At 62.8% G+C, this 225600-nt stretch carries 214 protein-coding genes, 1 tRNA gene and 1 pseudogene (2 of these 216 only partly in view); 98 read left to right on the plus strand and 118 right to left on the minus strand.

The window, feature by feature from the left end; translation table 11 throughout:
* Positions 1 to 1297, plus strand: the 3' portion of a protein-coding gene (ptsP, locus tag VDP79_RS06200; protein ID WP_323017343.1) for a phosphoenolpyruvate--protein phosphotransferase. Its footprint begins 461 nt before the window's first position; only the last 1297 of its 1758 coding nucleotides appear in the window; the start codon falls outside the window, past its left edge; the stop codon is at positions 1295 to 1297.
* 115 nt (positions 1298 to 1412) lie between these two features.
* Complete coding sequence (locus VDP79_RS06205; RefSeq protein WP_323017344.1) at positions 1413 to 3170, plus strand: diguanylate cyclase domain-containing protein; 1758 nt, start codon at positions 1413 to 1415, stop codon at positions 3168 to 3170.
* On the opposite strand, the gene VDP79_RS06210 is transcribed toward VDP79_RS06205, so the two are convergent.
* Positions 3158 to 4387 (minus strand): ammonium transporter, encoded by a 1230-nt coding sequence (locus tag VDP79_RS06210; RefSeq protein ID WP_323017345.1) that lies wholly within the window; start codon positions 4385 to 4387, stop codon positions 3158 to 3160. The genes VDP79_RS06205 and VDP79_RS06210 overlap by 13 nt on opposite strands.
* Positions 4388 to 4404: 17 nt before the next feature.
* The gene (locus VDP79_RS06215) at positions 4405 to 4743 is read right to left on the minus strand and encodes a P-II family nitrogen regulator (RefSeq protein ID WP_323017346.1); all 339 of its coding nucleotides are present in this window, start codon (positions 4741 to 4743) and stop codon (positions 4405 to 4407) included.
* A gap of 429 nt (positions 4744 to 5172) precedes the next feature.
* Here VDP79_RS06215 and VDP79_RS06220 point away from each other — a divergent pair, with 429 nt between their 5' ends.
* The 9 genes from VDP79_RS06220 to VDP79_RS06260 all read left to right on the plus strand — a co-directional run bounded on the left by VDP79_RS06220 (position 5173) and on the right by VDP79_RS06260 (position 12512).
* On the plus strand, positions 5173 to 5559 hold the full coding sequence (locus VDP79_RS06220; RefSeq protein WP_323017347.1) for a hypothetical protein: 387 nt from the start codon (positions 5173 to 5175) through the stop codon (positions 5557 to 5559).
* Between the two features lie 118 nt (positions 5560 to 5677).
* Positions 5678 to 7192 carry a YifB family Mg chelatase-like AAA ATPase gene (locus tag VDP79_RS06225; protein ID WP_323017348.1) on the plus strand — a complete coding sequence of 505 codons (1515 nt, stop codon included), beginning with the start codon at positions 5678 to 5680 and terminating at the stop codon, positions 7190 to 7192.
* A gap of 39 nt (positions 7193 to 7231) precedes the next feature.
* Positions 7232 to 7480, plus strand: coding sequence for an accessory factor UbiK family protein (locus VDP79_RS06230; RefSeq protein WP_323017349.1), 249 nt, complete (start codon positions 7232 to 7234; stop codon positions 7478 to 7480).
* 190 nt (positions 7481 to 7670) lie between these two features.
* Positions 7671 to 7868, plus strand: a complete 198-nt coding sequence (gene rpmI, locus VDP79_RS06235; protein ID WP_323017350.1) for a 50S ribosomal protein L35 — start codon at positions 7671 to 7673, stop codon at positions 7866 to 7868.
* 13 nt (positions 7869 to 7881) lie between these two features.
* Positions 7882 to 8241, plus strand: coding sequence for a 50S ribosomal protein L20 (rplT, locus tag VDP79_RS06240; RefSeq protein ID WP_298015903.1), 360 nt, complete (start codon positions 7882 to 7884; stop codon positions 8239 to 8241).
* 78 nt (positions 8242 to 8319) lie between these two features.
* The gene (gene pheS / locus VDP79_RS06245) at positions 8320 to 9342 is read left to right on the plus strand and encodes a phenylalanine--tRNA ligase subunit alpha (protein ID WP_323017351.1); all 1023 of its coding nucleotides are present in this window, start codon (positions 8320 to 8322) and stop codon (positions 9340 to 9342) included.
* Between the two features lie 22 nt (positions 9343 to 9364).
* A complete protein-coding gene (gene pheT / locus VDP79_RS06250) occupies positions 9365 to 11770 on the plus strand; it encodes a phenylalanine--tRNA ligase subunit beta (protein ID WP_323017352.1) in 2406 nt (801 codons plus the stop codon).
* An 11-nt stretch (positions 11771 to 11781) separates the two neighbouring features.
* Positions 11782 to 12090, plus strand: a complete 309-nt coding sequence (locus tag VDP79_RS06255; protein ID WP_323017353.1) for an integration host factor subunit alpha — start codon at positions 11782 to 11784, stop codon at positions 12088 to 12090.
* On the plus strand, positions 12087 to 12512 hold the full coding sequence (locus VDP79_RS06260) for a MerR family transcriptional regulator (RefSeq protein WP_323017354.1): 426 nt from the start codon (positions 12087 to 12089) through the stop codon (positions 12510 to 12512). Before VDP79_RS06255 ends, VDP79_RS06260 begins: the two co-directional genes overlap by 4 nt.
* 11 nt (positions 12513 to 12523) lie before the next feature.
* On the opposite strand, the gene VDP79_RS06265 is transcribed toward VDP79_RS06260, so the two are convergent.
* Both VDP79_RS06265 and VDP79_RS06270 read right to left on the minus strand, forming a co-directional pair.
* Entirely contained in the window at positions 12524 to 13003 is a 480-nt protein-coding gene (locus VDP79_RS06265) for a hypothetical protein (protein ID WP_323017355.1), read from the minus strand.
* Positions 13000 to 13527: an RNA polymerase sigma factor gene (locus VDP79_RS06270; RefSeq protein ID WP_323017356.1), complete on the minus strand. Its 528-nt coding sequence runs from the start codon at positions 13525 to 13527 to the stop codon at positions 13000 to 13002. The genes VDP79_RS06265 and VDP79_RS06270 overlap by 4 nt, the downstream gene beginning before the upstream one ends.
* A 115-nt stretch (positions 13528 to 13642) precedes the next feature.
* On the opposite strand from VDP79_RS06270, the gene VDP79_RS06275 reads away from it, so the two are divergent.
* The 10 genes from VDP79_RS06275 (at position 13643) to VDP79_RS06320 (ending at position 23945) form a co-directional block, all read left to right on the plus strand.
* On the plus strand, positions 13643 to 15436 hold the full coding sequence (locus VDP79_RS06275; RefSeq protein ID WP_323017357.1) for an ABC transporter ATP-binding protein/permease: 1794 nt from the start codon (positions 13643 to 13645) through the stop codon (positions 15434 to 15436).
* A 75-nt stretch (positions 15437 to 15511) separates the two neighbouring features.
* Positions 15512 to 16000, plus strand: coding sequence for an SUF system Fe-S cluster assembly regulator (locus VDP79_RS06280; RefSeq protein ID WP_323017358.1), 489 nt, complete (start codon positions 15512 to 15514; stop codon positions 15998 to 16000).
* Positions 15997 to 17445, plus strand: coding sequence for a Fe-S cluster assembly protein SufB (gene sufB / locus VDP79_RS06285; RefSeq protein ID WP_323017359.1), 1449 nt, complete (start codon positions 15997 to 15999; stop codon positions 17443 to 17445). The genes VDP79_RS06280 and sufB overlap by 4 nt, the downstream gene beginning before the upstream one ends.
* 12 nt (positions 17446 to 17457) lie before the next feature.
* Positions 17458 to 18279 (plus strand): Fe-S cluster assembly ATPase SufC, encoded by an 822-nt coding sequence (sufC, locus tag VDP79_RS06290; protein WP_323017360.1) that lies wholly within the window; start codon positions 17458 to 17460, stop codon positions 18277 to 18279.
* Complete coding sequence (gene sufD / locus VDP79_RS06295; RefSeq protein WP_323017361.1) at positions 18276 to 19583, plus strand: Fe-S cluster assembly protein SufD; 1308 nt, start codon at positions 18276 to 18278, stop codon at positions 19581 to 19583. Before sufC ends, sufD begins: the two co-directional genes overlap by 4 nt.
* The gene (locus VDP79_RS06300; protein WP_323017362.1) at positions 19580 to 20869 is read left to right on the plus strand and encodes a cysteine desulfurase; all 1290 of its coding nucleotides are present in this window, start codon (positions 19580 to 19582) and stop codon (positions 20867 to 20869) included. The genes sufD and VDP79_RS06300 overlap by 4 nt, the downstream gene beginning before the upstream one ends.
* Positions 20870 to 20872: 3 nt before the next feature.
* A complete protein-coding gene (sufU, locus tag VDP79_RS06305) occupies positions 20873 to 21325 on the plus strand; it encodes a Fe-S cluster assembly sulfur transfer protein SufU (RefSeq protein WP_323017363.1) in 453 nt (150 codons plus the stop codon).
* Positions 21326 to 21345: 20 nt separating this feature from the next.
* Positions 21346 to 21906, plus strand: a complete 561-nt coding sequence (gene sufT, locus VDP79_RS06310) for a putative Fe-S cluster assembly protein SufT (protein WP_416233063.1) — start codon at positions 21346 to 21348, stop codon at positions 21904 to 21906.
* A gap of 115 nt (positions 21907 to 22021) precedes the next feature.
* Entirely contained in the window at positions 22022 to 23878 is a 1857-nt protein-coding gene (locus VDP79_RS06315) for a GGDEF domain-containing protein (RefSeq protein ID WP_323017365.1), read from the plus strand.
* Positions 23869 to 23945: transfer RNA gene (locus tag VDP79_RS06320), tRNA-Pro, on the plus strand. Before VDP79_RS06315 ends, VDP79_RS06320 begins: the two co-directional genes overlap by 10 nt.
* 350 nt (positions 23946 to 24295) lie before the next feature.
* Here the strand turns inward: VDP79_RS06320 and tnpB are convergent.
* Positions 24296 to 24472, minus strand: a complete 177-nt coding sequence (gene tnpB, locus VDP79_RS14880; RefSeq protein ID WP_416233064.1) for an IS66 family insertion sequence element accessory protein TnpB — start codon at positions 24470 to 24472, stop codon at positions 24296 to 24298.
* 141 nt (positions 24473 to 24613) lie between these two features.
* On the opposite strand from tnpB, the gene VDP79_RS06325 reads away from it, so the two are divergent.
* Entirely contained in the window at positions 24614 to 25534 is a 921-nt protein-coding gene (locus tag VDP79_RS06325) for a restriction endonuclease (RefSeq protein WP_323017366.1), read from the plus strand.
* Here VDP79_RS06325 and VDP79_RS06330 read toward each other — a convergent pair.
* From VDP79_RS06330 to VDP79_RS06355, 6 genes and pseudogenes are all read right to left on the minus strand, one after another.
* Positions 25533 to 25610: pseudogene (locus VDP79_RS06330) on the minus strand (type II toxin-antitoxin system mRNA interferase toxin, RelE/StbE family); the annotation flags it as partial. The gene VDP79_RS06325 and the pseudogene VDP79_RS06330 sit on opposite strands and share 2 nt — an antisense overlap.
* A 49-nt stretch (positions 25611 to 25659) precedes the next feature.
* Positions 25660 to 26049, minus strand: a complete 390-nt coding sequence (locus VDP79_RS06335; protein WP_323017367.1) for a hypothetical protein — start codon at positions 26047 to 26049, stop codon at positions 25660 to 25662.
* Positions 26050 to 26140: 91 nt separating this feature from the next.
* Positions 26141 to 27295, minus strand: a complete 1155-nt coding sequence (locus VDP79_RS06340; protein ID WP_323017368.1) for a type I restriction endonuclease — start codon at positions 27293 to 27295, stop codon at positions 26141 to 26143.
* 78 nt (positions 27296 to 27373) lie between these two features.
* Positions 27374 to 28054, minus strand: coding sequence for a S24 family peptidase (locus VDP79_RS06345; protein WP_323017369.1), 681 nt, complete (start codon positions 28052 to 28054; stop codon positions 27374 to 27376).
* Between the two features lie 258 nt (positions 28055 to 28312).
* A complete protein-coding gene (locus VDP79_RS06350; RefSeq protein ID WP_323017370.1) occupies positions 28313 to 29335 on the minus strand; it encodes an alpha/beta hydrolase in 1023 nt (340 codons plus the stop codon).
* A gap of 126 nt (positions 29336 to 29461) precedes the next feature.
* Positions 29462 to 30034, minus strand: coding sequence for a YceI family protein (locus VDP79_RS06355; protein WP_323017371.1), 573 nt, complete (start codon positions 30032 to 30034; stop codon positions 29462 to 29464).
* Positions 30035 to 30293: 259 nt separating this feature from the next.
* On the opposite strand from VDP79_RS06355, the gene VDP79_RS06360 reads away from it, so the two are divergent.
* Entirely contained in the window at positions 30294 to 30737 is a 444-nt protein-coding gene (locus VDP79_RS06360) for a cytochrome c (protein WP_323017372.1), read from the plus strand.
* Between the two features lie 22 nt (positions 30738 to 30759).
* Here VDP79_RS06360 and VDP79_RS06365 read toward each other — a convergent pair whose 3' ends face one another.
* Positions 30760 to 31866, minus strand: coding sequence for a methyl-accepting chemotaxis protein (locus VDP79_RS06365; RefSeq protein WP_323017373.1), 1107 nt, complete (start codon positions 31864 to 31866; stop codon positions 30760 to 30762).
* Between the two features lie 299 nt (positions 31867 to 32165).
* Here VDP79_RS06365 and VDP79_RS06370 point away from each other — a divergent pair, with 299 nt between their 5' ends.
* Entirely contained in the window at positions 32166 to 32675 is a 510-nt protein-coding gene (locus VDP79_RS06370; RefSeq protein ID WP_323017374.1) for an SRPBCC family protein, read from the plus strand.
* A gap of 31 nt (positions 32676 to 32706) precedes the next feature.
* On the opposite strand, the gene VDP79_RS06375 is transcribed toward VDP79_RS06370, so the two are convergent.
* Both VDP79_RS06375 and VDP79_RS06380 read right to left on the minus strand, forming a co-directional pair.
* Positions 32707 to 33297, minus strand: a complete 591-nt coding sequence (locus VDP79_RS06375) for a response regulator transcription factor (protein ID WP_323017375.1) — start codon at positions 33295 to 33297, stop codon at positions 32707 to 32709.
* Between the two features lie 51 nt (positions 33298 to 33348).
* Complete coding sequence (locus tag VDP79_RS06380; protein WP_323017376.1) at positions 33349 to 35361, minus strand: sensor histidine kinase; 2013 nt, start codon at positions 35359 to 35361, stop codon at positions 33349 to 33351.
* Positions 35362 to 35582: 221 nt separating this feature from the next.
* Between VDP79_RS06380 and VDP79_RS06385 the strand changes: the two genes are divergently transcribed.
* The 5 genes from VDP79_RS06385 (at position 35583) to VDP79_RS06405 (ending at position 40524) form a co-directional block, all read left to right on the plus strand.
* Positions 35583 to 36575, plus strand: coding sequence for a TRAP transporter substrate-binding protein (locus tag VDP79_RS06385; RefSeq protein ID WP_323017377.1), 993 nt, complete (start codon positions 35583 to 35585; stop codon positions 36573 to 36575).
* Positions 36576 to 36720: 145 nt separating this feature from the next.
* Complete coding sequence (locus tag VDP79_RS06390) at positions 36721 to 37722, plus strand: TRAP transporter substrate-binding protein (RefSeq protein WP_323017378.1); 1002 nt, start codon at positions 36721 to 36723, stop codon at positions 37720 to 37722.
* An 80-nt stretch (positions 37723 to 37802) separates the two neighbouring features.
* Positions 37803 to 38339 carry a TRAP transporter small permease gene (locus VDP79_RS06395; RefSeq protein ID WP_323017379.1) on the plus strand — a complete coding sequence of 179 codons (537 nt, stop codon included), beginning with the start codon at positions 37803 to 37805 and terminating at the stop codon, positions 38337 to 38339.
* Positions 38336 to 39613: a TRAP transporter large permease gene (locus VDP79_RS06400; RefSeq protein WP_323017380.1), complete on the plus strand. Its 1278-nt coding sequence runs from the start codon at positions 38336 to 38338 to the stop codon at positions 39611 to 39613. The genes VDP79_RS06395 and VDP79_RS06400 overlap by 4 nt, the downstream gene beginning before the upstream one ends.
* Positions 39614 to 39699: 86 nt before the next feature.
* On the plus strand, positions 39700 to 40524 hold the full coding sequence (locus VDP79_RS06405) for a thioesterase family protein (protein ID WP_323017381.1): 825 nt from the start codon (positions 39700 to 39702) through the stop codon (positions 40522 to 40524).
* Positions 40525 to 40537: 13 nt separating this feature from the next.
* Here VDP79_RS06405 and VDP79_RS06410 read toward each other — a convergent pair whose 3' ends face one another.
* The 4 genes from VDP79_RS06410 to VDP79_RS06425 form a co-directional block, all read right to left on the minus strand.
* The gene (locus VDP79_RS06410; protein ID WP_323017382.1) at positions 40538 to 42307 is read right to left on the minus strand and encodes a solute carrier family 23 protein; all 1770 of its coding nucleotides are present in this window, start codon (positions 42305 to 42307) and stop codon (positions 40538 to 40540) included.
* A 125-nt stretch (positions 42308 to 42432) separates the two neighbouring features.
* Positions 42433 to 43947, minus strand: coding sequence for an MFS transporter (locus VDP79_RS06415; protein ID WP_323017383.1), 1515 nt, complete (start codon positions 43945 to 43947; stop codon positions 42433 to 42435).
* Positions 43944 to 44324 (minus strand): thioredoxin, encoded by a 381-nt coding sequence (gene trxA, locus VDP79_RS06420; protein ID WP_323017384.1) that lies wholly within the window; start codon positions 44322 to 44324, stop codon positions 43944 to 43946. Before trxA ends, VDP79_RS06415 begins: the two co-directional genes overlap by 4 nt.
* A 102-nt stretch (positions 44325 to 44426) precedes the next feature.
* Positions 44427 to 45719, minus strand: a complete 1293-nt coding sequence (locus VDP79_RS06425; protein WP_323017385.1) for an NCS2 family permease — start codon at positions 45717 to 45719, stop codon at positions 44427 to 44429.
* Between the two features lie 106 nt (positions 45720 to 45825).
* Here VDP79_RS06425 and tsaD point away from each other — a divergent pair, with 106 nt between their 5' ends.
* Positions 45826 to 46872, plus strand: a complete 1047-nt coding sequence (tsaD, locus tag VDP79_RS06430) for a tRNA (adenosine(37)-N6)-threonylcarbamoyltransferase complex transferase subunit TsaD (protein ID WP_323017386.1) — start codon at positions 45826 to 45828, stop codon at positions 46870 to 46872.
* A gap of 1 nt (position 46873) precedes the next feature.
* Here tsaD and plsY read toward each other — a convergent pair whose 3' ends face one another.
* Positions 46874 to 47515: a glycerol-3-phosphate 1-O-acyltransferase PlsY gene (gene plsY / locus VDP79_RS06435; RefSeq protein WP_323017590.1), complete on the minus strand. Its 642-nt coding sequence runs from the start codon at positions 47513 to 47515 to the stop codon at positions 46874 to 46876.
* Positions 47516 to 47655: 140 nt separating this feature from the next.
* Between plsY and surE the strand changes: the two genes are divergently transcribed.
* The 5 genes from surE to rlmD are packed head-to-tail and all read left to right on the plus strand — an operon-like array spanning position 47656 to position 52140.
* On the plus strand, positions 47656 to 48402 hold the full coding sequence (gene surE / locus VDP79_RS06440) for a 5'/3'-nucleotidase SurE (protein WP_323017387.1): 747 nt from the start codon (positions 47656 to 47658) through the stop codon (positions 48400 to 48402).
* The gene (locus tag VDP79_RS06445) at positions 48399 to 49214 is read left to right on the plus strand and encodes a protein-L-isoaspartate(D-aspartate) O-methyltransferase (protein ID WP_323017388.1); all 816 of its coding nucleotides are present in this window, start codon (positions 48399 to 48401) and stop codon (positions 49212 to 49214) included. Before surE ends, VDP79_RS06445 begins: the two co-directional genes overlap by 4 nt.
* A 13-nt stretch (positions 49215 to 49227) precedes the next feature.
* On the plus strand, positions 49228 to 50049 hold the full coding sequence (locus tag VDP79_RS06450) for a peptidoglycan DD-metalloendopeptidase family protein (protein WP_323017389.1): 822 nt from the start codon (positions 49228 to 49230) through the stop codon (positions 50047 to 50049).
* On the plus strand, positions 50046 to 50825 hold the full coding sequence (locus VDP79_RS06455; protein WP_323017390.1) for a 3'-5' exonuclease: 780 nt from the start codon (positions 50046 to 50048) through the stop codon (positions 50823 to 50825). Before VDP79_RS06450 ends, VDP79_RS06455 begins: the two co-directional genes overlap by 4 nt.
* Entirely contained in the window at positions 50818 to 52140 is a 1323-nt protein-coding gene (gene rlmD / locus VDP79_RS06460; protein WP_416233057.1) for a 23S rRNA (uracil(1939)-C(5))-methyltransferase RlmD, read from the plus strand. The genes VDP79_RS06455 and rlmD overlap by 8 nt, the downstream gene beginning before the upstream one ends.
* Before the next feature lie 52 nt (positions 52141 to 52192).
* Here the strand turns inward: rlmD and argH are convergent, their stop codons facing one another.
* On the minus strand, positions 52193 to 53605 hold the full coding sequence (argH, locus tag VDP79_RS06465) for an argininosuccinate lyase (protein WP_323017391.1): 1413 nt from the start codon (positions 53603 to 53605) through the stop codon (positions 52193 to 52195).
* Positions 53606 to 53688: 83 nt separating this feature from the next.
* On the opposite strand from argH, the gene VDP79_RS06470 reads away from it, so the two are divergent.
* On the plus strand, positions 53689 to 54027 hold the full coding sequence (locus tag VDP79_RS06470) for a P-II family nitrogen regulator (protein WP_323017592.1): 339 nt from the start codon (positions 53689 to 53691) through the stop codon (positions 54025 to 54027).
* On the opposite strand, the gene VDP79_RS06475 is transcribed toward VDP79_RS06470, so the two are convergent.
* A complete protein-coding gene (locus VDP79_RS06475; RefSeq protein WP_323017392.1) occupies positions 53984 to 54574 on the minus strand; it encodes a chorismate--pyruvate lyase family protein in 591 nt (196 codons plus the stop codon). The two genes, VDP79_RS06470 and VDP79_RS06475, sit on opposite strands and share 44 nt — an antisense overlap.
* A 44-nt stretch (positions 54575 to 54618) precedes the next feature.
* Here VDP79_RS06475 and VDP79_RS06480 point away from each other — a divergent pair, with 44 nt between their 5' ends.
* Positions 54619 to 55350, plus strand: coding sequence for a pseudouridine synthase (locus VDP79_RS06480; protein WP_323017393.1), 732 nt, complete (start codon positions 54619 to 54621; stop codon positions 55348 to 55350).
* On the opposite strand, the gene VDP79_RS06485 is transcribed toward VDP79_RS06480, so the two are convergent.
* Together VDP79_RS06485 and ugpQ are read right to left on the minus strand one after the other, a co-directional pair.
* On the minus strand, positions 55323 to 56309 hold the full coding sequence (locus VDP79_RS06485; RefSeq protein ID WP_323017394.1) for a 23S rRNA (adenine(2030)-N(6))-methyltransferase RlmJ: 987 nt from the start codon (positions 56307 to 56309) through the stop codon (positions 55323 to 55325). The two genes, VDP79_RS06480 and VDP79_RS06485, sit on opposite strands and share 28 nt — an antisense overlap.
* Before the next feature lie 8 nt (positions 56310 to 56317).
* Complete coding sequence (gene ugpQ / locus VDP79_RS06490; protein WP_323017395.1) at positions 56318 to 57085, minus strand: glycerophosphodiester phosphodiesterase; 768 nt, start codon at positions 57083 to 57085, stop codon at positions 56318 to 56320.
* A 273-nt stretch (positions 57086 to 57358) separates the two neighbouring features.
* Between ugpQ and VDP79_RS06495 the strand changes: the two genes are divergently transcribed.
* Positions 57359 to 59314: a SurA N-terminal domain-containing protein gene (locus VDP79_RS06495; RefSeq protein WP_323017396.1), complete on the plus strand. Its 1956-nt coding sequence runs from the start codon at positions 57359 to 57361 to the stop codon at positions 59312 to 59314.
* A 116-nt stretch (positions 59315 to 59430) separates the two neighbouring features.
* Here the strand turns inward: VDP79_RS06495 and VDP79_RS06500 are convergent, their stop codons facing one another.
* Genes VDP79_RS06500 through xth form a run of 5 tightly spaced genes read right to left on the minus strand, consistent with a single transcriptional unit; the run spans position 59431 to position 63759 of the window.
* The gene (locus VDP79_RS06500; protein ID WP_323017397.1) at positions 59431 to 61695 is read right to left on the minus strand and encodes a bifunctional (p)ppGpp synthetase/guanosine-3',5'-bis(diphosphate) 3'-pyrophosphohydrolase; all 2265 of its coding nucleotides are present in this window, start codon (positions 61693 to 61695) and stop codon (positions 59431 to 59433) included.
* A 16-nt stretch (positions 61696 to 61711) separates the two neighbouring features.
* Positions 61712 to 61915 carry a DNA-directed RNA polymerase subunit omega gene (gene rpoZ, locus VDP79_RS06505; RefSeq protein ID WP_323017398.1) on the minus strand — a complete coding sequence of 68 codons (204 nt, stop codon included), beginning with the start codon at positions 61913 to 61915 and terminating at the stop codon, positions 61712 to 61714.
* An 11-nt stretch (positions 61916 to 61926) separates the two neighbouring features.
* Entirely contained in the window at positions 61927 to 62586 is a 660-nt protein-coding gene (gene gmk, locus VDP79_RS06510) for a guanylate kinase (protein WP_323017399.1), read from the minus strand.
* Positions 62583 to 62930: a hypothetical protein gene (locus VDP79_RS06515; protein ID WP_323017400.1), complete on the minus strand. Its 348-nt coding sequence runs from the start codon at positions 62928 to 62930 to the stop codon at positions 62583 to 62585. Before VDP79_RS06515 ends, gmk begins: the two co-directional genes overlap by 4 nt.
* 34 nt (positions 62931 to 62964) lie before the next feature.
* A complete protein-coding gene (xth, locus tag VDP79_RS06520; protein WP_323017401.1) occupies positions 62965 to 63759 on the minus strand; it encodes an exodeoxyribonuclease III in 795 nt (264 codons plus the stop codon).
* A gap of 535 nt (positions 63760 to 64294) precedes the next feature.
* On the opposite strand from xth, the gene VDP79_RS06525 reads away from it, so the two are divergent.
* A complete protein-coding gene (locus VDP79_RS06525; protein ID WP_323017402.1) occupies positions 64295 to 64489 on the plus strand; it encodes a hypothetical protein in 195 nt (64 codons plus the stop codon).
* A gap of 26 nt (positions 64490 to 64515) precedes the next feature.
* On the opposite strand, the gene VDP79_RS06530 is transcribed toward VDP79_RS06525, so the two are convergent.
* On the minus strand, positions 64516 to 65130 hold the full coding sequence (locus VDP79_RS06530; RefSeq protein WP_323017403.1) for an ABC transporter ATP-binding protein: 615 nt from the start codon (positions 65128 to 65130) through the stop codon (positions 64516 to 64518).
* Between the two features lie 144 nt (positions 65131 to 65274).
* On the opposite strand from VDP79_RS06530, the gene asnB reads away from it, so the two are divergent.
* On the plus strand, positions 65275 to 67251 hold the full coding sequence (gene asnB / locus VDP79_RS06535; RefSeq protein WP_323017404.1) for an asparagine synthase (glutamine-hydrolyzing): 1977 nt from the start codon (positions 65275 to 65277) through the stop codon (positions 67249 to 67251).
* Positions 67238 to 68500, plus strand: coding sequence for an MFS transporter (locus VDP79_RS06540; protein WP_323017405.1), 1263 nt, complete (start codon positions 67238 to 67240; stop codon positions 68498 to 68500). Before asnB ends, VDP79_RS06540 begins: the two co-directional genes overlap by 14 nt.
* A gap of 24 nt (positions 68501 to 68524) precedes the next feature.
* On the opposite strand, the gene VDP79_RS06545 is transcribed toward VDP79_RS06540, so the two are convergent.
* From VDP79_RS06545 to VDP79_RS06600, 12 genes are all read right to left on the minus strand, one after another.
* Positions 68525 to 69505: a quinone oxidoreductase family protein gene (locus tag VDP79_RS06545; protein ID WP_323017406.1), complete on the minus strand. Its 981-nt coding sequence runs from the start codon at positions 69503 to 69505 to the stop codon at positions 68525 to 68527.
* Positions 69506 to 69555: 50 nt separating this feature from the next.
* Positions 69556 to 70779: an ABC transporter substrate-binding protein gene (locus VDP79_RS06550; protein WP_323017407.1), complete on the minus strand. Its 1224-nt coding sequence runs from the start codon at positions 70777 to 70779 to the stop codon at positions 69556 to 69558.
* A 90-nt stretch (positions 70780 to 70869) separates the two neighbouring features.
* Positions 70870 to 72252 (minus strand): MFS transporter, encoded by a 1383-nt coding sequence (locus tag VDP79_RS06555; protein WP_323017408.1) that lies wholly within the window; start codon positions 72250 to 72252, stop codon positions 70870 to 70872.
* Between the two features lie 8 nt (positions 72253 to 72260).
* Positions 72261 to 72950: a hypothetical protein gene (locus VDP79_RS06560; protein ID WP_323017409.1), complete on the minus strand. Its 690-nt coding sequence runs from the start codon at positions 72948 to 72950 to the stop codon at positions 72261 to 72263.
* Positions 72951 to 73079: 129 nt separating this feature from the next.
* Positions 73080 to 74396: a GDSL-type esterase/lipase family protein gene (locus tag VDP79_RS06565; protein WP_323017410.1), complete on the minus strand. Its 1317-nt coding sequence runs from the start codon at positions 74394 to 74396 to the stop codon at positions 73080 to 73082.
* 7 nt (positions 74397 to 74403) lie between these two features.
* Entirely contained in the window at positions 74404 to 75591 is a 1188-nt protein-coding gene (locus VDP79_RS06570) for an SGNH family hydrolase (RefSeq protein ID WP_323017411.1), read from the minus strand.
* The gene (locus VDP79_RS06575; protein ID WP_323017412.1) at positions 75578 to 76978 is read right to left on the minus strand and encodes an MBOAT family O-acyltransferase; all 1401 of its coding nucleotides are present in this window, start codon (positions 76976 to 76978) and stop codon (positions 75578 to 75580) included. The genes VDP79_RS06570 and VDP79_RS06575 overlap by 14 nt, the downstream gene beginning before the upstream one ends.
* 2 nt (positions 76979 to 76980) lie before the next feature.
* Positions 76981 to 77664, minus strand: coding sequence for an ABC transporter permease subunit (locus VDP79_RS06580; protein ID WP_323017413.1), 684 nt, complete (start codon positions 77662 to 77664; stop codon positions 76981 to 76983).
* A complete protein-coding gene (locus tag VDP79_RS06585; protein ID WP_323017414.1) occupies positions 77664 to 78377 on the minus strand; it encodes an ABC transporter permease subunit in 714 nt (237 codons plus the stop codon). The genes VDP79_RS06580 and VDP79_RS06585 overlap by 1 nt, the downstream gene beginning before the upstream one ends.
* 126 nt (positions 78378 to 78503) lie before the next feature.
* Complete coding sequence (locus VDP79_RS06590; protein ID WP_323017415.1) at positions 78504 to 79319, minus strand: transporter substrate-binding domain-containing protein; 816 nt, start codon at positions 79317 to 79319, stop codon at positions 78504 to 78506.
* Positions 79320 to 79381: 62 nt separating this feature from the next.
* Positions 79382 to 80746, minus strand: coding sequence for a TrkH family potassium uptake protein (locus VDP79_RS06595; RefSeq protein WP_323017416.1), 1365 nt, complete (start codon positions 80744 to 80746; stop codon positions 79382 to 79384).
* Positions 80747 to 80824: 78 nt separating this feature from the next.
* A complete protein-coding gene (locus tag VDP79_RS06600; protein ID WP_323017417.1) occupies positions 80825 to 81412 on the minus strand; it encodes a TrkA family potassium uptake protein in 588 nt (195 codons plus the stop codon).
* Positions 81413 to 81554: 142 nt separating this feature from the next.
* Between VDP79_RS06600 and VDP79_RS06605 the strand changes: the two genes are divergently transcribed.
* A complete protein-coding gene (locus VDP79_RS06605; RefSeq protein WP_323017418.1) occupies positions 81555 to 82571 on the plus strand; it encodes an alkene reductase in 1017 nt (338 codons plus the stop codon).
* A gap of 50 nt (positions 82572 to 82621) precedes the next feature.
* Here VDP79_RS06605 and VDP79_RS06610 read toward each other — a convergent pair whose 3' ends face one another.
* Complete coding sequence (locus VDP79_RS06610; RefSeq protein WP_323017419.1) at positions 82622 to 83083, minus strand: GatB/YqeY domain-containing protein; 462 nt, start codon at positions 83081 to 83083, stop codon at positions 82622 to 82624.
* Positions 83084 to 83155: 72 nt separating this feature from the next.
* The gene (locus tag VDP79_RS06615) at positions 83156 to 83941 is read right to left on the minus strand and encodes an NRDE family protein (protein WP_323017420.1); all 786 of its coding nucleotides are present in this window, start codon (positions 83939 to 83941) and stop codon (positions 83156 to 83158) included.
* On the opposite strand from VDP79_RS06615, the gene VDP79_RS06620 reads away from it, so the two are divergent.
* The 3 genes from VDP79_RS06620 to fabB all read left to right on the plus strand — a co-directional run bounded on the left by VDP79_RS06620 (position 83940) and on the right by fabB (position 86235).
* Positions 83940 to 84383, plus strand: a complete 444-nt coding sequence (locus VDP79_RS06620; RefSeq protein WP_323017421.1) for a hypothetical protein — start codon at positions 83940 to 83942, stop codon at positions 84381 to 84383. The genes VDP79_RS06615 and VDP79_RS06620 overlap by 2 nt on opposite strands.
* Positions 84384 to 84490: 107 nt before the next feature.
* Entirely contained in the window at positions 84491 to 85003 is a 513-nt protein-coding gene (gene fabA, locus VDP79_RS06625; RefSeq protein ID WP_323017422.1) for a 3-hydroxyacyl-[acyl-carrier-protein] dehydratase FabA, read from the plus strand.
* An 11-nt stretch (positions 85004 to 85014) separates the two neighbouring features.
* Positions 85015 to 86235 (plus strand): beta-ketoacyl-ACP synthase I, encoded by a 1221-nt coding sequence (gene fabB / locus VDP79_RS06630; RefSeq protein ID WP_323017423.1) that lies wholly within the window; start codon positions 85015 to 85017, stop codon positions 86233 to 86235.
* A gap of 77 nt (positions 86236 to 86312) precedes the next feature.
* Here the strand turns inward: fabB and VDP79_RS06635 are convergent, their stop codons facing one another.
* Entirely contained in the window at positions 86313 to 87551 is a 1239-nt protein-coding gene (locus VDP79_RS06635) for an MFS transporter (protein WP_323017424.1), read from the minus strand.
* Entirely contained in the window at positions 87548 to 88777 is a 1230-nt protein-coding gene (locus VDP79_RS06640) for an MFS transporter (RefSeq protein WP_323017425.1), read from the minus strand. Before VDP79_RS06640 ends, VDP79_RS06635 begins: the two co-directional genes overlap by 4 nt.
* A gap of 188 nt (positions 88778 to 88965) precedes the next feature.
* On the opposite strand from VDP79_RS06640, the gene VDP79_RS06645 reads away from it, so the two are divergent.
* A complete protein-coding gene (locus tag VDP79_RS06645) occupies positions 88966 to 89841 on the plus strand; it encodes an urea transporter (RefSeq protein WP_323017426.1) in 876 nt (291 codons plus the stop codon).
* 40 nt (positions 89842 to 89881) lie between these two features.
* On the opposite strand, the gene VDP79_RS06650 is transcribed toward VDP79_RS06645, so the two are convergent.
* The 4 genes from VDP79_RS06650 to VDP79_RS06665 all read right to left on the minus strand — a co-directional run bounded on the left by VDP79_RS06650 (position 89882) and on the right by VDP79_RS06665 (position 94043).
* A complete protein-coding gene (locus tag VDP79_RS06650; protein WP_323017427.1) occupies positions 89882 to 91579 on the minus strand; it encodes a cbb3-type cytochrome c oxidase subunit I in 1698 nt (565 codons plus the stop codon).
* Between the two features lie 13 nt (positions 91580 to 91592).
* On the minus strand, positions 91593 to 92546 hold the full coding sequence (locus VDP79_RS06655) for a c-type cytochrome (RefSeq protein ID WP_323017428.1): 954 nt from the start codon (positions 92544 to 92546) through the stop codon (positions 91593 to 91595).
* Positions 92543 to 92803, minus strand: a complete 261-nt coding sequence (locus VDP79_RS06660) for a hypothetical protein (RefSeq protein WP_323017429.1) — start codon at positions 92801 to 92803, stop codon at positions 92543 to 92545. The genes VDP79_RS06655 and VDP79_RS06660 overlap by 4 nt, the downstream gene beginning before the upstream one ends.
* 331 nt (positions 92804 to 93134) lie before the next feature.
* On the minus strand, positions 93135 to 94043 hold the full coding sequence (locus VDP79_RS06665; RefSeq protein WP_323017430.1) for a YicC family protein: 909 nt from the start codon (positions 94041 to 94043) through the stop codon (positions 93135 to 93137).
* Between the two features lie 71 nt (positions 94044 to 94114).
* On the opposite strand from VDP79_RS06665, the gene rph reads away from it, so the two are divergent.
* The 6 genes from rph to ntrC all read left to right on the plus strand — a co-directional run bounded on the left by rph (position 94115) and on the right by ntrC (position 100819).
* A complete protein-coding gene (gene rph, locus VDP79_RS06670) occupies positions 94115 to 94864 on the plus strand; it encodes a ribonuclease PH (protein WP_323017431.1) in 750 nt (249 codons plus the stop codon).
* Positions 94864 to 95478: an RdgB/HAM1 family non-canonical purine NTP pyrophosphatase gene (gene rdgB / locus VDP79_RS06675; protein WP_323017432.1), complete on the plus strand. Its 615-nt coding sequence runs from the start codon at positions 94864 to 94866 to the stop codon at positions 95476 to 95478. The genes rph and rdgB overlap by 1 nt, the downstream gene beginning before the upstream one ends.
* A 10-nt stretch (positions 95479 to 95488) precedes the next feature.
* Entirely contained in the window at positions 95489 to 96709 is a 1221-nt protein-coding gene (hemW, locus tag VDP79_RS06680) for a radical SAM family heme chaperone HemW (RefSeq protein ID WP_323017433.1), read from the plus strand.
* A 220-nt stretch (positions 96710 to 96929) separates the two neighbouring features.
* A complete protein-coding gene (glnA, locus tag VDP79_RS06685; protein ID WP_323017434.1) occupies positions 96930 to 98342 on the plus strand; it encodes a type I glutamate--ammonia ligase in 1413 nt (470 codons plus the stop codon).
* A 12-nt stretch (positions 98343 to 98354) separates the two neighbouring features.
* A complete protein-coding gene (gene glnL / locus VDP79_RS06690) occupies positions 98355 to 99308 on the plus strand; it encodes a nitrogen regulation protein NR(II) (RefSeq protein ID WP_323017435.1) in 954 nt (317 codons plus the stop codon).
* Positions 99305 to 100819: a nitrogen regulation protein NR(I) gene (gene ntrC, locus VDP79_RS06695; RefSeq protein WP_323017436.1), complete on the plus strand. Its 1515-nt coding sequence runs from the start codon at positions 99305 to 99307 to the stop codon at positions 100817 to 100819. The genes glnL and ntrC overlap by 4 nt, the downstream gene beginning before the upstream one ends.
* Before the next feature lie 19 nt (positions 100820 to 100838).
* Here ntrC and VDP79_RS06700 read toward each other — a convergent pair whose 3' ends face one another.
* The 3 genes from VDP79_RS06700 to VDP79_RS06710 are packed head-to-tail and all read right to left on the minus strand — an operon-like array spanning position 100839 to position 104337.
* Positions 100839 to 101624 (minus strand): ABC transporter ATP-binding protein, encoded by a 786-nt coding sequence (locus VDP79_RS06700; RefSeq protein WP_323017437.1) that lies wholly within the window; start codon positions 101622 to 101624, stop codon positions 100839 to 100841.
* Between the two features lie 11 nt (positions 101625 to 101635).
* A complete protein-coding gene (locus tag VDP79_RS06705) occupies positions 101636 to 103285 on the minus strand; it encodes an iron ABC transporter permease (protein WP_323017438.1) in 1650 nt (549 codons plus the stop codon).
* An 8-nt stretch (positions 103286 to 103293) separates the two neighbouring features.
* Positions 103294 to 104337: a Fe(3+) ABC transporter substrate-binding protein gene (locus tag VDP79_RS06710; protein ID WP_323017439.1), complete on the minus strand. Its 1044-nt coding sequence runs from the start codon at positions 104335 to 104337 to the stop codon at positions 103294 to 103296.
* A gap of 278 nt (positions 104338 to 104615) precedes the next feature.
* Between VDP79_RS06710 and VDP79_RS06715 the strand changes: the two genes are divergently transcribed.
* The 6 genes from VDP79_RS06715 to VDP79_RS06740 all read left to right on the plus strand — a co-directional run bounded on the left by VDP79_RS06715 (position 104616) and on the right by VDP79_RS06740 (position 110775).
* The gene (locus VDP79_RS06715) at positions 104616 to 105392 is read left to right on the plus strand and encodes a ferredoxin--NADP reductase (RefSeq protein ID WP_323017440.1); all 777 of its coding nucleotides are present in this window, start codon (positions 104616 to 104618) and stop codon (positions 105390 to 105392) included.
* A gap of 70 nt (positions 105393 to 105462) precedes the next feature.
* Positions 105463 to 105849 (plus strand): Rid family detoxifying hydrolase, encoded by a 387-nt coding sequence (locus VDP79_RS06720; protein WP_323017441.1) that lies wholly within the window; start codon positions 105463 to 105465, stop codon positions 105847 to 105849.
* 23 nt (positions 105850 to 105872) lie between these two features.
* Positions 105873 to 107939: an ATP-dependent DNA helicase RecG gene (gene recG / locus VDP79_RS06725; protein WP_323017442.1), complete on the plus strand. Its 2067-nt coding sequence runs from the start codon at positions 105873 to 105875 to the stop codon at positions 107937 to 107939.
* Positions 107940 to 107964: 25 nt separating this feature from the next.
* Positions 107965 to 108921, plus strand: coding sequence for a LysR substrate-binding domain-containing protein (locus VDP79_RS06730; protein WP_323017443.1), 957 nt, complete (start codon positions 107965 to 107967; stop codon positions 108919 to 108921).
* A gap of 86 nt (positions 108922 to 109007) precedes the next feature.
* Positions 109008 to 109532 (plus strand): Dps family protein, encoded by a 525-nt coding sequence (locus tag VDP79_RS06735; protein ID WP_323017444.1) that lies wholly within the window; start codon positions 109008 to 109010, stop codon positions 109530 to 109532.
* A gap of 121 nt (positions 109533 to 109653) precedes the next feature.
* Positions 109654 to 110775, plus strand: coding sequence for a branched-chain amino acid ABC transporter substrate-binding protein (locus VDP79_RS06740; RefSeq protein WP_323017445.1), 1122 nt, complete (start codon positions 109654 to 109656; stop codon positions 110773 to 110775).
* 66 nt (positions 110776 to 110841) lie between these two features.
* Here the strand turns inward: VDP79_RS06740 and VDP79_RS06745 are convergent, their stop codons facing one another.
* From VDP79_RS06745 to ugpB, 4 genes are read right to left on the minus strand one after another with little or no spacing between them, the layout of a single operon-like run.
* On the minus strand, positions 110842 to 111921 hold the full coding sequence (locus tag VDP79_RS06745; protein WP_323017446.1) for a sn-glycerol-3-phosphate import ATP-binding protein UgpC: 1080 nt from the start codon (positions 111919 to 111921) through the stop codon (positions 110842 to 110844).
* A 13-nt stretch (positions 111922 to 111934) separates the two neighbouring features.
* Complete coding sequence (gene ugpE, locus VDP79_RS06750) at positions 111935 to 112777, minus strand: sn-glycerol-3-phosphate ABC transporter permease UgpE (RefSeq protein WP_323017447.1); 843 nt, start codon at positions 112775 to 112777, stop codon at positions 111935 to 111937.
* Between the two features lie 15 nt (positions 112778 to 112792).
* Positions 112793 to 113674, minus strand: coding sequence for a sn-glycerol-3-phosphate ABC transporter permease UgpA (gene ugpA, locus VDP79_RS06755; protein WP_323017448.1), 882 nt, complete (start codon positions 113672 to 113674; stop codon positions 112793 to 112795).
* A 3-nt stretch (positions 113675 to 113677) separates the two neighbouring features.
* Positions 113678 to 114988: a sn-glycerol-3-phosphate ABC transporter substrate-binding protein UgpB gene (ugpB, locus tag VDP79_RS06760; RefSeq protein WP_323017449.1), complete on the minus strand. Its 1311-nt coding sequence runs from the start codon at positions 114986 to 114988 to the stop codon at positions 113678 to 113680.
* Between the two features lie 249 nt (positions 114989 to 115237).
* Between ugpB and proC the strand changes: the two genes are divergently transcribed.
* The 6 genes from proC (at position 115238) to VDP79_RS06790 (ending at position 121123) form a co-directional block, all read left to right on the plus strand.
* Positions 115238 to 116071, plus strand: a complete 834-nt coding sequence (gene proC, locus VDP79_RS06765) for a pyrroline-5-carboxylate reductase (protein ID WP_323017450.1) — start codon at positions 115238 to 115240, stop codon at positions 116069 to 116071.
* Between the two features lie 225 nt (positions 116072 to 116296).
* Entirely contained in the window at positions 116297 to 117415 is a 1119-nt protein-coding gene (locus VDP79_RS06770; protein WP_323017451.1) for a high-affinity branched-chain amino acid ABC transporter substrate-binding protein, read from the plus strand.
* Positions 117416 to 117502: 87 nt separating this feature from the next.
* Positions 117503 to 118432, plus strand: coding sequence for a high-affinity branched-chain amino acid ABC transporter permease LivH (gene livH / locus VDP79_RS06775; protein ID WP_323017452.1), 930 nt, complete (start codon positions 117503 to 117505; stop codon positions 118430 to 118432).
* Positions 118432 to 119658: a high-affinity branched-chain amino acid ABC transporter permease LivM gene (locus tag VDP79_RS06780; protein ID WP_323017453.1), complete on the plus strand. Its 1227-nt coding sequence runs from the start codon at positions 118432 to 118434 to the stop codon at positions 119656 to 119658. Before livH ends, VDP79_RS06780 begins: the two co-directional genes overlap by 1 nt.
* On the plus strand, positions 119655 to 120419 hold the full coding sequence (livG, locus tag VDP79_RS06785; protein ID WP_323017454.1) for a high-affinity branched-chain amino acid ABC transporter ATP-binding protein LivG: 765 nt from the start codon (positions 119655 to 119657) through the stop codon (positions 120417 to 120419). The genes VDP79_RS06780 and livG overlap by 4 nt, the downstream gene beginning before the upstream one ends.
* Positions 120420 to 120421: 2 nt before the next feature.
* Positions 120422 to 121123, plus strand: coding sequence for an ABC transporter ATP-binding protein (locus VDP79_RS06790; protein WP_323017455.1), 702 nt, complete (start codon positions 120422 to 120424; stop codon positions 121121 to 121123).
* 159 nt (positions 121124 to 121282) lie between these two features.
* Here the strand turns inward: VDP79_RS06790 and VDP79_RS06795 are convergent, their stop codons facing one another.
* Positions 121283 to 121894: a glutathione S-transferase family protein gene (locus VDP79_RS06795; RefSeq protein ID WP_323017456.1), complete on the minus strand. Its 612-nt coding sequence runs from the start codon at positions 121892 to 121894 to the stop codon at positions 121283 to 121285.
* Between the two features lie 106 nt (positions 121895 to 122000).
* Here VDP79_RS06795 and VDP79_RS06800 point away from each other — a divergent pair, with 106 nt between their 5' ends.
* From VDP79_RS06800 to VDP79_RS06825, 6 genes are read left to right on the plus strand one after another with little or no spacing between them, the layout of a single operon-like run.
* Positions 122001 to 122975 carry a D-2-hydroxyacid dehydrogenase gene (locus VDP79_RS06800; protein ID WP_323017457.1) on the plus strand — a complete coding sequence of 325 codons (975 nt, stop codon included), beginning with the start codon at positions 122001 to 122003 and terminating at the stop codon, positions 122973 to 122975.
* On the plus strand, positions 122968 to 124041 hold the full coding sequence (locus tag VDP79_RS06805; protein WP_323017458.1) for a type I glyceraldehyde-3-phosphate dehydrogenase: 1074 nt from the start codon (positions 122968 to 122970) through the stop codon (positions 124039 to 124041). The genes VDP79_RS06800 and VDP79_RS06805 overlap by 8 nt, the downstream gene beginning before the upstream one ends.
* A 42-nt stretch (positions 124042 to 124083) precedes the next feature.
* Complete coding sequence (gene fumC, locus VDP79_RS06810; RefSeq protein WP_323017459.1) at positions 124084 to 125487, plus strand: class II fumarate hydratase; 1404 nt, start codon at positions 124084 to 124086, stop codon at positions 125485 to 125487.
* A gap of 3 nt (positions 125488 to 125490) precedes the next feature.
* Positions 125491 to 125880 (plus strand): DUF488 domain-containing protein, encoded by a 390-nt coding sequence (locus VDP79_RS06815; RefSeq protein ID WP_323017460.1) that lies wholly within the window; start codon positions 125491 to 125493, stop codon positions 125878 to 125880.
* A gap of 49 nt (positions 125881 to 125929) precedes the next feature.
* The gene (locus VDP79_RS06820) at positions 125930 to 126259 is read left to right on the plus strand and encodes an NfeD family protein (protein ID WP_323017461.1); all 330 of its coding nucleotides are present in this window, start codon (positions 125930 to 125932) and stop codon (positions 126257 to 126259) included.
* Positions 126259 to 127116: a slipin family protein gene (locus VDP79_RS06825; RefSeq protein WP_323017593.1), complete on the plus strand. Its 858-nt coding sequence runs from the start codon at positions 126259 to 126261 to the stop codon at positions 127114 to 127116. The genes VDP79_RS06820 and VDP79_RS06825 overlap by 1 nt, the downstream gene beginning before the upstream one ends.
* Here the strand turns inward: VDP79_RS06825 and VDP79_RS06830 are convergent.
* The gene (locus tag VDP79_RS06830; RefSeq protein ID WP_323017462.1) at positions 127001 to 127474 is read right to left on the minus strand and encodes a redoxin domain-containing protein; all 474 of its coding nucleotides are present in this window, start codon (positions 127472 to 127474) and stop codon (positions 127001 to 127003) included. The genes VDP79_RS06825 and VDP79_RS06830 overlap by 116 nt on opposite strands.
* A 235-nt stretch (positions 127475 to 127709) precedes the next feature.
* Between VDP79_RS06830 and VDP79_RS06835 the strand changes: the two genes are divergently transcribed.
* The 3 genes from VDP79_RS06835 to nadB all read left to right on the plus strand — a co-directional run bounded on the left by VDP79_RS06835 (position 127710) and on the right by nadB (position 132633).
* The gene (locus tag VDP79_RS06835; RefSeq protein ID WP_416233065.1) at positions 127710 to 128036 is read left to right on the plus strand and encodes a c-type cytochrome; all 327 of its coding nucleotides are present in this window, start codon (positions 127710 to 127712) and stop codon (positions 128034 to 128036) included.
* A gap of 83 nt (positions 128037 to 128119) precedes the next feature.
* Positions 128120 to 130990 carry an adenosylcobalamin-dependent ribonucleoside-diphosphate reductase gene (locus VDP79_RS06840; protein WP_323017464.1) on the plus strand — a complete coding sequence of 957 codons (2871 nt, stop codon included), beginning with the start codon at positions 128120 to 128122 and terminating at the stop codon, positions 130988 to 130990.
* A 5-nt stretch (positions 130991 to 130995) separates the two neighbouring features.
* On the plus strand, positions 130996 to 132633 hold the full coding sequence (gene nadB / locus VDP79_RS06845; RefSeq protein WP_323017465.1) for an L-aspartate oxidase: 1638 nt from the start codon (positions 130996 to 130998) through the stop codon (positions 132631 to 132633).
* 12 nt (positions 132634 to 132645) lie between these two features.
* On the opposite strand, the gene nadC is transcribed toward nadB, so the two are convergent.
* The 3 genes from nadC to VDP79_RS06860 form a co-directional block, all read right to left on the minus strand.
* Entirely contained in the window at positions 132646 to 133521 is an 876-nt protein-coding gene (nadC, locus tag VDP79_RS06850; RefSeq protein WP_323017466.1) for a carboxylating nicotinate-nucleotide diphosphorylase, read from the minus strand.
* The gene (nadA, locus tag VDP79_RS06855) at positions 133518 to 134654 is read right to left on the minus strand and encodes a quinolinate synthase NadA (protein ID WP_323017467.1); all 1137 of its coding nucleotides are present in this window, start codon (positions 134652 to 134654) and stop codon (positions 133518 to 133520) included. The genes nadC and nadA overlap by 4 nt, the downstream gene beginning before the upstream one ends.
* A gap of 76 nt (positions 134655 to 134730) precedes the next feature.
* Positions 134731 to 135960: an HD-GYP domain-containing protein gene (locus VDP79_RS06860; protein WP_323017468.1), complete on the minus strand. Its 1230-nt coding sequence runs from the start codon at positions 135958 to 135960 to the stop codon at positions 134731 to 134733.
* A 116-nt stretch (positions 135961 to 136076) separates the two neighbouring features.
* Between VDP79_RS06860 and VDP79_RS06865 the strand changes: the two genes are divergently transcribed.
* From VDP79_RS06865 to VDP79_RS06880, 4 genes are all read left to right on the plus strand, one after another.
* Complete coding sequence (locus VDP79_RS06865) at positions 136077 to 136634, plus strand: sterol desaturase family protein (RefSeq protein ID WP_323017469.1); 558 nt, start codon at positions 136077 to 136079, stop codon at positions 136632 to 136634.
* 24 nt (positions 136635 to 136658) lie between these two features.
* Positions 136659 to 137297, plus strand: a complete 639-nt coding sequence (gene yfcF, locus VDP79_RS06870; protein WP_323017470.1) for a glutathione transferase — start codon at positions 136659 to 136661, stop codon at positions 137295 to 137297.
* A gap of 247 nt (positions 137298 to 137544) precedes the next feature.
* Positions 137545 to 138348 (plus strand): motility protein A, encoded by an 804-nt coding sequence (locus VDP79_RS06875; protein WP_323017471.1) that lies wholly within the window; start codon positions 137545 to 137547, stop codon positions 138346 to 138348.
* A complete protein-coding gene (locus VDP79_RS06880) occupies positions 138345 to 139697 on the plus strand; it encodes an OmpA family protein (protein ID WP_323017472.1) in 1353 nt (450 codons plus the stop codon). The genes VDP79_RS06875 and VDP79_RS06880 overlap by 4 nt, the downstream gene beginning before the upstream one ends.
* On the opposite strand, the gene VDP79_RS06885 is transcribed toward VDP79_RS06880, so the two are convergent.
* Both VDP79_RS06885 and VDP79_RS06890 read right to left on the minus strand, forming a co-directional pair.
* Positions 139694 to 140119, minus strand: coding sequence for a DUF411 domain-containing protein (locus VDP79_RS06885; protein WP_323017473.1), 426 nt, complete (start codon positions 140117 to 140119; stop codon positions 139694 to 139696). The genes VDP79_RS06880 and VDP79_RS06885 overlap by 4 nt on opposite strands.
* Positions 140120 to 140188: 69 nt before the next feature.
* Positions 140189 to 140485, minus strand: a complete 297-nt coding sequence (locus tag VDP79_RS06890) for an acylphosphatase (RefSeq protein ID WP_323017474.1) — start codon at positions 140483 to 140485, stop codon at positions 140189 to 140191.
* A 157-nt stretch (positions 140486 to 140642) separates the two neighbouring features.
* Here VDP79_RS06890 and VDP79_RS06895 point away from each other — a divergent pair, with 157 nt between their 5' ends.
* From VDP79_RS06895 to VDP79_RS06905, 3 genes are all read left to right on the plus strand, one after another.
* Positions 140643 to 142526: a methyl-accepting chemotaxis protein gene (locus VDP79_RS06895; RefSeq protein WP_323017475.1), complete on the plus strand. Its 1884-nt coding sequence runs from the start codon at positions 140643 to 140645 to the stop codon at positions 142524 to 142526.
* 154 nt (positions 142527 to 142680) lie between these two features.
* Positions 142681 to 143946 (plus strand): FAD/NAD(P)-binding oxidoreductase, encoded by a 1266-nt coding sequence (locus tag VDP79_RS06900; RefSeq protein WP_323017476.1) that lies wholly within the window; start codon positions 142681 to 142683, stop codon positions 143944 to 143946.
* A gap of 99 nt (positions 143947 to 144045) precedes the next feature.
* Complete coding sequence (locus VDP79_RS06905; protein WP_323017477.1) at positions 144046 to 144807, plus strand: SDR family NAD(P)-dependent oxidoreductase; 762 nt, start codon at positions 144046 to 144048, stop codon at positions 144805 to 144807.
* Between the two features lie 56 nt (positions 144808 to 144863).
* Here the strand turns inward: VDP79_RS06905 and VDP79_RS06910 are convergent, their stop codons facing one another.
* On the minus strand, positions 144864 to 145658 hold the full coding sequence (locus VDP79_RS06910; protein WP_323017478.1) for a hypothetical protein: 795 nt from the start codon (positions 145656 to 145658) through the stop codon (positions 144864 to 144866).
* Positions 145659 to 145792: 134 nt separating this feature from the next.
* Here VDP79_RS06910 and VDP79_RS06915 point away from each other — a divergent pair, with 134 nt between their 5' ends.
* The 5 genes from VDP79_RS06915 to VDP79_RS06935 all read left to right on the plus strand — a co-directional run bounded on the left by VDP79_RS06915 (position 145793) and on the right by VDP79_RS06935 (position 150591).
* Positions 145793 to 146602: an RsiV family protein gene (locus tag VDP79_RS06915; protein WP_323017479.1), complete on the plus strand. Its 810-nt coding sequence runs from the start codon at positions 145793 to 145795 to the stop codon at positions 146600 to 146602.
* A 152-nt stretch (positions 146603 to 146754) separates the two neighbouring features.
* Entirely contained in the window at positions 146755 to 147759 is a 1005-nt protein-coding gene (locus VDP79_RS06920; protein WP_323017480.1) for a sulfate ABC transporter substrate-binding protein, read from the plus strand.
* A gap of 4 nt (positions 147760 to 147763) precedes the next feature.
* Positions 147764 to 148618 (plus strand): sulfate ABC transporter permease subunit CysT, encoded by an 855-nt coding sequence (gene cysT, locus VDP79_RS06925; protein WP_323017481.1) that lies wholly within the window; start codon positions 147764 to 147766, stop codon positions 148616 to 148618.
* Between the two features lie 15 nt (positions 148619 to 148633).
* Positions 148634 to 149521 carry a sulfate ABC transporter permease subunit CysW gene (gene cysW / locus VDP79_RS06930; RefSeq protein ID WP_323017482.1) on the plus strand — a complete coding sequence of 296 codons (888 nt, stop codon included), beginning with the start codon at positions 148634 to 148636 and terminating at the stop codon, positions 149519 to 149521.
* Positions 149518 to 150591 carry a sulfate ABC transporter ATP-binding protein gene (locus VDP79_RS06935; protein WP_323017483.1) on the plus strand — a complete coding sequence of 358 codons (1074 nt, stop codon included), beginning with the start codon at positions 149518 to 149520 and terminating at the stop codon, positions 150589 to 150591. The genes cysW and VDP79_RS06935 overlap by 4 nt, the downstream gene beginning before the upstream one ends.
* Before the next feature lie 10 nt (positions 150592 to 150601).
* Here VDP79_RS06935 and VDP79_RS06940 read toward each other — a convergent pair whose 3' ends face one another.
* The 5 genes from VDP79_RS06940 to mltG form a co-directional block, all read right to left on the minus strand.
* Positions 150602 to 151471 carry an ankyrin repeat domain-containing protein gene (locus tag VDP79_RS06940; RefSeq protein WP_323017484.1) on the minus strand — a complete coding sequence of 290 codons (870 nt, stop codon included), beginning with the start codon at positions 151469 to 151471 and terminating at the stop codon, positions 150602 to 150604.
* 84 nt (positions 151472 to 151555) lie between these two features.
* Positions 151556 to 152332, minus strand: a complete 777-nt coding sequence (locus tag VDP79_RS06945) for a TatD family hydrolase (RefSeq protein WP_323017594.1) — start codon at positions 152330 to 152332, stop codon at positions 151556 to 151558.
* A 13-nt stretch (positions 152333 to 152345) separates the two neighbouring features.
* Positions 152346 to 153392, minus strand: a complete 1047-nt coding sequence (holB, locus tag VDP79_RS06950) for a DNA polymerase III subunit delta' (protein ID WP_323017485.1) — start codon at positions 153390 to 153392, stop codon at positions 152346 to 152348.
* A complete protein-coding gene (gene tmk / locus VDP79_RS06955; protein ID WP_323017486.1) occupies positions 153389 to 154048 on the minus strand; it encodes a dTMP kinase in 660 nt (219 codons plus the stop codon). Before tmk ends, holB begins: the two co-directional genes overlap by 4 nt.
* Positions 154049 to 154053: 5 nt before the next feature.
* Positions 154054 to 155064, minus strand: a complete 1011-nt coding sequence (mltG, locus tag VDP79_RS06960) for an endolytic transglycosylase MltG (RefSeq protein WP_323017487.1) — start codon at positions 155062 to 155064, stop codon at positions 154054 to 154056.
* Between the two features lie 177 nt (positions 155065 to 155241).
* Here mltG and VDP79_RS06965 point away from each other — a divergent pair, with 177 nt between their 5' ends.
* The gene (locus VDP79_RS06965) at positions 155242 to 156198 is read left to right on the plus strand and encodes a folate-binding protein (protein WP_323017488.1); all 957 of its coding nucleotides are present in this window, start codon (positions 155242 to 155244) and stop codon (positions 156196 to 156198) included.
* Between the two features lie 27 nt (positions 156199 to 156225).
* Here the strand turns inward: VDP79_RS06965 and mmsB are convergent, their stop codons facing one another.
* The 6 genes from mmsB to VDP79_RS06995 all read right to left on the minus strand — a co-directional run bounded on the left by mmsB (position 156226) and on the right by VDP79_RS06995 (position 161540).
* Positions 156226 to 157122, minus strand: coding sequence for a 3-hydroxyisobutyrate dehydrogenase (gene mmsB / locus VDP79_RS06970; protein WP_323017489.1), 897 nt, complete (start codon positions 157120 to 157122; stop codon positions 156226 to 156228).
* Positions 157123 to 157167: 45 nt separating this feature from the next.
* Positions 157168 to 158343 (minus strand): enoyl-CoA hydratase/isomerase family protein, encoded by a 1176-nt coding sequence (locus VDP79_RS06975; protein ID WP_323017490.1) that lies wholly within the window; start codon positions 158341 to 158343, stop codon positions 157168 to 157170.
* A complete protein-coding gene (locus VDP79_RS06980) occupies positions 158340 to 159494 on the minus strand; it encodes an acyl-CoA dehydrogenase family protein (protein WP_323017491.1) in 1155 nt (384 codons plus the stop codon). The genes VDP79_RS06975 and VDP79_RS06980 overlap by 4 nt, the downstream gene beginning before the upstream one ends.
* A 196-nt stretch (positions 159495 to 159690) precedes the next feature.
* The gene (locus tag VDP79_RS06985) at positions 159691 to 160704 is read right to left on the minus strand and encodes a zinc-binding alcohol dehydrogenase family protein (RefSeq protein ID WP_323017492.1); all 1014 of its coding nucleotides are present in this window, start codon (positions 160702 to 160704) and stop codon (positions 159691 to 159693) included.
* 106 nt (positions 160705 to 160810) lie between these two features.
* Positions 160811 to 161104 (minus strand): RnfH family protein, encoded by a 294-nt coding sequence (locus tag VDP79_RS06990; protein WP_323017493.1) that lies wholly within the window; start codon positions 161102 to 161104, stop codon positions 160811 to 160813.
* A 1-nt stretch (position 161105) separates the two neighbouring features.
* Entirely contained in the window at positions 161106 to 161540 is a 435-nt protein-coding gene (locus tag VDP79_RS06995) for a type II toxin-antitoxin system RatA family toxin (RefSeq protein ID WP_323017494.1), read from the minus strand.
* Between the two features lie 75 nt (positions 161541 to 161615).
* Here VDP79_RS06995 and smpB point away from each other — a divergent pair, with 75 nt between their 5' ends.
* Positions 161616 to 162080, plus strand: coding sequence for an SsrA-binding protein SmpB (gene smpB, locus VDP79_RS07000; RefSeq protein ID WP_323017495.1), 465 nt, complete (start codon positions 161616 to 161618; stop codon positions 162078 to 162080).
* 44 nt (positions 162081 to 162124) lie between these two features.
* On the opposite strand, the gene VDP79_RS07005 is transcribed toward smpB, so the two are convergent.
* Both VDP79_RS07005 and ppsA read right to left on the minus strand, forming a co-directional pair.
* Positions 162125 to 162829 carry a methylated-DNA--[protein]-cysteine S-methyltransferase gene (locus VDP79_RS07005; RefSeq protein WP_323017496.1) on the minus strand — a complete coding sequence of 235 codons (705 nt, stop codon included), beginning with the start codon at positions 162827 to 162829 and terminating at the stop codon, positions 162125 to 162127.
* Positions 162830 to 162926: 97 nt separating this feature from the next.
* Positions 162927 to 165308 (minus strand): phosphoenolpyruvate synthase, encoded by a 2382-nt coding sequence (gene ppsA / locus VDP79_RS07010; protein WP_323017497.1) that lies wholly within the window; start codon positions 165306 to 165308, stop codon positions 162927 to 162929.
* 151 nt (positions 165309 to 165459) lie between these two features.
* On the opposite strand from ppsA, the gene VDP79_RS07015 reads away from it, so the two are divergent.
* Complete coding sequence (locus tag VDP79_RS07015) at positions 165460 to 166293, plus strand: pyruvate, water dikinase regulatory protein (protein ID WP_323017498.1); 834 nt, start codon at positions 165460 to 165462, stop codon at positions 166291 to 166293.
* 29 nt (positions 166294 to 166322) lie between these two features.
* Here the strand turns inward: VDP79_RS07015 and VDP79_RS07020 are convergent, their stop codons facing one another.
* The 16 genes from VDP79_RS07020 to rpsB all read right to left on the minus strand — a co-directional run bounded on the left by VDP79_RS07020 (position 166323) and on the right by rpsB (position 181775).
* Positions 166323 to 167105 carry an RNA methyltransferase gene (locus VDP79_RS07020; protein WP_323017595.1) on the minus strand — a complete coding sequence of 261 codons (783 nt, stop codon included), beginning with the start codon at positions 167103 to 167105 and terminating at the stop codon, positions 166323 to 166325.
* Positions 167106 to 167119: 14 nt separating this feature from the next.
* Complete coding sequence (gene rnhB / locus VDP79_RS07025) at positions 167120 to 167740, minus strand: ribonuclease HII (protein ID WP_323017499.1); 621 nt, start codon at positions 167738 to 167740, stop codon at positions 167120 to 167122.
* Complete coding sequence (gene lpxB, locus VDP79_RS07030; RefSeq protein WP_323017500.1) at positions 167724 to 168950, minus strand: lipid-A-disaccharide synthase; 1227 nt, start codon at positions 168948 to 168950, stop codon at positions 167724 to 167726. The genes rnhB and lpxB overlap by 17 nt, the downstream gene beginning before the upstream one ends.
* A 61-nt stretch (positions 168951 to 169011) precedes the next feature.
* Positions 169012 to 169809 (minus strand): acyl-ACP--UDP-N-acetylglucosamine O-acyltransferase, encoded by a 798-nt coding sequence (gene lpxA / locus VDP79_RS07035; RefSeq protein WP_323017501.1) that lies wholly within the window; start codon positions 169807 to 169809, stop codon positions 169012 to 169014.
* Positions 169809 to 170261, minus strand: coding sequence for a 3-hydroxyacyl-ACP dehydratase FabZ (gene fabZ, locus VDP79_RS07040; RefSeq protein WP_291768721.1), 453 nt, complete (start codon positions 170259 to 170261; stop codon positions 169809 to 169811). The genes lpxA and fabZ overlap by 1 nt, the downstream gene beginning before the upstream one ends.
* A gap of 2 nt (positions 170262 to 170263) precedes the next feature.
* Positions 170264 to 171400: a UDP-3-O-(3-hydroxymyristoyl)glucosamine N-acyltransferase gene (gene lpxD / locus VDP79_RS07045; protein WP_323017502.1), complete on the minus strand. Its 1137-nt coding sequence runs from the start codon at positions 171398 to 171400 to the stop codon at positions 170264 to 170266.
* A gap of 6 nt (positions 171401 to 171406) precedes the next feature.
* A complete protein-coding gene (locus VDP79_RS07050; protein WP_323017503.1) occupies positions 171407 to 171913 on the minus strand; it encodes an OmpH family outer membrane protein in 507 nt (168 codons plus the stop codon).
* 112 nt (positions 171914 to 172025) lie between these two features.
* Positions 172026 to 174389: an outer membrane protein assembly factor BamA gene (gene bamA / locus VDP79_RS07055; protein WP_323017504.1), complete on the minus strand. Its 2364-nt coding sequence runs from the start codon at positions 174387 to 174389 to the stop codon at positions 172026 to 172028.
* A 69-nt stretch (positions 174390 to 174458) separates the two neighbouring features.
* Positions 174459 to 175793, minus strand: coding sequence for an RIP metalloprotease RseP (gene rseP / locus VDP79_RS07060; protein ID WP_323017505.1), 1335 nt, complete (start codon positions 175791 to 175793; stop codon positions 174459 to 174461).
* Between the two features lie 6 nt (positions 175794 to 175799).
* Complete coding sequence (gene ispC, locus VDP79_RS07065; protein WP_323017506.1) at positions 175800 to 177011, minus strand: 1-deoxy-D-xylulose-5-phosphate reductoisomerase; 1212 nt, start codon at positions 177009 to 177011, stop codon at positions 175800 to 175802.
* A 3-nt stretch (positions 177012 to 177014) separates the two neighbouring features.
* Positions 177015 to 177854, minus strand: coding sequence for a phosphatidate cytidylyltransferase (locus VDP79_RS07070; protein WP_323017507.1), 840 nt, complete (start codon positions 177852 to 177854; stop codon positions 177015 to 177017).
* An 11-nt stretch (positions 177855 to 177865) separates the two neighbouring features.
* Positions 177866 to 178627 carry a polyprenyl diphosphate synthase gene (gene uppS / locus VDP79_RS07075; protein WP_323017508.1) on the minus strand — a complete coding sequence of 254 codons (762 nt, stop codon included), beginning with the start codon at positions 178625 to 178627 and terminating at the stop codon, positions 177866 to 177868.
* A gap of 28 nt (positions 178628 to 178655) precedes the next feature.
* Positions 178656 to 179216: a ribosome recycling factor gene (frr, locus tag VDP79_RS07080; protein ID WP_323017509.1), complete on the minus strand. Its 561-nt coding sequence runs from the start codon at positions 179214 to 179216 to the stop codon at positions 178656 to 178658.
* A gap of 8 nt (positions 179217 to 179224) precedes the next feature.
* On the minus strand, positions 179225 to 179941 hold the full coding sequence (gene pyrH, locus VDP79_RS07085; protein ID WP_323017510.1) for a UMP kinase: 717 nt from the start codon (positions 179939 to 179941) through the stop codon (positions 179225 to 179227).
* 103 nt (positions 179942 to 180044) lie between these two features.
* On the minus strand, positions 180045 to 180920 hold the full coding sequence (tsf, locus tag VDP79_RS07090; RefSeq protein ID WP_323017511.1) for a translation elongation factor Ts: 876 nt from the start codon (positions 180918 to 180920) through the stop codon (positions 180045 to 180047).
* A gap of 102 nt (positions 180921 to 181022) precedes the next feature.
* Positions 181023 to 181775 (minus strand): 30S ribosomal protein S2, encoded by a 753-nt coding sequence (gene rpsB / locus VDP79_RS07095; protein WP_323017512.1) that lies wholly within the window; start codon positions 181773 to 181775, stop codon positions 181023 to 181025.
* Between the two features lie 167 nt (positions 181776 to 181942).
* Between rpsB and map the strand changes: the two genes are divergently transcribed.
* From map to VDP79_RS07110, 3 genes are read left to right on the plus strand one after another with little or no spacing between them, the layout of a single operon-like run.
* Entirely contained in the window at positions 181943 to 182755 is an 813-nt protein-coding gene (gene map, locus VDP79_RS07100; protein WP_323017596.1) for a type I methionyl aminopeptidase, read from the plus strand.
* Positions 182752 to 185382, plus strand: a complete 2631-nt coding sequence (locus VDP79_RS07105) for a [protein-PII] uridylyltransferase (protein ID WP_323017513.1) — start codon at positions 182752 to 182754, stop codon at positions 185380 to 185382. Before map ends, VDP79_RS07105 begins: the two co-directional genes overlap by 4 nt.
* The gene (locus tag VDP79_RS07110) at positions 185379 to 185864 is read left to right on the plus strand and encodes a disulfide bond formation protein B (RefSeq protein ID WP_416233058.1); all 486 of its coding nucleotides are present in this window, start codon (positions 185379 to 185381) and stop codon (positions 185862 to 185864) included. Before VDP79_RS07105 ends, VDP79_RS07110 begins: the two co-directional genes overlap by 4 nt.
* 305 nt (positions 185865 to 186169) lie before the next feature.
* Here the strand turns inward: VDP79_RS07110 and purF are convergent, their stop codons facing one another.
* The 7 genes from purF to aceE form a co-directional block, all read right to left on the minus strand.
* Positions 186170 to 187675, minus strand: a complete 1506-nt coding sequence (gene purF, locus VDP79_RS07115) for an amidophosphoribosyltransferase (protein WP_323017514.1) — start codon at positions 187673 to 187675, stop codon at positions 186170 to 186172.
* A 15-nt stretch (positions 187676 to 187690) separates the two neighbouring features.
* Positions 187691 to 188179, minus strand: a complete 489-nt coding sequence (locus VDP79_RS07120; protein WP_323017515.1) for a CvpA family protein — start codon at positions 188177 to 188179, stop codon at positions 187691 to 187693.
* The gene (locus VDP79_RS07125; protein ID WP_323017516.1) at positions 188176 to 189033 is read right to left on the minus strand and encodes an SPOR domain-containing protein; all 858 of its coding nucleotides are present in this window, start codon (positions 189031 to 189033) and stop codon (positions 188176 to 188178) included. Before VDP79_RS07125 ends, VDP79_RS07120 begins: the two co-directional genes overlap by 4 nt.
* Before the next feature lie 49 nt (positions 189034 to 189082).
* Positions 189083 to 190489 carry a bifunctional tetrahydrofolate synthase/dihydrofolate synthase gene (gene folC / locus VDP79_RS07130; RefSeq protein WP_323017517.1) on the minus strand — a complete coding sequence of 469 codons (1407 nt, stop codon included), beginning with the start codon at positions 190487 to 190489 and terminating at the stop codon, positions 189083 to 189085.
* A 73-nt stretch (positions 190490 to 190562) separates the two neighbouring features.
* Positions 190563 to 192335, minus strand: a complete 1773-nt coding sequence (gene lpdA / locus VDP79_RS07135; RefSeq protein WP_323017518.1) for a dihydrolipoyl dehydrogenase — start codon at positions 192333 to 192335, stop codon at positions 190563 to 190565.
* A gap of 10 nt (positions 192336 to 192345) precedes the next feature.
* On the minus strand, positions 192346 to 193707 hold the full coding sequence (aceF, locus tag VDP79_RS07140; RefSeq protein WP_323017519.1) for a dihydrolipoyllysine-residue acetyltransferase: 1362 nt from the start codon (positions 193705 to 193707) through the stop codon (positions 192346 to 192348).
* Between the two features lie 14 nt (positions 193708 to 193721).
* Complete coding sequence (gene aceE / locus VDP79_RS07145) at positions 193722 to 196430, minus strand: pyruvate dehydrogenase (acetyl-transferring), homodimeric type (RefSeq protein ID WP_323017520.1); 2709 nt, start codon at positions 196428 to 196430, stop codon at positions 193722 to 193724.
* Positions 196431 to 196678: 248 nt separating this feature from the next.
* On the opposite strand from aceE, the gene VDP79_RS07150 reads away from it, so the two are divergent.
* From VDP79_RS07150 to VDP79_RS07170, 5 genes are all read left to right on the plus strand, one after another.
* Entirely contained in the window at positions 196679 to 198427 is a 1749-nt protein-coding gene (locus tag VDP79_RS07150) for a PAS domain S-box protein (RefSeq protein WP_323017521.1), read from the plus strand.
* Positions 198424 to 199053, plus strand: coding sequence for a response regulator transcription factor (locus VDP79_RS07155; RefSeq protein ID WP_323017522.1), 630 nt, complete (start codon positions 198424 to 198426; stop codon positions 199051 to 199053). Before VDP79_RS07150 ends, VDP79_RS07155 begins: the two co-directional genes overlap by 4 nt.
* Positions 199050 to 199904, plus strand: coding sequence for a bifunctional methylenetetrahydrofolate dehydrogenase/methenyltetrahydrofolate cyclohydrolase FolD (gene folD, locus VDP79_RS07160; protein WP_323017523.1), 855 nt, complete (start codon positions 199050 to 199052; stop codon positions 199902 to 199904). The genes VDP79_RS07155 and folD overlap by 4 nt, the downstream gene beginning before the upstream one ends.
* 31 nt (positions 199905 to 199935) lie before the next feature.
* On the plus strand, positions 199936 to 202023 hold the full coding sequence (locus VDP79_RS07165; protein WP_323017524.1) for a M3 family metallopeptidase: 2088 nt from the start codon (positions 199936 to 199938) through the stop codon (positions 202021 to 202023).
* 291 nt (positions 202024 to 202314) lie between these two features.
* Entirely contained in the window at positions 202315 to 202878 is a 564-nt protein-coding gene (locus tag VDP79_RS07170; RefSeq protein WP_416233066.1) for an SCO family protein, read from the plus strand.
* Positions 202879 to 202884: 6 nt separating this feature from the next.
* Here VDP79_RS07170 and VDP79_RS07175 read toward each other — a convergent pair whose 3' ends face one another.
* Both VDP79_RS07175 and VDP79_RS07180 read right to left on the minus strand, forming a co-directional pair.
* Positions 202885 to 204273 carry a dihydrolipoyl dehydrogenase gene (locus tag VDP79_RS07175; protein ID WP_323017525.1) on the minus strand — a complete coding sequence of 463 codons (1389 nt, stop codon included), beginning with the start codon at positions 204271 to 204273 and terminating at the stop codon, positions 202885 to 202887.
* Positions 204274 to 204374: 101 nt separating this feature from the next.
* Positions 204375 to 204575 (minus strand): heavy-metal-associated domain-containing protein, encoded by a 201-nt coding sequence (locus VDP79_RS07180; RefSeq protein WP_323017526.1) that lies wholly within the window; start codon positions 204573 to 204575, stop codon positions 204375 to 204377.
* A 124-nt stretch (positions 204576 to 204699) separates the two neighbouring features.
* Here VDP79_RS07180 and VDP79_RS07185 point away from each other — a divergent pair, with 124 nt between their 5' ends.
* Together VDP79_RS07185 and cueR are read left to right on the plus strand one after the other, a co-directional pair.
* Complete coding sequence (locus tag VDP79_RS07185) at positions 204700 to 206964, plus strand: heavy metal translocating P-type ATPase (RefSeq protein ID WP_323017527.1); 2265 nt, start codon at positions 204700 to 204702, stop codon at positions 206962 to 206964.
* A gap of 5 nt (positions 206965 to 206969) precedes the next feature.
* Positions 206970 to 207401, plus strand: coding sequence for a Cu(I)-responsive transcriptional regulator (gene cueR, locus VDP79_RS07190; protein ID WP_323017528.1), 432 nt, complete (start codon positions 206970 to 206972; stop codon positions 207399 to 207401).
* A gap of 36 nt (positions 207402 to 207437) precedes the next feature.
* Here the strand turns inward: cueR and VDP79_RS07195 are convergent, their stop codons facing one another.
* From VDP79_RS07195 to leuB, 16 genes are all read right to left on the minus strand, one after another.
* Positions 207438 to 208034, minus strand: a complete 597-nt coding sequence (locus VDP79_RS07195) for a nitroreductase (RefSeq protein WP_323017529.1) — start codon at positions 208032 to 208034, stop codon at positions 207438 to 207440.
* 73 nt (positions 208035 to 208107) lie between these two features.
* Positions 208108 to 208836: a pyridoxine 5'-phosphate synthase gene (gene pdxJ / locus VDP79_RS07200; RefSeq protein ID WP_323017599.1), complete on the minus strand. Its 729-nt coding sequence runs from the start codon at positions 208834 to 208836 to the stop codon at positions 208108 to 208110.
* Positions 208833 to 210269 (minus strand): efflux transporter outer membrane subunit, encoded by a 1437-nt coding sequence (locus VDP79_RS07205; protein ID WP_323017530.1) that lies wholly within the window; start codon positions 210267 to 210269, stop codon positions 208833 to 208835. Before VDP79_RS07205 ends, pdxJ begins: the two co-directional genes overlap by 4 nt.
* Positions 210266 to 213433 (minus strand): efflux RND transporter permease subunit, encoded by a 3168-nt coding sequence (locus tag VDP79_RS07210; RefSeq protein ID WP_323017531.1) that lies wholly within the window; start codon positions 213431 to 213433, stop codon positions 210266 to 210268. Before VDP79_RS07210 ends, VDP79_RS07205 begins: the two co-directional genes overlap by 4 nt.
* Positions 213434 to 213477: 44 nt before the next feature.
* Positions 213478 to 214734: an efflux RND transporter periplasmic adaptor subunit gene (locus VDP79_RS07215; RefSeq protein WP_323017532.1), complete on the minus strand. Its 1257-nt coding sequence runs from the start codon at positions 214732 to 214734 to the stop codon at positions 213478 to 213480.
* Positions 214735 to 214904: 170 nt separating this feature from the next.
* On the minus strand, positions 214905 to 215453 hold the full coding sequence (locus VDP79_RS07220) for a TetR/AcrR family transcriptional regulator (protein ID WP_323017533.1): 549 nt from the start codon (positions 215451 to 215453) through the stop codon (positions 214905 to 214907).
* A 43-nt stretch (positions 215454 to 215496) separates the two neighbouring features.
* On the minus strand, positions 215497 to 216291 hold the full coding sequence (locus VDP79_RS07225; protein WP_323017534.1) for an ABC transporter ATP-binding protein: 795 nt from the start codon (positions 216289 to 216291) through the stop codon (positions 215497 to 215499).
* Positions 216292 to 216294: 3 nt separating this feature from the next.
* Positions 216295 to 217182, minus strand: coding sequence for an ABC transporter permease (locus tag VDP79_RS07230; RefSeq protein WP_323017535.1), 888 nt, complete (start codon positions 217180 to 217182; stop codon positions 216295 to 216297).
* Between the two features lie 15 nt (positions 217183 to 217197).
* Entirely contained in the window at positions 217198 to 218166 is a 969-nt protein-coding gene (locus tag VDP79_RS07235) for an ABC transporter substrate-binding protein (protein ID WP_323017536.1), read from the minus strand.
* A 47-nt stretch (positions 218167 to 218213) separates the two neighbouring features.
* Entirely contained in the window at positions 218214 to 218891 is a 678-nt protein-coding gene (locus VDP79_RS07240) for a phosphoribosylanthranilate isomerase (protein WP_323017537.1), read from the minus strand.
* Positions 218888 to 220555 (minus strand): TRAP transporter large permease subunit, encoded by a 1668-nt coding sequence (locus VDP79_RS07245; RefSeq protein WP_323017538.1) that lies wholly within the window; start codon positions 220553 to 220555, stop codon positions 218888 to 218890. The genes VDP79_RS07240 and VDP79_RS07245 overlap by 4 nt, the downstream gene beginning before the upstream one ends.
* A gap of 2 nt (positions 220556 to 220557) precedes the next feature.
* Positions 220558 to 221172 (minus strand): TRAP transporter small permease subunit, encoded by a 615-nt coding sequence (locus VDP79_RS07250; protein WP_323017539.1) that lies wholly within the window; start codon positions 221170 to 221172, stop codon positions 220558 to 220560.
* Positions 221173 to 221342: 170 nt separating this feature from the next.
* Positions 221343 to 222164: a tRNA pseudouridine(38-40) synthase TruA gene (truA, locus tag VDP79_RS07255; RefSeq protein WP_323017540.1), complete on the minus strand. Its 822-nt coding sequence runs from the start codon at positions 222162 to 222164 to the stop codon at positions 221343 to 221345.
* Positions 222165 to 222170: 6 nt separating this feature from the next.
* Complete coding sequence (locus VDP79_RS07260; protein ID WP_323017541.1) at positions 222171 to 223784, minus strand: FimV/HubP family polar landmark protein; 1614 nt, start codon at positions 223782 to 223784, stop codon at positions 222171 to 222173.
* Positions 223784 to 224914, minus strand: a complete 1131-nt coding sequence (gene asd, locus VDP79_RS07265; protein ID WP_323017542.1) for an aspartate-semialdehyde dehydrogenase — start codon at positions 224912 to 224914, stop codon at positions 223784 to 223786. Before asd ends, VDP79_RS07260 begins: the two co-directional genes overlap by 1 nt.
* A 43-nt stretch (positions 224915 to 224957) precedes the next feature.
* A protein-coding gene (gene leuB / locus VDP79_RS07270) for a 3-isopropylmalate dehydrogenase (protein WP_323017543.1) crosses the window boundary here: on the minus strand, positions 224958 to 225600 show its 3' portion. The gene runs 434 nt beyond the window's last position; the window shows 643 of its 1077 coding nt (coding positions 435-1077); its start codon lies beyond the right edge, outside the window — the gene reads right to left on this strand; its stop codon occupies positions 224958 to 224960.

Consider the following 225600-nt stretch of genomic DNA (forward strand, 5'->3'; position numbering starts at 1 on the left):
GCGGGTGCTGTCGGGTTCGGCCCAGTGGCTGCCCAATCTGGACGAGGTGGATACCGAGGGCAGCCTGATCGTGGTGGCGCGCGATATTTCTCCTGCCGACATGATGCGCCTGCGCGGCGGAAAATTCGGAGCCTTCCTGACGGATCTGGGCGGGGCGACGTCTCATACCGCCATCGTGGCGCGCAGCATGAACGTGCCTGCCGTGGTCGGCATGGGCCTGGTGCGCGCGCTGGTGCGCGATGGCGATCTGCTGATCGTCGATGGCATCAATGGCGTGGTGCTGGTCAATCCTTCGCTCGCCATCCTGCGGGAATACCAAGACCGGCAGGCGGCGTTCCTGCGCGAACGCGACGAACTCAAATCCCTGCGTTTTGCACCTGCCATGACGCTGGACGGCATCCAGATTCGCATGGAAGCCAACATCGAATTGCCGGAAGAGGCCGCCGACGCCCTGACGGCCGGCGCCGAGGGTATCGGCCTGTTCCGCAGCGAATTCCTGTTCATGGGGCGGGCCGAATTACCTGGCGAGGACGAGCAATACGAAGCCTATGCCGCCGTCGTGCGCACCATGGCCGGGCGGCCGGTCACGATCCGTACGCTGGACATCGGGGCGGACAAGACCCTGGATGGCGAAGCCACGGTGGCGACCAATCCGGCGCTGGGCTTGCGGGCCATCCGCTATTGCCTGGCCAATCCGGAATTATTCAATACGCAGCTGCGGGCCTTGCTGCGCGCGGCCGCGCATGGCCCTCTCAGGATATTGGTGCCGATGGTGTCGCACATGCACGAAGTCGTGGCGACGCGCCGGGCATTGGCGCGGGCGGCCGAAGAATTGCGCGATGCCGGCGTGGCTCATGAAACCCGGGTGCAGTTGGGGGCGATGGTGGAAATTCCGGCCATGGCGATCGCCATCGAGCCCTTTGCCGAAACCCTGGATTTCCTGTCCATCGGCACCAACGACCTGATTCAATACGTGCTGGCTATCGATCGGGGCGACACGGATGTCGCCTCCTTGTATGACCCCATGCATCCGGCCGTCCTGCGGCTGATCGCTCACACGATCAATGCCGGGGAACGCGTGGGCAAGCCCGTGTCAATCTGCGGTGAAATGGCGGGCGATGTACGCGTGACCCGCATGCTGTTGGGTCTGGGATTGACGGGGTTTTCCATGCATCCGCAGCAGCTGCTGGATGTCAAGAAGGAAATCCGCAAGGCGCATTCCAATGCCTTGCGCGTCAAGGTCGCCTCGGCTTTGAATCGCGCTGAGCGCATCGACCTGGCCGCCCTGTCTGCTTGATCCGAATCAAGTTCCAGGCGGATTCTGTTGCGGATGATGTCCATATTTTTGATGTGGACATTACACTGGGTGCATCTGGTGGCCAAGGCGGCAGCGGCCTGTTACCGAGACCGACATGACTTCCTTCTCCCTGGCTGGACGACGACTGTTCCCCATCCCCTGGCTTCGTTCCTTGAAGCACAAGGTACTGATCGCCTTTGTGATGGTGGCCGTATTGGCCGTGATCAATGTGTTGCTGGTCCGCTCTCTGCTGAATGAGTCCGATGGCATTGCCGCGACGGTCAACGTGGCCGGCAAGATGCGCATGCTGAGCCAAAAAATCGCCCTGGAGGCGTTGACGGGGTCTCCGGAAACTGAATTCCAGGCCTCCAGTCTGGCGCAACAGGAACAGTTGTTCGAACAGGCGTATCAGGCGCTGCGCTCGGGCGGTATCCTGTATGGTCAGGCCATCCCCCCGGTCGGCAGCGCCCAGAGCGATCAGCTGGCGGCTGTCAGCCGTGATTGGCGGATCTATCGCCGGGTCCTCGCGGGATTCATGCAATCCGAGGCAGTGGATGCCGGGTCCTTGCTCCTGCTGCAAGACCCCGTCAATGTGCGGATAGCGGCGGATCGTCTGCTGGGCAGCGCCGAGGCCTTGCTGGATGCGCTGGTCCTGCATGCCCGCAAGGTCCAGCAGGGCGCGCTGTATAGCGCCTATGGCTTGTTCGTCCTGGATCTGTTTCTGCTGCTGTTGGCTTATTGGCTGGTGTCACGCCAGGTGCTGCGTCCGATGCACAGTCTGGCGCAGCAGTGCCGTGAATTGGCGGCGGGCAATTACGCTGTGCGATCACAGCTGGACAAGCAGGATGAATTGGGCCGTTTGGGCGAGGCGCTGAATGCATCGGCGGCCCATATCGAACGGCTGTTTGCTGAAGTATCCCGCGAGCGGGCTTCTCTTCGCTTGGCCGAGGCCTCGACCCGGCGTGCGGCATTGGTCTACGCGCATACCAGCGAGGCGATGGTCGTCACGGATGCCAATGGCTGGGTGCAGGATATCAATCCGGCTTTCACGGCGATTACGGGCTATACCGTCGCGGATATCATCGGCAAGCGCATGAGCGTCCTGAGTTCCGGACGCCATGGCCGGGATTTCTATCAGACCATGTGGCAGTGCCTGGCGGAAACCGGTCGCTGGAGCGGCGACGTATGGAACCGGCGCAAATCCGGCGAAGAATACGTCGAGCGCCTGACGATCAACACCTCGTACAACGAGGACGGCAGCGTGAACTGCCGCATCGGCCTGTTTTCCGATGTGACGGAAAAGCGCCGTCGCGAGGCATCCATCTGGCGCCAGGCGCATTACGATCATCTGACGCAGCTGCCCAATCGGCAGATGTTCCAGGCCAATTTGCTGGGCAGCATCGAAGCTTCGCGGGCGAGCGGTCTGCCGTTTGCGCTGGTGTTCCTGGACCTGGATCTGTTCAAGGAAGTGAACGATACCTTTGGCCATGATCAAGGCGATGAGCTCTTGCGCCAGGCGGCCCGCCGTTTGATGGGTTGCGTGCGCAATTCGGATATGGTGGCTCGCCTGGGCGGCGACGAATTCACCCTGATCATCCGGGATCTGCCGCATGGCGATGATGTGCATGTGATTTGCCGCAAGATCCTGGACGTCGTGGCCCAGCCTTATGATCTGGGCGGCCGCGAGGCCAGGATTTCCGCCAGCATGGGCGTTGCGTTCTATCCGAATGACGGAACCGATGCGGCGGACCTGCTCAAGCAGGCGGATCGGGCCATGTACGCTTCAAAAGAAAAAGGCCGTAATCAATACAGCCTGTTTTCCCGAGATATGCTGGCGTCCGAGGACGATCAGTCCCTGCTTCAGGCTGGGTAGGCGGTTTCGCCATGGTCCGCCTGATCCAGTCCTTGGCTTTCCTGTTCGCTATTGGCGCGCAGCCCGATCAGATGATCCGCGGCCCAGATGGACAAAGCGGCTGTCAGGCCCGCCCATAACAGGCTGACCAGGACGGCTTCGGCCTGCAGCCAGACCTGCCAGGACAGTGCTCCCCATCCAACGGGGCCGGGGCCGCCCAGACTGCCGGAATAGAACACCCCGGTCAGCAGTGCGCCCACGATGCCGCCCACCCCATGAATGCCGAATACGTCGAATGCGTCATCAATGCGCAGGCGCCGCTTCAGGTGGCTGACTCCGAACAGCGCGGCCCAGGCTGTCAGTGCGCCGATCAGAGGCGCAGCGGCCGGAGCGACCAGCCCGGCCGCCGGTGTGATGCCGACCAGACCGGCAATGGAGCCGGAGATGGCGCCCAGCAGGGATGCTTTGCCTTTGAGCAGCCTTTCCGCCAGCGCCCAGGCCAGGACGCCGCTGATGGCGGCCAGCAAGGTATTGACCAGCGCCAGGACGGCCTGTTCATTGGCGGCCAGCGCCGAACCGCCGTTAAAGCCGAACCAGCCCACCCACAGCAACGCCGCGCCGAGCAGGTTCAGCGGCAGATTGTGCGGCGGCATGGCTTGGCGGCCATAGCCTCGGCGCGGCCCCAGGTAGCGGGCGGCGACCAGGCCTGCCGCGCCGGCGCTGATGTGTACGACCGTGCCGCCCGCGAAGTCCAGAGCGCCTCGCAGATGCAGCCAGCCGTCATTGGCCCAGACCATGTGGGCGATAGGCAGGTAGCCCAGGGTGAACCATAAGCCGATGAAGCACAGGACAGCGCCGAATCGCGCCCGTTCGGCGATGCTGCCGGTGATCAAGCCGCAGGTGATGGCGGCGAATGTGGCCTGGAACAGGGAGAACAGCAATTCCGGGATCGAGCCCAGCAGCGGCAGCGTCACGGTTGCGCCGGGTTGATACAGCCCTGCCAGCCCCAGCCGGCTCAAGCCGCCCAGGCCTCCGAAGCCGGCGGTGAATGCCAGGGAATAGCCGTACAGAAACCACAGGATGATCGCCAAGGCGCAGGCGGCCAGCACCTGGCTCATGACGGACAGCACATGGCGGCCGCGTGCCAGGCCGCCATAAAAAAGCGCCAGGCCGGGCATGCACATCAGCCAGACCAGCAAGGTGGAGACCATCATCCAGACGACGTCGGTTTTATCCATGATGTGTGCTCCTGTGCTCAGAGGGCGGCTTCGCCGGTTTCACCCGTGCGGATGCGCACGACCTGATCCAGCGGGGTGATGAAGATCTTGCCGTCGCCGATCTTGCCGGTATGGGCTGCCTGGCTCAGGCATTCCAGCGTCATTTCAACCCAGCTGTCGGGTACGGCGACCTGGACCTGCAGCTTGGGCAGGAAGTCCACTTGGTATTCCGCGCCCCGGTACAGTTCGGTATGGCCTTTCTGGCGACCGAAGCCGCGGGCTTCCGTGACGGTCATGCCCTGGATGCCGGAGGCGATCAAGGCGGCATGCACTTCGTCCAGTTTGAAGGGTTTGATGATGGCCGTGATGAGTTTCATGAGCGTTCCTTGTTAGCGGGATGCAGAAGACTCCAAGCAAAAATCGTGCCATGGGTCCAGGCAGTCCTGTTGCCTGATCAGGAGAGGTGCTCATGCCCCATGTTGGCGCATGTCGTCCGCCGATTTGCCCCGGTCTGGGGCAGGGGGTCGGCTGGCAAGCGGCTGTAAAACCTCTTTCCGGGAGGGGTGTTTTGTGTCGAGTTGTTGATGGGGCGACAGGGGATTCTGCTTGGCAGAGGCCGAATTCCCCCAGGGGAGTTTGCCTCGTCTGAAATCAGAGACGTCTTGTGGCGCTGACATCAGTCTTTACATGTCAGGGTTTACCCTGTTTGTGATGCCGCTAGAATTGTAACTGACCCGGTTGTGACAGACCGGTCTTCGACAATGATCCGCACTGTGCTGATAGCGGACTTTTGAATAGGGAAGATCATGAATACGATGCGCAAAACGCTGACGATGGCTGCTGTGGTGGCTTCTTTGGGCCTGCTGGCGGCTTGCTCCAAGAGCGAAGAGCCTGCGGTTTCGCCGGCAGCTCCCGCCCCCTCCACGACTCCCACTCCCGCGCCGGTGCCGCCGGCCGCGCAAGACCAGTCTGCTGCTCCGCAGGCCGACCAGCAATCCATGCAGGACAAGCTCTCGGAATCCGCAGCAGCGGCCAAGGACAAAGCAGCGGAAGTCGGCCAGGCCGTGTCGGATCAGGCCGGCAAGTTGGCTGACGAAGCGGGCAAGGCTGCCGATAGCGCCCGTGAATCCGTGAAGGAAGGCGCTGCCAAGGCCGACGCCGCCATTCAAGGCGCTGTGGGCAACGGCAAGTAAGCTGCCGGATGTCTCTCTGCGCTTAGCAGAGGGTGTGGCAAAAAGGGCGCATTCGCGCCCTTTTTGCTGTGCCGGCCCGTATAGTGCGATGCACAGGCATCCAGGCGGGGGAACCGATATGTCGCTTGCAGTGCTGGCCAGCCGAGCCCTGTTCGGGTTGCATGCCCGTCCGGTGCAGGTTGAAGTGCATGTGGGCAGCGGCTTGCCCAGTTTCTCTATTGTCGGCCTGCCGGGGGCCGGCGTGCGGGAAAGCAGGGAACGGGTGCGTTCCGCCATCCTCAATTGCGGCTTTGAGTTCCCGGCGGGACGGATCACGGCCAATCTGGCCCCGGCTGATCTGCCCAAGGATTCCGGGCGGTTTGATTTGCCGATCGCCCTGGGCGTGCTGTTGGCGTCGGGGCAGGTGGCGGATGGCCGAGGCGCCAGCCCGGATGTGCGTCACTACGTCCTGGCGGGCGAATTGTCCCTGACCGGCACGCTGGTGCCCGCGGATTCTGCATTGGCTATTGCCCTGGCGGTCGCTCAGGATGATCCCCAGGCGATCCTCGTCCTGGCGCCACCGGCAGCCGGCCTTGCCGCCTTGGTCCCCGGGCTGCATGTGCTGGCGGCCGGCAGCCTGGATGAAGTTGTCGCCCACTTTGCCGAGCGTCAGTCCTTGCCTGTCGCCGATCCGTTGCGGTTGCTGGACGAGGCCGGCGATACGCGGTGCCTGGCGGATGTGCGTGGTCAGGTTTTGGCGCGTCGCGCCTTGGAAATCGCTGCGGCGGGTGGCCATAGCTTGCTCATGAGCGGGCCGCCGGGGGTGGGTAAAAGCATGTTGGCCCAGCGCCTGCCGGGCTTGCTGCCGCCTTTGTCGCGGCGCCAGTCGCTGGAGGTCGCCGCCGTCCATGGCCTGGTGCGGCCTTTGCAGGCCTTATCCAGCATTCCGCCCTTTCGGGCGCCGCATCATGGCGCGTCCTGTGCCGCTTTGGTGGGCGGCGGCGCCCATCCCCGGCCAGGGGAAATCAGTCTGGCGCATCATGGGGTGCTGTTTCTGGATGAGCTGCCTGAGTTCGAGCGCCGGGCGCTGGAGGCCCTGCGCGAACCGCTGGAAACCGGAGAGGTCACCGTGGCGCGTGCGGCCGGCAGCTGCCATTTTCCGGCCCGATTCCAGTTGGTGGCAGCCATGAATCCCTGTCCTTGCGGCTGGTTGGGTCATCCGCGCCAGACCTGTCGCTGCCCGCAAGAGCGGGTCGTGCGCTACCGCGCTCAGGTGTCGGGTCCGCTGCTGGACCGCATTGATCTGCACGTCGTTCTGTCCGTCGAAAGCGCCTGGCACGAAGCGCCTGCTGGAGAGTCGTCCGCCCGCGTGCGCGAACGTGTCGTGGCGGCGCGCGACCGGCAGCAAAGCCGCCAGGCCTGCCTGAACGCTTATTTGGATGCGGCAGCCTTGGCCGACTGTGCGTGTCTGGATGCGGCGGGGCAGGCATTGTTGGCACGGACGGTGGCCAACTGGGGCTGGTCCGCCCGGGCGACGCAGCGGGCATTGCGGGTGGCGCGTACCCTGGCCGATCTGCAAGGCGATCCGGCCGTGAGTGCGGCGGTGCTGGCCCAGGCGATCCAATTCCGGCCAGATACGGGCTTACCGTCCTGAACCGTTAAAATACAGTTTTATCCGCAGCAGGAGGCCGCGATGATCGCCCCCAATCAATGGTTCGATGACTTCCAAAAAAACATGTCGGACTTGCTCGCCAAGACCCCGGCGGCTGATATAGAACGCAATATGAAAGCGCTGATGACGCAGACTTTCGCCCGTATGGATCTGATCACCCGCGAGGAATTCGACGTGCAGGCCGATCTGCTGGCCAGGGCGCTGACGCGTGTCGAGGCCCTGGAAGCCCGCGTGCAGGCATTGGAACAGCAGTTCGACAAAACCGCATAAAGCGTTCTATAATCAAGGGCTTTTCCCACCGTCTGATGGTCTTTCACAAGGTATTTCAGGTGTGGGAACAAGGGAATTTCGCCATGCAGGTTGCGCATGGCGAATTCAACAAGACTGGTGGATTACAGGTCAGACAAGCGCCCGATGTGTCGGGACACCTGGGTTCACCCAAGCCAACAGAGTAATCGTCATGCCCAAGATGAAGAGCAAAAAAGGCGCTTCCAAGCGCTTTAAGGTGCGCGGCAGTGGTTCTATCAAGCGCGGCCAGGCTTTCAAACGTCATATCCTGACCAAGAAAACCACAAAAAACAAGCGTCAGCTGCGTGGTTCTACCGCAGTCCATGATTCAGATGTCGCCTCCGTAAAGGCGATGTTGCCTTTCGCCTGATCGGAGATATCTCATGCCTCGCGTAAAACGCGGCGTCACGGCACGTGCACGCCATAAAAAAGTCCTCAAGGCCGCCAAAGGCTACCGCGGCCGCCGCGGTAATGTGTTCCGGATCGCCAAACAGGCGGTCATGCGGGCTGGTCAATACGCCTATCGTGACCGCCGCAATAAAAAGCGCACCTTCCGCGCTTTGTGGATCACCCGTATCAATGCCGGCTGCCGTGAACTCGGCGTGACCTACAGCGTGTTCATCGCTGGCCTGAAAAAGGCTTCGATCGAACTCGACCGCAAGGTCCTGGCCGACATGGCTGTCAAGGACAAGGCCGGCTTTGCCGCCATTGTGGCCCAGGCGAAGTCCGCACTGGCAGCCTAATCGATACAGTTTCGTTTTCGATTCTGTCTCATCGCAAACGGAGCTCACTTGGGCTCCGTTTGCGTTTTGGAAGGAACTATGGACACGACGCTCGACGAGCTGATCCATCAGGCGCAGGGCCGTTTCGCCCAGGCGCACGATGCGGCCACGCTGGAAAATGAAAAAGCGGCCTTTCTGGGCAAGCAGGGATCTCTGACGGCGCTCCTGAAAGGCCTGGCAGGCCTGCAAGGCGAGGAAAAACGCGCGCGCGGGGCACAGATCAATCAGGCCAAGCAACAGGTAGAAGCCCTGCTGAACGCCCGTCGCGCCGAATTGGCGCAGGCGGCGCTTGATCAGCGTCTGGCGGCGGAAACCATCGATGTGACACTGCCTGGACGCGGGCGGGGTACGGGCGGCATTCATCCCGTTATCCGCAGTTGGCAGCGTGTCGAACAGATTTTTCGTTCTATCGGTTTCGATGTGGCCGATGGCCCGGAAATCGAAAATGACTGGACCAATTTCACGTCCCTGAATAATCCGGAAAACCACCCGGCCCGATCCATGCAGGACACGTTTTACGTGGACATGCAGGATGCCGGTGGTTTGCCGCTGGTGCTGCGCACGCATACCAGCCCCATGCAGGTGCGTTACGCCCGCATGAACAAGCCGCCCATCAAGGTCATCGCACCGGGGCGTACCTACCGCGTGGACAGCGATGCCACCCATTCGCCCATGTTCCATCAGGTAGAAGGCCTGTGGATCGCAGAGGATATCTCTTTCGCGGATCTGAAAGGCGTCTACACGAACTTCCTGCGGGCCTTTTTTGAAACCGACGACCTGACGCTGCGCTTTCGTCCGTCGTTTTTCCCGTTTACCGAACCCTCGGCGGAAATCGACATGATGTTCACCTCCGGTCCGAATCAGGGCCGCTGGCTGGAGATCTCCGGTTCGGGTCAGGTGCATCCGCAAGTGGTGCGCAATTTCGGCCTGGACCCGGAACGCTACATCGGCTTTGCCTTTGGCTCCGGCCTGGAGCGTTTGACCATGCTGCGCTACGGCGTCAACGACCTGCGCCAGTTCTTCGAGGGCGATCTGCGCTTTCTGCGTCAGTTCAACGCTTAGTTCGCGTCACGGAATCCGAATCATGCAATTTCCAGAATCATGGCTGCGGGCCTGGGCCAACCCCGCGATCGACAGCCAAACCCTGTCCCATCGGCTGACCATGGCCGGGCTGGAGGTCGAGGACGCCGATCCCTATGCGCCTCCGTTTTCAGGGATCGTGGTGGCGCGGATCAACGCCGCCGAACCCCATCCGGATGCCGACAAGCTGCGCGTGTGCCAGGTCGATGACGGCTCGGGCAGCCCTTTGCAGATCGTCTGCGGCGCCCCCAATGCGGCCGCCGGTCTGTTGGTGCCTCTGGCGCGTGTCGGCGCCGAACTGCCGGACGGCATGAAGATCGGTCCGGTCAAGATGCGCGGCGTCGAGTCCCGCGGCATGCTGTGTTCCGCCCGCGAACTGGGCCTGTCCCAGGACCATGCCGGCCTGCTGGAATTGCCTGACGGCCTGACGCCCGGTACGGATCTGCGCCAGGCGCTGGATCTGGACGATACGATCTTTACGCTGAAACTCACGCCGAACCGGGCGGATTGCCTGTCCATCCTGGGGGTGGCCCGCGAAGTCGCCGCCCTGACGGGGTGCGCCCTGCAGGCGCCGTCCGTGCCGTCCGTGCCGGTCACGATCACGGACCGTCTGCCGGTCCAGGTACAAGCGCCGGATCTGTGCGGCCGCTTTGCCGGCCGTGTCGTCCGGGGCGTCAATGCCCGGGCGGTCACGCCCGCCTGGATGAAGTCCCGCCTGGAACGCGCCGGCCAGCGGTCCGTCTCCGCGCTGGTGGATATCTCCAACTACGTCATGCTGGAATTGGGACGGCCTACGCATGTGTTCGATCTGCAGCGCATCCAGGGCGGCCTGACGGTACGCTGGGCGCGCGAAGGCGAGCAGCTGACCTTGTTGAACGAACAGACCATCACCCTGTCGCCGGATGTCGGCGTGATCGGCACGGATCAGGCGCTTGAGAGCCTGGCGGGCATCATGGGGGGCGAGGCCTCGGCGGTGACGCTGGACACGACGGACGTCTACCTGGAAGCCGCTTTCTGGTGGCCGGAGGCCATCATGGGCCGTCCGCGCCGCTACAAGCTGACGTCCGAAGCCGGTCACCGCTTCGAGCGCGGCGTCGATTTCTCGACCATTCCGGCCCATCTGGACATCATGACGCAGTTGATCCTGGACATCTGCGGCGGCCAGGCGGGGCCCCTGGATGATCAGATCATCCAGCTGCCGGCCCGCGAGCCGGTGCGCATGCGCCTGTCGCGTTGCACCCGCGTGTTGGGCGTCGCCCTATCGGCCGAGCAGGTGGCCGGCGTGTTTACCCGCTTGGGCTTCGAGTTCGAGCAGCAGGGCGATACCTTTGTCGTGACGCCGCCTGCCGCACGTTTTGATCTGACGATCGAGGAAGACCTGATCGAGGAAGTCGCCCGCATCTACGGTTTCGATCAGATTCCCGATCAGCCGCCGGTCGCGCCGGCTCGTATGCGGACGCAGCCTGAAATCCTGTACGGTCCGCACGCCATGCGGGCGTCCATGGCTGCCCTGGATTTCCAGGAAGTCATCAATTTTTCCTTTGTCGAGGAAGCCTGGGAACGCGACTACTGCGGCAATGAGCAGCCCATCCGTCTGTTGAATCCGATCGCCAGCCAGTTGGCGGTCATGCGCTCCAGCCTGATCGGCGGCCTGCTGGCCAATATCGCCCACAATGCCAAGCATCGCCAGACCCGGGTGCGGGTATTCGAGTTGGGCCGCGTTTTTGCCCGGGATGCCTCGGTGATAGACGGCGATCTGTCCGTCGCCGGCGTGGCGCAGCCCACGCATCTGGCCGCCGCCGCCTGGGGGCCTGCATTGCCCGAGCAGTGGGGCGAGGCCAACCGGGGGGTTGATTTCTTCGACCTCAAACGCGATCTGGAGTCCTTGCTGGGCGCCAGGGCGGCCGGTTTGCGGTGCGAAGCCGCCAATCATCCGGCGCTGCATCCGGGCCGCAGCGCCCGCCTGCTGCTCGATGGCCAGGCCATCGGCTGGCTGGGCGAAGTCCATCCCCGTTGGGCGCAGGCTCTGGACCTGCCTCACGCGCCGGTGGTGTTCGAGCTCGATACCCGGGCCATTGCGGACCAGGTATTTCCGCAGCCGGCCGATCTGTCCCGCCAGCCGGTCGTGGTGCGGGATCTGGCCATCTGGGTGGATGCCGATCAACCGTGGCAGTCCTTGCTTGATACACTTGAACACCAGATCGCAGCAGATGCTGCACTGGCCGTCGTCAAAGACATTAAACTGTTCGACATTTGGCGCGATGCGTCGTCAGGGAACCAGCGCAGCCTGGCCCTGCGGTTCTGGTTCCAGGGGCAGAACGCCACGCTCGACGAACGACAGATTGAATATTGCATGCAGGGTCTGACGGACGCTTTGTCACAGCGCCATGGGGCTCGTTTGCGCACATAGGAGATTTTCGGGTGAATACGGATCGGACGCTGACCAAAGCCCATCTAGCCGAACTGCTGTTTGAGCAGGTGGGACTGAATAAACGCGAAGCCAAGGACGTGGTCGACACGTTTTTTTCCGAAATCCGCGATGCCCTGGTCCAGGGGGTCGAGGTCAAGCTGTCCGGATTCGGCAGCTTTCAGGTGCGCAACAAACCGCCGCGCCCTGGACGCAATCCGAAAACCGGCGAGGTCATTCCGATTTCGGCTCGCCGGGTCGTGACGTTTCATGCCAGCCAGAAACTGAAGGACGGCATTGAAATGGCCGGGGGTCCGGCATGACGACGTCCGCCACTCCGGCCACCGTGCTGCCGCCCATCCCCGCCAAGCGCTATTTCACCATCGGTGAAGTCAGCGAACTGTGCGGGGTCAAGCCGCACATCCTGCGCTATTGGGAACAGGAATTCGCCCAACTCAAGCCGGTCAAGCGGCGAGGCAATCGCCGCTATTATCAGCATCACGAAGTCCTGCTGGTGCGCCGTATCCGTGATCTGCTGTACGAGCAGGGGTTCACTATCGCGGGCGCCCGCAACCGCCTGGGAGAAGGCGGCGACATGCCGCACGACCAGGATGCCGCTGTGCGACTCAGCGGTGCGGAACTGCAGGCGTTGCGCGCAGATCTGCAGGCGATTCATGACAGCCTGGGGCAGGCGCTGGGGCCCAGCCGCCCGCAGAACCAGGCCGACGGCCTGTTGAACCTGTAAGACGCGGTTTGCTACTTGGCTTCCAGGTGCAGCGGCTGCTGCACCACGGTGCTGTCGGGTAGCGGTTTCAGGCTGGCCCAGACCAGCATGATGATCACCAGAATGGCGGCAATCACGCCGACGGCCAGCAGCAGGCGGCGTTTCGACAGATGTTTGGTTCGGGTGCGCGGGCGCGCAGCTGATGCGCTTGTCGATGCCGCGTCGTCGATGCGGGCATCCGCCGGCTGCTGCGGCTGACGGGATTCCTCTGTGATCGGCGCGTTTTCCATGCCCAGCGTCGCCTGGATCTGCATCAACAGTTCGGCGGGCGGCGGCGCCGGGGGCAGGGCGTCGGCAATACCCAGAAAATAGGTTTCCCATTTCAGCGCTCGCGCGGCGGCGGCATCATCGTGGGCCAGGCGGGCCTGGATGTCGATGGCGCGATCAGGCATGTCCAGACCCAGGACGTAGCTGGCGATTTCGTGGTCGGAATAGGATCGGTGCGTTTTCATGCGTGCACCGCCTCGTCGATGTGGATCAGGACTGATTCGATGGATGCCTGGATGTCGGGTTCCGATCGGTCCAGCAGATCGGCGATGCGGGCCGGGTCGCCGCCATGCAGGTAGGCCTGCAGCAGGACGTCAAGCTGCGGTGCGGGCAGGGCGGCCAGCACTCCTTGGATGGTATTGGGGGCTGCGCCGCTGGGCAGCGACAGATTGGGCAGCGCTTGTTGTTCTGCACTCGTGTCGCCTGCCGAACGCTGGCGGCGCAGATGGTCCAGCGCCCGGTAGCGCAGAATGCTGTAGATCCAGGCGCGGGCGGTGCCGATGCGTGAGCTGTAGCCGGCGGCATTGCGCCAGATCAGCACGAAGGCTTCGTGCAAGACGGCATCGGCGACATCGGGCGTACCCAGCATGGCCAAGGCCAATGCACGCATGGTCGGCGCCTCGTGGTGGTACAGCGTATGAAAGGCGGCGCTATCCCCGGCTGCACAGGCGGTGAGCTCCGCCTCGTAATCGAATACCGAAACAGTCATACAATCTTTCCGGCCTTGCCGGGTTTCCGTCAATGGTCTCTATTGTATGCGCAGCCATCCGCTTGTTCCGACCGGCGGACGGACAGATTGTCACCCCCGATTTCCGGACGTTTCCATGCGGTTTTCCCATACCGGCCCCGCGCCTGCACGGCGCGATGACTGGCAGACACTGAAAAATCTCTGGCCTTATGTATGGGCGTTTCGTGGCCGAGTGCTGCTGGCGTTCACCTGTATGGTCGTGGCCAAGGTGGCCAATGTCCTGACGCCGATCTACCTGAAGGATCTGATCGACGCCCTGGGGATGGCGCCCGCGCTGTTGACCATCCCCTTGGCGGCCTTGGCCGGCTATGGCCTGGCCAGGTTGTTGACGGGCGTGTTCGGCGAACTGCGCGACGCCCTGTTCGCGCGGGTCACCCAGGGCGCCATCCAGCAGGTGGCCAGCCAGCTGTTTCGCCATCTGCTGTCGCTGTCGCTGCGGTTTCACCTGGGGCGGCGCACCGGCGGCCTGACGCGCGATATCGAGCGCGGCACCAAAGGCATCGGCTTTCTGCTGAACTTCACGGTCTTCAATATCCTGCCCACCTTGCTGGAAATCGCCATGGTGACGGGCGTGCTGCTCTGGCGGTACGACTGGACGTTCGCCGCCCTGACGCTGGGCACGATTGCCGCCTATGTGCTGTTCACACTGAAGGTGACCGAGCGGCGCATGGTCTATCGGCGCACCATGAACACCCTGGACAGCCAGGCCAACGGCAAGGCCATCGATGCATTGCTGAACTATGAAACGGTCAAGTATTTCGGCAACGAGGCCTATGAAAGCGGGCGCTATGACCGGGATATGCGCAGCTGGGTGGATTCGGCGGTGCGCAACCAGGTGTCCCTGAATCTGTTGAACATGGGGCAGGGGCTGATCATCACGGTCGGCATGACGGCTCTGCTGTGGCAGTCCGCCCAAGGCGTGGTGCAGGGCAGCATGACGATCGGCGACGTGGTGCTGGTATCGGCCTATCTGACGCAACTGTATGCGCCCTTGAATTTCCTGGGTTTCGTCTACCGGGAAATCAAGCATGCCCTGGCCGATATGGAGCGCATGTTCGATCTGATGAACCATCAGCAGGAAGTGGCCGACCGCCCTGGCGCGGTCGCCTTGGAGGCGACGCAGGCCAGCCTGAGCTTTGATGCCGTCGATTTCGGCTACCAGCCGGATCGGCAGATTTTGCATGGGGTCAGTTTCAGCGTCCCGGCCGGGGGTTCCCTGGCAGTCGTCGGGGCGTCGGGCGCGGGCAAATCGACTTTGTCGCGCCTGCTGTTCCGTTTTTATGATCCCATTGCCGGGGCTGTGCGCATCAATGGCCGCGACGTCAGGGACTACACCCAGGACAGCCTGCGGGCCCACATCGGCATCGTGCCGCAGGATACGGTGCTGTTCAATGACTCCATCGGCTACAACATCGCCTATGGCCGCACGGACGCCGGCCAGGAAGACGTCGTCCAGGCGGCGCAAGCGGCGCATATTCATGAGTTCGTCTCGTCCCTGCCGCAGGGCTATGAGACGCCGGTGGGCGAGCGCGGGCTGAAACTGTCGGGCGGGGAAAAGCAGCGCGTGGCCATTGCCCGCGCTTTGCTGAAGTCGCCTCCGATCCTGGTTTTTGACGAGGCCACCAGCGCCCTGGATACCCGCACCGAACGGGCGATCCAGGATCAGCTGGAACGCATCGCCCAAGGGCGCACCACCTTGATCATCGCGCACCGGCTGTCCACCATTGTCCATGCCGACCATATTCTCGTGTTGGATGCGGGCAGGGTCGTGGAACAGGGCAAGCATGCCGATCTGCTGGCGCAGCAGGGCCGATACGCCCGTATGTGGGCGTTGCAGCAATCCCATGGGGAAACCGATTCTGCGATTTAGGCATACTAGGGTTTGACCTATACCGTACCAAAGCAGTACTATTTGGTTTCCTGAATTCTTCCTCTGGAACAGCGGATGCTGCGGATCAGCAAAATCGTCGATTACGGAATCCTTGTGCTCACGCACATGGCAGCCCGGCCGACGCATGTTTGCAGCGCAGCAGAATTGGCTGCCGCCTTGGGGCTGGGCCAGCCCGTGGTCAGCAAAGTCCTGAAATTGCTGGCGCAGCACGGCCTGGTCACCAGCACGCGCGGCGCGCATGGCGGCTATCGCCTGCTGCGCGATCCCGATCAAATCCATGTGGCGGCCATCATCGACGCCCTGGAAGAACAGCCCTTTGGCCTGACCGAATGCACCGCCATGCCGGGGGCCTGCAGCGTCGAGGGCGCTTGTCATATCCGCAGCCATTGGCAGCGCATCAACCTGATCGTGCGCCATACGCTGGAATCCGTTTCGCTGGCCGACATGGTGAATGAATCGCCGCCTGTGCCGGTATCCATGGCTCCCCGTGCGGGGGCGCGCCAGCCTATCCCGAATATCCCGAACTGGAGTCTGTCCAAATGAGTACTGTCAACGACAAGCTCGATTCCTTCCTTGACCGCGAGTACGACGCCGGTTTCGTCACGGAAATCGAAGCCGTGACCTTTCCGAAAGGTCTGGACGAGGACGTGATCCGTCGCCTGTCCGCGGTCAAGCGCGAACCGGAATTCATGCTGGAATGGCGCTTGAAGGCCTATCGGGAATGGCTGAAGATGCCGCGCCCGAAATGGGCCAAGGTCCACTTCCAAGAACCCGATTTTCAGGATATCAGCTATTTTTCGGCGCCGAAATCCAAAAAGGACGGCCCCAAGAGCCTGGACGAAGTCGATCCCGAATTGCTGCGCACCTACGAAAAGCTGGGCGTCCCTTTGCATGAACGAGCAAAGCTCGCCGGCGTGGCGGTGGACGCGGTGTTCGATTCCGTGTCCGTGGCGACGACCTTTCGCAAACAGCTGGCCGATGTAGGCATTATCTTCTGTTCGTTTTCCGAGGCGGTCCGGTCCCATCCCGATCTGGTGCAGAAATACATGGGCACGGTCGTGCCGCCGGGCGATAACTTTTATTCAGCCCTGAATTCGGCTGTGTTTTCGGACGGGTCGTTCGTCTATATCCCCAAGGGCGTGAAGTGCCCGATGGAATTGTCCACGTACTTCCGCATCAACAACGCCGATACCGGCCAGTTCGAACGCACGCTGATCATCGCCGACGAAGGCGCCATCGTCAGCTACCTGGAAGGCTGTACGGCGCCCATGCGCGATGAAAACCAGTTGCACGCCGCCGTGGTCGAACTGGTCGCGCTGGACGACGCCCGCATCAAATATTCCACGGTGCAGAACTGGTACCCGGGCGATGAAAACGGGGTGGGCGGCATCTACAATTTCGTCACCAAGCGTGGCGACTGTCGGGGCGCGCGTTCGCGCATTTCCTGGACTCAGGTGGAAACCGGTTCGGCCATCACCTGGAAATACCCCAGCGTGATCCTGCGCGGCGACGATTCGACGGGGGAATTCTATTCCGTGGCCCTGTCCAACCATTATCAGCAGGCCGACACCGGCACGAAAATGGTGCACATGGGGCGCAATACCCGCAGCACCATCATTTCAAAGGGTATTTCCGCCGGTCACGGCAGCAATACCTTCCGCGGTCTGGTGCGCATGACGCCCAAGGCGGAAAATGCCCGCAACTACACACAGTGCGATTCCCTGCTGATCGGCAAGGAATGCGCTGCGCATACCTTTCCGACGATCGAGGTGCAGAATCCCAGCGCCAGCGTCGAGCACGAAGCCACGGCGTCGCGGATCGCGGAAGACCAGTTGTTCTATGCCATGCAGCGCGGCCTGTCGGCCGAAGACGCCGTGTCGATGATCGTCAACGGTTTCTGCAAGGAAGTTTTCAAGGAATTGCCCATGGAGTTCGCCGTCGAAGCGCAGAATCTGCTCGGCGTGAGCCTGGAAGGCAGCGTCGGTTAAGGAGCCTATCTCATGCTGAAAATCAATGATCTGCACGCCTCGATCGAGGACAACGAAATCCTGCGCGGCCTCAGTCTGGAGGTCAAACCCGGCGAGGTCCATGCCATCATGGGGCCCAACGGGGCCGGAAAAAGCACGCTGTCGCAGGTGCTGACCGGGCGCGACGACTACAAAGTCACGGGCGGTACCGTCGAATTCGACGGTCAGGACCTGCTGGCCTTGCCTGTCGAAGAGCGTGCCCGCGCCGGCATTTTCCTGGCTTTCCAATATCCGATTGAAATTCCCGGCGTGTCCAATGCCTATTTCCTGCGCGCCGCCGTCAATGCAGGCCGTCGTCATCGCGGCGAATCGGAATTGGACGCGATGGACTTCGTCAAACGCGCCAAGGCCGAAATGAAGCTCGTCGGCATGCGTGATGAATTCCTGTATCGCGCCGTGAACGAAGGTTTTTCCGGCGGGGAAAAGAAACGCAATGAAGTGCTGCAGATGGCGCTGCTGGAACCCAGGCTGGCCATTCTGGACGAGACGGATTCCGGCCTGGACATCGATGCGCTCAAAACCGTGGCCGATGGCGTGAACCGTCTGCGTTCGCCCGACCGTGCCATGATCGTCATCACCCACTACCAGCGCTTGCTGGATTACATCGTGCCGGATTTCGTGCATGTGCTGGCGCATGGCAAGATCGTGCGTTCTGGCGGCCGCGAACTGGCTCTGGAACTGGAAGCCAAGGGCTACGGCTGGATCGAGGGCGTCAACCTGCCGGCCACCAATCGACCGGGCAAGCCCGCCGACGACGGCAAGAAGATCGGGGTCAAACCAGGGGCGCGGGCATGAGTACGAATCTGCAGGTGTGGGCGGATGTCTTCGCCCAGCGGGCAGGGTCGCTGTCCGGCGCCGGGCTTCCCTGGTTGAGCGGCCTGCGCAAGCAGGCCCTGGACCGATTCATGAGCGAAGGCTGGCCGACGACCAAGATCGAGGCTTGGCGCCATACATCGCTGTCGCCGCTGGCGGCGGCGGCGTTCACCGACGGCGATGCCCAGTCGGTGGCCGATCTGGTCGCCGATCTGAAAGCCGGTGAATCCGGCCATTGGCTGGTATTCGTGGATGGCGCGTTTGACGCCGGTCTGTCGGATGTGGGCGTCTTGCCGGACGGCGCGACCGTATTGCCGCTGTCGCAGGCCTGGTCCGGCCACGCCGAGGCGATCCAGGCGGCTTATGGTCAGGCGGATCAGGGGCACAGTACCAGCGCCCTGAATCTGGCGCTGGCCGGCGATGGCGCCTGGGTCAATCTGGCGCGAGGCGTGGCCGTCGAGCAGCCGATTCATATCGTGTGTGCCGCTGCCTCGCCGCAGGCGGCGCATTTCCTGCGGCACGTGATTCAGGCGGCTGCCGGCGCCCAGGCCACAGTCGTTGAACACTATGTCGGCGTGGCGCAAGCCACTAATTTCCGTCATGCCGCCACCCGTCTGACATTGGATCAGGATGCCCGCATCACGCACCTGAAATTGCAGCAGGAATCCGCCCAGGCCTGGCATCTGGGGGAAATCGACGCCGTGCAAGCACGCGGTTCGTATTTTGCATCCCATTCCGTCTCGCTGGGCGCCCGGTTGGCGCGTCACGACATTGCCACGCATTTCGCCGACGAGCGCTGCGAGACCTTGTTCAACGGCCTGTATTACGCTGACCAGCGGCGCCATGTCGATCACCACACGCTGATCGGTCATGCAAAGCCCCGTTGCGTCAGTCATGAAAACTATCGCGGCATTCTGGCCGATACCGCGCACGGTGTGTTCAGCGGCCGCATCCTGGTCGCAGAAGGCGCCGACGGCACCGATGCGGTCCAGCGCAATGACAGCTTGCTGCTGTCGCGTCTGGCGAAATCCGATTCCCGGCCCGAACTGGAAATCTACGCCGATGACGTGAAATGCGCGCACGGCGCGACGGTGGGTCAGATCGATGCCGACAGTCTGTTCTATCTGCGCACGCGCGGTCTGGACGAAGCCCATGCGCGCGACATCCTGACCTATGCCTTTGCCGCCACCAGCGTGGCGCGTATCGAAGCCCCGGCGCTGCGCCGGCGTGTCGAACAAGCTGTCCGGTCCCTGTTGCCCGGCGGCATGATGCTGGAGGCCGCATGAACGCGCCCCTGACATCTTCCGAAACCGTGCGTTTGACGCAGTCCGACGAGGCCGCCGGCGCGTTGCTGCGCGCTGATGGCCAGCCGGTCGCCGATGATTTCCCCATCCTGGCGCGCCCCATCCGCAAACGCCGTCTGAGCTATCTGGACAATGGCGCGACTACCCAGAAACCGCGCGCCGTCATCCAGGCCCTGGATCAGTTCTACGAACAATCCAATGCCAACATCCATCGCGGCGTGCACTGGTTGTCGCAGCATGCCACCGATCTGTACGAGCAGGCTCGGGATCGCGTGGCCGGCTTGCTCAATGCGCCCGACAGCCAGCATGTGATCTTTACTCGCGGCACCACCGAAGCCATCAACCTGGTCGCCCAGACCTGGGGGCAGGGCCTGCAAGCGGGCGACGAGATCCTGGTCACGGGGATGGAGCACCATTCCAATATCGTGCCCTGGCAATTGCTGTGCGCCCGGACGGGCGCCGTGTTGCGCCATGCCCGTATCACCGATACCGGCGAACTGGATCTGGCGGATTTCAAAGCGCAGTTGAATGCCCGCACCCGCCTGGTCGGGGTCGCGCACGTCTCCAATGCATTGGGGACGATCAATCCGGTGGCTGAATTGACCCGGCTGGCTCACGCAGCCGGGGCGCTGGTGTTGATCGACGGCGCGCAGGCGGTGGCTCATGCCGCCGTGGATGTTCAGGCGCTGGATTGCGATTTCTATGCCTTTTCCGGCCACAAGATCTACGCGCCGACCGGTATCGGTGCGCTGTATGTACGCGGCTCGATCCTGAAGGACCTGCCGCCCTGGCAGGGCGGCGGCGACATGATCCGCACGGTCAGCTTTGACGGCAGCACCTGGGCGGACGGTCCGCAGCGCTTCGAGGCGGGCACGCCGAACATCGCCGGTTCCGTCGCCCTGGGGGCGGCGATCGACTACGTGCGCGCCATCGGGCTGGATCGCATCGCCGCGCACGAATCGGCCCTGCTGGCGCAGGCGACTGCCGCCATGCAGGCGATTCCCGGCGTGCGCCTGATCGGCACGGCGCCGCACAAGGCCGGCATCCTGTCTTTCCTGGTCGACGGCATCCACCCGCATGATCTGGGGACGATTCTGGATACCGAAGGCGTGGCCATCCGGGCAGGGCATCATTGCGCCATGCCGCTGATGTCGCATTTCGGCATCCCCGGCACGGCACGGGCGTCGTTCGCCCTGTATAACGACCTGCGCGATGTCGAGGCCCTGGTGGCCAGCGTGCGCAAGGCCCAGAAACTGTTCGGGGTGTAAAGCATGAGGGACACTGACGACGACCTGCGCGATCTCTACCAGGAAGTCATCTTCGACCACAACCGCAACCCGCGCAATTTCCATGCGCTGGACGATGCTTCGAATCGCGCCGACGGCCACAATCCCCTGTGCGGGGATCAGTTGACCGTCTATGCGCGGGTGCAGGACGGCGTCGTGCAGGAAGTCAGCTTCATCGGCCATGGCTGCGCCATTTCCACGGCATCCGCTTCCCTGATGACGGAAGCTGTGCGCGGCATGCGGGTCGACGAGGTCGATGTACTGTTTCGCAACATCCACGCCATGCTGACCGAAGCCCATCCGGACTGCGATCTGGGCAAGCTGGAAGTCCTGTCCGGGGTGCGTGAATTCCCTTCGCGGGTGAAGTGCGCAACCTTGGCCTGGCATACCCTGCACAACGCCATCACTCAGGCGCAGGATACGGCCGTCACCGAATAATGCGATGAACCAGAGGTAACATCATGAGTTTCAATCGTCAGGAAGTGGTCGTGAACCGGGATTGCCCGGCGGTCACTGTGCCTTACGGCTCTCCCGTCACCATCGAGGCCGGCTGCGATGCCGTCATCACCCAGCAGCTGGGCGGTACCTACACCGTCATGGTGGAAGGCAATCTGTACCGCATCGAAGGGGCAGATGGCGACGCCCTGGGTTTCGAACCCACCGAAGACATCAAGCATGTCCACGAAGGCCCCGCCACCCTGGAATCCGTCGAAGAAGCAGCCTGGACCATGCTGTCCACCTGCTACGATCCGGAAATTCCGGTGGATATCGTCAACCTGGGCCTGGTCTACGAATGCAAGGTCGTGCCGGCCAGTACGCCCGAACGCTTCCGCATCGAAATCAAGATGACGCTGACGGCGGCTGGCTGCGGCATGGGCACCATGATCGCCGACGAGGCCCGCAACAAGCTGCTGAACATCGAAGGCGTGGACGAAGCCTCGGTCGATCTGGTCTGGGATCCGCCCTGGAGCCGCGAGATGATCAGCGAGCCGGCCAGACTGCAGTTGGGTTTGCTGTAAATATCGCATTTGCCGCTTTTCCCAGATCGTCTCGTGCGGGCCGGTGCTACGGATTCATCGTTGTGTCATGAACTTCGTGTAAGGTGTGTGCCACGTCGTTTTGCTGATGCTTCCCATGCCTTTTGTTCCGGAATCCGGGCCGCACGAATCGCCGCTGACTGATCAGGCCCGACCGCAAGGGTGGGACGATGTGGCCGTGCAGCTGCTGCAAGGCGAGCTGAACGCCGTCTTTCAGCCGATCCTGTGGGCGAGAGAGGGCGAACTGCTGGGATTCGAAGGTTTGATCCGAGGGCCGCGCAGCGGCCCTTTGCATACCCCGGATCGCCTGTTCGAGGCTGCCCGGGCCCGCCATCTGGATGTCGCGCTTGAACTGCGTTGCTGCAGTATCGTGATCCGGCGGTTTGCCGCTTTGCGGCTGCCCGGCAATCTGTTCGTGAACCTCAGCCCTGCGGCTTTGTTGTGTGCGGCAGACGGGGCATTGGATCTGGGCGGCTTGCTGGCAGAATCCGGCCTGCCTGCCAGCCGCCTGATTATCGAGCTGACCGAGCAGGATCAGGGCCGAGGCGTGGGTGATCTGGTGCCTGTGGTCGCTCAGCTTCGGGCGCAGGGCATCCGGCTGGCGATTGATGATCTGGGCGCCGGGCTCTCCAATCTGGGACGCTGGCTGGCCTTGCAGCCCGAATTCATCAAGACCGATAAAACCTTTACGGCAGGCATTCAGCACGACGTACTGCGCCAGCAGATACTGCGTTCGGTCTGCGACATCGCCGCCGTGGCCGGCGCCGTTGTCGTTGCCGAGGGCGTTGAAACGCTGGATGAGCTGGCCTGTGTCGAGGATCTGGGGGCATCCTGCGCTCAGGGATATTGCATCGACTACCCGGCGGCGGAACCCGCCCGGGTCCAGTGGCCGGAATTGATGGCCAGCTTGGCGGATCTCCGGCGCGCGGACACACCAGATGGTCTGGAACCCGGCCCAAGCCACGATGGCGCGGAAGGCCGCGCCTTGCGCCTGCTGCGCCGCGTACCCAGCGCGTCTCCGACCCTGCCCAACGAGGCGGTGTTCAGCCTGTTTCGCGACCATCCCGAATGGCATACCATCCCGGTGGTCGATGACCATATCCCCGTGGGAGTCCTGACCCGGGCCAGTCTGGTCGAGCGGTTTTCTTTGCCGTACCAGCGGGAATTGTACGGTCCCAAACCCTGCCGCCTGTTCATGGACAGCACGCCCCTGATCGTGGACATGCACACGCCCTTGCTGACGCTCAGTCGCGGCCTGGTAGAGGCTGAGGGCCATGCGCTGGCAACGGATTTCATCATCACGGCACGAGGGCGCTATCTGGGCATCGGATCCAGCCAGGACCTGTTGCAGGCCCTGACCCGCCTGCAATTGCGGGCAGCGCGCCATGCCAATCCCCTGACCCAATTGCCCGGCAATGTTCCCATCGACCGGCAGATTCAGCGTTATCTGGCCAGCGGCCTGAAATTTGCTGTCTGCCATGCCGATCTGGATCATTTCAAACCCTTCAATGATGTGTTCGGCTATCGCCTGGGAGACGATGTCATCCGTTTGTTGAGCCGGGTGCTGGCGCAGCAGGTGGATGCACAGCAGGATTTCCTGGGGCATATCGGCGGCGACGATTTCATCGTGCTGTTTCGCAGCGCCGATTGGCCACAGCGCTGCCAGCGCATGCTGGAATCCTTCGATCTGGGAATGGCCCGGATGATGGTGGAAGCAGGGCGGGGCGAAGTCCTGGGCTATACAGCGGAAGACCGCCAGGGCCAGATTCGGCACTACGATTTGCCCGCGCTATCCCTGGGGGTCGTGCCGGTCGACCCCGGCGCCTATCATTCGCGCCATCAGATCGCGCAGGCCGCCAGCGAGGCGAAGTCCCAGGCGAAGAGGCAGGCGGGTTCCACCTTGTTTATCGAGCGGCGGGTTTCTGTGCTAGAATCCTTTTCTTTCGGGGCGTAGCGCAGCCTGGTAGCGCACTTGCATGGGGTGCAAGGGGTCGCGAGTTCGAATCCCGCCGTCCCGACCAGCATTATCAAGGGCCTACAGATTTCTGTCTGTAGGCCCTTGTTCTTTTTGCGTGAATTTTGCGTGACCTCATCACGCAGCCTTACGCTTGAGAACGGTGAGCGCTGGTGGCCCCCAGTAGGGCCTTGCGATCTTTCTCTGATACGTCTGCGGCTCTCAGCCTTCGCCCGAAGGTGTGTTGAGGTCGTGGACTCGCAGCCCAGCAAAGCCAGGATGAGCCGGGGCGCCGTAGGCTTTCTTCCATTTCGCCGCTGCCCGCCGCCTGGCGTTCCTCCATGCTGTGTCGTTCATCTGGTTCAGTGCGCCGTCCTTGTACGGGAACAAGCAGCTTTCCCACCTAGCTGATACGAGTTACGGACATTTACCGCAACTCGCCCGGTCGCTAGGCAGGCTCAGCATCAGGGCGCGGACCTGCTCTTCAGTGAGCTGCAGGTGTCTGGAGCCAGGCGTGAGCCAGATAAATTTGCCCTGATTCAGCCGCCGCGCCGCCAGCCACACGCCGATGCCATCGTGCATCAGCACCTTGATGCGCGTGGCTAAGCCTCTCGATAAGGGGACGTTAGAGAGCGCTCATGCGACAATGCCTGCGGATCACGCCTAGGCGTTAAATTCAGATACAGGCAGTCAGATTGACACTATGCACGAAAGCATTGCGATGAGGACAGCAGGATGATGGTACCGACTTACGACCAATTTATCGAACCTGTGTTGAGATTCCTGGCCACTCAGCCCGAAGCCGTGCGTGCCAGCGTGGTGCACGAGGCTGCGGCCAGGGCGCTCAATTTGACCGATGAGCAGAAAGCAGCCGCCTTGGATAGTGGGCAGCCTGTGTACCGCAATCGTACGGGCTGGGCGCATGACCGGCTCAAGCGGGCAGGGCTGTCTTCCAGCGCAAAGCGCGGGTACTGGCAGATCACCCCAGCAGGCGCTGAGTACCTTGAGCACCAGCCGACGCCTTTTGCTGCTGCAGAGGTGGAACGCCTGGCCAGTATCTTCAAAACGGTTGAATCCCTGCGCCCGAAAGATTCGGTGTCCCTGGAGCCGGCCCCTGCGGTGGATGCTGCAGCAACGGCTTCGGTGCTCAGCCCCGATGATCGGCTGGATCAGGCACGGGCGGAGCTCAGAGAGGCCACGGCCCGCGATCTGCACGATAGTCTCCTGCAGGTGTCTCCCACCCGGTTTGAGGAGATTGTGCTCGATGTCCTGCACCAGTTGGGCTATGGCTTGAATCGTCAGGATCTTCAGCGCGTAGGGGGCTCAGGCGACGGTGGTATCGATGGCGTGATTTCGCTGGACAAGCTGGGGCTGGAAAAGGTCTATGTGCAGGCCAAGCGCTGGCAAAACAGCGTAGGGCGCCCAGAACTGCAAGCCTTTTATGGGGCGCTCGCCGGGCAAAAGGCCAAGCGTGGCATCTTCATGACCACATCGGGGTTTACTGCGCAAGGCGTGGATTTCGCCAGGCAGGTCGAGGGAATGGTTCTGATAGACGGTGCGCGTCTGGTGAATCTGATGATGGATTGCGAGGTGGGGGTGTCCTCGAAGGTGCTGAAGATACCGAAGATCGACACGGATTACTTTGACGAGGAGTAAGCCGCGCAAGTCTGAGCGTATCGGCATCCGGCTTGCGATAGATCAGCAGCAAGTTAGGCTTGATGTGGCATTCCCGGAGAGTGTCATTGATTTTCCTCTACACCCCAACCCCACACCAGAAGGCGCTACTTAGCCGCAGAATTGTGGCTATCCGCATGCTCAGGCTGTGCCGCCGGGGCGAGGGCGCCAGATGTCCCATCCTGAATGCATCCCTTTTCTGCCGAGACGCTTTGTAGTTGCTTGAGCCTCGTGTTGGCGCTTTTGATAGCGTTATCCTTCTCCATCAGATTGCCGATGCCAAAGTCGCCGAGGAAGGAGAGGACGGATCTCCCGTCGAACTCGCTTTCCTTTTGCACGTGGTCAAGGAACCCCATGACCTTTGCTTGCTCCAAGGCTACCTCCCGACAAGTCATGGTGTTTTTCTCGTAATCCGTCAATTCACCCTGTCGACCATAGTTCTTCGTGGCACACCCCGCCAATAGAATCACAAGCGCTGCGATCAATACCTTTTTCATATCTTCCTTTCTTTTCAATACACTCAACGTGGCTGGTTACCTGATGGGAAAAAATAAACGTCTTATAGACCGACCTCACATCAGAAGGCGTTTACTCAGCATCGCCGCCTCGACCCTTGCGCCGGAAATTTTCGTCATCCTTGCAGTACGCGAGGGCATCGCCCACGATTCCGACAAGTCGATATAGATTTTCAGGCTTGCCAAGCAGCACCTGATCGCTGGCGCCGATTAGTAGGCCGGCCCGCGATATCTCGGTGTGGTGAGCATCTGTGAGTGGCACAATGAACTGTACAGCCGGATTTTTCTTGTCGCCCCAGAATCGGAACAGCCAGCGGTTCGACTTCCCGCCATGCACGACAGAAAAATAGGACTCCGTATCGCGGGGCTGCAGATCCTCTTCCGGCAGAATGTCGCAGCAGATTTTGAACAGATTTTGTTCGTCTGCCGTCGTGATGATCTTCGCGTTATTTGGGTCAACGATATCGGCATCTTCGTCGGCCACAACCTCAACAGGCGCAGCGGGTGGCATGACCTCTGGCGCTGACAGGCTGGTGGCCACCATCGAACTGATGGATTGGGCCACCGCTTGTTTCACCAGCGGCTGCATGCTGTCCAAGAACTTTGCGTTGAGCTGGCGCTGTACGCCCGCCTGTTGCGCAACGTACCTGACGAAATCCTGTCCGCAGTCGCGAAGAGCAGAGGTAATAGCGCCTTTGAAGGCATGCAAATAGACGTTTTCTTCCGCCAAGGCGCGCAGCGCGTCTGGCTCCAGGCGGTCGTAATGAAATCGCTCAAGCTGCTCAGCGACATCCTCGTCTCCACCAGCGAAATCGATCACCAGGAACGGCTCTTTGTCCATGATGTTTCGATTGTCTAGGTCTGTGAAGAAGCGCCATTCGCGGCCATTGGTGATGGCGGCGACGGCAACCTCCGGCGTCGCGTTGTAGTAGCGCGAAAGCTGTGGGCAATGGTTGGTCAGGTTAGCCGAGTAGGCCTTGGCCTCGATGAACAGGACGGGAACATCATTGCTGAACAGTGCATAGTCAACGCGCTCATGATTTTTTGCGCCTGGAAAATCGGCGCCGTATTCAGCTTTGACTTTGGTTGGATCGTATGGGCTAAAGCCCAGGATGTCGAGCAATGGCAGGATCAACGCCTGTTTAGTTGTTTCCTCGGTAGAGCAGTGCGCGCCGACGCTCTTGACGTGTTCGATGTGGTGCTCGATGCGCCGTCTGAATTCCTGCATATTTCCCTCCTCCTGTCCTGCAAAAACATTCCCACATACCCAACATAATTTGTTACCCATTGGGTAAAAACATCTACTTTATAGGCCGAAGCCGCACCAAAACGCGCGGCCCGCGATGCGAGCCTTGGGGTCATCTATCTGGATGTCTGGGTACTCGCCGGCCTTCTCAGTGTTGTGTGACCTGGCCCACCATACGCCATCCTTCTTCACCAACTCCTTGACGTACAGTTTCCCTTTGATCCAGACGACATAGACACGCTTCGATAGAGGGTCCGTGCGCCGGCGGTTGGCTAGCACCACAGAGCCGTCGATGATGTGCATGTCGGTCATCGAGTCGCCGTCCACCTCGAAACCGATAGTCTGGTCGGGCTTGGCATCGTTCTTGGCTAGCCAGTCGCGGCGAAACATTAGAATCTTGGTGACGTCATCAGACAAGATGATCTGACCCTTGCCGGCCGATGCCTTGGCGTCCACCAAGCGGATAGAGGCGTGGTCGTCGTTGCCCTCATTGTCTGCGACGTCGTGTTTCGGGCCTGTTCCGTCGAATAGCCATTGGCCTCGCACGCGCATCAGTGGCGCGATCTTCATGCAGGTGTCCAGATCGGCAGCGTTGGCGCCGTTGAACCAGAAGGTGACGGCAGCCGATGTCACTTTGGCTGCTTGCCAAAGATGCGTTTTCGTCAGGTGCGGCCCGCCGACCTCCTTGAGGCGGCGGTTTTCTTCTTGGAACGCAGCAGTGATTCTGGCCTGAAAATTCATCTTAGTAGACTAAACAATATTTCTCTTAGTTGGCTGTGAATTAGTTTCATTTAATATTTTAGTGTTCCCGATGCGAACAGATTCTTTGGTGGTCCGGCGGCCGGCTACACCGACTATCCGCTTGCGGCGCAGAACGAGCAGGCGCTCGAGGATGAGGAAGACGTGCGGTGAACCAAGACAACACGGTGTATCCCGGCATGCTGGCTTCTTATTTTTCTGCGCGCGCTTCGCGCAGGCAATGACCACAGCGCAGCGTCTTCAAGGCTCACTGGCAATCAGCAAAGCACGCTCCAGAGAAACACGGATCATGCCGCCATGTCCTTGTTCGCTGAAGGTCTCATAAGAGGCATCCGCTGCATGGCTGAGCAGGCCTGCAGCCATTTCACGCAAAGCACTGTGCGAATCCAACAGTCTGCCATCCGACATCCGGATAGGGGTGGAGGAAGGCGCTGGCCTGTGGTCTGGTCTTGGCTTGGTTCCGACCAGGATGGCGACTCGCTTGCCGGCGGCCCGTGTCTTGTCGAAGGCATCCCATTCCCTGACCAGCGCGCCTTTGTACCACCAGGCGGAAGGATCTCCGACGACGTAGCGGGAAAAGCTGTCCGGCTGTGTCAACAGGGTGTGCAGGGCGAATAGGCCGCCGTAGGAATGGCCCCAGAGATATTCCTGGTCGCCCACGCCGGCGCGGGAACGTACCAGCGGTTTGATGCGCGACTCGATAAACGCCAGAAAGATGTCGGCCCCGCCGCCGACGTGCCCGCGCACCACGGGCTGCTGGGCGATGATTTGGCCATCTGCCATGATGGGCGGCGTGTAATCGTAGGCGCGCGACACGACGTCATTGCGCGTGGGGATGTCGTAGCCGATGGCGACCAGCACGGGCGGGTGTCGGCGGGACAGCCATTCAAGGTCCTGGTCGACGATGGTGTCGATCGCGGCATTGCCGTCCAGCATATAGAGCGTGGCGTAACCGCCCGCCGGAGCTGGCGTGCTGGGGATGGCGATCTGGATGCGATAGTGCCTTTTACCGTCGGCGGAGTCGATGGCGTGTGTTTCGAACCGATAGTATTTCGAAGGACGATCCGCCACGGTTTCCCCAAGCAGACGGGCGCTGCGAGTCGGGGTGGTCAGAGATGCGGCTTCTTGGGCGTAGGTGATCCCGGGGGTGGCGGACAGGCCGGCGATCAAGATCGGTGCGCATAATAGGATGCGCTGTGTGCTCTTGATAGCCCGAGACCAATAGGCTGCGATCAAGGATGCGGGACGTCGAAACATGAACATGCGGTCTTTCATTAATGAGAACAAGTCTCACTATTGAACCATGTCCGACGTCTGTTCAGGGGGGGGTGGGGGTTTGGCCGCGCCATCAAGGCAGCGGCCTCATCCTGTCTCTGCAGCGATTCAAAGCTATTGCTTGATCGCCTCGATCTGGACCACCATCCGCACGCTGTCCGGGATGCCGGGCAGGCCGAAATTCACGCCCCATTCGCTGCGTTTGATCGTTGCCTCGAAGTCGCCGCCGCAGACGTCGCGCTGGATGCGCTTGTTGGTGTAGCAATTAAAGTGATTGGCTGTCAGGACCACCGGTTTCTGCACCCCCAGCAGCGTCAATGTGCCGGAAACGCTGCTGACTTTGTCTCCTTCAAAGGCGAAGGCATTGCTTTCGAAGCGGACATCCGGAAATTCTGCGGTATTGAAAAAATTCTTGTCACGCAGATGCTCGTCAAAGCCTTTTGATCCCGTGTTGATCGAGGCGGGATCAATATGGATTTTGGCCTGTCCTTTTTTGGCGGCCTGGTCGAGTTCGACCGTACCCGTGATGGTGTCGAACCGCCCCCGCGTGGTGGATGTGCCGTTGTGAACAACCTCGAACGTGACGAAGCTGTGGTCAGGTTCGACTTCGTAGCTGGCGTTCTGGGCGTAGGCCGGGAATGCATAGGCGGACAAGCCCAGCATGGTCATGACAAGTAGTTTTGACATTGGGATCCTCGCAATAAAATGGTCGATCAGTCTGTGATTCTGAATATCAGCTGACATCGCCAGTCTAGGGGATTCGTATATGCCCGGTAAGGATGCTGTTGCGATTCTTGTGATCTGCATCAAAGAGTGTCATTTAATGAAAAATAATGAAAATAGATATACTGATGCATGCATTTAATATTAATGAATGCTATTGTCCCAATCTGAACCAGAGATGAATATTCCAAGAAAAAAGCAGATATTTATCTTCGGAAGTGTGATGCTCATCGGCGCCGCCGCTGTGCTGTACAGCAGCATGCGGCCCTCCGGCCCCGCGTTCATCGATCCGGCGGATCAGGCGCTGGTATTGCAGGGCAAGGCCATCTACGCCAATCAGTGTGCCGCTTGCCATGGGACATCGTTGCAGGGGCAGCCGCATTGGCGCCAACGGCTGCCCAATGACAGAATGCCCGCGCCGCCGCATGATCAGACGGGACACACCTGGCATCACCCGGATCCGATATTGATGGATATCGTGAAAAATGGTTTGGCGCCGGGCAAGACGGCGCCTGAGGGCTATATCAGCGACATGCCTGCCTATCAGGATGTCCTGTCCGATCACGAGATCAGGGCTGTGCTCGCGTATATCAAAAGCACTTGGCCGCCGGATATTCTGCAGGCGCAGAAAGAGGTCACGGAAGCGGCCCTGTCACAGCAGCGCTGACCGCCTCCGTCGGCGTTGCGGATCAGCCTTGAACGGCCATGCCGCCCGGCGCCAGCCGGAAGGCTGACAAGGACAGATTGACGTCGATGGCCAGGCCTTTTTGCGTGTTGGCTGTTTCAGTGGCCTGCTGCGCCAGTTGCGCATTGTGTTCGGTGACGGTTTCCAGCGCCGTCATGGCCTGGTGGATTCTGCCGATGTCCGTGGCCTGTTCTTCGGTCGCCGCAGTGATTTCCTCGACCAGCGCCGATGCTCGGGCGATGACCTGGACCACTTCCCGCATGGTGGCCCCGGCCTGTCTTACCTGGGCCATGCCGGCGCTGACCCGGCCAGACGACAGATCGATCAGCGTGCGGATTTCCTGGGCGGCGGTCGCGCTGCGTTGAGACAGCCCCTGTACTTCAGCGGCCACGACGGCAAAGCCGCGGCCCTGTTCGCCGGCCCGGGCGGCTTCGACCGATGCGTTCAGCGCCAGGATATTGGTTTGAAAGGCGATGCTGTCAATGATGCCGACAATATCGGCGATTTTCTGTGAGCTGTCAGTGATGCCTTCCATGGTCAGGACCACCCCGTCCACGGCGCTGCCGCCCTGATTGGCCACATCGGCCGCCTGACGCGCCAGCTGGTTGGCCTGGTGGGCGTGATCGGTATTGGCGCCGATGGTTCTGAGCAGTTGCTCGACGCTGCTGGCGGTCTGCCTCAGGGCGCTGGATGACTGTTCCGTTTGTCTGGTCAGGTCCAGATTGCCGGCGACGATGTTCTGCGCCGCTTGCTGCATCTGCTGGTTGCTGGTCAGCGTAGCGGTGATCATGGCCTTCAGGCTGTCTTGCATGTCCTTGATGCTCTGGAATGCACTGCCGATCTCGTCGCGGGTCCAGATTTCGATCGATGTGCTGAGATCGCCGTCCGCGATGCGGCACAGGTGGGCGCCGATATCCTGCAGGGGCAGCATGATCATGCGCAGCAGCAGCCGGTAACCCAGCCATGCGCACAGGCCGGCGCCGGCCAGAATGCCCGCCAGTATGGGAGCAGGCCAGGGGCGGGCCAGCGCGACCAGTGTCCAGAACAGCATGGACAGCACGATCAATGCCAACCGTGTCCGAAGTGAAAATCCGGATAGAAAGCTTTTCATTTTGTCTCCGTAGGTCGAAGGCTCTGATTCGCTTGGCGACGCTCGTCGGCCGGGAGGCCGGATCGCCGCGTGGTTGCCGGATGCACGCCTTGCCCAGTTTTGCCGATTCTGGCATGTGTCGCGTCCATAACCATTCCGGTGGGTGGATGATGATCATCAAGCGCAGATGATGAGGCGCGGCGGGCGTTTAATCGGCGGCAAGGTGTGCAAGTAGTTTTTGTTTTGCAGGGCCTTTAGGGGTTGGCGGGCGAAACGATGGCAAAATGCGGTCCATCCTGTGATTTCAGAGACATCCCATCATGAATGAAGAGACTTTCCAGCCGGGCAGCATCCGCCGTCTGGACGACGGATTCGAAGGCCGCCTGCAGCGCGTGATCGAACACGCCACTGATCCGGTCTGGCAGATGTTGACTGACCCGCAAAAAATCGCGCAGTGGCTGGCGCCGGGCAGTATCGAACTGCGCCAGGGGGGTGCGGTGCGTATTGATTTTGCTGACAGCGGGATCTTGATCGAAAGCACCGTGCGGGCGTTCGAGACAGGCCGCCTGCTGGAATATTCCTGGAGCAGCGGCGCTGAACCGGATCGCCCGCTGCGTTGGGAGCTGACGGCGGTGGGGCAGGGCACGCGTCTGGATCTGACCGTCCGGCTGCCTGCGAGCGAAGACATTGCCAAGGCCTGCGCCGGATTCGAAGGGCATCTGGACATGATGCTGGCCGCGCTGGAAGGCGTGCCCATCCGCTTTCCGTTCGAACGGTTTCTGCAGGCCCGCAAGGCGTATCAGGCGCAGCTGGCGTCTCTGGCGGATTGAACCGCTGCGCCAGGCCGGCAAGCTGACGCCGCTATTTCAGCAAACGCGCCAGCTCGACGGCGGTGCGGACCTGCATCTTGGACAGGATGTGCGCCCGATGCACCTCGACCGTGCGCATGCTGATGCCCATCATGTCGGCGATGACCTTGTTCATCCTGCCTTCCAGGATCAGATCCATGACTTCGCGTTCACGCGATGACAGCGAGGCCAGGCGCGTTTGCACCAGCGCCTGGTCGCCGGCCTGGAGTGAGGCCTGCAGCGCTTCTTGCACGCGGTCCATCAGCTTGTTGTCGTTGAACGGCTTTTCAAAAAAATCGAAGGCCCCGCGCTTCAGGCTGTCGACGGCCATAGGCACATCGCCATGGCCGGTCAGGAAGATGACGGGCATGCGCTGGGTCAGGCTGCGTGCCGCCAGGGTATCGAACAGCAGGGCGCCGCTCATGTCGGGCATCCGCATGTCGAGCAGCAGGCAGTCGCCTTCGGGGCTGAAGGCATAGTCCGTCCCCAGCATGTCCAGAAAGGTCTGGACCCCGTCGTAGCCTGCAGCGTGGATCTGGCGGGACTCCGCCAGCCAGATCAATGAATCCCGTATGGCTTCTTCATCGTCAACGATGTGTAGCACCTTGCTGTCTCCCTCCTCTGGCGCGCGCAGTCTGCAAGTGACACGGCGGCTCTATTTTTTCATGTTTTCGGCAGCGATGGATGCAGGCAGCGAGAAGCGGAAGATCGTCCCCCCGTCAGGGTGGTCCGCGTAGGTCAGGGCGCCGCCATGAAACTCGACGACGGTGCGGCAGATCTTCAGACCCATGCCCATGCCGTCGGATTTCGTGGAAAAGAACGGCGAGAACAGTCGTTCCTGTGCATGGGGCGGGATGCCGCATCCGCGATCAGCCACGCTGATGGTAACACTGCCCGGCGCACTGGGGTCGGGGCCCGCGCCGATGTGCAAGACGCGCCGCGCTTGCTCTACATCGCGCATCGCCTCGATGGCATTGCGGGTCAGGTTGAGCAGCACCTGTTCCAGCATCATGGGGTCCGCCAGCACGGCGGGCGTGTTTGCCTGGATATCGGTCTTGATGCTGATGAAGTGCTGGCTGGCTTGCAGCTCGGCCAGTTGGGCGACGTCGGCGATCAGGGTGGGCAGCGCCACGGTTTCCCGGTGCGGCTCGCGTCGTTTGGCGAAGGAATGGACGCTGCGGATGACGTGTCCTGCGCGCTGGGCCTGGGCATTGGCCTTTTCCAGGGCGCCGCGGATGCGCGCCATCCCGGCGGCATCCTGGTGCATGGCCGGATTTTCCAGCAGGTTCAGCGCGCCGGTCGTATAGCTGGTGATGGCGGCCAGCGGCTGGTTCAGTTCGTGCGCCAAGGTCGATGCGATTTCCCCCATGGTCACCATTCTGGCGCTGGCTTGCAGTTTTTCCTGCTGGCGCCGGTTCAGTTCCTCGAAGCGCTTGCGGTCGGAGATGTCCAGAATCGAGCTCATCCAGCCGGTCTGTCTGCCGCTCTCGTCCACCAGCGCGGATTCATAGACCAGGACAGGAAAGCGTTCACTGCCGTTGCGCAGAAAGACGGTTTCAAAGCCGTGGGAGCTGATCGTGCCCGCCATGCGTTGCTCAAAGCGTTCCTGGTATTCCTCCATGACCTCCGGCGCCCAGTAGGGCATGGGGGGCGACAGCCCGATCAGGGACTGAGCCGACATGCCGACCATCCTGCAAAAGGCAGGGTTGACATAGGTGATCCTGCCGTTCAGGTCATAGACTCGCAAGCCGGTCACGAGAGAGTCTTCCATGGCCGTGCGAAAGGCGATCTGTTCGCGTAAGGCGCGCTCGACGGTCGTGCGGCGGTTGATATCGCGCCACAAGGCGCCAAGACTCCAGAACAGGCCCAGCGTCAGTGCGACGACCGCGACGACCAGCAGGTTGGGCAACAGATTGGGGGCGCCTTTGACGCTGTCGGTGCGTAGCGTAATGTCTGCATAAGGCAGATGCAGGTCGTGCGCGTAGGTATAGACGCCGCGCCCCGGGCCGCCGGCCGTGCGTTGCCCGAGTGCGTTTTCGTGCCGGTCGGTCAGGCGGATTTCGTTTTTCTGGGCAAACCACCAAGGCACCATTTGTTCCAGCACGCCGCTCAGCGAATAAGTGGCGACCACCCAGCCGATATGCTGCCCGCCTTGATGGATCGGAAAGAGATAGTCCATCAGGGCGGGGTGCTGCGCATCGATCGGCGGGGTCGGCTGGATATATTCCGGCGCATTGGTGTCGCGCACGCGCACCAGTTTCAGACGCAGCTCTTCCGAGAGATCATCCAGGACGAAGCTGCCTTTCTGATTGGATGCCGTGCCTTTGCCGTCCGCGTCGATCCAGGCGATGCGCACCAATTCAGGGTGGTTGCGCAGCAGGAAGTGCATGCGATTCTGCAGTTTTCCATCCGCCAGATGGGCTGTGGCGATGGCATTGGCCAGCGACCGGATATCGTCTTCGTTGCGCCCCAACTGGAAACGAATGGTCTGCTCGACCCACAGCGTATCGGCGATCAGCTGTTCCTGGCGCTCTGTGGATTCCATCTGCTGCGCCTGATGCGGCAGCCAGATGACCGTGGTCAGGAACAGCAGTGCGCACAGAATCGGCACCAGCCATTGCCAAGTGCGTCGGTGGATCAGCGAAGCGTAGGACGGAAAGGGCTTCATGCCAGATAGGATCAGGCCGTCCCCCGGCTGGCGAGGCGATGGCGAGGAGAGTTGCGGCAACGGCGACGGCCCTAGTGTAGCTGAGCGGTGCGCTGCAAGACGGGCCAGGTCCCGGGGTTCGCTTGTGGATTTCCACAGTTGAAACACTGTGCCGGCTTGTCGAAAATAAGCGCACTTGTCTTCGACCATGCAGCCTCGAGATCTCCAAGACCGCATCCACCATGAAGTTGTTCGCCATCCTGTTTACCTGTTTGTTGACGTACGCCCCGCTTGCCGCCGCGCAGCAGGGACCCATCGTCATCCGCTTCAGTCATGTCGTGGCCGCGGATACGCCTAAAGGCAAGGCGGCGGTGCGGTTTCAGCAGTTGGCCGAACAAGCCACGAACGGCCGCGTCCGGGTGCAGATCTATCCGAACAGCCAGCTCTATCGGGACCGCGAAGAACTGGAAGCCCTGCAGTTGGGCGCGGTGGAAATGATTGCGCCTTCCTTGTCCAAGTTCGGACCCTTGGACGCGCGTGAGTTCGAGGTATTCGACTTACCGTTCCTGTTTCCCGACGAAGCAGCGCTGCACCGGATCACGAACGGGCCGATCGGCGCGGGCATGCTGCAGCGCTTGCGGCTCAAGGGGGTCATCGGCCTGGCGTTCTGGGATAACGGCTTCAAATCTTTTTCCGCCAATCGTCCCTTGCTGGCGCCGACGGATATGGCGGGTCTGCGCATGCGGATTCAGCCTTCCCGGGTGCTCGATGCACAAATGAGGGCGCTGGGCGCCCAGCCGATGGCCATGCGGTTCGGCGAAGTCTATGCGGCCCTGGAAGCCGGTGTGGTGGATGGCACGGAGAACCCGCACTCCAATTTCTATACGCAGAACCTGCAGAACGTGCAGTCGCACTTGACCGTGTCCAATCACGGTTATCTGGGCTATGTCGTCATCGTCAATCGAAAGTTCTGGGAAGGTCTGCCGTCCGATATCCGCCAGGCGCTGGAGGCGGCCATGCGGGAAGCGACTCTTTATGCCGGTTCGATTGCACAAGAAGAAAACGAGCGCGCCCTGGAGGCGATTCGCGCGTCTGGCGAGACGCAGGTCCATGTGTTGACGGAAGCGGAACTCAAGGAATGGAAAAGCGCACTGGCGCCCGTCAGTGTCGAGATGGCGGACCATATCGGCGCGCAACTGATTTCTGATATACGACAGGCAATTGAAGCCCCTTAGCGGGTCGATGCGGTCACCCGGGTTTTCCTCTGGCCGGGTGGGTGTTTTGCAAGGCAGCAAGACAAAGAGGCCAATAACAATTTCTGATGAATCACTTCTTTGGCAATCGATTTTGATCATTGCTTTAAAACCAGGAGACTTTGCTATGAAAATTCGTGTTCCCGTTCTCAAAACGCTGGGTGTCTGCTTGGCGCTGGCATTTTCATCGACAGCGCTGGCCGATCAGCCTATCGTCGTGAAGTTCAGCCATGTCGTTGCCGACAAGACCCCCAAGGGCCAGGGCGCCCTGAAATTCAAGGAACTGGCCGAAGCCGCCTTGCCGGGCAAGGTCGAAGTCCAGGTTTTCCCCAACTCGCAACTGTTTGGCGACGGCAAGGAAATGGAAGCCCTGCTGCTGGGCGACGTGCAGATCATCGCCCCGTCCCTGGCCAAGTTCGACCGCTATACCAAGAAACTGCAGATCTATGACCTGCCGTTCATGTTCAACGATATGGCCGCCCTGGATCGCTTCCAGGCCAGCCCCGCCGGCCAAAGCCTGCTGGACTCCATGACGTCCAAGGGCATCAAGGGTCTGGCCTACTGGCACAACGGCTTGAAGCAGATGTCCACCAACAAGGATCAGCTGGTTCGTCCGGAAGACATCAAAGGTCTGAAGTTCCGTATTCAGTCTTCCGACGTGCTGGAAGCCCAATTCCGCCAGCTGGGCGCCAATCCGCAGAAACTGGCCTTCGCCGAGGTCTACCAGGCGTTGCAGACCGGTGTGGTGGACGGGGCCGAAAACCCCTGGTCCAACATCTACTCGCAGAAATTCCACGAAGTCCAGAAAACCATCGCCATCACCAATCACGGGGCGCTGGACTATATGGTCATCACGAATTCCGGCTGGTGGGACGGTTTGCCTGAGGACGTGCGTGCGGGCTTGAAGAAAGCCATGGACGGTGCGACCGAATACGCCAACCAGCTGGCCTCCGAAATCAACGACCGCGATCAGAAGCTCATCGCCGAAGCCGGCAAGGCCAAGATCCAGACCCTGACCAAGCGGGACGTCGCCGCCTGGCGTGAAGCTGTCCGTCCTGTCTGGACCAAATTCGCGGACCAGATCGGCGAAGACCTGATCGCCAAGGCTCGGGCGTCCAACGACGAATAATGGCCGCCATCCGGTAACTATTTCGTCAATCAGCGGCTGCCGCATGGCAGCCGCTTCATAGTCTGATAGAGGAATTCCCCATGCCTAGAAAGTGGCTGGAACATTTCGAGGAAAGCCTGATCGCCTTTCTGCTGGCGGCCATGACCGTGGTGACGTTCGCCCAGGTCGTCGCGCGCTACGTCTTCAACTACAGCTTCGTCTGGGCGCTTGAGCTGACCATGTATTTCTTCGGCGCCCTGATCTTTCTGGGCATCTCCTACGGCGTGCGCGTGGGCGCGCACATCGGCGTGGACGCCTTTGTGCGTCTGCTGCCGGCGCGCGCCGCCCACCGCCTGGCCATCGCCAGCACGGTGCTGTGCATAGCCTATGCCTTCATCGTGCTCTACGGCAGCTGGATCTACGTCAGCAAAATCCACATGATCGGCATCATGGCCCAGGACCTGCCCATCCCGCAGTGGGTCCCGCGTGTGGTCATGCCCCTGGGCTTTGCCTTGCTTATCTACCGATTCGGCGAGGTGCTCTGGCACCTGATCAAGGGCGATCACGCCTCGCTGCTGGGCGACGAGGTCGCCGATGCCATGAAGTACCGTAGCGACGACGCGGGAGAACAAAAATGACCACCATCGCACTGTTCATCCTGTTGTTCCTGTTCATGTTCATGGGCCTGCCCGTGGCGGTGGCCCTGGGGCTGTCGTCTCTGCTGACCATCATGGCCTTTGGCACTGACTCGCTGGCCTCGCTCTCGCTCAAGCTCTACGAGACCTCCGAGCACTTCACGCTCATGGCCATCCCCTTCTTCATCCTGGCCGGCGCCTTCATGACCACCGGGGGCGTGGCCAAGCGCATGATCCGCTTTGCCATCGCCTCGGTGGGCCACCTGCACGGCGGTCTGGCGATCGCCTCAGTCATGGCCTGCGTGCTGTTTGCCGCCGTCTCGGGCTCCTCGCCCGCCACAGTGGTGGCGGTGGGCTCGATCGTGATCGCCGGCATGGTGCGCGCGGGCTATTCCCAGTCCTTTGCTGCGGGCGTCATCTGCAACGCCGGCACCCTGGGCATCCTGATCCCGCCGTCCATCGTCATGGTGGTCTACGGCGCCGTCACCGAAACCTCGGTGGGCGCGCTGTTCATGGCCGGGGTCATCCCCGGGCTGCTGCTGGGCCTGGTGCTGATGGTGGCCATCTACATCGTGGCGCGCGTGCGCAAGATGCCCCGTCAGCCGCGCGCCAGCCTGGGCGAGGTCAGCGCCGCCGCGCGCGACTCGATCTGGGGGCTGCTGCTGATCGTCATCATCCTGGGCGGCATCTATGGCGGGATCTTCACCCCGACCGAGGCCGCCGCCGTGGCCGCCGTCTATGCCTTTTTCATCGCGGTGTTCGTCTACCGCGACATCGGCATGACGCAGGTCCCCGAGGTCCTGATCGACGCGGCCAAGGTGACCATCATGCTGATGTTCATCATCGCCAACGCGCTGCTGTTCGCCCACGTGCTGACCACCGAACGCATCCCGCAGGCCATCGCCGAGCAGATCATCGCCTGGGACATGAGCAGTTGGCAGTTCCTGATCGTGGTCAACATCCTGCTGCTGGTGGCCGGCGCCTTCATGGAGCCGACCGGCATCATCCTGATCCTGGCCCCGATCCTGTTTCCGATCGCCATGGAACTGGGCATCGATCCGGTGCACCTGGGCATCATCATGGTGGTCAACCTGGAGATCGGCATGGTCACCCCGCCGGTGGGCCTGAACCTGTTCGTGACGGCCGGCATCACCAAGATGAGCATCGGTCAGGTCATCCGCGCCGCGCTGCCCTGGCTGGCGTTGCTGCTGGTCTATCTGGTCTTCATCACCTACGTCCCCATCATCAGCCTCTGGCTGCCCGGACTGTTCGGCTAAGACCGTTAGCCGGATGATGTGAAGAAGGGCGCCTCAGGGCGCCTTTCTTCACGTAAGGATCTATTCAAAGACACTATACTTGCCGCATGCCTATCGCCCAGAACCTGCACCTCGGTCATCAGAACGAAGACTATCCGCCTGCCTATTACGTGCGTCGCGGCGATACGCAGTTTCTTTCCACCTTGCATTCCCAAGGCGCCTGGCAGCCCGGCGAGCAACATCTGGCGCCCGCCGCCGGTCTGGTGTTGGCGGAAGTCGAACGCAGATTGCCCAGCGACAAGCTGATCTCGCGTGTGTCCTTCGATGTACTGGGCGTCATTCATTCCGGGCCGTTCACAATCGACGTGCAGATGGTGCGGCCGGGCCGCTCCATCGAGCTGATCGAAGCCCGGATGCTTCATGGCGATCAGACCAGCATCCATGCGCGCATCTGGCGCCTGGCGGCGACGGATACCCGGCAGGTGCAGGGGACGGAATGGGCTGCTTTGCCGCCGCGCGAGACCATGCCGCCCCTGACGTTTTCGTCGATCTGGGGGGGCGGTTTCATCGCGACGCTGGAGGCGCATCGCAGCGCCGATGTCCGGCCGGGCCGCGGGCGCAGCTGGCTGCACACGCCATACTCTTTGGTGGCGGACGAGACCGACCCTCCGGTGGCGGGTTTCGTGAAGTTGATCGATACCGCCAATGGCCTAGCCGTCCGTGAAGACCCTGGCAGCGTATTTTTTGCCAATGTGGATCTCACCATCCATTTCATCCGCCAGCCGCAAGCCGGTTGGGTCGGTTTCGACACCCGCGTCAGCTTTGGCCCGACGGGGCTGGGCGAGACCTTTTCCGTCCTGAGCGACGTTCACGGGCCGGTCGGCACCGCAGCACAAAGCCTGACGGTGCGCATGAAAGAAACCAGCGCCTGATCACGCTGCGTGGTCAGTGGTCGAAGTGCAGCTTCAGGTAGGATGCATCGCCGCGCTGTTCTGAGTGCAGCCGGTCTGCCAGCCGTCGGAGCATTGCCTGAGAAATACCGCTCAAGGCCTGATCCAGGGCGACCTGGAACTGCTCGCCTTCGATATCCAGCAGATCGGGGGTGGGGCTATGCGGCATCGTCGTCAGGGCCAACGGCGCACCATCGTGCCGTAATTCGATGTCCAGATTGAATTCGTCGAAGCTGCCCTGGATGCCCGTTAGCCTGGAACCACGCTCCTGGATGGCTTCGGCGGCTTCCAGAGCCGCTTGTGCGGCTCGCCGCACGATGTTGCGCCGGGCATTCCAGCTGGCCCCCTGGGATTCGACGAAATCAACGACGGCCTGCGCCGCAGCAGCGGGGGACAGATCCGGCGCCAGTTCCTGTTGTGTGCGTTGCGCAATGCCCAAGCGAAACAGCAGGTTCAAGGTGATGGCGCTGAGGCCCGCCACGATGATCCCGTTGCTTGCCATGAGCCGTAGCGATTCCGGCGCCAGTTCCGCCAGCTGGGGCACGAGGATCACGCCGATGCCCAGCACGAAGGACAGGCCGATCATGAACAGCCCTCTGGCATCCAGCGCCCGTGAAGCGATCAGTTCGATGCCTGACACGATCAGATAGGCGGCTGCGTAGATTTCAATGGCGCCGATGACGGCAGCCGGCATCAGGGTCAAGGCCAGCGAGACCTGGGGCAAGAATGCCACCAAGGCCAAGAGGGCCGCCACCAGCAGGCCGATCCAGCGGGAAGAGGATCTGCTGATGTGGGCAAGCGCGATATTGGCCGATGAAATCGCCGTCGGCAGGGCGCCCAGCCATGCGGCCATAAAATTGCCGATGCCGCAGGCGCGCATGCCGCCCGACACCATTTTCATATCGGGGCGGTGCCAATCGGCATCGTTCATTTTGTGCATCAGGACGACGCAGCCAAAGACGTCGAGCTGCGTCATCAGCGCCAGAACAGCGACAGCCAGCAGGACACCGATGTCGATGTGGAAATCAGGTGCGGGCACATTGGGCAGGCCGAAGACGGGCGTATCGGCCAGCACCTCCAGGCCGTTCAGATTGCCGAGGAAGAATGAAAAAACAATCCCTACGATGAGCCCGGTCAGCAAGGCGAAAAGCTTGCCGCGCTGCCTGCCCCAGATCGAGAGCGCCATGATGCAGGTCAGCGTGACGACGCCGGTCAGCAGATCGCCCAGGTCGACAGCGCCCCGTTCGGTCAGGCCGCTGACGTGCAGTAAAGCCGGTTCGATCAGTGAAAGCCCCGCCACGCAAACGACGATGCCGGCGACCGTTGGCGGCAGCAGACTGCGCAGATGAGGCACCAGCGATCCGGCTCCCAGGGCGACCAGCCCGTTGATGACGCCGACCAGCACCAGCCCGCCCAGGCCGTATTGACTGGCCAGCATGCCTGAAATGACAACCAGCAGAGGATCCGGCATATGGATCAGCAACATGCCGGAACCCACACGCCCGCCCCACGATTGGCAGAAGGTGGAAATGGCCATGCCGAGAACGGTCGCGGTCACCATGGTCTGGGTGGTGGCGGCGTCCAGTCCGCCGATCTTGGCTGCGGCCAGGACGTAGGCGATCAGCGCCAGGGCGGTGGCGATATGTTGCAGCGCCAGCCCCGACAGGGTGCTGATGGGAGGTCTGTCGTTCGCGGCGTACAGCAGCTCGTGCGGACGCTTGAAGGAGGGCAGGGGCGGCAGGGCGATTTTGGAAAAATCGGGCATCGAAGTGGCAGGTCTCAGGAGGGCGCTCGACGTGGTCCGGACAAATGACGCGGCATGCGGGCGGAGTGCGCCAGTGTATCGGAGAATCCGCGCATCAATCCGCCCATATCGAGCGCCTTGCAGGCTCAGTTTGCGATGATCGCCTGTTCATGTTTGCGGCGGTCGCGCTGGTCTTTGTACGCGAAGGCCAGCGCGATCACGATGATGACCGAGATGACGCCAAAGCCAGTCGCCGTGGCGAGGTGCCAGGATGTGGATCCATCCAATGTCCAGAATACGGTGGCGGTGATCATGGCGATGCCGACCGAAGTGCCGATGCGTTGCCCCGTCTGCATGATGGCTCCGGAACTGCCGGCGTAATCCAGGGGGACGTCCATCAAGGTCAGGGCCTGGTTGGGGCTGATGACGAACCCTTGCGCCAAGCCGATGAAGGACAATGTCAGCAGCAGCCACCAGGCGCTGAGCAGGTCATACGCCTGCAGCAGGATCACGCCCATGCTCAGGCCCAGGCCCGCAAGGGCCAGGAACAGGCCGCCGATGACGATCTTGCGTCCGTACGCCATGACGCGCCGGCCAGCCCAGTCGGCCGCCCAGGACGACAGCAGAGCGGCAGGGATGCCGAACAGGCCGGACTGCAGCGCTGACATGTCCAGGCCTTCCTGTACATACAGGGCCACCAGCACCCATACGCTGGTGGTGCCTAGAAAATATAGGGCCATGATCAAGACGCCGTTGCTGAAGCTGGGCGTGGCGAAGATGCGCAGATCGACCATGGGGCTGCCGCCCCGGCTGACGGTGCGGCGTTCCCACCAGACCCAGAGCGCCGCCAGCAGCAAGCCCAGCGGCAACAGCGCCCAGGTCAGCGGGGCGCTGCGCGATTCCACAAAAGGATATAGAAAGGACAGGACGGCCAGGCCCAGCAGGAGAGAGCCGATGGGGTCGAGCGAGCGCCATCCTGCCCGTGCGGCAGGCGGCGCGCCCGGTGTGCCGCCGCGTTGAACCGGCGCCGGTGTGCGGCTGGGCAGCTGGATAAGAGGCCGTGGAAACCATTTCAGCCCGAGGATGAGTACAGCGATGCCGATGGGGACGTTCACCAGAAAGGTCAGCCGCCAGCCCAGGTGCAGGCCGCCCAGTTCGATCAGCACGCCGCCCAGCACTGGACCGATGGCCACAGAAAATCCGACCGCGGTGCCGAAATAGCCAAAGGCCCGCCCACGCTCGGCGCCGCGAAAATAATGCTGAATCATGCCCAGCCCCTGAGGGTTGAGCAGGCCCGAGCCGATGCCCTGGACAAAGCGGGCGCCATTGAGCCAGGCGGCGTCCGGCGCCAAACCGGCAGCGATGGACGAGAGGGTGAACAGCGCCACGCCGATCAGGAACAGGCCGCCGCGCCCCATCAGATCGCCCGCGCGGCCGGCGGCCACCAGCACGACGCCAAACGTCAGCGCATAGCCCGACAATACCCACTGGATGTCGGATTGCGTGGCGTTCAGGGACGTCTGGATGGAGGGCAGTGCGACGTTGACGATGCTGACCCCGATCAGGGACATGAAGATGGTGGTCAGCAGGATGGCAAGAATGCGCCATCGGCCGGGATCCGGCCGATGGGAAGTGCGAGAACGGGAAGGCGGCGGGCTCAATGCGTGGTCGAGGAGGCCTTTTCCTGTTCGGCGATCTGGGCGTGGACCTGGCTCATGTCCACGGACTTGATCTGGGTGATCAGTTCTTCCAGTTGCGAAGCGGCCAATGCGCCAGCCTGCTGGAACAGCAGCACGTTTTCACGAAACACCATCAGCGTCGGGATCGAGCGGATGCGCAGGGCGGCCGCCAGTTCCTGTTGCTCTTCGGTGTTGATCTTGGCGAAGGTGACGTCCGGGTGTTTTTCTGCTGCGGCCTCGAAGGTGGGGGCGAACTGGCGGCAGGGGCCGCACCACGGCGCCCAGAGATCGATGATCAGAGGCTGTTCTGCTTGGGTGGCTTCCTGGAAGGTTTCCTGGGTGAGTTCGATAATGCTCATGCGGGCTCCTGGCTTGTGGCTGGTGGGTGGCGGCCATCGGCGGCCACCCGGGTTTCCGACTATATGGAGACAGTGTACCCGTCCTGCAAGTCCGGCCGTGGCTTAGCCCGGGAACAGGGCGTACTTGATGACGAACAGGATGGCGACCAGCAGTGTGGCGGGGTGGATGTCGCGGAAGCGCCCGGACAGGGCCTTGATCGCTACATAGCTGATGAAGCCGAAGGCCAGGCCGTTGGCGATGGAGTAGGTCAGCGGCATGGCGACGGCGGTGATGGCCGCCGGCACGGATTCAGTGATGTCTTCCCATTTCACGTCCACCAGTTCATGCAGCATCAGGCAGGCCACATAGAGCAGGGCGGGGGCGGTCGCGTACGCGGGCACGACGCCGGCCAGAGGGGACAGGAACAGGGCCAGCAGGAACAGCACGGCGATGACCAGCGCCGTCATGCCGGTGCGCCCGCCCGCCTGGACGCCGGAGGCGCTTTCGATATAGGCCGTCGTGCTGCTGGTACCCAGCATGGAACCGGCCACGATGGCGCAGCTGTCGGACAACAGGGCGCGGCCCAGGCGGCCCGGGTTATTGGGCTTGATCAGGCCGGCGCGCGTGGCGATCCCGATCATGGTGCCGGTGGCGTCAAAGACTTCGACCAGGACAAAGACCAGGATGATGTGGAAAAAGCCGGTGTTGAGCACCCCGGCGATATCCAGCTTGAACAAGGTCGGGTCCAGGCTGGGCGGGGCGGAGAAGATCCCCTGATATTGCACCAGGCCGGTCACGATGGACAACAGGGTGATTGCCAGGATGCCGATCAGGATGGCGCCGCGCACCTGCATGGCCCCCAGGGCTGCAATGATGAAAAACCCCAGGATGGCGAACAGGGCGGGCATCTGGGTCAAGTCACCCAGGCCCACCATCGTCGCAGGATTGGCGACGACGATGCCGGCTGTTTTCAGGGCGATGATGCCCAGGAACAAGCCGATCCCGGCGGCGATGGCCGCTCGCAAGGAAGGCGGGATACCGGCGACCAGCCATTCCCGGGCGCCGGTGACCGTCAGGATGACGAACACGACCCCGGAAATGAAGACCGCGCCCAGGGCCTGTTCCCAGGTATAGCCCATCTGGGCGACCACGGTGAAGGCGAAAAAGGCGTTCAGGCCCATGCCAGGCGCCATGCCGATGGGCCAGTTGGCCACGAAGGCCATGATGAGCGACCCCAGCGCCGCCGCCAGGCAGGTGGCGACGAATACCGAACCCCTGTCCATGCCGGTGCTGGACAGGATGTCGGGGTTCACGAAGATGATATAAGACATCGTCAGAAAGGTGGTCAGCCCCGCGAGAAGTTCGGTGCGAGCGTTGGTGCCGTGGTCTCTGAGCTTGAAAAGCCGTTCAAACATGATCTTGTCCCCAAAGGTGGAAGCGGTTTATTCACTGCATATTCTTGCGACGTGCCCATTCTAAGGCTGCTTAAACCCTTTTGTGAACAGCAGTACACTGCGGCCTATGCTGATCATCGGATTTGAAAGCTCCTGCGACGAGACCGGCGTGGCCATTGCCTGCACGGAACGCGGCCTGTTGGCGCACGCCCTGCACAGCCAGATTGCCATGCATCGGGAATACGGTGGCGTGGTGCCGGAATTGGCGTCGCGCGACCATATCCGGCGGATTGTGCCCTTGACGCGCCAGGTGCTGAAAGAAGCCGGCGTGCAGCCCGCCGATCTGGATGCCGTGGCCTATACGGCGGGGCCGGGTCTGGCCGGGGCCCTGCTGGTGGGGGCCGGGTTTGCGCGGGCCTTTGCGTGGGCGCAGGATCTGCCGGCCATTCCGATCCATCATCTGGAAGGCCATCTCTTGTCGCCTTTGCTGGCCGACGACGTGCCGTCCTTTCCTTTTGTGGCGCTGCTGGTGTCGGGCGGGCATACCCAGTTGATGCGTGTCGATGGGGTGGGCCGTTATCAATTGCTGGGCGAAACCTTGGATGACGCCGCCGGCGAGGCCTTTGACAAGAGCGCCAAGCTGATGGGGTTGAGCTATCCGGGCGGGCCGGAGCTGTCCCGCCTGGCTCAGCAGGGCGATCCCAAGGCCTGCGCCTTGCCGCGCCCCATGCTGCACAGCGGCGATCTGGATTTCAGTTTCAGCGGGCTGAAGACGGCAGTGCTGACGCGCATGCGGGCTTTGCAGGCCGAAGGCCGGGAAACCGATCTGACGGCCCGGGCTGATCTGGCGGCCTCGACCGAAGCCGCCATCGTCGATGTGCTGTCTGCGAAATCTTTGCAGGCCTTGCGCCGCACGGGCCTGAAGACGCTGGTCGTAGCAGGCGGCGTGGGCGCCAACCGCCATCTGCGTCAGCACCTGCAAGCAGCGCTGTCTGCCTTGGGCGGACAGGTGTATTTTCCGCCTTTGCACCTGTGTACCGACAATGGCGCGATGATCGCCTGGGCTGCCGTGCAGCGGCTGCGGGCAGGGCTGGTGGATCTGGATGCGCTGCGCGACAGCGGCTTTGCCGTGCGGCCGCGCTGGGATCTGCAGGACGTGTGCGTCCCGGCCTGATCTATTTCTTTTTGGCGCCGATGCGGCTTTCTTTGCCGGCCAGCAGGCGGGCGATGTTTTCGCGATGGCGCGACAGCAGCAGCACACTGATGGCGACGATGGTCGAAGCCACCAGCGTATCGATGCGCCAGGCGACATTGCCGCCCAGGATGTAGTAAAACGGCGCGAAGATCGCGGCAATGATGGCCGACAGCGAGGAATACCGGGTCACGGCGGCCACGATCACCCAGGTCAGTGCGGTCGCCAGCGCCAGCCAGGGCTGCAGGGCCAGCAGTACGCCCAGCGCCGTCGCCACGCCTTTGCCGCCGCGAAAGCGCAGGAACAGCGGGTATAGGTGCCCCAGAAAGGCGCCCAGGCCGGCCAGCGGCAGCGCGGCGTCGGGCAGCCAGCCCCGGCTGATGGCCCAGGCCGCCAGGACGACGGCCAGCCAGCCTTTGGCAGCGTCTCCCAGGAGCGTCAGCAAGGCGGCCGGTTTATTGCCCCCGCGCAGCACATTGGTGGCCCCGGGGTTGCCAGAACCGAAGCTGCGCGGATCGCGCAGGCCCATGACCCGGCTGACCACAACGGCGAAAGAGACGGATCCCATCAGGTACCCTGCTGCCAGGGCCAGGATGGCGCCGCCTGTAAACAATAACTCGGACATGGACATGGGGCGGCGATGCGGTCGTCGCGAAAGATTGGAATGGGGGCCATTCTAAAGCGCTCAAGCCGCCGCGTCACCCAGACAGGGGATATCCCCGAGTACAATTCGCACCATCCGGTTTCAGACAGGAAGAACAGGCAATGCGCATTCTGGTCACCAATGACGATGGCTACAACGCGGCGGGCATCGAGGCCCTGGTGGCGGCGCTGCGTCCGCTGGGGGATATCACGGTCGTGGCGCCCGAGACCAATTGCAGCGGCGCGTCGAACTCTCTGACGCTGCGTCGGCCCCTGTCGGTGCGCCAGGCGCCCAACGGTTTTCACTTCATCAACGGGACGCCCTCGGATTGCGTGCATATCGCCATGACCGGGCTGCTGGATTTTCGCCCCGATCTGCTGGTGTCAGGCATCAACAATGGCGCCAATATGGGCGAGGACACGCTCTATTCCGGGACGGTGGCAGCGGCCTCCGAAGGGTATCTCTTCGGAGTGCCCGCCATGGCCTTTTCCCTGGTGGAACGCGACTGGCGGCATCTGGATACCGCCTCTCAGGTGGCTCGGGAACTCGTGACGCGTTTTCGTGACCATCCCTGGCAGGAATCCATGCTGCTCAATGTGAACATCCCGGCGGTACCCTACCGGCAGCTGACGGGTTTCCGGGCTACGCGCCTGGGGCGGCGGCATCCCTCCGAACCCGTCATCCGCAGCACGACGCCCTATGGGGAAACCGTTTATTGGATCGGACCGGTCGGTCTGGCCCTGGATGGCGGGCCAGAGACGGATTTCGGCGCGATCAAGGACCATGCCGTCTCCCTGACGCCGCTGCGCCTGGATCTGACCGACCATGCCCAGACCCAGGCGACGGCGCGTTGGATGGCCGGTCAATGAACAAGCCGCGCCATCCGCTGGACCGGGCCGTGCGGATCAGCCGCAGCCCGGTACGCAGCTCGACGCTGGGGCCGGGCTATTCTGTGGCCAACAGCAATACGCGCATTCTGGGGCCGCACGCGCCGCACGCTCTCGGTCCTGTGCAGCCGCCTGCCGCCTCGGCCAATCTGGGCTTGAATTCCGACCGCCTGCGCACGCAGATGGTGCGGCGCCTGCGCGAACAGGGCATTACGGACGATCGGGTGCTAGCTGCGATGCAGACGGTGGCGCGCCACGATTTCGTCGATCAGGGATTGGCCAGCCGCGCCTACGAAGATGCCGCCCTGCCGATCGGCTATGGGCAGACAATTTCGCAGCCCTGGGTGGTGGCGTACATGTTGGCCGTCATGAGCGAGGGCCGTACGCCTCAGCGCGTGCTGGAAATCGGTGCAGGCTGCGGCTATCAGGCAGCCGTGATGGCGCAGTTCATCCCCGAGGTCTATGCTGTGGAACGCATCCGCGGGCTCTATGATCAGGCGCGGCTGAATCTGTCTCGCGGCCGTTCGCGGGGGCGCGTGCGCCTGTCGTTTGGCGATGGCATGCAGGGCCTGGAACACCGGGCGCCGTTCGACGGCATTGTCGTGGCGGCTGCGGGCGTTAAAATCCCTGAAGTCCTGCTGCATCAGCTGGCCATTGGGGCGCGTTTGATCGCCCCCGAAGGTGCTGCGCATCAAAGGCTTATTCTCTTCGAGCGCACCGGCACTGCTTCCTGGCACCGGGTGGAACTCGAAGACGTCCGATTTGTACCGCTGCGTCCTGGCACGCAGCCTTAAGTAGGAGAACCACATGCTCGATGGGACGCTGGTGACAGATGCTCCGTTCACCCAACCGCCACGCACCGGGCGTTTATTGCTACTGGCCGCCGTGCTGTCGGCCGTGGCGCTGGCTGGCTGCGCATCGCGTTCGCAGCGGGCTCCGGTCGCCGATCATTCCAATGCCTCATCCGCCTCGGGGACGCAGGCTGCCGCGCGCGGCACCTATGTCGTGAGGCCGGGCGATACGCTCTACAAGATCGCCCAGGCTCATGGCATGGAAGTCTCGCGCCTGTCACAACTGAACAATATCTCGAACCCGACGCAACTGGCCATCGGCCAGGTGCTGCGTCTGGACTCGGGTACGGCGCAGCCGTCGGGCGCGTCCACGACGGTGGCGACGCCGGTGCAGACCCAGCCCGTCGAAACGACGCCCGCAGCGGCCCCGGCGGCAGCAGCGGATACCTCGGCCGCCCGCGCCAGCGACGCCAGCCTGGTGTCCTGGAGTTGGCCTGCCAACGGCAAGATCATCCAGGGCTTCAGCAACACCACCAAAGGCATCGATATCGATGGCGCCATCGGCGCGCCGGTGACGGCGGCCAGCGATGGCAAGGTCATGTATGCGGGCAATGGGGTCCGGGGGCTGGGCAATCTGATTCTGTTGGGACACAGCAATGGCTTCATCACGGCCTATGCGCATAATCAGACCTTGCTGGTGAAAACCGGCGAGACTGTGAAAAAAGGCGCGAAAATCGCCACGATCGGTCAGTCCGATACCACTTCTCCGCGTCTGCACTTTGAAATTCGCCGTCGCGGCACGCCGGTCAATCCCTTGTCCTATCTGCCTGCCCGATGACGCCCATCCTGGTATTCGACCTGGAAACGATTCCTGACGCCGCCGGATTGCGGCGGCTGAATCCGCAATGGGCCGATCTGCCCGATGCCGAACTGATCGAATCGGCATTGGCTGCACGACGAGAAACGCATGGCAACGATTTTCTGCCTTTGCACCTGCAGCAGGTGGCGGTCGTCGGCTGCGCCTTTCGCGACGATCAGGGTTTTCGAGTGCGTACGCTGGGCCAGGCTGATGATCCCGAAGAAGCCCTGATTGCCGGATTTTTCAAGACCATCGGTCATTACACGCCGACGCTGGTCAGCTGGAACGGGTCGGGATTTGACCTGCCGGTGCTGCACTACCGCAGCCTGATCCATGGGGTGGCCGCACCGCGCTATTGGGATACGGGCGAGGACGACCGCGATTTCCGCTTCAATAACTACCTGAACCGATATCACACGCGTCATGTCGATCTGATGGACGTGCTGGCGAAATTCAATGGCCGCGCCAATGCGCCCCTGGACCAGTTGGCCAAGCTATGCGGCTTTCCCGGCAAGCTGGACATGGATGGCGGCCAGGTCTGGCAGGCCTGGCATGCCGGCGATCGGGATCATGTGCGCAATTATTGCGAGACCGATGTAGTCAATACCTGGCTGGTCTATTGCCGGTACCGCCTGATCAAGGGCGAACTGGACGCCACGGCCTACGCCGCCGAACTTCAATTGGTGCACGATACCCTGTCGGCCATCGATGCACCGCACTGGAAAGAATTCCTCTCTGCCTGGCAATATGTCTGAACCCATTCTGTACCCCCTGGATATCGAGTCGCTGGATCTGGAGGGGCAGGGGATCGCCCATCACGAAGGCAAAGTCGTCTTTGTGGCGGGCGCCTTGCCTGGCGAGCGTGTGCTGGCCCGGGTGACGCGCCGCAAGCCGTCCTTTGATAAAGCGCGCCTGGAGCAGGTCCTGCAGCCTTCTGCGCAACGGACCACACCCCTCTGTCCTCATTTCGGCGTCTGCGGGGGGTGCGCCATGCAGCATCTGGAACCCGCTGCCCAGCTGGCGACCAAACAGCGGGCGCTGGAAGACGCGCTGATCCATATCGGCAGGCTCTCTCCCAGACAGATCCTGCCGGCTTTGCAAGGGCCTTCCTGGGGATATCGCCATCGGGCGCGCCTGTCGGTGCGCCTGGTGCATAAAAAGGGCGGCGTGCTGGTGGGATTCCGTGAGCGCGGCCGCAGTTATGTGGCCGATATCCATGAATGCCGGGTGCTGCCGCCGCATGTATCCGCCTTGCTGATGCCCTTGCGTACGCTGATCGCCAGCCTGTCGCACCCGGACAGAATCCCGCAGATCGAGGTGGCCGTCGGTGACCAGGCGACCGTATTGTGCTTGCGTCACATGGAACCTCTGAATGAGGCCGATCTGGATCACCTGCGCCGTTTCGGCGCCGACCATCACGTGATCTGGTGGCTGCAGCCTAAAGGCCCGGATACCGCCCATCCGCTGGACCCTGCCCAGACGGATGATCTGGCCTATGCCTTGCCGGCCTATGGTCTGCGCATGCACTACCGGCCGATGGATTTCACTCAGGTCAATCCCTATATCAATCAGGCGCTGGTGGCTCGGGCGCTGATGCTGCTGGACGTGCAGCCCACAGACCGGGTCGCGGATCTGTTTTGCGGGTTGGGTAATTTCAGCCTGCCTCTGGCGACGCAGGCCCGCGAGGTCGTCGGCGTCGAGGGCAGCGCCACCCTGGTTGCCCGCGCCCGCCAGGATGCCGCCCGTCAAGGCTTGGGCGAACGCACTGCCTTTACGGAATTGAATCTATTCGAAGTCGATGCGGATTGGTTGCGCGGGCTGGGGCATTTCGACCGTATGCTGATCGACCCGCCGCGCGAAGGCGCCTTGGCGGTGGCGCAGGCATTGGCGGCGCTCGCTCCGCAGGAGCGCCCTCGGCGCGTCGTGTATGTGTCCTGTAATCCAGCAACGCTGGCGCGTGATGCCAGCACGCTGCATCACGAGGGCGGGTGGACGCTGAAGGCGGCGGGTGCGGTCAATATGTTCCCGCACACCGCTCACGTGGAATCGATCGCGGTCTTCGAGCCCTGATGCGGGGGGATGCGACCAGGGCGCCTGTGATCCGGCGGCCCTGGGCTGCTTTTTAGCGGCCTGCGTCCAGAATCCGCTGCGCTTCGATGCGCACCCGTTCGGGCGCCGTGCCGCCGATGTGTTTGCGGGCGGCCACAGAACCTTCCAGAGTCAGGACCTGAAAGACGTCATCCTGGATGTCGGCATGAAAGCCGCGCAATTCGTCCAGTGACAGATCCGCCAGATCGCAGCCGCGTTGCTCGCAGGAGCGCACGGCCAGCGCCACGGTTTCGTGCGCGTCGCGAAACGGAATGCCGCGTTTGACCAGGTAGTCGGCCAGATCGGTTGCGGTGGCATAGCCCTGCAGGGCAGCGGCCCGCATGGCGTCGGGCTTGACGCGTACGCCGCCCATCATGTCGGCAAAAATCGTCAGCGTGTCGCGAATGGTGTCGGCTGTATCGAACAAGCCTTCTTTGTCTTCCTGGTTGTCCTTGTTGTAGGCCAGGGGTTGGCCCTTCATCAGGGTCAGCAGCGCCACCAGATGGCCGTGTACCCGGCCGGTCTTGCCGCGCGCCAGTTCGGGGACGTCCGGGTTCTTTTTCTGCGGCATGATGGAACTGCCCGTGCAGAAACGATCGGCCAGGTCGATGAAGCCCACCCGTGGACTCATCCACAGGACCAGCTCTTCGGACAGGCGCGAGATGTGCGTCATGATCAAAGCGGCGGCAGCGCAGAATTCGATGGCGAAATCCCGATCGGACACGGCATCCAGAGAGTTGCGGCAGACTTCGTCGAACCCCAGGGTCTTGGCGACCCGTTCGCGGTCGATGGGATAGCTGGTGCCGGCCAGGGCGGCGGCGCCCAGCGGCAGGCGATTGGTGCGGCGGCGGCAGTCGGCCAGACGCTCGGCGTCGCGACCGAACATTTCGGCATAGGCCAGCAGGTGGTGGCCGAAGGTGACCGGCTGAGCGACCTGCAGGTGCGTAAAGCCCGGCAGAATGGTGTCGGCGTGTGTCAGAGCCAGCGTGGCCAGGCGGACGCGCAGCTGGCCCAGCAGATCGATGGCCAGATCGATTTCGTGGCGCAGCCACAGGCGGATGTCGGTGGCGACCTGATCGTTGCGCGAGCGCCCGGTGTGCAGGCGCTTGCCCGCGTCGCCGATCAATTCGACCAGGCGCTTTTCGATATTCAGGTGGACGTCTTCGAGGTCCAGGGACCAATGGAATTGGTCGGCTTGGATTTCCTGCAGGATCTGCGCCATGCCGCGCTGGATGTCGGCCAGATCGGCTGCGCCGATGACGCCGACGGCGGCCAGCATATCGGCGTGCGCCAGGGAACCCTGGATGTCGAAGGCGGCCATGCGCTGGTCAAAACCTACCGATGCGGTATAGCGCTTGACCAGGTCGGAGACCGGTTCCGAAAAGCGGGCCGACCAGGCTTGGGACTTGTTGTCGAACTGATTGTGGGGGGGCTGGGTATTGGACATAGTGCGGAAATTATAAGGGAGGCGTGACCTGCGCTATATTAAAAGCTTTTCAGCGGAAGCCGGAGATCATGGCGCAACCCGACATGAAGCAGATTACAGCCATCGTCAAGCCCTTCAAACTGGACGAAGTGCGCGAAGCCCTGTCCGAACTGGGCGTCAATGGCCTGACCGTGACCGAGGTCAAGGGGTTTGGCCGCCAGAAGGGCCACACCGAACTGTATCGGGGGGCGGAATATGTGGTCGATTTTCTGCCTAAGATCCGGATCGACGTCGTCGTGGCGGCCGATCAGACGGATGGCATCATCGAAGCCATCATTCGGGCCGCTCGCACCGGCAAGATCGGTGACGGAAAAATCTTTGTCTCGCCGGTCGAGCAGGCTATTCGCATCCGCACAGGGGAAACCGGCGTCGAGGCGCTGTAGCGCCTGATCGCCCGGCCAGCCGCCAGAACGCCGGCAGGAAATATTCCGCCACCAGCAGCGGCGCGCCTTGCAGGGTAAAGACCGAATGCCGGGCCTCGATGGCCGCATCGACCTGGGGTACGACCCAGGGCTGATCGGCCTGGCGAGTGTGCAATCGTCCGAACCGAAAGGCGCTGCGCGCGATACGGGCATCCTGGTACAGGATATCCGCCAGCGGTCGGCTGCCCAGGCCGCGCATGGCCTTCCAGGATCCCAGGCTGGCGGACCATGACGTGAAGCTGCAGGCTTGTACGCTGGGGACGCCATCGATCGTCATCAGGATTTCACGCCACCAGACCGCTGCACCTGCCTGCAATCCGGCTTCGTCCGCCCAAGCGCGGGGCAGGGCCAGCACCGCTTCGCGGCGCACGAACAGGCGCAACTCGCCCAAGGTGCGTAAACCTGCCGTCAACGCGCCGGGCTGGCGCAGCCAAGCCCGCTGCCGGCGATCCAGGCACGGAGCCGGTTCTGGGCGCCAATAGCGCGGGTAGGCAGTTTGGGGAGTCATCGGGGCGACACGATAGCATGTCGGACGCTACAATGCGCTCCATCATGGAACCCGTACGAATTTCAAAATTAATGGCCCAGCGTGGTCTGTGCTCCCGCCGCGAGGCCGACGCCTACATCGAGCGCGGCTGGGTGCGAGTCGATGGCCGGATCGTCAGCGAACTGGGCACCAAGGCTTTGCCCAACGCCCGCATATCGCTGGAACGCCAGGCGGCCCGACGCCAGACCGACAAGGTCACGATCATCCTGAACAAGCCTGTGGGCTATGTATCGCACCAGGCCGACCACGGCTACCGCCTGGCGGCTTCGCTGGTTCGCGCCGACACCCAGTTTCATGCGGATCGTGCGCGGCGGTCCTTTGACCCGGCCAACGTGCGCGGCCTGGCGCCGGCCGGACGCCTGGATATCGATTCCCAGGGCTTGCTGGTGCTGACGCAGGATGGGCGTATCGCGCGCCAGTTGATCGGCGATGATTCGGGTATTGAAAAGGAATATCTGGTGCGGGTCGATGGCCGCCTGTCGAGCAGCGGCCTGGCCCTGCTGAACCACGGCTTGACGCTGGATGGTCAGGCGCTGCGCCCGGCCAAGGTCCGCTGGCAGAATGAAGACCAGCTGCAGTTCATTCTGCACGAAGGGCGCAAGCGGCAGATCCGCCGCATGTGCGAACAGGTCGGACTGAAGGTCGTGGGCTTGAAGCGGATGCGCATGGGGCATGTCGTGCTGGGCGACCTGCCCATGGGCCAGTGGCGTTACTTGCGCGAAGGCGAACGCTTCTGATGGGGGCTGCGTCCTGCCGCGGGTCGCGCAGGGCGATCATTGCGGGGACGTGACCCGTCTGTAGCTGGGGCTTGCGCGCCAGCGGCGCCTGCCTGGCCCTGACCGGCTTTGGCGCTGCGCGTCAGGTTGAATCGCGCCTGATCATCCTGCGCCAGGACCGTCTGCAGCCAAGGCAGGGCGGCACGCAATTCGGTTTCCAGTGTCCAGGGCGGATTGACGATGAACATGCCGCTGCCGTGCAGCCCCAGTCCGTCGGACGACGGTTTGCAGACCGTCAGGCTGGCATTCAGCCAGTCCACCGGCATACGTTCCAGTGCACGCACCATTTCGTGCGCTTGCACGCGCTGCACCAGCGGATACCAGATGACGAAGCACCCCTGTGCGAAACGCTGCAGCCCGTCGCGCAGCGCCTGCTGTACGGATCGGTAATCCTGCTTGTTTTCGTACGAGGGGTCAATCAGGACCAGACCGCGTCTGGGCGGCGGCGGCAGGAGGCGTTTCATGCCGGCAAAGCCGTCTTCGAAGGCGACGGCCACCTGGCGGCGTGAGGCGCGCATCTGCTGACGCAGGGTGTCTTCCAACACCTGGCCTTCGGTGGGGTGCAGTTCGAACAGACGCAAGCGATCATCGGGACGCATGGCGTGCAGCGCCAGACAGGGCGAGCCCGGGTACAGGTTCGCTACTCCGTCCGGGTTGAAATCCTGAATGGCTCGCACGTAGCGCTCGATCAGCGCCGGCGGCTGGGCGGCGCCCAGCACGCGGTCCAGGCCTTCGGTGACTTCGCCGCTCTGGCCGGCCCAATCGCCATCCAGCGCATACAGACCGGCGCCCGCATGCGTGTCGATCACCCAGTACGGGGTGTCTTTGTGGTTCAGGTAATCCAGAATCTGCACCAGGATGGCGTGCTTCAGGACATCGGCATGGTTGCCGGCGTGAAAGGCGTGACGGTAGCTGAACATGAGCGGGTCTAGTGAGCCTGGCCCCGGGCATCGGGTCCCAGCAGGTCGAGAGCATCGGTAAAGATGGCGTGGCAGCCCCAGGACAGCAGTTCATGAGCGCGGTCGAGATCGTTGACTGTCCAGACCGCCAAGGTAGCGCCCTGGTCCAGGATATCGCGCACGAGAGCCTGGTCTGCGTGTCGGGTGTCGATGTTCAGGCCGATACAGCCCAGGCCGGTCTGGCGGGCGCGCCAGTCCGCTGGCACCGGGCCTTCGATCAGCAGGGCGCGGGGCAGGTCCGGCGCGGCGCTGCGGGCGGCTTCCAGCGCGGTTTCGGAAAAGGAAGACAGCAGCGGCGGTAATGCGGCGCCTGCCCATAGCTGGGCGGCTGCCCGGGCCACTGCGATGCCCGTGCCGTGATCGTCGCCGGTGGTCGGCTTGATCTCGATGTTGCTGTGCATGCCGCGCGCCTGCGTGTAGCGGGCGATGGATAATAAGGTCGGAGCGGGTTCACCGGCAAAATCCGGCCCGTGCCAGGCGCCGAAATCGAATTGCGCCAGGGCGCTCCAATTCAGTTCACCGGCTACGCCCTGGCCGTCCGAGGTGCGGTCGATGCGGTCATCATGCAGCAGGAAGGGGACGCCATCCCGGCTGAGCTTGACGTCGTATTCGGCCATCCGAAAGCCATGGGCCACACCGGTGCGCATGGCGGCCAGCGTGTTTTCGGGAGCCAGCCGTCCGCCGCCCCGATGAGCGATGAAGGCGGGCCAGGGCCAGACTGGGTGCGGGCTTGTCATGATGATGGAAAGGGCAAAATGAAGGGAACCCCTCTATTTTAGCGGTTTGCAGAGGCGGGCAGCAGGAAAGCCGCCGCCTGGCGGGCCTTGCGCCATGCGCCGGTGCGGTCTTGCAGGGTCGATGCGCTTCACGCAGCCCAGGCATCACAGTGGTAAACTGCGTGACATTTCAGGCCGTCTCTTTCATCAGTCGGCTGGGGCGACGATGTTCGCCTTTTTTGTTTCGGATGGTGTCGGCCCTGTCGTTCGCCATTTTTTGCGGGACCTTCGCTCATGTTCGATTTCATACGCACGCACCAGCGACTGATGCAGTTGATCCTCCTGATTCTGGTGGTGCCGTCGTTCGTTTTTCTTGGTATCAGCGGGTATTCCGTGGTGACCGCCGATCCGGCCGTGGCTGAAATCGGCAAGCTGTCCGTGACCAAAGAAGAATTCATCCAGGCGCAGCGCAATCAACTGCAGCAAATGCAGGAAAGCAGCCAGGGACGTTTTGATCCGGCCTTGCTGGACAATCCTCAGGCCCGTCAGGCCCTGCTCGACCAACTGATCGATCGCAAGATCCAGATCGCTGTGGCGACGCAGGAGCGTTTCAGCATTTCGGACAACACTCTGCGCCGCGCGATCGCCGCAATGCCGCAGGTACAGGTGGACGGCCAATTTTCCGCTGACCGTTACCACGAGGTCCTGGCGTCCATCGGCCTGAGCCCCCGCGATTTCGAAGCCAATCAACGAGCCGAGTTGGCGCTGGATACGGTGCTGGGTCCGGTGCGTGATACGGCGGCCTTGCCGCCGCCAGTGCTTGATGGCTTGAAGCGGGCGCTGACCGAAGAACGCACGGTTCGCCTGCGCGTGTTCCAGGCCAAGGACTATGCCAAGGATGTGAGCATCACGCCTCAGGACATCAAGGTCTGGTACGACGCGCATCAGGATGGTCTGCGCCTGCCCGAGCAGGTGTCCGCTGATTATCTGGTGCTGGACGAAGCCGCTGCAGTGGCCAGCGTCTCCGATGTCAGCGAAGCCCAGCTGAAGGACTACTACGAACAGAACAAGACCCGCTATGTGGTGCCGGCACGGATCAGTATCAGCCATATCCTGGTCAAGCTGCCCGCAGGCGCCTCGGACGAAGCCGCCAAGGCGGCCTTGACTGCGGCCCAGGACATCAGCCGCCGCGCGCGCGCCGAACCGGCTCAGTTCGCCGAACTGGCCCGCAAGGAATCCCAGGATGCCGGCACGGCGCGTGATGGGGGGAAATTGGGCTGGATCCAGCGCGGTACCTTGCCGTTGCCCATGGAACAAGCCGTCTTCGCGCTCAAGCAGGGCGAGATCTCCGATCCCGTGAAAGGCCCGGATGGCTATCACGTCTTTATCGCCAACGAGGTTCAGCCTGAAAAGGGTGAAACCTTCGACGAAGCCCGTGTCAAAGTCGAAGCCGAGGTCCGCCGTCAATTGGCCGCTGATCGCTTCGCCGATATGGCAACCAAGCTGACCAGCCTGGTCTACGACAATCCGTCCAGCCTGGAACCGGCCGCCAAAGAACTGGGCTTGCAGCTGCGCCAAACGCAGGGCATCGCCCGCGACCGCCTGCTGACGGCCGACGAGGCGGGCTCTCAGGCCGCCGCTGCGTCCCAGGATGCCGCCATCCTGGGTGATGTGCGGGTGCGTCAGGCGCTGTTCAGCCGTCAGGTGCTGACCGACAAGCAGAATTCCGGCGTGATCGAGATTTCCCCTGACACCATGGTGGTCGTGCGCGTGAATGCCGTGACGCCGGCCCACGTGCCGGATCTGGGCAAGGTCCAGGCGCATATTCAGGCTCAACTGGAATCGGAACGCGCTCAGGCAGCGGCAGTGGCTGCGGGTGAAAAGGTTCTGGCCCAGCTGAAGGAAAAAGCCTCGGTCGATGGCTTCCAGGATCCCGTCACGATCAGCCGCCTGGATCCGGCAGGCTTGAGCAAATCCGTGATGGATGCCGCCTTTGCGGTGTCTCATGCGTCCTTGCCGGCCTATGGCGGGGTGTCCTTGCCGAACGCCTATGCCATCGTACAGGTCGATCAGATCAAGCCGGGCACGACAGACAAACCCGCGCTCGATGGACTGGGCGTCCAGCTGGCCCGTGTCTGGGGCGGCGTCGAGGAACAATCCCTGCTGATGGATCTGCGTCGGGCCCTGGGAGTGAAGATGACGGACGAAGGCCGCAAGCTGATCAGCCAGGGCGACGGCGGGTCCAACTGACGACCGATATAGGCCACAGCCGCCGTCGGGCGGCTGAGCTGACCGTCCGGTGCGTGTGCGCTGTGCTGGATGGAATGACTGGATAAAAAGAGACCGCTTTGATCAGCGGTCTTTTTTTATCCTTTTGCCCGGACGATCTTCTGTACCTGGGGGACGTGCCGGATGGCGCGGATGACCTGGGCCAGGTGTTTGCGGCTATCCACCTGAACGGTCAGGTGCAGCAGGGCAGTGGCGGCCGCCTCGTCGGGCATGGTCAGTTGGGTGATGTTGGAGTCGGCTTCGGTGATTTCGGCTGCCAGGCGGCCCAGCACGCCGCGTTCGTTCAGGACAGTGATGTCCAGCCGGGTGCTCAGGTGGCGGGCGGTGGTGGCGTCCCAGACCACGGGAATCCAGCGTTCGGGTTCCTTGGACTGTTGACGTTGCGCGACGGGGCAGTCGGCCATGTGCACCACCAGACCGTGGCCCAGGCGGATGCCGCCGACGATGGCGTCGCCCGGCAGCGGGCCGCAGCAAGGCGCCAGCTGTACGGCCTGGCCTTCGTTGCCGTGGATGACGATGGGCGCGCCGCTGACGGCGTTGAATTCGTCCACGGCCATGGCAGTGGTTTCCAGCATGGCGTTTTCGGGCGCGAAGCGCCGCGCCACGACGGCCGCCAGGCGCTTGCCCAGGCCGATGTCCGCCAGGATTTCCGTGCGTGAGGCGCCGCCCGAGCCTTTGGCCAGGCGTTCCCATTGGGGGTCATCGTCTTTGGGGTAGGCAATGCCCAGCTGGTCGAACGCCTGATTCAGCAGACGCCGCCCGAAAGCGACGGATTCCTCGTAGCGTTCGGTGCGCAGGTAGTGGCGGATTTCGGAGCGTGCTCGCCCGGTGCGCACGTAGTTCAGCCACTGGGCGCTGGGCCGCGAGGCGGCGGACGTCATGATTTCTACTGCGTCGCCGCTGTGCAGTTCGGTGCGCAGCGGCGCAAAATCGCCGTTGATCTTGCAGGCGACTGCATGATTGCCGACGTCGGTGTGGATCGCATAGGCGAAATCCACTGGGGATGCCCCGCGCGGCAGTGACAGGATTTTTCCCTGGGGCGTGAAGACATACACCGCGTCGGGGAAAAGATCGACTTTGACGTGTTCCAGGAATTCGCCGGAATCGCCGGTCTGGCTTTGGATGTCCAGCAGGGACTGCAGCCACTGGTGCGTGCGTTTCTGCAGGTCGTTGAGCGACGTGCCCTGTTCTTTGTACAACCAGTGGGACGCCACGCCTTCTTCGGCGACATGATCCATGTCGCGGGTGCGGAACTGGAATTCAACCGGGGTGCCGTAGGGACCGATCAGCGTGGTGTGCAGGGACTGATAGCCATTGATTTTCGGAATGGCGATGTAGTCCTTGAATTTGCCGGGCACCGGCCGGTACAGCTGATGCAGCGTACCCAGCGCCAGATAGCATTCCGGCAGCGTATGGACCACGATGCGAAAGCCATAGATGTCGAGCACGTCGGAGAACGACTTTTTCTGCTCGACCATCTTTTTGTAGATGCTGTACAGGGATTTTTCGCGGCCGCTGACTTCGGCGTCCAGGCCTGCGGCCGGCAGCGCTGCGCGCACGGCTTCGGCAATTTTGGTAATGACTTCGCGGCGGTTGCCGCGGGCCGCCATCATGGCCTTGTACAGAACGTCGTAGCGGTTTGAGTAGATGGCCTTGAAGCAGCGGTCTTGCAGTTCGCGGAACAGGGCATTGAGCCCCAGGCGGTGCGCGATCGGCGTATAGATGTCCAGGGTTTCACGGGCCACCCGGCGACGCTTTTCGGGCACGACGGCGTCCAGCGTGCGCATATTGTGCAGGCGGTCGGCCAGTTTGATCAGGATGACGCGCACGTCGCGCGCCATGGCCAGCAGCATCTTGCGAAAGGATTCCGCCTGTTGTTCGGCCTTGGTGGCGTATTCCAGCCGTTCGAGCTTGGTCAGGCCATCGACGATGTCGGCGACGTCCGCCCCGAATTTTTCGGCCAGTTCCTGTTTGGCGACCCCCTGGTCTTCGATGACGTCGTGCAGCAGCGCCGCCATCAGCGAATCGGCGTCGAGCTTCCAGCCGGCGCAGATTTCCGTGACCGCAATGGGGTGGGAAATGTAGGGTTCGCCGCTTTCGCGGAATTGACCCAGATGGGCGTTGTCGGCGAAGCGGTAGGCTTCTCGGACCCGTTCGATGTCGCGCGGCGTCAGGTAGCCGGCGATGATCTGCTGCAGCCCCGCCAGCGAGGCGATCGGACTGGGCGGCGTAGAAGCCAGCGCGGCAGGGGCGTTATGCGGCTTTCGCCGGCGCAGTCGGGGGCCTTTGCGTAGAACCGCCAGTAAGCCCGAAGAAGCGCCGCGAATGCCGGAAAACGCCATGAGTCCGCCTATGGAATCAGGTCGGGACCTTGCGCAGCATTTCAGTGCCGACCTGGCTCTGAGCGATTTCGCGCAATGCAGTCACGGTGGGTTTGTTGTGGCTCTGGATACGCGATTCGTGGCCCTGGGCCAGTTCACGGGCGCGGTAGGTGGCCGCCAGAGTCAGATCAAAGCGGTTAGGGATCTGTGCAAGGCAGTCTTCGACGGTGATGCGGGCCATAAGTTTCCTGATCAACTAGCGTTGGCGAGAGGTTTGCGTATGCCAAGCTGCATGAACAGATCGGCATGGCGGATGGATTGCGTCGTGTAGCGCAGGCGGGCAGCGGTGACAATTGCCTGCAATTGCTGTGATGCGACGCTAAAGTCTTGATTAATAATAACATATTCGCAGTCTGACGCATGCGCCATTTCACCGCCGGCAGCCAGCAGGCGGCGAGCGATGACCTGGGGCGCGTCCTGGCCGCGCTTGTTCAGCCGGGTCTCCAGCGCCTCGATCGAAGGCGGCAGGATAAAGATGCCGATGGCCTGGGGATAATGCTGGCGCACCTGCCGCGCCCCCTGCCAGTCGATTTCCAGAATGATGTCCGTACCCTGAGCGATTGCCTGGGCGACGCGGTCGCGCGGCGTGCCGTAGAAATGCCCGTGGACTTCCGCCCATTCCAGCATGTCGCCCCGGTCGCGCAGCGCCTGGAAGGTATCCGCCGAGACAAAGCGGTAGTGTTCCTGGTCGCGTTCGCCGGGCCTCGGGTCGCGGGTCGTGCATGACACGGACAGAGCCAGCGTGGCATCCTGGGCCAGCAGCGCATTGACCAGGCTGGATTTTCCAGCCCCGCTGGGGGCGACCACCATGAAGATGTTGCCGGCGTGCGGGGTGTGTGTGTCGGTCGTCATTGCGGCGCCCCTTCGCTTGCCGCATGCGCATCGGGCGCCTGCCCCAGTTCGGCCAGCGCATCGGCATAGGCCTGAGGCCCGGTGCAGAGAAACACGATGGCGTCGCCCGGATTCAGGTTGAACAGCACATCCTGGATCTGTTCGGAAGCATCGTCGCCGTCATGGATGGCCGCCACGTGCACATCGCCGTCGCCCTGAAACTGTTCAGCCGGAACCAGATCCGCCACCTGTTCGACATCCGCCTGGCGCTGCGCCACATAGACGCGGAAAGGCAGGTCTTCCAGGGTGATGTCCAGGACCATTCCTTGGTCCAGGTGAGCGATCAGTCGGCTGTCGAGCGGCATAGATAACGGGCTTGTCAGTAAGTGCTTACTAACATTATAGACGGTCGGCAGGTGTAAATTCAGCCACGACCGGTGCGTGATCCGATGGCTTTTCCCAGCCGCGCGGTGTTTTGTCCACCAGGCAGCCAGTGCAGCGCGCAGTGAGATCCGGCGTGGTCAGGATGTGGTCGATGCGCACCCCGGCATTGCGACGAAACGACATCTGGCGGTAGTCCCACCAGCTGAAGATTTTCGGCGGCTGGTCGAACAGGCGGAAGGTATCCTGCAAGCCCAGGTCCAGCAGCTTTTGAAAGGCGGCGCGTTCAGGATCGGATACCAGGATGCCGCCCGCCCAGGCGGCGGGGTCGTGCACATCGGCATCCGCCGGGGCCACGTTGTAGTCCCCCAGGATCGCCAGGTCCGGGTGGGCGCCGATTTCCTGATCCAGCCAGTGCCGCAGGGCGTTGAACCAGTCCAGTTTATAGGCGTATTTGTCGCTGTCCACGGCCTGGCCGTTGGGGCAGTAGGCGCTGATGACGCGTACAGGCCGTCCCTGAGGGTCGGGCAGGGTGGCGGCGATGATGCGCTGCTGGGGATCGTCGTAGCCTGGGATGTTGCGCTGCACGGCCATTGGTTCGGCCTTGCTGATGATCGCCACGCCGTTGTAGGTCTTTTGCCCCGCCCAGCAGGCCTGATAGCCGATGGCCTGCAGGGCTTCATGGGGGAATTTCTCGTCGGGCAGCTTCAGTTCCTGCAGGCACAGGGCGTCGACAGGATTGGTCTGCAGCCAGTCGATGACATGGCCCAGGCGGACATTCAGGGAATTGACGTTCCAGGTGGCGAGTTTCATGGTGTGTGTGTTTTCTTTTAATGTCAGTGTGTCAGGTTGGCAATAAACCCGATTCTTTGCGTTTGGCTGCCAAGCTGGCCACCGCATTTTGCGGCGGCTGTGATGGGCAGACCCATGTTGCCTTGATGCCACTATGGTATCAGCCAGCCGCTGGATAAATGATGTCCTGCGCAAGCGGCAGGATTATGCTGATTCAGTAGGCTGCGGCGGATGTGCTGTGGCTAATGATTGACCGATGGAGGTCAAAATGGACAAACATGGAAAGTCGCCCAAAAAGGCGCAATCGAGGCATGTGGCAGAACCCCCCAGCGTATCGAAAGACACCGCTCACGACACGCTGACAGCGGCAAAGAAGGGAGGCCCGGCGGTCGATCACAGGCCCGCAATGACTCGAGGCTATACAAGGGGCAGGTAGCAAAAACGGCTCAAGAGCGGTATTGCGGCGGGCCCGGATGCCTATGACGCAGTCCGTTGAGCCGTGGCAGGGTATTTTTGCCGTATGGCATACTCGAGCCATCATTCAACGGAGGCCCGTATGTCAGGACCGCAAGACAAGATCAAAGAAAGCCGTATCAGCAAAAAACACCGGGCGCGCGCCGCTCGGGTCGTCGGGCAGTTTCTGGCGATCCGGGATTGCCTGAAAGAGGCAGAGGCGGACGGCAGCGAAATCGATGATATCGACGAGGTCGCCGCCCAGCTCACCGTCGCGGCATTCAAGCCGGTCAAATAAGCCGGAAAGAGGCCTTGCGCTGGTGTTCAGCGCAAGGCTCCTACAGCGACAGAGCTCGCCCCGCAGGCTTGCACCAGTTCGTGATCGTAGCTGGCAAACAGCACGACGCGGTCCTGCGACCAGATACTGAATTGCTCGGCCAGCGCGGCACGCGCCGGGGTATCCAGCCCGTTGCTGGGGCCGTCTGCGATGATGACGGCAGGTTCGCCCAGGGCGGCGGCTGTCAGGAAAACCTTGCGGCGCGTCCCGGTCGACATTTGTTCAAAGCGCTTGTCCAGATGCGGTTCCAGCCCCAGGCGGCAGGCGAATTCAAGCACCTGCCCGTCGATGCGGGCATTTTTTTCCGATGCGGCCTGCTCCAGCAGCCCGCGCCCCGTCTGTGTCGGGAACATCGAGCAATCGTCGGGTATGTAGGCCAGGCGGGCCTTGGCCTGCTGTGGCGCCTGCGCCAGGGAATGTCCGTCGATCCAGACGTCTCCCGTGTCCGGTGCGATCAGCCCCGCGATGATGCCAATCAGGCTGGATTTTCCGGTGCCGTCTTCTTCGCATAGCGCGGTGCATCCGGGCGGAAACGTATGCGTCAGCCCCTGGAAGACAAGATGATCGCCGTAGCGTTTGCTGAGATTGTCGATGCGTAGCATGTCGGCAGTGTACGCAGGAATCCAGCAGGCTGGCGAATCAGGCTGGATCCATCCAAGCGTCTCGCCACGCCGTAAAATGGGCGTCCGATGACCTGGGCTGGCCGGTCACGAACGTCAGAACAGAAGAATCGAGGGGAATGCCGGATGTGCGGTTTGGTGGGGTTTCTGGGTGGCGTACAAGGCGGCGATCTGGGCAATGCCCGCGCCATCCTGGGACGCATGGCGGATACGATTGTGTCGCGCGGGCCGGATGATGCCGGGGTCTGGGCCGACGAAGCCGGGATCGGCCTGGCCCATCGGCGCCTGTCGATTCTGGATCTGTCGCCCGCCGGCCACCAGCCCATGGCTTGTGCGTCGGGCCGGTACAGGATTGCCTTCAACGGTGAAATCTATAACCACCTGGACTTGCGGCGCGAGCTGGACGCCGCAGGCGGCCAGGTCTGGCGCGGCCATTCCGACACCGAAACCCTGCTGGCCGGTTTCGTCGCCTGGGGCATCCGGGCCACCATCGAGCGTTGTATCGGCATGTTCGCGTTTGCCGTGTGGGATCGCCAGGATCAGGTGCTGACCCTGGGGCGGGACCGTCTGGGTGAAAAACCGTTGTACTACGGCTGGCAAGGGCAGGGGGATGCCGCCTGCTTTCTGTTCGGATCGGAGCTCAAGGCGCTGAAGGCGCATCCCCGTTTCGCGGCGGCCATCGACCGGGATGCCTTATGCCTGTTGATGCGCCATAACTACATTCCCGCCCCGCATTCCATCTATCGTGATCTGTTCAAGCTGGCGCCTGGCTGTCTGCTGACGGTTTCGCAACGCCGCCGCGAGCCGCAGATCGAGACCTACTGGTCGCTGGCGGATACCGCAGTCGCCGGCGTGCGGGCGCCTTTTTCCGGATCTGCCGAGCAGGCGACCGATGCCCTGGAAACGCTGCTGATGTCCGCTGTGGGGCAGCAGATGATGGCGGATGTGCCCTTGGGCGCCTTCCTGTCGGGCGGTATCGATTCCTCCACGGTGGTCGCCCTGATGCAGGCGCAATCCAGCCGTCCGGTGAAAACTTTTTCCATCGGGTTTCATGAGGACGGCTACAACGAAGCCGAGCACGCTCAGGCTGTGGCGCGCCATCTGGGCACCGAGCATACGGAACTGTATGTCACGCCCCAGCAGGCGCTGGACGTCATTCCCCGACTGCCGGAACTGTATAGCGAGCCTTTCGCCGATTCTTCGCAGATTCCCACTTTTCTGGTGTCGCAATTGGCGCGCCAGCAGGTCACGGTATCCCTGTCGGGCGACGCGGGCGATGAACTGTTTGCCGGGTATGGCCGCTATACGCGCAACAACCGGCGTTGGGCGCAGATCGCCCGCGTGCCCTATGGTGTTCGCCGCCCGGCGGCAGCCGCTCTGCGCACCTTATCGCCCGCCGCCTGGCAGGCGGTGCTGGGGCCTTTCAGGCCGCTGATGCCGGCTGCGTTGCGCCATGCCCATCTGGGTGAAAAACTACACCAAGGAGCTGGGATGCTGGCGGCCCGGCGGGTGGACGATTTGTATCTGGAGTCGATTTCCCGCTGGGAACCGGCGGATCTGGTGATCGGCGGACACGAACCCCTGACCTGCCTGCGCGGCCGGCCGCTGGCGCTCGACGGCCTGGATCCGATGCAGCGTCTGATGGCGCTGGATGCGATGACGTATCTGCCGGACGATATTCTGGTCAAGGTCGATCGGGCCGCGATGGGCGTGTCGCTGGAAAGCCGTGTGCCCTTTCTGGATCATCGCGTGGTGGCATTCGCCTGGCAGCTGCCGCAGTCTTTCAAGCTGCGCGATGGCGCCGCCAAATGGATTCTGCGCCAAGTGCTGTATCGGCATGTGCCCAGAGAGCTGATCGAACGGCCCAAGATGGGTTTCGGCGTACCGGTTGATCGTTGGTTGCGCGGTCCGCTGCGCGATTGGGCGGAACACCTGCTGGATGAGTCGCGCCTGCGCCGGGAAGGCTTCTTTCATCCAGCGCCTGTCCGGCGCAAATGGGATGAGCATCTGTCGGGCCGGCGCAACTGGCAGTACCACCTGTGGGGGGTGCTGATGTTTCAGGCCTGGTTGGAACACGAGGGCGGCGCTGATGACCCGTCCTGATCCGGCAGCGGCAGTCGCCGGGATCGAATCCCGGTACGCCTGGGTCCGGCTGGTGATCACGCTGGCGGCCGTCACGGTCGGCAACGTCGGCATGTATGCCGCCAGCATCGTGCTGCCGTCGATCCAGGCAGATTTCGGCGTGGGCCGTTCCGGTGCGTCGCTGCCGTATGCGGCGACGCTGATCGGGTTCGGCCTGGGTGGTGTGCTGATGGGGCGTCTGTCGGACCGCTATGGTGTTTTCCTGCCCCTGGTCGCAGGGGCGATCTGTCTGGGGCTGGGCTTCGGGCTGGCGGGCCGGGCGGACGATATTCTGGGTTTCAATCTGGCGCATGGCTTGTTGATCGGCCTGGGGTCGTCAGCCACGTTTGCGCCGCTGGTGGCGGATGCCTCGCATTGGTTTACCCGGCGTCGAGGGATTGCCGTGGCGATCTGCATGAGCGGCAACTATCTGGCAGGCGCTGTCTGGCCGCCGGTGATGCAGTTTTTTGTGGCGGATATCGGTTGGCGTCAGACCTATCAGAGCATCGGCCTGTTCTGTGTGCTGAGCCTGTTGCCGCTGGCCTTGTGCCTGCGCCGTCGCGCGCCTGCTGCGGATCTGCCGCCAGTGACGGCCGTGCCATCCAGCCGACGCTCGGATGCCTTGACAGGGGATCGCCCGCTGGGGCTGTCTTCGCGGACCTTGATGCTGCTGCTGTGCGTGGCGGGGGTCGCCTGTTGCGTGGCGATGGCGATGCCGCAGGTGCAGATCGTGGCCTATTGCAGCGATCTGGGTTATGGCGCTGCCAATGGGGCGAATATGCTGTCGCTGATGCTGACCATGGGCATCATCAGCCGCCTGGCCTCGGGGTGGCTGTCTGATCGGATCGGCGGCTTGCGGACCTTGCTGCTGGGGTCGCTATTGCAGGGCCTGGCGCTATGGCTGTATGTGTTCAACCACGGCCTGCTGTCGCTATATGTGGTGTCGGCCTTGTTCGGCTTGTTTCAGGGCGGCATCGTGCCGGCCTACGCTGTGATCGTACGGGAATATTTTCCCCGCGAGGGCAGCGGCGGGCGCGTGGCGACGGTCCTGATGGCGACGCTGTTGGGCATGGCGCTGGGCGGCTGGATGTCCGGCGCGATCTACGATCTGTCGCTGTCGTATCAGGCGGCCTTTCTGAACGGCATTGCCTGGAATGCGCTGAATGCCGGGATCGTGGTTTTCCTGCTGCTGCGTGTCCGGCCGCGCAAGATGCGGCCGGCGCTGGCCTGACCCGCGCCGGTCTTTGCCGCTGGCTTAGCCGGCTGGATGGTGGGTGACCACGATCTTGCCCAATTGGGCGTTCGATTCCATGCGTGCGATGGCCGCTTCCAGCTGATCGAACGGAAATACCTGGTCGATCAGCGGCGACATGCGTCCGCCGGCGATGGCGGGCAGGACTTCGTTGACGACGCCTTGGACGATACGCTGGCGCTGGGCGGCGTTCAAACCCTTGCTGGATACGCCGAACAGCTGCAGCCGCTGACCGTGCAGCGCCCCCAGGTCCAGCGGGCCGCTGCGTACGCCGTCGACGTGGCCGACAATGGCCAGGCGCCCCTGAAATGCCAGGGAATGCACGCATTCCGCCAGGACCGAGCCGCCAACGACGTTGACGGCCAGATCGGCGCCCCGGTCGCCGGTGGCATTCATCACGGCGGCGTGAAAATCAGGCGAGCGTGTGGGGATGCCCAGATCCAGGCCGTGATCGGCCAGGGCCGCCAGCTTGTCCGGTGATCCCGACGTGCCGATCACCCGGGCGCCCAGCATCTTGGCCAGTTGCAGGGCGGCAACCCCCACACCGGATGAAATGCCGGCGATCAAGAGCCATTCGTCCGCTGTCAGGCGACCCTGGACGACCAGCATGTCATAGACCACCATGGTGGTGATGGGGATGGCTGCCGCTTGCTCCCAGGACAGGGCGTCGGGTATCGGCATGGCGTCGCGGGCGTCCAGCAGCGCATAGTCGGCGAAGGCGTTCTTGCAGCGCCCCATGATGCGCTGGCCGGCTTGAAAGACGCCGCTGCCTGCGCCGACCGCGACGATCTCGCCGGCGGCTTCGATGCCCAGGCTGGCGGGCGTGTCGGCAGGCGATTGGCGCAGCGCCAGGATTTCCCCCCGATTCAGGCCTGCGGCCTGGACCCGCACCAACAGCTGCTGCGGGCCGGCGAACGGCACGGGGGTATCCTGCGACGTCACCTGGATACGGTCACCGGAAATCTGCGTCACATAGCGTTGCATGGCGTCTCGCAAAAAAAAAAGATTGATGCAGCAGTCTAGCGCGGGATGGCTCAGGAAGCGGAGCGGGTTTTCAGGTAAGGGCAGGTGGACTCGCTCAAGGGGCCATAGGCGGTTTCGGCCGGGATGGTGGCCACGACCTTGTGCAGATCCCAGGGACCGGTGCTGTCAGCCGGGGTTTTGACCTGCAGCAGGGTCAGGTCGTTCATCATGCGGCCATCGGCGCGGATGACGCCATGATCGACGAAAAAATCCTGGACCGGATGGGATTTCAACCAGGCCATGATGGTGTCGGCGTTGTCCGTGCCGCTCTGGCGCACGGCGTTCAGGTAGGCGGTGGCGGCCGAATAATCACCGGCCTGGCCATAGGTGGGCATGCGTCCGATCGTCTCAAAATAACGCCGCGACCAGGCTTCAGAGGCAGGGTTCTTGTTCCAGTACCAGGGGACGGTGAAATACATGCCTTGGGTGACTTCCAGGCCCAGGGCGTGGATGTCCAGCAGCGTCGCCGTCAGGCCGACAGGCCTCATGGTGCGGGTCAGGCCGAATTCCACCGCTGTCTTCAGGGAATTGACGAAATCGGCGGTGGCGTTGGCCAGCGCCAGCACGTCGGCGCCCGACTGCTGCGCCTGCAGCAGGAAGGACGAAAAATCCGCCGCGCCCAGCGGCGTGCGCACCGAACCCAGCACCTGGCCGCCTGCGGCCTGTACCACGGCGCTGGTATCGCGTTCCAGTTCGTGGCCAAAGGTGTAGTCCGTGGTCAGAAAGAACCACGATGTGCCGCCTTGCTGCACGATGGCGGACCCCGTACCCCGGGCCAGGCCGCGGGTCGAGTAGGTGTATTGGATGGTGTAGGGGGTGCATTGGGCGTTGGTAAAGGCCGATGCCCCCGCGCCCGAGGTAATAAACGGTTTTTTCTTTTCCGCCGCCACGGCGGACATGGCCAGGCTGGCAGCGGAATTGGTGCCACCGATCAGCAAGTCCAGTTGCTGGTTGTCGAACCAGTCCCGGGCCAGGGCGGACGATACGTCGGCCTTGTTGCGGCTGTCGGCGACCAGCAGTTCGATTTTTCTGCCGTCGATGGCGCCGCCCGCATCGGCGATGGCCATGCGGATGGCATGCGCGCCGCCGGGGCCGTCGCCGTCGGCGTACACGCCGGACATATCCGTGATGAATCCGATGCGGATGACGTCGTCGGAAACAGGGCCGGCTGATGCCGATAATGCGCCCAGGGCCAACACCAGGCCTGCGCCTAGACACGCGCCGTTGATATTCATGAAAACTCCTTGTAGAGGGGGATCATCATGCCATTGCGGCGCTGTGAACCGGGCAGTATGCCTGTCGGCGGCGAGGTCTGGCGCCGGGGTTTACCAGGCGCCCCGGTGTTCGGGGACGTAGGCGATCAGCGGCAAGGATGCCAGCACCAGCAGGCCCCAGGCGCCATAGATCCAGGCCTGACTGGTCCCTGGATCGGCGGCGGTGGACAGCACCATGGTGACGATGGAAATGAATGTGATGGTGCCAACCTGGATCGCCAGCGTGCGCAGGGCCGCCAGAGTAGACGCTGATTGGGGGGCCAGTTGCAGACCCGCATTGCGGCTGGCCGGATTGACCGTGCCGGTGCCCATGCCCAGCAGGAAGGCCGATGCCAGCAGCCAGGTGAAAGGCGTCAGGCCAAAGGCCGGCGGCAGGGCCAGCAGCGTCATGCCCAGCGCGATCAACACACCGCCGACATAGAGCGGGGGGCGGTAGCCGGTACGCCGGATGGCCAGCGTGCAGGCCAGCGACAACAGGATGGCGGCCATGCCCTGGGAAATCAGCAGGCTGCCGGAACCGAGCGCCCCCAGGCCATAGCGATTGGTCGCATACAGGGGAATCAGGGCGACGGCGCCGATCGTGACGCCGCCGAACAGGGTGTTGATCAGATTGACGATACCGAAACCCGGGCCATGGATCAGGCGCGGGGCGATGAACGGGTGGCTGCTGCGGTGGATGTGATGGAAGAACAGTCCGCCGGCTGCCAGGGCGATGGCGGCGGACACTACGATCCGGGGCGAGGTATAAGGCAAGTCCTTTTCCCCCAGGAAACTGGCGGCCAGCATGCCCGCCAGCAGGCAGACGCCCAGGCATCCCAGGCCGACGTAATCCATGCCGGGCCCGGGCTTGCGTGCTTTAGGCGGATCGGGCGGGATGTAGCGCAGCGCCATCCACAGGATGAGCAGACCGATGGGGACGTTGACGAAAAAGACGCCGCGCCAGTTCCAATAGGTGACGAACAGGCCGCCGAAGATCGGGCCAATCATGGCGCCGATAGGGAAAATGCTGCCGAACAGGCTGACGGCCCGATCCCGGCTGTCGCCGAAATAGTCCACCACGATGCCGGTCGCCGATGGCGTGATGCCGGCGCCGCCCGCCGCCTGCAGGGCGCGCAGCACGATCAGCATGCCGATGCTGTCGGTCAGCCCGCACAGCAGGGAAGCCAGGGTAAAGACGGCAACCGATGCCATAAACACGCGCCGTCGGCCGATGCGTTCGCTCAGTTTGCCGCTGACTGGCAGCATCAGGACGAAACCAAAGGCGAAGGCGGTGATGGTCCAGCCTGCCCAGTTGATCGAGGTATCCAGGCCCTGTTGCAGCTCATGCAGCACCGTCGCCACGATGGTGGAATCCACCGACATCATCAGCAGCGCCAGGGAAATAGTGGTGAAGGCGGGGATGCGGCGGATGGCGGGGCAGGACGGATTGGGCATGCAGCAGTCTACTGCTTTTGCAAGCCCTGCAATCCTTGCAGCAGGTTCTGCAAGCTGACGGGCTGGGCCGGCAGGACGAACTGATCCGCAGCGGGTTCCTGTCCGGAAATGGACGTCAGAACGAAATCATTGCCCAGGCGCAGGATACCGCGCCGCCTGGCGGGCAAGGACCCGGTCAGTTGTTGTGTCTTGGCTTGGCCAAGCAGCAGCCGCATACTGTCCAGATAGCTGGTCGTCATGTCCACGACGCGGGGGTCGTCGGTCAGGACCGCATCGGTGGGATGCGTCTTGCCCTGGGTGTCGGTTACGGTCAGCTGATAGACATGCCCGAGGATGCCGGCGACGGTTTCGGTCTTGCGCATATCCTTGACCTGATCGACCCGGTCCGGCAGATACTGGTTGGGGCGCGATTGGGCCAATGCACCCAGGCCCTGCAGCAGGCCGCCGACCTCCATGACGACAGGCGTGTTGCCCCGGACAGAGACGGAATAGGCTTTGCCGTCGCGCACCAGCAGATAGTCCGGTTTCGAGGCTTGGCTCAGGCGCACCGCCCCCTTGGTCTGCCAGGCGAGTTGCGTGGCCTCGCCGCCTGCCCGCACGTGCGCGGCGCCGCCAGCCAGCGCGGGCGGGGGCAGCAGCCAGGCGGCCAACAGTACCGGACAATAGATCAGGGAATGGATCGGGGACGGCATGCGCATGGGGAGAGACTCCTGAACAAGGCTCGGGCGAAGTGGCGCAAGCGTTTGCCTGCGCAGCGAGGTCGGGCGGCGCGGATATTGTCCGGCATCCGGGGGAGAGCGGCTGTATGGAAGGGTAACGGCTGCGGATCAGGGGGCGATCGTGCTGCGGCGCAGGAACCGGCTTAGGTCCCGGTAGAGGCGCCGGGCGCTTTCCTGATACCCCGCCAGGGTGAAGTGCACCAGATCGCGGCCCACCCAATCGCGCGCCTGCCATGCCAGCATCGGGCAGGCGTCCGCGCCCATGGCGTCTTGCCAATCCCAGTACAGGGTGTGTTCCGCCTGGGCGACTGCTTGTTGGATGCGTTTGACGGCTTCATGTCCCGCAGGGCGCCGCGCGGCGCAGGACAGGGTCGCATCGCTGGATGCGACCAGCGCATCGGGGGCGCCGATCAAGAGCACGGCTGCCTGGGGCAGCGCCTGGCGTATCGACCGGATGCCCTGGATCAGGCTGCTTTGCATGGCCTGGGGGTCCAGTGTGTCGTCAAAGGATTCGTTGGTGCCGTAGGCCAGGATGATCAGGTCGGCCCGTGTGGCGGCCAGCTGGGATAGCCAGTCGGGCGACCAGCGGTCCCAGATCGTCTGGCGGGCGCCATTGGTGCCGATGGGGGACACCAGGGCGCCCTGCGCCTGTTGGCGGGTCAACTGGATACCGCCCAGCGCCACGGCCTGGGTGTGCCGGGCGGTGATCGTGAATGGCAGGCGCACGGGCGCCTGCACCGTCTGCCAACTGCCGGGGGGATGTTTGGGCCCGCTGGACGCCGCCAGTGTGCGGCGACCGCTGGCGCTGTCAACCGTCAGGGCGCCGGCGGCAACACCGGTCTGGATCAGGAAGCTGGCCAGGTAAGGGGTGGTGTCATCCTGCCGGGATTCGACGCGGAGGGTGGCGCCTGGCCTGTCCGGTGTAGCGATGTAGCCCCCCAGGGGAAAGCTGGGGTTGTTGTCGCTGCGGCTGCTGCTCAGGCGCCAATGGCGGGATCGCATCCTGATCCGGAAATGGCTCATGCCGCGCACGTTCATGGGGGTGATCCAGCCGATGCCGGCATCGCCCAGGTCCGCCTGCAGTTGCGTGCGCAGACCCGAAGTCAGGGTGTCCGAGGCGGTGTGCGAGTCGCCCAGCTGGACGATGGTCAGGACCGAGGGCGTCGTGCGGGCGCCATGGGCCGCGTGATGGGCGGCGGCCAGCAGGCGGTAGCGATCAATCAGCCGGGCAGCATTGGGATCGCCGAAATCCTGCAGGCCGGGCGGCCGGATGGCTGCTTGGTCAACCGGCGTACTGGCGGGGCCGGATGCGGCAGGCGTCAGGTCGGGCGGGCGGACCTGGCAGCTGGCGGTCGTCAGCACCAGGACAGCCAGCAGGGGCGACAGCAGAAAGCGTAGGCGGTTTTTCATCTGGATGCGTGTCATAGTCCTGTCAATGCGCCTGGGCGGATACTGGGCGGGCCGGTGATGTATTCGCAGGCGGTTCTGGGAGTGTGACCGCTGATGCGTCGATGCGGTCCAGGATGGCGCGGGCGATCAGGCGTTGCCCGGTGATCGTGAAATGCACGCCGTCGTCAATCCTGACCCGGATTTTTTTGTCTTCGATCCGGCTGTAAAAGGAGAAGGCGGGGTCGGGATAGCCCAGCGCCCGGTGTCCGGCAATGAATTGCCCGCCGCCGGCTTCGACCTCGGATTGGTACAGCGTGTTCAGATACTGCATGCCTTGATCGAGCCGTTCCCTTTTCATCGGCGGCGCACCGACCCATAGCACGCGTGCGTGATGCGTGGCGGCAGCGTGCATCAGGCGGCGGATGCGTTCCCGGTAGACGGTTTCCCATTCCGGCGACCGAAAGCGCAGATAGGGATCGCCCTTTTTAAGCGGAAAATCCCAGGGATCGTTCGGCCCCAGGAACACCACCATCAGGGCGATATGCGGATGCTGTTCAAAGGCTTTCTCGGCAGCCGCAGGCCAGTTGAAAAAACCCTGGTACGCCAGACCGGTGCTTTGCTTGCTCAGGTCGATCCCCTCGATGCCGTGTCCCTTGAACAAGGCGCGGCGCACGTGGGGCGCCACGCCCTGCATCATGGAATCCCCGACGAAAAAGACCTGATCCCCCGGCTTCAGGACGACCTGGCCCGCAGCGTTCAGGCGCGGCAGATTCGGGTCCGTCTCTGGCGTGGTTGCAGAAGGGGTGTCAGACGATGAATCGCCGGGACGGGAGGCGGGCAGATCGATCCAGATCTGATTGATGGTCGTCACGACCTTGTCGTCGAAGCGGGACAGGTCCTGAGTGCGGGATGTGCGCCAGGCATCCCAGGATGTCTGCCAGCTGCCGCCTGCGCGCCATGCTTTCAGCAAGGCCGCCTGCATGCCGCCTGTTTCCGTATCGGCGGCCTTGCTTGCCGTCATCGGGCTGTGATAGGTCTGTTGCCAGTACAGGCGGATGGAGTCCTGCATCAGCCAGGCCAGCGGCAGGGCGCACAACAGCAGAACGTACAGGGTCCGCCCCAGCAGCAGCACGTGCGGCTGCTGCAGTTCGGGATCGGGGGCTGGCCCGGATGCCTCAGGCCCGGCAGCGCTCAGGGGCAAGGTGCTGTCGAGGGTGTCAGAAACCGGCATAGATGAATCCCGGAATCCCGGCAGGGGATAAAAACAGGCCTGCCCAGGCCAAGGGCGCCAGCAGCAAGGGCTGCAGGCCCCAGGGCAGGCGGGCGATATGGTGCAGCAGTCCGTCGCAGGCCCGCGCGATCAGCGGGTAGCTGCGTAGCGCCAGCCACATCAGCAGCAGATACAGCGGTGAGTTGAACTGTAGCGCTTGATCGAAATGCGTGACCAGTGTCTGCAGAAAAAGCAGGCTTTGGTCCAGCGACGGGCTGCGAAAGAAAATCCAGGCCAGGGCCACGAACAGGAAGGTCGCCGTATTGGCTAGGATAGGCAGGCGGGCGGCCACCCGGTCACGTCCCCACAGACGGTCGCCTAGATTCAAGAGCACCATGCCCGCCCCGTGAACGGCTCCCCAGATCAGGAAATTGCCGCTGGCGCCGTGCCACAGACCCGAGAGCACCAGGGCAATCATCAGGTTGATCTGAGTGCGTGTAAAGCCCTGGCGGGAGCCGCCAAGGGGGATGTACAGATAGTCGCGGATCCAGGTCGACAGGCTGATATGCCAGCGTGACCAGAAATGGCGCAGATTGGTCGCCAGGTAGGGGGCGCGAAAATTGGGCGGCAGCTGGAAACCCAGCAGTAGCGCAAGCCCCGTGACCAGATCGGTATAACCGGAAAAATTCAGGTAGAGCTGCCAGGTGTAGGCCAGCAGGCCCAGCAGTGCGTCCAGGGCGTGGTATTGCTGCGGATTGGCAAAGACCGGATCGGCCCAGGTATTGGCCAGCCAGGCGCTCAGCCACACCACTTTCAGAATCGCCAGCACGATCAGCAGCAGGGCCTTGGGGTACTGTGACAGGCTGCGGGGTTCGACGGTCTGGATCTGCGGCAGAAAGTCCCGCGCCCGGTTGATGGGGCCCGCCACCACGCTGGGGAAAAATCCCAGGAACAAGGCCAGATCAGCCAAAGGCACGAGGGGGATTTCTTTGCGCCAGACAGAGACCAGATAGCTGACTGAGTGAAAGGTGTAAAAGGAAATCCCCAGCGGCGCCATGATCTGGATGGCGGGAATCCAGGCGGATAGCCCCCAGGCCGTCAGCGCCGCATTGATGGCGTCGCGAAAAAAGTCAAAATACTTGAAGATCGCCAGGTTCAGAACGGCCAGCGACAGGGATACAGCCAGGCTGATGCGGCTTGGTTTTACCTGGATCAGCCAGGCGCAGGCCTGCACGCCCGCGGTGTAGAGTCCCAGGATCAGAGCGAACCAGGGGTGCAGATTGGCCAGGAAAAAATACCCGGCAGCCAGCGCCAGCAGGTTCTGCACGCCTGGGGACCGCCGGCAGGCCCAGTAGGGGACCAGGAACAGTACAAAGGCCCCTGCAAATTCCAGAGACAGGAAACCCATATTCAGCGCTCTGTCCGGATGCCCAGGCTACGCTCGACCAGCCACGCGCAGCCCAGCAAAGTGATGTTGATCGCCAGATACAGCAGGCCCGCGATGATGAAGGTTTCAACAATCAGGTAGCTTTGACTCATCAGGCGCCGGGCAAAGCCCGTCAGTTCCATGACGGCGATGGTGGAGGCCAGGCTGGTGCCTTTGATGGCCAGGACCAGTTCATTGCTGTAGGCGGGAAAGGCCTGGCGGATCGCCAAGGGAAAGCGTATCCGTGTGAAGACCTGCAGCCGGTTCATACCGCAGGACACCGCTGCGTCGATTTGCCCGGAGGGGACGGACTGCAGGCCGCCCCGGATGGCTTCGCTCATGTAGGCGCCGCTGTTCAGGCTGATGGCCAGGATGGCGCAGCGGGCGCCATCGGAAAACAGCCACCACAGCAGCGGCTGATCGCGCACGAATGCCAGGGTGCCGATACCGTAGTACAGCAGGAACAGCTGGATCAGCAAAGGCGTGCCGCGAAAGACAGTGCTGTAGATGAACGATAGCCCCGAGACGCTGCGACGATCGGAGGTGCGCATCAAGGCCGCCGCCAGCCCCAGCAGCGACGCGAACAGGATCGAGAGCAGGCCGATGCGCAGGGTGATCCAGAAACCCTCGACCAGCACAGGCACGGCCTTTTCGAACAGTTCGAACATCACGCAGGCCCCTGCATGCCGCGCCCGAAATGGCGTTCAGCCCAGACGAACAGAGCCTGACTACAGGCGCCGATCAGAAAATACAGGACGCCGGCCATCAGGTAGAGCGTCAGCGGCGCCCGGGTGGCCGCAGCCCCCAGCACGGCGGCCCGCATCAGTTCCACCAGACCGACCAGTGAAATCAGGGCCGTATCTTTCAAGGCGTTTTGCCAGACGTTGTTGGCGCCCGGCAAAGCGTACCAAAACAGTTGCGGCAGCGTGATGCGGCGCAGGATCTGGCGCCGGCGCATGCCGATGGATCGGGCGGCTTCGATTTGGCCTGGATTGATGGCCTTGAAGGCGCCGCGAAAGACTTCGACGCTGTACGAACCGGAAATCAGGCCGATGGCCAGAATGCCCACCAGCATGGGAAAGACCATGCTCATCAGGTCGTCCCATTCCAGCCAATCAGCCAGATTGGCCGCCGGCTGCACCGTGCCGAAAAACAGCAGATAGATGATGAGCAATTCAGGGACGCTGCGCACCAGCAGCGTATACAGGCTGATCAGCCCGCGCACCAGCCAGCCGCCGTTCGATTTCAGGGCAGCGCCGGCGATGCCGATGGACATGCCCAGCGTGATGCCGCACAGACTGATGAATACCGTCATGCCGGCGCCGCGCAATAGCAGGGTGCCCCAGCCAGCGCTCAGGATGTCGTGCAGGGAAGCGTTCATCGAATCAGCAGCCCGGGGATGCCGTCCCGGATGGGTAGGAGAGTGGTATCAGGACACAGCAACCCTGGCCGCCTGTCTGATGGGGTTCAGACAAAGGACGGCCAAGGCTGCTTGAAGCGTCGGATTTTACTTGCAGGCGGCGTAGTTGGACAGATCGACACCAAACCATTTCTGGCTGGATGTCTTGATGGTGCCGTCTTGGATCAGTTCGCACAGGGCCTTGTCGACCTTGGTTTTGAGCTGCGTATTTTTCTGGTTGATCCCTGCGCCGATGCCCAGGCCCAGGATGTCGGGATCTGCGCTGCTCTTGACGACGTAGTCGGCCATGGCGAATTTGCCCTTGCCCGCCGTGTCCAGGAACTGGCTTTGCGGCGTGACCTCGGAGAACGTGGCGTCCAGGCGGCCGGCCGACAGGTCCATCTGCATCTGATCCTGGGTTTCGTAGCTCTTGAGCTTCATGTCCGGCGCGTATTTCTGCAAGAAAGCGCCCTGGGTGGTGCCGCTTTGCACACCCACGGTCTTGCCGGCCAGGCCTTGCAGCAGGGCTTTTTGATCGGCGGCTTTTAGCAGCGGATTGCCGTCGGGCAGGACAAAGGCCGAGTCTTCGGTAGCGTAGGGGATGCTGAAGGAAATGACCTTGGCGCGCTCGGCGGTGACGGACATGCCGGAAATCACCAGATCAAAGCGATCGGCCTCCAGCGCCGGGATCAGGCTGTCGAACGCCTGCACCACGAAGCGGCATTTCATGTCGAGTTTTTGGCACAGCGCCGCGCCGACGTCAGCGTCAAAACCGGTGACTTTGCCTTGGGCGTCGACCATGCTCCAGGGCGGGTAACCGCCTTCGGTGCCGATCTTCAGGGTGGCTGCCGAAGCGGCCGTGGCCAGGCCCGCGAGGCCCAGTGCGGCGCACAGCAGCGCCTGTCGTGCAATGGATGTCACCATGGATGGGATCCTTTGAGATTGAGGGTCGGGAAAGAGCTAATAGTAGTACATCGATGGCGGATTCAGCCAATCTGCATGGACGCTTCCGGATAGCGGACGCGGCTGTAGCGCTGGGTGCCCAGGTTGTAGACCAGGGTCAGCGGCCCCAGGCGGCCGATGAACATCAGCAGCATCAGCAATATCTGGCTGGGCAGGCTGAGCGTGCGGGTCAGGTCGGGGCTCAAGCCGGTGGTGCTGAAGGCCGCCATGACTTCCATGGCAATGGCGATAAAGGGCTGAGACTCGAACAGGCTGACCAGAAAGATGCCGACGCACACCAGCAGGCCTGACACCATCAGCAGGGCCAGGGCCTTGTGGATGGTTTCCGGCGCGATCGTGCGGTGCATCAGCACGACTTCCTTGCGCTGCAGGACGTAGGTGCGCACGACCGCCAGCAGGATGATGAAGGTGCCCAGCTTGATCCCGCTGGCCGTCGACAGCGATCCGCCGCCGATGAACATCAGGGCCATCAACAGCAGGCGGGAACTGTCGCGCAGCTGGTCCACATCCATGCTGGCAAAACCGGCGGTGCGCGCGCCGACCACCTGGGTCCAGGCGGCCAGCCCCTGGCTGGGCAAGGGCAAGGACGCCAGCGTGGCAGGGTTCTGGGATTCAATCAGCCAGAACAGAGCCAGCGCGGCCAGATTCAGCACCAGCGTGCCGATCAGCATCAGGCGGGTGTAGTACGCCAGGGTATTCCAGGCCCGTTTGTGGTGGATATCCGCCAGGACGCTGAAACCCAGGCCGCCCAGAATGATGCAGCCGGTGATGACGAACGTCGTGACCGGGTCCCCGGCGAATCCCGCCAGGCTATCGGGAAACAGTGTGATGCCCGCGTTGTTGAAGGCCGAGATGGCATGAAAGCCGGCCATCAGGAACGCATGTTCCAGCGTATCGTTGCGCCACCACCATAGAGTCAGGATCAGGATGGCCGCGCCTTCGATGGCCAGGGAAAACTTCAGGACCGTCAACGCCGTCTGGCGGATGCGCGCGACACTGGTCTGGTTGAAGGCCTCGAGGGCCAGGGCCTGGTATTTCAGGCTGACCCGTTTGCCCAGCGTCAGCGAGGCGATGATGGCAAAGGTGACGAAACCGATGCCGCCTATCTGCACCAGCCCCAGCACGACGGCCTGCCCCAGGTGACTCAAGTCCCGGGCGGGGTCGATCACCATCAGGCCGGTGACGGTCACCGAGGAGGCTGCGGTGAACAAGGCTTCGAACAGGCTGATGGGCCGTTGTTGCGCCGCCGGCAGCGACAGCAGCAGCGTGCCCAGCAGGATCAGCAGCAGAAAACTGCCGGCCAGGACGGCGGGCGGGCTGGCCTGCAGCTGCCCGGTATGCCGGGCACGGCGGTAAGCACGCAGGGGATGGACGGTCAGTCTGGCCATAGGACGGCGTCAGCTTAGTTTCGGGGCAGCCATCTTCAGTTGCTGCAGAGGACCAAAGAGAATCAGGGTATCCTTGGCCTACAGCACGAACTGGTCCGGCGGGTGGGGGGTGGCGATGCCCTTGCGTTTGATCAGCAGCGCCTGGATCAGCCCTCTGGGTTCGGTCGTCAGGGCATCGCCCAGCGTGCGGCCGTTCAATTGCTCGCTGGCTTCGATTTCAACGACAAAATCGCCATTGCCCAGCGCGATGTAGTCGTTGACCATGGGGTAGCTCAGCACCTGGGCGATGCGGATCCCCATTTCTTCCTCGGGGTGGATGACCCGGCTGACGCCCAGTTTGGTCAGGATCAGGTGGTGGGCGCGGGACGAGGCCTTGACCCATAGTTCCTTGACTCCCAGGGATTTCAGATGCACCGTGCAGACCAGGCTGGATTGCAGGTCTTCACCGATGGCGACCAGGACGACGTCGTATTCATCCAAACCCAGTTCGGTCAAGGCGTTACGGTCGGTGACATCCGCGATGGCTGCGCGCGTCAGTTGTTCCGCATGCTGGTCGACCACGCGGTTGTCGGCGTCCACGCCCAGCACGGAGTGGCCCAGGCGCATCAGTTCCAATGAGGTGGCGGCGCCAAAGCGTCCCAGACCGATGACGGCGAATTGTCCCATGAGCTTGGCGACCTCTCCAATAGTCAGATGCTGAAAAATCTGGTAAAAACCCTGATGGATTTTTGTAAATTCTTGATGTCTGGATTGTGCGTTGCAGCAAACTGTGTCGCAGTTCCGATGTTCTCTGTTTTGATCGCATGATATGACAAGTTTGCTTGATCCGCTGCTGTTGGGCGATGTGTGGTTGCGCAACCGCGTCATCATGGCGCCGTCCGCTGGCATCCGGCCCGCCCAGGGGCGCGTGCCCAGTGATGCCTTGCGAGCGTATTACGCGCAACGAGCCACGGCGGGGCTGATCGTGACCGAAGCGGCATCGGTGTCTCCGCTGGGGCTTGGCTATCCGGACATGCCCGGCATCTGGAATTCCGCCCAGGTCCAAGGCTGGCGCCGCGTCACCGAAGCCGTCCACGAGCGCGGCGGACGCATTTTTCTGCGCCTGTGGCATGCCGGCCGGGTATCCGACCCGGAATTCCTGTCGGGCGAGATGCCGGTGGCCCCCAGCGCCATCCCTTGCCGGAAAGCCGATACCTGCAGCCTGATGGATCCTGCCGACTATGTGGTGCCGCGCAGCCTGCATCCCGATGAAATCCGGCGCATCGTGGCCGACTTCGATCAGGCGGCCCGCTATGCGCGGCTGGCGGAATTCGACGGGGTGGAAATCCATGCCGGCGACGGGTATCTGATCGATCAGTTTTTGCATGACGGCTCGAACCGCCGTCAGGATGAATACGGCGGCTCGGTGGGCAATCGCAGCCGTTTCTTGTTGGAGATCATCGATACTTGCATCGGTGTCTGGAGTGCGGGCCGTATTGGGGTGCATTTGTCGCCTCGGGGTGACCGGCACGATATGCGGGATGCGGATCCGGTGTCCTTGTACCGCCATGTCGCCAGCGAACTGGGCAAGCGGCATCTGGCGTTCATCTGTGTGCGCGAATATCCCGGCGCCGACGCGCTCACCCCGGTGATCCGTCAGGCTTTTGGCGGGGCCTTGATCCTGAACGAAGGCTACGACCTGGGGTTGGCGCAGCAGGCGGTTGGAACCCGCGAGGGCGACGCGGTCGCGTTTGGCCGGGCGTTCGTGTCGAATCCGGACCTGGTGCAGCGTCTGACGGATGGCATTGCGCTGCGGCCTTGCGCCGAAACGGCGCCAGCGGCCTGAGGGCGCAGTGAAACAGGGCAGGTGTGTCGCCACCTGCCCGCATCAAGGGATCACTCTGCCAGGCGAGCCTTGACCTGAGCCGATACGGCAGCCATGTCGGCGCGTCCGGCCAGTGCGGTTTTCAGCTGCCCCATCATGGCGCCCATGGCGGCGCCCCCCTGCAAGCCCTTGGCTTGTACCTGCGACACGGCGGCGTCGATCGCGGCGGCGATTTCCTCCGGGCTGGCGCCTTGGGGCAGGAATTCCTTCAGGATGTCCAGTTCCGCGCGTTCCTGGTTGGCACTGTCCGTGCGTCCGGCGGAATCAAAGGCGGCAATCGATTCGCGGCGCTGCTTGGCCTGCTTTTCGATGATGGCGATGATCATGGCGTCGTCGAGCTCGATACGCTCGTCCACCATTTTTTGTTTCATGGCCGCCTGCAACAGACGCAACGTGCCCAGGCGCACGCTATCGTGCGCCCGCATGGCGGATTTGACGGCGTCGGAAATCTGACTGGCAAGGCCGGTGCTCATGAGTGGTGTCCTATGGGGTTGGTAAAGCGGTATTTTAGCGTTTGCGATGTGGCCGAATCAGGCCTGTGGTGATCAGCGTACCCGTTCGGCCGCCGGCAGGCGCCAATCATGCCGTTCGGTCGCTTGGCCGGCTGCGTCATAGCTCTGTTCGCTGAACAGCGTTGCGCCGTCAGCCTGGATGGCGATCAGAGTGGAACATCGCGTGCCGTAGTCCGGGCTGATGATGAAAGGACTGCTGAGCAGTTGCTCCCGCGCCGCCGCAAGCCCGGTGTCGGGCAAGTCTTGCGCCCGAGCCTGCGTGGTGTCGTGCAGCAGCGCGAAGACCTCGTCGGGCGACTGCGCCCAGCGGGCAGCAGGCAGGGCGTCCAGCGCTTCGCGCAGACGCCTGGATTTGGGCCAAGGCGTGTCCAGCAGGTGGTTGGACAGCACGTAGCGCCCCGGCGGCAACGCCCGGGGGCTGCCGGCAGGATCCCGGTTGCCCAGATACCAAGCCTGGTGTGCATCGCCCGTGATCAGGTTGAAGCCGGCCCAGTCTTCCGCCCGGCGGGCGATCGCCTGACTATAATCGGCGGCAGAGGCCGAACCCAGCAGATAGTCCCGCACCAATACCCCTCTGGAAGGCGCGTGCGGCGGCGTCGGCAGGCCCGGCTCGCGATAATTGGTCAGCAGGGCGAAACGACCGCCGGCCGCCCAGCCCAGCCAGGCGCCGCCGGCGTTCAGGTCCTGTCCGGCGATGACATCGGGGCGGGCGGGCCAGGGGCCGGCCGCCCGCGTGGGGCGGGCATGGAATTCATCCCGGTTGGCGGCGATCAGAACCGGCCATTGCGGATGGCCCAGCGATAAATAGGCGATGCACATGACGCACAATATACTCGTCCGGCTGCTGGTCCTGGGATTGGCGGCTGCATGGTCCGGCCCGGCAGCGGTGGCGGCGGCGGATCAGGCCTGGACCCGTGACCAGGTCAGCCAGGGCCTGCAAGCCGTGGATCGGGCCGTGTCCGTGGTCTTTCAGCCCCGAAAAACGGATGCGCCCATTCCCGCAGGGGCGCGCATCACCCGTGTCTATGCGTCGCGCAGCTACGACAGCCCCGCGCAGATTGCGACGGAGCTATGCTGGGGGTCCGAACAAGGGCCCTGCGTACCTTTGCAGGGCTCGCATCTGAATACGCGTGCATTTGAAGGGCGTTCCGCCCAAGCGCCGCTGCTGCTCAGGCACCGGGTGCTGCGCTGGGGCAATGGCAGCCCGCCCGTGTTTGTGCGGGGAACGGTAACGGTCTGGTACGCCACCGGACAGCCTTAGCTTGGTGTTCAGTGGCCTCGGGTTATACTGCTAGGCTTACTTACTTTGTAGGCTTGCGCCTGACGCTGGGCGCAGCCGCTGGCAGACCGGTTTTGACACGGGGCATCATGGAAAAAAACAGCTACAGCTACGACGAATTGCTGGCATGCGGGCGCGGGGAACTCTTTGGGCCGGGCAATGCTCAATTGCCGCTGCCACCCATGTTGATGTGTGATCGCATCGTGCATATCGACGACCAGGGCGGTTCGCATGGAAAAGGCGAAATCATCGCCGAACTCGACATCCGACCCGATTTATGGTTTTTCGGTTGCCACTTCCAGGGCGATCCGGTCATGCCGGGCTGTCTGGGACTGGACGCCATGTGGCAGTTGGTGGGTTTCTTCCTGGGTTGCTGCGGCGGCCAGGGACGTGGCCGCGCCCTGGGTGTGGGCGAAGTCAAATTCACCGGTCAGGTCTTGCCGACGGCACATAAAGTGCGCTATCACATCGACATGAAACGCGTCATGATGCGCAAGCTCGTCATGGGGATTGCCGACGCGCGCATGGAAGTCGACGGCCACGAAATCTACGTGGCTCATGATCTGCGGGTGGGGCTTTTCACTCGCACGGACAATTTCTAGGAGGCTCGATTATGCGTCGCGTGGTCATCACCGGCATGGGCATCGTATCCAGCCTGGGCAATAATCAGTCCGAAGTCCTCGACAGCCTGCGTACAGGCCGTTCCGGCATTACCTATCAACCCGAATACGCTGCACAGGGGCTGCGTTCCCATGTGGCGGGTTCCGTGCATCTGGATGCGCTCGACAAGATCGACCGCAAGCTCAGCCGCTTCATGGCCGATGGCCATGCCTATGCCTGGCTGGCGATGCAGGAAGCCATCCAGGACGCCGGTCTGACGCCGGAACTGGTGTCCAATCCGCGCACCGGCCTGATCGTCGGCGCGGGTGGCGCATCGCATTCCGCCATCAATGATGGCATCCAGACCCTGCACGAAAAAGGTGTGCGCCGCGTCGGCCCCTACATGGTCACCAAGGCCATGGCCAGCGGCGTGTCCGCTTGCCTGGCGACCGGCGCCCAGATCAAGGGCGTGAACTATTCCATCAGTTCGGCGTGCTCCACCAGTGCGCATTGCATCGGCAATGCCGTGGAACAGATCCAGCTGGGCAAACAAGACATCGTCTTTGCCGGCGGCGCGGAAGAAGAACACTGGTCCCTGTCCTTCATGTTCGACGCCATGGGGGCTTTGTCCACCCGCTATAACGACACCCCTGAACGCGCTTCCCGTACCTACGACGCAGACCGTGACGGCTTCGTGATTTCCGGCGGCGGCGGCATTGTCGTCGTCGAGGAATACGAACACGCCAAGGCCCGGGGCGCCCATATCCTGGCGGAAATCGTCGGCTACGGCGCGACGTCCGACGGCTACGACATGGTTGCGCCGTCCGGCGAAGGCGCCGAACGCTGCATGCGCCAGGCGCTGGCGGGTTTTCAGGGCAAGGTCGACTACATCAACACCCATGGCACCAGCACGCCGGTGGGCGACGTCAAAGAACTGGAAGCCATCCGCGCGGTATTCGGCGACGAAGACCAGCCCTGGATCGCGTCGACCAAGTCCTTGTCCGGTCATGCCCTGGGGGCAGCCGGCGTGAACGAAGCCGTCTATACCCTGCTGATGATGAAGCACGGTTTCGTGGCGGCATCGGCCAATATCGACACGTTGGACCCGGTCGCGGAAGGCATGAACATCTTGCGCGAAACCGTGGCTCAGGCCGATATCCAGACGGCCTTGTCCAATAGCTTCGGCTTTGGCGGCACCAATGCCACGCTGGTATTTTCACGCGTGGGGCTGTAACACCGTTTCGTCCAGTTCAGCCTATAAAAACGGCCTGCGATGGTGACATCGCAGGCCGTTTTGTGTTGGCAGGAAAACTACCCGGCAGCGTGCGGCGAGGCGGGCACGGCGGCGCCATCCGTGACTGAGTGCGCCTGCACCAGCGCATTGCGCCCGGCATACCAGCCGGCCAAGGCGGTCGCCAGCCCCAGGATGCCGATCAATCCTGTCGCTGCGCGAAAGCTGCCGGTCCAGGCGAACAGCACCCCGATCAACAGCGGCCCGCTGGCGGCCAGCATATAACCGGTCGTCTGCGCCATGCTGGACAGGTGGGCTGCCACGTGCGCATCGCGGGACCGCAGCACGATCAGCATCAGGGCCAGCGCAAACAGGCCGCCCTGTCCCAGGCCCTGGATGATGGCCAGCGGCCAGACCGCCCAGGCAGGACCCAGCACCATGCCGATCAGAGCCCCTGTGGCAATGGCTGCCAGCCAGACGGCCAGGCTGCGCTGGTCGCGGCCTCGCGCTGCCAGCATGGGCGCCAACAGGCAGGAAACCACTTGCAGCAAAATGGAAACGGAAGTGATCAGGCCGGCCTCGGTGCCGCTCAAGCCCCGGTCACGCAGCATGGGCGCCATCCAGCCCAGCACGCAATAGGCCAGGGCGGACTGCAGCCCCATGAACAGCGTGACCGCCCAGGCCAGACGATCACGGCGCAGCCCCCTGACCGGCAGGATATGAGGGCCGCTGGTGCGGCGTATACCGGCTTTCCAGGCGACCGGCGCCCAGGCCAGCAGCGCCAGCAATGCCGGGATGGACCAGAAGGCCAGACCCCAGGCCCATTGCCCCTGCAGCGCGTGCGTCAAGGGCAGGGTCGTGGCGGCCGCCAGGGCGGCGCCGCCGACCAGGCTCATGGTGTAGAGCCCCGTCATCAGCGCTGCGCGATCGGAAAAATCCCGCTTGACCAGGCTGGGCAGCAATACATTGCCCAGTGCAATGCCTGCTCCGCCCAGCGCAGTGCCCAGAAACAGGCCGGTGGCGTCCAGCACGCCGCGCAGCGCTGTGCCGATCAGGATCAGCAGCAGCACCAGCAGCAGCGTGCGTTCTACCCCGATACGCTGGGCGCAGCGCGGCGCCAGCGGGGCAAAAATCCCCATGCACAGGACCGGCAGCGTGGTCAGATAGCCGGCCATGGCCGCCGACAGTCCCAGCCCTTGGCTGATATCCGGCAGCAGGACGGCTGTGCTGGGGAACAGCGGCCGCAGATTGGCCGCCAGCAATAACAGGCTGGCAGCCATCAGCCAGCGCCCCGGCGCGATGGTTGGAGCGGCGCTCATGCAGGACGGCGCCGCGTGTCGGGCAGGAAAAAGGCGGCAACGCCCAGCAAGGGCAGGAAGGCGCACAGGTGGTAGACGAAGGCGATGCTGGTGACGTCCGCCAGCTTGCCCAGCAGCGCAGCGCCGATGCCCGCCATGCCGAAGGCCAAGCCGAAGAACAGGCCGGACACCGTCCCGGTTTTTCCAGGCATGAGTTCCTGTGCGTAGACGATGATGGCCGGGAAGGCGGACGCGATCATGACCCCGGCGCAGAACACCAGGATCAGCGTCCATTGCAGATCGACATAGGGCAGCGCCAGGGAAAAGGGCGCAGTACCCAGGATAGAGCCCCAGATGACGCGCTTTCTGCCGATGCGATCACCGACGGGGCCGCCGATCAGGGTGCCGGTGGCCACGCCGGCCAGAAAGACGAACAGGGAGTACTGCGCCTGCTGGATGTCCAGGCTGAAGCGGTCCATCAGGAAGAATGTGAAATAGCTGTTCAAACCCGCCAGATAAAAATATTTGCTGAAAATCAGCAGCAATAGAATCATCAGCGCGTTGCGAACCTGCTTGTGGGACAAGCCGTTGTCGACCTTGCCCAAAGAACTGCGCCCCCGGCTGCTGGTGAGGTTGGCGGCGTACCAGCGGCTGACGCCCACCAGGATGCAGATGCCCAGCAGGGCGGCCAGGGACACCCAGGCCACGCTGCCTTGGCCGTGCGGCACGATCAGCAAGGCGGCCAGCAAGGGGCCGATGGAAGAACCGATATTGCCGCCGACCTGGAAGATCGATTGCGCCAAGCCATGGTGCCCGGCTGATGCCATGCGGGCCACGCGGGAAGATTCGGGATGAAATACCGAAGACCCCGCCCCCACCAAGGTGGCGGCCAGCACCACCAAGGGGAAGCTCCAGGCCTGCGACAACAGCAGCAAGCCGCAGCAGGTGAAGCCCATGCCGATCGGCAGGGAATACGGCATCGGGCGGCGGTCGGTAAAGCGTCCGATCAGCGGCTGCAGCAGCGAAGAAGAAAACTGGAAGGCCAGGGTGATGATGCCGACCTGCGCAAAACTGAGGTCGAAGCGCCCCTGCAGGACCGGATAGATGGCCAGCAGCACCGACTGCATCATATCGTTGAGCAGATGGGTCAGGCTGATGGCCCCCAGCACCGGAAAGGCAACCCCCGGCTGGGCTGCCGGGGGCTCGGGATGAATCAGGGGCGCAGCGGGCGCGAGCGAGTTTTTCATGAAGGATCCAGGCAGAAGCGCACCCACTGGATTGTACGCCGGGAAGGCGGGCCGTCGGGGCCGTCGTCATGGCGCCGCCGGCTCTGTGCGGCGTATGACGGGTATGTGCCTCTGCTGATGGCCGGATGCGCTCCCGGGAGTACGATGGCTGATTTTTCAGCCCCGTCGTCTATTCTGGAGTGAATGTCGTGAAGGTTCGTGCGAATGAGGCGCTTGCCTGGACCCTTGTTGCAGGCCGCCAAGGCTTGCGAGGCATCGCCCAAGTGTTCCTGCAGCGCCATGCAGCGACGGGGGCATGTCTGCTGACGGCAGTCGCCTGGCAATCGGTAACGCTGGCGCTAGGCTGCCTGCTGGGCGCTTTGACGGGTACGCTGTTCGGTCGATGGCGGAACGCGGGGGCAGATGCGGATGCCGGTCTGCATGGTTATAACGGCGCACTGGTGGGCATTGGCGTGCTGCTCGCCTTGCCGCCGACAGAGCTGGCCTGGGGGCTGGTGGTCGTACTGTCGAGCCTGGCGACCGGGCTGGCGCAGTGCTGGCGCCGCCATCTGCCTGGATCGCCCTATACGGCTCCCTTCATTCTCATGATCTGGCTGCTGCAGGCCGTCATGCCCCTGGCGGGCTGGCCGCCTGCGGATGCGGTATTGCCCGCTGTGCCGCTTTCGGGGTTGATGGCCGTGGTAGCCGGTGTGTTCAGGGGCGTGGGACAGGTCATGTTTCTGGACGACCCCTGGTCGGGGGCGTTATGTGTGCTGGGCCTGGCCCTGGCGGCCCCCCGCGTTGCTGTTCAAGCGCTGCTGGTCTCGGCGGTGGCCTCGGGATTGGCCTGGATGGGGGGCTTTCCTGCAAACGCCGTATGGATGGGACTGTACGGTTTCAACGCCGTGCTCGTCGCCGAAGCCGTACATCAGGCGCGGCCTGGGCGACTGGGGTTCCTGTGCCTGGGCGTGATTCTGAGCCTGCTGTTCATGCGCGCTTTTCAATGGCTGGGGCTGCCTGCGCTGACCGCTCCGTTCGTGTTGGCGAGTTGGGTGGCGTGCTGCATCTGCCGCGCGGATCGGTAAGAAGCAGGGCGGTATGTCGGACCGCCCTGCGTCGGCTGCATCACGCCTGGGCGGCCTGCTCTTGACCAAGATTGGCGACCGCCGCTGCCGGCGCCGGGCGCGCCTGCAGCGATGCCAGGAAGCGCCAGACGAACAGCAGGGTAATCAGCAGCAAGCCGGGGTATCCCAGCCCCGCCAGCACATAAGGGATGGTGGGATCGCCCAAGGCGACGGAATCCAGATTGAAGCTCAGCAAGCCCAGGGTGATGATGGCGCCAAAGATCCACATGCCCATCAACCACAGGCTGGCTTCGGTGCCGCGCAGGACAGACCGCCAGCCCCTTTCGGGCGCTGCTTGGGTGGGGGCAGGCAGATCGCGGGCGGCGGATGATACCGGTCGCAGGCCGATGGTCAGCAGGTCATAGATCAGCAATCCGGCGCCCACCGCAAAGACCAATCCAAACAGGGGGATCAGCACTTTGAAGAACTGCATGGCTGGGAATACCTGCCCGCCGAACCAGTTCAATCCCATCGAGCGGTACAGAAACACCTGGATGGTGCCGCCGATGGCAAAGGCGAAGGCGATGCCCAGCATGCCGGTCAACACCAGCCAGAAGGCGACCCGGCCCAGCCGCTGATCAAATTCCTTGACGCCGCGCAACAGCGGCACGGCGTAATAGGCCGCCGCGATCCCCAGCATGCCGAAGGTGCCAAACAAGGCCAGGTGCGCGTGGCTGGGCGTGACCCAGGTGCCATGCGACCAGACGTTGGTCAGGGCGAAGGTCATGGTGAAGCCCAGAATACCGGCGCCGACCTGTTCCAGGACGACCGAGCCCAGGATGAAGTAGAAGGCCGGTGCGTTTTCAAGCGGGCGCTTGTCCTGGTGGGCATCCAGGTAGATATGCCAGAAGCAGAACACCAGGGGCAGGGGTTCCAGGGCGCTGAACAAGGAGCCCCAGAACTGCCAGAATTCAGGGGTGCCGATCCAGAAATAGTGGTGCGCATTGCCGATCAGGCCTGACAGCCACACCATGGAGATGCCCCAGAACACCGCGTAGCCGACCGATTTCACATCCGCCTTGAACATCAGGACCAGCAGGAAACCCACCAGGCTGATGTGAATGACTTCCCAGACGCCTTCCACCCAGTAGTGCACGACGTACCAGCGGAAATATTCCTGCAGGTCCAGGCGATCGACGAAAAACACGCCGAACAGCCAGACGAAGGTCAGGGCCGTGACACCGATCGCCAGTCCCCAGTGGATCTCGTTCCAGTCGCGGCGCGCGGGAAAAGTGCGCAGCACGACATAGGTCAGAATGGAAAAGCCGATGAAAATGACGAGATCCGCCGCCCGGCCGGCCTCGAGGTATTCGAGCCCTTCCTGCAGCCAGGGTTGGCCCATCCACCAACCGGCGATGCCATCGGCGGCCAGGCTCTGGGTGGCGACGTTCCAGACCGTGACGGCGATCAAGGCATAGAACAGGATCTGGATCAGCCAAGGGGCGGCCAGTTCGCGGCGTGACAGCAAAGGCCCGACAAACAGAATGGTGCCGATGAAGCCCGACAGAATCCAGAGGATGCCCAGGTTGGTGTGCTCGGCCCGCAGGATGTTGAAATTGGCGATGCCGGCCAGCAGCGTCGGATCGACGTGCTGGGTGGCGATCAACAGGCCGAACAGCATCTGGAACAGGAACAGGACCAGCATCAGCAGGAAGAATCGCAGGCTCAGACGCTGTGTGTGGTATTCGATCTTGATCATGATGGCTTCCCAGTTAAAGGCTGCGCAGATAGGCCACGATGGCCTGCATGTCGGCCTCGTTGATCAGCGTGTCGTAAGGCGGCATCACATGGGGCGGATAACCCGCCACGATTTTGGCGTCCGGCCGACGGATCGATTCGACCAGATAGTCGTCGTCGGCGACGACCGTCGTGCCGTCGGCCAGTTCGACCGTGGATCCGCTCAGGCCTGCCCAGCCTGGCCCCACCAGCCGTTTCTGGTCCGTCGCGTGGCAGGCCGCACAACCCAGGTCGTTCACCAGTTTTTTGCCCAGCGCCACGGGATGCTGGACGGCAGAAGCAGCGCTGGCGCCCGCTGGTACTGGGGCGGTGACGGCGACTGCTGCCGCATCGGCCCGCATCCGAGCGGGGATGCGTCGTTCGGGATTGGGCTTGGGCGGCCAGCCTTCCGTATTCATGGACGAGGTGTATTTCAGAAAAGCCATCAAGGCAGTGATCTCGGATGCTTTCAGCGGCAAATTGGGCATCAGCGTGTGCTGGCCGCCGCGTTGTTGCACGCGTTCGGCAGCGCCCGGATAGCGGGCCAGATAATCCTGCGGATCAGCAGTACCCGCCTCTTTCTGAACGGTTGGATTTTGCAATTGCACTTGGACCGCGGCTGCTGTCGGCCAGCCTGCAGCCGACGGCAGGAATGCCGCCAGCCAGGCCGGGCCCGCGTCGGCGTAAATGCGTGTCAGGTCAGGGCCGAAATAGGCCCCGTTGCCAACAATGGTGTGGCAGCCCATGCAGTTGTAGGCCTGAAAGACGCGTTTCCCCAGGACGGCATCGGCCTCGCCATATTGGACGAGGGTCGGCAGGGCCTGCTGGCGCGACGGCAGGAATGACCAGGCGGAAAGAATCAGAAAGATCGCCAGCATCAAGGCCAGGACGGCCAATGCCCTGCGGCGCTTGGCGGTTTCCCGGCACTCGGTTCCGTTCAGGCAGCTCATGATTGTTTCTCCCTGGAAGATGTATCGGGCGCCGCTTCCTGGCGCCCCAGACTGTCATGCAGGAACAAGGTGCGCAGGCTGCCCAGGAAGGCATAGAAGACATAGACCGCCAGGCAGTACCCAAGGATGAAATACAGCCACCACATGGCCGGGGATTCCGGCCAGTAAGAGAAATCACGCCAGTAGGGCCAGGACAGCAGGACGCTGACCAGAGCGGCCAAAGCGGATAAGACCAGATCAATGATGCGCTGCGCCATGTTTCCCTCCCGATCAGGCTGATGGCCGAGCCAGTCTAGGAAGGGGGACGTCAGGAAGCGGAGATATCCTTACTGTCGACTTGGGGACTGCCTGCTACGGAATCCCTTGCATATGCAACAAACGTTGATTTCTCATATTGCAATGCAATATGAGAAATCCAAGCGGGGGAATGAGGCAAGGCAGGGCCAGGCAGCCAGTATCGGCAACCGCCTAGCCCAGGCGACAGATTATTACCTTGATACGAGTCAATTCTATGGGGAAACAGGGACTTTCCATCAGGAAGTCCCTTAGACCCGATCATCAGGATGCATCCCAGGGCCAGTAGGCTGCTTATTCGATGTTCTGCGCCTGCTCGCGCATCTGCTCGATCAGCAGCTTCAGATCGATGGCCGCCTGGGTGACAGTCAGTGCAGCAGCCTTGGAACCCAAGGTGTTGGCTTCACGGTTCATTTCCTGGAACAGGAAATCCAGGCGTTTGCCGCTGCCGCGCGTGGCGGATGGATGAGCGCCGTTCAGGATGTCGCGCAGTTCCTGCAGGTGCGAGCGCAGCCGGGTGATTTCCTCGGCGACATCTACCCGCAGCCCGAACAGGCTGGCCTCCTGGGCGATGCGGGCGGTCAGTTCGGCGCCGCTGATGGCGGAAAAGCCTTCCGGACTGGCGGCCAGCAGTGCGTCGCGCAGCCGTTGGGCGATGCGCTCCTGGTGCTGTTGCACCAGGGTTGGCAACTCGTCCTGTACGTGATCGACGATGCGGGTGATGTCCTCGGCCATGTGCAGCATGGCTTGGGCCAGACGGGCGCCTTCGCGCTCGCGGGCGCTCTGGAATTCCTTGAGCGCCTGTGCGCAGGCCTGTTCGCAGAGCGGCAGCCAGGCTTCCGCGTCCAGACCGCTGCGGGCCAGGCCTGTGCGGGGCAGTTCGGCCAGGGTCGGTGCGGGCAGGTCGGGGATGTAGCGGCGGGCGCTGGCCAGCTGTTCTGCCAAGGCCTGAACAGCGGTCTCGTCAAAGGGGCGCAGCGTATCCTGTTCGACGACGCTGTAGCTGAGCTTGATCTCGATCTTGCCGCGCAGGGCGTGGCGATTGACCAGGTCGCGCACTGCGCCTTCGGCAAAGCGCAGGTCTTCGGGAATCCGCAGATTCAGATCCAGAAAGCGGTTGTTGACGCTGCGCACTTCGGCGGCCAGAACGCCCTGTTCGGCTTCCAGGCGGCTGGCGCCATAGGCAGTCATGCTACGGATCATCGGGGCGGTCTCGTGATTCTCTACAATGGAGGCGTTATTGTAGTCTGCTCCTCCAGCCTGGAAATCCACTCATGTCCGAATCCCCTCTGTCTTCCCCTATCGCCCGCCCTTCCGGGCGGGCAGCCGATGTCTTGCGCCCCGTGCAGTTGCTGACCGGCTATACGCGCCATGCCGAAGGGTCCGTGCTGGCCTGCATGGGCGACACCCGTGTGCTGTGCACCGCCAGCGTGCTGGAAAAAGTGCCGCCGTTCCTGAAAGGCAAAGGCCAGGGGTGGGTGACGGCGGAATACGGCATGCTGCCGCGTGCCACGCACACCCGGGGCGATCGTGAAGCTGCCCGAGGCAAGCAAAGCGGGCGCACCCAGGAAATCCAGCGGCTGATCGGCCGCAGCCTGCGAGCAGTGTTCGATCTGCAGGCGCTGGGCGAGCGGTCCTTGCATCTGGATTGCGACGTCTTGCAGGCCGATGGCGGCACGCGTTGCGCCAGCATCACCGGCGCCTGGGTGGCGGCGGCGCTGGCCGTGCGCGGTTTGCAGGCGCGCGGCCTGATCGCGGCCAACCCCTTGCGCGGCCAGGTGGCGGCGGTATCGGTGGGACTGGTCGGCGGCTCAGCCGTGCTGGATCTGGATTATGCCGAGGACTCTCAGTGTGATACCGACATGAATGTCGTCATGACCGATGCGGGTGACTTTGTGGAAGTGCAGGGCACGGGCGAGGGCGGCAGTTTCCGGCGCCAGCAACTGGACGCCTTGCTGGATCTGGCTGATGGCGGTATCCGCCAGCTGGTCCAGGCCCAGTTGCAGGCGCTGGAGGCCGCATAATGACCCGAGTGGTGCTGGCATCCAATAATTCAGGCAAGCTCAAGGAATTCTCGGCCAGCCTGGCGGCAGCGGGGATCGACATGGTGCCGCAGGGGGCGCTGGGCGTCCCGGAGGCCGATGAGCCCTTTGGCACTTTCGTTGAAAACGCTTTGGCCAAGGCGCGGCATGCCAGCCAGGTGACGGGCTTGCCGGCGCTGGCGGACGATTCCGGGCTATGCGTCCGGGCGCTGGGCGGCGCTCCCGGCGTGCATTCGGCCCGCTATGCCGTATCCGCCGACGGCACGCGCTCGGATGCGGCCAACAATGCCAGGCTGGTAGCCGATATGGCAGGCCGGTCTGATCGACGCGGCTGCTACGTCGCCGTACTGGTCTATATTCGCAGCGCTGATGATCCGCGCCCCATCGTGGTCGAGGGCAGCTGGGATGGTGAAGTGCTGGCGGCTCCCAGGGGCGCCAACGGCTTTGGCTACGACCCGTATTTCTACCTGCCCGATCTGGGCATGACGGCGGCGGAGCTGCCGTTGGCACAGAAAAACCAGATCAGCCACCGGGCGCGTGCGTTGCGCCAACTGCTGCAGGCCTTGCGCAGTGAATACGCCGGCCTGCCACTCTGAAGATCCATCCATGAAAAAACTCGTGCGTGTGCCGCAGGCTGAACCTGAAGGCGATGGCCGACCTGGGGTGCGAGGCCGGCCCGGCCTGGCGGCCTTGCCGCCGCTGTCGATTTATATCCACGTCCCCTGGTGCGTGCATAAATGTCCGTATTGCGATTTCAATTCGCATGAGCGCAGTGGCGACATTCCTGAACAGGCCTATCTGCAAGCATTACAGGCGGATCTGGAACAGGCCCTGCCGGATGTCTGGGGACGGCAGGTCTCGACCGTCTTTTTCGGCGGCGGCACGCCCAGCCTGCTGTCGGCGGATGCCGTGGATCAGATCATCAGCCTGCTGCGGGCGATGCTCAGCTTGCCGCCGGATGCGGAAATCACGCTGGAAGCCAATCCTGGGACGGCTGAAGCCGCCCGTTTCCAGGGCTATGCTCAGGCCGGCGTCAACCGGATCTCATTGGGGATTCAGAGTTTCGATGATGACAAGCTGCAGCGTCTGGGGCGTATACATGACGCGGCTCAGGCGCGTGCGGCGATCGAGATGGCGCAGCGCGCCGTGGGTCGCATCAATCTGGACCTGATGTTCGCCTTGCCGCAGCAGACGCTGGCCCAGTGTGAACAGGATGTGCGCGAGGCGCTGGCCTTCCAGACCGGACACCTGTCGCTGTATCACCTGACCATGGAACCCAATACGGTGTTCGCCAAGTACCCGCCGCGCCTGCCCGACGATGAACAGAGCGCCGCCATGCAGGACCGGGTCGCTGAATTGGCGGAATCCGCGGGGTTGGAACGCTACGAAGTATCCGCCTATGCGCAGCCGGGCCAGGCCTGCCAGCACAATCTGAACTACTGGCAGTTCGGTGACTACCTGGGGATCGGCCCCGGCGCGCATTCCAAGATTTCCTTCCAGAACCGCATCATCCGCCAAGCCCGCGCCCGTATGCCGGATGCCTGGATGCGCCTGGCTCAGGAACGCACCGGCAAACACATCGTGGAACAGCGCGAGCTGAACCATGGCGATCTGGGGTTTGAATTCATGCTCAATGCGCTGCGCTTGAAGCAGGGCGTCGAAGGCGGCCTGTTCATCGAGCGCACCGGCCTGTCGCTGATGGCGATCCTGCCGGCGATGCGCCGTGCGGTGGATCGCGGCCTGTTGCTGCCAGGTCTGGATCGCATCCAGGCGACGCCTCAGGGTTGGCAGTTCCTGAATGACTTGCAAATGGAATTTTTGCCCTGATTCGGTGCATCCTGCTTTAAAATATGCACCAATGTGGTGCGGTTCATCGGCCAGATGAAGAGGTTTCCTTCGTTCCTGCACGGTCGGTGGCAGTGGCGCTGAACGTGTTCCATATCTGGCACGGCATTTGCTTTATAAAAATCGACGACGCCTTGCGCCGTCGCCCATCACAAAGCCTCGGGCTTGAACTTCTTCTTACCTTTTTGGCGCAGGAGCCTGTATGTCCACCCCTGAAAATGTCGTCCAGATGATTGCCGAACGCGAGGTCGCGTTCGTGGATTTCCGCTTTACCGACACCCTGGGCCGGGAACACCACCTGACGGTTCCCGCCAGCCAGGTGGACGAAGACCGCATGGAATCCGGCGTAGCCTTTGACGGCTCCTCGCTGCCCGGTTGGAAAGGCATCGAAGCCTCGGACATGATCCTGGTCCCGGACAGCGCCACGGCGCGCATGGACCCTTTCCGTGAAGAAAGCACGCTGATCCTGACCTGTGACGTAGTCGAGCCGTCCGATCTGAAAGGCTACGATCGCGATCCGCGTTCGCTGGCGCGCCGCGCCGAGGCCTACCTGAAATCCAGCGGCCTGGGCGATACGGCTTATTTTGGCCCGGAACCCGAATTCTTCGTCTTTGACGGGGTCAGCTGGAAGTCTGATATGGCCGGCAGCTTCGTCAAGATTCATTCCAACGAAGGCGCCTGGTCCAATGCCGACGACGCCAATGGCACCAATCAGGGTTACCGCCCGGCGATCAAGGGCGGCTATGTGCCGGTGCCGCCGATCGACTCCTTTGCCGACATGCGCTCGGAAATGTGCTTGCTGATGGAACAAATGGGGGTGCCGGTCGAAATCCACCACCACGAAGTCGGCAACTGCGGCCAGCTGGAAATCGGCACGCGCTTTTCCACACTGGTGCAGCGCGCCGACTGGACGCAGACCATGAAGTACGTGATTCGCAATGTCGCGCACGTCTACGGCAAGACGGCTACCTTCATGCCCAAGCCCGTCGTCGGCGACAACGGATCGGGCATGCACGTGCACCAGTCCATCTGGAAGGACGGCCAGAACCTGTTTGCCGGCAATGGCTACGGCGGCCTGTCGGAATTCGCCCTGTACTACATCGGCGGCATCATCCACCACGCCCGCGCCTTGAATGCCATCACCAACCCCGGCACGAATTCCTACAAGCGCCTGGTGCCGCACTACGAAGCCCCGGTGAAACTGGCGTATTCCGCCCGTAACCGTTCGGCTTCGATCCGCATCCCCTACGTCAGCAATCCGAAGGCTCGCCGGGTCGAAGCCCGCTTCCCGGACCCCCTGGCCAACCCCTATCTGGCGTTTTCGGCGCTGATGATGGCGGGGCTGGATGGCGTGCAGAACAAGATCCACCCGGGCGATCCGGCGGACAAGAACCTGTACGATCTGCCGCCGGAAGAAGACGCCAAGATCCCGACCGTGTGCTCTTCGCTGGAACAGGCTCTGGAAGCTCTGGACCGCGACCGTGAATTCCTGACACGCGGCGGCGTCTTTAGCAACGATCTGCTGGATGCCTACCTGCACCTCAAGGACAACGAACTCAACCGCCTGCGCGTGACGCCGCATCCAGTCGAATTCGATATGTACTACGCCCTGTAAAAAGTATCCGCCATGGATCCGTCCGGCTTCGAACTGCTGCAAACTGCAGTGCTGCTGCTGGACGAGTCCGAGCGGATCGTACAGGCCAACAGCGCTGCCGAGGAATTGTTGGGCGTCTCCCGGCGGATACTGATCGGGCATCCGGTGGATGTCTATCTCGGCAGCCTGACCAGTGTGCTGAAAACCCCGCTGTCCGGACAGCCCTGGGCTTGGCTGGTCGAGATCCCCGTGCATCAGGCAGCCCGCTTCGAAGATCAACAGCAGGCGCTGGCGGGTCAGGCGGCGCAGCGCGAGACCTTGCGCAATCTGGCGCACGAAATCCGCAATCCCTTGACTGGCCTGCGCGTGGCCGCCCAGTTGCTGGATATGGAGTTGCCGCGCGGCGACTTGCGTGATTACACCCGGGTCATCATCGAAGAAGCGGATCGTCTGGCCAATCTGGTCGCCAGGCTGGTATCGCCCCAGCATCAGGCCATCGAGCCGCAATGCTTCAATGTGCACGAGATCTGCGAACGGGCGCTGGCGCTGGTCGAACTGGAGTTCGGCCGCCGGCTGACGCTGGTGCGCGATTACGATACCTCTGTGCCTGATATCGTGGCGGACCGCGACGGTCTGTTGCAGGCCTTGCTGAATGTCGTGCGCAACGGGGCGCAGGCGTTGACCGAAACTGCGGATCTGGATTCGCCCGTCTTGCAGCTGCGCACGCGCATCGTGCATCAGCCGGTGCTCTTGCATACCCCCCACCGCATGGGACTGATGATCACCGTGGCCGATAACGGCCCTGGCGTGCCTGCCGCTTTGCAGGACAAGCTTTTTCATCCGCTGGTGACAGGGCGGGCTCAGGGGACGGGCTTGGGCTTGAATCTGGCTCAAGCCTGTCTGCAGTTGCACGGCGGCGTCTTGGAATTCGATTCGCGGCCGGGCCGCACCGAATTCCGCCTGTTGCTGCCTCTGGAGACCGTGTGAAACCTATCTGGATCCTGGACGACGAGCCCGGCATGCGCTGGGTGCTGGAACGCGCCCTGGACAAGGCGGGCTGGGCGGTGCGCTGCTTTGCCGACGGAGCGGCTTTGCTCTCGGCACTGGATGATCTGGACGGCCCCCAGGACCCCGGAAAGCCCGCCGTGCTGGTCTCCGATGTCCGCATGCCGGGGCTGGACGGTTTTGGCGTCCTGGCGCAGGTCCGTACCCGCCTGCCGGACCTGCCAGTCATCCTGATGACGGCCTACACTGATCTGGAAACGACTGTTGCTGCGTTTTCCCAGGGGGCTTTTGACTATCTGGCCAAGCCCTTCGACATCCAGGCGGCCATCGACCTGATCGTCCGCGCAGCGGGTGCAAGCTCCACATCAATGGCTGCGTCCGCCAGCCCGCAGGCGCCGGCGGACGTGTCTGCTGTCCCGCAGGACGGCCCCGCCGATCCTGTCCGCTTGGAAGAGGGCGGCATGTCGCCTTCCCGTTCCCCCGCCATGCAGGAAGTCTTTCGCGCCATCGGACGCCTGGCACAATCCAGCGCCACCGTGCTCATCACGGGTGAATCGGGCACCGGCAAGGAACTGGTGGCGCGGGCCTTGCATCAGCATAGCCGGCGGGCCGCAGGGCCGTTCGTGGCGGTCAATGCCGCCGCGATTCCGCGCGATTTGCTGGAAGCGGAACTCTTCGGTCATGAACGAGGCGCCTTTACGGGCGCTGTCCAGATGCGCAGAGGGCGCTTTGAAGAAGCGGATGGCGGCACCCTGTTTCTGGATGAAATCGGCGACATGCCGGCCGAGTTGCAGACGCGTTTGCTGCGCGTGCTGGCGGAAAACAGTTTTTACCGGGTGGGTGGCAGCCGCGCCGTGCAGGTTGACGTCCGCATCGTGGCAGCCACGCATCAGCCGCTGGAAGATCGCGTGCAGGCCGGTTTGTTTCGCGCCGATCTGTTTCACCGCCTGAATGTCATCCGCCTGCGCCTGCCTGCTTTGCGGGCGCGGCGCGAGGACATCGAATCATTGGCCCGTCATTTTCTGGCGCGCAGCGCCGTTCAGCTGGGCGTGCCTGCGCGCACGCTGGAGCCCAGCGCTCTGCATGCTTTGCAGCAGTTCGATTACCCCGGCAATATCCGCCAACTGGAAAATATCTGCCAATGGCTGACCGTCATGACCGCCAGCCCTCGGGTCCAGGCGCAGGACCTTCCGCCTGAAATCCGGACGGGCGACAGCGGTGGCGGCGTCCAGTCACCGGGTGCCTCGCCGCCGGACGATTGGCGTACCGCCCTGGCCGAGGAAGTCCGCCTGCGGCTCCAGCGGCAGGAATCTGATCTGACGGATGTCTTGCGGCAGGACTTCGAGCGGGTGTTGTTGCGTCAGGCACTGACGCAGGCGAGCGGTCAGCGGGGGCGCGCGGCGCTGATGCTGGGCATCGGTCGCAACACATTGACGCGCAAGTGCCAGGAACTGGGGCTGGACGATCTTCAGGAACAGCAGACGGACGTCTGAGGCGGGCCGCGCTGAACGCTTAGGCCGCCGACGCGGAAGGCGCGCCGCGCAGACAGGCCTGGGTGCGCTGGGCCTGCAGCGTTTCGCGGCGGATGAAAGAAGAGATCTCGGGCGTGGCAGGATGATGATACGTGTCGTAAGGCGTCGCCCACTGGATCAGGCGGCCATCCTGCAAGATGCCGATCTTGTCCGCTACGGCAAAGGCTTCAGCCTGATTGTGTGTCACCACCAGGGCAGTATGCCCGGCGGCCTTGAGCAGGTCGCGCAGCTCGAACGCCAGCCGTTCCCGCGCATCGACATCCAGGTTGGAAAAGGGTTCGTCCAGCAGCAGCAGGGCCGGCTCGGGCGCCAATGCCCTGGCCAGGGCGACCCGTTGCTGCTGACCGCCCGACAATTCGTGGGGGTAGCGCTCGTCCAGGCCGCTCATGCCGACCAGGGCCAGCATCTCGCGCACACGGCGCTGCCGTTCGGCGGCGGGCTGCCGGCGCAGGCCGAAGCCCACGTTGGCGGCAATGTTCAGATGGGGAAACAGGGCGTAGTCCTGGAACATCATGCCGACGCGCCGCCGTTCGGGGGCGATGCAGCTGCGCTGGTCGGACAACAGGCAGCCGTCCAGACAGATCGTTCCGCGATCCAGCGGCTCGAATCCCGCGATGGCTCGCAGCACGCTGGTCTTGCCGCACCCCGATGCGCCCAGCAGGCAGGCGATCTGGCCTGTTTCCAGCGACAGGTCCAAGTCTTTCAGGACATTGCGCCGGCCATGATCGGCGGCGTAGCTCAGGGAAATGTGATTGAGTTCCAGCATCTCGTGAGGCCTCAGGAAGTCGGGCGATCCAGCAGTCGCGCCAGGATCAATACGGGAATCAGGCCGGCAGCGACGATCCCCAGGGCGGCGATGGCGCCTTCCTCGTAGGTGCCTCGGGCTGCCTCGCCATATAGCCATGTGGCCAGCGTGTCGAAATTCAGGGGCCGCAGCAACAGCGTGGCGGGCAGCTCTTTCATGGCGTCGACAAAGACCAGCAGCGCCGAGGCGATCAGGGCAGGGCGCAGCAGCGGCAGGTGTACGCGGCGCAAGGTGCCGTGGACATTTTCTCCCAGAAGGCGGGCGGCCTGCTCGAAAGACGGCGGGATCCGTTCCAGCCCCGATTCCAGCGTGCCCACTGGAATGGTCAGGAAACGGATCACATAGGCCAGCGCCAGAGCAGCCGGCGTGCCCAGCAGGAGCAGGCCTGCAGGGTCCAGGCCGACGACGCTGCGCAGCCAGGACAGGCCCTGTTCGGCGGCCATGATGGGAAACAGCAGCCCGATCGCCAGAACGGTACCGGGCAGTGCGTACCCCAGGGTCGCGAAGCGGGGCACGGCTCGCAACCAGGCGGGGACGCGGTGCATGATGCGCCGGCTCCAGACCACGATCAGGCCCAGGACCAGGGCAGCGGCGGTGGCCAGCGCCGATACGCTCAGCGTCTGCCAGGCGGCGCGCAGTAAAGCAGATGAAGGCCATAAGCCGGCGCCCAGGCGTTCCAGGGTCAGCGCCAGCAGATACCCCGCCGGCGCCACGAAGCCGATCAGGATCGGCATCAGGCACAGCACCGTCGCCAGCCAGGCAGCCGAGCCCTGTAGCCGGTGCGGGTGGATAGAGGCGCTACGCCGGCTGCCCGTGTAGCGCAGGTGGCGCCGCCCGTGGCGTTCGATGGCGATCAGCGCGGTCACCAGCGCCAGCGCCACCAGGGCGATCTGCGCCGCGCCCGCCAGGTCTGAGCGCGTGACCCAGGTGGTATAGATTGCAACGGTCAGCGTCTGGACACCCAGGAACTCAGAGGCGCCGATGTCGTTCAGGGTTTCCAGCAGAACCAGGCACAGGCCGACTGCAATGGCCGGTCTGGCCATGGGCAGCGCCACATGCCAGAATGCCGCCCAGGGGCCGTGGCCCAGCAGGCGCGCGGCCTCCATCAGGTGGGCTGCCTGATTGGCGAACATGCTGCGGGTCGTCAGGTAGACATAGGGATACAGCACAAAGGCCAACAGCACGATGGCGCCGGGCAGGCCGCGCACGTCGGGCAAGCGGAATTCTCTCGGGCTGGAGTAGCCCAGCAGGGTGCGGATGACTTCCTGGATGGGGCCGATGGGATGCAGGATGTCCAGATAGGCGTAAGCGACGATGTAGGTCGGCACGGCCAGAGGCAACAGCAGCCCCCAGGACAGGATGGCGCGTCCGGGGAAATCATGGGCGGTCACCAGCCAGGCCGCCCCGACGCCCAGGGCGGCGGCCAGCAGCCCCACGCCGGCCAGCAGCACCAGCGTTTGGCCCAGCACGCCCGGCAGGACGAATTGCAGCAGGTGATTCCAGTGCGACCCGGTTCCCTGTGTCGCCTGGCCGATCAGCGCCAGGATCGGCGCCAACACGGCCAGCGCGGCCGCAATCATGCCGGCGTGCCAGGGCCAGGCCCGGAAATCCTGCGCCGACATGACCACGCCTATTGACTTAGGCCAGCGCGATCAACCAGCTCGCTGGCTTGCTTGCGATGAAGGGCAATTTCCGTCAGCGGCAGGGGATCGATCTGCAGCGGCCCGAAGCTTTCGACGGTCGGGTCCAGTTTCACACCAGCCCTGACGGGGTATTCGTAGTTGGCCTGCGCATACAGACTCTGGGCCTTGTCGGACACCAGGTATTCCAGCAGCTGGACGGCTTCTGCGCGATGCGGCGCGTACCGCGCCACCGCAGCGCCGGAGATATTGACGTGGGTGCCCTGAGACCCCTTGAAGGTCGGGCGGATGACCCGGATCGCATCGCCCCAGCGGCGCGCATCGGTATCGGGCGCGGCGTTTTTCATGTGGCCGGCGTAATAGGCATTGGCGATGCCAACATCGCAAATGCCGCCCAGGATGTCACGCGCCACGTCGCGATCACCGCCCGTGGCGGCGCGCCCCAGATTGGCCTTCACGCCCCGCAGCCATTGCTCGGTCGCCTCGGCGCCGTCGTGGGCGATCATGGCGGCGATCAGCGCCGTATTGTAGGGGTGTTGACCGGAACGGATGCAGACTTTGCCCTTCCAGCGCGGGTCGGCCAGGTCTTCATAGTTCAGCGCCTTGATGTCCAGGTCCTTGCTGACATAGGCGACCCGATCACGCAAGGACAGGGTGAACCATTGGCCGTCAGCCGCGCGCAAGTTGTCGGGGATGGCGGATTCCAACGCCTTGGACTGGACGGCCTGGGTCACGCCGCCATCGACCAGATCCAGCAGATTGCCGATGTCCACCGTCATCAGGACGTCAGCCGGCGATTGCTCGCCTTCGGTGCGCACGCGCTCCAGCAGGCCGTCTTTGATGAATACCGTATTGACCTTGACCCCTGTGTCCTTGGAAAAGGCGGCAAGCAGCGGCTCGACCAGTTTGGGCTCGCGCGTGGTGTACAGATTGACTTCGGCCGCCATGACAGCGCTGCCAGCCAGCAAGGGCAGGGCAGCGGCCCATAGGGCCAGGCGGCGGGTAAGAGAAGACGGGCTGAAGCGAGGCGTCATGGTCGTGGGTTTCCGTGAAATAAAAGAAAATATCAATGAATGATAATGATTCTCAAAATTAGGACGAAAAGTTAGCACGCTGGCAGACTGAAAGCAAGCGCGCCACGCTACAATGACGCAAAAATGGCGCCTATCGTCAGGCGTCGACGCGTGATCTTGCGTCAGATCAAGAAAACCCCTGTATTCCAGAAACCCACTGTGCGTGCGGGGTTATCCTTGTTTTTAACGGCTTAGGCCGTACCATTTCCCTATTATCCGAATTTCAATCGACCTTCCTCATGGCCGCCTTTCTTTCCGAACAAGTTCTCAGCGTGCACCACTGGAACGACACGCTGTTTTCCTTCAAGACCACACGCGATCCTGGCCTGCGTTTCCACAACGGTCATTTCGTGATGCTCGGCCTGGAAGTCGAAGGCAAGCCGCTGATGCGTGCTTACAGCATCGCCAGCGCCAACCACGAGGAAAACCTGGAATTCTTCAGCATCAAGGTCCCCAATGGTCCGCTGACGTCCCGCTTGCAGCATCTGCAGCCGGGCGATGCCGTGCTGGTCAGCAAAAAGCCGGTCGGTACCCTGGTCATCGACGATCTGAAACCAGGCCGTCACCTGTACCTGTTCGCGACCGGCACCGGCCTGGCGCCGTTCATGAGTATCATCAAGGACCCGGACGTCTACGACCGCTTTGACAAGGTCATCCTGACGCACGGGGTGCGCTTCATCAGCGAACTGGCCTACGCCGACTACATCACGCAGGAACTGCCGCAGGATGAATTCCTGGGTGAAATGGTGCGCGACAAGCTGATCTATTACCCCACGGTCACCCGCGAACCCTATGTGCATCAGGGACGACTGACGACGTTGGTGGACAGCGGCCAGATTTTCCAGGATATCGGCCTGCCGCCGCTGGACCCCGCCACGGACCGCGCCATGATCTGCGGCAGTCCCGCCATGCTGACCGATATCCGTGCCATGCTGGACACCCGCGGCTTTGTCGTGTCCGCCGGTGTCGGTGAACCGGGCGACTATGTTTTCGAACGCGCCTTCGCCGAAAAATAAACCCTCTTTTATTTTTTGCTATTGATCAGTAAACTCTGATAGTTATGAAACTCACTCAGGGAAGTCCATCATGAGCAAGGCAATCGTTCACTCCGACTCGGCTCCGGCCGCCGTGGGACCGTATTCCCAGGCAGTCGCCACCACGTCGAGCCGCCTGGTCTTCCTGTCGGGACAGATCGGACTGGAACCCGGCACCGGCGAACTGGTGTCGGAAAACTTCGAAGGCCAGGTGCGCCAGTCTTTCGCCAATATGCAGGCGGTCATCCAGGCTGCCGGCGGCTCTTTCGACAACATCGTCAAGCTGACGCTGTTCCTGACGGATCTCAGCAAATTCGCCAGCGCCAATGCCATCATGGCGGAAATCATTCCGCAGCCGTATCCGGCCCGTTCCACCCTCGGGGTCGCCAGCCTGCCCAAGGGCGCTCAGTTCGAAGTCGAGGCCATTCTGGCCCTTTGATCGCGTCAGTCCGGATTGCCGTGATGGCTTCGGTCGGCGCTTCCCGGGCGCCCAAGCGCTCGGGGCAATCATCCACCGGTACACAGCAGGCCCGCCTGTTCGAGCGCTTGGGCTTGCATAGCCCGTCGGATTTCATTGTCCACCTGCCGTTGCGCTACGAGGACGAAACCCGTGTCACGCCTGTCGCTCAGGCCAGGCCGGGGGTGCATGCCCTGTTCGAAGGCGACATCGTCGACAGCGACATCCGGCTGCGGCCGCGCCGCGAACTGCAGGCGACACTGTCCGACGACAGCGGCCAGCTGCAATTGCGCTGGCTGCACGTCTATCCCGGCCAGCAGGCGCGGCTGCGGGCCGGCCGCCGCGTGCGCATCCGCGGCGAGGTCCGCATGGGCTATCAAGGGTTGGAGATGATCCACCCGCTGGTGACAGAGCCCGGCACCCCCTTGCCCGACACCCTGACGCCTGTCTATCCCACGACTCAAGGCCTGTCGCAGGCCAGCTTGCGCAAAGCCATTGCGCGAGCCCTGGACCAGGCCGACCTGAGCGATACACTGCCCGGCGTTGTCCGTCAGGCCTACGGTCTGGCGGATTTCGCGGCGTCCCTGCGCTTGCTGCATCATCCGGGGCCAGAGATTTCCCTGGCGTCGCTGGCCGAACATGAGCACCCGGCCTGGCGCCGGATCAAGTTCGATGAATTGTTGGCGCAGCAACTGGCCTTGGCCGACGCCAGGGCGGCCCGTCGCGCCATGCGCAGTCCGTCCTTGGCGGGCGATGAACATCTCAGCCGCCAGCTGCGGGCGGCGTTGCCGTTCAGTCCCACGGCGGCTCAGGAACGGGCCATACAGGAAATCCGGGCGGATCTGCGCTGCGAGCACCCGATGCACCGTTTACTGCAGGGCGACGTGGGCAGCGGCAAGACGCTGGTGGCCGCCTGGGCCGCTGCGCAGGCGATCGATGCCGGTGTCCAGGTCGCTGTCATGGCGCCCACGGAAATCCTGGCGGAGCAGTTATGGCGCAAATTTTCCGAATGGTTTGAACCGCTGGGAGTCTCCATCGCCTGGCTGACAGGCGCTTTGCCTGCGGCCAAGCGTCGTCAGGCCTTGCAGGACATTGCTTCAGGTCAGGCCCGGCTGGCGGTCGGCACGCAGGCGCTGATCCAGGATAAGGTGCAGTTTCAGGCGCTGGGGCTGGTGATCAGCGACGAACAGCACCGCTTTGGCGTCGGCCAGCGGCTGGCGCTCAATCGCAAGGGGGATTTGTCCGCGCAGGTCCCCCATCAGCTCAGCATGAGCGCAACGCCGATTCCACGCACCCTGGCCATGGCCTTTTTTGCCGACATGGATGTGTCTGTCCTGGATGAATTGCCGCCGGGACGCACGCCGGTGCGCACACGATTGTTCGCCGATCAGCGGCGCGATGAAGTCCTGGTGCATGTGGCGGCTGCCGTGCGCGAAGGCCAGCAGGCTTATTGGGTCTGCCCGCTGGTCGAGGAAAGCGAAGCCCTGCAGCTGCAGACGGCAGTCGACACCTGGGAACACCTGCGGGCCGAACTGCCGGATCTGCGTATCGGCCTGATGCATGGACGCTTGGCCGCCCAAGAGAAAACCGACACCATGGCGGCGTTCCGTCGCGGTGAACTGGATCTGCTGGTCAGCACCACCGTGATCGAAGTCGGGGTCGATGTCCCCAATGCCAGCCTGATGGTGATCGAGCATGCCGAGCGCTTCGGGCTGGCCCAGTTGCATCAGCTGCGCGGCCGGGTCGGACGCGGGGCGCGCGAATCCACGTGCGTGCTGCTGTACCAGCCGCCGCTGTCGGCCCTGGCGCGGGAGCGCCTGCGGGCGCTGTACGAAACCACGGATGGTTTTGAAATCGCCCGGCGTGATCTGGCCCAACGCGGGCCGGGTGAGCTGCTGGGCGTGCGCCAATCGGGGCAGGCGCTGCTGCGTTTTGCCGACCTGAATGCGGATGAAGACCTGCTGGAACAAGCGCGCGCGGCCGCCAGTTGGCTGTCTGCGGATTTTCCGGCTGATGCCCGGGCGCACCAGCAGCGCTGGATGGCAGGCGCCATCCAGTACCTGCGTAGTTGAGACGATAAAAACAAGGGGATCCACGATGACTCTGACTGAATTGAAATATATCGTCGCGGTGGCGCGTGAACGCCACTTCGGCCGGGCCGCCGAGGCCTGCTTTGTCAGCCAGCCCACGCTGTCGGTGGCGATCCGCAAGCTGGAAGAAGAACTGGGCGTCGTGCTGTTTGAACGCGGCGGCGCCGAGGTCGGCATCACGCCGATCGGTCTGCGGGTGGTGGCCCAAGCGCAAAAGGTGCTGGAAGAGGGCGCCAATCTGCGTGAAATCGCCCGCCAGGGACACGATCCCCTGGAAGGCCCTTTGCGGGTGGGCGTCATCTATACGATCGGCCCCTATCTATTGCCGCACCTGGTTCCGGAACAGATCCGCCGTACCCCGCAGATGCCGCTGCTGCTGCAGGAGAACTACACGACACGCTTGCTGGAACTGCTGCGCCAAGGGGAGATCGATTGCGCCATCGTTGCGCTACCCCTGCCTGAAACCGGCCTGGCGCAGTGCGTGCTGTATGACGAACCTTTCTATGTCGCCTTGCCGCACGATCACCCCTGGGCGCATGAAAAACGCATCGGCTCGAACCGTCTGAAGGAAGAAACCATGCTGCTGCTGGGCGCCGGGCACTGCTTTCGCGACCAGGTCCTGGAAGTCTGCCCGGAACTGTCCCGCTATTCGGCGTCCAGCGAAGGCATCCAACGCACCTTTGAGGGGTCCTCTCTGGAAACCATCCGCCACATGGTCGCGGCGGGGATCGGTATCACGGTGATGCCGGCCAGCGCCTTGGGCATGCAGGGCGCCGAAAGCAAGCTGCTGCGCTTCATTCCATTTGCGCCGCCGGTTCCCGACCGGCGGGTCGTGCTGATCTGGCGTAAAAGCTTCCCCCGCCTGGCGGCCATCGAGGCGCTGGTCGATGCGGTGCGCAACAGCGGCATGCCCGGCGTGACGATGACGGAAGATCCGATCACGGCAATGGTCGCAACTGATTGATATGACACAATATGCAAGAGTACACGCCATCGGCTTGCCGCTGGCCCGTGCTATGCTGGAATCACCTCGTCTTAACGGAGCATTTCATGGCAAAAGCCGCCAAAAAGACATCATCCCCTAAAACCCAGACGACGCCCGCGGGCCTGCCAATCGATATCGGCATCTCCGACAAGGACCGCGCTGCGGTTGCGGTGGAACTCGCGCACACTCTGGCCGATACCTATACGCTGTACCTGATGACGCACAATTTCCACTGGAATGTGACCGGTCCCATGTTCAGCACCCTGCATCAGCTGTTCATGACGCAGTACACGGAAACCTGGCAGGCGCTGGACGCCATTGCCGAGCGCATCCGATCCCTGGGCCACTACGCGCCCGGCACCTATGCGGAATACGCGCGCCTCAGTTCCATCCAGGAACCGACCTCGGTTCCTTCGGCCGAAGACATGCTGCGCCTGCTGGTGTCCGGCAACGAAGCCGTCGCCAAGACCGCCCGCAAGGCCTTCAAGTGCGCCGACGCCGTCAACGATCAGCCGACGGCCGATCTGTTGACCCAGCGCCTGGACGTACACGAAAAGAACGCCTGGATGCTGCGCAGCCTGCTGGCCTGATCGATTCCATGCGTGCAGATGCCCCAGTCTGCACCTGGGTGTCGGGAAAACCCCCGTATGTGGCATGATCCGCCCTGCGGGGGTTTCGTGTATTCTTTCTGGGTCTTTCAAAGGAGGTTGTATGAACATTCGCTTAACGCCGATGGTTGCCGCTTTGGGGCTCGCCACCGGCTTGATGATGTCTTCCGCGGCGAGCGCTGACACGATCAAGATCGCCATTGCGGGGCCTTACACCGGGGCACTGACGCAATACGGCGATATGGTCAAAGAAGGCGTGGACACGGCGATCGAAACCATCAACGCCAATGGCGGCGTGCTGGGCAAGAAACTCGAAGCCGTGGTCATGGATGATGCCTGCGAACCCAAACAGGGTCCGGTCGTCGCCAACCGCGTCGTCAATGAAAAGATCCACTATGTGGTCGGGCACGTATGCTCGGGCGCCACGATTGCCGCAGCTCCCGTCTACAACAATGAAGGCGTGGTGATGGTGTCTCCCTCCGCGACGTCTCCCGCTGTGACCGACGGCAAGAATTACGACATGATCTTCCGCACCATCGGCCGCGATGACCAGCAAGGTCCCGCCGCTGCCGAGTTCATCGTGCAAAAGATCAAACCCAAGGCGGTCGCCGTGCTGCACGACAAACAGTCGTACGGCCAGGGCATCGCTACTGCCGTGAAGGCCGACCTGGAAAAAGCCGGGGTCAAGGTCGTTCTGTTCGAGGGCATCAACGCCGGTGACAGCGATTATTCCGCCGTCATCACCAAGCTGAAATCCTCGGGGGTCGACTTCGTCTACTACGGCGGCTACCACCCCGAAATGGGTTTGTTGCTGCGCCAGGGCGCTGAACAGGGCCTGCAGGCCAAATTCATGGGCCCGGAAGGCGTCGGCAATCCCGACATCAACGCCATCGCCGGTCCGTCCGTCGAAGGCATGCTGGTGACCCTCCCGGCCGACTTCACGACCGATCCCGCCAATGCTTCCGTGGTCAAAGCCTTCAAGGACAAGGGCCGCAATGCAGGCGGCGCGTTCCAGCTGACCGCTTATTCCGCTCTGGAAGCCATTGCCGCCGGTATCAATGGCGTGGGCAAGGACGACCCAACCAAGGTCGCCGCCTGGCTGCATGCCAATTCGGTCAAGACCCCGATCGGCAATATCGCCTGGAACAAGCAGGGCGACCTGAAGTCCTTCAAGTTCGACGTCTTCACCTGGCATGCTGACGGTTCAAAAACCGTCTTCAAATAAGCTGATGTGACGGCATGAAAACGGGATCCCGATTGGGATCCCGTTTTTTATCCAGCTATCGATCTTCTAGCTATCGATGCGCCGGCCGGTGTCCGTATTGAACCAATGGGCTTGGTGCTGGCCGTCAGGCCCCAGGGTGATGGCATCCCCATGAACCAGCGGGCGGTCCTTGGTTTCCGCGACCGTGCAGCGCACGATCAGGGCTTGATCCCCCCAGCGGGCATGAATCAATTGTTCAGACCCTAAAACCTCGACTGTTTCAACTTGCGCCTGCAGGCCGGGGGTATTCAGACGCAGATGTTCCGGGCGCAAACCCATGGTCAGCCGGGATGATCCGGCCGCGGATGCGGGAGTCTGGACGGGCAGGGCGGCGCCATCGGGTCCCAGCGCGCGGCCCTGGGCGTCGATATCCACCTGCAGCAGGTTCATGGGCGGCGAACCGATAAAGCTGGCAACAAAGGTGGTCGCCGGGCGTTCGAATACTTGCGCAGGGGTGCCGATCTGTTCCGGGATGCCCTGATTCATGACGATCATGCGGTGCGCCAACGTCATGGCCTCGACCTGATCGTGAGTGACGTACAGGCTGGTGGTTTTCAAGCGCTGATGCAGTTTCTGGATTTCCAGGCGCATTTGCACGCGCAGTTTGGCATCCAGGTTCGACAGGGGTTCGTCAAACAGGAAGACGGAGGGTTCGCGCACGATGGCGCGGCCCATGGCCACGCGCTGGCGTTGACCGCCCGACAGCTGGCGCGGCCGGCGGTCCAGCAGATGATCCAGTTCCAGGATGCGCGCGGCGTCCTCGACCCGGCGGCGGATCTCGGCCTTGTCCATGCGGCGGATTTTCAGGCCATAGGCCATGTTGTCAAACACGCTCATGTGCGGATAGAGCGCGTAGTTCTGGAACACCATTGCAATATTGCGCTCGGCGGGTTCCAGCGTATTGACGACCTGATCGTTGATGACGATATCCCCGTCGGTGATGGATTCCAGCCCCGCGACCATACGCATCAGCGTGGATTTTCCGCAGCCAGACGGACCGACGATGACGACGAATTCCCCATCCTGGATATCCATGTCGATGCCGTGGATGACGGCGACGCCGCCGGGATAGGTCTTGCGCACATTGCGAAAGCTCAAGGTTGCCATGTAAACATTTATCCTATTTTTCTGTATCGACCAGGCCCTTGACGAACCATTTCTGCATCAGGATGACGACGGCGGCTGGCGGAATCATGGCCAGCAGGGCGGTCGCCATCACCAGATTCCATTCCGTCACGCTGTCGCCGCCGGCGATCATGCGGCGGATGCCGACGACGACCGGGTACATGTTTTCCTGGGTGGTGATGATCAGCGGCCACAGGTATTGGTTCCAGCCGTAGATGAACTGGATGACGAACAGCGCAGCGATGCTGGTGCGCGACAAGGGGAACAGAATGTCCTTGAAGAATCGCATCGGTCCGGCGCCGTCGATGCGGGCGGCTTCGACCAGCTCATCAGGCACGGTCAGAAAAAACTGCCGGAACAGAAACGTCGCGGTGGCTGAGGCAATCAGCGGCAGCGTCAGGCCGGCATAGCTGTTGAGCATGCCCAGGTCGGCCACCACCGCATAGGTGGGGGCGATGCGGACTTCCACAGGCAGCATCAGGGTGACGAAGATCATCCAGAAGCACAGCATGCGCAGCGGGAAACGGAAATACACCACGGCAAAGGCCGACAGCATGGAAATCACGATTTTCCCGACGGCGATCGCCAGCGCCATGAAGGTGCTGATCCACAGCATCCGGCCCACCGGCGGCGTATTGACGGCGCTGCCGGTCAGCACGGTCCAGTAATTGCTGAGGAAATGTCCGCCGGGTATCAGCGACATCGGGGCCTGAGCGACCTCCTGGGCGGTCTGGGTCGAGGCCACAAAGGCCACGTACAGCGGGAAGGCGATCACGATCACGCCCAGAATCAGCACGGCGTGAGAAATCAGATCCAGCAGGGGACGACGTTCAACCATGATCATTCGTCCTTATTAATAATTGACCTTGCGGTCCACGTAACGGAACTGGATGGCGGTCAGGGCGATCACGATCAGCATCAGAATCACCGACTGGGCGGCTGAGGAGCCCAGATCCAGGCCCTTGAAGCCGGCGTTGTAGACCTTGTAGACCAGGATGTCGGTGGCGCGGCCCGGACCGCCCTGAGTCACCACGTCAATCACGGCAAACGTGTCAAAGAAGGCATAGATGAAATTGATCACCAGCAGGAAAAAGCTGGTGGGCGACAGCAGGGGAAACACGATGGACCAGAATCGGCGCACCGGCCCGGCGCCGTCGATAGCGGCAGCCTCGATCAAGGATCGGGGAATGGACTGCAGCCCGGCCAGGAAAAACAGGAAGTTATACGACACCTGTTTCCAGACCGAGGCAAAGACAATCAAGGCCATGGCATCCTCGCCATCCAGGCGGGGATTCCAGGCCCAGCCCATCTGCACCATGGCCACAGCCAGGATGCCGACGGACGGGGAAAACAGAAACAGCCACAAGACGCCTGCCACGGCTGCAGCCACGGCATACGGCCAGATCAGCAGGGTCTTGTAGATCGCGGCGCCTCGTACGACCCGATCCGCCATCACGGCCAGCAGCAGTGAAATGGCCAGACCGCCGATAGCCACCAAGGCGGAAAACCAGGCCGTCGTGCGAAACGAGGCCAAGTATTCCGAATTGGAGAACAGGTCGGCGAAATTGGCCAGCCCCACGAATTGCGAGGACAGGCCAAAGGGGTCTTCCAAGCGGAACGACTGCCACATGGCCTGCCCGGCCGGCCAAAAGAAAAAGATCAAGGTGATGGCCAGCTGAGGAGCCAACAACAGCCAGGGCAGGGTCCGATGGCGGAAGACGACGCGTTTTTCCATTGCTTACTTGACGCTCTTTTCAAAGCGCTCGAGCAGGGCATTGCCTTCGGTGGTCATTTTCTTCAGACCGGCATCCGGCGCAACCTTGCCGGCGAAGATCTGTTCCATGGTGGCGTCTTCGATGTCGCGGATCTGCGGCAGATAACCCAACCGGATCCCGCGCGAATTGGCCGTGGTGTCTGCATTGAGCTGCTGAACGGCGACTTCCGTACCCGGGTTCTTGTCGTAGAAGCCGGATTGCTTCGTCAGTTCATAGCCGGCCTTGGTCACAGGCACGTAGCCGGTGCCCTGGTGCCAGGCGGCAGCCTGTTCCGGGCTGGCCAGGTATTTGAAGAACTTGATCACGCCTTTATAGGTGGCGTCGGACTTGCCCGCGAATACCCACAGCGAGGCCCCGCCGATGATGGAGTTCTGCGGCGCGCCCTTGACGTCCGGGTAATAGGGCAGGGTGGACGTCCCGAAAGCGAACTGGCCGTTTTTGATGACAGAGGCCCGCATGCCGCTGGAACCCGTGTACATGCCGCATTTGCCGGATGTAAACAGGGCATTGCCGGCATCGCCTCGGCCGCCGTAGGTGAATTCACCGGCCTTGGCCATATCGGACAGGAAGGTTAGGTGTTTCTGGAACAGCGGCGTATCAAGCATCAGCCGGGCGCCCAGGCCGCCGAAGCCGTTATCCAGCGAGGCGAAGGGAGTGTTGTGCCAGGCGGCGAAGTTTTCCAATAGGACCCAGGAAGGCCAGGCGCTGGAATAGCCGCATTCCATGCCGGCGGCCCGCAGTTTTTTGGCTGCATCGGCGACTTCAGGCCAGGTCTTGGGCGGCGCATCGGGATTCAGCCCGGCCTTCTTGAAGGCGTCTTTGTTGTAGTACAGCACCGGGGTCGAGCTATTGAAGGGCATGGACACCAGTTTGCCGTCCGGCGACGAGTAATAGCCGGCAACGGCGCCCAGGAAGTCCTTGGGATTGATCGGGTCGCCGACCGTTTCGGACAGTTCCTGTACGGGTTTGACAGCACCCTTGGCGTACATCATGGTGGCGGTGCCGACCTCGAAGACCTGCAGAATGTCGGGGGCATTGCCTGCCCGGAATGCGGCAATGCCGGCATTCATGGATTCGCCGTAAGCGCCTTTATAGACAGCATGGACGACGTAGTCGGATTGGCTGGCGTTGAACGCCTTGGCGATCGAGTCCACGCGTTCGCCAAGCGGGCCTTCCATGGAATGCCAGAAGGTAATGTCGGTGGCTGCCTGGGCGGCACCGGCGCTGGCTAGCAGGGCGGCCAGCACGGTCATGCGGGAAAGAGAAAGTGCCATCAGAATCTCCTGTGAATGCCTCCCCGACTGATGCCGAGGCGGCGGCGGGGGCATTGTAGGCAAGTATTGTGACCAGTTCATGTCGGCTTTGACAATCCCTGTTTGCCGCAATGGGCGCTCTTGAAGCGTCATTTTCCTTCGTCGGCAGGCGGCTTTTTAGCATAAATCACCCGGCGAAGGGCTGGCAGCTCCCCCTGCGGCGCAATCGGCGATTCTGTTTCCCCGGGCATGCTCGTACAATAGTTCGCTATGGAAAAAGGACTCTCTCTTGCACTGATCGGCGGCGGCAATATGGCCAACGCCCTGGCCAGCGGCCTGATCGGGCGGCGCTGCGCTGCCGCCGATATCCACGTCATCGACCCGGGCGACGACACTCGCGCCCGCTGGGATGCGCTGGGCACGAGCACAGCGCCGGCGCCTGGCGCCCAGTTGTCGGACTGCCGCGTCTGGTTCTTTGCCGTCAAGCCGCAGATCATGACGCAAGTCGTCCGGCAATGCCGGCCCTGGCTGCGCCCCGGTACCTTGGTCATCAGTATTGCGGCCGGCATCCCGGGATCTGCGATCGCCCGCTGGTTGGGGGATGAAGACGCCCCCTATACCCGGGTGGTGCGCTGCATGCCCAATACGCCGGCGCTGATCGCCAGCGGCATGACCGGCATGGCGGCGCTGTCCGGCGTCGACGCCCAGGATCACGCCCTGGCGGAAGAACTGCTGCGGGCGGTGGGCGACATACTGTGGGTGGCGGATGACGCCGCCATCGACGCCGTGACTGCCGTATCAGGCAGCGGCCCCGCCTATGTCTTCCTGTTTCTCGAGGCCCTGATCGCTGCCGGCGTCGACCAGGGCCTGACGCCTGATCAGGCGCGGCAGTTGGCGCTGGCCACTTTTCATGGGGCGACGCAATTGGCGACGCTATCGCCGGATTCGCCCGCTGTGCTGCGGGAACGAGTGACCTCGAAAGGCGGTACGACCGCGGCAGCCTTGGCCGTCTTCCAGCAACGCGGCCAGACCGATATCCTGCGCGAGGCAGTTGCCGCGGCGGCTCGACGGGCGGGCGAACTGGCCCGCGAATTCGCAGACTGACCGGCTGCCCCGTGGCCCGCGAATGCATCAAAGGATTTGCGCCTGACCAAACAGGGCGTTGACACCTGCTCATCAGGGATTAACCGTAGTGACACTGCCGGGCCAAGTCGTCAGAATACGCGTGCCGCTCAGGGCGGAAGCAAAAACCAAGGCTTGACGCCCCTGGCTTAAGTGCCGCATCCAGCATTACTGCAGCCAGTGGCGCCTCTACCGGAGACATACCTAATGAAGTTCACGTTGCGCATCACTCCCGTCATTCTGGCATTTGGCGCTCTGTCGCTGGCTGCCGGCGCTCACGCCGACACGCTGAAGATCGGTATCCCTCAGCCGATGACCGGCCCCAACACCCAATACGGCGATCAGATCCAGGCAGGCGCCTTGACCGCCATCGATGCGCTCAATGCCGCAGGCGGCATCAAGGGCATGAAAATCGAACCGCTGCTGATCGACGACGGCTGCGAACCCAAACAGGCCGTGCCGGCCGCCAACCGCGTCGTGAACTCCGGGGCGAAATTCGCCGTGGCGCACGCCTGCTCCGGCACCACCGTGCCGGCCGTCAACGTCTATGAACAGGAAGGCATCGTCGCCATCACCCCGGGCGCTACGTCGCCCCTGGTCACGGATACGATCAAGCCGCACTTCTTCTTCCGTACCATCGGCCGCGATGACCAGCAAGGTCCCTTTGCCGCCGCCTACATCGCCAAGCAGCTCAAGCCCAAGAAAATCGCCATCCTGCACGACAAGCAGACCTATGGTTCGGGCGTGGCCACCCAAGTGCAAAAGGCGCTGGAAAAAGACGGCATCAACATCGCCATGTTCGAGGGCATCAACGTCGGTGACAGCGATTATTCCGCCGTCATCTCGAAACTCAAGGCCCTGGGTCCGGATCTGATCTATTTCGGCGGCTACCACCCCGAACTGGGCCTGCTGCTGCGCCAAGCTCGCGAACAAGGCCTGGACACCCAGTTCATGGGTCCCGAAGGCGTCGCCAACAAGGACCTGTCCGCCATTGCGGGCCCTGCCGTGGACAAGCTGCTGGTCACGCTGCCGGCTGACTTCACCAAGCGTCCGGGTAACGAACAGATCCTGGAAAACTTCAAGAAATACAATCGCAGCCCCGACGGCGCCTTTACCATGACGGCATACGCCGCCATGCAGGTGCTGGCCGACAGTATCAATGCGGTGGGCGCCGATCCGGCCAAAGTCGCTGACTACATGCATAGCCACAGCTTTGACACCGGCATCGGCAAGGTGGATTACGATGCCAAGGGCGACCTGAAGCATTTTGAATTTGCCGTCTTCCGCTGGGATGCCAACGGCGATATGACCCAGATCCAGCCCTAAGGGCTCGGCAGGCCCCGGCGTATGCCGGGGCTGTTTTCCCGACCAGGCCGACAGGCCCAGTCTTCATCCTGAAAGTCCCCCGCCACTATGTCCGACTTGCTTCCTCTATTGACGCAACAGCTGTTCAACGGCTTGTCGCTGGGCGCGATTTACGCGCTGATTGCAATTGGTTACACCATGGTCTACGGCATCATCGGCATGATCAATTTCGCTCACGGCGAAATCTACATGATCGGCGCCTATGTCGGCCTGGTGACCCTGTCCGCCATCGGCGTCAACAGCGGCCTGCCATTGCCTCTGATGATTCTGATCATGCTGATCATGGCAATCCTCGTGACCGCCGTCTACGGTTTTGCCGTTGAAAAAATCGCCTATGCTCCTTTGCGCAGCAGCCCTCGGCTGGTGCCTCTGATTTCCGCCATCGGGATGTCGATCTTCCTGCAGAACTGGGTCGCAACGGGGCAGGGCGCCCGCGACATGGCAGTGCCCGCCCTGATCAGCGGTTCCGTTGACTTCACCATCGGGCTCAGCGACTTCTCAGTGACGGCGCCGTACTCTCGCATCATGATCATCGTGGTGACGGTGCTGATGATGCTGGGGCTGACGCTCTTCATCAAATACTCACGGACGGGTCAGGCCTCGCGGGCATGTTCCCAGGATCTGCACATGGCCAATCTGCTGGGCATCGATACCAGCAAGATCATTTCTCTCACCTTCGTGATCGGTGCGATGCTGGCGGCCGTGGGTGGCGTGCTGATCGCCCTGGCCATCGGCAAACTCAATCCCTTCATCGGTTTCATTGCCGGCATCAAGGCCTTCACGGCTGCGGTGCTGGGCGGTATCGGCAGTATTCCCGGCGCCATGCTGGGCGGAATCCTGCTGGGTCTGGCTGAAACCTTTGCGGCCGCTTTTATTTCCTCGCAGTACAAGGACATTGTCGCCTTCCTGCTGCTCGTCTTCATCCTGATGTTCCGTCCGACGGGGCTGTTGGGTAAACCCGAGGTGGAAAAGGTCTGATGATGCAGAACTTTAAAAATTCCTTGATTGCCGCCATCATGGCGGGCGTCATCATTGCGCCCGTCTATGGCCTGCAAATCCTGCGCCGTGGCCAGGAAACCTATCTGCAGCCGGATTGGACGATGATCATCGGCGGCATGCTGTTGGTCTTTGTGATCCAGATGCTACGCCCCTTGATCAAAGGCCGTAAAACCGGCGCTGTACCGCGATTCACGCTGCCGGCGTTCTCTGACAAGACGCGCCACAAAGCGATCATGGTGCTGGTGCTGTTCGCCGTGGTCTGGCCCTTTTTCACCGGTCGCGCCCAGGTGGACATCGCCACGCTGGTCCTGATCTACGTGATGCTGGGGCTGGGCTTGAACATCGTGGTCGGCTTTGCCGGCTTGCTGGATCTGGGCTTCGTCGGCTTTTATGCGACCGGCGCCTATACCTATGCGCTGCTGTACCACTGGGCGGGGTGGGGCTTCTGGGAAGCCCTGCCATTTGCCGGGCTGGTATCGGCCTTGTTCGGCTTCATCCTGGGTTTTCCGGTGCTGCGCTTGCGCGGTGACTATCTGGCGATCGTCACGCTGGGGTTTGGGGAAATCATCCGGTTGATGCTCATCAATCTGTATTCCTTCACCGGCGGTCCCGACGGGATTTCCGGTATTCCGAAACCCTCTTTCTTCGGTTATCAGATGGTGCGCCGTTCCGTGGACGGGTCTCCGACCTTTCACGAGATGATGGGCTGGTCCTTCAACAGCCAGGACGTGGTGACGTATCTGTACCTGATGGCCCTGGTGCTGGTGCTGATCACGCTCTATGTCACCAGCCGGCTGATCCGCATGCCCATCGGGCGCGCCTGGGAAGCCCTGCGTGAAGACGAGATCGCCTGCCGGTCGCTGGGCCTGAATCCGCGCAACATCAAGCTGTCTGCCTTTACCCTGGGAGCCATGTTCGCAGGCTTTGGCGGGGCCTTCTTTGCCGCGCGCCAGGGACTGGTCAATCCGGAATCCTTTACCTTCATCGAATCGGCCCTGATCCTGGCCATCGTGGTGCTGGGCGGCATGGGGTCGCAGCTGGGGGTCATTCTGGCCGCCGTGCTGCTGACGGTCGTGCCTGAGCTCGCCCGCGAATTCGCCGAATATCGCATGCTGATCTTCGGCCTGGTGATGGTGGTCATGATGGTGTGGCGCCCGCAGGGCCTGCTGCCGGTGAAACGTCCGCAAGTGGAATTGGAATCATGAGTGAATCTCTGTTGCAGGTCAGCGGACTGACCATGCGCTTTGGCGGCCTGCTGGCTGTCGACGAAGTCGCATTCGACGTCCGGAAAAACGAAGTCTTTGCCATCATCGGCCCCAACGGCGCCGGCAAGACCACGGTGTTCAATTGCGTGGGCGGGTTCTACAAGCCCACCACCGGGTCCATCACGATGGATGGCAAGCCCATCACCGGCTTGCCCAGTCACAAGGTCGCCCGTCATGGATTGGTGCGTACGTTCCAGAACGTGCGCCTGTTCAAGAACCTGACGGTGTTGGAAAACCTGTTGGTGGCTCAGCACACCCTGATGCAAACCGGGCTGTTGCATGGCTTGCTGAAGCTGCCTTCGTTCAGGCATTCGGAAGACGATGCCAAAAAGCGCGCGGTGCAGTGGCTGGATTTCATGGACATCCGCCAATATGCCAACCGCGAGGCCGGCAATCTGGCCTACGGCCATCAACGCCGTCTGGAAATCGCCCGCTGCATGATCACCCAGCCGCGTTTGCTGATGCTGGATGAACCGGCCGCCGGCCTGAACCCTCAGGAAAAACGCGACCTGTCGGCGCTGATTGACCAGTTGCGGCGTGAATACGGCGTGGCCGTGCTGCTGATCGAGCACGATATGAGCTTGATCATGGGGGTATCGGACCGTATTTTGGTCATGGAACACGGCAAGCCGATCACGACCGGCCTGCCCCAGGAGGTCCGCACGGATCCCCGCGTCATCAAAGCTTATCTAGGGGAATAACCGTGCTCAAACTGGAAAATGTCAGCACGTTCTATGGCGCCATCCAGGCCTTGAACGACGTCTCGGTCGAAGTCAATCAGGGCGAGATCGTCACCTTGATCGGCGCCAACGGCGCCGGCAAGACCACTCTGCTCATGACGGTCTGCGGCAACCCTCGGGCCCGCTCCGGGCGCATCAGCTTCCTGGGCGAAGACATCACGGAACAGCCCACCCATACCGTGATGCAACGCGGCATCGCGATTTCGCCGGAAGGCCGCCGCGTGTTTCCAGACCTGACGGTCGCAGAAAACCTGAACATGGGCGCTTTCTTTCTGGACAAGGCCCAGACCGAAGAAAGCATGGACCACATCTTCGGCCTGTTTCCGCGCCTGAAAGAGCGCGCTAATCAGCGGGCCGGTACGATGTCCGGGGGCGAACAGCAAATGCTGGCTATTGGCCGTGCATTGATGACGCGCCCGAAACTGCTGCTGCTGGATGAGCCCACGCTGGGTCTGGCGCCGCTGATCATTGCGCAGATCTTCGATATCATCCGCACAATTCGGGAAGAGGGCGTTACCGTGTTTCTGGTCGAGCAGAACGCCAACAAGGCGCTGCAGGTGGCGGATCGGGGCTACGTGCTGGAAACCGGCAAGGTCGTGCTGGCCGATACCGGTGCAAACCTGCTCAGCAACGACGAGGTCCGCAAGGCGTATCTGGGGGCCTGATTGCGGCTGGTGAGATAGAAAATTGCCCGGCCTAGCCGGGCAATTTTTTGCTTGACCTGTATACAAGACACATCATGCGGGAGGTCGTCCCACCTCGCGGCCTGCAGGCTGCTCTGATTGATCTGTATACAACACCAGCCCGCAGGGACTGATGTGATATCAGATCAATCCCTGCGCTTTCATGGCCGCCAGAATGCCGGCGTCGCCTTGCAGGCGTTTCTGGAAGCGACGCAGTTCTTCCATGCCGGGCAGGGCGACCTGTTTGGCATCGGCCCACATCAGCAGAACGAACAGATAGGGATCCGCTACGGACCGTTCGCCGGTCAGCCAGTCGCGGCCTTTCAGGCGGTCGTTGGCAATGGCGAACAGGCTCTTCAGCTTTTCGCTGGCCTTGGCGACCAGGACTTTGCCGGCAGCCTCGTCACCGCCACTGAAATAGGGGGCGCTGAACACCAGGTTGAACGTGCGATGGATGTCGGAATTGCAGAGGCTGAGCCAGCGGCGGGTTTCGGCGCGGGCGCGAGGCGTGTCGCCCAGCAGCTTGGCTTCGGGGTTCAGCTCGGCCAGGTAGTCCAGGATCGCGGCGCTTTGCGTCAGGACAAAATCGCCATCGACCAGCGTGGGTACGGCCCCTGCCGGGTTCAGCTTGAGATAGGCGGGTTCCTTGGTCTGTTCGCGGGTCAGGCGTTCCGTTTCGTAGGGTTTGCCTATCCATTCCAGCACGATATGCGTCACCAGCGGGCAGGCGCCCGGGAAGTAATAAAGTTTCATGTAGCTCTCGATAAGAGGTTCGGCTTTCCTCCTTGTTATACCACTGCGCGACTAGAGTAGACTAGGGTTTCCCTGAATGCTTCATGTTCACTGAAAGGCCCTGCTCATGGACCCCCTGCGTATCGTCTTCCTGGATCGAGACACTTTGCCCGCATCCATCGATATCCCTGCGCCTGGAATTCCGCATGAATGGGTAGCCCATGCGCGCACCGCTGCCAGCCAGGTGGCCGAACGTATCCGGGATGCCGATATTGTCGTGACCAACAAGGTCGTGCTGACATCCGCCATGCTGCAGCAGGCGCCGCGTTTGCGCATGATCGCGCTGGCGGCCACCGGCACAGACAACATTGACCTGGACGCCTGCAATCAGCGCCGCATCATCGTGTCCAATGTGCGGGATTATGCGGCGCATACGGTGCCAGAACACACGTTTTCCCTGATCTTGGCGCTGCGGCGCAATCTGCTGGCCTATCGGCAGTCGGTGGCCGATGGCCGATGGCACGACAGCGGCCAGTTCTGCTACTTTGATTTTCCCGTACATGATCTGTCCGGCACCACGCTGGGGATCATCGGGCGGGGCGCTTTGGGCGAGGCCGTGGCGGAAATCGCTCGCGCCTTTGGCATGCGGGTGCAGTTTGCCGCCCGGCGGGATGCCGGGGCGCCTGCGGATGACTACACGTCTTTCACACACTTTTTGCGCACCAGCGACGTCATCAGCCTGCATTGCCCCTTGAACGAGCAAACCAGGGGAATGATCGGAGCCGATGAATTCGCCTTGATGGAACGCCGGCCCTTGCTGATCAATACGGCTCGGGGCGGCCTGGTCGATGAGCACGCCTTGGAATACGCCTTGCAACGCGGCCAGATCAGTGGCGCCGGTTTCGATGTCGCCACCCAGGAACCTCCCGGCCCTCAGCACCCGATCATGCGCTTGCTGCGCTTTTCCAACTTCATCCTGACGCCGCACGTAGCCTGGGCCAGCGAGGAAGCCATCCGCGCCATGGCCAATCAGGTGCGCGACAACATCGAGGCCTTTTGCCGTGACACGCCACGCAATGTGGTGGCGGGTTTTCATGGATAACAACCGCAGCGTGGAAGAAATGTCTGTGCCTTTACGACTGGCTATCAACGGATATGGCCGCATCGGGCGTTGCGTCCTGCGAGCCTGCATGGAATCTGCCGCCCCCCACGCAATCCAGATTGTCGCCATCAACGAACCGGCTGACCTGGAGTCCATGGCCTATCTGACCCGCTTTGATTCTACCCACGGGGTGTTTCCAGGCGAAGTACAGGCGCTGGCTGACGGCCTGCGAGTCCATGGGCAGGACATTCAGGTATTTCATGAGCGGGAACCGTCCGCAGTGCCTTGGGCATCCCTTGATGTGGACCTGTTGCTGGAATGTTCCGGCACGTACGGCACACGCGAACAGCTGCAGGGTTTCCTGGATGCAGGTTGCCGGCGCTTGTTGGTCTCCAATCCCGGGCGCAGCGCCGCCGATGTCGATTGCACCATCGTTCACGGCATCAATGATGCTGATTTGCATGCCGATCAGCAGATCGTCTCGGCAGCATCCTGCACCACCAATGCCATTGTGCCGGTGCTCAGCCTGCTGGATCGCAGCCTGGGGGTGCAAAGCGCCTTTCTGACGACCTTGCATTCGGTGATGAACGACCAACCCATGATCGACGGTTATCATCATTCCGACCTGCGGCGCACCCGCTCGGCCATGCAATCCATCGTGCCGGTCACGACCGGGCTGGCTCAGGGCGTGGAGCGGCTGCTGCCTCAATTGGCCGGGCGCATCCAGGCCAAGGCCGTTCGCGTGCCGATCCTGAATGTGTCGGCGATCGATCTGACGGTCAATCTGTCGCAGACCACCTCCGTCGAGGCCCTGAATGCCTTGCTGACCGAGGCCGCCCAAGCGTGTCCAGGGCTGCTGGCCTGTACCCGGCAGCCGCATGCTTCCGTCGACTTCAATCATGACCCGCACTCCGCCATTCTGGACCTGGGACAGACGCGGGTGAACAATGGGCGCTTTGCCAATTTGCTGGTCTGGTTCGACAACGAATGGGGTTTCGCCAACCGGATGCTGGATATCGCCCGGGTCTGGGCAGGCCTGTTCAAGCCGGTGGCCCATCCGGGGTGACGCATTTTATTTTTTATCGATATGACACAGGAGTTTCACACCATGGCAGAAAGCCGCACCGAAACCGATTCCATGGGCGCCATCGAGGTCCCCGTAGCCCACTACTGGGGCGCTCAAACACAACGATCCATTCAGAATTTCCCGATCGGTGTGGATCGTTTCCGCTGGCAAGCGCCCATCATCCATGCCTTAGGCGTGCTGAAAAAGGCAGCTGCCCAAGCCAATGCTGAACTGGGTGAACTGCCGGCCGACATCGGCAATCTGGTGGTGCGTGCCGCCGATGAGGTCATCGAAGGCAAGTTGAATGCAGAATTCCCGCTGGTTGTTTTCCAGACCGGTTCGGGCACGCAGTCGAATATGAACGCCAACGAAGTGATCGCCAATCGCGCCATCGAACTGGCCGGCGGCGTCATCGGCAGCAAATCGCCCGTGCACCCCAACGATCACGTCAATCGCGGTCAATCGTCCAACGACACCTTCCCGACGGCCATGCACATTGCCGTGGCAACCGAATTAGCACAGCAGCTTTTCCCTGCTGTCGGCAAGCTGCGCGCCACGCTGGACACCAAGGCCAAAGCCTATCAGTCCATCGTCAAGACCGGCCGTACCCACTTGCAGGACGCGACGCCCATCACGCTGGGGCAGGAAATCAGCGCCTGGGTGGCGCAGCTGGATTTTGCTCTGGATGCCGTCCAGGCCGCTTTGCCGGGTATCTACGACCTGGCCATCGGCGGCACGGCAGTCGGCACCGGCCTGAATGCGCACCCGCGTTTTGGCGAACTGGCAGCCGCTCGTATCGCGGATATCACTGGCCTGCCTTTCCGCGGCGCCGACAATAAATTCTTTGCCTTGTCCGCTCACGACGCACTGGTCAATCTGTCGGCGGCCCTGCGCACGCTGGCTGGCGCCTTGATGAAGATCGCCAATGACGTGCGCTGGCTGGCCAGCGGCCCGCGCTGCGGCATCGGCGAACTGGTCATCCCCGAAAACGAACCCGGCTCTTCCATCATGCCGGGCAAGGTGAACCCGACCCAGTGCGAGGCCATGACCATGGTCTGCGTGCAGGTGTACGGCAATGACGCTGCCGTAGCCTTTGCCGGGTCCCAGGGTAATTTCCAGCTGAACGTCTATAAGCCCGTGATGGTGCACAACGTCCTGGAAAGCATCGAATTATTGGCTGATGCCTGCCTGTCCTTCGATGAGCACTGCGCCGGAGGGATCGAGCCCAACACGGCACGCATTGAAGAAAACCTGAACAAGAACCTGATGCTGGTGACGGCGCTGAACCGCCATATCGGCTACGACAAGGCGGCCGCCATCGCCAAAAAAGCCCACAAGGAACACAGCACGCTGCGCCAGGCCGCGCTGGCGCTGGGCTTCCTGACGGATGCGCAGTACGATGAATGGATCGTCCCTCTGGATATGACGCACCCCAGCAAAGGCTGAACCATGACCACCCCTGTGCAGATCAAACGCGTCTATGAAGCGCCTGCCGACAGCGACGGCCTGCGTGTCCTGGTAGACCGCTTGTGGCCCAGGGGTTTGTCCAAGGCATCCTTCCAACACGATCTGTGGTGCAAGGACCTGGCCCCCAGCGCCGATCTGCGCAAATGGTTCGGGCACCAGGTAGAACGCTGGGCACAGTTTCGCCGCGACTACACGGCTGAATTGCAATCCGATGCTGCTCAGCGCCTGATGGACGATGTGCTGTCGTCCGCCCGGGGCCGTTCCGTGACGCTGCTGTATGGGGCGCGCGACACGGAACACAACCAGGCGGTGGTACTGGCGCAGGTGCTTCAGGACCGTGTCCGTCATCGCACGGGGAAAACATCGCCGTAAGACGTCGTGCGACGGGCATATCGCCCGCTGCGACAAGGCAGGAGAGGGAATGCTGCTGGTTTATTTCGGTGCGCAATCGGTCTGGGCGCTGAGCCTGTTGGGCTTGGTGTTGCTGCTGGCGATCGTGATTGCGATTCAGGCCCACCGCAATCGGGCGCAGGGCGGCAATGAAGAATTGCCCGGCATGCTGGGCGAAGTCACCGATCCGCCGGATGCGCACGGCCGAGGGCGGGCGCTGGTGCGCGGCGAAATCTGGCAAATACGCTGCAATACACCCCTGCATCAGGGGCAGACAATTCGGGTCACTCGGGCTCGCAGCCTGATACTGTGGGTGGAACCTGCCGATGACCACCATGATTCCCTAGGAGAATCCGCATGATGTTTCTGGATCTGGGCTCGGGCATGAGCCTGTTGGTGCTGATTTTTCTGTTGCTGGTATTGTTCAAGCTCTTTCATATCCTGCGCGAATACGAGCGGGCGGTGATCTTTACCCTGGGACGCTATACCGGCGCCAAGGGGCCGGGCCTGATCATCGTGATCCCGTTCCTGCAGCAGATTGTCCGCGTGGATATGCGTATCGTGACGCTGGACATCCCGCCTCAGGATGTCATTTCCCGCGACAACGTATCGGTGCAGGTCAATGCGGTGGTGTATTTCCGGGTCGTAGACCCCGGCAAGGCCATCATCCAGGTCGAGCATTTCCTGGAAGCCTCCAGCCAGTTGGCGCAGACCACGTTGCGGGCGGTGCTGGGCAAGCACGAGCTCGACGAGATGCTGACCGAACGCGAAAAGCTGAATCTGGACATACAGACGATTCTGGATGCCCAGACGGATGGCTGGGGCATCAAGGTCACCAATGTCGAAATCAAACATATCGACCTGAACGAAACCATGGTGCGAGCCATGGCCAGACAGGCGGAAGCGGAGCGCGACCGGCGCGCCAAGATCATCCACGCAGAAGGCGAACGCCAAGCCGCTCAGGCGCTGGCGGATGCAGCCAACACATTGGCCAAGGAACCCTCGGCCATGCAGCTGCGCTATCTGGAAACCCTGACCCAGGTTGCAGGGGATAAATCATCCACTCTGGTGTTTCCGGTGCCGATTGACCTGCTGGCCGGATTCATGGGGCAGTCGCGTCCGACTCCGCCAGCAGTTGACCGATCACCGCGCCCACCCGCAGGTCATCCAGCTGACCAAAGTGATGCAGGCGAATCCGACCCCGCTCGTCCAGAATGAACAGGGTAGGGGTGCCTTGCATGCGCCAGGCCTGCATGGTCAGGGGGATGGGGTTGCCCTTAGGGTCTGGGCGGTCGATGCCGATCGGAAAATGAATGCGATATTCGTGCAGAAAAGCTCTTAGGGCGATCTCACCCATGGCGGCGTGGTGCTCGAAGACCGTGTGCAGGCCGATGACCTGCACACGACCAGGCGGAAAAGCCTGATGGATGGATTTGGCCTGGGGAATGCCGTGCGACACGCAGCCCGGACACAGCATCTGGAAGGCGTGTACGACGACAACCGATCCCCGCAAATCCGCCAATGACAGCGGGGTATCGGTATTCAACCAGCTGGCTACATCCCATTCAGGAGCCATGTCGCCCGAGATCATCACCGTTTTCTCCGGAGAGTATTTGCTTCCATCATAGGCTGCCCACCTAGTCAAGGGAAGACCTACAATTTATAGTAGTATTTTCGGGTTTTACCCCAAGCCATGGTGTAATCAGAGGCTGGCCCCCAAAGGGCTTGCCTGTCAGCGGCGGCTGGCCTATCCTAGCTGCCGTCTGCAAATTGACATCCTTTTCTGCGTACTGGAGACCTCGCTCATGAAACTGTCTGCACTGGCTTTGTGCGTTCCCTTGTTGGCCCTGGGCCAGACTGCCCTGGCAGCGCCCGATTATGCTCAAGTCAAGGACATCTTGACGAAAAACGCCTGTCTGGCCTGCCACGCCGTTGATAAAAAAGTCATCGGCCCCAGCTACCAGGAAGTCGCAACCAAACACAAAGGTCAAGCGGATGCCGCCGCCATCCTGACCAAGAGCATCAAGGGCGGCAGCAGCGGCAATTACGGCCCGATCCCGATGCCGCCCAATGCCGGCATTTCGGATGCCGACGTGAAGACGGTAGTGGAATGGCTGGTGGCTGGCGCCGCCAACTGATCGCTGTTGTCTGTCGAACCCTGCGTGCAGCCACAGGCTGCCGCAGGGTTTTTGCTTGAATCCCTGAATCTCCCGGAGCCGGCATGAAACGTGCACAGATCACCCAGGGGCTGGAGCCCCAATCCATTTCCACGGAAGTCCTGCAGGAAAAATACGCCAAGGGCTCCGAGACTACGATCACCCAGATCCAGCAACGGGTTGCACGGGCGCTGGCCGCCGTCGAAAAACCGCGTCAGCGCAAACACTGGCAGACCCTGTTTCTGGATGCTCAGCAGCGGGGATTCATCCCCGCCGGGCGGATCAATTCAGCAGCCGGCACCGATCTGGCAGCGACCCTGATCAATTGCTTTGTCCAGCCGGTGGGCGATTCCGTATCCAGCGCCGTCGATGGCCGCCCGGGTATCTACGATGCTTTGCAAAAAGCCGCGGAAACCATGCGCCGGGGCGGGGGAGTCGGCTATAACTTCAGCCACATCCGCCCGGCGGGCGCCGCTGTCAAGGGCACGGCATCCAAGGCCTCCGGACCGGTATCCTACATGCGGGTCTTTGACCGCTCCTGCGAGACTGTCGAGTCGGCGGGCGCCCGGCGCGGCGCGCAAATGGGGGTATTGAGCGTCACCCACCCCGATATCGAAGCGTTTATCCGGGCCAAGCAAACGCCCGGCGAACTCACCAACTTCAATGTCTCGGTCAGCGTGACCGATGCCTTCATGCAGGCTGTCGAAGCCGATGCCCTGTTCCCCCTGACACACCCGGCCGAACCCGGCGAGGAATTCAAGGCCGCTGGCGCCCATCAACGCAAGGACGGCCTGTGGGTATACCGCGAGATCCGCGCCCGTGCGCTATGGGATCTGATCATGCAGTCGACCTACGACTACGCCGAACCCGGCGTGCTCTTTCACGACCAGATCAATCGCGAAAACAATCTGCATTACCTGGAAACGCTGGACGCCACCAATCCCTGCGGCGAACAGCCTTTGCCCGGCTACGGCTGCTGCTGCCTGGGCTCCATCGATCTCACCCGCTTTGTGCGCAACCCCTTTGGTTTGCAAGGCGAGGCGGATGTGGATTGGGCCGGCCTGGCTGAGGTCACGGCCGTGGCTATCCGGATGCTGGACAATGTGCTGGACGCGACCGTCTGGCCCTTGGCCGAACAGGCCGCCGAAGCCGCCCAGAAACGCCGGGTGGGGCTGGGCGTCACCGGCCTGGGGGATGCCCTGATCATGTTGGGGCTGGCGTACGATAGCGATCCGGCGCGCAGTATGGCAGCACGCTTTGCCCGCGAGGTCGCCCATGCGTCCTACCGCGCATCCGTGGCCTTGGCCCAGGAAAAGGGCGCCTTCCCAGGCTTTGCCGCTCATGAATACCTGAAAAGCGGATTTGCCCAGCGGCTGCCGGACGACATCCGCGCCGCGATTGCCGAACATGGCATTCGCAACAGCCATTTGACCTCGATTGCACCCACCGGCACGATTTCCCTGGCCTTTGCCGATAATGCCTCCAATGGCATCGAACCGCCGTTTTCCTGGACCTACACCCGCACCAAGCGCATGGCCGACGGCAGCAAACAGGATTACGCGGTCGAAGACCATGCCTACCGGCTATACCGCCTGATGGGCGGCGACGTATCGGGACCGCTGCCGCCGGCGTTTCGCACGGCGCTTGAAATCTCCGCTCAGGACCATGCCCTGATGGTGGCGGCGGTCAAGGACCACGTCGATGCGGCGATCTCCAAGACGGTCAACGTGGCCGTGGACTATCCCTACGAAGACTTCAAGGATCTGTATCTGCAGGCCTGGAAGCTGGGCCTGAAGGGCATTACGACCTATCGTCCCAGCGGCAAGCGCGGCGCCGTCCTGTCGGTTGCGCCGACGACTGCCCCGGCAGCGCAACCCGAAGCCATCTCATTGTCTGAATCCGACCGTCGCCTGGTGCTCAAGCGCACCATCGAGCCGGTGCTGAACAGCCTGCGCTGGCCCAACCGCCCGCGCCTGCCGCGCGGTGCATCCTGCTGGGCGTCCGATGCCATCGACACGGCCGAAGGCAGCTTCGTCGTGTTCGTGTCCGATCTGCAGAGCCGGCCCTTTGAAATCTGGGTCAATGGCGCGCGCCCCCCGCGCGGCCTGGGCTCGGTGGCGAAAATGCTCAGCCTGGACATGTACACGGACGATTTCCCCTGGCTGAACCGCAAACTGGAAGTCCTGGCCCGCACCAATGGCGGCGCGGATTTTCCGATTACCGACCCGGAAACCGGCGAACCGATCTGGATGCCGTCCACGGTCGCAGCACTGGCGCGGCTGGTGGCTTTCCGGCACCGTACCCTGGGCATTGCCGCCCAGGCGGACGCCTCGTCGGCCATGATGGATGCTCTGATCGCCCCGCGCGAACCCAAAACCGGCACCGACGGCACCATGGGCTGGATCTGCGATGTGCTCAATCCCGTGACCGGCGACGATTTTGTCCTGATGGTCAAGGAACTGCGCATGCCAGATGGTTCCACCCGGCCGTATTCCGTGTGGGGAGCAGGCAAATTCCCCAGGGCCTTTGAAGGTCTGTTCAAACTGCTCAGCCTGGACATGCGTATCGTCGATCCCGCCTGGATCAGCATGAAGCTGCGCAAGCTGATGAAGTACGCCGAACCCCAGGGGGATTTCCTGGCGCGCGAACCAGGCAGCGAGAAGTCCCGCGCTTTCCCCTCGACAGAAGCCTACATCGCCCGCTTGTTGATCCACCGCTACGCCATGCTGGGCATCCTGGACGAACAAGGCATGCCGATCGAGCAGATGGGCGTGGTACAGGCCGAAACCGAACCCGCCGCCGGCGCCGCAGCGCCCGTCGCAGCCGCGCCGGTGCTGCAAGGCAGCGAATGCCCGGAATGCCACCTGCACCGGGTCATCAAGAAAGACGGCTGCCAGTTCTGCACCAACTGCGGGTATACCGGGGTATGCGGATAAGCGCCATGGATCACAATCATTATGATGTCCTGATCATCGGCAGCGGCCTGGCGGGCCTGACGGTCGCTTTGCATCTGGCGGCTGACAAAAAAGTCGCTGTGCTGTCGAAAAAGGCTTTGCTCGACGGGGCCAGCAACTGGGCGCAAGGCGGCATCGCCGCCGTGCTGGATTCCCAGGACAGCCATGACAAGCACATGGCGGATACCCAAGTGGCAGGCGGCGGTCTGTGCGACATTGAAGCCACGCGGCATATCGTCGAACAAGGGCCGTCTGCGATCGACTGGCTGATCAAGCTGGGCGTGCCCTTTACCCAGGACCAGGGGGCCGAGCTGGGTTTCCACCTGACCCGCGAAGGCGGCCACAGCCAACGGCGCATCATCCACGCAGCCGACGAGACCGGCCATCTGGTGCAATTGACGCTGGAACAGCAGGTGCGGGCGCACCATAACATCACCTTGCTGGAATACCACTCCGGGGTCGAACTCATCACCAGCCGCATCCTGGAACCGCAAGCGCCCGCCCAAGCCGACGCGCCCGCCCGCTGCCTGGGGGCTTACGTCTATGACGAGCGCAGCGATCAGGTGCACACCATTCTGGCCGGCCAGGTGGTGCTGGCCACCGGCGGCGCCGGCAAGGTCTATCTGCACACCAGCAATCCGGATACGTCCACGGGCGACGGCATCGCCATGGCCTGGCGGGCCGGCTGCCGGGTCGCCAATATGGAATTCATGCAGTTTCACCCGACCTGCATGTATCACCCGCAGGCCAAGTCTTTCCTGATTTCCGAGGCCGTGCGCGGCGAGGGCGGGGTGCTGCGCCTACCCGCCGGCGCCGGTGCGCAAGCGGGCGAACGCTTCATGCAGTGGCATGATGAACGGCTGGAGCTCGCTCCGCGCGACGTGGTGGCCCGCGCCATCGATTTCGAGATCAAGAAACGCGGTCTGACGCATGTGGAACTGGACATCAGTCACCGGCCGCCTGAATTCGTCCGCGAACACTTTCCCACCATCCACGCCCGCTGCCTGGAATTCGGCATCGACATGACGCGCGAACCCATCCCGGTCGTGCCGGCGATGCATTTCACCTGCGGCGGCGTCGTGGTCGATCTGAATGGCCGCACGGATATCCCTGGCCTGTACGCAGTGGGTGAGACCGCCTATACGGGCCTGCACGGCGCCAACCGCCTGGCCAGCAATTCCTTGCTGGAATGCCTGGTGATCGGCCGCAATGCCGCCCACGACATCGACGCCCAGCCGGCGCCCGCTGCTATCGTCGCCCGGGTGCCGGCCTGGGATGACAGCCGCGCCCGCGACGGTGCGGAAGCCGTGCTGGTCACGCATGCCTGGGATGAGGTCCGCCGCCTGATGTCCAATTACGTCGGCATCGTGCGCACGCAAAAACGCCTGAATCGCGCCCGTCAGCGCATCAGTCTGCTGGAGCAGGAAATCGACGCCTATTATCAGGAATATCGCGTCACCAGCGATCTGCTGGAATGCCGCAACCTGATTCAGGTGGCGGCCCTGGTTGTCGCGGCGGCCTTATCGCGCAAAGAGAGCAGGGGGCTGCACTATTGCCAGGACTATCCCTGGACCTTGCCGCGCGCGCTGCCCACCGTCATGACGCCAGAAGAAGGTTTCCGCTGACGGTTTGCGGATTCATAGAATCCGCAGCGAATAATCCACGGCCTTGATGTCCTTGGTCAGGCTGCCGACGGAAATCCGGTCCACTCCGGTTTGCGCAATGGCGCGAACCGTTTCGTGGGTGATGCCGCCGGACGCTTCCAGCAAGGCGCGGCCCTGGGTCAGCGCCACGGCGGACCGCAGATCATCCAGGGTGAAGTTATCCAGCAGGATGGATGCCGCGCCGGCATTTAACGCCTGCTGCAATTCATCCAGGCTTTCGACCTCGATCTGCACCGGCACATCGTAGGGCAGGGCCTGGGCGGCCTGCAGCGCCGCAGCAATCCCTCCGGCGGCGGCAATGTGGTTTTCCTTGATCAGGACTCCGTCATACAGCGCCAGGCGCTGATTCTGCCCGCCACCGACACGGACGGCGTATTTCTGTCCCTGGCGCAGGCCGGGTATCGTCTTACGGGTATCCAGGATGGCTGCCGGCGTACCGCTGCTCAGGTCTGCATAGCGGCGGGTGGCGGTCGCTACACCGGAAAACAGCTGCAGGAAATTCAGGGCGGTGCGTTCCGCCGTCAATAAGGCGCGCGCCGGCCCATGCAAGCGGCAGACCACGGAACCTGCTTCCATCCAGTCGCCTTCCGCATAGGCCCAATCCAGCAGGATGCGATCATCGATCCGATGCATGACGGCCTCGAACCAGGGGGCGCCGCATAGCACTGCAGGCTCGCGCACGATGACATGGGCGGCTTCGACCTGGTCTTCGGGAATCAGCAGACCGGTGACGTCGCCCGTGCCGATGTCTTCGGCCAAGGCCTGATCGATATGCGCATCGAATGCCGCCTGCAGGGCAGGGGGGAAGGGCGCATGAGGATTGCGCAAAGAGGAAGAGGAATGGCTCATGCGGGGCCGACCTTTTCAAAAAGCGCCTGTTCCAGCGCAAGATCCGCGCCGGGATGCACCTGGCGGCGATGCGCCGCCGCAAAATCCAGCATCCGATCGATACAGACTTTGGCTTGCCGGCCCAAGGCGGGTTCCAGATGGACTTCGTTACGGTCGAATTCCAAGGCGTCTGCGATGCCCTTCAGGGAATTCATGGCCATCCAGGGACAGTGAGCACAGCTTTTACACGTCGCCGATTCACCGGCCGTGGGGGCCGCGATGAAGGTCTTGCCGGGGGCAGCCAAGCGCATTTTATGCAACAGGCCCTGGTCGGTAGCGACAATGAAAGTCGTGGCTGAGGATTCCGTGACGGCGGCCAGCAGGCGCGATGTCGAGCCGACCACATCCGCCTGAGCCACCACGCCGGCGGGGGATTCAGGGTGCACCAGAATCAGCGCGTCCGGGTGTTCCTGGCGCATCAAGTCCAGCTCGACACCCTTGAATTCATCATGCACGGTGCATGAGCCCTGCCAGAGCACCATATCGGCGCCGGTCTGGCGCTGGATATAGGAACCCAGGTGGCGGTCTGGCGCCCAGAGGATTTTTTTACCCTGGCGGTGCAGATCCGCCACGATATCCAGACCGATCGAAGACGTCACCATCCAATCAGCCTGCGCTTTTACCGCCGCGCTGGTGTTGGCATAGACCACAACGACCCGGTCCGGGTACTGCGCCCGGAACTGGCGAAAGGCGATCGGGTCGCAGCCCAGGTCCAGGGAACAGGTGGCATCCAGGTCCGGCATGAGGATGCGTTTTTCGGGGCTGAGGATCTTGGCCGTTTCACCCATGAAACGCACCCCGGACACCACCAGCGTGTCGGCGGCATGATCGCGCCCGAATCGCGCCATCTCCAGCGAATCGGACACACAGCCGCCGGTTTCTTCGGCCAGGTCCTGGATGTCGGCATCCACGTAGTAGTGGGCCACCAGGGCGGCATGGCGTGATTTCAGCAGGGCGCGGATGCGGTCTTTCTGGAATTCACGTTCTTCGGGAGACAGGGAAGGAGTGACCCGGGCCCAGGCTTCGGCAACGCTCAGGGTTCCGCTGGCCATGTCCGGGCGATCGAATTCGACGATTCGGGTACCTGAAGGCATGATGAATGAAAGCTTAAAAAGAGGAAATGAACCCAGGGATCATACGACAAAGCCATGGCGTATGCCGGCGATATCCTTATTGCCCGGACATCCAATAGTCGTTCAGATCCGGGAAATGCCAGGCGTCCGGATCTTCTAGGTCCTGAATGCCGTCGTCGCATTGCGGCAGAGACAGATCCAGGGTCTCGGGGGGCAAGTCCCGTTTGTCTGTGGCAGAGTAAAACACCCGGACAACGGGGGTCAGCAAGGAGTCTCGACCGGGGTCGATGACGACTGCCAGACGTTGCGAACGCAAACGAACCAGGGACCCGATAGGATAGATGCCCACCGCCTTGACGAAGGATTCGAATATCGAGCGGTCGAAATGCCCTTCCCAGCGCGCCATCCGGCGCATGGCTTCCGCCGGGCTCCAGGGGGCCTTGTAAGGGCGTATGGAGGTGACCGCATCGTAGACGTCGCAGACAGCCCCCATGCGAGCCAGCAAGGGAATGGAGTCGCCGCCCAGGCGACCGGGGTAGCCGCCGCCGTCAATCCTTTCATGATGGTGCATGGCCACCGCCTGGACAGCAGGAGCTGCGCCGCCTTCCTGAAGCATGGCGGCGCCTCGGGCAGGGTGGCGCTTCATGAGATCGAATTCGGCGCTGCTCAGTTTGCCCGGTTTGTTCAGGACATCCAACGGTATGCCGGCCTTGCCCAGATCGTGCATCAGGCCCCCCAGACCCGCCAATTGCGTCGATTCGGCATCCAGTCCCATTTCTTTGGACAGGGCCAACATCAGGGCGCAGACCGCAACCGAATGCAGATAGGTGTAGTTGTCCTGCGTCTTCAGGCGAGCGACGCTTAACAGCGCCTGTGGATGGCGTTCTACGGAATCAGCAATCTGGCGCACCAGCGGCAGGGTAGTGCTGGCGTCGATGGCTCGCCCCATCCGGGCCTCGTCGAACATGCCCATGATCTGATCGCGCGCCACCAAACACACGCGGCGGGCGCGCTCGACTTCCTCGGCCAGGGGCGTTGTCTCGCCGGGTTCAGACAGGGGAGACAAAGCAGGGGACTCGGTCACCGCCGACAACATCCAACCGGCTTCGGCGAAAGGGGGCGCGGCGGCGGCATGGCCGCCATCGGGCGTCTTTCCTGTGACGACCCAGACATCCGGGATGCCGCAGCGGCGGATGGTGTCCAGATCGCGCGGGCTGCGCAGCAGAAAATTCCCCTTCCAGAAGGGGTGCTGGAACCAGTTGCCACCCAATCTGTGGATGTACATGCCAAGACGCAGCTCGGAGATCGGGATCCGCTTGATCGACATCGGGCTCTTCATGCTTGAGGATTATAAATTATGACGTCAAGATTATGACGTCAAGAATTAGGGATTTCCCGAGGGAAATTCTATACTGGAGGCAGTCCATCGAATACGGGTTCGCCATGGTACTTTTCAAGCTGGAACAGCATCCGGTCGTCTACTTCGCGGACTTCGTCCTGTATCCGATCGTCATTGCTCTGGGAGTCGGTGTGTTGCTATGGCAAGGACCCAGCCCGGCCTGGGCTTTGCTGCTGGCGGCGATTCTTGGCTTTTTGGCCTGGAGCCTGATTGAATATGGTTTGCACCGCTTCGTGCTGCACGGCTTGCAGCCGTTCAAACGCTGGCACGAAGAACACCATCAACGCCCCTTTGCCCTGATCGGTACGTCCACGCCCGCCAGCCTGGCGTTTTTCGCCGTGCTGGTGTTCTGGCCGCTATCCCTGTCCACTGATCGCTGGCTGGCCTTGTCCGCGACGCTGGGCGTGGTGACTGGCTACCTGCTGTATACCATTGTTCACCATGCCACGCACCACTGGAAAGCGCGGCCTGGGTCTTGGGCGCAAGCACGCAAGAAAGACCATGCTCGGCACCACCATCCTGGCGCTGAAGGCTGGTATGGCGTTACAACGCCATTCTGGGATCATGTATTTCGTACTGATTCATCCATCAAACACCTCTGATCATTGATTGCACGGAGCCCCACCATGTCTGATTCCTTGATGCTGTACACCGATTCCAACTTCATCAGTCCGTACGCCATGTCGGTATTCGTCGCCTTGACTGAAAAAGGGCTGGCGTTCGAGATGACGCCGGTCGACCTGGGGCGGGGCGAACAGCGGCAGACCGCCTACGGTGCGCTATCGCTGACGGGCAAAGTCCCCGCGCTGGTGCACAACGGGTACGGCTTGGCGGAATCGACCGCCATCATCGAATATGTGAACGAGGCTTTTGCGGGTCCTGCGCTGTTGCCGCAAGACCCGCAGCAGCGCGCCCGGGCGCGCCAGATACAGGCTTGGGTGCGTTCGGATCTGATGCCGCTGCGCCAGGAACGTTCATCCGACATCCTGTTTGACCGTCCGGCCCAGGCCTTGCCGCCGCTCAGCGACGATGCCCGCCTGGCCGCCGACAAACTGATCCGCGTGGCCGAGCAATTGCTGCCTGCTGCAGGCAAGTCTCTGTTCGGCGCCTGGAGCATTGCCGATCTTGATCTGGCCTTCATGCTGAACCGCCTGGTGTCGGGCGGAGACGCCGTGCCACAAAGACTGACCGACTATGTCCACCACCAATGGGCGCGATCGTCGGTGCAGCGCTGGGTAGGGTTCAATGAAAGACAGCGGGCCTGATGCCAGGCCGACTGGCCTGCCAGCGGTCAGTCGGTGTTTGACGAGTGCGATGAATTAGAATCCATTTCTTTAACTTGACATAATACACATTATACGAATATCAGGATCAATCAGCAGCAGTCAACCATGGAGCTTCAGCGGGAAACAGCGCATGGATCACGCCGCACATCGGGTATAGCCCTGCAGCGGATCAAGGTAAGATGCTATTTTCCTTGTTCTTCTGCGGGCCACGTCCACCGTCATGCGCATGAATCCCTCGACCCTGATCGGTATCGTCGCCAGTATGCTGTTGCTGGCCGTTGTACTGGCGTTCTCCACCGAAGACCCGCAGCTGTTCATCGACATACCCGGACTGGGTATCGTGTTGCTGGGTACGGCGGCGGCGACGTTCATCGCTTATCCGCTGCGCGAAGTCATGCGCATCTTCGGCCTGATGCGCAGCGTCGTGCATGATGAAAAACTGCATGTGGAACGCGATCTGGAAGACTTGGTGGCCATCTCCAAGATCTGGATGCAAAGCGACATCCGGGCAGTCGAAGACGCGCTGGAAAAAGTCTCCAATCCCTTTTTACGCAGCGGCGTGCAACTGGTCATCGACAATGTGCCGGAACAGGACATCATCGACCTGCTGCAATGGCGCACCGCTCGCATGAAGGCCAAAGAACACGCCGAAGCGCAGCTGTTTCGCGTGATGGCGGGCTTTGCGCCGGCCTTCGGCATGGTTGGCACCTTGGTCGGCTTGGTGAATCTGCTGTTCCTGCTGGGCAGCGGCGACATCACGGCCATCGGCCGCCAGATGGCGCTGGCCCTGATGACCACGTTCTACGGGGTGCTGCTGGCCAATCTGCTGTTCAAGCCCATCGCCGTCAAACTCGAACGCCGCACGGAACAGCGCCTGGTGCTGATGAATACCATCATGCAGGGCATTTCCATGATGAGCCAGAAACGCAGCCCCACATTGATGCGCGAAACACTGAAGGCCTTCGTCGCCGACGTGCGCGATGAAATCAAGGACAGTGACGCCGCGCCTCGTGCGGAACAGGCCTCATGAGATCCGGACCGCTGGAACTGCAGCCTGCCCGCGAGTTCGTGCAACGGATGCACGAACTTGAGTCCGAGCTGCAGCGCGCCCGCCAGGCCCAACGCCGGCTGAAGGCCAATCCCGATATCGCCTCGGGCTGGGGGCTGGAAACCCGCGCGCCGCTTCAGCAAGAGGAAGGCTGGTTCCTGACCTACCTGGATATGATGACGCTGCTGCTGGTCGCCATGATCGTCATGCTGGCGTTTTCCGGCAGTCTGGCGCGGCGCGAACAAGCGCCCACCGTGACGGCAACAGTCCCTGCCGTGGCGCTTGCCACGCCAGAGACCAGCCTGGCTGATTCTCTGCCGCCGCCCGTCTTGCCTGCTGCCGCTGTCAACCGCGCAGATGGCATTCCCGCCCCCGACGCTGCTTTCCCCTACCCGGCTGCACCCGCCGCCGCCTTCGAACAATCCGGCTATCCCTCCGATGCCGTGGCGGCGCTGGCTTCCGCTTATCCGACGCCCATGGATCTGGCGCCGAAACCCGCCCCGGAACCCCCTGCTCCCGCCGCGACGCCCGAACCTGAAGAACCCCAGGCTGCGCCCGCTACTGTCGCCCCTGCCTCGCCCACCGCGGAAACACCGCCCGCCACAGCAGTGGCGGCGGCTGCCGCTGCTCCAGCCACTTCCGCGCCGGCAGTAGCAGCAGTCACGCCGCTGCCCTCCCCGGCTGCTGCTGCCCCTCATTCTGCCCCTACCCCTGCACCAGAGGTCCTGCAGGCGACGGCTGCTGCACCGGCGCCAGAGACTGCCCAGGCAGTCTCGTCAACCGCTCCGGCCGAGATCCCGGATCATTCCCAATCCGAAGGCGAATCTTTGGCGGCCGCTTTGCCCTTGGACGAATTGGGCAGCGAAGTCGAGGTCATCGTCAATCAACGCTCGGTCAGCCTGCGCATCAACAATGAAATTCTCTTCGGTACGGGCCAGGCCGATCTCAGTCCGCACGGTCTGGCCGTGCTCAAGCGCATGGCCGAGGTCCTGTCCAAGGATGGCTATGACATCGTGGTCGAAGGCCACACTGATTCTGTCCCGGTGCGCAATAACGGCCGCTACCCATCCAATTGGGAATTGTCCACGGCGCGAGCGGGCAGCGTGGTGCGCTATCTGCAGGCCAACGGCATCGACAAGGCGCACCTGAAGGCCGTCGGCTATGCCGACACGCGGCCGATCGCCGGCAATCGGGATGCTGATGGCCGGGCGCGTAACCGCCGGGTGGAACTGGTGATTGAAAAGCCCGACCCGACGAAGCCGCCGCAAACATCCGGCCAGGCAGGGGCGGCCGGCGCTATCCCGCCATCGGGTTCAGGACGCGCGGGTTAGTCTTTGGAAAACGGCTTTCCCTGGAAATCCACCGTCACCAGATTGCCATCCAGAGCCCCCATGCCCGGTGCATTCTGGGGCATGCCAGGCGCAGCGACCCCGCGCACTTGCGGGTCTGCCAGCAATTTGCGCACGACAGACGCCGGCACATGGCCTTCGACGATCTGGCCGCTGGATTCAATCCGCGCGGTGTGACAGGACGCCAGATTCATGGGCACGCCCAGCTGGGACTTGATCTGCGCCATATCGATCGTCGGCACTTCGCGAACCTCGAACCCTTCGGCGCGCATGTGTTCCGCCCAGCCATGGCAACAGCCGCAATTCGGATCCTGATGAACGGTGATGGCTTCACTCGCATGGGCATTCAAGCCAAAGCTCAGTGTGCTGATCGCCAGCAGGCCGCAGAGTGCTAATGATTTCATATCGCGTGTTTCTCGATAGTGGAAGAATGCAGGCTTGGACGCCGGATAAACGGATTGGTTCCTGTCGCGTCAGGTCTGTTCAAAACGGTCATAGTGGCGCTCTGTCTGGACTTCCTGGTGCTGGACGCCGCTGACGCGTGCGCCCGGCGGCCCCTGCAGCAGCCAGGACAGCATCTGATCGACTTCTGCGTGCGCCCCCTGCAGCAGGGCCTCTACGCGGCCATCGGGCAGATTGCGCACCCAACCGCCCAGTTTCAGGCCGTGGGCCTGACGGACGGTGGCCGCCCGGAACCCTACCCCCTGGACTTTGCCTTCGATCAAGACGGACAGGGTTTCAAGCGTATGAGGGGAATGCAGGTGTTTCATGACAGCACGGCAAGGTGGGGCAAGGAAAGCATGTTAATCCACAGAAGGCGGCTACGCCGCCGTCCTTAAAATGAGGCCAAGTCCCCGGGCGCGTCCTCTCGCCTTGTCAGGGCGATCAATAGGTCCACTCTCTTTCATATCTATAGGAAGTGATGCCATGGGTATTCGTTCCTTATCCATTCGCGCCAAAGTCGTCCTGGCGTCCGCCCTGACGGTCGCCGTCGCCATGGTCCTGCTGGCGACGGCCAACGTCCTGTCCGCTCAGCAGACCGTCAAGGAACTGGTCGGATCGCAGACCAGCAGCCTGATCAAGAGCAATGCACGCGAAATCGAAAGCTGGGCGCGGGACAAGACCGACATTCTGTCGTCCCTGGCGCCGGTGGCGCTGGCGGATCAGCCTGAATCATACCTGCAGCAGGCCCAGAAATCCGGGCGCTTCATGCAGACCTATGTGGGCCGGTCCGCAGACAAGCAGATGAAGACCAATGTGCCTCTGAATCTGCCGGCGGGCTACGACCCCACTACGCGCCCGTGGTACGCCGACGCCGCCAAGGCCGGCAAACCCATACTGACCGCGCCTTACCGGGATGCCTCGTCGGGCACCATCGTCCTGAGCGTCGCGGTGCCGCTGCAGAAAGACGGCAAAGTCCAAGCCGTGATTGCCGGTGACATCGGCCTGGACGACATCATCGCCAGCACGCGCGCCTTGCGGCCGACCGAACACAGTTTTGCCTATCTGGTGGCGGGCGACGGCAAGATCATCGCCCACCCCGATCCGGAACTGACCCTCAAGCCCGCCACCGACGTCTTTCCGCGCTACGACATGCAGCGCCTCAAAACTCTGGCGGACCATCCAGGCGAACTGGGCGACACGATCAAGGCCGGTCCCGTCTACTGGCTGTCGGCCACCAGCATTCAGGGGACCGATTGGAGCCTGGTGGTGGCGCTCAGCCAGGATGACGTCCTGGCCGGTGTGCGCAAAATGCGTACCCAGGCCGTCATGACCGGCGTGCTGATGATTCTGCTGGCGGCCGCGGTGCTGGCGACCTTGACGCGTGTGCTGCTGCGCCGCCTGGGCAGCCTCAAAGACGCCCTGCAGGATATCGCCTCGGGCGAAGGCGACCTGACTCTGCGCCTGGACCAATCCGGGCATGATGAACTGTCTCAGGTCGGCGCTTCGTTCAACCAATTTGTGGACAAGATCGCCGGCACCCTGCGCAGCATCCGCCAGACCACGGATTCGGTGCACATCGCATCCGACGAGATTGCGGCCGGCAATACCGATCTGGCCCGTCGTACCGAAGGCGCCGCTGCCAGTCTGCAGGAAACGTCCAGCTCCATGGAGGAACTGTCCAGCACCGTCAAACAGACGGCCGATGCCGGCAATGCGGCCGTGTCGCTGGCCGACAGCGCCCGTAATGCCGCCCATCAAGGCGGCGCGCTGATGGGCCAGGTCGTCGAAACCATGCAGGCCATCAACGACAATGCGGGCAAGATCGGCGATATTATCGGTGTGATCGACAGCATTGCCTTCCAGACCAATATCCTGGCCCTGAACGCCGCCGTCGAAGCAGCCCGTGCAGGCGAACACGGCAAGGGCTTTGCCGTAGTGGCATCCGAAGTCCGCGCCCTGGCGCAGCGCAGCGCCCAGTCGGCCCGGGAGATCAAGGCGCTCATCGACACCAATGTGACGCAGGTGTCGCATGGCGGCGAACAAGTCCGCCAAGCCGGCGCCGCCATGGACAAGATCGTGTCAGAGGTGCAGCGCGTCACCGACATCATCAACGAGATCAAGGTCGCCACCAACGAGCAAAGCCTGGGGATCAGCCAGATCGAAATCGCTGTCCAGCAACTCGATGGCGCGACTCAGCAGAACGCCGCTCTGGTGCAGGAATCGGCTGCCGCCGCCGACAGCCTGCGCGATCAGGCACAGGTGCTGGCTCAGGCAGTGGCAGGCTTCAGATTGGACGCGGATGCCGGTCACCATGCGGGCGCCGCCGGGGCTGTCTCCCGACCGGCCCTGCCCGCGCCGCGATCATAAGCGCTATCTCCCTGTTGATGGATGGGTTTTGTCGAAATCGGTCATATCGACATAGCCCATCCATCGTTCTGTTTCATCTGCTCACTCTCTAGAATGGCATCATCGCTTGCCCAAGCATCTGCGCGGCAGCACCACTGACCCATTCGAGGCATCCATGAGCAAACCTGCGTCGTCCCCCCGCAAGCATACGATCGTGATCATCGGCGCCGGCACCGGCGGAGCCTCTGTGGCCGCCCGCCTGCGCCGCAATCAGCCCAATCTGGACATCGCCGTGATCGAGCCCTCCAGCCATCACGATTACCAGCCCGCCTGGACCCTGGTGGGCGGCGGCGCCTACCGCGCCGAAGACACCCGCCGCAATCTGCATGACTGCCTGCCAGATGGCGTGCGCCATATCGCTCAGCGCGTCACCCGCCTGCTGCCCGATGAACGCCAGGTTGTGCTGGACGACGACAGCCGGGTGGTCTATGACTATCTGGTCGTGGCCGCCGGCATCCAGATCAACTGGCAGGCGATCGACGGCCTGGAGGAATCCCTGGGTAAAAATGGCGTCACCAGCAATTACCGCTACGACCTGGCCCCCTACACCTGGGAACTGGTACGTCAGTTTCAGGGTGGAAATGCCGTGTTCACCCAGCCTGCCGGCGCGGTGAAATGCCCTGGCGCCCCGCAAAAAGCGCTGTATCTGGCCGCCGATCATTTCCGGCGCCGGGGGATGACATCCGCTAAACTGCAGTTCCGCTCGGGCGGCGCCTCGGTCTTTGGCATCCCGTTCTATGCCCAGGCCCTGGACAAGGTCATGGCATCCTACGGGGCGGAACCGCATTACGGCAATCATCTGGTCCAGGTGCGCGGCGAAGACAAAATCGCCGTCTTCGAATCGGTAGTGGACGGCCAGGCGGTGCGCGAGGAAGTCCCCTACGACATTCTGCATGTGGTGCCGCCGCAAAGCGCGCCTGATTTCATTCGCGAAAGCCCGCTGGCCGACGCCAATGGCTGGCTGGAAGTCGACAAGAACACGCTGCGCCATCCCCGCTACCCGAACGTGTTCGGGCTGGGAGACTGCACCTCCACCCCTAACAGCAAGACCGCCGCCGCCATCAAGAGCCAGGCGCCGGTCCTCAGCAGCAATCTGCTCAGCGCCTTGCGCGGCGCTGGCAACGTAGACACGTACGATGGTTATGCCGCTTGCCCGCTGACGACATCGCGTGGCAAGGTGCTGTTGGCGGAATTCACGTATGGCGGCACGATCACCCCCAGCCTGCCGCTGGATCCGCGTGTGCCCCGGCGTTTCTACTGGTGGCTCAAGCGGTCCTTCCTGCCCTGGTTCTACTGGAACATCCTGATCAAGGGCCGCGGTTTGCCGGTGACGCACAAATTGCGCCAATTCCCCGCTGGCGTGCCGTCGGTTCAACCCTGACCCTTGGGCGTTGACGCCCAGCGCCCTGTCGGTGCCGGGCGAATCCTTCTGCTAGGATGATACTTTTTTGTCATCCCGCTTGTTCCGCAAAGGATTGCCATGTCTAAAATCGCTCTGGTCACCGGCGCATCCGCCGGTTTCGGCGCTGCCATTTCCCGCCGCTTGATTGCCGAAGGCTATACCGTCGTGGGCGCCGCCCGCCGGCTGGATCGTTTGCAGACTCTGCAGGCGGAACTGGGCGCTGCCTTTCACCCTCTGGTGATGGACGTCACCGATACGGCAGCCATCGACCAGGGCTGCGGCTGGATCTCGCAGCAATTCGCGGGCCTGGATCTGCTGGTGAACAATGCGGGGCTGGCTTTGGGCGTGGCGCCGGCACAAGAAGCCTCGCTGAATGACTGGGAACGCATGATTGCCACCAATGTGCTGGGGCTGACGCGGCTGGTGCATGCCGTGCTGCCGGGTATGGTCAAGCGCAATCAGGGCCATATCATCAACATCGGCTCCACCGCAGGCAGCCACCCCTACCCCGGCGGCAATGTCTACGGCGCGACCAAAGCCTTTGTACGGCAGCTCAGCCTGAATCTACGAGCTGATTTGTGGGGCACCCAGGTGCGGGTAAGCAATATCGAACCGGGCCTATGCGGCGGTACCGAATTTTCGCTGGTCCGCCTGGGCGACACAGAGCGCGCCGCTGCGGTGTACGAAGGCGCCGATCCGCTGACGGCCGACGATATCGCCGACGCTGTCGCCTGGGTGGCCACCCGTCCGGCCAGGGTCAATATCAATGCCGTGGAATTGATGCCGGTGTCGCAGTCCTTCGCCGGACTGAAGATCCACCGCGCCACGCCAGCGGCCTGACGCACTGCACCAGCAAGCAGCGCGCCCTGGGCAATGGCTCTGCGCGCTGTAATTCCCTACCCTCGCATCAGCATCAGCGTCATCGACTTGGGTTCTATGATGGTCGCCCCGCTAAAGGGGCGATCATAGGACGCAATCAGATACAAGGTCGCGCCAAAGCCCAAGGAAAACAAAGCCAGCGCCACGACCATCGCCCGGCGCTGGTTGGCATGCAGTTCGCAGATCACACAGGCGGCGACGAGCAGCAACACCATCACAGCGCTCCATTTCGTCATGACCACCCGGCTATTGGCGACCAGCAGGCGCTGATTGCGGGCTGATTCAGCCTGCCGCGTATACCAGCGCAAATCCTTGGCCGCCTGGCGCAGGCCGATCCGTTCAGGCCCAGCGGTTTCGGCCATGACATCCACCTGGATGGCGGTCTGCTCCAGCGCGTCCAACAGGCTTTCCGCCCTTTGACTGGCCTGTCCTAGCGCCATCAGAGGCCATTCCTGTTCGACGATGTCGCGCACATAATCGTTCGTCAAACCCACCACTTGTTCGCGCAATTCGGCAGGCAGGTGCTGGGCGATCCCCAGGATATCGGCGACGGCAATGGCTTCTTGCTCGACCGCCGTGCGCCCCTTGCTTTCCTGCTGCCAGACATCCGAGGCGACAAAGGCAATGACCAGGCCGGTGGGCAACAAAATGCCCGACAGCATGGTGTTGACCATGCTGGCCTTGTGCCGATTGGGCCACACCAGACGCAGCAGCGCCATACTGGCCGCCGCCAGGGTCGAGACCAGGCAGACAAGCAGGATACAGACGATGAATAGCGACCAATCCTGCAGCTCGTACATGAAATCAAACATCCTGGCTCCCCGTCTTGTGTGTATGGTAGATTCTGCTCATGCAACGCTGGCATGAAAAACCAGGCCACATTATTACCGAAATTCAGTTCACATCCGCCAAGCGCGAGTGCGGCTGCCCGTTGATGGACCCATACATGCGACCCCTATCTTCCTTGCTTACCCGATCCCGTTGGACCGCTCTGGCCGGCATCCTGGCGCTGACCGCCTGCGCCAGCGGCCCCCAGGACAACCTGTCGCTGATCCCGGCTCAACTGGATCAGCAGACGCAGCAGGAAGGCCTGTTCGTACAACCCGTCAAATGGACGGCAAAGCGCCCCGATTGCACGGGGGATTGCCCCAAACTGGTCGTGGATTCCCTGGCGTTTCCCGGCCATCCGCGCCTGACAGAACTGGTCGATCATGCACTGGCCGCCATGACCTGGCTGGATACCCAACGCCCGGCTCCGTATGATACGGTGCGCGCCTATCAGGATTATTTCTGGAAGACGGCCGGCCAGCGCGACGAAACCGACCTGACGGCGCGCACCCGCTACCGTAACAGCCGCCTGACCGTGGTCGAACTGAACGCCGGTCAATACCGCACCGGCATGGCCCACGGCATGACAGGGTCGCAATTTCTGAACTGGGACAATCAGGCCGAAAAGGCGCTGACCATCGATAATCTGCTGGCGCCCGGCGCTCGCCCGGCTTTTGACGAAGTCCTGAAACAAACCCACGCCCGCTGGCTGCAAAGTCATCGCGATGCGGTGCAAAGCACTGACACCTTTTCCCGCATGTGGCCCTTCGTATCCAGCGATAACGTCGCCCTGACCGATCAGGGGCTGGTGGTGAAATACCAGCCCTACGAAATCGCTCCCTACGCCTGGGGTCAGCCCGAACTGCTGATTCCCTATCCGCAACTCCAAGGCATTTTGCGGCCGTCCTTTCTGCCGCCGCAGCCCTGACCCGCCTCGGCGCCATCCCGCCCAGGCATACGCATATAGCAGGGCCGCATTATGCGCGCCCTGTATATCGTTTGACGAAACGATTCGTTCAGTCTCAGGGCGGAACTCTTTAAGCTGGTGTCTCGATCCATTGGAATGACGAGGCACCTTTTATGCGATTCCGATCGCTGCTAGTCCTGGCAGCCGCCCTCAGTTTGACAAGCCCGACGCAGGCCGCCGAGCTGACGCTGCTGAACGTCTCTTACGACCCCACGCGCGAACTGTATCAGGCCTACAACCAGGCTTTTGCCCGCTACTGGCAGGAAAAAACCGGGGATCAGGTCACGATCCGCCAATCGCACGGGGGGTCGGGCAAACAAGCGCGTTCTGTGATCGACGGCCTGCAGGCCGATGTCGTGACCCTGGCCTTGGCGCCGGACATCGACGCCATCGCCGCACGCGGGGCGATCCGTGCGGATTGGCAGTCACAGCTGCCTGAACACAGCGCCCCCTACACTTCTACCATCGTATTTCTGGTGCGCAAGGGCAACCCGAAAGGCATTCACGACTGGCAGGACCTGATCCAACCCGGCGTACAGATCATCACGCCCAACCCCAAGACCTCAGGCGGCGCACGCTGGAACTATCTGGCAGCCTGGGGCTATGCCCTGCGCCAGCCGGGCGGCAATGAGGCCAAGGCGCGAACATTCGTCAGCCAGATTTATCGGCAGGTGCCGGTACTGGATTCGGGCGCGCGCGGCGCTACCACAACGTTTGTCGAACGTGGCATCGGCGACGTCTTGCTGGCCTGGGAAAACGAAGCGCTGCTGGCCATCCAGGAACTGGGGCCCGACAAAGTAGACATTGTGGTGCCATCGGTTAGCATCCTGGCCGAGCCGCCTGTTGCCGTTGTGGACAAGGTCGTCGACGCGCGCGGCACCCGCGTGGCGGCGCAGGCCTATCTGGCCTATCTCTATTCCGAGGCCGGCCAGGAAATCGCGGCAAAAAGCTACTACCGCCCTACGCTGCAGGCGGTGGCCGAGCGCCATGCCGGACAATTCCCGCCGGTCTCATTATTCAAACTGAGTGACATCGCGCCCAGTTGGGCCGATGCGCAGAAAACGCATTTCGCTGACGGCGGCACCTTCGATCAGATCTACCAGCCTGGCGGGCAATAAGACCATGCCGCTGTCCACTGCTTTGCGCGCTTCTGCGCGCCCCGTACTGCCGGGTCGCAATCTGACGCTGGGGCTGACACTGAGCTATCTGGGGCTGATCGTGCTCCTGCCTCTGTCAGCCGTCATCTTGAACGCCTCTACCCTAGGAGCAGAGGCCTTCTGGCACGCTGTCAGCACCCCCAGGGCGTTGGCCTCGTACCGTCTCAGTTTCGGCAGCGCCTTGCTGGCGGCAACGGTGAACGTCGTTTTCGGCGGCATTGTCGCCTGGGTGCTGGTGCGCTACCGCTTTCCCGGCAAACGCCTGATCGACGCCCTGGTGGACCTGCCCTTCGCCCTGCCAACGGCAGTCGCGGGGATCGCCTTGACCGCGCTGTACGCACCCAATGGCTGGCTGGGCGGTTTGCTGGCGCCACTGGGCATTCAGGTCGCCTTCAAACCCTTGGGCGTCGTGGTGGCGTTGATCTTCATCGGCCTGCCCTTTGTCGTGCGCACCGTCCAGCCGGTGCTGGAAGACATGGCAGCCGAATATGAAGAGGCTGCCAGCAGTCTGGGGGCATCGCGTCCGCAAGTCTTCATCCGCGTGGTATTCCCGATCATCCTGCCGGCCCTGCTGACGGGCTTTGCCCTGGCCTTCGCGCGCGCGGCCGGCGAATACGGGTCTGTCATCTTCATCGCCGGCAATATGCCCATGGTGTCCGAAATCGCACCGTTGCTGATCATCACCAAGCTGGAGCAATACGACTACGCAGGCGCCACGGCGATCGCGGTGGTGATGCTGGGCATCTCGTTCACCTTGCTGCTGGCGATCAATCTGCTTCAAGCCTGGGTGCGGCAGCGCTCGACCGGGCGCACCGATTAAGGAAAATCCCCAGCCATGACTGCTCTTGCTCTTGACCCCCTCAGCCTCGGCGCGGCAGCGCGTCCGAACCCGGAAGGCCGTTGGGTCCGCATGATTCTGATGGGTACGGCCTTTGCCTTTCTGCTGCTGTTCCTGTTCATTCCGCTACTGGCGGTTTTCCATGAGGCGCTGGCCAAGGGTTGGGCGGCCTGCGTGGCAGCGATGACAGACCCCGATGCCTTGGCGGCGATCCGCCTGACGCTGACGGCGGCAGGCATTGCCGTCCCTCTGAATCTGGTCTTCGGGGTCTGCGCCGCCTGGTCCATCACGCGTTTTGAATTCCCGGGAAAACAGCTGCTCACGACCTTGATCGACCTGCCCTTTTCGGTCTCTCCCGTCATCGCCGGCCTGATTTACGTGCTGCTGTTCGGCGCCCAGGGCTGGTTCGGCGCCTGGCTGCAGGCGCATGACATCCAGATCCTGTTCGCTGTACCGGGCATCGTGCTGGCGACGGTCTTCGTCACGGTTCCCTTTGTCGCTCGCGAGCTGATCCCGCTGATGCAGTCCCAAGGCAGCGATGAGGAAGAAGCCGCCATCGTCCTGGGCGCATCGGGCTGGCAGGTATTCTGGCACGTCACCCTGCCCAATATCCGCTGGGGTCTGTTTTACGGCGTCATCTTGTGCAATGCCCGCGCCATGGGGGAATTCGGCGCCGTATCCGTCGTGTCCGGCCATATCCGCGGCCTGACCAACACCCTGCCTTTGCATGTGGAAATCCTCTACAACGAATACAACTTCGCGGCTGCCTTTTCCGTGGCGTCCCTGCTGGCGCTGCTGGCGCTGCTGACCTTGGCCTTGAAGTCCCTGGCGGAATGGCATCTGCACGCCCAGGCCGCCAAAACCGCATCGGAGTTTTCATCATGAGCATCGAAGTCCGCCATATTCATAAGCAATTCGGCGCCTTTACGGCGCTGAACGATGTGTCCCTGGCCTTTCCGGACGGACGCCTGACGGCCTTGCTGGGCCCTTCGGGCTGCGGCAAAACGACGCTGCTGCGCATCATCGCCGGACTGGAACACCCGGATCAAGGGCAGGTTCTGCTGGAAGGGCTGGATGCATCCCATACGCATGTACGCCAGCGCCAGGTCGGTTTCGTCTTCCAGCACTACGCGCTGTTCAAGCACATGACGGTGTTCGAGAATGTGGCCTTCGGCCTGCGCGTCAAACCGCGCGGGCAGCGGCCGACCGAGCGGCAGATCCGCGACAAGGTCATGGGCTTGCTGGAACTGGTGCAACTGGCCTGGCTGGCCGACCGCCGGCCCGCAGCGCTATCGGGCGGGCAGCGCCAGCGTATCGCCTTGGCCCGCGCCTTGGCGGTGGAGCCGCGTGTCCTGCTGCTGGACGAGCCGTTCGGCGCCCTGGATGCCAAGGTGCGCAAGGAACTGCGGCGTTGGCTGCGGCGGCTGCACGACGAACTGCATATGACCAGCCTGTTCGTCACGCATGACCAGGAAGAGGCTCTGGAAGTCGCCGATGAAGTCGTCATCATGAACAAGGGCCGGGTGGAACAAAGCGGCGCGCCACAGACCGTGTACGACCAGCCGGAAACCGCCTTCGTGTATGGTTTCCTGGGGCACGTGAATCTCTTTCACGGCCGTGTGCGCGACGGGCGCCTGCATACCGGGGGGACGGCGCTCGATATGCCTGGCCTGGACAGCACAGCCGACGCCCCAGGTACGGCCTACGTCCGGCCGCACGATATCCAGATCGAGCCGCTACCGGCAGCCGGCCAGCCGCTTGCAGACAAAGGCCTGTTGGTCGACCTGCAACGGGCGCATGCCTTTGGGCCTCTGGCCCAGCTGGAACTGCGACGCGAAGACACACAGGAAATCATTGAAGTCGTGATGTCCAGCCGGGAATTCGATCAGATCCGGGCGCAAGGCCATCGGCGGTTCATCGCCCGCCCCCGCCACGCCCGCGTGTTCCTGAATTAGCCCGCCGGCATCACTGCGCGTCCTCGAAGCGGTTCAGATCGAAATAGCGCGAGAACGAGGACTCTTCGCCCGCCGCTTTCGGGGCGGGCTGCTGGGCGACCGCAGCGGGCGCCGCTGCAGCCGGATCGCTTGAGGCGGGACCATGGCGGCGTTGCGTGACCTGAGCCGCCAGGGTTTCCAACTGGGCGGCCAGCGCCGTATGGTTGCGCTTGAGCGCCCAGGCGGCCGCCGTTTCATGCGCTGCATTGAACATGGTGGAGTCTGCGCCATGCGACAGCAGCAGCTGCACCATGGCCGGCTTGCCTGACAGGGCAGCCATCATCAGCGGCGTCGTCCCGTCCGGTCCCGGCGCGTTGACGATGGCGCCCCAGTCGATCAGCAGACTGGCCATCTCGACCTGGGCCTTGGACGCCGCATAATGCAGGGGCGTCCATCCCAGGCGATTGACCTGAGCGCCGGCCTGGATCAGGGCGGCCGCCCGGTCGGTTTGCCCCAGAATGGACAGGTACATCAGCGCGGTTTCATCGCGCGCGTTGGGCTGATCGACTTTCACGCCGGGGGCGATCTTCAACACGTCAAAGACGCGCCAGGACTGATCGCGAGCCGCCTGTGTCAGGGCCGGGTTGCCCAGTTGATTGAGAGCGGCAGGGTCCGTACCCCGCAGCAGCATGCCCTGGACGGCGGACACATCATCGCGGCGGATGGCCGACCACCAATCCGATGTGGGCGCCTTTTGCGCCTGAGCCGCCGACGCGCACAGCACACCGGCCAGCACAAGCATGAGCAGCCATGATCCCGGCATGCGCCAGCCTGACAGGAACCGGACCTGTGTCCGGTGAGCGACTATCCAGGATGATGACGTTTCTCGATCAAACGACATGGTGGATGACCTCCAGCAAAAAGTGTCCGAATGGCGGGCAAGCGCCGGCTGATCCACCGGGCACGGCCCGGGCGTCTCGTGCCGCTAGGCCGTGATTTTATGAAAGAGCGTGAAGTAGTTGTCCGTCGTGGCCTGTTCGATGATGGAAACCGGCACGCCGCGCAATTCGGCGATTTTTTCCGCCACATGGATGACTTTGGACGGATCATTGAGTTTGCCCCGATACGGCACCGGCGCCAGGTATGGGGAATCGGTCTCGATCAGCATGCGATCCAGCGGCGTCTTGCGCGCCACATCCTGCAGCGCCACCGCGTTCTTGAAGGTCACGATGCCGGAAAAGGAAATATAAAACCCCAGATCCAGCGCCGCCTGCGCCACTTCCCACGATTCGGTGAAGCAATGCATCACGCCGCAGTCGGCCTGTTCCTCGCGCATCAGACGGATCGTGTCGTCCGCTGCCGATCGGGTATGAATGATCAGGGGCAAGCCTGTCTGCCGGGCGGCCCGGATATGGATGCGAAAACGGTCCCGCTGCCAATCCAGCGGTTCCGTCAAGCGGTAATAATCCAGCCCGGTTTCGCCGATGGCCACGACCTTGGGGTGCGCTGCCCTGGTCAACAGGTCGTCCAGCGTAGGCTCGGCGGCATCATCGTCCTCGGCATCGTTATCCGGGTGCACACCGACCGAGGCATGCAGATGGGGATGGGCTTCGACCAATGCCATCAAGCCCGGCCAGTCGCGCAGATTGACGCTGACCACCAGCGCATGGCCGACTTGGTTGGTTTGCATCCGGGCCAGCACATCGGGCAATTGCGCCTGCAGGTCGGGGAAATTCAGATGGCAGTGGGAATCGACGTACATAGGGGTCAGATAGTCAGGATCGACGGCCGCCGGCCATAGGACGCACGGCGTGCAGCAGTCGCTGGGCGGCATGGTCGCTCAGCAATTTGGGATTCAAAGGGTGCTGGGCCAAACGGCGCTGGTCTCGCAGCCATTGGCCAGCCTGGGCCAAGGCCCCGGCATCCACCGCACCGGCGATGCGCCGGATGCTGGCATCCTGTTCAGGATAGTACCGCGCTGGCAGCCCGTGCACCGCCAGGCTCAGATCCAGCCAGAGGCGCTGAAAGCCATCCAGCCAGAGGGCCGGATCCAGTGCGGTCAGAGCATCCGCTAAAGGCGCTGACGCTCTGTCGCTACCCGCCAATGCCAGAAATTGCTCCAGCCAGGCAGGGCTGGCCGGCTGCTGCGCCCTGGCCTGCTGCAGCGCCAACAGGGGTGCGCCTCCTGCTGCCGCCAGCCGTGTGACGGCTTGATCCACGTCCTGTGCTTGCAGCCAGGCCAAGGCCTGGGCGGTATCAGGCGCCGGCAGGGGCAAGCGTCGGCAGCGCGACACCAAGGTGGGCAGCAGCCGGTCAGGCGCCTGGGCAACCAGCAGAAAAACCGTGTGAGCCGGGGGCTCTTCCAGGACTTTCAGCAGCGCATTGGCGGCGATGGTATTCAATGATTCTGCGGGATACAGCAGCGCCACCCGCCAGCCGCCGCGATGGGTGGCCGTATTGAACCAGGGCAGCAGGCTGCGGATCTGCTCGATGCGAATGTCGCGCGAGGGCTGCTTTTTGCCGCCGCCGGCTTCGTCGCTGTCTTCGGCGGCGCCCTCCTGGGCGGCGACCGCGTCGGGACGGATACGGCGCAAATCAGGATGATTGCCCGCCTGAACCCAGCGGCAGGCTTGGCACTGGCCACAGGCCAGGCCGGATTGCGGGGATTCGCACAGAAGGCTGGCCGCCCCGGCGGCGGCGAACTCCTGCTGGCCGATGCCTGGCAGACCATGAATCAGCCAGGCATGCGCAAAACGTTCACGGTCCGCCAGCCAACTGCGGGCCAGGGGCTGCTGCCAAGGCAGGAAATCGAATGGCGTCATGCCGTGTCCGCCGCGCGATGCGCAGGATCGCCATGGGCCCGCAAAAGGCTCCGCAAAGCGGATTCCAGATGCACCCGGATGCCTGGGATGCTGTCCCGCGCGTCGATGACATGAAATCGTGCGGGATTTTCTGCCACACGGGCATGGTAAGCCACGCGGGTGCGCTCGAAAAACGCTGCACCTTCCTGCTCGAAGCGGTCGGCGGCCTCCCTGCCCTGCTGCAGGCGGGCGCGGGCGGTTTCCAGCGGCACGTCGAACAGGAATGTGCAATCCGGCCCTTGTCCTTGCTGCACCCAGTCTTCCAGGAGCCGGATGGCAGGCGCCCCCAGTTCCCGGCCGCCGCCTTGATAGGCAAACGAAGCGTCCGTATAGCGGTCGCACAGCACCCATTGGCCGCGCTCCAGCGCCGGTTGAATACGGGTGCGCCAGTGTTCATTGCGTGCCGCGAACATCAACAGGGTCTCGGTGCGCAGATCCATGGGCTGATGCAGCACCAGCGTACGCAGCTGTTCGCCCAGCGGGGTGCCGCCCGGTTCACGGGTTTCCAGCAGATCAATGCCGGCCTGGCGCAGCCAATCGGCCATCCAGCCCGCATGCGTGCTTTTGCCGGCCCCGTCCAGGCCTTCGAGCGTGATAAAGCAGCCGCGCTGCGCCATAGAGATCAATTCCGCTTCAGAATATATTTGCCGACGGCTCGATTATGCGCCGACAGGTTCCTGGAAAACTCGCTGGTGCCGTCGCCCCGAGAGACAAAATACAGATAATCATGCCGTTCCGGATGCAGGGCGGCCATCAGCGCTGCCTTGCCGGGATTGGCGATGGGCGTGGGCGGCAGGCCTGCTCGAGTGTACGTGTTCCAAGGCGTATCCTGTTCCAGGTCCTTTTTGCGCAAGCGGCCCTGATAGCGCTCGCCCATGCCGTAGATGACGGTGGGGTCGGTCTGCAGCGGCATGCCGATGCGCAGGCGGTTGATGAAGACCCCCGCGATGCGGGCGCGATCGCTGCCATGGCCGGTTTCCTTTTCAACGATCGAGGCCAGAATCAGCGCTTGGTAAGGCGTTTCCAGGGGCAGATCCCGATCCCGTTGCGCCCATAGGCGCTCCAGCGTCTGGCGGCTGGCCTGATCGGCGCGGCGCAGAATATCCAGATCGGAAGATCCCGGGGTGAACACATAGGTATCCGGATAGAACAGGCCTTCCAATGAGGTCTGTTCCACAGCCAGTTTGCCGGCGATGGCGGCTTCGTCCATGCCCTGAGTGTCGTGGCGCACTTGCGGGTCTGCATCCAGGGCTGCCCGCATCTGAGCAAAGGTCCAACCCTCGGGAAAGGTCAGGCGCACCTGGGTCATATCGCCATTGGCCATGCGTTCCAGCAGCAGCCAGGGCGTGTCCCCTGCCCGAGCCTCGTAGGCGCCGGCCTTCAGCAGCTTGTCGCGGCCGCTGAGACGGGCCAGCCAGACAAACGCGAGAGGGTCGACATCAATGCCAGCCGTCTGCATGGCCTGAGCGATCTGGCGCGGCGTGCTGCCCGTGTCGATCAGATAGTCCACGACCGGCGCGTTCATGGGGACGGGCCGCTGCCAGCCCCACCAGGCCGCGCCGCCGATACCGGCGCCGATCAAAGCCAGGCATGCAATCAGCAGCCAGACGGACAGTCGCAGTAATTTTTTCATGGACGCCAGTTTACCCGAGGGATCGGCTCGCCAGATTTCCGGATGTTCCACCTCTGCGGGGCGCCGAGCCGGAAAATGCGGCGCCAAAGGCATCCGAAAAATAAGGTCTTGGTTTGGTGGACGGCGGACGGGCCGCTATGATGACAGCTTCTCTTGATTTGTTTCGCATGGTTGATCATGAACGCATATGGTGTCGAAGGCCAATGGCGCTTGCCCGAACAGGCCGTCATCCGTCTCACGGGGCCGGACGCGGCTGAATTCCTGCATGGACAGCTGAGCAACGCCGTCCGGGACCTGCCCGATGACCAGGCCCGGCCCGCCGGCTATTGCACAGCGCAAGGCCGTCTGCTGGCCAATGGCATCCTCTGGTCGCCGGCACCGCAAACGCTGGACCTGATGGTCTCTCGCGACCTGGCCGAAGGGCTGCTGCGCCGCCTGCGCATGTTTGTCTTGCGGGCGAAGGTCACGCTGACGCTGGACGACGCTCGCCCCGTTTTCGGGGTGTGCGGGGCATCCGCAGTACCCGCCGCGCTGCATGGCCTGCCGGCTTGGTCTCGCCGCCCCCTGGCCGGAGATACCTGGATCCTGGCGACGCACACGCGCGACGACATGCCCGCCGCCTGGCGCATCCCAGACCAAGCATCTGCTGAACCGCCTGCAGATGTACACGCTGCCGCCGATGCCGGATCGGCCGCTTGGCGGGCCGCCGGCCTGATCAGCGGCTGGCCCTGGATCCGGGCAGCCAGCCAGGATATATTCCTGCCCAGCGCCCTGGACATGGACCTGAACGGCAGCATCGATTTCAAAAAAGGCTGCTACCCCGGCCAGGAAGTCGTCGCCCGCAGCCATTACCGGGGCACAGTCAAGCGCCGGATGGCGACCGGCATCGCGCCTTGGCCCATAGATCTGCCTGCGCCCGCTGCCGTCGGGGACCTGTATGCTGCGGGCGGGGATGCCGGTCGTCCGGTAGGACGCCTGATCGAAGCCGTCATATGGCAGGAACACTTGTATGCTGCCGCCGAAATCACGCTGTCCGACTGGCCCGCCACGCAGTATGCCGTGACGGCGCCGGACGGACCGGTGCTGACCCTGCAAGCGCCGCAAGGGCTGGACGACCCGCCGTCCCCGGCCTGATCGCCACCCCTGGCGCCACTGGCTGCCTTATTTGCGCGGCTGGTGGTAAAGCTTCAGGATGCTGGAAAAATCCAGCTTGCCATGGCCTTGGGTGCTGTGCAAAGCATATAGATTGCGGGCCAGTTCCCCCAGCGGAGTCGTGGCGCGAGCCTGCATGGATGCTTCCGCCGCCAGCCCCAGGTCTTTCAGCATCAGATCCACGCCGAAGCCGCCCTCGTAGTCATGCGAGGCCGGCGCTTGGCTCATGACGCCCGGCCAGGGGTTGTACAGTTCGGTTGCCCAATTGCGCCCCGAGCTCTTGGCGATGATGTCCGACAAGGTCTTGGGGTCCAGGCCATTGGCCACGCCCAAAGCCAAGGCTTCCGCCGTACCGGCCATCTGGATGCCCAGCAGCATGTTGTTGCAGATCTTCGCCACCTGCCCCGCCCCGGCGTCGCCGGCATGAAAGATGTTCTTGCCCATGGCCTGCAGATAGGGCATGGCGGCTTCCAGATCCGCTGCTGCCCCCCCGACGATGAAGGTCAGCGTGCCGGCTATCGCGCCGCCGGTGCCCCCGGACACCGGCGCATCCAGCATACGGATGCCGCGTTCTGCCGCCGCCTTGGAGACCTTGCGGGCTGATTCCGGCGCGATCGTGCTGCATTCCAAGACCAAGGTGCCTTTGGCAATCACGCCCAACAAGCCCTGATCGCCCAGATACAGGCCTTCGACATGGCGGCTGGCTGGCAGCATGCTGACGACCAGATCGACACCGGTCGCTGCCTCGGCGGCGGACGCCACTGCCGTCGCGCCCGCCTGGGTCGCCGCCCGCAATGCCGCGGGGACCAGATCGAAGACCTTCAGGGTATGGCCGGCCTTCAACAGATTCTGCGCCATCGGGCCGCCCATGTGACCCAGACCGATGAAACCAATCGTGCTGCTCATAGCTGTCTCCTTGAGATTATTGTATGTATCGGTGCGATGAATCCATCAGCCCCTAAGATCGGCCAGCGGATGTTCCTGGCCGGCCGGCCAGGGCTGCGCCAGAAATCGGCGCACCCAATCCGCCGTCGCTTGCTCTAGCGAGGCAGGCCGCCAGCGCGGGGATTTGTCCTTGTCGATCAGCAAAGCCCGGATGCCCTCGCGGAAATCCTGCCCGGCGCAGCAATGCAGCGAGGCGATGTATTCCATACGGAAGGTGTCGGCCAGAGACAGATAGCGGGCGCGAGCCAGCAAGGTATGGCTGAGCCGAACGGAACCGGGCGATCCCGCCGCAAAGGTGGTGGCCGCACGCGACAGCCAGGGATCCGTGTGACGCTTCCAATGGGTGATGGCCGCCCCGATCTGTAGCAGATCCGTCCGGGCGCAGGCCTGCCGGATCACAGCGGCATGACGTTGCAAGGGGCCGGGTTCCGGCGCCGGCGCCTGGACGCCATCCAGGACGCCATCCACCTGCGCGGCATGGTTGGCGGCATCGCTTGACCAATCGGTCGCGCTCAATGCTTCCATCAAGGCATCGAAACCGTCAGCGGCGCAGACCCGGTCAGCCAAGCCATAGTGCAGGCAGTCACTGGCCCCCAGCTGAGCGCCGGTAAAAGCCAGGAATTCGCCGATGCCGCGCGGCAGGCGGCTCAGCATCCAGGTCCCCGCCACATCGGGATACAGACCGATCGTGACTTCCGGCATGGCAAACCGGGTGGTCTCGGTGACCAGACGGTGGCTGGCCCCCAGCATCAATCCGACACCGCCGCCCATCACGATACCGCTGCCCCAGCACAACACGGGTTTGGCATAGCGGTGGATCTGATAATCCAGGCGATATTCGGTTTCAAAGAAGCTGCGGGCATGGACATTGGACCAGGCGTCATCGGACGGGCTGTCCAGCATGCTGCGATAGAGCGCCTGCAGATCGCCGCCGGCGCAAAAGGCCTTTTCGCCCGCCCCGCGCAGCACGATGGCGACAATCCGGCTGTCATCCGCCCAATCCCGCAGGCGATCATCCAGCAGCCGGCACATGGCCAAAGACAGGCCATTGAGGGTCTGAGGGCTATTGAGCGTCACCAGGCCGATCCGGCCGCCGTTGCGGCTGGATATTTCCTGGAACAGCACAGGTTCTGGTGCTGGGTCGGTATCGGTATCAGAAACGGAAGCGTCGGCGGCGCTCATCTCAGGTCGGCCTCTTGAGTCAGGATATGGCGCGACACAATGACGCGCATGATTTCGTTTGTGCCTTCCAGGATCTGGTGCACGCGGGTGTCGCGTACCAGTCGTTCCAGCGGATAGTCTTTCAGATAGCCGTAGCCGCCATGGATCTGCTGTGCATCCAGGCACGCCTGAAAGCATAGATCCGTTGCGAAGCGTTTAGCCATCGCGCAGTAGGCGCCCGCCTGAGGATCGCCCTCGTCCAGTTTTGCGGCAGCTAGACGCACCATCTGGCGGGAAGCGACGATATGGGTCAGCAGATCGGCCAGTTTGAACTGCAGGGCCTGAAAATCTGCCAGCGGCCGGCCAAACTGGCGGCGCTCGCCCATGTAGCGGCGGGCGGCCTCGTAAGCGCCTTGCGCCGCCCCCACCGAGCAGGTGGCGATATTGATGCGCCCGCCATCCAGGCCTTTCATGGCGAACTTGAACCCCTCGCCCTCTTCGCCCAGGCGGTTTTCCACCGGCACCTGCACGTTCTCGAAGGTGATGGGGCGCGTGGACTGGCTGTTCCAGCCCATTTTGTTTTCCTTGCGGCCATAGGTGATGCCAGCGCTGTCGGCCGGCACGACCAGGGCGGAAATACCGCGTGCGCCCTCACCGCCCGTGCGGGCCATCACGACCAGCACGTCCGTGTCGCCGGCGCCGGAAATAAAGGCTTTGGCGCCGTTCAGCACATAATGATCGCCCTCGCGGCGGGCGCTGGTGATCAGCGAGGCTGCATCCGAACCCGCGCCGGGTTCGGTCAGACAGTAGGACGCCAGTTTTTCGCCGCTGGCCAAGAGCGGCCCCCACAGATCGCGCACCGCCGGCTGCGCCCAGCTGCCGACCATCCAGGTGGCCATATTGTGGATCGTGATGAAGGCTGCAGTGGATGGATCCACCGCCGCCATTTCCTCGAATACCAAGGTGGCATCCAATCGGGGCAGACCCAAGCCGCCGATGGACTCGGGGGCGTACATGGCGCAAAACCCCAGTTCGCCGGCCTTGGCGAAAGCCGTGCGCGGAAAGATGTGTTCTTCGTCCCATTGCGCCGCATAGGGGGCCAATTCCCCTTGGGCGAATTCGCGGGCAGCCTGTGCAAAGGCCTGTTGTTCTTCGCTGAGGCGAAAATCCATGGTGCATGTCTCCGGATTTATAGTCGTCACGGTCGCGGGACGCGGGTGGCGTCATCCGACATGGCGCAGCCTGATCAAGGCCGGCCACTGCGTCGCAAGCTTACTGTAGCACTTGGCGTGGATGTCCGTTCTGTCCGGGCAACCTTAGATCAGCCTGAGCGCCATGGCTGTCAGGCGGGCGACAATCTGCGGCGACTCAGAAACCCTCCAGCACGATCTTGCCGCAGGCGCGACCGCTTTCCAACAGCGTATGCGCCTGCTTCAGATTCGCGGCATTGATGGGATGCAGACGCTGATTCAAGGTGCTGCGGAGACGGCCCGCATCAACCAAGCGGGCCACCTCATCCAGCAAACGCCCCTGCTCACTGATATCCGCCGTGCCAAATACAGGGCGGGTGAACATGAACTCCCAGTGGATGGACACGGACTTGCGCTTGAAATCCCTGATGTCCAAAGCGCCCGGATCATCGATCAGTCCGAAGCGCCCCTGCGGGGCGATGAGTTCCACCACCTCTGCAAAGTGCTGCCCGGTCGCCGTCGTCGAAAACACAAAGGCGGGGTTGCCCACCCCCAAAGCGGCCACCTGCCCGGCCAGCGGCTGGCGATGGTCCACGACATGATCGGCCCCCAGAGACCGCACCCAATCCTGGGTTTCAGGGCGGGATGCGGTGGCGATCACGGTCAAGTCGGTCAGCGCCTTCAGCAGCTGGATCGCAATCGACCCCACTCCGCCTGCGCCGCCGATGATCAGAATGGCATTCGCCGCACCGGGAACCGGCTGGCGCACGGCCAGGCGGTCAAACAGCATTTCCCAGGCGGTGATCGCCGTCAGGGGCAAGGCGGCAGCCTGGGCATTGTCCAGCGTCGCAGGCTTGTGTCCGACGATCCGCTCATCGACCAGATGGAATTCGCTATTGGTTCCTGGCCGCGCCAGAGACCCCGCGTAAAAGACCTCGTCGCCCGGCTTGAACCGGCTGGCCTGCGGACCGGCCGCCACGACGCGTCCCGCCGCATCCCAACCCAGCACTTTCCATTCTTCTCCCTGAGGTCCGGTGCTGGCGCGCACTTTGGTGTCCACCGGATTGACGGAAACGGCTGCGATTTCTACCAGCAGATCGCAGCCTGTCGGGCTTGGGCGATCCAACTCGATATCCATCAACGCATCCTGTTGGTCGATAGGCCCCGGATGACGATACCCAATAGCTTTCATGACATCTCCTGCTTGTCTGGCAATGAACATGGGTAGAGAATACCTTTATCTGCGATTTTGTCGCTACGCACCTAAATCGCCTGCGGCTAAGCGCAAGCTGCTGCGTCTATTTTGACTGCTTACCCGCGCCCCGGCGGTGCGTCGCCCGGCGACGACGGGATTCCAGGGGATCAAAAACCAGCGGGCGGCACAGTTCTACGCGATCGCCTTCATGCAGCACGCGCTGCGGCTCGCAGCGTTCGCCATAGACGCCCATGGCCAAAGACCGGTCGGTGAATTCGGGAAATTCCTGGTCAAATCGGCTCAGGGCCAAAGCCTGTGCGGCGGTTGTGCCTTCGGGCACATCCAGCGCACAACGCCACAGGCGCGTCGGCGCGGCAAAAGCCAGGAATACACGCACGTCAATCCCCGTAAACCGCGTGGGCGCGCTGTGTGAAGGAATCAATGAAACTGGTGGCAATGCGATTGAATACCGGGCCGATCACGGCGGACAGGGCGCGGCTGGAAAAATCATATTCCATGGTGTAGAGGACCTTGCAACCGTCTTCGCCCAGCGCCTGGAACGCCCAGTGCCCGGTCAGATTGGAAAAGGGCCCATCCACCAGATGAAAGACGATTCTGTTCGGATAGTCATGCTCGTTGCGCGTGGTGAAGCTCTGGCGAATACCCGCAAAATGAATCTGCACGGTGGCCTGCATGCCCTGTTCATTTTCCCACTGCACCGTCGACCCGCCGCACCAAGGCATGAATTCCGGATAACGCGCAACGTCGGCCACCAGATCAAACATCTGTTCGCAGCGATAAGGGACGAGGACGGAGCGTTGAATGGAATGCATCAGCAAGACAGGGGCTTAGGCTAGAATGAGGGGATTTTATCAGCGCCAGCGCCCTTTTCGGGAAAGACCGGATTCATGAGTATTGTAGATAACCGCAAAGCCACCCACGATTACTTCATCGAGGAGCGCTTCGAAGCCGGACTGGTCCTGGAAGGCTGGGAAGTCAAGGCCATCCGTGCCGGCCACGTCCAGCTGAAAGAAGCCTACGTCATCGTGCGCGATGGCGCGCTGTGGATCCTGGGCATGCACATCAGCCCCTTGCCCACTGCCTCCACCCACATCCACCCCAACGCTACCCGCACGCGCAAGCTGCTGCTGCACGCCCAGGAAATCAGCAAACTGATCGGCAAGGTCGAACAACGCGGCTACGCCCTGGTGCCGCTGAATCTGCATTACAAGGGCGGGCGCATCAAACTGGACTTTGGCCTGGGACGCGGAAAGAAACTGCACGACAAGCGCGATACTCAGCGCGACAAGGATTGGGCGCGAGAAAAAGAACGCCTGATGAAACACGACACCCGGCAGGAACGCAAAGACTGAATCAGGGCGCCTTGTGGCGCCGCCTGCTTTTCGGCCAAGGCGCATCATGCCCGGATGCGGAACCCTTCTATTTCCAGCAGCCGCGCCTTGCGGCTCAGGCCGCCGCCGTAGCCATTCAGCGTTCCATTACGAGCCAGGATGCGGTGGCAGGGAATGATGATGCTGATCGGATTGCTGCCCACCGCAGTCCCGACGGCCCTGCCGTGTCCGGCGCCCAGGCCGGCTTGCTGACCCAGCTCTCCGTAAGACAGCGTGGCGCCGCAAGGCACGGCCAACAATGCCTGCCAGACCTGTTTCTGAAAGCGGGTGCCTTGAGGGTCCAGCGGCATGTCGAACACCTGGCGCTTGCCATGCCAGTATTCGTCCAGCTCCTGGCGCGTCTGTTCCAGAACCGCCAGGATGCCCGCAGGCGTATCGGCTTGCAAAGGGCGCAAGGCTGCTGCCTGCCCCTCCTGCAGGGCGCCGGTCTTTGACCAGGCATCATTCCGGGCGAACAGTTCGCCTTCAGCGGCGGTATCTGCCCGGACAGCCTTCAAGGTACGCGCTGCCTTCCCCCCTACTGTGCCGGCAGACGGCTGCGACACAATGTCGGAGACGGGCGCCAATCCAGGCAGCTGAGGGCAATCCCGCTGATCGGTAAAGTACAGGCCCGTCAGACCATGATCGCCCGCCGTCAGCAGGATGTCGCCCAAGGGGGATGAAAGCAGCGCATGAAACGGCATGGCGGGGGTCTCGACAGACAATGGCATGGCCTTAGTGTACCGCCCATGAAAAAGCCCCGGCAGTTAAGCGCCGGGGCTTTCGGTCGTGCAACAGGCGGGCGCTGTATGCGCCCGCCCTATCCTATCAGGCAGCGACTTTCTTGGTATCAGCCAGACGTTGCCAAGTATCGACGACCGTATCCGGATTCAAGGACATGGACAGGATGCCCTCGTCTCGCAGCCACTGGGCCAGATCCGGGTGGTCGCTGGGGCCTTGGCCGCAGATGCCGACGTATTTACCGGCCTTCAGGCACGCCTGGATGGCACGGCGCAGCATGAATTGCACGGCGGGGTCGCGTTCGTCGAAGTCGGCGGCCAGCAGCTCCATGCCCGAATCGCGGTCCAGGCCCAGGGTCAGTTGGGTCATGTCGTTGGAACCGATCGAAAAACCGTCGAAATACTGCAGGAATTCGTCGGCCAGGATAGCATTGGTGGGGACTTCGCACATCATGATCAGGCGCAAACCGTTTTCACCGCGCTTCAGGCCATGCAAGGCCAGCAGCTCGACCACGCGTTCGGCTTGTTTCAGCGTACGCACGAAAGGCACCATGATTTCGACATTGACCAGGCCCATTTCGTCGCGCACTTTCTTCAGGGCTTCGCATTCCATGCGGAAGCACTCGGCGAAGTCGTCGGAAATGTAGCGCGAGGCGCCCCGGAAGCCCAGCATGGGATTTTCTTCCTCGGGCTCGTAGCGCGAACCGCCCACCAGCTTGCGATATTCATTGGACTTGAAGTCCGACAGGCGCACGATCACGGGCTTGGGGTAGAAAGCTGAACCGATGGTGGCAATGCCTTCGGCCAGTTTTTCGACGAAAAAGGCGCGCGGGCTGGCGTAGCCCCGGGCCGCAGATTCGACGGCCTTTTTCAGGTCGCTGTCCACGTTCGGGTAGTCCAGAATCGCCTTGGGGTGCACGTTGATATTGTTGTTGATGATGAATTCCAGGCGGGCCAGCCCCACGCCGCCATTGGGAATCTGGGAAAAGTCGAAAGCCAGCTGCGGATTGCCGACGTTCATCATGACCTTCAGGCCGATGTCGGGCATCTCGCCCCAGCGGACTTCCTCGATTTCGGTTTCGATCAGGCCATCGTAGATGTGGCCCTCGTCGCCTTCGGCGCAGGACACCGTGACCTCGCGGCCATTGCCCAGCACGTCGGTGGCATCGGCGCAGCCGACCACCGCCGGAATCCCCAGTTCACGGGCGATGATGGCAGCGTGGCAGGTGCGCCCGCCCCGGTTGGTGACGATGGCCGAGGCCAGCTTCATGACCGGCTCCCAGTTAGGGTCGGTCATGTCCGTCACCAGAATGTCGCCCAGCCGGACCTTGTCCATTTCGGATGCATCCGCCACGACACGCACCGTGCCGGAACCGATCTTCTGGCCGATGGCACGGCCGCGCACCAGGACCTCGCCGGTGGCCTTCAGGCGGTAGCGTTCCTGGACATCGTGGTGACCCTGTTGGGATTTCACGGTTTCCGGACGCGCCTGCAGGATATAGAGCTTGCCGTCCACGCCGTCACGCCCCCATTCGATGTCCATGGGGCGCTGATAGTGCTTTTCGATGATGGTGGCGTACTGCGCCAATTCGATGATTTCGTCATCGGTCAGGGAATAGCGGTTGCGCTCCGACGCGGGGACTTCCACCGTGCGCACGGCATGGCCGGACACCCGCTGCTCGTCGAATTCCATCTTGATCAGCTTCGAGCCGATGCGCCGGCTGATGATGGGGTAGTGGCCCGCCGCCAGCGTGGGCTTGAAGACATAGAATTCGTCGGGATTGACGGCGCCCTGCACCACGGTTTCGCCCAGGCCGTAGGACGAGGTCACAAAGACCACGTCCTTGAAGCCCGATTCGGTGTCCAGGGTGAACATCACGCCCGCGCTGCCCTTGTCCGAACGCACCATGCGCTGGATGCCGGCCGACAGGGCGACCTCGGCATGCGCGTAGCCCTTGTGGACGCGATAGGAGATCGCGCGATCGTTGTACAGGGATGCAAAGACGTGGCGGATTTTTTCCAGCACATCGTCGATGCCGACCACGTTCAGGTAGGTTTCCTGCTGACCCGCAAAAGACGCATCGGGCAGGTCTTCGGCGGTCGCCGACGAACGCACGGCAAACGAGCCCTTGCCATCGGCATCCAACTGCGCAAAGGCGCTTCGGATCGCCTGCTCGAAAGCAGCCGGAAACGGCGTGTCGATCACCCACTGGCGGATTTCTGCTCCGGCGGCGACCAATTCGCGCACGTCGTCGGCGTCCAGAGTGTCCAGACGCGTCTTGATGCGGGCGTCCAGCCCGGTGGATTTCAGGAAATCGCGAAAAGCGTCTGCGGTGGTTGCAAAGCCGCCCGGCACCCGAACCCCTGCGCCGGCCAGCTGGCTGATCATTTCACCGAGAGAAGCGTTCTTACCCCCTACCGAGTCCACATCCGACATGCGGAGCTGCTCGAACGATACAACGTAAGACATGGTGTCACCTTTGAGATAGAAAAAGCGTGTTTGCCCGACGCACGCCAACGAGTGGATCGCATGCGTCTGGCAAACCAGCCTTGCCTGACCATCAGGTGACTGGTAATCTTCGCGGATTGTACCGTTTCTAAGGCCTGGTGGTTCAACATCCATGATCGATCCCGTCACTGAACGCCCCGTATTCATCGTCTCGGACAGTACCGGGATCACCGCCGAGACCTTCAGTCACGCGGTCCTGTCGCAATTCGAGGAAATCGCCTTTCAGGCGGTGCGCCTGCCCTTCATCGATTCAATCGAAAAGGCCGACGCCGCCGCCCGGCGCATCACCCAGCGTGCGGATCAGGGAGGCCCGCCGCCTCTGGTGTTCAGCACCCTGGTCGATTCCGACATCGCCGAGCGCATCCGCAAGGCCCCCTGCATTTTTCTGGATCTGTTCGGCGCCTTTGTGCAGCATCTGGAAAGCGTCCTGGGCGTCAAATCCAGCCGCTCGGTCGGCCGGTCGCACACCAACGGGCTGTCGAAACAATACAACAACCGCATCGAAGCCATCAATTTCAGTCTGGCCCACGATGACGGCCAGTATATCCAGGGGCTGGAACAAGCTGACGTCATCCTGGTGGGGGTATCGCGCTGCGGCAAGACTCCCACCAGCCTGTACCTGGCCATGCAGTACGCGGTCAAGGCCGCCAACTACCCCCTGATCCCCGAGGACTTCGATCGCGGCGCCCTGCCCGCCACGCTGCTGCCCTTCCGGCGCAAACTGTTCGGCCTGTCGATCCAGCCGGAACGCCTGGCCGAAGTCCGCAACGAGCGCCGTCCCAACAGCACCTATGCGTCCCTGAAGCAATGCCGCCAGGAAATCGCCGATGCAGAACGTCTGATGCGCATGGAAAACATCCCTTGGCTGTCGACCACGACGCGCTCCATCGAGGAAATCTCCACCAAGATCCTCGATGAAGTCGGTCTGGACCGCACGACCTATTAGCGTCTGCCGGACGTCATCCAGACCGGGCGCTAAACCAGCTGCTGCCGGCGCTGCTCGAACAGGCAGACGGCTGCTGCCGCCGCCACGTTCAAGGACTCGACATCGGCTGACTGCGGGATATGTACTCGCCAGTCGGCGATGTTCAACAGATCCGGCGCCACTCCCCGCCCCTCATTGCCAAACAGCCAGGCGCAGGGCTGGCGCAAATCCTGCCGGTACAAGGACTGCGCCCGTTCCAGGGTGGTGGCGGCCAGCGGCACGTACAGGCGGCTGTGCAGTGCCAGCAGATCCGCACGTTCGTAAATCTGCAAGGCGAAATGCGCGCCCTGCCCGCTGCGCAGGACCTTGGGCGACCAGGCCGCAGCGCATCCCAGGGATAGAAAAGCCGCCTTCAAGCCGGCGGCGGCGGCCGTGCGCAACAGCGTCCCCAGATTGCCGGGGTCCTGCACGCGGTCCAGCCACAGGCAGGCTTGCGTGATGCGATCCGGCAGCACGGCCACGGGCGGCTCGACCAGGAAGAAAATGGCCGGGCCATGCTCCACCTGGGACAGGCCGCGCGCCAGATGATCCTCGAGCACGATGCGGCGGGTGGATTCGCAATTCCGCCAAAGCGGCTTGATCCAGCCCGGGGATTGCGCCTGGATGGCCTCGCTGACGATCAGCGCCTGCGGCAGCCCATGATGTTCCAGCCAGGCGCGGCACAGATGCTCGCCTTCCAGGAGAATACGGCTTTCAAGATGCGCCGACCGGCCTTGGGCCAGACGCAGCCAGAACCGATAGTCGGGGTTGTCGCGCGAAGCGATATGCCGCACGGGCACGATGGACGTCATTCCTGAACCCCCTGCAACAGCCGCCGGACCGGGGCAAAGCTGCGCCGGTGCGCCGGACAAGGGCCGTGCTGCAGCAGGCGGGCCAGATGCAAGGCCGTGCCATATCCTTTGTGCTGATCGAAGGCATAGCAGGGGTATTGCTTGTGCAAGTCCTGGCAGCAGGCATCGCGGGCGGTCTTGGCCAGAATCGAGGCGGCGGAGATGGCCGGCTCCAATGCATCCCCGCCGATGACCGCACGGGCAGGACAAGGCAAGCCGTCCGGCAGGCGATTGCCGTCCACCAGGATCAGCTGGGGCGCACGCGACAGGCCGTCGCAGGCCTGGCGCATCGCCAGCAAGGTCGCCTGCAGGATGTTCAGCCGGTCGATGGTGTCGACGTCCGCCTGGGTAATCGCCCAGGCCAGGGCTCGTTCCCGTATCTGCACGGCCAACGCCTCCCGCCGCCTGGCGCTGAGCTTCTTGGAATCATCCAGGCCCTCGATGGGCCGGTCGGGGTCCAGAATCACAGCAGCGGCAAAGACGGGACCTGCCAGAGGACCTCTGCCCGCCTCATCCACCCCGGCGATCCAGTCCGCAGAGGGCTTCGTCGAGGCGAACAGATCAGCTTGCACGGCCATGGCAGACTTCCAAAATGGCCTGGGCAGCCAGCCCCGGCGTGTCGCGGCTCAGGGTGGCGTGCAGGGCGGAAAACCGCTGTGCCACCCGGTCGCCGTGATTGCGGTCCGTCAATGCCGTCCAGGTCTGCTCGGCCAGTCCTTCGGGCGTGGCGGCTTCCTGCAGCAGCTCGGGGACGACAAACTCTCTTTCCAGAATATTGGGCAGGCCCACCCAAGGCAGGCTGGGCGCTTGTTGACCGGATTTCCAGGCCATGATGCGCCGCATCCAGGGGCTGATGACATAGGAAATCACCAGAGGCCGTTTGAATAAAGCAGCCTCGAGCGTGGCGGTGCCGCTGGCCACCAGCACGGCGTCGGCGGCTTCCATCGCATGCCAGGCGATCGGCCATTCGCGCGAGTCCAGGCCATCGGCGCGCGCCTGGGCAAGTGGCGCATCGGGCAAGACGCCCAGCACGCGACAGCCCGGCACCGGATGCTGGGCCAGGAGGGCTTCGAACTGAGCCCGCCGTGCAGCATTGACGACGGGTACGACGATCTGCAGATCGGGATCCTGCCGGCGCAGGATCTGGGCCGCCTGCAAAAACCGGGGGGCCAGCAAACGCAATTCAGATTCCCTGCTGCCTGGCATCAGCGCCAGGACGCGGGCCGTAGCGTCCAGCCCCAACAAAGCCCGGGCCGCCGCACGATCCGGCTGCTGGGGGATCAGCTCGGCCAAAGGATGACCGACATAGGTCACCGGCACGCCCTGTTCGCGGTAAAGATCAACTTCGAAGGGAAACAGCACCAGCATGTGCGACACGGCACGGCGAATCTGATGAATGCGTTCGAACCGCCAGGCCCAGATGGAAGGTCCGACGAAATGCACGGTGGGAATACCGGCCGCCCGCACTTTTTCTTCCAGGCGCAGATTGAAATCCGGCGCGTCCACGCCGACGAAAACGTCAGGACGTTGGGTCAGGACCCGCTGACGCGTATCGCGCCAGGTGCGGAGCAGCCGTGGCGCTTGCCGCAAGGCATCCACATAGCCAAAGACTGATAGCGCATCCATGGGGTGCCAGGCCTGAAAGCCGGTGCGCGCCATGGCCGGCCCGCCGATGCCAGCCGTCACAGCGGCAGGATCACGCGCCAGCAAGCCTCGGATCATGCGGGCAGCCAGCAGGTCGCCAGAGGGTTCGCCGGCAACGATGGCAGCACGGATGCCACCTGTCATTACTGCGGGCCTCTGGCGCTCGGGCTGCTCGCCCAGAGGTGAATCAGGACGGCGACACGGTTCACGGCCGTGCGATGCCTCGGCTGGACGCCCGCAGGAAATCCAGCAAGGTCTGGACCGCCGGCGCCTCGGCCGGATGATCGGCCTGCAGGACCGCCAGGGCCTGGATGGCCTGTTCGATGTCGAGTTGACGCCGGTACAGGATCTTGTAGGCTTCTTTCAGAACCAGCAAATCGGCGGGTGTGAAGCCGCGACGGCCTAAACCTTCGGAATTGATGCCGACCGGGCGGAAGGAATCCCCCGCACCGATCATGTAAGGCGGGACATCCTGGCGCACCGAACTGGTGCCGCCGATCATGGCGTGCGCCCCGATACGGACGAACTGATGGATGGCCGACAGGCCGCCCACGATCGCCCAATCGCCGATATGGATGTGCCCGCCCAGCTGGACGCTGTTGGAGATCACGATGTGGTTGCCCAACTGGCAATCATGCGCAATGTGCACATAGGCCATGATCCAGTTGTCGTCACCTAACCGGGTGGCGCCCACATCCTGCACGGTGCCGGTATTGACCGTCACGTATTCGCGAAAGGTGTTGCCGGCGCCGATATCCAGCGTCGTGGGTTCTCCGCGATATTTCTTGTCCTGGGGAATGCCGCCGATCGAGCAGAACCGGTAAAAATGATTGTCGGGTCCGATCGTGGTATGCCCATCGATCACGCAATGCGGGCCGACCTGCGTCCCTGCCCCGATCCGGACATGTTCGCCGATGATGCTGTAGGGGCCGACGCTGACGGTGTCATGAAGCACAGCTCCTGGCGCAATCAGCGCCGTCGGATGAATCTGTCCCGCCGCCATTATTCTTCCAGGATGCGCACCGCGCACATGATCTTGGCTTCCGCCGCAATCTGGTCGCCGACCTTGGCCACGGCCGTATATTTGCAAATCGACCGGCTGAGCTTGTCGGCCGAGACTTCCATGCGCAGCTGATCGCCCGGCACCACCGGGCGGCGGAAACGCGCACCGTCGACACCCACCAGGTAGTAGGCAATTTTCGTGCTGGCCAGATTGGGCGCCCCTGCATCGGCAAAGGAAAACAGCGCGGCGGCCTGGGCCAGGGCTTCGATGATCAGCACGCCCGGCATGACAGGGTGATGCGCAAAATGCCCCTGAAAAAACGGTTCGTTATAGGTGACATTTTTGATGGCGACAATGCTCTTGCCCGGGTCCATTTCCAGGACGCGGTCCACGAGCAGCATCGGCTGCCGGTGCGGCAACCGTTCCATGATGTCTTTGATATCGAGTTCCATTCTTATGTGTCCTGCTTGTTATTCATCGGTTCAGCCGGGCTGGCCGCTTGCCGCTCTGTCGCGCGGACGCGTTTACGCAATTGTGCCAACTGGCCGATGACCGCTGCATTATGTTGCCACGTGCCATGCTCGGCCACCGGGAAGACCCCGGTATAGCGGCCGGCCTTGAGGATATCGGACGTCACCGCCGTGCCGCCGGAAATATGCACGTCGTCCCCGAGTGTCAGGTGCCCGCCGAACATGGCCGCTCCTCCGATGACGCAGCGCTGGCCCATGACGGTGGAGCCGGCCACCCCCACGCAGGCTGCCATGGCGGTGTGATCCCCGATGCGGCAATTATGACCGATCATGATCTGGTTATCGAGTTTGACCCCGTTGCCCAGCACGGTGTCTTCGACAGCGCCGCGGTCCACCGTGGTATTGGCGCCGATCTCGACGTCATCACCGATCCGCACCCCGCCCAGCTGGGCGATTTTCGCCCAGGCGCCCGATGTCCTGGGGTCTGGGGCAAAACCGAAGCCATCCGCGCCCAGCACGACACCGGCATGCAGGATCGCACGGGCGCCCACCTGGACCCCATGATAAAGGGTCACATGGGCATGCAGCAGGCTGTCACGCCCGATGGTGCAGTCCGGCCCGATCACGCAGCCGGCGCCGACGCGGGAGCCCGCCCCGATGCGGGTTCGTGACTCGATCACGGCCAGGGGGCCGATGTGGACACCGGCTTCCAGGACCGCATCATCGGCCACGACGGCGCTGGGATGGATGCCCTGCGGCAAATCGGCCAGACGGTGCCGGTCGAACCACTGCGCGAGCAAGGCATACATCAGGTACGGTTGGCTGCACAATACCGCCGCCCAGACGGGCGGTTCGGGGTGCTGAGCCTGAAATGCCGTCCAATCCTGAGGCCGCAGAATCACAGCTGCCGCCTGGCATTGAGCCAATTGGCTCTGCAAGCGCGGGTTGGACAAAAAACTGATTTCAGCCGGACCGGCCGTGTTCAAGGAGCCAATCCCGGCAATGCGCAGCGTATCCGCCTGCGCCGACTCGGTGATGCTGCATCCCAGCCCGACCGAGTCGGCAGCCTGCAAGAGCTGTGACAGCGCAGGAGCCCGCTGGGGCGCAAGCAACACCGGCATTGGAAATTAACCGCCCAGCGCCTTGATGACCTGATCGGTGATGTCCACGCGCGGGCTGACCGTCACGGCGTCCTGGATGATCAGGTCATAGCTCTGCTGCTCGGCGATTTTCTTGATCGCGGCATCGGCTTTTTCCACGATCGAGGAGAATTCCTCGTTGCGGCGGCGGTTGAAGTCTTCCTGGAATTCGCGGCGCTTGCGCTGCAGATCGGAATCCATGTCCTGCAGCTGACGTTGGCGCTTGACGCGTTCGGCTTCAGACAGCACGGGGGCGTCCTTGTCCAGCTGTTGCGCTTGTGCGCGCAGGCTGTCGGATAGTTTTTGCAGATCCTGATCGCGCTTCTTGAATTCGGCCTCGATTTTGGCCTGAGCCGCCTTGGCGGGCTTGGAGTCCCGCAGGATGCGTTCGGTGCTGACGAATCCGATCTTGGTCGTCTGGGCATACGCAGGTGCGACAAACAGCGCACCCAGCCCGATCGCAGCAGCCACGACCAAGGCGCGATGACTGGACATGGCGCGTTGCGCCACAGTTGAAACATTCAAACCTGAAAGAATCATGATGACAAAACCACCTGCGATCAACGCTGCGATAAAAAGGAACTATTGTGCCATTAAACGATCGGAATCAGAAACCTGTACCGATCTGGAATTGGAATACTTGTTTCTGATCGCCTTCTTTGGCGTTCAGCGCCCGGCCAAAGGACAGCTGCAGGGGACCTAACGGCGATTCCCAGGACAGGCCCAGACCGGCGGCATATTTCCAGCCGCAAGGATCCGCGACCTGCCCATACTGCCCATTGGCGCAACCGGAACCATCCGTGGTCGATACCTGGCCCGCGTCGGTGAACATGAACCAGCGCAGTGTGCGATCACGTGTCGCCCCGGGGAAAGGCAGGTACAGCTGTATATTGCCCACGATGCGCTTCGAGCCGCCCAGATAGGTGTCGGTCAACGTATCGCGCGGTCCCAGTGACGAGCCTTCGTAGCCGCGCACCGAACCGATGCCGCCGGCATACATGTTTTTGATCACCGGGAAGGCCTTGCCGCTGCTGCCGTAGGTCTTGGCCCAATCCACCTGGCCGTTGAAGGCCAGGGTGAAAGCGCGGCCCAGCGGCAGGTAGTACTGCTGCTGACCGGACAGTTTGTAGTAGCGCAGATCCATGGTCGACAGATCGGTCGACACGCGGGTGTAACTGCCCCGATGCGGCGCCAGAGCGCTATCGCGGGTGTCCTTGGCCCAGCCCAGGCTGAAGATGCCGGCGTTGGTGGTGTCGCCGTACTGATCGACAAAATTCTGATACGCCAACGGAGCGGGGTTCGTGCCATAGCGGTTGATGTCCTTGAGCGAATTGCGCTCGAAGGTCACGCCGGCAAAGACGCGGTCGACTTCGGAAATCGGCACCCCGAAATTCAGGCCCAGCCCCATCGATTCGACTGTATACCAGCCCAGCGAACCGCTGTCGGCCACGTCATACGGCGTCGTGCGGCGGTAGTACAGCGAAGTGGTTTTGCTGATGCCGTCCTGCGTCCAGTAGGGATTGGTATGCGACAGCACGGCCGCCCGGTTGGTCTTGCTGGTATTGACGTTCAGCGACAGGGAATTACCGCTGCCGAAGACGTTGTCCTGGCTGATACCGGCCGACAGCATCAATTTGTCCGTGGTGCCGTAGCCCACGCCCAGATTGATCATGCCGGTGGGCTTTTCCTTGACATCCACATTGACGTCGACCTCGTCGGGGGAACCCGGCACCGGATCGGTCTTGACATCAACCTCGCTGAAATACCCCAGACGGTCAACGCGATCCTTGGACGTCTTGATGCTGGAAGAGTCATACCAGGCGGCTTCCTGCTGGCGCATTTCACGGCGCACCACTTCGTCGCGGGTACGGGTGTTGCCGCCGACATTGATCCGGCGCACATAGACGCGGCGACCAGGATCGACGTAGAAAGTCAGCTTGGCGACGTGCGCGTCATGATCCAGCGCCGGGTTGGGATTGACGTTGGCAAAGGCATAGCCCAGCGACCCCAGGTAATCGGTGATGGATTTGGCCACCGCATTGGTCTTTTCCGCTGAGAAGGTTTCGCCTTCCGCGACGGTCACCAGCGGTTTGAGCTTGTCTTCCAGGCCCAGCAGATCACCAGCCAGATCGACTTGACCCAGCTTGTAGGGTTCGCCTTCGTGCACCGTCATGGTGATGTAGATGTTCTTGCGATCCGGCGAAATCGTGACCTGCGGCGGTTCCATGGAAAATTCCAGGTAGCCGCGATCCAGGTAGTAAGAACGGATGCGCTCGGCATCGCCTTCGAGCTTTTCGCGCGAATATTTGTTGGTACCTGTGTACCAGGTCATGAAGCCGCCCGTGGTCAGCTCCAGCTGGTCTTCCAGGGTGCCGGCAGAGAAAGCCTTGTTGCCGATGAATTCGATCTTGGCGATGGTCGCAACCTCGCCCTCGAAGATATCGAAGCTGACCCCCACGCGATTGCGCGGCAGCGGGGTGATGACGGGGCTGACCTGCACGCCGTATTTGCCCTTGGAGAGGTACTGCTGCTTCAGTTCAAAGACCGCGCGGTCCAACATGGCCTGATCGAAAATCCGCCCTTGGCCGAAACCGACCTGGGACAGGGATTTCGTCAGCGCCTTGACATCGAATTCACGCATGCCATTGAAGTTGATCGACGCAATGGTCGGGCGTTCCTTGACGGAAACCACCAGCACGTCGGAGCGGGAATCGATCTTGACGTCGCTGAAGAACCCGGTGCCATAGAGCTTTTGAATAGCGCTGGCGGCTTCTTCTTCGGTAAAGGTTTGGCCGATCTTGACGGGCAGATAGGTAAAGATCGTGCCCGGATCCACCCGTTCGATGCCTTGAACCTGGATGTCGCGCACGACAAACGGTGTAAAGGCAGCGGCCACGGCCGGTGCCAGCAAAGCAGCCAGCACCACGGGTATGGCACGCTTGATGAGACGAGAGTTCCGGAGAGACGACATCCTGGCAATCCTTTTCAGCCGTAGCAGGGACATGGGATAAGTGATGCGCGATTGTAAGTCACAATCCGATCACCTGAAAAGCCGCGAAAAATCATTGAATAAGGCAAGAAACATCAGACCGAATACCAGGCTCATGCCGACCCGCGATCCCAGATCGCGGACACGTTCGGATACTGGACGCCCGCCACGCAATGCCTCGAGCAGATAAAAGAGCAAATGGCCGCCATCCAGCATGGGAATAGGCAGCAGATTCAATACGCCGATGCTGATGCTGATCAGCGCCAGAAAGTGCAGATAGGCTTCCAGTCCGATCCGCGCTGTCTGGCCGGCATACTCGGCAATCGTGACCGGTCCGCTGATATTGCGCCATGACACGGCGCCCACCACCATGCGGCCCATCATGCGGACGGTGAAAAGGCTCGTCTCCCAGGTGCGGCGTACCCCCGACCACAGGCTGTCCAACGGCCTCAGGCGCACCAGCACCAGGGGCTGGCGCCCTTCCACCAGGGCGCCGATCCGTCCGATGGTCTGCCCGGCCTCGGTGACCGGAATCGGCGTCAGGCTCACGTCCAGCACAGCAGATTGCCGTTCGATTTGAAGGGATAGCGGCTGGCCGGCATGCTGTTGCACGATCTGTACGAATGCCTGGACGGATGGCTGCGCCTGCCCCCCCGCCGCCAGAATGACGTCACCGGGCTGCAGCCCGGACTGCTGAGCGGCCCCGTCGGTGCTCAAGGTCCCGATGACCGCCTGAGGCGCCTGCAGAGCCAAGCCTGCCTGTGTCAGGGGGTCAGGGCCGTCCGGGCCAAAAGCATGCGCGGCCACCTGCAGCGTCGCCTGGCGATCCGCCCCGCCGGGAGCCTGCACCAGCAGCGTCACCCGTCCGCCTTCGGCCAGCGGCTCCAGCAATTGCCAGCGCGCCTGAGTCCAGGAGGCTACAGCCTGACCATTGACGGCAGCCAAGCGATCACCTGCCTGCAGGCCTGCCTGGGCCGCCGGCGTCTCTGCCGCAGGGCTGGCCAGGATAGCTGCCGGCTCCTGGGCGCCCCACATGCCCAAAGCTGTGTAGATGACGGCGGCCAGCAGCAGATTGGCGATCGGGCCAGCGGCGACGACCGCCACCCGGCGAGCAAGCGGTTGCGTATTGAATGCGGCCTGCTGCGTGGCGGCATCCGCCCCGGGCGGGGCCTCGTCCAACATCTTGACGTAGCCGCCCAAGGGGATAGCCGAGAGCGCCCATTCCGTGCCGCGCCGGTCGAGGCGCCGCAGCAAAATCGGTCCGAACCCCACGGAAAACCGCAGGATGCGCACCCCGCAACGGCGAGCAACCCAGTAATGGCCCAGCTCGTGGAACGTGACCAGCAGGCCCAGGGCCAGAATGAAAGCAAACAGCGTCAGCAGCATGGAGACTCAGGGCAAAGCCGCCTGACAGTAACCGGACGCTGCCCGGCGAGTGCGGGCATCCAGATCCAGGACTTCGTCCAGCGAGGCAGGCGTACAGGCATCATGACGGCCGGATTCATCCAGGCAGCGTTCGATGATGGCGGGTATCTGAGTATATCGGATGCGCCCATGCAAGAAACCATCGACAGCGACTTCGTTGGCGGCGTTCAGAGTGATGCAGGCGTTCTGCCCTTGCCTGAGGGCGTCAAGCGACAGTTTCAGGCAGGGGAAGCGCTGCAAGTCGGGGGATTCAAAATCCAGACGCCCCAGACGGGTCAGTTCCAGCAGCCCGACCCCGCTGTCGATGCGATCCGGATAACCCAGACCGAAAGCAATGGGGGTGCGCATATCGGGTTGGCCCAGCTGAGCCAGAATGGATCCGTCGGTATATTCCACCATGGAATGGACGATGCTTTGCGGGTGGATCACCACCTGGATGCGTTCCACCGGCATGGCGAACAGCCAATGCGCTTCGATGACTTCCAGGCCTTTATTCAGCATGGTCGCGGAATCCACCGAGATCTTGCGTCCCATGCGCCAGTTCGGATGGGCGCAGGCCTGGTCGGGCGTGACGTGTTCCAACTGATCCAGCGCCGTGCAGCGAAACGGGCCGCCCGAGGCGGTCAGCAAGAGCCGCCGCACACCGGTCGCCGGCTGCGCGGGCGCCAGCGCCCGATCTGCAGACTGCGGCAGACACTGGAAGATCGCATTGTGTTCGCTGTCGATAGGCAGCAATTCCGCGCCGGCATCGCGTACGGCTTGCATGAACAGGGTGCCGGCCGCCACCAGGGCTTCTTTATTGGCCAACAGCACGCGCTTGCCGGCGCGGGCCGCCGCCAGGGCGCCAGGCAGTCCTGCGGCCCCCACGATGGCGGCCATGACGGCAGTGACCTCGGGGTCGGCGGCTGTATCGGCCAGCGCCTGCGCGCCTTGACGGATTTCAGGGACCGGCAGGCCGGCAGGCCATGCCGCCAGGAAACGCTGCCGCGCCGCGTCATCCGGCACGATCACCACCCGAGCGCGGTGCGTCGCCGCCTGTGCCGCCAGCGACTCAATGCGGCTATGGGCGCTGAGCGCATAGACCGACAGGCGGTCCGGATGGCGGGCCACGACGTCCAGGGTGCTGACACCGATAGAACCGGTCGAACCCAGGATGCAGAGACGTTGAGCAGCAGGCATGACTTATCCGAGCAACAGCAAAAGAATGGCGGCCGGCGCAACCGGCAGCACGGCATCGATCCGATCGTACACCCCGCCATGCCCTGGCAGCAGCTGACTGGAATCCTTGACCCCGGCGCGACGCTTGAGCAGGGACTCGAACAGATCCCCGATAATGGACCAGGCAGCCAGGGCGATTCCGACCAATACCAGGGCCGGCCAGCCCAGGCGCGGCAGCAGCAGCGCCCCGTAGCTGTCTGGCCACCAGACGGCAGTCGCCAGCAGCCAGGCGGTCGCCGCCAGCACGCCACCGGCGGCGCCTTCCCAGGTTTTGCCGGGACTGACGCGCGGGGCCAATTTATGCCGTCCCAGGCTACGGCCGGTAAAGTAGGCGGCAATATCAGCGCACCAGATCAGCGCCCACAGGCTGATCAATGCTGCTGCACCGTGCTGAACGAAAATCCAGGCCAGCGCATACCAGGTGGCGAGCAGCGCCAAACCGCCAGCCAGCGCCAGCCCCGCAGCGGGGCAACGGTCCGGGACCTGGGCCCGCACCACCATCCATGGCACAGGCACGGCCCAGAACAGCACAGCCAGCGGTAGCAGAACCATCTGACACCACCACTGCAGATCCGGCTGGCCATCGACCACCAGGCGGGACGCCACGCCCAGCATGCAGACCGTCAGAAAAGCCGCCCCGCCCCGCACCAGCGGACGCGGCCAGACCAGCCGCCACCATTCCCACAGAGCGCAGCCTGCCATGATGCCGAGCAAAGCCAGCATGGGCCAGGGCGTGGATGCTGTCACGGCGCCAGCGACGATCAGCAGCAGGATGATCGCGGTAATGATTCTTTGACGCAGCATGGGACTTCCTTTCAGGTCGACGCGCGCAGCTGTTCGCTGGTGCGGCCAAAGCGCCGTTCCCGGTCACGATACCAGGCAAAGGCCTGATCGATGTCCTGCGCCCCGAAATCGGGCCAGTAGCGGGGCGTGAAATACAGTTCGGTGTAGGCCAGTTGCCAGACCAGAAAGTTGGAAATACGCTGCTCGCCGCCCGTGCGGATGAACAAATCCGGCTCGGGGGCGTAGGCCATGGCCAATCGGGCGCTCAGGGCGTCCTCGTCCAGCTGTTCGGGGTGCGCGGCCAGATCGGGCCGGGCAGCCAACAAGGCGCGCGTCGCCTGCAGAATGTCCCAGCGCCCACCGTAGTTGGCTGCAATGGTCAGCACCAGCGCCGATTGATCAGCCGTGCGGGCCTCCGCTTCGCGGATCAGATCCTGCAATTTACGGTCGAAGGGCGTCAGGTCCCCCACGATGCGCAGGCGCACGCCTTGCGCGATGAGCTTGTCGACTTCTTTTTCCAGCGTGCGGACAAACAGCTTCATCAGCAGCGTGACCTCCTGGGCCGGCCGCCGCCAGTTTTCCGAACTGAAGGCGAACAGCGTCAGGTATTCGACACCCCGGCGTCCACAGGCCTCGACGGTGCGGCGTACGGCCTGTACGCCGCGCACATGACCCGCCGTCCGCGGCAACAGGCGCTGCGTCGCCCAGCGCCCGTTGCCATCCATGATGATGGCAACGTGCCGAGGGGTTTGTCCGGTGGCGGGAATGCTGCGTGTGGAACTGGCCTGGGTCATGCCGCTGTCATCGATCCAATGACGGCCATCAAACCGTCATGATCTCGGCTTCTTTCTGGGTGACGAGCTTGTCGATATCGGCCACATAGCGATCCGTCAGCTTTTGGATCTCGTCCTGACCACGGCGCTCGTCATCCTCGGAGATCTCCTTGTCCTTGAGCAATTTTTTCAGAGCGTCATTGCCATCACGGCGCAGATTGCGCACGGCCACCTTGGCATCCTCGCCCTCGCCGCGCACGACCTTGGTCAGATCGCGGCGCCGTTCTTCGGTCAGGGCTGGCATGGGTACGCGGATGTTGTCGCCCATGGCGATGGGGTTCAGGCCCAGGTCGGATTCGCGGATGGCTTTATCGACAGCCGCCGCCAGGGTCTTTTCCCAGACCTGGACGCTCAGGGTGCGCGCATCGATCACCGTGACATTGGCCACTTGGCTGATCGGCGCAGGAGAGCCGTAATATTCCACCTGAACGTGATCCAGAATGCCGGCATGCGCACGGCCGGTGCGAATCTTGCCCAGGCTGGTCTTCAGGGCATCAATGGTCTTGCCCATGCGCTCGTCGGTCGAGCGGCGAAGGTCGGAAAGGCTCATGAGGGTTCCTATACCTGTACCAGGGTGCCTTCGTCTTCGCCGCAGACAACGCGACGCAGGGCTCCCGGTTTGTTGATCGAAAAAACCTTAATCGGCAGTTTCTGGTCGCGGCACAGCGCAAAGGCGGTGGCATCCATGACTTCGAGACGGCGCACGATGGCTTCATCAAAGCTGATGCGCGAATAACGGGTGGCGCTCGGGTCCTTGTTGGGGTCGGCGCTATAAATGCCGTCGACCTTGGTCGCCTTGAGCACTATTTCAGCGCCGATTTCCGCCCCGCGCAAGGCAGCAGCGGTATCCGTGGTAAAGAAAGGATTGCCGGTGCCGGCGGCGAAGATCACGACCTTGCCTTCTTCGAGATAGCGCAAGGCCTTGGGGCGAATATAGCGTTCGACCACCTGATCGATGTTCAGCGCGGACTGCACACGGGCGTCCACACCATGGTTTTTCAGGGCATCCTGCAGCGCCAGGCCGTTCATGACGGTGGCCAGCATGCCCATGTAGTCGGCGGTGGCGCGGTCCATCCCCTGGGCCCCTGGCGCAACGCCTCGGAAAATATTGCCGCCGCCGATGACGACAGCCAACTGGACCCCAAGCGACACGATGCCGTGGATTTCTTCGGTCATGCGAAGAATGGTCGCGCGGTTGATGCCGAAGGCATCACCCCCCATCAGCGCCTCGCCTGAGAGTTTCAACAGGACGCGCTTGTAGGCTGGATTTGACATGCACCAGATTCCTGGAAGGACGAAAGAAGGAAAAACGTCTGGAACAGACGTGAAACGGCATCGCGCACTCGGCGCGATGCCATCGTACCTGAATCAGGCGGAATCAGGAACCGCTGGCGGCAGCGGCGACTTCAGCGGCGAAATCCTCGGATTTCTTTTCAATGCCCTCGCCCACCACAAACAAGGTGTAACGATTGATGCGCGCGCCTTTTTCCTTGAGCATCTGTTCCACGGTCTGCTTGTCGTTCTTCACGAAAGGTTGCGACAGCAGCGTGACTTCCTTCAGGAATTTCTGCACGGCGCCTTCGACCATTTTCGTGACGATGTCGGCCGGCTTGCCGGATTCAGCAGCCTTTTGTTCGGCAACCGAGCGTTCGGCAGCGATCAATGCCGGATCCACGCCGCCCGCGTCCAGTGCGCGCGGCTTGGTGGCGGCAATGTGCATGGCCAGATCCTTGCCGATTTCTTCGTCACCGGCGAAATCGACCAGCACGCCGATGCGCCCGCCGTGTACGTAGCTGTTCAGGCCGTCGACGGTCTCAAAACGCTGGAAGCGGCGTACCGACATGTTTTCGCCAATCTTGCCGATCAGGGCGGTGCGGGTGGATTCCACCGTGCCCTCGCCCATGGCGCATTGGCCCAGGGCGGCAACGTCGGCCGGATTGTGTTCGGCGACCAGATGAGCCATTTCGTTGACGAACGCCACGAAATCATCATTTTTGGCGACGAAGTCGGTTTCGCAATTGACTTCGACCAGGGCGCCGGTCTTGCCGTCAGCGGCAATATACAGACCGATCAGGCCTTCGGCCGTGACACGGCTGGCGGCCTTGGAAGCCTTGCTGCCAAGCTTGACACGCAGCAGTTCCTCGGCGCGGGCCAGGTCGCCTTCGGCTTCCGTCAGGGCCTTTTTGCATTCCATCATGGGCGCGTCGGTCTTTTCGCGCAGTTCCTTGACCATGGCGGCGGTGATTTGAGCCATTCGATTCTCCTGTTCGATCAATGCAGATACCGGCAGGCGCCGGTATCGGGCTGACAGGCGCGGGGCAAGCCCGCGCCAGCGGGGTGTGAGAGGGACGAGGGTTTATTCCTCGTGCGTGTCCTGCTCGACCTCGATGAATTCTTCGCCTTCGGCCAGTTCTTCGACCAGGCCGTTGATGCTTTGCTCACGACCGGCCAGCACGGTATCGGCCATGCCGCGGGCATACAGCGCGATCGCCTTGGACGAGTCGTCGTTGCCGGGAATGACGTAATTGATGCCGTCGGGCGAGTGGTTGGTATCGACCACGCCGACCACCGGGATGCCCAGCGTGCGGGCTTCGGCCACAGCGATCTTGTGGTAGCCCACGTCGATGACGAACAAGGCCTCGGGCAGCGTGGTCATGTCCTTGATGCCGCCGATGGACTTGTTCAGCTTGTTCAGCTCGCGTTCGAACATGAGCGCTTCTTTTTTGCTCATGTGTTCGGTGACGCCTTCGGCTTGCTGGGCTTCCATGTCCTTCAGGCGCTTGATGGACGTTTTGACCGTCTTGAAGTTGGTCATCATGCCGCCCAGCCAGCGGCTGTCGACGTAGGGCATGCCGCAGCGCTGGGCTTCGGCCGCCACCAGTTCACGGGCGGAACGTTTCGTGCCGACAAACAGCACATTGCCGCCGCGAGCCGCCACCTGGCGCACGAATTGCGTGGCTTCCAGGTATTTCTCAACCGTGCGTTCCAGGTTGACGATATGGATCTTGTTGCGCTGGCCGAAAATGTATTCGGCCATTTTCGGGTTCCAGTAACGGGTCTGGTGGCCAAAGTGCACACCAGCTTCCAGCATTTCACGCATGAGGCTCATGGAAAATCTCCAAAGGGTTTGGTCTTGTACATGGCCAGCATCCGGGACTAACATGACTTGCATCCAAGTCATCCATCCCAAACACCCATGGGCGGCCATGCACGCTATTTACAGCGAAGCCTATAATTCTACTATTCTTCCTATATCTTCAGCAAGCTTTCCTCATGATTCCATTAATCACAGACCCTCAGGAACTCACTCAGATGCGCGCTGCCTGCCAGGCGGCCGCCAGCATTCTGGACTATCTCGAGCCGCACGTGCGGCCCGGCGTCACCACCGGTGAGCTCGACCGTCTGTGCATGGACTACCTGACCAACGTGCTGCAGGTGAAATCCGCCACCGTGGGTTACGCCCCGCCAGGCTACCCGCCCTACCCGGCCTCGATCTGCACCTCAGTCAATCATGTCATCTGCCACGGCATCCCCAGCGACAAGGTTCTGAAAAACGGCGATATCCTGAATATGGACATCACCATCATCAAGGACGGGTGGTTCGGCGACACCAGCCGCATGTTTTACGTGGGTGAACCGTCTATCCTGGCCAAGCGCCTGGCCGAAACCACCTACGAATGCATGTGGCTGGGCATCGAGCAAGTGCGCCCGGACGCCACCCTGGGCGATATCGCTCACGCCATTCAACAGCACGCCGAGGCTGCTGGCTTTTCTGTTGTGCGTGAATACTGCGGCCATGGCGTCGGCCAGCGTTTCCACCAGGACCCGCAAGTGCTGCACTACGGCAAGCCCGGCACCGGCCTGCGCCTGGAACCCGGCATGATTTTCACCATCGAACCCATGATCAACGCCGGGCGTCGTGAAATCCGCACCCTGGCGGATCAATGGACGGTGGTCACACGCGACCATAGCCTGTCCGCCCAATGGGAGCACAGCATTCTGGTGACGGATCAGGGCTACGAAGTCCTGACGGTGTCGCCCGGCATGCCGGCGCCTCCTGCCTTCGTCAAAGCCGCCGCCTCTGCATGATTCCCGCGTCGCAGGACGGCATGACCGCCTTGCGCAGCCGCCTGCAGGCGCGCCGCGGCGAGGCCGTTGCGGCATACCGCCAGCACCTGCGCCCGGAGCCCCTGCTGACTGCCCTGCGACGGATCGCGGATCAGCAGGTCCGCGAATTGCTGAAACTCCATCCGGCGCCCTCGGGCGCCTGCCTAGCGGCAGTGGGCGGCTACGGCCGCGGGGAACTCTACCCCGGATCAGACCTGGATATCCTGATCCTGCTGGAACGCACGCCGGACGCAGATGATCGCAAGCGCATTGAAGCGCTGATCGCCGCCCTGTGGGATGCCGGACTGGAACCCGGACATAGCGTACGCACGCTGGCGCAATGCCGCCACGAAGCCGCCGCCGACATTACAGTCCAAACCGCCTTGCTGGAAGCCCGCTGGCTGGCGGGCGGCAAAACCCTGTTCCAGCAATTCAGCACCCAGATGCAGGCGGATCTGGACCCTCGCGAGTTCTATCTGGCCAAGCGCACCGAGATGCAGCAACGCCACGCCCGCCACCAGGACACGCCTTACGCGCTGGAGCCCAACTGCAAGGAAGCCCCCGGCGGCCTGCGTGACCTGCAAGTGCTGCTGTGGCTGGCGCGCGCGGCCGGCCTGGGGGCCACCTGGAAGGCCGTGGCCCGCACCGACCTGCTCACGCCTGCCGAATTTCGCGCGCTGCGCAGAGCTGAACGCGCCTTCAAGCGTCTGCGCATCGAATTGCATCTGCTGGCGGGACGCCGCGAAGACCGCGTCCTGTTCGACCTGCAGCCGCGTCTGGCGCAGATCTATGGCTTTGTCGATCAGCCCCACCGTCGCGCCAGCGAATTGCTGATGCAGCGCTACTATTGGGCGGCGCGCGTGGTATGCCAGGTCAACCGCCTGCTGATGCAAAGCCTGGAAGAACACCTTTTCCCCCAAGCGCAGACCGACGACATCCCTCTGGACGACGATTTTTGTATCCGCCGCGATCATCTGGCGCTGCGACGTCCTGACGCGTTCGAACGCAACCCTGCCCTGCTGCTGCGTGTGTTTTTGGTCATGCAGCAGCACCCCGAATTGCAAGGCATGGCAGCCGGCACCTTGCGGGCCATCTGGCATGCGCGCCGCCGCATCGACCCTCAGTTCCGCGACAATCCGGTCAATCGCCGGCAGTTCCTGCAGATTCTGCAGCAGCCGCGCGGCATCGTCCATGCCCTGCGCGACATGACGATGTGGAATATCCTGCCCCGCTATCTGCCGGTGTTCCGCCGCATCGTGGGACAGATGCAACACGACCTGTTCCATGCCTACACAGTGGACCAGCATATTCTGATGGTGATCCGCAACCTGCGCCGCTTCACCATGCCGGAACACGCCCAGGACTACCCTCTGGCCAGCCAGCTGATCGCCGATCTGGACGAGCATTGGCTGTTGTATGTGGCTGCCTTGTTCCACGATATCGCCAAGGGCCGGGGCGGCGACCATTCGCAGCTGGGCGCCGCCGAGGTCCGCCGTTTCGCCCGCCAGCATCAGCTGCCGCGCGAACAGGCCGACCTGGTGGAATTTCTGGTGCGCGAACACCTGACGCTGTCGCAAGTGGCGCAAAAACGCGACCTGAGCGATCCACGCGTCATCCATGAATTCGCCACGCGGGTCGGCACGCAACGACAATTGGCTGCTCTGTACCTGCTGACGGTGGCCGACATCCGCGGCACCAGCCCGCGCGTCTGGAATGCCTGGAAGGGCAAACTGCTGGACGATCTGTACCATCAGACACTGGCCGCGCTGGGCGGCGCCCGCCCGGACACTGGCACCATCCTGGCCTTGCGCAAGGATGCTGCGGCGGCCGAAATCCGCCGCATGGGCTTGCGCGACGAAAGCCGGGATGCTTTCTGGTCGCAACTGGATGTCGCCTATTTCCTGCGCCATGACGCCAACGAGATCGCCTGGCATACGCGCCATCTATACCACTGTTTCCAGGGGCCAGATCCCGTCGTACGGGCGCGGATCCTGGGACAAAGCGAAGCCTTGCAGATTCTGGCCTATGCGCCGGACCGCGCCGACCTGTTCATGGACATCTGCACGTATTTCGACCGCCATGGCCTGAGCATTCAGGACGCCCGTATCCATACGACACGCCAGGGCTGGGCGCTGGACAGCTTCATCGTGCTGCTGCCTGACGGTGACCGTGACTACCGCGCTCATGCCACGCTGATCGAACATGAGCTGCTGGCCGCACTGAAATCCCAGTCCGATGGCCGGACCGCCTCGTCCGTCCTGCGGCAGGGGTCACGGCGCTCACGGGTATTTCCGATTCTGCCCAGCATCACCCTGCAGGCGGACGAACAGGGCGGCACCTGGCGCCTGTCCGTCACGGCAGCGGACCGCGTCGGTTTGCTGCACGACTTGGCCAGGGTATTCACCCGTCACGGCGTCAGTCTGAAAATGGCCAAAATCATGACCCTGGGCGACCGGGTCGAAGATATCTTCATTCTGCAAGGGGCCATCCTGAACCAGACCCGCGGCCAACTGCAATTCGAGCGCCATGTATTCGACGCCCTGGCAGGGAACCATGAGGCATCCCTCGCATCTAACCCCCACCCGACCGATCCACTGACCAAGCCATGATGAATACCACCCGATCCGATCGCACGCTAAGAGCCATCTCCCTGCTATGCCTGGGGGCCGTGGGCTTTGCCCTGATTTCGCAGCATCTGTTCAAGATGCAGCCCTGCGCCTGGTGCGTGCTGCAGCGCCTGATCCTGCTGGCCATCGCCGCCGTTTGCGGTCTGGCCTGCACCGGCTGGGGGTCTGCCCTGGTTCGGCGCACCGGCGCCGCGCTGGGCGCCGTGCTGGGCCTCTGCGGCATTGCTGCCGCCTGGTACCAGTACACCGTCGCCAGCAATGCCTTTTCCTGCGCGCAGACCTTTGCGGACCGCTTTATCTCCGAATCGGGGCTGGACGCCGCCGTCCCCTGGCTGTTCGGCATTTACGCCAGCTGCGCGGACGCGCGCGTCAGCCTGCTGGGGATTGAATATGCCCTGTGGGGCCTGATCCTGTTCGCCATCTGCACAGTGCTGTGCCTATGGGTGCTGGCCCGCAAAGCATAAGAGCCCCCACGCTGCGCGGCCTGCGGCTGCTTGCTGTCCCCCGAGGGGGCTCTCCGGCCTTGGGGCGGCCCGGCGGCCAGAGTCCTTCTATCTGGGACCTGCGGCTGCTTGCTGTCCACCTCGCGGCCTGCATGCCGCTCGGATTCGTCAGGCACTGACCAGTCCGCAGGGACTGGCCAGTGTCCGGGCTCATCCCCCGAGGGGGCTCTCCGGCCTTGGGGCGGCCCGGCGGCCGGAGTCCTTCTACCTCGGGGGCCTGCGGCTGCTTGCTGTCCGTCTTGCGGCCTGCTGGCGTTCGGTGCCTGTCAGCTATCGTCCGACGTCGCCGGAGTCATGGCGCCCGACCGGATGGGCTGGCCTCGCGTCAGGCTGAGGCGCTCCAGGTACGCGGCGTCGATGTCGCCCGTCACGTACCGGCCGCTGAAGCAGGACGACTCAAAGGTCCGCAGGGCCGGATTCAGGTCGCGCAGCGATTGTTCCAGATCGTCCAGATCCTGATAGACCAGACTGTCGGCGCCGATCTCGCGGGCGATCTGATCCGTGTCGCGGCCGGTAGCGATCAATTCAGCCTGTGTCGGCATGTCGATGCCGTAGACGTTCGGATAACGCACCGCTGGTGCGGCCGAGGCGAAATAGACCTTGTTGGCGCCAGCCGCGCGGGCCATATCGACGATTTCCCGGCTGGTGGTGCCGCGCACGATGGAATCATCCACCAGCAATACGTTCTTGCCCCGGAATTCCAGATCGATGGCGCTCAGCTTCTGGCGTACGGATTTCTTGCGCACTGCCTGCCCCGGCATGATGAATGTGCGCCCCACGTAGCGGTTCTTGATGAAGCCTTCGCGGTAATTCAGACCCAGCCGCGAGGCCAGCTGCATGGCCGATGGCCGGGATGAATCCGGGATCGGCATGACCACGTCCACATCGCCCAGACGCAAGGTCTTGGCAACCTTGTCGGCCAGGTATTCCCCCATGTGCAGACGCGCATCATAAATCGAAATCCCATCCATGACCGAATCTGGACGAGCGAAATAGACATATTCAAAAACGCAGGGGGTCTGCACTGCGTCGGCTTCGGCGCACAATTCGTGACTGACTTCACCGTCTTCGGTGATCACCAGCGCCTCGCCGGGCGCCACGTCACGCACCAGAGAAAAGCCGCTGCCCGTCACCGCCACGGATTCGGACGCCAGCATCCATTCGACACCAGCATCCGTCTCATGCCGCCCCAGGCACAGCGGACGGATACCGTGCGGATCCCGGAAAGCAACCAGGCCAAAGCTGCTGATGCGGGCGATCACGGCATAGGCGCCCTTGGCCCGGCGATGCACGGCTCGCACCGCCTGGAACACCGCATTGGCATCCAGAGTGACACCATTGGATGCCTGCTGCAGTTCGTGGGCGAAGACGTTCAGCAGGACTTCGGAATCCGAATTGGTGTTGATGTGGCGCCGATCGTGCTTGAACAGGGCTTCGCGCAGTTCACGCCAATTGGTCAGATTGCCGTTATGGACAAACGTGATGCCAAAGGGCGCATTGACATAAAAAGGCTGGGCCTCATCCACGCTGGCGCTGGACCCGGCGGTGGGATAGCGCACCTGCCCCACCCCGCTGTTGCCGGGCAATGCACGCATATTGCGCGTGCGAAAAACGTCACGCACCAGGCCATGCGCCTTGTGCATGCTGAAAAACTGCTCGTGCGCCGTCGCGATGCCGGCAGCATCCTGGCCTCGGTGTTGCAGCAGTAAAAGGCTGTCATAGATCAGCTGATTGACTGGGCCTTGGCCCATCACACCGACAATTCCGCACATGATTGAGTTCCGGACTTAATAGGGAAGCAGCTGCGCCACATCAGCGGGCAGCAGGAGTTTGATTTGCTGAAAACCTTTGGTCAGCGCCGCAGCAGTGCGCGCCTGTTGCCACCAGGGTTCCCGGGGCAGTTCCGTGTAGCCGGCCAGCCCCACCAGGGCCAGCACCAGCACCAGACCGCGCACTGCGCCGAACACGGCTCCCAGGCCATGATCGGCTGGGGTCAGGCCCGTGCGATCCACCAGAGCCCCCAGGGCCATGTTCAGCAGCCCGACAGCCAGCAGCGCCAGGACGAAGATCGCGCCATAGGCGGCCAGCGTGCGCAACAAACCGTTTTCGACCAGGGTGTCGAGCCAGACAGACGCCGTCGGCCCCCACCAGATGGCGGATAGGAAAGCCACCACGTAAGCAACCAGCGACAGGACTTCCCGCAGGAAGCCGCGCAGCAGGCCGATCAGGCAGGACACCACCACGACCGACAGGACGATGTAGTCGAAACTGGTCACTTGTCGGAAATCAGGCCATTCTGATACCCCAGCGCCCGCAGGCGGGCCTGGGCAGCCTGGGCGGCTTCGTGCGAGCCGAAGGGGCCGACGCGCAGACGATACACGGTACGGCCGCCGGACTGGCCGCGCTCGACATAGGCATCCGTGACGCCGGACTGGCGCAGGCTGTCACGGCGGCTCTGGGCATCCTGTTCGGTCGTATAGGCAGCCACCTGCAGGTAGTAACGCCCCTGCCCGGCTTTCGCTGCCGCATTGCTGCTGGCAGCCGCCGGGGACTTGCCCGACAACAGGGCCAAGGCCACCGAGCCGTCATCGGTGCGATCCGCCGGCTTGGTGTCGGGTTTCACGGATTTGACCGGCTCATCCGACGGCTTGCTGGCAGCGGGCGGCGGCGCCGGCGGCTGAATAGGAGGAATCGCGGCGACCGAGGTATCCGGCGCAGGCGCAACCACCGGGGCCGCCGCCGTCGCTTGAGGGTTCTGAACGCCGCCACCTGAAGCATCGACTGCCGCTGCCCCATCCGTATGCGTCGGCGGTGTGCTGCCTTGGGCCAGCACACCTTCGGTGGTATTGAGCGCAGCTGAAGGCGCGGCGGCATCCGCTGGCGCCGGGTTGCCGGCGAGTGGCGGCAAGCCAGCTGGTGTGGCTGGCACGACGACAGGCGCATGCGTGTCGTCCGATACGGGTTCGTCGAACAACCAAGGCACGACGATGAACGCTGCCAGCACCAGTGCCAGCGCGCCGATCAGGCGGCGGCGGGCCTTGCCGCGCAATTCTTTCAACTGGGCCTCGGTTGCGCCGCCGGCACGCGTAGCGGTGCGTTTCCCGGTGTCAGTCCCATGACGAAAAAGCATCGTGCAGCTCACCCGTTATCAACAAGGGCGGGCCGACGTTCCCGCCCGGTCAAGAAAGGACGTCCCTGCCTTCACGGCGCAGGACTTGAAGTACCGGGCCGACCGTCGCAAAAGACCCGAATACAAGAATTCTATCATTGTCGGTCGCCAGCTTACGGGCCTCGGCAAAGGCTTGTTCCGGACTGTCAAATGTGGAAACCTGCACATCCCGGGCTGCCACGGCCGGCCGAGGGGCTGCCCGTACGCCGGGTTTTCCGTCACCGCGTTTGATTTCCGCCGCCTGAGCGACAAAAGGATCGACCGGGGCGACATCGCCGGTGATGCGATGCACGATGTCGGCCAACTCCTGCCCTGTCGTGCCGCGCGGCCCTGTCAGGGTGGCGCACAGCCAACGGTCCACTCGTCGCGACAGACGCGATAATGTCGCTTCGATGTCCTTGTCGTGCAACATGCCGACCACAGCATAGGTATGCGGATAATGGCCCATGCTGTCCAGATTCTGCCCCACGGCTGCTGCCGCATGCGGGTTGTGCCCCACATCCAGGATTGTGGCTGGCAGGCCGGGCAGGATCTGCATGCGACCGGGCAGGCTGACATGCAGCAGCCCCTGTCGCACATTCTGTTGAGTGACCACCAGCCGTTCGCGCAGATTTTCCAGGGCGGCCAGGGCGGCCGAGGCATTCAGCAGCTGATTGGCGCCGCGCAGCGCCGGGTAGCCCAGCGCATTACGGCGTTGGCTGCGCCCCCCGTAGGCCCACTGCTGACGGTCGCCGGAATAGTTGAAATCCGTGCCGAAGCGCCAGAGATCCGCGCCGATCTCGGCGGCGTAGTCGATGACGGTTTGCGGCGGTACCGGATCAGCACAGACCGCCGGCTTGCCGGGGCGGAACACATGCGCCTTTTCCCAGCCGATGGCCTCGCGGGTGTCGCCCAGATAGGCCGTGTGATCCAGATCCACGCTGGTCAGGATGGCACAATCCGTATCGATCAGATTGACGGCATCCAGACGCCCTCCCAGGCCGACTTCCAAGATGGCCACGTCCAGATTCGAGGCCTGGAACAGCAGCAAGGCTGCCAGCGTCGTCATCTCGAAGTAGGTCAGGGTGATCTCGCCCCGTATCGCCTCGATGCGCTCCAGCTGCGCCACGATATCGGCATCAGAAGCCTCTTGGCCGTTGACCCGGATGCGCTCATTGAACCGCAGCAAGTGCGGCGAGGTATATTGCCCGACCCGATAATTGGCGTCCAGCAGAATGGCTTCCAGCATGGCGCAGGTAGAGCCCTTGCCATTGGTGCCAGCCACGGTGATCTTGACACAATCCAGCGTCAGCTCCAGACGCTGGGCTACCGCCCGGATGCGGTCCAGGCCCAGATCAATGGCTTTGGGATGCAGGGTTTCCAGATAGGCCAGCCAGTCGGCCAGCGCAGCGCCTTGGGCGGGAGCAATCGATGACATGAGAATGAAAATCAAAAAGAAAACGGCAGGTGCCGATATTAGCACCTGCCGTCTTGTTACCTAGGGAACACCCCTACTTTCGACGAGCCGGAGGCACGTCCGTGCAATGGCCGTCGGCAACTTCGGCAGCCATGCCGACGGATTCGCCCAAGGTCGGGTGCGGGTGGATGGTCTTGCCGATATCCACGGAATCCGCACCCATTTCGATGGCCAGAGCGACTTCGCTGATCAGGTCGCCCGCATGCGTGCCGACGATGCCACCGCCCAGAATGCGGCCGGTCTCGGCATCGAACAGCAGTTTGGTGAAGCCTTCGTCGCGGCCATTGGCGATCGCCCGACCGGATGCCTGCCAGGGGAACAGGCCTTTCTTCAGGGCAACGCCCTGTTTCTTGGCCTCTTCCTCGGTCAGACCGACCCAGGCGACTTCCGGATCCGTGTAAGCGACGGACGGAATGACGCGCGCATCGAAATAAGCCTTTTCGCCCGCGATGACTTCCGCCGCCACATGGGCCTCGTGAACCGCCTTGTGGGCCAGCATGGGCTGCCCGACGATATCGCCGATGGCGTAGATGTGCGGCACATTGGTGCGCATCTGCTTGTCCACGGTGATGAAACCGCGATCGCTGACCGCCACCCCGGCGTTTTCCGCACCGATCTTTTTGCCGTTGGGCGCACGGCCCACGGCCTGCAGCACCAGGTCGTAGCGCTGAGGTTCTTTCGGGGCGGCTTCACCTTCGAATGTCACCCAGATGCCATCGTCCTTGGCCTCGGCAGCCACAGTCTTGGTATTGAGCATGACGTGATCGAAACGCTGGGCATTCATCTTGTCCCAGACCTTGACCAGGTCGCGGTCCGCACCCGTCATCAGGGTCGGCAGCATTTCCACGACATCCAGGCGAGCGCCCAGCGCGGAATAGACCGTCCCCATTTCCAGGCCGATGATGCCCCCGCCCACGATCAGCATGCGCTGCGGAATGGCCTTGAGCGCCAGCGCCCCGGTGGAGTCCACAATGCGCGGATCATCCGGCAGGAACGGCAGTTTCACGGATTGGCTGCCGGCGGCGATGATGGCCGACGCGAATTTAACCGTGGTCTGCACGCCGTCGGCTTTGGTGACTGTCAGGTGATGCGGATCGGCAAACACGCCGACACCCTGAACGACCGTGACCTTGCGGGCCTTGGCCATGCCGGCCAGACCGCCGGTCAGCTTGCCGACCACGCCGTCCTTGTAGCCGCGCAAGGCATCCAGATCGATTTTGGGTTCAGCAAAGCTGATGCCGTGGCTTGCCAGGGATTTGGCTTCTTCCAGAACGCCCACGGTATGCAGCAAGGCCTTGGAGGGAATGCAGCCGACATTCAGGCAGACGCCGCCCAGAGTGGCATAGCGCTCGACCAGAACGACCTTCAGGCCCAGATCAGCCGCCCGAAAGGCTGCTGAATAACCGCCAGGCCCCGCGCCCAGAACCAGCACATCGCAATCCGCATCCGCCGCGCCGGCGAAGCTGGCCGCTGTCGGCGCCGGAACGGCTGCCTGCGGCGCAGCAGCAGGCGCTGCTGCTGCGGCAGGCGCCGGTTCCGCTGCTTTTGCAGCCGGCTCAGCGGCAGCGCCGCTGGCCTCGACCCGCAGAATGGTCGTGCCTTGCGCGACCTTGTCGCCGACCTTGATCAGGATTTCCTTGACCACCCCGCCCTGATCGGCCGGGATTTCCATGGAGGCCTTGTCGGATTCCACCGTGATCAGGCTTTGTTCCAGGGCGATGGTGTCGCCCACGGCCACCAGGATTTCAATCACATCGACCTGATCGAAATCGCCAATGTCCGGTACGTTGACGTCCTTGAGACTCATGCGATCCCCCTTACAGGATGATGCGGCGGAAATCCGCCAGCAGACCGGCCAGATAGGCATTGAAGCGAGCGGCAGCGGCCCCGTCGATCACACGGTGATCATAGGACAGCGAGAGCGGCAGCATCAGGCGCGGCTGGAAGGCGGCGCCGTCCCAGACCGGCTGCATGGACGACCGCGACACCCCCAGAATGGCGACTTCGGGCGCGTTGATGATGGGCGTGAAGTCGGTGCCGCCGATACCGCCCAGAGACGAGATCGAGAAGCAGCCGCCTTGCATCTGCGCAGGCGACAATTTACCGTCACGGGCCTGAGCCGCCAATTCTGAGGTTTCGGCAGCCAGCTGCAACACACCCTTTTTATCCGCATCGCGAATCACCGGCACCACCAGCCCGTTGGGCGTGTCGGCGGCGAAACCGACATGATAGTAGTGCTTCAACACCAGATTATCGCCATCCAGCGAAGCATTGAATTCCGGGAATTTCTTCAGCGCCGCAACAACGGCCTTGATCAGGAAGGCCAACATGGTGAGCTTGACGCCGGCCTTTTTGTTTTCGGCGTTCAACTGCTGGCGCAGGGCTTCCAGTTCAGTGATGTCGGCCACGTCGTTATTGGTGACGTGGGGAATCATGACCCAGTTGCGGTGCAGATTGGCGCCGGAAATTTTCTTGATGCGCGACAGGGGCTTGGCTTCGACTTCGCCGAACTTGGCGAAATCGACCTTGGGCCAGCCCAGGACACTGAAGCCCTCGCCTGCCGGCAAGGTTGACCCCACGGGGCTGGCGCCGCCGGTGGACAGGGCCTGCTTGACGTACGCCCGGATATCGTCGGCTGTGATGCGGTTTTTCAAACCGCTGCCGGTCACCTGCGCCAGATTGACACCCAGCTCGCGGGCGAAATGCCGCACCGACGGCGAGGCGTGCGGCAGGTTGCGCAAAGGCACGTCCGCTTCGGCAAAGGCAGCCGTCGGGGAAGTCCGGTCCGGTGCGCTGGAGGCCATCACCGGAGCCGCAGCCGCCGGCGCAGGGGGCGTTGCAGCCACAGGCGCCGGGGCAGCAGCAGCGGGCGCCGGAGCGGGAGCTGCAGCAGCAGCCTTGGGCGCCTCGGCTGGCGGCGCTTCCGCCGCTGCAGCGCCTTCGGCGGCTTCGACTTCCAAAATCACGGAACCTTCCGTGACTTTGTCGCCGACCTTGATCTTGATGGTCTTGACCACCCCGCCCTGAGAGGCGGGGATTTCCATGGAGGCCTTGTCGGATTCCACCGTGATCAGGCTCTGTTCGGCCTGGATGGTATCGCCCACAGCCACTAGGACCTCGATGACGTCGACCTGGTCGAAATCACCGATGTCGGGGACTTTGATTTCCACGATGCTCATGTTCCTCGTCCTCCTTAGGCGTGATGCGGGTTGGCCTTATCGGCTTCAATCCCGTATTTGGCAATGGCTTCGGCGCATTTCTTGATATCGATCGAACCCTCGTCGGCCAGACTGCGCAAGGCTGCCAGGACGATGAAATGACGATCGATTTCGAAGTGCTTGCGCAGCTCGGAACGGAAGTCCGAGCGGCCGAACCCGTCGGTACCCAGAACCTTGAAGTGGCGCCCGTCGGGGATGAAGGCGCGGATCATGTCGCCATAGGCCTTGATGTAGTCGGTCGACACAATGATCGGACCCTGAGTGCCCTTCAGTTGCTGGGTCACATAAGGCACCTGAGCCGGTTCGGTCGGATGCAGCAGATTGTGGCGCTCGACGTCCAGGCCGTTGCGGCGCAGTTCCGTGAAACTGGTCGCGCTCCAGACATCGGAAGTCACGCCCCAGTCTTTTTCCAGCAGTTCCTGGGCCGCCAGAACTTCGCGCAGAATCGTGCCCGAGCCCATCAACTGCACATGGGTCTTGGCCGCCTTGGCGCTGGACTGCAGCTTGTACATGCCGCGCAGGATGCCGTCTTCGTCACCCTTTTTCAGGCCAGGTTGCGCATAGTTCTCGTTCATCACCGTGATGTAGAAGAACACGTCTTCCTGATCGTGCATCATGCGTTGCAGACCGCTGCGGATGATGACCGCGACTTCGTGCGCAAAGGCCGGGTCGTAGGCCACGCAATTGGGGATCAAGGAGGCCTGGATATGGCTGTGACCGTCTTCGTGCTGCAGGCCTTCGCCGTTCAGGGTCGTGCGACCCGCCGTGCCACCCAGCACAAAGCCGCGCGCCAGCATGTCGCCCGCCGCCCAGGCATGATCGCCAAAGCGCTGGAACCCGAACATCGAGTAATAGATGAAGAACGGGATCATGATGGTGTTGCTGACGGAATACGACGTGGCCGCCGCAATCCAGGAGCTGAAACCACCGGCTTCGTTGATGCCTTCTTGCAGCAGCTGGCCGTTTTCCGCTTCGCGGTAATACATCACCTGGCCCTTGTCCACCGGCACGTATTTCTGGCCTTCGGGGGCGTAGATGCCGATCTGACGGAACAGGCCTTCCATACCAAAGGTACGCGACTCGTCGACCAGGATGGGGACGACGCGCGGGGCGAGATCCTTATCGCGCAGGATCTGGTTCAGCACCCGCACGAAAGCCTGGGTGGTGGAGATTTCACGCCCTTCGGCGGTGGGTTCCAGCACGGCCTTGAAGGCGTCCAGCGCCGGCACTGGCAGGGACTCGTCGGCTTTCACACGGCGGTGCGGCAGATAGCCGCCCAGCGCCTGACGGTGTTCGTGCAGGTATTTCATTTCCGGCGAGTCGTCGGCCGGCTTGAAGTACGGGATCTGATCGACCTGATCGTCGGGGATGGGGATATTGAAGCGGTCGCGGAATTCGCGCACGGAATCGATATCTAGTTTTTTCTGCTGGTGGGTGGGGTTTTTCGCCTGCCCCACGTGACCCATGCCGTAGCCCTTGATGGTCTTGGCCAGGATCACCGACGGTTGGCCCTTATGGCCGACGGCTGCGGCAAACGCCGCATAGACCTTGTGCGGATCGTGACCGCCCCGGTTCAGACGCCAGACGTCTTCGTCGCTCATGCGGCTGACCATTTCCAGCAGCTTCGGGTGCTTCCCAAAGAATTTTTCGCGCACGAACTTGCCGTCATTGGCCTTGTAGGCCTGGTATTCACCGTCGACGGTTTCTTCCATGACACGGCGCAGGATGCCTTCCTTGTCACGAGCGAACAGGGGATCCCAATACCCGCCCCAGATCAGCTTCAGTACGTTCCAGCCATTGCCGCGGAAAGCGCCTTCCAGTTCCTGGATGATCTTGCCGTTGCCGCGCACCGGGCCATCCAGGCGCTGCAGATTGCAGTTGACGACGAAAATCAGATTGTCGAGTTTTTCCCGCGAGGCCAGGCCGATAGCGGCCAGGGATTCGGGTTCGTCGATTTCACCGTCGCCCAGGAATACCCAGACCTTGCGTTCCGCCGTGTTGGCCAGCCCGCGCGCATGCAGGTATTTCAGGAAGCGGGCCTGATAGATGGCCATCATGGGCCCCAGGCCCATGGACACCGTGGAAAACTGCCAGAAGCTGGGCATCAGTTTCGGGTGCGGGTAGGACGACAGGCCCTTGCCCTTGCCGCCGACTTCCTGGCGAAACCAGTCCAGGTTTTCTTCCGTCAGGCGACCTTCAAGGAAGGCGCGGGAATACATGCCGGGAGAAGAATGCCCCTGGAAGTAGATCAGATCGCCGCCGTGATCCTGGGATTCGGCGCGCCAGAAGTGGTTCTGACCGCACTCGATCATCGTGGCCAGCGAGGCAAAGGACGCAATATGCCCGCCCAGGCTGCCGCCATCGGCCGGTTCGACCTTGTTGGCCTTGACCACCATCGCCATCGCGTTCCAGCGAATGTAGGAACGGATGCGCTCTTCCAGCACCATATTGCCGGGATGCGGAGGCTCCAACCCAGGAGGAATCGTATTCACATACGCCGTATTCAAGGAATACGGGATGTGGGCGCCGGAACGGCGGGCAAGATCGATCAGATTTTCGATCAGGAAGTGGGCCCGTTCGGCGCCTTCCCGGTCGAGTACGGCTTCGAGGGCGTCGAGCCATTCCTGCGTTTCTTGTTGATCGGGATCCGCCACGGCGGTCTGGACTTGATCAAGAGAGGACATAGTGCGTGTCTCCTGGGGTGTGGTTCGAGAGCGCGACCACACATCGCGCCCGCCTGATAATTTGAGCCGAACATCGGAGGCGCTCTGCACACGAACGCATCCAGGAGTCCTGGCGCCTGTGCCCATTCTAGGAAAGACCCAGGTTCAATACAAGCAAAATTTCACCTCGTGGTATGAATTTTTATTATGTGAAATATTGAATAGTGATTTCCCGTCTAAAATGGCGCTATCGCAAGACCATCATGGCCATGGCAAACCCAAACCGCAAGTCCCTGATTCCGACGACGTTCTATGAACACGCCCGTCATAGCCGCCGCCTGTACTGGCTGACCCCGGCCCTCGTGCTGGTGCTATACCTGTGCGTGATGGGCGCCTTCATCTGGTTGCAGCGCCTGCAAAGCGATAGCGTGATGTTCGTCACCATCGACCAGGAAACCCGCCAGCAGCGCTTGATGATGGTGGTGTTCGCCCTGTCACTGGTGATTGTCTTCAGCCTGCTGGCCCTGTGGCGCTACACGCGCTTTCGCACGCTGGCCGAAGCCGCACTGATTGCGGAAACCGGCTTTCGCCGCGCCATGGAAAATTCCATGTCTACCGGCATGCGCGTCTTCGACATGCAGGGCCGCATCGCCTACGTGAATCCGGCCTTTTGCCGCATGATCGGCTGGAACGAGGCTGATCTGATCGGCCGCACCGCGCCCTTTCCCTATTGGCTGCCGGGCCGCCACGACCACCACCGCGAAACCCTGGCCCAGCTATTGTCGGGCCGCACCCCCAGCAGCGGCCTGGAAATCGAGGCGCAACGCCGCGACGGTTCGCGCTTCACCGCCCGCATGTATGTCTCGCCGCTGCGCGACCCCAACGGCGAGCAGATCGGCTGGATGACGTCCATGACCGACATCACCGAACCCAAGCGCATCCGCGAAGCCCTGACGGCGGCGCACGAGCGCTTCATGACGGTGCTGGAAGGTCTGGACGACGCCATCTCGGTCGTCGCCGACACCTCCGAAGGCCTGGAACTGCTGTTCGCCAACCGCACCTACCGGCGCCTGTTCGGCGCCCAGACAAACGGCCACGCTCAGTTGCTGGGCGGCCGGCTGGGACGCTTCACCGACGAGACCATGGAATTGTTCTCGCCCACGGCAGAACGCTGGTTCGAAGTCCATCACCGCATGCTGGCCTGGACGGATTCGCGGCGCGTGCGCCTGCAGGTGGCGCGCGACATCACCGAACGGCGCAAGCACGAAGAAGAATCCCGCGTGCAGCAGGAAAAGGCCCAGTTGACCAGCCGCCTGACGACCATGGGCGAAATGGCCTCGTCGCTGGCGCATGAACTGAATCAGCCTCTGACGGCCATCAGCAACTACAATATGGCGGCTGTCGCCATGGTCAAATCGGGCAAGGCGCCGGTCGAATCCCTGCTGCAGGCCCTGGAAAAAGCCTCTCAGCAGGCCGAACGGGCAGGCAAGATCATCAGCCGCATCCGCGAATTCGTGAAACGCAGCGAGCCGCGCCGCCAGGCGGTCGGCTTGACCCGCATCATGGAAAACGCCGTGGGTTTTGCCGATATCGACGCCCGCAAGCGGCAGATCGACATCGTCCAGAGCCTGCCTGACCCCATGCCCGAAGTGCTGGCCGACCCCATCCTGATCGAACAGGTCTTGTTGAATTTGCTGAAAAATGGCGTCGAAGCCATGGAGCACAGCGACTATCGCAGCCTGCACGTCAACATCACGGATCAGGATCCGCAGATTGAAATCGCCGTGATCGACCGGGGGCATGGACTGCGCAATCCAGAGCGTCTGTTCGAGCCCTTTTACAGTACGAAATCCGAAGGCCTAGGCATGGGTCTGAATATCTGCCGTACCATTATCGAATCCCATCATGGGCGCCTGTGGGCCAGCCCGAACCCTGAAGGCGGAACCATATTCCGCTTTACCTTGCCCAAGGCGCCCCCGAACGCACTGGCAGAATCCCCGGAGGAAACGCAAGCATGACCGACCCTCAAGTCTCAAGCATCATCTACATCGTCGACGACGACGAGGCTGTCCGCGACTCCTTGCGCTGGCTGCTCGAAGCCAACGGCTACGCCGTGCGCAGCTTTGCCGGCGCCGAGGAATTTCTGGATTCCTACAACCCGGACCAGACCGCCGTCCTGATCGCCGATGTACGCATGCCCGGCATGAGCGGCCTGGAACTGCAGGAAACTCTGATCGCCCGCAAAGCGCCCCTGCCCATCGTCTTCATCACCGGCCACGGCGACGTGCCCATGGCGGTGTCTACGATGAAGAAAGGCGCCGTCGACTTCCTGGAAAAACCCTTCAATGAAGCAGATCTGCGGCGCATCGTCGCCGGCATGCTGGCCCAGGCCGGCGATCGCGTGCGCGAAGCCCAGGCTCAGCGCGACCAGCAAGCGGTGCTGGGCCGCCTCACGGCCCGCGAACAGCAGGTGCTGGAACGCATCGTGGCAGGCCGCCTGAACAAGCAGATCGCCGGCGATCTGAACATCAGCATCAAGACGGTGGAAGCCCACCGCGCCAACATCATGGAAAAACTGGAAGTCACCACCGTCGCCGACCTGATGAAGATCGCGCTGACCCGAACCGAGGAAGCCGGATCATGAGCGCTCGCCTGATCGACGGCAAGGCCCTGGCCGCCAGCGTCCGCGCCGATGTGGCGCAACGCGCCCAGGCACTCAAACGCCAAGGCGTCACACCCGGCCTGGCCGTGGTGCTGGTGGGCGAAGACCCGGCATCGCAAGTCTACGTGCGCAACAAGGCCGCCGCCTGCGAGGCGGCCGGCATGCTGTCGCGCGTCATTCCCTTGGGGGCCGACACGCCGGAAGGCGAACTGCTGGAAGTCATCGATACCCTGAACCAGGACCCCGCCATCCACGGCATCCTGGTCCAGCTGCCGCTGCCAGGACACATCGACACCGGCCTGGTGATCGAGACCATCAGCGCCTCCAAGGACGTCGACGGCTTTCACGTCAGCAATGCAGGTTTGCTGATGACCGGCCGCCCTCTGTTTCGCCCCTGCACGCCTTACGGCGTCATGAAGATGCTGGAATCGGAAAACGTGCCGCTGCGCGGCGCCGAGGCCGTGATCGTCGGCGCCAGCAATATCGTCGGCAAACCCATGGCCATGCTGCTGCTGGCCGCCGGCGCCACCGTCACCTTGTGCAACTCCAAGACTCAGGACCTGGGCGCCCAGACGCGTCGCGCCGACGTGCTGGTCGTGGCCACGGGCAAGCCCGGCATCGTCCGCGGCGACATGGTCAAACCGGGCGCCGTTGTGATCGACGTCGGCATCAACCGCCTGCCCTCGGGCAAGCTGGCCGGCGACGTGGATTTCGAATCCGCCGCCCAGGTGGCCGCCGCCATCACGCCCGTGCCCGGCGGCGTGGGTCCCATGACCATCGCCATGCTGTTGGTCAACACCCTGGAAGCTGCCGAACGTACGCTCAAAGCTTGAAATCGGGGGCATCCGCCCCCATGTGCCGCCCATGACATCCAAATCGATTTCCGCGCAAAATCCCCTCCTCTCTCCTGCTGAGGCCGCCGTCGATTACGGCGCGGTACGTCCAGCGCACATCGAGCCCGCGGTCCGCGAACTGATCGCCGACACCCGCGCTGCCATCGAAGCGGCAGCAGACCAGCCTCAGTCACCCAACTGGGAGAACCTGGTCGAAGTCATCGAAGACCCTTCAGAGCGCCTGCATCGGGCCTGGTCCATCGCCGGCCACCTGAACAGCGTGGTCAACACCCCGGAACTGCGGGCTGCGTACAACGCCTGCCTGCCGCTCATGAGCGAATTTTCCACCTGGGTCGGCCTGCACCGAGGGCTCTACGAACGTTATCGTGCGCTGGCTGCCAGCCCCGCCTATGCCGAGCTGTCCCCCACGCGCCAGCGCATCGTCGATCTGGCCTTGCGTGATTTCCGCCTGAGCGGCGTCGAGCTGCAAGGTCAAGCCCGCGACACCTACGCCCGCAATGCAGATCTGCAGGCCCAGGTTGCGCAGAAGTTTTCCGAAAACGTGATGGACGCCACGGATGGCTGGTCCTTGCTGATCACCGACGAAGCCCGCCTCAAGGGCCTGCCCGACAGCGTGATCGCCAGCGCTCGCCAACTGGCCCAATCCGCCTCAGAAGACGGCTGGAAACTGACGCTGCACATGCCCTGCTACCTGCCCGTCATGCAGCATGCCCAGGACCGGGACCTGCGTCTGACGGTCTATCGCGCCTACGCCACCCGCGCCTCCGACCAGGGCGATCCGGCCTTCGACAACTCGGAATCCATCGAATCGCTGCTGGCGCTGCGCGCCGAAGAAGCCACCCTGCTGGGCCATCCTGATTTCGCCGCCCTGCGGCTGGAAACCCGCATGGCCGACAGCGCGCCGCAAGTCTTGGGCTTCCTGCGCGAACTCGCTGCCAAGGCGCGCCCCAGCGCCCAGCGCGATCTGGCGGAACTGCGCAGCTTTGCCGCGCAGCATCTGGGCCTGGATACGCTGGAACCCTGGGACATCGCCTACGCATCCGAGCGGCTGCGTGAACAGCGCTACGCCTATTCCGACGAAGAGCTGCGCCCCTATTTCACCGAATCCCAGGTCTTGGCAGGCCTGTTCGACGTCATCCACACCCTCTTCGGCGTGCGGCTGCAGGCTTGCGACGCCCCTGCCTGGCACCCGGACGCCCGCATCTATCAAGTGCTGGACGCCCAAGGGCAGGAACTGGGCCGCCTGGGCATGGACCTGTATGCCCGCCCCGGCAAGCAGGGCGGCGCCTGGGTGGACAGCGAACGCAGCCGCCGCCGTCACGGCGACACCCTGCACCGGCCTTTGGCCTGGCTGACCTGCAATTTCTCCGCCCCCCATGACGGCCGCGAAGCCCAACTGACCCACGACGAGGTCATCACGCTGTTCCACGAAAGCGGGCACGCCATGCACACGCTGCTGTCCCGGGTCGATGAACCGGGCGCCGCTGCCTTTGCCGCCGTGGAATGGGACGCCATCGAACTGCCCTCGCAATTCATGGAAAATTTCTGCTGGGAATGGGGCGTGCTGAAATCCCTGACCCGGCATGCGGATACCGGCGAATCGCTGCCCCGGGCGCTCTATGACAAGCTGACGGCCGCCCGCAATTTCCAAAGCGGCCTGCAGACGCTGCGCCAGGTGGAATTCTCGCTCTTTGACATGCTGATCCACACGCAGACCCATGGCCTGTCCATCAGTGCCGTACTCGATACCCTGGATCAAGTGCGCCAGGAAGTCGCCCTGCTGATTCCCCCGGCCTGGCACCGCTTCCCGCATGCTTTCTCGCATCTGTTTGCAGGCGGCTACGGCGCTGGCTACTACAGCTACAAATGGGCCGAGGTGCTGTCCGCCGATGCCTTTGCCGCTTTTGAAGAGCACGCGCAGGCGCAGCCGGACGGTACGCGCAACGTATTCGATGCAGACACCTGCCGTCGTTACCTGGACGAGATCATCGCCGTCGGCGGCGCCCGCCCGGCCGCGGATTCCTTCCGCGCCTTCCGGGGCCGGGACCCCTCGCTGGACGCGCTGCTGCGCCACAGCGGTTTAGTCGAAACACAATGAGTAAAGAGCCCCCACGCCGCGCGGGCTTCGCCCGCTTGCTGCCCCCCAAGGGGGCGCTTTTTGCCTGGGGACGGCCCGGCGGCAAAAAGGAGCCCCCACACCGCGCAGGCTTCGCCCGCTTGCTGCCCCCCAAGGGGGCGCTTTTTGCCTGGGGACGGCCCGGCGGCAAAAAAAGAACCCCCACGCCGCGCGGGCTTCGCCCGCTTGCTGCCCCCCAAGGGGGCGCTTTTTGCCTTGGGACGGCCCGGCGACAAAAAGGAGCCCCCACACCGCGCAGGCTTCGCCCGACAGGTGGTGGCCGGTCTGGCCCTGTGGGTGGGCGGCCTTAGCCTGGCGCTGGCGGCCGTCCATCCGGTGCGCGGTTTTCTGCCGGATCTGAATTTCACCTTGCAAGGGGCGGGTGATGCTGCCGTCACCCAGCAGGCGTTCGCTGGCAAGATCGTGTTGATGTTCTTCGGCTATGCCAGCTGCCCGGATATTTGTCCGACCACCATGGCGCAGCTGGCCCAAGTGACGGAATCACTGGGGGACAAGGCGGATCAGGTCCGCATCCTGTTCATCAGCGTCGATCCGCACCGGGACACCCCGGACATCCTGCAGACTTATGTGGATCAGTTCGACCGCCATGCCATCGGCCTGACGGGCGATGAGGCCGCCATCGCCGCACTGGCCCGCCGCTATCGCGTGGCCTACCAGATCGAGCGCCCGGATGCCGAGCATCCCGACGCGCCTTACGAAGTCGCCCACAGCCGGGGCATCTACGCCTTTGACCAGCAAGGCAAAGCGGTCTGGCTGGCGGCGGACGGCGAATCCCAGGAAGACCTGCTGGCCGCCATCCGGCCGCTGCTGCGCTGACGCCGCCTACTGGCGCAAGGCATCGCGCAAGGCCGTACGGATGCCTTCCTCGATGGTCGGGTGATAGAACGGCAACGCCAGCATCTGCGGCACCGTCAATTCCATTTGCAAGGCCCACGCCAACAGGTGCGCGACGTGTTCGGCATCCGGGCCGACCATTTCCGCTCCCAGGAAACGCTGGTCGGCACGCTGCATGTATACATGCAGCAAACCCTGATTGCGCAGCATGACGCGCGAGCGGCCCTGGCGGGTCCAGTCGACTTCACCGACCGCCACGGTGTCGGAATCGTGGACGCTGAAACCACCGCCTACCTGCATGATCTGCGGATTGCTGAAGACCACCGCCATCGCCGCCCGGCGCGGCAGGGCCTGCACATCCGGCCACGCTGCCGCATTGCGCCCCGCCAGACGACCGTCGTCCGAAGCCTCGTGCTGGATTGCATGCCGGCCCGTGACATCGCCCGCCAGAAACACCGGTTGCCCCTGCACCTGCAGCGTTGCCGGATCAATCTGCGGCATGCCACGCGCATCCAGCGGCATGCTGGTGCGCTCTGGATGCAAAGGCGCCAGCACCGGCAGCCGCCCCGCCGTCAGCAGCACGTAATCAAACTGTTCGCGAGTCTCCGTGCCATCGCCCGCCGTCCAGCCAACGACCGCCTGGCGACCCTCTCTCAACACGGTCGTCACCTGGGCGTTTCGCACCAGATTCAATTCCGGCGCCAGCAGCGCCACCGCTGCCTCGCGCACGGCAGGGTCCGCCAGATGGGCAAAGCTGGCCGAGCGATTCAATACCCGCACGCGCACCCCCAGGCGGGCCAGGGCCAAGCCCAGTTCGACGCCGATCACCCCGGCCCCGATCACCAGCACGCTGCGCGGCAGATCCTGCCAATCGAAGACATCATCGTTGACGATCGCCAGCTCGCCCAGCGGCCGGTAGATATCGGGCACCACGGGCTGAGCGCCCGTCGCAATGATGATGCGCCCGGCATGGATCTCGTGCCCCTGATCGCTTTGCAGCACGCCATCGCGCAGGAACTCCACCCGTGCATCCAGGCGGTGTTCGGGCGGCATGGCCTGGACGTCCTCAACCACGAAACCCACGAAGCGGTCCCGTTCGCGCCGCACCCTTTCCATGACGGCGACCCCGTCTATCTGGACCGGACCAGCCGCATAGACGCCGAAACCCGGGGCGTGGCGGATGGCGGCCGCCGCTTCGGCCGCCGCAATCAGCAGTTTGGACGGCATGCAGCCCACACGGGCGCACATGGTGCCATGCGGACCGCTTTCGATCAGCAAGGGCTTCAGGCCCGCTTTGAGAACCTCGCGATACGCCGGCAGACCGGCCGAACCCGCGCCGATGATGGCGACGTCACAATCGATGATAGATGGATTCACGTGTATTACTCGCTAGAAGAACTTGCCGCCGGGACGCGCCAAGGCACGCCCCCTTGGGGGGCAAAAGCAAGCGGGCGAAGCCCGCGCAGCATGAAGGTCTCTTACCCCGCTTGAACGTCGTAGCCTTCGTCGGCAATCGCCGCCCGCAGCACATCCGCACTGGCTGACGATTCGATGACGACCCGATGGGCGGTCAGATCCGTCGACACTTCCGCGCCTGGCGCGACTGTCTGCACGGCCTTGGTGATCGTCTGCACACAATGATTGCAGGTCATGTCAGACACGATGAATGCGGTTTTCATGAGGAGCTCCAGTTAAACGATGGAGACATGTTAAACCTTGACATGGGGACAAGCTCAAGCGCACTTGACCTTACCATAAGGTCAAGCTTGATCATACAATCATCATCATGATCAGGAGTCCCGCATGAACACCCTTCCCCTCCCCTCCGGCCTCGACCTGGATATCGAAGGCATGACCTGCGCATCCTGCGTGCGGCGCGTCGAAACCGCGCTGAAAGCCGTGCCAGGCGTCACCGAAGCCAGCGTCAATCTGGCGACACGCCGGGCGCACGTCGCCCTGGGGCCGGAAGGCGCAGACCCCCAGGCTCTGGTCGCTGCCGTGAGCAAACGCGGCTATGCCGCCCAGATCATCGACACCACGCAAGCTGCAACCGCCGACGACATGACGGCCGAGGACGCCAAGGCCGGGCAGCGTTTCTTCTGGGCGCTGGCCCTGACGCTGCCTGTTTTCGTACTCGAGATGGGCGGCCATCTGATTCCCAGCCTGCATCACTGGATTCAGGCAACGATCCCCTCTCAGACACTGGCCTGGCTGGAACTCATGCTGACTACAGCAGTGCTGGCAGGCCCAGGCCGCAGCTTCTTTACGCGCGGCATCAAGGCCCTGGCGCATCGCGGACCGGATATGAATACGCTGGTCGCCCTGGGAGCCGGCAGCGCCTGGCTGTACTCCACCCTGGTGACGCTGGCGCCGACCATCTTTCCGGCTGAGTCCAGGCATCTGTACTTCGAGGCTGCCGCCGTGGTCGCCACCCTGATTCTGCTGGGCCGCTGGCTGGAATCCCGGGCCAAGGGCCGGGCGGGTTCCGCCATCCGCCAGCTGGTCGGCCTGCAACCGCGCACGGCCTGGGTGCGCCGGGACGGGGATTGGTCCGAACACCCCATCGACAGTCTGATCAGCGGCGACGAGATCCGTGTCCGTCCCGGCGAAAAAATCCCCGTGGACGGTCTGGTGATCGAAGGCGAATCCTGGGTGGATGAATCCATGATCACCGGCGAGCCCTTGCCTGCCAGCCGGCGTACGGGCGACCGCCTGATCGGCGGTACGCTGAACACGCAGGGCAGCCTGATCCTGCGGGCCACCGAAGTCGGCAGCCAGACTGTGCTGGCCCAGATCATCCGCCTGGTCGAACAGGCGCAATCCGGCAAGCTGCCGGTGCAGCAACTGATCGACCGGGTGACCGCCTGGTTCGTCCCCGCCGTGATGGCGCTGGCGGCGCTGGCGTTTGCCGCTTGGTGGATCTGGGGGCCGGACCCTGCCCTGGCTCACGCGCTGGTGGCGGGGGTGGCCGTGCTGATCATCGCCTGCCCCTGCGCCATGGGACTGGCGACTCCGATTTCCATTCTGGTGGCGACCGGGCGGGCCGCCAGTCTGGGCATCCTGTTTCGCCAGGGGGACGCGCTGCAGCGTCTACGCGACGCCCGCATCATCGCCTTTGACAAGACCGGCACGCTGACGCTGGGGCGTCCGGTCCTGACGGATCTGCTGCCCTTGGATGGCGGCGACCCAACAGAATTGCTGGCGACCTTGGCGGCCGTCCAGGCAGGTTCCGAACACCCTATCGCCCACGCCATCCGGACGGCTGCGGCAGAACAGGCGCTCAACATCCCCGCCGCCACGCACTTTGAGGCCATTACCGGGGCCGGCGTCAAAGCGCAGGTCCGCATGCACCGCTACCTGATGGGGTCGCTGCGCCTGATGCAGGATGCCGGGGTATCCCTGCCCGCCGCTGCCCTGGACCGTATGCAGTCCCTGGCACAGGCGGGCAAGACGCCGTTTTTGGTGGCGCGCGACCAGCAGCTGAGCGGCATCGTCGCCGTGGCCGACACGCTGCGGCCCTCTGCCAAGCCCCTGATCGACCGGTTGCATGCTCTGGGACTGAAAACCGCTTTGATCACCGGCGACCATGAAGCAGCCGCACGCGCCGTCGCTCAGGACCTGGGCATCGACATCGTGCATGCCCAGACCTTGCCCGAACACAAGGCGGACCGGCTGCGCGAACTGCAGCAGTCCATCGGACCGCTGGCCTTTGTCGGCGACGGCATCAATGACGCGCCCGCCCTGGCCACGGCGGATGTCGGCATCGCCATGGGGCACGGCACAGACGTCGCCATCGAATCCGCCGACATCGTGCTGATGAATGAGGACCTGGAATCCGTCGCCCGCGCCATCACGCTATCGCATAAGACATTGCGCAATATCGGCCAAAACCTGTTCTGGGCCTTTGCCTACAACGCCGCCTTGATTCCCGTGGCGGCCGGCGCTCTGTACCCCTGGACAGGGCTGCAGCTGTCGCCCATGCTGGGTGCGGGCGCCATGGCCTTGTCCAGCGTGTTCGTCGTCACCAACGCCTTGCGCCTGAAGGCGCAATCTCTAGAGACAAGGTAAACCTCATGCATACCATCGGAGAAGCCGCCGCACAGACCGGCCTGACGCCCAAGATGATCCGCTATTACGAAAGCCAGGGGCTGTTCACTCCCCAGGGGCGCAGCAGCGCCGGCTACCGTCTGTACGACGAGGCTGACCTGCATGCCCTGCGCTTTATCCGCAGCGCCCGTGAACTGGGTTTTTCCCTGGCCCAGATTGCCGATCTGACCAGTCTGTGGCGCGATCGTCATCGCGCCAGCGCCGAGGTCAAGCGCCTGGCGATGGCGCACATCGATGAACTGGAAACCAAGGCCGCGCTCTTGCAGAGCATGGCAGCGACCTTGCGGACCCTGGCGCAGCACTGCCACGGCGACGAGCGACCGGAATGCCCGATCCTGGAAGGATTGGCTGCTCAGGCGCAACTGCCCGCCAAGCCCCGCCCGGCACGCACGTCATAGCCACGCCGGGCCGTACCCGGCCAGCAGGCGGAGCGGCTACCCTGCTGCCGGATTTGCGCGCCACTCCCGCACAAATGCCTGGTAATCCGGCCGCTGTGCGGGCGTTGGCGCATCGATCGGCGTGCCGATGGCCAGATATCCCATGAACTGCTCGTCCAGGGGATCGAAGCCCAGGGCTTCACCCAGGCCATCCAGATACGTGCCCATGCCCGTGCTCCAGAACCCATGAAACCCCAGCGCATGAGCGGCATTGAGCATGTTCATCACCGCCGCCGCCACCGACAGACGGCTTTCTTCCGCCCGAATCCGGCCATGGGGGTCCGGGCGGCACGCCAGCAGGATCACCAGCGGGACGTTTGCCAGCCATTTGCGGGCATTCGCGACCTTATGGTCCGGCAAGGGCTTGCCCTCTGCCAGGCCGACACTCACGGCGACATCCACCAGGGCCGGCACGTTGTTGCCCCGCACCAATGCGAACCGCCAGGGGTGGACAGCGCCATGATCCGGCGCCCGCACGGCAGCCTGCAGGATCTGGTCCAACTGTGATTCGGCGGGCCCGGGGGACTGCACGAACTTCACCGACTGACGGCTCAGCAGGGATTCCAGGGCGGAAGATTCCAGAACGGAAGACATGGCACTCCAGACAGCCCGCATCGAGCAAGGCCAAAGGATCAAGAACAGGCTCCGGCATACCGCCGGAGCGACGCTAGCGGCCGGTCGCCTGCACCATCAAGGCCTTCATCTGCCGGATGGCGGGTTCCCAGCCATCAAAAACGGCTTGCGCCACGATGGCATGGCCGATATTCAATTCGCTGATGCCCGGCAGGGCTGCAACGACCTGAACATTGCCGTAATGCAGGCCATGGCCCGCATTGACGCGCAACCCTTCACCCACGCCCACCGCGATCGCGGCGCGCAGGCGTTCCAGTTGAGCCGCCTGACGAGCAGCATCCGGCGCATCGGCATAGGCTCCGGTATGCAGTTCGATGACCTGCGCCCCGGCGCGTACCGCCGCGGCGATCTGGTCAGCCTCGGGATCGATGAACAGCGACACCCGGATCCCCGCATCATGCAGACGGGAGACGGCCGCATGCACCTCGTCGAAACGACCCAGTACATCCAGGCCGCCCTCGGTCGTCAATTCCCGGCGATTTTCCGGCACCAGACAGACATCCTGAGGCTGCACCCGGCAGGCGATATCCAGCATTTCGGGCGTGATGGCGCATTCCAGATTCATACGGGTGCGCAAGGCTGGGCGGATCGCCCAGACATCGGCATCCTGGATATGCCGCCGGTCTTCCCGCAAGTGCAGGGTAATCAGGTCGGCGCCGGCATCCTCGGCCCGCAGCGCCGCTTGCAGAGGATCCGGATAAGACGTCAGCCGCTGCTGACGCAGCGTAGCGACGTGATCAATGTTGACGCCCAGTTCCATCAGCCTTCCTTTGCGGGCACATCATCGGGCGACCAGCCACCGCCCAATGCCTTGTAGAGTTCGACGCGATTGGCCAGCGCCGCCGCGCCCAGCTGGATGAACTGCTGCTGCACGCCGTACAGATTGACCTGGGCAGTCTGCACCTGCAGATAGCTATCCACTCCGGTTTCGTAGCGGACTTCCGCCAATTTCAACGCCCTGAGCGCCGACGATTCGGTATCCCGGACGGCATCGAGCTGGCGGCTGTAGGTCGCTTCGCCCGTCAGGCCGTCGGCCACTTCGCGAAAGGCGGTCTGGATGGTTTTTTCATACGTGGCCACGGCAATATTGTTGCGCGCTTCAGCCAGGTCCAGATTGCCCTTGAGCCCGCCGCCGGCAAACAGCGGCATCACGATCTGCGGCGAAAACTGCCAGTAACGCTGGCTGCCGCCGAACAAGCCCCCTAGTTCAGGACTGGCGAAACCCAGCAAGCCGGTCAGGCTGATGCGCGGGAAGAAGGCTGCTCGCGCGGCGCCGATCTGAGCATTGGCGGCCTTCAAACCGTGCTCTGCGCCGATGATATCGGGGCGACGTTCCAGCAACTGGGACGGCAATCCCGCAGGGATGGCTTGCAGCAACTGATCGCTGCCGAAAGCCAGCGGCGCCGGCAGATCGCTTGGGACTGGCGTCCCCAGAATCAGCTGCAGCGCATTGGTCGCCTGGGCCATGGCGCGTTCAGCCGCCACCAGATCGGCTCGCACCGTATCCAGTTGCGCCTGCGCCTGCGCCAGATCCAGATCCGACGCCACACCTACGTCAAAGCGCGCCTGCACCAGATCCAGAGAACCCTGCCGCGCCTGCAAGGTCTTGTCCATGAGGTCGTGCAGGGACTGTGCCGAACGCAAGCCGAAATAGGCCTCGGCGGTTTGCGCAATCAGCCCCAACTGCACGGTGCGGCGGGCCTGTTCGGTGGACAGGAACTGCTGGTACGCGGCTTCGCTGAGGTTGCGCACCCGGCCAAAGAAATCCAGCTCGAAGGCCGTCATGCCCACACCGGCGACAAAGCTGCGATTGACGGCGGCGCTGTCTGCACCGCCATTGCGCATATTGGCCGGCTGGTGAGTCGCCTGTTCTGTGCCTTGCGCACCGATCGTGGGCAGGCGGTCGCTCTGGGCAATACCGAACTGCGCACGGGCTTCTTCGACCCGTTCGACGGCAATGCGCAGATCCCGGTTGTTGTGCAGAGCCAATTCAATCAAGGCCTGCAGGCGGGGATCATGAAACACATCACGCCAGACCGGCAGCGCCGCGCCATCGACGGCTTCAGTTGTCAACGGGAACTGGCCGGGGACCGGCGCCGCCGGACGGTGATACGTGGGCGCCAGGGAGCAGGCGCCCAGCGCCAGACACAGGGTTGTCATGGCCCCCAGACGGCCTTGTCGGATCCAGGATGTCATGTGCGGTCTCCGGTGCTGGAATCACCAGCGGCGGGAATATGCGGCGCTTGATGGCCCAACAGTTTCGGCTTGGTCTTGAACAATTTCAGAATCACCACAAAGAAGGTCGGTACGAACAGCACGGCCAACGGCGTCGCCGCCAACATGCCGCCAAACACGCCCAGGCCCACCGCGTTCTGGCTGGCGGCCCCTGCGCCGCTGGCCAGTACCAGCGGCACCACGCCCAGGATGAAGGCGAACGACGTCATCAGAATAGGCCGGAAACGCAGACGTGCAGCCTCGATGGCGGCTTCCTTCAGGCCCGCCCCGCTGGCGTACAGATCCTTGGCGAATTCCACGATCAGGATGGCGTTCTTCGCCGCCAGGCCGATCACGGTCACCATCCCGACCATGAAGTACACGTCGTTGTCCTTACCCATCAGGCTGCTGAGCAGCACGGCGCCCAGCATGCCCAGCGGCACAGCCAGCATCACCGACAGCGGGATGGCCCAACTTTCGTACAGAGCGGCCAGTACCATGAAGACAACCAGAATCGACAGGCCCATCAGGATGGAGGACTGGCTGCCTGCCTGGATTTCCTGGTAAGAAAGGCCGGTCCATTCATAGCCCAGACCGGATGGCAGCTGGGTGATCAGGCGTTCCATTTCGGCCATGGCCTGACCGGTGGAATAGCCCGGCGCCGCCGAGCCGCCGATGCGGATGGACTCATAGCCGTTGTAGCGCACGACCTGAACCGGACCTCGTGTCCATTCCAGAGAGACAAACGAGGACAGCGGCACCATGTCGCCATTGGCGTTGCGGGCATTGAGCCGCAAGATGTCGTCCGGGTCCATCCGGGCGCTCTGATCAGCCTGGACCCAGATGTTCTGCACCCAGCCCTGATTGGTGAACTTGCCGATGTAGGCGGAACCGATCGCCGTGGAAATCAGCTGGGCTGTTTCGGAAAAATCCACGCCCAGGGCGGCTGCCTTGGTTCGATCGATGTTCACCTTCAACTGGGGACCCTCACCCAGGCCGGTGATCCGCGTCCCGGTCAGGATGGGGCTTTGCGAGGCCAGCTGCAGCAACTGCTGAGTGGCGGCCTGCAAGGCATTGCTGCCCACGCCGCTACGGTCTTCCAGACGCAGATCGAACCCGGAAGCATTGCCCAGCGAGGAAATAGCGGGCGGCGTGATGGAAATCACCATGGAATCCGGCAGCCCGAACAACAGCTTGCCCATGGCGGTGCCGGAAATCGCTTGCGCCGAATCACCCGGCCCCTTGCGTTCGGAAAAGTCCTTCAGGGGCACGAAGGCGATGGCGGCGTTCAGGCCGTTGCCGTTGAAACTGAAACCCTGGACGGCAATGATGTTGGCCACCTGCGGCAGAGCCATGAAATACTTTTCAACCGTGTCGATGATTTCCAGCGTGCGATTGGACGAAGCCCCCGAAGGCAGTTCGATATTTGCGATCACATAGCCCTGGTCTTCTTCAGGCAGGAATGAGGTGGGCAGGCGCACAAACATCCAGCCCAGCACCACGACCAGCAGGGCGAACATCAACATCATGCGCCCGCCGCGCTTCAGGCTGCGCGTGACCCAGTTTGTGTAGCCCTGGGTGGTGCGCTCGAAACCGCGGTTAAACCAGCCGAAGAAACCGCCCTTGGACGCGTGTTGGCCTTTGGGAATGGGCTTGAGAATGGTGGCGCACAGCGCCGGGGTGAAGCTGAGCGCCAGCAGCGCCGAGAACAGGATGGACACCGCCATGGCCACGGAGAACTGACGGTAGATCACCCCCACAGACCCCGACATGAAGGCCAGCGGCAGAAACACCGTGGTCAGCACCAGCGTGATGCCGATGATGGCGCCGCTGATCTGCGGCATGGCTTTTTTCGTGGCTTCCTTGGGCGACAGGCCCTCTTCCGCCATGATGCGCTCGACGTTCTCTACCACCACGATGGCATCATCCACCAGAATCCCGATGGCCAGCACCATGGCGAACATGGTCAGCACATTGATAGAGAATCCCAGGGCCAGCATCACGGTGAAGGCCCCCATCATCGCCACCGGCACCACCAGCGCGGGGATCAGCGTGTAGCGCACGTTCTGCAGGAACACGAACATCACCACGAACACCAGCACCATAGCCTCGAACAGGGTGTGGACTACCTGCTCGATGGAAAGATCAATGTAGGGCGAAGTATCGTAGGGAATCTCGTAGGTGATATTGTCGGGGAAGAACTGGGACAATTCGACCATCTTGGCTTTGGCCAATTTGGCGGTCTCCAGGGCATTGGCCGTGGGCGTCAGCGACAGCGCGAAGGCGGCCGTCGCCTTGCCATTCAGACGTGCGCCGAACTGATAGTTGTCCGAACCGAGTTCGACCCGGGCGATGTCGTGGATGCGCACCGAAGAACCATCCGGATTAGCCCGCAGCACAATGTTGCCGAATTCTTCCGGCGTGGAGAGCTGGCCGTTGACAGTCAGGGGCGCCACGGTGCGCTGCGAACTGGGGTTGGGGGGCGAACCCAACTGGCCGCCGGAAATCACCAGGTTCTGCGACGCCAGGGCGCTGTTGACCTGAGACATGCTCAGGCCGTAGCCAACCAGCTTCTGCGGATCGACCCAGATGCGCATGGCCCGACTGGCGGCAAAGAGCTGGAACTGGCCCACGCCCTTGATGCGTGACATGGGATTCTGGATGTTGCGCGTGATGTAGTCGGCCAAGGCATACTGGTCGACGGAGCCATCCTTGGACGACAAGGTGACCACCATCAGGAAGCCGGCGCTGGACTGGGTGACCTTCAGACCCTGCTGCGTCACAGCAGCGGGCAGCTTGGCCGTCGCATTGGACAGGCGATTCTGCACGTCCACCTGAGCCAGATCGGCATTCGTCCCCGGCGCGAAAGTGACAGTGGTTTGAGCCTGGCCGTTGGAATCGCTGACGGATTCGTAGTACAGCAGGCCCTTGGCGCCGTTCAATTCGTTTTCGATCACGCTGGCCACGCTGGTGGAGACCTCGGATGCCGAAGCGCCCGGATAGGTGGCGGTGATGGTCACGGTAGGCGGAGCGACGTCAGGATACTGCGACACCGCCATATTAGGGATGGCCAGGATGCCGGCCAGCGCAATGGCCAGCGCGACTACCCAGGCAAAAATTGGCCGTTCAATAAAAAACTGTGGCATGAGAGCTCGCGTAAAAACCGGACAAGAGTCGGATGGGCTGGTGGTTAACCTGCCTTGGCCTGGGAATCTGCATCAGCAGCGGGCTTTTGGTCCGACGGCTGGCTGGCGGCCGGCGCAGCTGCACCGGGTTGAGCGCCGGGCTGGGCAGCCGACGGTTTTTTCCAAGGCATGGCCTGCACCGGCGCGCCTGGACGGATTTTCTGGAAACCCTCGACCACCAGGTCATCGCCGGCCTGGATGCCCTGATACACGATATAGCCCTGTCCCGCACGCGGCCCGATCTGAACCGGTGTGAACACGGCCTTGCCGTCCTTGACCAGCACCACCGTACTGTTGCCATCCGCCGTGCGCTGGATGGCCTGTTCCGGCACGATCAGCGCCTGGGGATCCGTGCCTTGGGCCAAACGCACCCGCACATACAGGCCCGGCAACAGGATTTGTTCCGGATTCGGGAACAGGGCCCGCAGATTGACCTGGCCGGTACCCGGATCAACCGCAACACCGGAAAACAGCAGTTTGCCTTCGTGACGATACACGCTGCTGTCATCCATCAGGACCTCGGCGCGGGTATTGCCCTGGGCGTCTGGCGTCACCACGCCATCGGCGATCTGGCGGCGCAAGGTGGAGATCTGCGCCACCGGCTGAGTGATGTCCACATAAACCTGATCCAGACGATGGACAGTGGCCAGCTGGGTCGCGGAACTGGCGCTGACCAGCGCCCCCACTGTCACCAGCGACTTGCCGATCTGTCCATCGATGGGCGACGTCACTCGGGTGTAGCCCAGATCAATGGTGGCGGCCTCCAGGACAGCCTTGGCTGCTGCCACGTTGGCCTCGGTCTGACGGGCCTGGGCCACGGCATTGTCGTAATCCTGCTGGCTGACGGCATGCTGTTGAATCAGTTTGCCGAAACGCTGCGCCTGGAGCTTGGCCGTTGTGGCGGCCGCCTGGGCATTTTTCAGTTGGGCGGCAGCTTGGTCGCGGGCAGCCTGATAGGGCGCCGGATCGATGGTGAACAGCAACTGCCCGGCCTTGACCGTGCCGCCCTGCTGGAATTCGATCCCCTGGACGATGCCCGTCACCCGGGCGCGGATTTCCGCGTCCTCGATGGCCTGCACGCGGCCAGGCAGTTCCGTGTTGACAGCGGCGGCCTGAGGCTGAATCTGAATCACGCTGACGGGAACCTTCATGCCTTGCATGCCCCCCTGTGATTTGTCGCCGCAGGCTGCCAAGAAGGTCAGCAGCAGTGCCAGTGACAGGGGCCGCAGCACCCGACCGGCGGGCAGTTGCAGAAAGGCCATAAGAGAACTCCCGAATGAATATTTTTAGATGAAAAGCAAGAAAAGAACACCGTCTCGGGGATGCACAGGACATCCGCCGCATCACGCAATGACGCAGCGACCGACCAGAACAATCCAAAAGTATAAAAGGAAACCCCGCGAGCCAGAAGAGGAATGTAGCGATGAGGAAATCACGCCTCATCCTTGGTAAAACAATCCACCAGGATATTGATCCGCGCCGTCAGCACATCCAGCGGCGGCCGGTCCGCGAACAGACCATCCAGCGCCAACATGAAAACCTGCGCCAGATCCATATCGTTCAGCACCTGGACGATACATTCCAGCACCCCTTCCCGGTGATGACAGGCGACGTTGGGACGCAGGCGCTCGTAGACATCCTGGAATTCACTCGCCATGGGGGCGGCGACCATTTCCGACCAGGAATCCAGGATCAGGCAATGACAGACGCGCCGCAGGCGCTGACGGACGGTGCCGCCTTGCTGCGCTGCCTGTTTGGCCGGCTGCACGCGCGACAGAATCCAGTCGTCAACGCATTGGACGAAAATGTCTTCCTTGTCTTTGAACGTGCGATACAACAAGGTGCGGGAGATGACGGCCCGCTGAGCGATATCTTCCAGGCTGGTGCGCGAAAAACCGAAATTCAGAAAGCACCAGCGCGCCGCATCCAGGATGCGGGTACGACGCTCTGCCAGGGCTTCCGGATCGAGTTTCTGTGCCATCCGGTCATAATGACAAAAAATACTTTTTTTGTCAAAGGCAAAATCAACCTAACAACAAGGTGTCATCGGCCAATTCTTCGCCCCGCACGCGCTCGAACATGGTCAGCAGGTCGGGGACTTCCAGTCCGCGCCGGGTATCGCCGGACACGTCCAGCACCACACGTCCCTGGTGCAGCATGACCGTCCGATCGCCTACATCCAGGGCCTGGCGCATGCTGTGCGTGACCATCATGGTGGTCAGTCCATGTTCGGCCACGATGCGGGCGGTCAGGTTCAACACGAACTGCGCCGTGCGCGGATCCAGCGCTGCCGTATGTTCATCCAGCAGCAGGATGCGCGATGGCCGTAGGGCAGCCATCAGCAGGCTGACAGCCTGGCGCTGACCGCCCGAGAGCAGGCCGATACGGTCGGTCAGGCGATTTTCCAAGCCCAGTCCCAGCATCATCAGCCGTTCGCGGAACAGCACGCGCATTTCGCCACGCACCGCCTGCCGCAGGCTGCGGAACTGCCCCCGGCCCAGAGCCAGGGACATGTTTTCCTCGATCGTCAGATTTTCACAGGTACCCGCCATCGGGTCCTGGAATACCCGGGCGACCTTGCGGGCGCGGTCCCAGACCGGCTGGCGCGTGACGTCTTCGCCATCGATCAGGATGGCGCCGCTATCTATCGCCTGTTCACCCGAAATGGCGTTCAGAAAGGTAGATTTACCTGCCCCGTTGGAGCCGATGACCGTCACGAACTGGCCAGCCGGAATTTCCAGAGACATGCCGCGCATGGCCTGGGTTTCGATCGGCGTGCCGGGGTTGAAGGTCAGGTGCAGATTCTGTGCGCTCAGCATGGCTCAAGCCCTCTTTTTCGACAAGCGCTGCTTGACCAGCGGAATGACCAGCGCCACCGTCACCAGCACTGCCGTCACCAGATTCAAGTCTTGCGCCTTCAGGCCGACGAAATCGGCATTGAGCGCCAGGGCGATGAAAAAGCGGTACAGCACGGCGCCGATGATGACGGCCAGAGTTGCCACCATCAGGCGGCGCGACGGCAGGACGGACTCGCCGATGATGACGGCGGCCAGACCGATCACGATAGTGCCGATCCCCATGGAGATATCCGCCCCACCCTGCGATTGGGCGAACAAAGCCCCCGCCAGACCGCACAAGGCATTGGAAATCGCCATGCCCAGCAGGATCATGCGCCCGGTGTGTATGCCCTGGGAACGCGCCATGCGCGGGTTCGAACCAGTGGAACGCATCGCCAGGCCGACCTGGGTGGAAAAGAACCAGTCAAGCGCCAGCTTGACGACCACCACCAGCGCCAGCAAGATAAGCGGCCTGGCGATGAAGTCGTCCAGCCCTTCAGGCTGCAGCACTGTAAAGACCGTGGGGTCGGTGATCAGCGGCACATTGGGCGCATCCATGATGCGCAGATTGATCGAATACAACGCGATCATCATCAGGATGCTGGCCAGCAGATCCATGATTTTGAGGCTGACATTCAGCCAGCCGGTAATCATCCCGGCAAACCCCGCCGCCAAAGTCGCGATCAGGGTGGCCAGGAAAGGATCCATGCCGTGGTGAATCAGGATTGCGGCGGTCGCCCCCCCTAGGGGGAAGCTGCCGTCGACCGTCAGATCAGGGAAATTCAGGACGCGAAAGGAAATCAGGACGCCCAGGGCGACCAGGCCGAAAATCAGCCCGATCTCGAAGGCGCCCCACATCGAATAAATGGACATGAGCGAAACGGCGGATTACTTGATGACCTGGGCGGCGGATTTGATCAGCGCGTCGGACAGGGTCACGCCTTGTTTCTGGGCAGCCCCCGGGCTGACGAACAATTCTTGCTTGACGCTGGTTTCCGAAGCAATGTCGCCGGGCTTTTCGCCCTTGAGGATACGCACGACGATGGCGCCGGTCTGCAGGCCCAGATCATGGTAATTGATCCCCAACGCAGCAATGGCCCCGCGCTTCACGCTGTCGGTATCCGAAGCGATCAACGGGATCTTGGCCGAATTGCCGACCTTAACCAGGGATTCATAGGCCGACACGACGTTATTGTCGGTATTGGTATAGATGACGTCAACCTTGCCCACCAGGCTGCGGGCGGCTGCACCCACGTCTACCGTCCGGGCTGCCGTGGCTTCGACCAGGCTCATGCCTGCCTTGGGCAGCAGTTCGCGCATCTGCTTGACCACGACCACGGAATTGGCTTCGCCCGGGTTATAGACCATGCCGACTTTTTTCGCATTGGGTACGACTTTCTTGATCAGCTCGATCTGCTTTTCCAGCGACAGCGCATCGGACACCCCCGTGACGTTGGTACCCGACGCCCCCCAGCCAGGGACCAGCTGAGCGGCCACCGGATCCGTCACGGCGGAATACACCACGGGGATGGTCTTGGTGGCGGCCACGACGGCCTGCGCCGAAGGTGTGGCGATGGCCACGATCACGTCGGGCTTGTCACCGATGAATTTGCGGGCGATCTGGGCGGCGATGGCCGTATTGCCCTGCGCCGTCTGGAACTGCCATTTCAGACCCTTGGCCTCGGTGTAGCCGGCCTTGGTCAGCGCTTCTTGGATACCGTCCTTCACGGAGTCCAGCGCGGGATGCTCGACGATGGAGGTCACCGCCACCGATTGAGCGTGCGCCTGAGGTGCAGCCAGGGCGCCGACGACGGCAGCAACGCCAGCCAATTTACGAAGAACGGGATGCAGATTCATGTAAGGCTCCTTTGAGGATAAGGCATCAGTATTATTAGTAGCGGCGCTTAGTTTAACCCGCAGCGCCGGCGGTCGGCGGCTTGCACCGCCTGCATGAACGCCTGGATCTTGGCGGGGTCCTTGATACCGGGTGCGGATTCCACTCCGCTGCTGACATCCACCGCAAAGGGCTGTCGAGCCGCCATATCGGCCCCCACTCCATCGACCGTCAGGCCGCCGGACAAGATCAGTGCAGGCACACCGCCGCCGCGCGGCAATTGCGACAGCAATTCCGCATCGAGACGATGGCCGCTGCCCCCGTACGCGGGGCTGTAGCTGTCGAACAGCCAGCCGCTGGCATCAGGGTAGCGCGCACAGGCCGCTGCCAGGCTCGCTGCCGAATCCAGACCCGGCGCGCCGACGCGGAAAGCCTTCAGATAGCGAACACCGAACTGCTCGCAGAAAGCGACGGATTCCTCGCCGTGAAACTGCAACAGATCGGGATGCACGGCATCCAGCACCTGCCGGACATCCTCTGGTTGCGGATTGACGAACAGCGCCACCACCGACATGAAGGCCGGCACCTGCGACCGCAGGGCGGCTGCCTGCGCCAAGGAGACGCAACGCCGGCTGGCAGGATAGAACACCAGGCCCACCGCATCCGCCCCGGCTTGAATGACGGCCTGCACATCGACCGGCCGGGTGAGACCGCAGATCTTGACGCGCGTGCGGCTGGCGACGGTCACTGGAACGCTCCCGCGGCGTCGCCGGCGCCGTACCCATCCAGACCATAGGCGCTATCCTGGCCAAAGGTGACGGAATCCGGATTGACCGTCGAGACCTCGCCTTTGTAGTGCGTCACCATGCCCGGGAAGCTGAGCACGGCGATCACCATCAGGATCTGAATGATGATGAAGGGGATGGAACCCCAATAGATCTGCGCCGTGGTGACCTTGGCAATCAGCTTGCCCGTCACCCGGTCGTGATAGTCCTCTTTGGGCGCCACCGAACGCAGATAGAACAAGGCAAAACCAAAGGGCGGATGCACGAAGGAAGTCTGCATATTGACCGCCAGCAGCACGCCGAACCAGATCAGGTCGATGCCCATCTTGTCGGCCACCGGCCCCAGCAAAGGCACGATGATAAAGGCCAATTCGAAGAAATCCAGGAAAAACGCCAGGAAGAACGTCACCAGGCTGACCACGATCAGAAAGCCCAGTTCCCCGCCCGGCACGTGCAGCAGCAGCTGTTCGACCCAGATATCACCGTTGATGCCCCGGAAGCTGAGGCTGAAAATCGTCGAACCCACCAGGATGAAAATCACGAAACACGTCAGGCGGGCCGTGCTTTCCATGGCCTGGCGCAGCTGCCGCACAGAAAACCGCCGACGCGACACCGCCATGATGAGCGCCCCCACAGCGCCCATGGCGCCGCCTTCGGTAGGAGTCGCCACACCAATGAAAATCGTCCCCAGCACCAGAAAGATCAGTGCCAAGGGCGGAATCATGACGAACACGACCTGTTCAGCCAAAGATGACAGCCAACCCAGGCGCAGCAATCTATTGCCCAAGGCCATCGCCAGGGCAGCCACCCCCCAGATCAGCAGGATGATGACCACCCGCTCGTCCACCGGGATGTCCGTATGGGAACGGAAATAGTATTGAGACCCCCAGTGCGCGATGGCGGCGGCAATCACCGTCAGGACCAATAGGGAGCGCAGGCCTCTGCGACCACGCGCATCGACCTCTCCCCGGGCTTCCGGCGGCAGCGCCGGCGCATAGCCAGGCCGCAGGAAAGCGACGATAAAGACATACACCATGTAGGCGCCGGCCAGCAGCAAACCAGGCAGCATGGCGCCTCGATACATATCACCGATGGAGCGGCCCAGCTGGTCGGCCAGCACAATCAGCACCAGAGAGGGCGGGATGATCTGCGACAGCGTGCCCGACGCCGCAATCACGCCCGCCGCCAGGCGGCGGTCATAGCCGTAGCGCAGCATGATGGGCAGGGAAATCAGCCCCATGGAAATCACCGAGGCCGACACCACGCCGGTCGTGGCCGCCAACAAAGCACCGACAAAGACCACGGCAATGGCCAAGCCGCCCCGCAGCGGGCCAAACAAGCGCCCGACGGTATCCAGCAGGTCTTCGGCCATGCCCGATCGTTCCAGGATCAGGCCCATGAAGGTAAAGAACGGCACCGCCAGCAAAGAATCATTGCTGACGATGCCGAAAATCCGCTGAGGCAAGGCCTGGAACAGCAGCGGACTCATCAGATTCAGGTCGACGGCGACCAGACCGTACACGACTCCGGTGGCGGCCAGGGAAAAGGCCACCGGAAAGCCCAAAAGCAAAAATACGATCAGGTTGAAAAACATGATCGGGGCGAGATTATCGACGAGAAACTCCATGCTCAACGCCCCTGTACCGATTCAGCCGACTGGCCGGCCCGTTGCTGGGCCAGGATATCCTCGACGAGGGCTTCCTCGTCGCTCTTGCCATCGGATACGCGCATGGGATTGGCGCAAGCGCCACGCAGAAACCCGACGCATTTGATCAAATGCGACACACCCGCCAAAATCAGCAGGGCAAAACCCACAGGGATCAATAATTTGGCAGGCCAGCGAATCAGGCCCTCTGTATTCGAAGACAGTTCATGCAATATGTAGGATTCCCAGAAAAAGGGAATCGACAGCCACAGCACCAGACAAGCAGCCGGCATCAGGAAAAACACGACGCCGAAAATTTCAATGTAGACCTGGACGCGTTCAGACAGCCTCTGGGACAGCACATCGACCCGGACGTGTTCATTGCGCAAAAAGGTATACCCCGCCGCCAGCAGAAAAATCGCGCCGAACAGATACCACTGCAATTCCAGCCAAGCGTTGGAGCTGAGGCTGAAGACCTTGCGCATCACGGCATTGCCCGCGCTGATCACCGCCACGATCAGCACCAGCCAGGTCACCGCCCGACCCACCCATGTGTTCAGGGCATCAATCCAGCCCGCTATTTTCAATGGAATTCTCATGGTTCGCCTACAAAACACAATACAAGCCGAACGCCCGGCGGCGGGCTGTCAAAGCAGAACGGATGGCCAACCGCCTCGTTCAAGCCCTGTGCATCGCAAAACGTCCAATTCTATCCGATCAGCTCGGCCATTCACCACGGGAAAGACCCGAAAACAGCCGTCAGCCTGGATTATTCCCGCGATTCCGGCCACCAGGCGCCCAAGTGGTGGCGCAAGGCATCGGCGGCCGGCCGGATCGGCAGATACGGCGCCTGCGGATAGGCCACATGCGCCAAATACAGGCCGTCGGGCATGAAGGTGGGAGCCGCCTGTTTACGATCCCGACAGGTCAGCAGGTCACCCGCCCAATCTGGCGGACGCCGGCCGCGCCCGATCATGATCAGCGTCCCCATCAGATTGCGCACCATATGATGCAAGAACGCATTGGCGCGAAATTCAAAGACCAGGAAATCCCCCTGGCGGATGATCTCCAGCGCCTGCATCGTGCGCACCGGACTGGAGGCCTGGCATTCGGAAGAGCGAAAGGCGCTGAAGTCATGTTCGCCCAGCAGCAAGCCCGCTGCCTCCCGCATCGCTTGATCATCCAGGCGGTCATGCACCCAACCGACTCGGCCATGCAGCATGGGAGAGCGCACGGGCGCACTGCGCAGCACGTAGAAATAGGTACGGGCGCGCGCGTCGAAACGGGCATGGAAATCCGAGGCGGCCGCCTGCGCCCACTGTACGGACACGCTGGCCGGCAGATGCGCGTTCAGGCCCCGCACCCAGGATTCGTCGCGACGCACCGCGTCCGTATCCAGATGCACGATCTGTTGCAACGCATGCACGCCCGTATCGGTGCGCCCTGCGCAGATCGTCGCCACCGAAGGCACGGCAAGAAACGTGGACAAGGCGGCTTCCAGCGTGTCTTGCAGGGTGCGCCCTCCGCGCTGGGTCTGCCAGCCGTACCAGCCCGATCCGTCGTAGCTTAAACCCAGAACAATCCGGGACACGGGACGTCAGGCCTGAGGAGGCGTGTTCGCGGCATCCTGGGGCGGCAGATCCAGATCGACGCCCTGAAGCTTTTCGCGCACCATGGCTTCCGTGATCTGCGGGCTATCGTCGGCATCGTCGCGCGTCGTATTGGCGCGTCGCAACAACCAGGCGATGATGAATACGATCACCGCCAGCAAGGCGGTCATCACCCCCAACAGATGGTCCTGGATCCAGGAAGCGCGATGTTCGGCCTGCTGAGAAGGTTGCAGTTCGGCGGCCTCGGCGGCGCTAGGCGCCTGGGGCGCCAGCGCAGCGCCGGACGGCCCGGCTGCCGACGAAGCCGACGACGAACCTGCCGACGGTCCCGCAGCGGCAGCTTGCGCCGCCGGATGAGCAGCCCCGCCGCCCGGCGTGCCGGCCTGAGCACCGGGTGCGACCGACGCGTTGCCCGGCGCCGGCGAGGAGCCCGCCGCAGCACTGCCGGCAGCCTGATCGGTCGCCGGCGATGTCTGAGCATTGGCCTGAGCAGCGGCCTCGTGGCTGGCCTCGCTGATGGCAGCAGCGATCTGCTGAACGGATTGGCCTACCGCCTGCGCCCCTTTGGCAGCAGCCGTGCGAGCGGCCTCGCCCTGGGATTGCAGGGCCTCGTTCAGATGCTGGACATTATCCTGCAACTGCCCAACCCGGGACTCGGCGTCCTGCAAAGCGTGGCCTTGAGCCGTACGGGCATCGGCCGCACCGGATTTCCCGCCTTGGCTAAGCTGCACACGGTCTCCCGCCCCGGCATCCGCCGATGAACGGTCAGCCGCTTTATCCGACGATACCGCGCCACCAGACGCCTGGTCGCTGACAGCGGGCACGGCATCCGCCTGCCGACCCCGCAGGAGGGCAAAGGCAGCCGTTTGGTCCCGGAACTGCCGACGGGCCTGGGCGTCGGAAATCGACAGCATGTCGTCCACCGACGGCACAGCCAACGAAGCGCCCGCCCGTACAAGATTGATATTGCTGTGGATGAACGCCTGCGGATTAGCCCGCTGCAGAGCCATCATCAACTGATACACCGACACGCCATCCACCGCATGGCGGCGGGCGATAGCGAACATCGTGTCGCCCGGGCGCACGGCAATGGCGCCTGCCGGCACCCGGCGGGTGCTGCTGGGTTTTGCGGCAGCCCCGATCGCAGGCGCAGCCTGAGCCGATGCGCCCGGCTGGACCGCTGGGGAATCCACCCGCAAGGGACCGGGGGCGACCAGGGAAACCTGATAGCGCTGTTCGCCGGTAGCCGTATGAACATCCAGCAAGAGATCGGCCAGCGTCCCGGAAAAAGCCTGGGATGAGGTCACGCGCAGCACGCGGCGAGCCCCTGCCTGGACACCGGGCGTCACGGTGATGGTCAGGCTGTCCAAGGCGACAGGCGGCGTCAATCCGGCCACCGTCCAGTCGGCGGCAGGCGCCGGCCGGGCTGACAGGGCCTGCAAGTCGGCAGCCGTCAGGTCGGAGACCGGCACCAGAATGAGCAAGGGTTCGCCGGTCGCCGATGCCAGGCGGGCATGGCCGAAATTGGCGGCTTGTGCCGACCCGGCCGCCAAGGCGGCCAAGGCCAGCACGCTGCTGATCAGGCGGGCGGCGGACGGCATCAAAGTTCGCCCAAAGCGATGCGCAGCATGCGGCGCAAGGGCTCGGCGGCCCCCCACAGCAGTTGGTCGCCCACCGTAAAGGCGCTCAGGTATTCCGGCCCCATGGACATCTTGCGCAGACGTCCGACCGGGATATCGAGCGTGCCGGTCACCGCCACCGGGGTCAGCGCCTGCATGGAGGATTCCTTGTCGTTGGGCACCAGACGCGCCCAATCGGTGCCGGTGCGCACGGCATCATTGATCTCATCCAGGGGAATGTCGCCGCGCAGCTTGATGGTCAAGGCCTGGCTATGGCAACGCATGGCGCCGATGCGCACGCACAGACCGTCGACCGGCACTGCCGTCGCGCCGAAACCAGGCCCGCGGCCCAGAATCTTGTTGGTTTCCGCCCCGCCTTTCCATTCCTCGCGCGACATGCCGTCGCCCAGGTCCTTGTCGATCCAGGGGATCAGGCTGCCGCCCAAGGGCACGCCGAAATTATCCTGGGGCAGATCGGGGTTCTGCTGGGCCTTGAGCACGCCCCGATCGATATCCAGAATGGCGGAGGCGGGGTCGGCCAGCTGCGCGCCCACCGCCTGATTGAGGATGCCGAACTGGGTGAGCAGTTCACGCATGTGGCGCGCGCCGCCGCCCGAAGCCGCCTGATAGGTCATGGAGGTCATCCATTCGACCATGTCGGCCTTGAACAGGCCCGCCAGGCCCATCAGCATGCAGCTGACCGTGCAGTTGCCGCCGATGTAGTCGCGCACGCCGCGCTGCATGGCGGCATCGATCACCGGCCGGTTGACCGGGTCCAGCACGATGATGGCATCGTCCTTCATGCGCAGGGTGCTGGCGGCATCGATCCACAAGCCGGTCCAGCCGGCCGCCCGCAGTTTCGGATAGACGGCCGACGTATAGTCGCCGCCCTGCGCAGTCATGATGATGGGCAATTTTTTCAATGCGTCGATGTCATGGGCGTCTTGCAAGGGCCCTGCCCCCGACGCCCATTCCGGCGCCGCCCCACCCGCATTGCTGGTGGAAAAGAACACCGGGTCGAACAATGCGAAATCGTTTTCGTCCCGCATGCGTTGCATGAGAACCGATCCCACCATGCCACGCCAACCCACCAAGCCAACTGCCTGCACCATAAATATCCGCCCGAACCAAGTAGTAGTGAAAATCCAGAATTCTTTATTCTAATGCCTTCAGCACGGCATCGCCCATTTCCGAGGTCGATACCCGCGTCGTACCGGCCTCGAAGATATCCGCCGTGCGCAAGCCTTGCGCCAGCACTGCCTGCACGGCGGCTTCAATGCGATCCGCTGCTGCGCCTGCATCCAAAGAATACCGCAGCATCATTGCCGCCGACAAAATCGTTGCCAAGGGATTGGCGATATTCTGCCCGGCGATGTCCGGCGCCGACCCATGGCTGGGCTCATACAGGCCCTGACGGCTGGCATTCAGCGATGCCGAGGGCAGCATGCCGATGGACCCGGTCAACATGGCGGCCTCGTCCGACAAAATGTCGCCGAACAGATTGCCGGTCACGACCACGTCAAAGGCCTTGGGCTCACGCACCAGCTGCATCGCAGCATTGTCCACGTACATATGCGACAGCGCCACCTGCGGGTATTCGCGGGCCACATCGATCATGATATCGCGCCAGAACTGAGAGGTTTCCAGCACATTGGCCTTGTCCACGCTGCACAGTTTGCCCTGGCGCTTGGCGGCGGCCTGGAAGGCAACGTGGGCGATGCGACGGATTTCGCCTTCCGCATAATGCATGGTGTCAAAACCCTGTCGCTCGCCGGCAAAGGGGCCGTCTTCCAGGGTA

It is taken from the genome of Castellaniella sp., assembly GCF_034675905.1.
Lineage (GTDB): Bacteria > Pseudomonadota > Gammaproteobacteria > Burkholderiales > Burkholderiaceae_B > Castellaniella.

What these genes read in the sequence shown, in the direction of transcription:
- VDP79_RS06730 (WP_323017443.1), top strand. Translation starts at nt 107,965, where the DNA reads ATGACTCTGACTGAATTGAAATATATCGTCGCGGTGGCGCGTGAACGC.
- tsf (WP_323017511.1), bottom strand. Translation starts at nt 180,920, where the DNA reads ATGGCTCAAATCACCGCCGCCATGGTCAAGGAACTGCGCGAAAAGACC.
- xth (WP_323017401.1), bottom strand. Translation starts at nt 63,759, where the DNA reads ATGAAACTCGCCACCTGGAACGTCAATTCCCTGAATGTCCGCCTGGGC.
- VDP79_RS06410 (WP_323017382.1), bottom strand. Translation starts at nt 42,307, where the DNA reads ATGCCCGATTTTTCCAAAATCGCCCTGCCGCCCCTGCCCTCCTTCAAG.
- yfcF (WP_323017470.1), top strand. Translation starts at nt 136,659, where the DNA reads ATGTCTGATTCCTTGATGCTGTACACCGATTCCAACTTCATCAGTCCG.
- rlmD (WP_416233057.1), top strand. Translation starts at nt 50,818, where the DNA reads ATGTCTGAACCCATTCTGTACCCCCTGGATATCGAGTCGCTGGATCTG.
- VDP79_RS07215 (WP_323017532.1), bottom strand. Translation starts at nt 214,734, where the DNA reads ATGGCCTTTCTGCAACTGCCCGCCGGTCGGGTGCTGCGGCCCCTGTCA.
- livG (WP_323017454.1), top strand. Translation starts at nt 119,655, where the DNA reads ATGAGTGAATCTCTGTTGCAGGTCAGCGGACTGACCATGCGCTTTGGC.
- glnA (WP_323017434.1), top strand. Translation starts at nt 96,930, where the DNA reads ATGTCCACCCCTGAAAATGTCGTCCAGATGATTGCCGAACGCGAGGTC.
- VDP79_RS06565 (WP_323017410.1), bottom strand. Translation starts at nt 74,396, where the DNA reads ATGACACGCATCCAGATGAAAAACCGCCTACGCTTTCTGCTGTCGCCC.
- VDP79_RS06530 (WP_323017403.1), bottom strand. Translation starts at nt 65,130, where the DNA reads ATGCTACGCATCGACAATCTCAGCAAACGCTACGGCGATCATCTTGTC.
- VDP79_RS07105 (WP_323017513.1), top strand. Translation starts at nt 182,752, where the DNA reads ATGATTCCCGCGTCGCAGGACGGCATGACCGCCTTGCGCAGCCGCCTG.
- VDP79_RS06650 (WP_323017427.1), bottom strand. Translation starts at nt 91,579, where the DNA reads ATGATCAAGATCGAATACCACACACAGCGTCTGAGCCTGCGATTCTTC.
- VDP79_RS06360 (WP_323017372.1), top strand. Translation starts at nt 30,294, where the DNA reads ATGCTCATCGGCGCCGCCGCTGTGCTGTACAGCAGCATGCGGCCCTCC.
- smpB (WP_323017495.1), top strand. Translation starts at nt 161,616, where the DNA reads ATGAGTATTGTAGATAACCGCAAAGCCACCCACGATTACTTCATCGAG.
- VDP79_RS07250 (WP_323017539.1), bottom strand. Translation starts at nt 221,172, where the DNA reads ATGAGAATTCCATTGAAAATAGCGGGCTGGATTGATGCCCTGAACACA.
- VDP79_RS07225 (WP_323017534.1), bottom strand. Translation starts at nt 216,291, where the DNA reads ATGCTGAGCGCACAGAATCTGCACCTGACCTTCAACCCCGGCACGCCG.
- VDP79_RS06540 (WP_323017405.1), top strand. Translation starts at nt 67,238, where the DNA reads ATGACCCGTCCTGATCCGGCAGCGGCAGTCGCCGGGATCGAATCCCGG.
- lpxA (WP_323017501.1), bottom strand. Translation starts at nt 169,809, where the DNA reads ATGGCGGCGGGACAGATTCATCCGACGGCGCTGATTGCGCCAGGAGCT.
- pheS (WP_323017351.1), top strand. Translation starts at nt 8,320, where the DNA reads ATGGACACGACGCTCGACGAGCTGATCCATCAGGCGCAGGGCCGTTTC.
- VDP79_RS06390 (WP_323017378.1), top strand. Translation starts at nt 36,721, where the DNA reads ATGAAAATTCGTGTTCCCGTTCTCAAAACGCTGGGTGTCTGCTTGGCG.
- uppS (WP_323017508.1), bottom strand. Translation starts at nt 178,627, where the DNA reads ATGACCCAGGCCAGTTCCACACGCAGCATTCCCGCCACCGGACAAACC.
- VDP79_RS06905 (WP_323017477.1), top strand. Translation starts at nt 144,046, where the DNA reads ATGTCTAAAATCGCTCTGGTCACCGGCGCATCCGCCGGTTTCGGCGCT.
- recG (WP_323017442.1), top strand. Translation starts at nt 105,873, where the DNA reads ATGGCTTCGGTCGGCGCTTCCCGGGCGCCCAAGCGCTCGGGGCAATCA.
- VDP79_RS06910 (WP_323017478.1), bottom strand. Translation starts at nt 145,658, where the DNA reads ATGTTTGATTTCATGTACGAGCTGCAGGATTGGTCGCTATTCATCGTC.
- VDP79_RS06660 (WP_323017429.1), bottom strand. Translation starts at nt 92,803, where the DNA reads ATGGCGCAGCGCATCATTGATCTGGTCTTATCCGCTTTGGCCGCTCTG.
- VDP79_RS06575 (WP_323017412.1), bottom strand. Translation starts at nt 76,978, where the DNA reads ATGGGTTTCCTGTCTCTGGAATTTGCAGGGGCCTTTGTACTGTTCCTG.
- VDP79_RS06385 (WP_323017377.1), top strand. Translation starts at nt 35,583, where the DNA reads ATGAAGTTGTTCGCCATCCTGTTTACCTGTTTGTTGACGTACGCCCCG.
- VDP79_RS06585 (WP_323017414.1), bottom strand. Translation starts at nt 78,377, where the DNA reads ATGAACGCTTCCCTGCACGACATCCTGAGCGCTGGCTGGGGCACCCTG.
- VDP79_RS06945 (WP_323017594.1), bottom strand. Translation starts at nt 152,332, where the DNA reads ATGTACGTCGATTCCCACTGCCATCTGAATTTCCCCGACCTGCAGGCG.
- frr (WP_323017509.1), bottom strand. Translation starts at nt 179,216, where the DNA reads ATGAGCCTTTCCGACCTTCGCCGCTCGACCGACGAGCGCATGGGCAAG.
- VDP79_RS06275 (WP_323017357.1), top strand. Translation starts at nt 13,643, where the DNA reads ATGCGGTTTTCCCATACCGGCCCCGCGCCTGCACGGCGCGATGACTGG.
- VDP79_RS06340 (WP_323017368.1), bottom strand. Translation starts at nt 27,295, where the DNA reads ATGCAGGAATTCAGACGGCGCATCGAGCACCACATCGAACACGTCAAG.
- VDP79_RS07125 (WP_323017516.1), bottom strand. Translation starts at nt 189,033, where the DNA reads ATGCTTTTTCGTCATGGGACTGACACCGGGAAACGCACCGCTACGCGT.
- ppsA (WP_323017497.1), bottom strand. Translation starts at nt 165,308, where the DNA reads ATGTCTTACGTTGTATCGTTCGAGCAGCTCCGCATGTCGGATGTGGAC.
- VDP79_RS06480 (WP_323017393.1), top strand. Translation starts at nt 54,619, where the DNA reads ATGGAACCCGTACGAATTTCAAAATTAATGGCCCAGCGTGGTCTGTGC.
- VDP79_RS06205 (WP_323017344.1), top strand. Translation starts at nt 1,413, where the DNA reads ATGACTTCCTTCTCCCTGGCTGGACGACGACTGTTCCCCATCCCCTGG.
- VDP79_RS06525 (WP_323017402.1), top strand. Translation starts at nt 64,295, where the DNA reads ATGTCAGGACCGCAAGACAAGATCAAAGAAAGCCGTATCAGCAAAAAA.
- VDP79_RS06600 (WP_323017417.1), bottom strand. Translation starts at nt 81,412, where the DNA reads ATGGGACAATTCGCCGTCATCGGTCTGGGACGCTTTGGCGCCGCCACC.
- VDP79_RS06745 (WP_323017446.1), bottom strand. Translation starts at nt 111,921, where the DNA reads ATGGCAACCTTGAGCTTTCGCAATGTGCGCAAGACCTATCCCGGCGGC.
- aceE (WP_323017520.1), bottom strand. Translation starts at nt 196,430, where the DNA reads ATGTCCTCTCTTGATCAAGTCCAGACCGCCGTGGCGGATCCCGATCAA.
- VDP79_RS06935 (WP_323017483.1), top strand. Translation starts at nt 149,518, where the DNA reads ATGAGCATCGAAGTCCGCCATATTCATAAGCAATTCGGCGCCTTTACG.
- VDP79_RS06350 (WP_323017370.1), bottom strand. Translation starts at nt 29,335, where the DNA reads ATGTTCATGTTTCGACGTCCCGCATCCTTGATCGCAGCCTATTGGTCT.
- rpsB (WP_323017512.1), bottom strand. Translation starts at nt 181,775, where the DNA reads ATGAGCCTCATGCGTGAAATGCTGGAAGCTGGTGTGCACTTTGGCCAC.
- VDP79_RS06550 (WP_323017407.1), bottom strand. Translation starts at nt 70,779, where the DNA reads ATGAATATCAACGGCGCGTGTCTAGGCGCAGGCCTGGTGTTGGCCCTG.
- nadC (WP_323017466.1), bottom strand. Translation starts at nt 133,521, where the DNA reads ATGAGCCATTCCTCTTCCTCTTTGCGCAATCCTCATGCGCCCTTCCCC.
- VDP79_RS06545 (WP_323017406.1), bottom strand. Translation starts at nt 69,505, where the DNA reads ATGCAACGCTATGTGACGCAGATTTCCGGTGACCGTATCCAGGTGACG.
- ugpA (WP_323017448.1), bottom strand. Translation starts at nt 113,674, where the DNA reads ATGGAAAAACGCGTCGTCTTCCGCCATCGGACCCTGCCCTGGCTGTTG.
- VDP79_RS06665 (WP_323017430.1), bottom strand. Translation starts at nt 94,043, where the DNA reads ATGATCCGTAGCATGACTGCCTATGGCGCCAGCCGCCTGGAAGCCGAA.
- VDP79_RS06710 (WP_323017439.1), bottom strand. Translation starts at nt 104,337, where the DNA reads ATGACGCCTCGCTTCAGCCCGTCTTCTCTTACCCGCCGCCTGGCCCTA.
- VDP79_RS07235 (WP_323017536.1), bottom strand. Translation starts at nt 218,166, where the DNA reads ATGAATCTGCATCCCGTTCTTCGTAAATTGGCTGGCGTTGCTGCCGTC.
- VDP79_RS06940 (WP_323017484.1), bottom strand. Translation starts at nt 151,471, where the DNA reads ATGTCGTTTGATCGAGAAACGTCATCATCCTGGATAGTCGCTCACCGG.
- VDP79_RS06975 (WP_323017490.1), bottom strand. Translation starts at nt 158,343, where the DNA reads ATGAGCGCCGCCGACGCTTCCGTTTCTGATACCGATACCGACCCAGCA.
- fumC (WP_323017459.1), top strand. Translation starts at nt 124,084, where the DNA reads ATGGCAGAAAGCCGCACCGAAACCGATTCCATGGGCGCCATCGAGGTC.
- argH (WP_323017391.1), bottom strand. Translation starts at nt 53,605, where the DNA reads ATGTCCAATACCCAGCCCCCCCACAATCAGTTCGACAACAAGTCCCAA.
- VDP79_RS06270 (WP_323017356.1), bottom strand. Translation starts at nt 13,527, where the DNA reads ATGACTGTTTCGGTATTCGATTACGAGGCGGAGCTCACCGCCTGTGCA.
- holB (WP_323017485.1), bottom strand. Translation starts at nt 153,392, where the DNA reads ATGACGCCATTCGATTTCCTGCCTTGGCAGCAGCCCCTGGCCCGCAGT.
- rseP (WP_323017505.1), bottom strand. Translation starts at nt 175,793, where the DNA reads ATGCTGCTGACGCTGTTTGCTTTCATTCTGGCCCTGGGCCTGCTGGTC.
- VDP79_RS06615 (WP_323017420.1), bottom strand. Translation starts at nt 83,941, where the DNA reads ATGTGCATCGCCTATTTATCGCTGGGCCATCCGCAATGGCCGGTTCTG.
- fabZ (WP_291768721.1), bottom strand. Translation starts at nt 170,261, where the DNA reads ATGGAACTCGATATCAAAGACATCATGGAACGGTTGCCGCACCGGCAG.
- rnhB (WP_323017499.1), bottom strand. Translation starts at nt 167,740, where the DNA reads ATGGCCGTGCAAGCTGATCTGTTCGCCTCGACGAAGCCCTCTGCGGAC.
- VDP79_RS06860 (WP_323017468.1), bottom strand. Translation starts at nt 135,960, where the DNA reads ATGTCGATCAAGCGGATCCCGATCTCCGAGCTGCGTCTTGGCATGTAC.
- VDP79_RS06825 (WP_323017593.1), top strand. Translation starts at nt 126,259, where the DNA reads ATGTTTCTGGATCTGGGCTCGGGCATGAGCCTGTTGGTGCTGATTTTT.
- fabB (WP_323017423.1), top strand. Translation starts at nt 85,015, where the DNA reads ATGCGTCGCGTGGTCATCACCGGCATGGGCATCGTATCCAGCCTGGGC.
- VDP79_RS06995 (WP_323017494.1), bottom strand. Translation starts at nt 161,540, where the DNA reads ATGCATTCCATTCAACGCTCCGTCCTCGTCCCTTATCGCTGCGAACAG.
- cysW (WP_323017482.1), top strand. Translation starts at nt 148,634, where the DNA reads ATGACTGCTCTTGCTCTTGACCCCCTCAGCCTCGGCGCGGCAGCGCGT.
- VDP79_RS06815 (WP_323017460.1), top strand. Translation starts at nt 125,491, where the DNA reads ATGACCACCCCTGTGCAGATCAAACGCGTCTATGAAGCGCCTGCCGAC.
- VDP79_RS06475 (WP_323017392.1), bottom strand. Translation starts at nt 54,574, where the DNA reads ATGACTCCCCAAACTGCCTACCCGCGCTATTGGCGCCCAGAACCGGCT.
- VDP79_RS06345 (WP_323017369.1), bottom strand. Translation starts at nt 28,054, where the DNA reads ATGAATTTTCAGGCCAGAATCACTGCTGCGTTCCAAGAAGAAAACCGC.
- ugpE (WP_323017447.1), bottom strand. Translation starts at nt 112,777, where the DNA reads ATGGTTGAACGTCGTCCCCTGCTGGATCTGATTTCTCACGCCGTGCTG.
- VDP79_RS06370 (WP_323017374.1), top strand. Translation starts at nt 32,166, where the DNA reads ATGAATGAAGAGACTTTCCAGCCGGGCAGCATCCGCCGTCTGGACGAC.
- VDP79_RS06800 (WP_323017457.1), top strand. Translation starts at nt 122,001, where the DNA reads ATGGACCCCCTGCGTATCGTCTTCCTGGATCGAGACACTTTGCCCGCA.
- VDP79_RS06715 (WP_323017440.1), top strand. Translation starts at nt 104,616, where the DNA reads ATGGCCGCCTTTCTTTCCGAACAAGTTCTCAGCGTGCACCACTGGAAC.
- hemW (WP_323017433.1), top strand. Translation starts at nt 95,489, where the DNA reads ATGAAAAAACTCGTGCGTGTGCCGCAGGCTGAACCTGAAGGCGATGGC.
- VDP79_RS07050 (WP_323017503.1), bottom strand. Translation starts at nt 171,913, where the DNA reads ATGTCCAGTCATCGCGCCTTGGTCGTGGCTGCTGCGATCGGGCTGGGT.
- lpxB (WP_323017500.1), bottom strand. Translation starts at nt 168,950, where the DNA reads ATGACAGGTGGCATCCGTGCTGCCATCGTTGCCGGCGAACCCTCTGGC.
- VDP79_RS06980 (WP_323017491.1), bottom strand. Translation starts at nt 159,494, where the DNA reads ATGGATTTTCGCCTCAGCGAAGAACAACAGGCCTTTGCACAGGCTGCC.
- cysT (WP_323017481.1), top strand. Translation starts at nt 147,764, where the DNA reads ATGCCGCTGTCCACTGCTTTGCGCGCTTCTGCGCGCCCCGTACTGCCG.
- VDP79_RS07230 (WP_323017535.1), bottom strand. Translation starts at nt 217,182, where the DNA reads ATGTCCATTTATTCGATGTGGGGCGCCTTCGAGATCGGGCTGATTTTC.
- VDP79_RS06915 (WP_323017479.1), top strand. Translation starts at nt 145,793, where the DNA reads ATGCGACCCCTATCTTCCTTGCTTACCCGATCCCGTTGGACCGCTCTG.
- VDP79_RS06830 (WP_323017462.1), bottom strand. Translation starts at nt 127,474, where the DNA reads ATGGCTCCTGAATGGGATGTAGCCAGCTGGTTGAATACCGATACCCCG.
- VDP79_RS06840 (WP_323017464.1), top strand. Translation starts at nt 128,120, where the DNA reads ATGAAACGTGCACAGATCACCCAGGGGCTGGAGCCCCAATCCATTTCC.
- pheT (WP_323017352.1), top strand. Translation starts at nt 9,365, where the DNA reads ATGCAATTTCCAGAATCATGGCTGCGGGCCTGGGCCAACCCCGCGATC.
- VDP79_RS06425 (WP_323017385.1), bottom strand. Translation starts at nt 45,719, where the DNA reads ATGTTTGAACGGCTTTTCAAGCTCAGAGACCACGGCACCAACGCTCGC.
- VDP79_RS06920 (WP_323017480.1), top strand. Translation starts at nt 146,755, where the DNA reads ATGCGATTCCGATCGCTGCTAGTCCTGGCAGCCGCCCTCAGTTTGACA.
- plsY (WP_323017590.1), bottom strand. Translation starts at nt 47,515, where the DNA reads ATGTCCGAGTTATTGTTTACAGGCGGCGCCATCCTGGCCCTGGCAGCA.
- VDP79_RS07195 (WP_323017529.1), bottom strand. Translation starts at nt 208,034, where the DNA reads ATGTCTTCCGTTCTGGAATCTTCCGCCCTGGAATCCCTGCTGAGCCGT.
- VDP79_RS06820 (WP_323017461.1), top strand. Translation starts at nt 125,930, where the DNA reads ATGCTGCTGGTTTATTTCGGTGCGCAATCGGTCTGGGCGCTGAGCCTG.
- rph (WP_323017431.1), top strand. Translation starts at nt 94,115, where the DNA reads ATGTCCGAATCCCCTCTGTCTTCCCCTATCGCCCGCCCTTCCGGGCGG.
- rdgB (WP_323017432.1), top strand. Translation starts at nt 94,864, where the DNA reads ATGACCCGAGTGGTGCTGGCATCCAATAATTCAGGCAAGCTCAAGGAA.
- VDP79_RS06655 (WP_323017428.1), bottom strand. Translation starts at nt 92,546, where the DNA reads ATGAGCTGCCTGAACGGAACCGAGTGCCGGGAAACCGCCAAGCGCCGC.
- purF (WP_323017514.1), bottom strand. Translation starts at nt 187,675, where the DNA reads ATGTGCGGAATTGTCGGTGTGATGGGCCAAGGCCCAGTCAATCAGCTG.
- VDP79_RS06635 (WP_323017424.1), bottom strand. Translation starts at nt 87,551, where the DNA reads ATGAGCGCCGCTCCAACCATCGCGCCGGGGCGCTGGCTGATGGCTGCC.
- VDP79_RS06215 (WP_323017346.1), bottom strand. Translation starts at nt 4,743, where the DNA reads ATGAAACTCATCACGGCCATCATCAAACCCTTCAAACTGGACGAAGTG.
- rpmI (WP_323017350.1), top strand. Translation starts at nt 7,671, where the DNA reads ATGCCCAAGATGAAGAGCAAAAAAGGCGCTTCCAAGCGCTTTAAGGTG.
- VDP79_RS07210 (WP_323017531.1), bottom strand. Translation starts at nt 213,433, where the DNA reads ATGCCACAGTTTTTTATTGAACGGCCAATTTTTGCCTGGGTAGTCGCG.
- ugpQ (WP_323017395.1), bottom strand. Translation starts at nt 57,085, where the DNA reads ATGACAAGCCCGCACCCAGTCTGGCCCTGGCCCGCCTTCATCGCTCAT.
- asd (WP_323017542.1), bottom strand. Translation starts at nt 224,914, where the DNA reads ATGGTGCAGGCAGTTGGCTTGGTGGGTTGGCGTGGCATGGTGGGATCG.
- VDP79_RS06640 (WP_323017425.1), bottom strand. Translation starts at nt 88,777, where the DNA reads ATGAAAAACTCGCTCGCGCCCGCTGCGCCCCTGATTCATCCCGAGCCC.
- VDP79_RS06220 (WP_323017347.1), top strand. Translation starts at nt 5,173, where the DNA reads ATGAATACGATGCGCAAAACGCTGACGATGGCTGCTGTGGTGGCTTCT.
- VDP79_RS06595 (WP_323017416.1), bottom strand. Translation starts at nt 80,746, where the DNA reads ATGGCCAGACTGACCGTCCATCCCCTGCGTGCTTACCGCCGTGCCCGG.
- tsaD (WP_323017386.1), top strand. Translation starts at nt 45,826, where the DNA reads ATGCTGATCATCGGATTTGAAAGCTCCTGCGACGAGACCGGCGTGGCC.
- sufB (WP_323017359.1), top strand. Translation starts at nt 15,997, where the DNA reads ATGAGTACTGTCAACGACAAGCTCGATTCCTTCCTTGACCGCGAGTAC.
- sufC (WP_323017360.1), top strand. Translation starts at nt 17,458, where the DNA reads ATGCTGAAAATCAATGATCTGCACGCCTCGATCGAGGACAACGAAATC.
- VDP79_RS06605 (WP_323017418.1), top strand. Translation starts at nt 81,555, where the DNA reads ATGACAAGTTTGCTTGATCCGCTGCTGTTGGGCGATGTGTGGTTGCGC.
- VDP79_RS06705 (WP_323017438.1), bottom strand. Translation starts at nt 103,285, where the DNA reads ATGTCGGCGCAGGATTTCCGGGCCTGGCCCTGGCACGCCGGCATGATT.
- mmsB (WP_323017489.1), bottom strand. Translation starts at nt 157,122, where the DNA reads ATGAGCAGCACGATTGGTTTCATCGGTCTGGGTCACATGGGCGGCCCG.
- sufD (WP_323017361.1), top strand. Translation starts at nt 18,276, where the DNA reads ATGAGTACGAATCTGCAGGTGTGGGCGGATGTCTTCGCCCAGCGGGCA.
- lpxD (WP_323017502.1), bottom strand. Translation starts at nt 171,400, where the DNA reads ATGCCGGTGTTGCTTGCGCCCCAGCGGGCTCCTGCGCTGTCACAGCTC.
- surE (WP_323017387.1), top strand. Translation starts at nt 47,656, where the DNA reads ATGCGCATTCTGGTCACCAATGACGATGGCTACAACGCGGCGGGCATC.
- VDP79_RS06880 (WP_323017472.1), top strand. Translation starts at nt 138,345, where the DNA reads ATGAGATCCGGACCGCTGGAACTGCAGCCTGCCCGCGAGTTCGTGCAA.
- VDP79_RS06865 (WP_323017469.1), top strand. Translation starts at nt 136,077, where the DNA reads ATGGTACTTTTCAAGCTGGAACAGCATCCGGTCGTCTACTTCGCGGAC.
- VDP79_RS06210 (WP_323017345.1), bottom strand. Translation starts at nt 4,387, where the DNA reads ATGGATAAAACCGACGTCGTCTGGATGATGGTCTCCACCTTGCTGGTC.
- VDP79_RS06770 (WP_323017451.1), top strand. Translation starts at nt 116,297, where the DNA reads ATGAAGTTCACGTTGCGCATCACTCCCGTCATTCTGGCATTTGGCGCT.
- VDP79_RS06900 (WP_323017476.1), top strand. Translation starts at nt 142,681, where the DNA reads ATGAGCAAACCTGCGTCGTCCCCCCGCAAGCATACGATCGTGATCATC.
- VDP79_RS06265 (WP_323017355.1), bottom strand. Translation starts at nt 13,003, where the DNA reads ATGAAAACGCACCGATCCTATTCCGACCACGAAATCGCCAGCTACGTC.
- VDP79_RS06740 (WP_323017445.1), top strand. Translation starts at nt 109,654, where the DNA reads ATGAACATTCGCTTAACGCCGATGGTTGCCGCTTTGGGGCTCGCCACC.
- VDP79_RS07150 (WP_323017521.1), top strand. Translation starts at nt 196,679, where the DNA reads ATGGCAAACCCAAACCGCAAGTCCCTGATTCCGACGACGTTCTATGAA.
- VDP79_RS06470 (WP_323017592.1), top strand. Translation starts at nt 53,689, where the DNA reads ATGAAGCAGATTACAGCCATCGTCAAGCCCTTCAAACTGGACGAAGTG.
- VDP79_RS06230 (WP_323017349.1), top strand. Translation starts at nt 7,232, where the DNA reads ATGATCGCCCCCAATCAATGGTTCGATGACTTCCAAAAAAACATGTCG.
- proC (WP_323017450.1), top strand. Translation starts at nt 115,238, where the DNA reads ATGGAAAAAGGACTCTCTCTTGCACTGATCGGCGGCGGCAATATGGCC.
- VDP79_RS07260 (WP_323017541.1), bottom strand. Translation starts at nt 223,784, where the DNA reads ATGCCGTCCGCCGCCCGCCTGATCAGCAGCGTGCTGGCCTTGGCCGCC.
- VDP79_RS06280 (WP_323017358.1), top strand. Translation starts at nt 15,512, where the DNA reads ATGCTGCGGATCAGCAAAATCGTCGATTACGGAATCCTTGTGCTCACG.
- VDP79_RS06355 (WP_323017371.1), bottom strand. Translation starts at nt 30,034, where the DNA reads ATGTCAAAACTACTTGTCATGACCATGCTGGGCTTGTCCGCCTATGCA.
- VDP79_RS06445 (WP_323017388.1), top strand. Translation starts at nt 48,399, where the DNA reads ATGAACAAGCCGCGCCATCCGCTGGACCGGGCCGTGCGGATCAGCCGC.
- VDP79_RS07185 (WP_323017527.1), top strand. Translation starts at nt 204,700, where the DNA reads ATGAACACCCTTCCCCTCCCCTCCGGCCTCGACCTGGATATCGAAGGC.
- VDP79_RS06325 (WP_323017366.1), top strand. Translation starts at nt 24,614, where the DNA reads ATGATGGTACCGACTTACGACCAATTTATCGAACCTGTGTTGAGATTC.
- VDP79_RS07070 (WP_323017507.1), bottom strand. Translation starts at nt 177,854, where the DNA reads ATGCTGCGTCAAAGAATCATTACCGCGATCATCCTGCTGCTGATCGTC.
- VDP79_RS06875 (WP_323017471.1), top strand. Translation starts at nt 137,545, where the DNA reads ATGAATCCCTCGACCCTGATCGGTATCGTCGCCAGTATGCTGTTGCTG.
- VDP79_RS06500 (WP_323017397.1), bottom strand. Translation starts at nt 61,695, where the DNA reads ATGGCGTTTTCCGGCATTCGCGGCGCTTCTTCGGGCTTACTGGCGGTT.
- VDP79_RS06985 (WP_323017492.1), bottom strand. Translation starts at nt 160,704, where the DNA reads ATGAAAGCTATTGGGTATCGTCATCCGGGGCCTATCGACCAACAGGAT.
- VDP79_RS06890 (WP_323017474.1), bottom strand. Translation starts at nt 140,485, where the DNA reads ATGAAACACCTGCATTCCCCTCATACGCTTGAAACCCTGTCCGTCTTG.
- VDP79_RS07220 (WP_323017533.1), bottom strand. Translation starts at nt 215,453, where the DNA reads ATGGCACAGAAACTCGATCCGGAAGCCCTGGCAGAGCGTCGTACCCGC.
- VDP79_RS06570 (WP_323017411.1), bottom strand. Translation starts at nt 75,591, where the DNA reads ATGCCGGTTTCTGACACCCTCGACAGCACCTTGCCCCTGAGCGCTGCC.
- cueR (WP_323017528.1), top strand. Translation starts at nt 206,970, where the DNA reads ATGCATACCATCGGAGAAGCCGCCGCACAGACCGGCCTGACGCCCAAG.
- ispC (WP_323017506.1), bottom strand. Translation starts at nt 177,011, where the DNA reads ATGCCTGCTGCTCAACGTCTCTGCATCCTGGGTTCGACCGGTTCTATC.
- fabA (WP_323017422.1), top strand. Translation starts at nt 84,491, where the DNA reads ATGGAAAAAAACAGCTACAGCTACGACGAATTGCTGGCATGCGGGCGC.
- VDP79_RS07205 (WP_323017530.1), bottom strand. Translation starts at nt 210,269, where the DNA reads ATGACATCCTGGATCCGACAAGGCCGTCTGGGGGCCATGACAACCCTG.
- VDP79_RS06455 (WP_323017390.1), top strand. Translation starts at nt 50,046, where the DNA reads ATGACGCCCATCCTGGTATTCGACCTGGAAACGATTCCTGACGCCGCC.
- VDP79_RS06405 (WP_323017381.1), top strand. Translation starts at nt 39,700, where the DNA reads ATGCCTATCGCCCAGAACCTGCACCTCGGTCATCAGAACGAAGACTAT.
- VDP79_RS06395 (WP_323017379.1), top strand. Translation starts at nt 37,803, where the DNA reads ATGCCTAGAAAGTGGCTGGAACATTTCGAGGAAAGCCTGATCGCCTTT.
- VDP79_RS06485 (WP_323017394.1), bottom strand. Translation starts at nt 56,309, where the DNA reads ATGTTCAGCTACCGTCACGCCTTTCACGCCGGCAACCATGCCGATGTC.
- VDP79_RS06400 (WP_323017380.1), top strand. Translation starts at nt 38,336, where the DNA reads ATGACCACCATCGCACTGTTCATCCTGTTGTTCCTGTTCATGTTCATG.
- bamA (WP_323017504.1), bottom strand. Translation starts at nt 174,389, where the DNA reads ATGTCGTCTCTCCGGAACTCTCGTCTCATCAAGCGTGCCATACCCGTG.
- VDP79_RS06450 (WP_323017389.1), top strand. Translation starts at nt 49,228, where the DNA reads ATGCTCGATGGGACGCTGGTGACAGATGCTCCGTTCACCCAACCGCCA.
- VDP79_RS07005 (WP_323017496.1), bottom strand. Translation starts at nt 162,829, where the DNA reads ATGCCATTGTCTGTCGAGACCCCCGCCATGCCGTTTCATGCGCTGCTT.
- VDP79_RS06315 (WP_323017365.1), top strand. Translation starts at nt 22,022, where the DNA reads ATGCCTTTTGTTCCGGAATCCGGGCCGCACGAATCGCCGCTGACTGAT.
- VDP79_RS06560 (WP_323017409.1), bottom strand. Translation starts at nt 72,950, where the DNA reads ATGCGCATGCCGTCCCCGATCCATTCCCTGATCTATTGTCCGGTACTG.
- VDP79_RS07155 (WP_323017522.1), top strand. Translation starts at nt 198,424, where the DNA reads ATGACCGACCCTCAAGTCTCAAGCATCATCTACATCGTCGACGACGAC.
- VDP79_RS06780 (WP_323017453.1), top strand. Translation starts at nt 118,432, where the DNA reads ATGATGCAGAACTTTAAAAATTCCTTGATTGCCGCCATCATGGCGGGC.
- trxA (WP_323017384.1), bottom strand. Translation starts at nt 44,324, where the DNA reads ATGAGCATTATCGAACTCACCCAGGAAACCTTCCAGGAAGCCACCCAA.
- folD (WP_323017523.1), top strand. Translation starts at nt 199,050, where the DNA reads ATGAGCGCTCGCCTGATCGACGGCAAGGCCCTGGCCGCCAGCGTCCGC.
- VDP79_RS06590 (WP_323017415.1), bottom strand. Translation starts at nt 79,319, where the DNA reads ATGGTGACATCCATTGCACGACAGGCGCTGCTGTGCGCCGCACTGGGC.
- lpdA (WP_323017518.1), bottom strand. Translation starts at nt 192,335, where the DNA reads ATGAGTCTCAAGGACGTCAACGTACCGGACATTGGCGATTTCGATCAG.
- VDP79_RS06225 (WP_323017348.1), top strand. Translation starts at nt 5,678, where the DNA reads ATGTCGCTTGCAGTGCTGGCCAGCCGAGCCCTGTTCGGGTTGCATGCC.
- VDP79_RS06700 (WP_323017437.1), bottom strand. Translation starts at nt 101,624, where the DNA reads ATGCTGGAACTCAATCACATTTCCCTGAGCTACGCCGCCGATCATGGC.
- glnL (WP_323017435.1), top strand. Translation starts at nt 98,355, where the DNA reads ATGGATCCGTCCGGCTTCGAACTGCTGCAAACTGCAGTGCTGCTGCTG.
- VDP79_RS06895 (WP_323017475.1), top strand. Translation starts at nt 140,643, where the DNA reads ATGGGTATTCGTTCCTTATCCATTCGCGCCAAAGTCGTCCTGGCGTCC.
- rplT (WP_298015903.1), top strand. Translation starts at nt 7,882, where the DNA reads ATGCCTCGCGTAAAACGCGGCGTCACGGCACGTGCACGCCATAAAAAA.
- ugpB (WP_323017449.1), bottom strand. Translation starts at nt 114,988, where the DNA reads ATGGCACTTTCTCTTTCCCGCATGACCGTGCTGGCCGCCCTGCTAGCC.
- VDP79_RS06735 (WP_323017444.1), top strand. Translation starts at nt 109,008, where the DNA reads ATGGCAAAAGCCGCCAAAAAGACATCATCCCCTAAAACCCAGACGACG.
- nadA (WP_323017467.1), bottom strand. Translation starts at nt 134,654, where the DNA reads ATGCCTTCAGGTACCCGAATCGTCGAATTCGATCGCCCGGACATGGCC.
- VDP79_RS06335 (WP_323017367.1), bottom strand. Translation starts at nt 26,049, where the DNA reads ATGAAAAAGGTATTGATCGCAGCGCTTGTGATTCTATTGGCGGGGTGT.
- VDP79_RS06380 (WP_323017376.1), bottom strand. Translation starts at nt 35,361, where the DNA reads ATGAAGCCCTTTCCGTCCTACGCTTCGCTGATCCACCGACGCACTTGG.
- VDP79_RS07015 (WP_323017498.1), top strand. Translation starts at nt 165,460, where the DNA reads ATGATCGATCCCGTCACTGAACGCCCCGTATTCATCGTCTCGGACAGT.
- VDP79_RS06610 (WP_323017419.1), bottom strand. Translation starts at nt 83,083, where the DNA reads ATGAGCACCGGCCTTGCCAGTCAGATTTCCGACGCCGTCAAATCCGCC.
- VDP79_RS06965 (WP_323017488.1), top strand. Translation starts at nt 155,242, where the DNA reads ATGAACGCATATGGTGTCGAAGGCCAATGGCGCTTGCCCGAACAGGCC.
- folC (WP_323017517.1), bottom strand. Translation starts at nt 190,489, where the DNA reads ATGTCATCGATTGCTCCCGCCCAAGGCGCTGCGCTGGCCGACTGGCTG.
- VDP79_RS06885 (WP_323017473.1), bottom strand. Translation starts at nt 140,119, where the DNA reads ATGAAATCATTAGCACTCTGCGGCCTGCTGGCGATCAGCACACTGAGC.
- sufU (WP_323017363.1), top strand. Translation starts at nt 20,873, where the DNA reads ATGAGGGACACTGACGACGACCTGCGCGATCTCTACCAGGAAGTCATC.
- VDP79_RS06495 (WP_323017396.1), top strand. Translation starts at nt 57,359, where the DNA reads ATGTTCGATTTCATACGCACGCACCAGCGACTGATGCAGTTGATCCTC.
- VDP79_RS06805 (WP_323017458.1), top strand. Translation starts at nt 122,968, where the DNA reads ATGGATAACAACCGCAGCGTGGAAGAAATGTCTGTGCCTTTACGACTG.
- VDP79_RS06720 (WP_323017441.1), top strand. Translation starts at nt 105,463, where the DNA reads ATGAGCAAGGCAATCGTTCACTCCGACTCGGCTCCGGCCGCCGTGGGA.
- aceF (WP_323017519.1), bottom strand. Translation starts at nt 193,707, where the DNA reads ATGAGCATCGTGGAAATCAAAGTCCCCGACATCGGTGATTTCGACCAG.
- asnB (WP_323017404.1), top strand. Translation starts at nt 65,275, where the DNA reads ATGTGCGGTTTGGTGGGGTTTCTGGGTGGCGTACAAGGCGGCGATCTG.
- gmk (WP_323017399.1), bottom strand. Translation starts at nt 62,586, where the DNA reads ATGACGACCGACACACACACCCCGCACGCCGGCAACATCTTCATGGTG.
- VDP79_RS06515 (WP_323017400.1), bottom strand. Translation starts at nt 62,930, where the DNA reads ATGCCGCTCGACAGCCGACTGATCGCTCACCTGGACCAAGGAATGGTC.
- VDP79_RS06580 (WP_323017413.1), bottom strand. Translation starts at nt 77,664, where the DNA reads ATGTTCGAACTGTTCGAAAAGGCCGTGCCTGTGCTGGTCGAGGGTTTC.
- VDP79_RS07110 (WP_416233058.1), top strand. Translation starts at nt 185,379, where the DNA reads ATGATGAATACCACCCGATCCGATCGCACGCTAAGAGCCATCTCCCTG.
- livH (WP_323017452.1), top strand. Translation starts at nt 117,503, where the DNA reads ATGTCCGACTTGCTTCCTCTATTGACGCAACAGCTGTTCAACGGCTTG.
- tmk (WP_323017486.1), bottom strand. Translation starts at nt 154,048, where the DNA reads ATGGCGCAGCGCGGCTGCTTTATCACGCTCGAAGGCCTGGACGGGGCC.
- VDP79_RS07180 (WP_323017526.1), bottom strand. Translation starts at nt 204,575, where the DNA reads ATGAAAACCGCATTCATCGTGTCTGACATGACCTGCAATCATTGTGTG.
- rpoZ (WP_323017398.1), bottom strand. Translation starts at nt 61,915, where the DNA reads ATGGCCCGCATCACCGTCGAAGACTGCCTTGCACAGATCCCTAACCGC.
- VDP79_RS06260 (WP_323017354.1), top strand. Translation starts at nt 12,087, where the DNA reads ATGACGACGTCCGCCACTCCGGCCACCGTGCTGCCGCCCATCCCCGCC.
- VDP79_RS07165 (WP_323017524.1), top strand. Translation starts at nt 199,936, where the DNA reads ATGACATCCAAATCGATTTCCGCGCAAAATCCCCTCCTCTCTCCTGCT.
- VDP79_RS06555 (WP_323017408.1), bottom strand. Translation starts at nt 72,252, where the DNA reads ATGCCCAATCCGTCCTGCCCCGCCATCCGCCGCATCCCCGCCTTCACC.
- nadB (WP_323017465.1), top strand. Translation starts at nt 130,996, where the DNA reads ATGGATCACAATCATTATGATGTCCTGATCATCGGCAGCGGCCTGGCG.
- VDP79_RS06365 (WP_323017373.1), bottom strand. Translation starts at nt 31,866, where the DNA reads ATGAAAAGCTTTCTATCCGGATTTTCACTTCGGACACGGTTGGCATTG.
- pyrH (WP_323017510.1), bottom strand. Translation starts at nt 179,941, where the DNA reads ATGTCAAATCCAGCCTACAAGCGCGTCCTGTTGAAACTCTCAGGCGAG.
- VDP79_RS06795 (WP_323017456.1), bottom strand. Translation starts at nt 121,894, where the DNA reads ATGAAACTTTATTACTTCCCGGGCGCCTGCCCGCTGGTGACGCATATC.
- mltG (WP_323017487.1), bottom strand. Translation starts at nt 155,064, where the DNA reads ATGAAAAAATTACTGCGACTGTCCGTCTGGCTGCTGATTGCATGCCTG.
- VDP79_RS06300 (WP_323017362.1), top strand. Translation starts at nt 19,580, where the DNA reads ATGAACGCGCCCCTGACATCTTCCGAAACCGTGCGTTTGACGCAGTCC.
- VDP79_RS07245 (WP_323017538.1), bottom strand. Translation starts at nt 220,555, where the DNA reads ATGGAGTTTCTCGTCGATAATCTCGCCCCGATCATGTTTTTCAACCTG.
- VDP79_RS06620 (WP_323017421.1), top strand. Translation starts at nt 83,940, where the DNA reads ATGACGCACAATATACTCGTCCGGCTGCTGGTCCTGGGATTGGCGGCT.